At 66.2% G+C, this 229,521-nt stretch carries 203 protein-coding genes, 7 tRNA genes, 3 rRNA genes and 3 pseudogenes (2 of these 216 cut by a window edge); 135 read left to right on the forward strand and 81 right to left on the reverse strand.

Going from position 1 to position 229,521, the window contains the following annotated elements:
• Both AK36_RS17725 and AK36_RS17730 read left to right on the forward strand, forming a co-directional pair.
• Window positions 1–70, forward strand: partial view of a glycosyltransferase family 9 protein gene (locus AK36_RS17725; RefSeq protein WP_045578908.1) — the 3' end only. 1,019 nt of this gene lie to the left of the window's left edge; only the last 70 of its 1,089 coding nucleotides appear in the window; its start codon lies beyond the left edge, outside the window; the stop codon is at window positions 68–70.
• 282 nt (window positions 71–352) lie between these two features.
• A complete protein-coding gene (locus AK36_RS17730; RefSeq protein WP_045578909.1) occupies window positions 353–1,531 on the forward strand; it encodes a glycosyltransferase family 9 protein in 1,179 nt (392 codons plus the stop codon).
• Between the two features lie 157 nt (window positions 1,532–1,688).
• Here the strand turns inward: AK36_RS17730 and AK36_RS17735 are convergent, their stop codons facing one another.
• The 3 genes from AK36_RS17735 to AK36_RS17745 form a co-directional block, all read right to left on the reverse strand.
• Window positions 1,689–2,972 (reverse strand): O-antigen ligase family protein, encoded by a 1,284-nt coding sequence (locus AK36_RS17735; protein WP_011885595.1) that lies wholly within the window; start codon window positions 2,970–2,972, stop codon window positions 1,689–1,691.
• 131 nt (window positions 2,973–3,103) lie between these two features.
• A complete protein-coding gene (locus tag AK36_RS17740; RefSeq protein WP_011885594.1) occupies window positions 3,104–3,946 on the reverse strand; it encodes a glycosyltransferase family 2 protein in 843 nt (280 codons plus the stop codon).
• A 136-nt stretch (window positions 3,947–4,082) separates the two neighbouring features.
• Entirely contained in the window at window positions 4,083–4,835 is a 753-nt protein-coding gene (locus AK36_RS17745) for a glycosyltransferase family 2 protein (protein ID WP_045578910.1), read from the reverse strand.
• Window positions 4,836–5,042: 207 nt separating this feature from the next.
• On the opposite strand from AK36_RS17745, the gene msbA reads away from it, so the two are divergent.
• Both msbA and AK36_RS17755 read left to right on the forward strand, forming a co-directional pair.
• A complete protein-coding gene (gene msbA, locus AK36_RS17750; protein ID WP_041493869.1) occupies window positions 5,043–6,794 on the forward strand; it encodes a lipid A export permease/ATP-binding protein MsbA in 1,752 nt (583 codons plus the stop codon).
• A gap of 101 nt (window positions 6,795–6,895) precedes the next feature.
• On the forward strand, window positions 6,896–7,288 hold the full coding sequence (locus AK36_RS17755) for an RcnB family protein (RefSeq protein ID WP_011885591.1): 393 nt from the start codon (window positions 6,896–6,898) through the stop codon (window positions 7,286–7,288).
• Window positions 7,289–7,362: 74 nt separating this feature from the next.
• Here AK36_RS17755 and AK36_RS17760 read toward each other — a convergent pair whose 3' ends face one another.
• The 5 genes from AK36_RS17760 to AK36_RS31305 all read right to left on the reverse strand — a co-directional run bounded on the left by AK36_RS17760 (window position 7,363) and on the right by AK36_RS31305 (window position 11,471).
• Window positions 7,363–7,926: an FUSC family protein gene (locus tag AK36_RS17760; RefSeq protein ID WP_014723395.1), complete on the reverse strand. Its 564-nt coding sequence runs from the start codon at window positions 7,924–7,926 to the stop codon at window positions 7,363–7,365.
• A 37-nt stretch (window positions 7,927–7,963) separates the two neighbouring features.
• Window positions 7,964–9,232, reverse strand: coding sequence for an MFS transporter (locus AK36_RS17765; protein ID WP_045578911.1), 1,269 nt, complete (start codon window positions 9,230–9,232; stop codon window positions 7,964–7,966).
• Window positions 9,229–10,191, reverse strand: coding sequence for a PRC-barrel domain-containing protein (locus AK36_RS17770; RefSeq protein ID WP_045578912.1), 963 nt, complete (start codon window positions 10,189–10,191; stop codon window positions 9,229–9,231). The genes AK36_RS17765 and AK36_RS17770 overlap by 4 nt, the downstream gene beginning before the upstream one ends.
• 267 nt (window positions 10,192–10,458) lie before the next feature.
• Entirely contained in the window at window positions 10,459–10,794 is a 336-nt protein-coding gene (locus AK36_RS17775; RefSeq protein WP_011885587.1) for a YggL 50S ribosome-binding family protein, read from the reverse strand.
• A gap of 266 nt (window positions 10,795–11,060) precedes the next feature.
• Window positions 11,061–11,471: a hypothetical protein gene (locus AK36_RS31305; RefSeq protein ID WP_011885586.1), complete on the reverse strand. Its 411-nt coding sequence runs from the start codon at window positions 11,469–11,471 to the stop codon at window positions 11,061–11,063.
• A gap of 94 nt (window positions 11,472–11,565) precedes the next feature.
• Here AK36_RS31305 and AK36_RS17780 point away from each other — a divergent pair, with 94 nt between their 5' ends.
• Window positions 11,566–12,114, forward strand: coding sequence for a pentapeptide repeat-containing protein (locus tag AK36_RS17780; protein ID WP_045578913.1), 549 nt, complete (start codon window positions 11,566–11,568; stop codon window positions 12,112–12,114).
• A 45-nt stretch (window positions 12,115–12,159) separates the two neighbouring features.
• Here the strand turns inward: AK36_RS17780 and rng are convergent, their stop codons facing one another.
• The 9 genes from rng to upp form a co-directional block, all read right to left on the reverse strand.
• The gene (gene rng / locus AK36_RS17785) at window positions 12,160–13,629 is read right to left on the reverse strand and encodes a ribonuclease G (protein ID WP_011885582.1); all 1,470 of its coding nucleotides are present in this window, start codon (window positions 13,627–13,629) and stop codon (window positions 12,160–12,162) included.
• 8 nt (window positions 13,630–13,637) lie between these two features.
• Complete coding sequence (locus AK36_RS17790) at window positions 13,638–14,270, reverse strand: Maf family protein (RefSeq protein WP_045578914.1); 633 nt, start codon at window positions 14,268–14,270, stop codon at window positions 13,638–13,640.
• Window positions 14,271–14,321: 51 nt separating this feature from the next.
• Window positions 14,322–14,792 carry a 23S rRNA (pseudouridine(1915)-N(3))-methyltransferase RlmH gene (gene rlmH, locus AK36_RS17795; RefSeq protein WP_011885580.1) on the reverse strand — a complete coding sequence of 157 codons (471 nt, stop codon included), beginning with the start codon at window positions 14,790–14,792 and terminating at the stop codon, window positions 14,322–14,324.
• 19 nt (window positions 14,793–14,811) lie between these two features.
• Complete coding sequence (rsfS, locus tag AK36_RS17800; protein WP_011885579.1) at window positions 14,812–15,258, reverse strand: ribosome silencing factor; 447 nt, start codon at window positions 15,256–15,258, stop codon at window positions 14,812–14,814.
• 4 nt (window positions 15,259–15,262) lie between these two features.
• Complete coding sequence (locus AK36_RS17805; protein ID WP_080938685.1) at window positions 15,263–15,982, reverse strand: nicotinate-nucleotide adenylyltransferase; 720 nt, start codon at window positions 15,980–15,982, stop codon at window positions 15,263–15,265.
• Between the two features lie 30 nt (window positions 15,983–16,012).
• Window positions 16,013–16,933: an oxygen-dependent coproporphyrinogen oxidase gene (gene hemF / locus AK36_RS17810; RefSeq protein WP_014723389.1), complete on the reverse strand. Its 921-nt coding sequence runs from the start codon at window positions 16,931–16,933 to the stop codon at window positions 16,013–16,015.
• A 118-nt stretch (window positions 16,934–17,051) separates the two neighbouring features.
• Window positions 17,052–18,329 carry a phosphoribosylamine--glycine ligase gene (gene purD, locus AK36_RS17815; protein ID WP_011885576.1) on the reverse strand — a complete coding sequence of 426 codons (1,278 nt, stop codon included), beginning with the start codon at window positions 18,327–18,329 and terminating at the stop codon, window positions 17,052–17,054.
• Window positions 18,330–18,434: 105 nt separating this feature from the next.
• Window positions 18,435–19,163, reverse strand: coding sequence for a YebC/PmpR family DNA-binding transcriptional regulator (locus AK36_RS17820; RefSeq protein WP_011885575.1), 729 nt, complete (start codon window positions 19,161–19,163; stop codon window positions 18,435–18,437).
• Between the two features lie 204 nt (window positions 19,164–19,367).
• Window positions 19,368–20,018 (reverse strand): uracil phosphoribosyltransferase, encoded by a 651-nt coding sequence (gene upp, locus AK36_RS17825; RefSeq protein ID WP_011885574.1) that lies wholly within the window; start codon window positions 20,016–20,018, stop codon window positions 19,368–19,370.
• Window positions 20,019–20,246: 228 nt separating this feature from the next.
• On the opposite strand from upp, the gene AK36_RS17830 reads away from it, so the two are divergent.
• The 16 genes from AK36_RS17830 (at window position 20,247) to AK36_RS17910 (ending at window position 37,836) form a co-directional block, all read left to right on the forward strand.
• Window positions 20,247–21,026, forward strand: coding sequence for an SDR family oxidoreductase (locus tag AK36_RS17830; RefSeq protein WP_011885573.1), 780 nt, complete (start codon window positions 20,247–20,249; stop codon window positions 21,024–21,026).
• A gap of 52 nt (window positions 21,027–21,078) precedes the next feature.
• A complete protein-coding gene (locus tag AK36_RS17835; protein WP_014723386.1) occupies window positions 21,079–21,471 on the forward strand; it encodes a methylglyoxal synthase in 393 nt (130 codons plus the stop codon).
• Window positions 21,472–21,669: 198 nt separating this feature from the next.
• Window positions 21,670–22,644, forward strand: coding sequence for a quinone oxidoreductase family protein (locus AK36_RS17840; RefSeq protein WP_045578915.1), 975 nt, complete (start codon window positions 21,670–21,672; stop codon window positions 22,642–22,644).
• 356 nt (window positions 22,645–23,000) lie between these two features.
• Window positions 23,001–23,093, forward strand: a complete 93-nt coding sequence (gene kdpF, locus AK36_RS17850; protein WP_006752209.1) for a K(+)-transporting ATPase subunit F — start codon at window positions 23,001–23,003, stop codon at window positions 23,091–23,093.
• Window positions 23,090–24,895, forward strand: a complete 1,806-nt coding sequence (gene kdpA / locus AK36_RS17855) for a potassium-transporting ATPase subunit KdpA (RefSeq protein ID WP_011885570.1) — start codon at window positions 23,090–23,092, stop codon at window positions 24,893–24,895. The genes kdpF and kdpA overlap by 4 nt, the downstream gene beginning before the upstream one ends.
• 52 nt (window positions 24,896–24,947) lie before the next feature.
• Window positions 24,948–27,032, forward strand: a complete 2,085-nt coding sequence (gene kdpB, locus AK36_RS17860) for a potassium-transporting ATPase subunit KdpB (protein ID WP_041493868.1) — start codon at window positions 24,948–24,950, stop codon at window positions 27,030–27,032.
• Window positions 27,033–27,057: 25 nt separating this feature from the next.
• Complete coding sequence (kdpC, locus tag AK36_RS17865; protein ID WP_014723380.1) at window positions 27,058–27,639, forward strand: potassium-transporting ATPase subunit KdpC; 582 nt, start codon at window positions 27,058–27,060, stop codon at window positions 27,637–27,639.
• A 223-nt stretch (window positions 27,640–27,862) separates the two neighbouring features.
• On the forward strand, window positions 27,863–30,874 hold the full coding sequence (locus AK36_RS17870; protein WP_045578916.1) for a DUF4118 domain-containing protein: 3,012 nt from the start codon (window positions 27,863–27,865) through the stop codon (window positions 30,872–30,874).
• Window positions 30,867–31,565, forward strand: coding sequence for a two-component system response regulator KdpE (gene kdpE / locus AK36_RS17875; RefSeq protein ID WP_011885566.1), 699 nt, complete (start codon window positions 30,867–30,869; stop codon window positions 31,563–31,565). Before AK36_RS17870 ends, kdpE begins: the two co-directional genes overlap by 8 nt.
• Window positions 31,566–31,664: 99 nt before the next feature.
• Complete coding sequence (locus tag AK36_RS17880; RefSeq protein ID WP_045579438.1) at window positions 31,665–31,943, forward strand: putative hemolysin; 279 nt, start codon at window positions 31,665–31,667, stop codon at window positions 31,941–31,943.
• A gap of 198 nt (window positions 31,944–32,141) precedes the next feature.
• Complete coding sequence (gene sugE / locus AK36_RS17885) at window positions 32,142–32,462, forward strand: quaternary ammonium compound efflux SMR transporter SugE (protein ID WP_045578917.1); 321 nt, start codon at window positions 32,142–32,144, stop codon at window positions 32,460–32,462.
• A 225-nt stretch (window positions 32,463–32,687) separates the two neighbouring features.
• Entirely contained in the window at window positions 32,688–33,305 is a 618-nt protein-coding gene (locus AK36_RS17890) for a DUF4126 domain-containing protein (RefSeq protein ID WP_011885563.1), read from the forward strand.
• Between the two features lie 107 nt (window positions 33,306–33,412).
• Complete coding sequence (locus AK36_RS17895) at window positions 33,413–35,917, forward strand: ABC transporter permease (RefSeq protein ID WP_224383390.1); 2,505 nt, start codon at window positions 33,413–33,415, stop codon at window positions 35,915–35,917.
• A gap of 42 nt (window positions 35,918–35,959) precedes the next feature.
• A complete protein-coding gene (locus AK36_RS17900; RefSeq protein ID WP_011885561.1) occupies window positions 35,960–36,370 on the forward strand; it encodes a group II truncated hemoglobin in 411 nt (136 codons plus the stop codon).
• A 102-nt stretch (window positions 36,371–36,472) separates the two neighbouring features.
• Window positions 36,473–37,204, forward strand: a complete 732-nt coding sequence (locus tag AK36_RS17905) for an alanyl-tRNA editing protein (RefSeq protein WP_014723374.1) — start codon at window positions 36,473–36,475, stop codon at window positions 37,202–37,204.
• On the forward strand, window positions 37,201–37,836 hold the full coding sequence (locus AK36_RS17910) for a DUF924 family protein (RefSeq protein WP_045578919.1): 636 nt from the start codon (window positions 37,201–37,203) through the stop codon (window positions 37,834–37,836). The genes AK36_RS17905 and AK36_RS17910 overlap by 4 nt, the downstream gene beginning before the upstream one ends.
• 67 nt (window positions 37,837–37,903) lie before the next feature.
• Here AK36_RS17910 and AK36_RS17915 read toward each other — a convergent pair whose 3' ends face one another.
• The 11 genes from AK36_RS17915 to AK36_RS17965 form a co-directional block, all read right to left on the reverse strand.
• Window positions 37,904–39,832 (reverse strand): ArnT family glycosyltransferase, encoded by a 1,929-nt coding sequence (locus AK36_RS17915; protein WP_014723372.1) that lies wholly within the window; start codon window positions 39,830–39,832, stop codon window positions 37,904–37,906.
• A 227-nt stretch (window positions 39,833–40,059) separates the two neighbouring features.
• Complete coding sequence (locus AK36_RS17920) at window positions 40,060–40,821, reverse strand: SDR family oxidoreductase (RefSeq protein ID WP_034194084.1); 762 nt, start codon at window positions 40,819–40,821, stop codon at window positions 40,060–40,062.
• A 57-nt stretch (window positions 40,822–40,878) separates the two neighbouring features.
• Window positions 40,879–41,460, reverse strand: coding sequence for an LOG family protein (locus AK36_RS17925; RefSeq protein WP_034194062.1), 582 nt, complete (start codon window positions 41,458–41,460; stop codon window positions 40,879–40,881).
• Window positions 41,457–42,218 carry a TetR/AcrR family transcriptional regulator gene (locus AK36_RS17930; RefSeq protein ID WP_045578920.1) on the reverse strand — a complete coding sequence of 254 codons (762 nt, stop codon included), beginning with the start codon at window positions 42,216–42,218 and terminating at the stop codon, window positions 41,457–41,459. The genes AK36_RS17925 and AK36_RS17930 overlap by 4 nt, the downstream gene beginning before the upstream one ends.
• Before the next feature lie 190 nt (window positions 42,219–42,408).
• The gene (locus AK36_RS17935) at window positions 42,409–42,945 is read right to left on the reverse strand and encodes a diacylglycerol kinase (protein WP_011885554.1); all 537 of its coding nucleotides are present in this window, start codon (window positions 42,943–42,945) and stop codon (window positions 42,409–42,411) included.
• Window positions 42,942–43,976, reverse strand: coding sequence for a glycosyltransferase family 4 protein (locus AK36_RS17940; RefSeq protein WP_011885553.1), 1,035 nt, complete (start codon window positions 43,974–43,976; stop codon window positions 42,942–42,944). The genes AK36_RS17935 and AK36_RS17940 overlap by 4 nt, the downstream gene beginning before the upstream one ends.
• A gap of 29 nt (window positions 43,977–44,005) precedes the next feature.
• Window positions 44,006–44,944 carry a UDP-2,3-diacylglucosamine diphosphatase gene (locus AK36_RS17945; RefSeq protein WP_011885552.1) on the reverse strand — a complete coding sequence of 313 codons (939 nt, stop codon included), beginning with the start codon at window positions 44,942–44,944 and terminating at the stop codon, window positions 44,006–44,008.
• A gap of 294 nt (window positions 44,945–45,238) precedes the next feature.
• Window positions 45,239–45,679 (reverse strand): RDD family protein, encoded by a 441-nt coding sequence (locus AK36_RS17950; protein WP_230939555.1) that lies wholly within the window; start codon window positions 45,677–45,679, stop codon window positions 45,239–45,241.
• Between the two features lie 78 nt (window positions 45,680–45,757).
• Window positions 45,758–46,504: a DUF3106 domain-containing protein gene (locus tag AK36_RS17955; protein WP_011885550.1), complete on the reverse strand. Its 747-nt coding sequence runs from the start codon at window positions 46,502–46,504 to the stop codon at window positions 45,758–45,760.
• Between the two features lie 27 nt (window positions 46,505–46,531).
• Entirely contained in the window at window positions 46,532–46,957 is a 426-nt protein-coding gene (locus tag AK36_RS17960) for a DUF3619 family protein (RefSeq protein ID WP_011885549.1), read from the reverse strand.
• Window positions 46,954–47,517, reverse strand: a complete 564-nt coding sequence (locus tag AK36_RS17965) for an RNA polymerase sigma factor (protein ID WP_011885548.1) — start codon at window positions 47,515–47,517, stop codon at window positions 46,954–46,956. The genes AK36_RS17960 and AK36_RS17965 overlap by 4 nt, the downstream gene beginning before the upstream one ends.
• Window positions 47,518–47,869: 352 nt before the next feature.
• Here AK36_RS17965 and AK36_RS17970 point away from each other — a divergent pair, with 352 nt between their 5' ends.
• The 6 genes from AK36_RS17970 (at window position 47,870) to AK36_RS17995 (ending at window position 54,884) form a co-directional block, all read left to right on the forward strand.
• Window positions 47,870–49,633, forward strand: a complete 1,764-nt coding sequence (locus tag AK36_RS17970; RefSeq protein WP_014723366.1) for an acetolactate synthase 3 catalytic subunit — start codon at window positions 47,870–47,872, stop codon at window positions 49,631–49,633.
• Between the two features lie 111 nt (window positions 49,634–49,744).
• The gene (gene ilvN, locus AK36_RS17975) at window positions 49,745–50,236 is read left to right on the forward strand and encodes an acetolactate synthase small subunit (protein ID WP_006750445.1); all 492 of its coding nucleotides are present in this window, start codon (window positions 49,745–49,747) and stop codon (window positions 50,234–50,236) included.
• A 105-nt stretch (window positions 50,237–50,341) separates the two neighbouring features.
• Window positions 50,342–51,358 carry a ketol-acid reductoisomerase gene (ilvC, locus tag AK36_RS17980; protein WP_006478252.1) on the forward strand — a complete coding sequence of 339 codons (1,017 nt, stop codon included), beginning with the start codon at window positions 50,342–50,344 and terminating at the stop codon, window positions 51,356–51,358.
• A gap of 127 nt (window positions 51,359–51,485) precedes the next feature.
• On the forward strand, window positions 51,486–52,130 hold the full coding sequence (locus AK36_RS17985; protein WP_011885546.1) for a phosphatidylserine decarboxylase: 645 nt from the start codon (window positions 51,486–51,488) through the stop codon (window positions 52,128–52,130).
• Between the two features lie 15 nt (window positions 52,131–52,145).
• Window positions 52,146–53,018, forward strand: coding sequence for a CDP-diacylglycerol--serine O-phosphatidyltransferase (gene pssA / locus AK36_RS17990; protein WP_011885545.1), 873 nt, complete (start codon window positions 52,146–52,148; stop codon window positions 53,016–53,018).
• 321 nt (window positions 53,019–53,339) lie between these two features.
• Window positions 53,340–54,884, forward strand: a complete 1,545-nt coding sequence (locus tag AK36_RS17995) for a 2-isopropylmalate synthase (RefSeq protein WP_045578922.1) — start codon at window positions 53,340–53,342, stop codon at window positions 54,882–54,884.
• 72 nt (window positions 54,885–54,956) lie between these two features.
• On the opposite strand, the gene AK36_RS18000 is transcribed toward AK36_RS17995, so the two are convergent.
• From AK36_RS18000 to AK36_RS18010, 3 genes are all read right to left on the reverse strand, one after another.
• On the reverse strand, window positions 54,957–56,507 hold the full coding sequence (locus tag AK36_RS18000; RefSeq protein ID WP_045578923.1) for a SulP family inorganic anion transporter: 1,551 nt from the start codon (window positions 56,505–56,507) through the stop codon (window positions 54,957–54,959).
• 38 nt (window positions 56,508–56,545) lie between these two features.
• Window positions 56,546–57,190 (reverse strand): carbonic anhydrase, encoded by a 645-nt coding sequence (locus AK36_RS18005; RefSeq protein WP_014723363.1) that lies wholly within the window; start codon window positions 57,188–57,190, stop codon window positions 56,546–56,548.
• 384 nt (window positions 57,191–57,574) lie between these two features.
• Window positions 57,575–58,087 (reverse strand): hypothetical protein, encoded by a 513-nt coding sequence (locus tag AK36_RS18010; RefSeq protein ID WP_011885541.1) that lies wholly within the window; start codon window positions 58,085–58,087, stop codon window positions 57,575–57,577.
• A gap of 180 nt (window positions 58,088–58,267) precedes the next feature.
• On the opposite strand from AK36_RS18010, the gene AK36_RS18015 reads away from it, so the two are divergent.
• The 28 genes from AK36_RS18015 (at window position 58,268) to AK36_RS18150 (ending at window position 85,015) form a co-directional block, all read left to right on the forward strand.
• Window positions 58,268–59,527 (forward strand): branched-chain amino acid ABC transporter substrate-binding protein, encoded by a 1,260-nt coding sequence (locus AK36_RS18015; RefSeq protein ID WP_045578924.1) that lies wholly within the window; start codon window positions 58,268–58,270, stop codon window positions 59,525–59,527.
• Between the two features lie 118 nt (window positions 59,528–59,645).
• Window positions 59,646–59,915: a 30S ribosomal protein S15 gene (gene rpsO / locus AK36_RS18020; RefSeq protein WP_006398792.1), complete on the forward strand. Its 270-nt coding sequence runs from the start codon at window positions 59,646–59,648 to the stop codon at window positions 59,913–59,915.
• A gap of 291 nt (window positions 59,916–60,206) precedes the next feature.
• Complete coding sequence (gene pnp / locus AK36_RS18025; protein WP_011885539.1) at window positions 60,207–62,354, forward strand: polyribonucleotide nucleotidyltransferase; 2,148 nt, start codon at window positions 60,207–60,209, stop codon at window positions 62,352–62,354.
• A gap of 150 nt (window positions 62,355–62,504) precedes the next feature.
• Window positions 62,505–63,524 carry an NAD(P)H-quinone oxidoreductase gene (locus AK36_RS18030; RefSeq protein ID WP_011885538.1) on the forward strand — a complete coding sequence of 340 codons (1,020 nt, stop codon included), beginning with the start codon at window positions 62,505–62,507 and terminating at the stop codon, window positions 63,522–63,524.
• A gap of 141 nt (window positions 63,525–63,665) precedes the next feature.
• The gene (gene tpiA, locus AK36_RS18035; RefSeq protein ID WP_014723359.1) at window positions 63,666–64,421 is read left to right on the forward strand and encodes a triose-phosphate isomerase; all 756 of its coding nucleotides are present in this window, start codon (window positions 63,666–63,668) and stop codon (window positions 64,419–64,421) included.
• A gap of 72 nt (window positions 64,422–64,493) precedes the next feature.
• Entirely contained in the window at window positions 64,494–64,880 is a 387-nt protein-coding gene (gene secG / locus AK36_RS18040; protein WP_011885536.1) for a preprotein translocase subunit SecG, read from the forward strand.
• Between the two features lie 111 nt (window positions 64,881–64,991).
• Window positions 64,992–65,076, forward strand: a tRNA-Leu gene (locus AK36_RS18045).
• 154 nt (window positions 65,077–65,230) lie between these two features.
• A complete protein-coding gene (locus AK36_RS18050) occupies window positions 65,231–65,590 on the forward strand; it encodes an NADH-quinone oxidoreductase subunit A (protein WP_011885535.1) in 360 nt (119 codons plus the stop codon).
• Window positions 65,591–65,653: 63 nt separating this feature from the next.
• Complete coding sequence (locus tag AK36_RS18055; RefSeq protein ID WP_006398799.1) at window positions 65,654–66,133, forward strand: NuoB/complex I 20 kDa subunit family protein; 480 nt, start codon at window positions 65,654–65,656, stop codon at window positions 66,131–66,133.
• Window positions 66,134–66,154: 21 nt separating this feature from the next.
• Window positions 66,155–66,757 carry an NADH-quinone oxidoreductase subunit C gene (locus AK36_RS18060; protein ID WP_011885534.1) on the forward strand — a complete coding sequence of 201 codons (603 nt, stop codon included), beginning with the start codon at window positions 66,155–66,157 and terminating at the stop codon, window positions 66,755–66,757.
• Between the two features lie 9 nt (window positions 66,758–66,766).
• Window positions 66,767–68,020 (forward strand): NADH-quinone oxidoreductase subunit D, encoded by a 1,254-nt coding sequence (locus AK36_RS18065; RefSeq protein WP_011885533.1) that lies wholly within the window; start codon window positions 66,767–66,769, stop codon window positions 68,018–68,020.
• A 180-nt stretch (window positions 68,021–68,200) separates the two neighbouring features.
• On the forward strand, window positions 68,201–68,686 hold the full coding sequence (nuoE, locus tag AK36_RS18070; RefSeq protein WP_006478266.1) for an NADH-quinone oxidoreductase subunit NuoE: 486 nt from the start codon (window positions 68,201–68,203) through the stop codon (window positions 68,684–68,686).
• Window positions 68,683–69,993, forward strand: coding sequence for an NADH-quinone oxidoreductase subunit NuoF (gene nuoF, locus AK36_RS18075; protein ID WP_011885532.1), 1,311 nt, complete (start codon window positions 68,683–68,685; stop codon window positions 69,991–69,993). The genes nuoE and nuoF overlap by 4 nt, the downstream gene beginning before the upstream one ends.
• An 84-nt stretch (window positions 69,994–70,077) precedes the next feature.
• Window positions 70,078–72,408 (forward strand): NADH-quinone oxidoreductase subunit NuoG, encoded by a 2,331-nt coding sequence (gene nuoG, locus AK36_RS18080; RefSeq protein ID WP_045578925.1) that lies wholly within the window; start codon window positions 70,078–70,080, stop codon window positions 72,406–72,408.
• On the forward strand, window positions 72,409–73,476 hold the full coding sequence (gene nuoH / locus AK36_RS18085; RefSeq protein ID WP_011885530.1) for an NADH-quinone oxidoreductase subunit NuoH: 1,068 nt from the start codon (window positions 72,409–72,411) through the stop codon (window positions 73,474–73,476).
• A gap of 15 nt (window positions 73,477–73,491) precedes the next feature.
• Window positions 73,492–73,980, forward strand: coding sequence for an NADH-quinone oxidoreductase subunit NuoI (nuoI, locus tag AK36_RS18090; protein ID WP_011885529.1), 489 nt, complete (start codon window positions 73,492–73,494; stop codon window positions 73,978–73,980).
• Window positions 73,981–74,094: 114 nt separating this feature from the next.
• Window positions 74,095–74,745: an NADH-quinone oxidoreductase subunit J gene (locus AK36_RS18095; protein ID WP_011885528.1), complete on the forward strand. Its 651-nt coding sequence runs from the start codon at window positions 74,095–74,097 to the stop codon at window positions 74,743–74,745.
• A gap of 18 nt (window positions 74,746–74,763) precedes the next feature.
• Window positions 74,764–75,069: an NADH-quinone oxidoreductase subunit NuoK gene (gene nuoK, locus AK36_RS18100; protein ID WP_011885527.1), complete on the forward strand. Its 306-nt coding sequence runs from the start codon at window positions 74,764–74,766 to the stop codon at window positions 75,067–75,069.
• Window positions 75,070–75,086: 17 nt separating this feature from the next.
• The gene (gene nuoL, locus AK36_RS18105; RefSeq protein ID WP_011885526.1) at window positions 75,087–77,141 is read left to right on the forward strand and encodes an NADH-quinone oxidoreductase subunit L; all 2,055 of its coding nucleotides are present in this window, start codon (window positions 75,087–75,089) and stop codon (window positions 77,139–77,141) included.
• A 16-nt stretch (window positions 77,142–77,157) separates the two neighbouring features.
• Window positions 77,158–78,648 (forward strand): NADH-quinone oxidoreductase subunit M, encoded by a 1,491-nt coding sequence (locus tag AK36_RS18110; RefSeq protein ID WP_011885525.1) that lies wholly within the window; start codon window positions 77,158–77,160, stop codon window positions 78,646–78,648.
• A 36-nt stretch (window positions 78,649–78,684) separates the two neighbouring features.
• Window positions 78,685–80,148, forward strand: coding sequence for an NADH-quinone oxidoreductase subunit NuoN (nuoN, locus tag AK36_RS18115; RefSeq protein ID WP_172820461.1), 1,464 nt, complete (start codon window positions 78,685–78,687; stop codon window positions 80,146–80,148).
• Complete coding sequence (locus AK36_RS18120) at window positions 80,148–80,444, forward strand: DUF2818 family protein (protein ID WP_011885523.1); 297 nt, start codon at window positions 80,148–80,150, stop codon at window positions 80,442–80,444. Before nuoN ends, AK36_RS18120 begins: the two co-directional genes overlap by 1 nt.
• A 41-nt stretch (window positions 80,445–80,485) precedes the next feature.
• Window positions 80,486–81,076 carry an NUDIX domain-containing protein gene (locus tag AK36_RS18125; protein WP_014723354.1) on the forward strand — a complete coding sequence of 197 codons (591 nt, stop codon included), beginning with the start codon at window positions 80,486–80,488 and terminating at the stop codon, window positions 81,074–81,076.
• Between the two features lie 136 nt (window positions 81,077–81,212).
• Window positions 81,213–81,641 (forward strand): DUF1178 family protein, encoded by a 429-nt coding sequence (locus AK36_RS18130; protein WP_011885521.1) that lies wholly within the window; start codon window positions 81,213–81,215, stop codon window positions 81,639–81,641.
• Between the two features lie 55 nt (window positions 81,642–81,696).
• On the forward strand, window positions 81,697–82,893 hold the full coding sequence (locus AK36_RS18135) for an acyl-CoA dehydrogenase family protein (protein ID WP_045578926.1): 1,197 nt from the start codon (window positions 81,697–81,699) through the stop codon (window positions 82,891–82,893).
• Window positions 82,894–82,912: 19 nt separating this feature from the next.
• Window positions 82,913–84,046: an acyl-CoA dehydrogenase family protein gene (locus AK36_RS18140; protein ID WP_045578927.1), complete on the forward strand. Its 1,134-nt coding sequence runs from the start codon at window positions 82,913–82,915 to the stop codon at window positions 84,044–84,046.
• A 34-nt stretch (window positions 84,047–84,080) separates the two neighbouring features.
• Entirely contained in the window at window positions 84,081–84,542 is a 462-nt protein-coding gene (locus AK36_RS18145) for a MaoC family dehydratase (RefSeq protein WP_011885518.1), read from the forward strand.
• Window positions 84,539–85,015 carry a MaoC family dehydratase gene (locus AK36_RS18150; protein WP_045578928.1) on the forward strand — a complete coding sequence of 159 codons (477 nt, stop codon included), beginning with the start codon at window positions 84,539–84,541 and terminating at the stop codon, window positions 85,013–85,015. Before AK36_RS18145 ends, AK36_RS18150 begins: the two co-directional genes overlap by 4 nt.
• A 57-nt stretch (window positions 85,016–85,072) precedes the next feature.
• Here AK36_RS18150 and AK36_RS18155 read toward each other — a convergent pair whose 3' ends face one another.
• Together AK36_RS18155 and AK36_RS18160 are read right to left on the reverse strand one after the other, a co-directional pair.
• Complete coding sequence (locus AK36_RS18155) at window positions 85,073–85,765, reverse strand: glutathione binding-like protein (protein WP_034194073.1); 693 nt, start codon at window positions 85,763–85,765, stop codon at window positions 85,073–85,075.
• A gap of 155 nt (window positions 85,766–85,920) precedes the next feature.
• Window positions 85,921–86,712 (reverse strand): oxepin-CoA hydrolase, alternative type, encoded by a 792-nt coding sequence (locus AK36_RS18160; protein WP_011885515.1) that lies wholly within the window; start codon window positions 86,710–86,712, stop codon window positions 85,921–85,923.
• A 201-nt stretch (window positions 86,713–86,913) separates the two neighbouring features.
• On the opposite strand from AK36_RS18160, the gene AK36_RS18165 reads away from it, so the two are divergent.
• Window positions 86,914–87,570 carry a glutathione S-transferase family protein gene (locus AK36_RS18165; RefSeq protein WP_034194075.1) on the forward strand — a complete coding sequence of 219 codons (657 nt, stop codon included), beginning with the start codon at window positions 86,914–86,916 and terminating at the stop codon, window positions 87,568–87,570.
• A gap of 41 nt (window positions 87,571–87,611) precedes the next feature.
• Here AK36_RS18165 and AK36_RS18170 read toward each other — a convergent pair whose 3' ends face one another.
• Both AK36_RS18170 and AK36_RS18175 read right to left on the reverse strand, forming a co-directional pair.
• Window positions 87,612–88,784 (reverse strand): pyridoxal phosphate-dependent aminotransferase, encoded by a 1,173-nt coding sequence (locus AK36_RS18170; RefSeq protein ID WP_014723347.1) that lies wholly within the window; start codon window positions 88,782–88,784, stop codon window positions 87,612–87,614.
• Window positions 88,785–88,817: 33 nt separating this feature from the next.
• Window positions 88,818–89,315, reverse strand: coding sequence for a putative toxin-antitoxin system toxin component, PIN family (locus AK36_RS18175; RefSeq protein WP_011885512.1), 498 nt, complete (start codon window positions 89,313–89,315; stop codon window positions 88,818–88,820).
• Between the two features lie 57 nt (window positions 89,316–89,372).
• On the opposite strand from AK36_RS18175, the gene yaaA reads away from it, so the two are divergent.
• Together yaaA and AK36_RS18185 are read left to right on the forward strand one after the other, a co-directional pair.
• Complete coding sequence (yaaA, locus tag AK36_RS18180) at window positions 89,373–90,155, forward strand: peroxide stress protein YaaA (RefSeq protein ID WP_014723345.1); 783 nt, start codon at window positions 89,373–89,375, stop codon at window positions 90,153–90,155.
• A gap of 85 nt (window positions 90,156–90,240) precedes the next feature.
• Window positions 90,241–91,395: a M14 family metallopeptidase gene (locus AK36_RS18185; protein ID WP_011885510.1), complete on the forward strand. Its 1,155-nt coding sequence runs from the start codon at window positions 90,241–90,243 to the stop codon at window positions 91,393–91,395.
• An 84-nt stretch (window positions 91,396–91,479) separates the two neighbouring features.
• On the opposite strand, the gene AK36_RS18190 is transcribed toward AK36_RS18185, so the two are convergent.
• The 4 genes from AK36_RS18190 to AK36_RS18205 form a co-directional block, all read right to left on the reverse strand.
• Window positions 91,480–92,127: a BspC domain-containing protein gene (locus tag AK36_RS18190; RefSeq protein ID WP_011885509.1), complete on the reverse strand. Its 648-nt coding sequence runs from the start codon at window positions 92,125–92,127 to the stop codon at window positions 91,480–91,482.
• A gap of 122 nt (window positions 92,128–92,249) precedes the next feature.
• Complete coding sequence (locus AK36_RS18195; RefSeq protein WP_043291379.1) at window positions 92,250–92,924, reverse strand: energy-coupling factor ABC transporter permease; 675 nt, start codon at window positions 92,922–92,924, stop codon at window positions 92,250–92,252.
• Between the two features lie 76 nt (window positions 92,925–93,000).
• The gene (locus AK36_RS18200; RefSeq protein ID WP_045578929.1) at window positions 93,001–93,837 is read right to left on the reverse strand and encodes a response regulator transcription factor; all 837 of its coding nucleotides are present in this window, start codon (window positions 93,835–93,837) and stop codon (window positions 93,001–93,003) included.
• Between the two features lie 199 nt (window positions 93,838–94,036).
• A complete protein-coding gene (locus AK36_RS18205) occupies window positions 94,037–95,254 on the reverse strand; it encodes a DUF2863 family protein (RefSeq protein WP_011885506.1) in 1,218 nt (405 codons plus the stop codon).
• Between the two features lie 564 nt (window positions 95,255–95,818).
• On the opposite strand from AK36_RS18205, the gene AK36_RS18210 reads away from it, so the two are divergent.
• From AK36_RS18210 to AK36_RS18240, 8 genes are all read left to right on the forward strand, one after another.
• Window positions 95,819–97,351, forward strand: a 16S ribosomal RNA gene (locus AK36_RS18210).
• 64 nt (window positions 97,352–97,415) lie between these two features.
• Window positions 97,416–97,492, forward strand: a tRNA-Ile gene (locus AK36_RS18215).
• A gap of 90 nt (window positions 97,493–97,582) precedes the next feature.
• Window positions 97,583–97,658, forward strand: a tRNA-Ala gene (locus tag AK36_RS18220).
• 284 nt (window positions 97,659–97,942) lie between these two features.
• Window positions 97,943–100,824 (forward strand): 23S ribosomal RNA (locus AK36_RS18225).
• A 155-nt stretch (window positions 100,825–100,979) separates the two neighbouring features.
• Window positions 100,980–101,092 (forward strand): 5S ribosomal RNA (rrf, locus tag AK36_RS18230).
• Together the 16S, 23S and 5S rRNA genes with 2 tRNA genes alongside form the textbook arrangement of a ribosomal RNA operon.
• Before the next feature lie 468 nt (window positions 101,093–101,560).
• Window positions 101,561–101,965: a Cu(I)-responsive transcriptional regulator gene (gene cueR, locus AK36_RS18235; protein ID WP_041493865.1), complete on the forward strand. Its 405-nt coding sequence runs from the start codon at window positions 101,561–101,563 to the stop codon at window positions 101,963–101,965.
• 215 nt (window positions 101,966–102,180) lie between these two features.
• Window positions 102,181–102,327 (forward strand): DUF3563 family protein, encoded by a 147-nt coding sequence (locus AK36_RS31330; RefSeq protein ID WP_011885504.1) that lies wholly within the window; start codon window positions 102,181–102,183, stop codon window positions 102,325–102,327.
• Between the two features lie 115 nt (window positions 102,328–102,442).
• Window positions 102,443–102,817, forward strand: coding sequence for a hypothetical protein (locus tag AK36_RS18240; protein ID WP_011885503.1), 375 nt, complete (start codon window positions 102,443–102,445; stop codon window positions 102,815–102,817).
• Window positions 102,818–102,832: 15 nt separating this feature from the next.
• On the opposite strand, the gene AK36_RS18245 is transcribed toward AK36_RS18240, so the two are convergent.
• Both AK36_RS18245 and AK36_RS18250 read right to left on the reverse strand, forming a co-directional pair.
• The gene (locus tag AK36_RS18245; RefSeq protein WP_011885502.1) at window positions 102,833–103,678 is read right to left on the reverse strand and encodes a 23S rRNA (adenine(2030)-N(6))-methyltransferase RlmJ; all 846 of its coding nucleotides are present in this window, start codon (window positions 103,676–103,678) and stop codon (window positions 102,833–102,835) included.
• A gap of 111 nt (window positions 103,679–103,789) precedes the next feature.
• Window positions 103,790–104,761 carry a potassium channel beta subunit family protein gene (locus tag AK36_RS18250; protein ID WP_011885501.1) on the reverse strand — a complete coding sequence of 324 codons (972 nt, stop codon included), beginning with the start codon at window positions 104,759–104,761 and terminating at the stop codon, window positions 103,790–103,792.
• Window positions 104,762–104,923: 162 nt separating this feature from the next.
• Between AK36_RS18250 and AK36_RS18255 the strand changes: the two genes are divergently transcribed.
• A complete protein-coding gene (locus AK36_RS18255) occupies window positions 104,924–105,712 on the forward strand; it encodes a 3-hydroxybutyrate dehydrogenase (RefSeq protein WP_011885500.1) in 789 nt (262 codons plus the stop codon).
• Window positions 105,713–105,861: 149 nt separating this feature from the next.
• Here the strand turns inward: AK36_RS18255 and AK36_RS18260 are convergent, their stop codons facing one another.
• A complete protein-coding gene (locus AK36_RS18260; RefSeq protein ID WP_014723338.1) occupies window positions 105,862–107,061 on the reverse strand; it encodes an amino acid aminotransferase in 1,200 nt (399 codons plus the stop codon).
• Window positions 107,062–107,319: 258 nt separating this feature from the next.
• Here AK36_RS18260 and uvrB point away from each other — a divergent pair, with 258 nt between their 5' ends.
• From uvrB to AK36_RS18285, 5 genes are all read left to right on the forward strand, one after another.
• The gene (gene uvrB, locus AK36_RS18265; RefSeq protein WP_011885498.1) at window positions 107,320–109,413 is read left to right on the forward strand and encodes an excinuclease ABC subunit UvrB; all 2,094 of its coding nucleotides are present in this window, start codon (window positions 107,320–107,322) and stop codon (window positions 109,411–109,413) included.
• A gap of 232 nt (window positions 109,414–109,645) precedes the next feature.
• Window positions 109,646–110,197 carry an iron transporter gene (locus AK36_RS18270; protein ID WP_011885497.1) on the forward strand — a complete coding sequence of 184 codons (552 nt, stop codon included), beginning with the start codon at window positions 109,646–109,648 and terminating at the stop codon, window positions 110,195–110,197.
• Window positions 110,198–110,250: 53 nt separating this feature from the next.
• Complete coding sequence (locus AK36_RS18275; protein ID WP_011885496.1) at window positions 110,251–110,583, forward strand: cupredoxin domain-containing protein; 333 nt, start codon at window positions 110,251–110,253, stop codon at window positions 110,581–110,583.
• Between the two features lie 57 nt (window positions 110,584–110,640).
• Window positions 110,641–111,483, forward strand: coding sequence for an FTR1 family iron permease (locus AK36_RS18280; RefSeq protein WP_011885495.1), 843 nt, complete (start codon window positions 110,641–110,643; stop codon window positions 111,481–111,483).
• A complete protein-coding gene (locus AK36_RS18285; RefSeq protein ID WP_034194832.1) occupies window positions 111,480–112,877 on the forward strand; it encodes a 4Fe-4S binding protein in 1,398 nt (465 codons plus the stop codon). Before AK36_RS18280 ends, AK36_RS18285 begins: the two co-directional genes overlap by 4 nt.
• A gap of 325 nt (window positions 112,878–113,202) precedes the next feature.
• Here AK36_RS18285 and hemP read toward each other — a convergent pair whose 3' ends face one another.
• The 3 genes from hemP to AK36_RS18300 form a co-directional block, all read right to left on the reverse strand.
• On the reverse strand, window positions 113,203–113,448 hold the full coding sequence (gene hemP / locus AK36_RS18290; protein ID WP_011885493.1) for a hemin uptake protein HemP: 246 nt from the start codon (window positions 113,446–113,448) through the stop codon (window positions 113,203–113,205).
• 151 nt (window positions 113,449–113,599) lie between these two features.
• Complete coding sequence (locus tag AK36_RS18295) at window positions 113,600–114,082, reverse strand: SRPBCC family protein (RefSeq protein WP_011885492.1); 483 nt, start codon at window positions 114,080–114,082, stop codon at window positions 113,600–113,602.
• A 100-nt stretch (window positions 114,083–114,182) separates the two neighbouring features.
• Window positions 114,183–115,055, reverse strand: a complete 873-nt coding sequence (locus AK36_RS18300) for a pirin family protein (protein ID WP_034194833.1) — start codon at window positions 115,053–115,055, stop codon at window positions 114,183–114,185.
• Window positions 115,056–115,177: 122 nt separating this feature from the next.
• On the opposite strand from AK36_RS18300, the gene AK36_RS18305 reads away from it, so the two are divergent.
• Window positions 115,178–116,158: a LysR family transcriptional regulator gene (locus AK36_RS18305; RefSeq protein ID WP_034194834.1), complete on the forward strand. Its 981-nt coding sequence runs from the start codon at window positions 115,178–115,180 to the stop codon at window positions 116,156–116,158.
• Between the two features lie 372 nt (window positions 116,159–116,530).
• Here the strand turns inward: AK36_RS18305 and AK36_RS18310 are convergent, their stop codons facing one another.
• The 9 genes from AK36_RS18310 to AK36_RS18350 all read right to left on the reverse strand — a co-directional run bounded on the left by AK36_RS18310 (window position 116,531) and on the right by AK36_RS18350 (window position 123,867).
• The gene (locus tag AK36_RS18310; RefSeq protein WP_011885489.1) at window positions 116,531–116,959 is read right to left on the reverse strand and encodes an ExbD/TolR family protein; all 429 of its coding nucleotides are present in this window, start codon (window positions 116,957–116,959) and stop codon (window positions 116,531–116,533) included.
• A gap of 13 nt (window positions 116,960–116,972) precedes the next feature.
• Window positions 116,973–117,704 (reverse strand): MotA/TolQ/ExbB proton channel family protein, encoded by a 732-nt coding sequence (locus AK36_RS18315; RefSeq protein WP_011885488.1) that lies wholly within the window; start codon window positions 117,702–117,704, stop codon window positions 116,973–116,975.
• Between the two features lie 34 nt (window positions 117,705–117,738).
• Window positions 117,739–118,479 carry an energy transducer TonB gene (locus AK36_RS18320; protein ID WP_045578930.1) on the reverse strand — a complete coding sequence of 247 codons (741 nt, stop codon included), beginning with the start codon at window positions 118,477–118,479 and terminating at the stop codon, window positions 117,739–117,741.
• Between the two features lie 217 nt (window positions 118,480–118,696).
• On the reverse strand, window positions 118,697–118,933 hold the full coding sequence (locus AK36_RS18325) for a (2Fe-2S)-binding protein (RefSeq protein WP_011885486.1): 237 nt from the start codon (window positions 118,931–118,933) through the stop codon (window positions 118,697–118,699).
• A gap of 184 nt (window positions 118,934–119,117) precedes the next feature.
• The gene (gene murI, locus AK36_RS18330) at window positions 119,118–119,978 is read right to left on the reverse strand and encodes a glutamate racemase (protein WP_045578931.1); all 861 of its coding nucleotides are present in this window, start codon (window positions 119,976–119,978) and stop codon (window positions 119,118–119,120) included.
• A 37-nt stretch (window positions 119,979–120,015) separates the two neighbouring features.
• Window positions 120,016–120,492 carry a bacterioferritin gene (gene bfr / locus AK36_RS18335; RefSeq protein WP_011885484.1) on the reverse strand — a complete coding sequence of 159 codons (477 nt, stop codon included), beginning with the start codon at window positions 120,490–120,492 and terminating at the stop codon, window positions 120,016–120,018.
• Window positions 120,493–120,694: 202 nt separating this feature from the next.
• Window positions 120,695–122,218, reverse strand: coding sequence for a fumarate hydratase (locus AK36_RS18340; RefSeq protein ID WP_034194836.1), 1,524 nt, complete (start codon window positions 122,216–122,218; stop codon window positions 120,695–120,697).
• Window positions 122,219–122,260: 42 nt separating this feature from the next.
• Window positions 122,261–122,842, reverse strand: a complete 582-nt coding sequence (locus AK36_RS18345) for a TIGR00645 family protein (protein WP_045578932.1) — start codon at window positions 122,840–122,842, stop codon at window positions 122,261–122,263.
• Between the two features lie 122 nt (window positions 122,843–122,964).
• Window positions 122,965–123,867, reverse strand: a complete 903-nt coding sequence (locus AK36_RS18350; RefSeq protein WP_045578933.1) for a DMT family transporter — start codon at window positions 123,865–123,867, stop codon at window positions 122,965–122,967.
• Window positions 123,868–124,183: 316 nt separating this feature from the next.
• Here AK36_RS18350 and acs point away from each other — a divergent pair, with 316 nt between their 5' ends.
• The 3 genes from acs to AK36_RS18365 all read left to right on the forward strand — a co-directional run bounded on the left by acs (window position 124,184) and on the right by AK36_RS18365 (window position 128,622).
• Window positions 124,184–126,166 carry an acetate--CoA ligase gene (gene acs / locus AK36_RS18355; RefSeq protein ID WP_045578934.1) on the forward strand — a complete coding sequence of 661 codons (1,983 nt, stop codon included), beginning with the start codon at window positions 124,184–124,186 and terminating at the stop codon, window positions 126,164–126,166.
• Window positions 126,167–126,252: 86 nt separating this feature from the next.
• Complete coding sequence (locus AK36_RS18360; protein WP_011885479.1) at window positions 126,253–126,603, forward strand: DUF4212 domain-containing protein; 351 nt, start codon at window positions 126,253–126,255, stop codon at window positions 126,601–126,603.
• A 3-nt stretch (window positions 126,604–126,606) separates the two neighbouring features.
• Entirely contained in the window at window positions 126,607–128,622 is a 2,016-nt protein-coding gene (locus tag AK36_RS18365; RefSeq protein ID WP_011885478.1) for a sodium:solute symporter family protein, read from the forward strand.
• 56 nt (window positions 128,623–128,678) lie between these two features.
• Here the strand turns inward: AK36_RS18365 and AK36_RS31340 are convergent, their stop codons facing one another.
• From AK36_RS31340 to AK36_RS18390, 7 genes are all read right to left on the reverse strand, one after another.
• Complete coding sequence (locus tag AK36_RS31340) at window positions 128,679–129,209, reverse strand: hypothetical protein (RefSeq protein WP_080484201.1); 531 nt, start codon at window positions 129,207–129,209, stop codon at window positions 128,679–128,681.
• A gap of 141 nt (window positions 129,210–129,350) precedes the next feature.
• Window positions 129,351–129,716, reverse strand: a complete 366-nt coding sequence (locus AK36_RS31345) for a lysozyme inhibitor LprI family protein (protein WP_072465541.1) — start codon at window positions 129,714–129,716, stop codon at window positions 129,351–129,353.
• A 699-nt stretch (window positions 129,717–130,415) separates the two neighbouring features.
• Window positions 130,416–130,667 (reverse strand): PAAR domain-containing protein, encoded by a 252-nt coding sequence (locus AK36_RS18375; protein WP_034194581.1) that lies wholly within the window; start codon window positions 130,665–130,667, stop codon window positions 130,416–130,418.
• A 128-nt stretch (window positions 130,668–130,795) separates the two neighbouring features.
• Window positions 130,796–131,659: a hypothetical protein gene (locus tag AK36_RS33065; protein WP_124259907.1), complete on the reverse strand. Its 864-nt coding sequence runs from the start codon at window positions 131,657–131,659 to the stop codon at window positions 130,796–130,798.
• A complete protein-coding gene (locus AK36_RS18380) occupies window positions 131,643–134,714 on the reverse strand; it encodes a lytic transglycosylase domain-containing protein (protein WP_174479787.1) in 3,072 nt (1,023 codons plus the stop codon). Before AK36_RS18380 ends, AK36_RS33065 begins: the two co-directional genes overlap by 17 nt.
• Before the next feature lie 49 nt (window positions 134,715–134,763).
• Window positions 134,764–137,271, reverse strand: coding sequence for a type VI secretion system Vgr family protein (locus tag AK36_RS18385; RefSeq protein ID WP_045578936.1), 2,508 nt, complete (start codon window positions 137,269–137,271; stop codon window positions 134,764–134,766).
• Between the two features lie 1,013 nt (window positions 137,272–138,284).
• Window positions 138,285–138,375 (reverse strand) — tRNA-Ser (locus AK36_RS18390).
• Between the two features lie 766 nt (window positions 138,376–139,141).
• Between AK36_RS18390 and AK36_RS18395 the strand changes: the two genes are divergently transcribed.
• The 6 genes from AK36_RS18395 (at window position 139,142) to AK36_RS18420 (ending at window position 144,531) form a co-directional block, all read left to right on the forward strand.
• Window positions 139,142–140,254 (forward strand): toxic anion resistance protein, encoded by a 1,113-nt coding sequence (locus tag AK36_RS18395; RefSeq protein WP_045578937.1) that lies wholly within the window; start codon window positions 139,142–139,144, stop codon window positions 140,252–140,254.
• 11 nt (window positions 140,255–140,265) lie between these two features.
• Window positions 140,266–141,003, forward strand: a complete 738-nt coding sequence (locus AK36_RS18400; RefSeq protein WP_045578938.1) for a VWA domain-containing protein — start codon at window positions 140,266–140,268, stop codon at window positions 141,001–141,003.
• 44 nt (window positions 141,004–141,047) lie between these two features.
• Window positions 141,048–142,064 carry a DUF475 domain-containing protein gene (locus tag AK36_RS18405; protein WP_045578939.1) on the forward strand — a complete coding sequence of 339 codons (1,017 nt, stop codon included), beginning with the start codon at window positions 141,048–141,050 and terminating at the stop codon, window positions 142,062–142,064.
• 92 nt (window positions 142,065–142,156) lie between these two features.
• Complete coding sequence (locus tag AK36_RS18410) at window positions 142,157–142,813, forward strand: TerD family protein (RefSeq protein ID WP_034194585.1); 657 nt, start codon at window positions 142,157–142,159, stop codon at window positions 142,811–142,813.
• A gap of 45 nt (window positions 142,814–142,858) precedes the next feature.
• Window positions 142,859–143,725, forward strand: a complete 867-nt coding sequence (locus AK36_RS18415) for a hypothetical protein (protein WP_045578940.1) — start codon at window positions 142,859–142,861, stop codon at window positions 143,723–143,725.
• A 185-nt stretch (window positions 143,726–143,910) separates the two neighbouring features.
• Window positions 143,911–144,531 (forward strand): HAD family hydrolase, encoded by a 621-nt coding sequence (locus tag AK36_RS18420; protein WP_034194576.1) that lies wholly within the window; start codon window positions 143,911–143,913, stop codon window positions 144,529–144,531.
• Between the two features lie 21 nt (window positions 144,532–144,552).
• On the opposite strand, the gene AK36_RS18425 is transcribed toward AK36_RS18420, so the two are convergent.
• Complete coding sequence (locus AK36_RS18425) at window positions 144,553–145,665, reverse strand: fatty acid desaturase (RefSeq protein ID WP_045578941.1); 1,113 nt, start codon at window positions 145,663–145,665, stop codon at window positions 144,553–144,555.
• A gap of 233 nt (window positions 145,666–145,898) precedes the next feature.
• On the opposite strand from AK36_RS18425, the gene AK36_RS18430 reads away from it, so the two are divergent.
• Complete coding sequence (locus tag AK36_RS18430) at window positions 145,899–146,936, forward strand: AraC family transcriptional regulator (RefSeq protein ID WP_045578942.1); 1,038 nt, start codon at window positions 145,899–145,901, stop codon at window positions 146,934–146,936.
• Window positions 146,937–146,973: 37 nt separating this feature from the next.
• On the opposite strand, the gene AK36_RS18435 is transcribed toward AK36_RS18430, so the two are convergent.
• Complete coding sequence (locus AK36_RS18435) at window positions 146,974–148,023, reverse strand: lactonase family protein (RefSeq protein WP_011885459.1); 1,050 nt, start codon at window positions 148,021–148,023, stop codon at window positions 146,974–146,976.
• 475 nt (window positions 148,024–148,498) lie between these two features.
• Between AK36_RS18435 and AK36_RS18440 the strand changes: the two genes are divergently transcribed.
• The 4 genes and pseudogenes from AK36_RS18440 to AK36_RS18450 all read left to right on the forward strand — a co-directional run bounded on the left by AK36_RS18440 (window position 148,499) and on the right by AK36_RS18450 (window position 151,960).
• Window positions 148,499–149,479 (forward strand): hypothetical protein, encoded by a 981-nt coding sequence (locus AK36_RS18440; RefSeq protein ID WP_045578943.1) that lies wholly within the window; start codon window positions 148,499–148,501, stop codon window positions 149,477–149,479.
• Window positions 149,480–149,523: 44 nt separating this feature from the next.
• A pseudogene (locus AK36_RS34600) lies at window positions 149,524–149,676 on the forward strand (FAD-binding domain-containing protein); the annotation flags it as partial.
• Window positions 149,677–149,946: 270 nt separating this feature from the next.
• Window positions 149,947–150,996 carry an alpha/beta hydrolase family protein gene (locus tag AK36_RS18445; RefSeq protein ID WP_045579440.1) on the forward strand — a complete coding sequence of 350 codons (1,050 nt, stop codon included), beginning with the start codon at window positions 149,947–149,949 and terminating at the stop codon, window positions 150,994–150,996.
• 160 nt (window positions 150,997–151,156) lie between these two features.
• Entirely contained in the window at window positions 151,157–151,960 is an 804-nt protein-coding gene (locus AK36_RS18450) for a 4'-phosphopantetheinyl transferase family protein (RefSeq protein ID WP_045578944.1), read from the forward strand.
• Here AK36_RS18450 and AK36_RS18455 read toward each other — a convergent pair.
• Window positions 151,897–152,563: pseudogene (locus tag AK36_RS18455) on the reverse strand (transporter substrate-binding domain-containing protein); the annotation flags it as partial. The gene AK36_RS18450 and the pseudogene AK36_RS18455 overlap by 64 nt on opposite strands.
• Before the next feature lie 152 nt (window positions 152,564–152,715).
• Here AK36_RS18455 and hutH point away from each other — a divergent pair.
• The 11 genes from hutH (at window position 152,716) to AK36_RS18505 (ending at window position 164,172) form a co-directional block, all read left to right on the forward strand.
• Window positions 152,716–154,239: a histidine ammonia-lyase gene (gene hutH, locus AK36_RS18460; RefSeq protein WP_014723315.1), complete on the forward strand. Its 1,524-nt coding sequence runs from the start codon at window positions 152,716–152,718 to the stop codon at window positions 154,237–154,239.
• 4 nt (window positions 154,240–154,243) lie between these two features.
• Window positions 154,244–154,939, forward strand: a complete 696-nt coding sequence (hutC, locus tag AK36_RS18465; RefSeq protein WP_011885452.1) for a histidine utilization repressor — start codon at window positions 154,244–154,246, stop codon at window positions 154,937–154,939.
• 40 nt (window positions 154,940–154,979) lie between these two features.
• Window positions 154,980–156,668 (forward strand): urocanate hydratase, encoded by a 1,689-nt coding sequence (gene hutU, locus AK36_RS18470; RefSeq protein ID WP_011885451.1) that lies wholly within the window; start codon window positions 154,980–154,982, stop codon window positions 156,666–156,668.
• A 2-nt stretch (window positions 156,669–156,670) separates the two neighbouring features.
• Window positions 156,671–157,294, forward strand: a complete 624-nt coding sequence (locus AK36_RS18475) for a HutD/Ves family protein (RefSeq protein WP_045578945.1) — start codon at window positions 156,671–156,673, stop codon at window positions 157,292–157,294.
• A gap of 4 nt (window positions 157,295–157,298) precedes the next feature.
• A complete protein-coding gene (gene hutI / locus AK36_RS18480; protein WP_045578946.1) occupies window positions 157,299–158,522 on the forward strand; it encodes an imidazolonepropionase in 1,224 nt (407 codons plus the stop codon).
• A gap of 23 nt (window positions 158,523–158,545) precedes the next feature.
• On the forward strand, window positions 158,546–159,922 hold the full coding sequence (locus AK36_RS18485) for a formimidoylglutamate deiminase (protein ID WP_045579441.1): 1,377 nt from the start codon (window positions 158,546–158,548) through the stop codon (window positions 159,920–159,922).
• Between the two features lie 58 nt (window positions 159,923–159,980).
• The gene (gene hutG, locus AK36_RS18490; protein ID WP_045578947.1) at window positions 159,981–160,781 is read left to right on the forward strand and encodes an N-formylglutamate deformylase; all 801 of its coding nucleotides are present in this window, start codon (window positions 159,981–159,983) and stop codon (window positions 160,779–160,781) included.
• Window positions 160,782–161,053: 272 nt separating this feature from the next.
• The gene (locus tag AK36_RS31360; protein WP_080938748.1) at window positions 161,054–161,278 is read left to right on the forward strand and encodes a hypothetical protein; all 225 of its coding nucleotides are present in this window, start codon (window positions 161,054–161,056) and stop codon (window positions 161,276–161,278) included.
• Window positions 161,279–161,422: 144 nt separating this feature from the next.
• Window positions 161,423–162,253, forward strand: a complete 831-nt coding sequence (locus AK36_RS18495) for a gamma-glutamyl-gamma-aminobutyrate hydrolase family protein (protein WP_045579442.1) — start codon at window positions 161,423–161,425, stop codon at window positions 162,251–162,253.
• Between the two features lie 12 nt (window positions 162,254–162,265).
• The gene (locus AK36_RS18500; RefSeq protein WP_045578948.1) at window positions 162,266–163,603 is read left to right on the forward strand and encodes a glutamine synthetase family protein; all 1,338 of its coding nucleotides are present in this window, start codon (window positions 162,266–162,268) and stop codon (window positions 163,601–163,603) included.
• A gap of 492 nt (window positions 163,604–164,095) precedes the next feature.
• Window positions 164,096–164,172: transfer RNA gene (locus tag AK36_RS18505), tRNA-Met, on the forward strand.
• Between the two features lie 490 nt (window positions 164,173–164,662).
• On the opposite strand, the gene AK36_RS18510 is transcribed toward AK36_RS18505, so the two are convergent.
• The 3 genes from AK36_RS18510 to argA all read right to left on the reverse strand — a co-directional run bounded on the left by AK36_RS18510 (window position 164,663) and on the right by argA (window position 166,641).
• Window positions 164,663–164,737 (reverse strand) — tRNA-Val (locus AK36_RS18510).
• A 198-nt stretch (window positions 164,738–164,935) separates the two neighbouring features.
• Window positions 164,936–165,211: an oxidative damage protection protein gene (locus tag AK36_RS18515; RefSeq protein WP_006478357.1), complete on the reverse strand. Its 276-nt coding sequence runs from the start codon at window positions 165,209–165,211 to the stop codon at window positions 164,936–164,938.
• A 50-nt stretch (window positions 165,212–165,261) separates the two neighbouring features.
• Entirely contained in the window at window positions 165,262–166,641 is a 1,380-nt protein-coding gene (argA, locus tag AK36_RS18520) for an amino-acid N-acetyltransferase (RefSeq protein WP_014723300.1), read from the reverse strand.
• A 23-nt stretch (window positions 166,642–166,664) separates the two neighbouring features.
• Between argA and hrpA the strand changes: the two genes are divergently transcribed.
• From hrpA to AK36_RS18545, 5 genes are all read left to right on the forward strand, one after another.
• Window positions 166,665–170,849, forward strand: coding sequence for an ATP-dependent RNA helicase HrpA (hrpA, locus tag AK36_RS18525; protein ID WP_045578949.1), 4,185 nt, complete (start codon window positions 166,665–166,667; stop codon window positions 170,847–170,849).
• Between the two features lie 146 nt (window positions 170,850–170,995).
• On the forward strand, window positions 170,996–171,985 hold the full coding sequence (locus tag AK36_RS18530) for a YVTN family beta-propeller repeat protein (RefSeq protein ID WP_011885441.1): 990 nt from the start codon (window positions 170,996–170,998) through the stop codon (window positions 171,983–171,985).
• A 16-nt stretch (window positions 171,986–172,001) separates the two neighbouring features.
• Entirely contained in the window at window positions 172,002–172,976 is a 975-nt protein-coding gene (locus AK36_RS18535; protein ID WP_011885440.1) for a sterol desaturase family protein, read from the forward strand.
• A 109-nt stretch (window positions 172,977–173,085) separates the two neighbouring features.
• The gene (locus tag AK36_RS18540) at window positions 173,086–173,913 is read left to right on the forward strand and encodes an EI24 domain-containing protein (RefSeq protein WP_014723297.1); all 828 of its coding nucleotides are present in this window, start codon (window positions 173,086–173,088) and stop codon (window positions 173,911–173,913) included.
• Entirely contained in the window at window positions 173,910–174,725 is an 816-nt protein-coding gene (locus tag AK36_RS18545; protein WP_011885438.1) for a competence/damage-inducible protein A, read from the forward strand. The genes AK36_RS18540 and AK36_RS18545 overlap by 4 nt, the downstream gene beginning before the upstream one ends.
• Window positions 174,726–174,886: 161 nt before the next feature.
• Here AK36_RS18545 and AK36_RS18550 read toward each other — a convergent pair whose 3' ends face one another.
• On the reverse strand, window positions 174,887–175,351 hold the full coding sequence (locus AK36_RS18550) for a rhodanese-like domain-containing protein (RefSeq protein WP_034194564.1): 465 nt from the start codon (window positions 175,349–175,351) through the stop codon (window positions 174,887–174,889).
• A gap of 406 nt (window positions 175,352–175,757) precedes the next feature.
• On the opposite strand from AK36_RS18550, the gene glnA reads away from it, so the two are divergent.
• The 4 genes from glnA to AK36_RS18570 all read left to right on the forward strand — a co-directional run bounded on the left by glnA (window position 175,758) and on the right by AK36_RS18570 (window position 182,267).
• The gene (glnA, locus tag AK36_RS18555; protein ID WP_011885436.1) at window positions 175,758–177,173 is read left to right on the forward strand and encodes a type I glutamate--ammonia ligase; all 1,416 of its coding nucleotides are present in this window, start codon (window positions 175,758–175,760) and stop codon (window positions 177,171–177,173) included.
• 161 nt (window positions 177,174–177,334) lie between these two features.
• Window positions 177,335–178,477: a nitrogen regulation protein NR(II) gene (glnL, locus tag AK36_RS18560; protein WP_014723296.1), complete on the forward strand. Its 1,143-nt coding sequence runs from the start codon at window positions 177,335–177,337 to the stop codon at window positions 178,475–178,477.
• A 46-nt stretch (window positions 178,478–178,523) separates the two neighbouring features.
• Window positions 178,524–180,044: a nitrogen regulation protein NR(I) gene (gene ntrC / locus AK36_RS18565; RefSeq protein ID WP_011885434.1), complete on the forward strand. Its 1,521-nt coding sequence runs from the start codon at window positions 178,524–178,526 to the stop codon at window positions 180,042–180,044.
• Between the two features lie 78 nt (window positions 180,045–180,122).
• Window positions 180,123–182,267 carry a prolyl oligopeptidase family serine peptidase gene (locus AK36_RS18570; RefSeq protein ID WP_045578950.1) on the forward strand — a complete coding sequence of 715 codons (2,145 nt, stop codon included), beginning with the start codon at window positions 180,123–180,125 and terminating at the stop codon, window positions 182,265–182,267.
• A gap of 30 nt (window positions 182,268–182,297) precedes the next feature.
• Here the strand turns inward: AK36_RS18570 and xth are convergent, their stop codons facing one another.
• Complete coding sequence (gene xth, locus AK36_RS18575; protein ID WP_059462111.1) at window positions 182,298–183,074, reverse strand: exodeoxyribonuclease III; 777 nt, start codon at window positions 183,072–183,074, stop codon at window positions 182,298–182,300.
• Window positions 183,075–183,266: 192 nt separating this feature from the next.
• Between xth and AK36_RS18580 the strand changes: the two genes are divergently transcribed.
• Window positions 183,267–183,343 (forward strand) — tRNA-Met (locus tag AK36_RS18580).
• A gap of 82 nt (window positions 183,344–183,425) precedes the next feature.
• Here AK36_RS18580 and AK36_RS18585 read toward each other — a convergent pair.
• Complete coding sequence (locus tag AK36_RS18585; protein ID WP_045578951.1) at window positions 183,426–184,118, reverse strand: aspartate/glutamate racemase family protein; 693 nt, start codon at window positions 184,116–184,118, stop codon at window positions 183,426–183,428.
• A gap of 180 nt (window positions 184,119–184,298) precedes the next feature.
• On the opposite strand from AK36_RS18585, the gene dinB reads away from it, so the two are divergent.
• A complete protein-coding gene (gene dinB, locus AK36_RS18590; RefSeq protein ID WP_080938686.1) occupies window positions 184,299–185,693 on the forward strand; it encodes a DNA polymerase IV in 1,395 nt (464 codons plus the stop codon).
• A gap of 62 nt (window positions 185,694–185,755) precedes the next feature.
• Here dinB and AK36_RS18595 read toward each other — a convergent pair whose 3' ends face one another.
• The 4 genes from AK36_RS18595 to fixL form a co-directional block, all read right to left on the reverse strand.
• Window positions 185,756–187,843, reverse strand: coding sequence for a M3 family metallopeptidase (locus tag AK36_RS18595; protein ID WP_014723292.1), 2,088 nt, complete (start codon window positions 187,841–187,843; stop codon window positions 185,756–185,758).
• Window positions 187,844–188,137: 294 nt separating this feature from the next.
• Window positions 188,138–188,992, reverse strand: a complete 855-nt coding sequence (folD, locus tag AK36_RS18600; protein ID WP_034194560.1) for a bifunctional methylenetetrahydrofolate dehydrogenase/methenyltetrahydrofolate cyclohydrolase FolD — start codon at window positions 188,990–188,992, stop codon at window positions 188,138–188,140.
• Between the two features lie 239 nt (window positions 188,993–189,231).
• On the reverse strand, window positions 189,232–189,870 hold the full coding sequence (gene fixJ / locus AK36_RS18605; RefSeq protein WP_006493245.1) for an oxygen response regulator transcription factor FixJ: 639 nt from the start codon (window positions 189,868–189,870) through the stop codon (window positions 189,232–189,234).
• Window positions 189,867–192,383: an oxygen sensor histidine kinase FixL gene (gene fixL, locus AK36_RS18610; RefSeq protein ID WP_011885427.1), complete on the reverse strand. Its 2,517-nt coding sequence runs from the start codon at window positions 192,381–192,383 to the stop codon at window positions 189,867–189,869. Before fixL ends, fixJ begins: the two co-directional genes overlap by 4 nt.
• Between fixL and AK36_RS34740 the strand changes: the two are divergent.
• The 4 genes and pseudogenes from AK36_RS34740 to lpdA all read left to right on the forward strand — a co-directional run.
• Window positions 192,303–192,520, forward strand: a pseudogene (locus AK36_RS34740) (hypothetical protein); the annotation flags it as partial. The gene fixL and the pseudogene AK36_RS34740 sit on opposite strands and share 81 nt — an antisense overlap.
• 135 nt (window positions 192,521–192,655) lie before the next feature.
• Window positions 192,656–195,352: a pyruvate dehydrogenase (acetyl-transferring), homodimeric type gene (gene aceE / locus AK36_RS18615; RefSeq protein ID WP_011885426.1), complete on the forward strand. Its 2,697-nt coding sequence runs from the start codon at window positions 192,656–192,658 to the stop codon at window positions 195,350–195,352.
• 70 nt (window positions 195,353–195,422) lie between these two features.
• Window positions 195,423–197,024, forward strand: a complete 1,602-nt coding sequence (gene aceF, locus AK36_RS18620) for a dihydrolipoyllysine-residue acetyltransferase (protein ID WP_045578952.1) — start codon at window positions 195,423–195,425, stop codon at window positions 197,022–197,024.
• A 274-nt stretch (window positions 197,025–197,298) separates the two neighbouring features.
• Entirely contained in the window at window positions 197,299–199,071 is a 1,773-nt protein-coding gene (gene lpdA, locus AK36_RS18625; protein ID WP_045578953.1) for a dihydrolipoyl dehydrogenase, read from the forward strand.
• Window positions 199,072–199,269: 198 nt separating this feature from the next.
• On the opposite strand, the gene AK36_RS18630 is transcribed toward lpdA, so the two are convergent.
• Complete coding sequence (locus AK36_RS18630; protein ID WP_011885423.1) at window positions 199,270–199,836, reverse strand: phasin family protein; 567 nt, start codon at window positions 199,834–199,836, stop codon at window positions 199,270–199,272.
• A 653-nt stretch (window positions 199,837–200,489) separates the two neighbouring features.
• Here AK36_RS18630 and pbpG point away from each other — a divergent pair.
• Window positions 200,490–201,641 (forward strand): D-alanyl-D-alanine endopeptidase, encoded by a 1,152-nt coding sequence (pbpG, locus tag AK36_RS18635; protein WP_011885421.1) that lies wholly within the window; start codon window positions 200,490–200,492, stop codon window positions 201,639–201,641.
• 103 nt (window positions 201,642–201,744) lie between these two features.
• On the opposite strand, the gene AK36_RS18640 is transcribed toward pbpG, so the two are convergent.
• Complete coding sequence (locus AK36_RS18640; protein WP_011885420.1) at window positions 201,745–202,554, reverse strand: IclR family transcriptional regulator; 810 nt, start codon at window positions 202,552–202,554, stop codon at window positions 201,745–201,747.
• 194 nt (window positions 202,555–202,748) lie between these two features.
• Here AK36_RS18640 and AK36_RS18645 point away from each other — a divergent pair, with 194 nt between their 5' ends.
• From AK36_RS18645 to iscX, 12 genes are all read left to right on the forward strand, one after another.
• A complete protein-coding gene (locus tag AK36_RS18645) occupies window positions 202,749–203,471 on the forward strand; it encodes a (Fe-S)-binding protein (protein ID WP_011885419.1) in 723 nt (240 codons plus the stop codon).
• A gap of 34 nt (window positions 203,472–203,505) precedes the next feature.
• Complete coding sequence (locus AK36_RS18650; RefSeq protein WP_011885418.1) at window positions 203,506–204,918, forward strand: lactate utilization protein B; 1,413 nt, start codon at window positions 203,506–203,508, stop codon at window positions 204,916–204,918.
• A gap of 127 nt (window positions 204,919–205,045) precedes the next feature.
• Window positions 205,046–205,273 carry a hypothetical protein gene (locus AK36_RS18655; RefSeq protein ID WP_011885417.1) on the forward strand — a complete coding sequence of 76 codons (228 nt, stop codon included), beginning with the start codon at window positions 205,046–205,048 and terminating at the stop codon, window positions 205,271–205,273.
• Window positions 205,274–205,374: 101 nt separating this feature from the next.
• Window positions 205,375–205,857, forward strand: a complete 483-nt coding sequence (locus AK36_RS18660) for a low molecular weight protein-tyrosine-phosphatase (RefSeq protein ID WP_011885416.1) — start codon at window positions 205,375–205,377, stop codon at window positions 205,855–205,857.
• A gap of 117 nt (window positions 205,858–205,974) precedes the next feature.
• Window positions 205,975–206,514, forward strand: coding sequence for a Fe-S cluster assembly transcriptional regulator IscR (gene iscR, locus AK36_RS18665; RefSeq protein ID WP_011885415.1), 540 nt, complete (start codon window positions 205,975–205,977; stop codon window positions 206,512–206,514).
• A 73-nt stretch (window positions 206,515–206,587) separates the two neighbouring features.
• Window positions 206,588–207,811: an IscS subfamily cysteine desulfurase gene (locus AK36_RS18670; RefSeq protein WP_014723281.1), complete on the forward strand. Its 1,224-nt coding sequence runs from the start codon at window positions 206,588–206,590 to the stop codon at window positions 207,809–207,811.
• Between the two features lie 68 nt (window positions 207,812–207,879).
• A complete protein-coding gene (gene iscU / locus AK36_RS18675; RefSeq protein ID WP_009691729.1) occupies window positions 207,880–208,287 on the forward strand; it encodes a Fe-S cluster assembly scaffold IscU in 408 nt (135 codons plus the stop codon).
• Window positions 208,288–208,351: 64 nt separating this feature from the next.
• Window positions 208,352–208,675 (forward strand): iron-sulfur cluster assembly protein IscA, encoded by a 324-nt coding sequence (gene iscA / locus AK36_RS18680; RefSeq protein ID WP_011885413.1) that lies wholly within the window; start codon window positions 208,352–208,354, stop codon window positions 208,673–208,675.
• Window positions 208,676–208,772: 97 nt separating this feature from the next.
• Window positions 208,773–209,300, forward strand: coding sequence for a Fe-S protein assembly co-chaperone HscB (gene hscB, locus AK36_RS18685; RefSeq protein WP_041493968.1), 528 nt, complete (start codon window positions 208,773–208,775; stop codon window positions 209,298–209,300).
• A 54-nt stretch (window positions 209,301–209,354) separates the two neighbouring features.
• Window positions 209,355–211,223, forward strand: coding sequence for a Fe-S protein assembly chaperone HscA (gene hscA / locus AK36_RS18690; protein WP_045578954.1), 1,869 nt, complete (start codon window positions 209,355–209,357; stop codon window positions 211,221–211,223).
• Window positions 211,224–211,306: 83 nt separating this feature from the next.
• Window positions 211,307–211,648, forward strand: coding sequence for an ISC system 2Fe-2S type ferredoxin (fdx, locus tag AK36_RS18695; RefSeq protein WP_011885410.1), 342 nt, complete (start codon window positions 211,307–211,309; stop codon window positions 211,646–211,648).
• Window positions 211,649–211,684: 36 nt separating this feature from the next.
• Entirely contained in the window at window positions 211,685–211,894 is a 210-nt protein-coding gene (iscX, locus tag AK36_RS18700; protein WP_011885409.1) for a Fe-S cluster assembly protein IscX, read from the forward strand.
• A gap of 107 nt (window positions 211,895–212,001) precedes the next feature.
• Here the strand turns inward: iscX and AK36_RS18705 are convergent, their stop codons facing one another.
• The 5 genes from AK36_RS18705 to AK36_RS18735 all read right to left on the reverse strand — a co-directional run bounded on the left by AK36_RS18705 (window position 212,002) and on the right by AK36_RS18735 (window position 218,716).
• Window positions 212,002–212,730: a glycine zipper 2TM domain-containing protein gene (locus tag AK36_RS18705; RefSeq protein ID WP_011885408.1), complete on the reverse strand. Its 729-nt coding sequence runs from the start codon at window positions 212,728–212,730 to the stop codon at window positions 212,002–212,004.
• A gap of 347 nt (window positions 212,731–213,077) precedes the next feature.
• Window positions 213,078–214,604 (reverse strand): lysine--tRNA ligase, encoded by a 1,527-nt coding sequence (gene lysS / locus AK36_RS18710; RefSeq protein ID WP_011885407.1) that lies wholly within the window; start codon window positions 214,602–214,604, stop codon window positions 213,078–213,080.
• A 75-nt stretch (window positions 214,605–214,679) separates the two neighbouring features.
• Window positions 214,680–215,784 (reverse strand): peptide chain release factor 2 gene (prfB, locus tag AK36_RS18715; protein ID WP_106919330.1). Its coding sequence is split into 2 segments (ribosomal slippage): window positions 214,680–215,702 and window positions 215,704–215,784, totalling 1,104 coding nucleotides; the frame shifts between segments, so codons are not numbered across the junction.
• Between the two features lie 147 nt (window positions 215,785–215,931).
• Window positions 215,932–217,629 (reverse strand): single-stranded-DNA-specific exonuclease RecJ, encoded by a 1,698-nt coding sequence (gene recJ / locus AK36_RS18730; RefSeq protein ID WP_045578955.1) that lies wholly within the window; start codon window positions 217,627–217,629, stop codon window positions 215,932–215,934.
• A gap of 10 nt (window positions 217,630–217,639) precedes the next feature.
• Window positions 217,640–218,716: a hypothetical protein gene (locus tag AK36_RS18735; protein WP_045578956.1), complete on the reverse strand. Its 1,077-nt coding sequence runs from the start codon at window positions 218,714–218,716 to the stop codon at window positions 217,640–217,642.
• A gap of 207 nt (window positions 218,717–218,923) precedes the next feature.
• Here AK36_RS18735 and AK36_RS18740 point away from each other — a divergent pair, with 207 nt between their 5' ends.
• The 9 genes from AK36_RS18740 to ftsB all read left to right on the forward strand — a co-directional run.
• Window positions 218,924–220,177 (forward strand): lipoprotein-releasing ABC transporter permease subunit, encoded by a 1,254-nt coding sequence (locus tag AK36_RS18740; RefSeq protein ID WP_011885403.1) that lies wholly within the window; start codon window positions 218,924–218,926, stop codon window positions 220,175–220,177.
• On the forward strand, window positions 220,170–220,928 hold the full coding sequence (lolD, locus tag AK36_RS18745; protein ID WP_011885402.1) for a lipoprotein-releasing ABC transporter ATP-binding protein LolD: 759 nt from the start codon (window positions 220,170–220,172) through the stop codon (window positions 220,926–220,928). The genes AK36_RS18740 and lolD overlap by 8 nt, the downstream gene beginning before the upstream one ends.
• A 62-nt stretch (window positions 220,929–220,990) precedes the next feature.
• Window positions 220,991–221,779 (forward strand): TatD family hydrolase, encoded by a 789-nt coding sequence (locus AK36_RS18750; RefSeq protein WP_045578957.1) that lies wholly within the window; start codon window positions 220,991–220,993, stop codon window positions 221,777–221,779.
• 59 nt (window positions 221,780–221,838) lie between these two features.
• Complete coding sequence (locus tag AK36_RS18755; protein ID WP_045579443.1) at window positions 221,839–224,349, forward strand: DNA internalization-related competence protein ComEC/Rec2; 2,511 nt, start codon at window positions 221,839–221,841, stop codon at window positions 224,347–224,349.
• A gap of 121 nt (window positions 224,350–224,470) precedes the next feature.
• A complete protein-coding gene (locus AK36_RS18760; protein WP_011885399.1) occupies window positions 224,471–225,316 on the forward strand; it encodes an alpha/beta fold hydrolase in 846 nt (281 codons plus the stop codon).
• Between the two features lie 175 nt (window positions 225,317–225,491).
• Complete coding sequence (locus AK36_RS18765; protein ID WP_011885398.1) at window positions 225,492–227,150, forward strand: CTP synthase; 1,659 nt, start codon at window positions 225,492–225,494, stop codon at window positions 227,148–227,150.
• Entirely contained in the window at window positions 227,147–228,001 is an 855-nt protein-coding gene (gene kdsA, locus AK36_RS18770; protein WP_011885397.1) for a 3-deoxy-8-phosphooctulonate synthase, read from the forward strand. Before AK36_RS18765 ends, kdsA begins: the two co-directional genes overlap by 4 nt.
• Before the next feature lie 105 nt (window positions 228,002–228,106).
• On the forward strand, window positions 228,107–229,390 hold the full coding sequence (eno, locus tag AK36_RS18775) for a phosphopyruvate hydratase (RefSeq protein ID WP_011885396.1): 1,284 nt from the start codon (window positions 228,107–228,109) through the stop codon (window positions 229,388–229,390).
• 81 nt (window positions 229,391–229,471) lie between these two features.
• Window positions 229,472–229,521, forward strand: the beginning of a protein-coding gene (gene ftsB / locus AK36_RS18780) for a cell division protein FtsB (RefSeq protein WP_011885395.1). Its footprint extends 373 nt past the window's final position; the window shows 50 of its 423 coding nt (coding positions 1–50); it begins with the start codon at window positions 229,472–229,474; its stop codon lies beyond the right edge, outside the window.

A 229,521-nucleotide genomic window follows, 5' to 3' on the forward strand; every position in this document is an offset into this window, starting at 1 on the left:
TGCAGCGCCGGAGCGTGCGCTGCCGCCGGGTGGCGCAACGGCTGAGTTTGCTCGCGCGTCGGCTTCGTAACGCGCGTTGCGCGGGTTTTGCGCCGCTGCGGGTGCAGGGTTTGCTGGCCGGCGCGGCGCATCGCGCTGCTTGCCGCACTCGGAACACCTTGGGCGGCTTGTGAAGCTTCGATGAGGCATGGCGTGGATGCGCCGGGTCGCGAGCCCCAAGCCCCAAGCCCCAAGCCCCAAGCCCGCACCGTGCCCAGATGTGATCGCCGTCCATCGCCAGTACGCCACGCCTGCCGCCGCAAAATCCTGTACATTGCGAGCCTTGTTCAGCCAGCTAGCCGGATCCATCGCCGTGGCCCTGTTTTCCTCCGCCCGCCCGCCCAGAACCATTCTCGTTGCCGCACCGCGCCGGATCGGCGACGTGCTGCTGACGACGCCGCTCGTGCGTTCGCTCAAGGCGCGCTGGCCCGACGCCCAAATCGACATGCTGGTGTTTCGCGGCACCGAAGGCGTGCTGGAGCACAACCCGGACGTGCGGCGTGTGATCGTCGTCGCCCAGCGCGCGCGGTTCAGCGAGCGGCTGCGCGACGCGCTGTCGATCTGGCGCCGCTACGATCTCGCCTGCGCGGCACTGAGTTCGGACCGCCCGCGCTTCTACAGCTGGTTTGCCGGCCGCAAGCGCGTTGGCCTCGTCGACCCGAATCGCGTCACGTGGCTCACGCGGATGATGCTCGACGGAATCGCGATCAATCACCACGAATCCGCGCACACGGTCGTCAGCACGCTCGCGCTCGCGCCGGTGATCGGCATCGAGCCGGTGTCGGAGGTCGTTGCGCCCGGAATCGGCGACGACCCGGCGCGGCGCGCGCGCTTCGATGCGTGGCTCGCGGAATCGCCGGCGATTCGCGACGGCAGGCCGCTCGTCGTGCTGCATCCGTATCCGATGTTCCGCTACAAACAATGGCGGCTCGACGGCTGGGTCGAGATGATCGACTGGCTGCGCGGGCAGGGATTCGCGGTCGCGCTGTCGGGCGGCCCGGCCGATCGCGAGCGCGAATATGCGGAGCAGGTCGCGGCCGAGGCGGGCGGCGACGTGCTGAATCTGGTCGGCCGCCTCACGTTCGGCGAGAGCGCGGAGCTGGTGCGGCGCGCACGCCTGTTCATCGGCCCCGATACCGGCGCGACGCACGTCGCGGCCGCGACGGGAACCGACACGATCGCGCTGTTCGGCCCGTCCGATCCGGTGCGCTGGGGGCCGTGGCCGCAGCACTGGCCGCCGACCGAAAATCCGTGGGCGTTGCGCGGCTCAGGCCGGCACGGCAACGTGTGGCTGCTGCAGGGCGAAGGTGATTGCGTGCCGTGCCGGCACGAGGGCTGCGAGCGTCACGTCGACAGCCGCAGCGACTGTCTCGCGAATCTCGGCGCGCAGCGCGTGAAGGCCGCGGCGGCCGAGATGCTCGGGCTGAATCCGCCGGACCCGGCGGGTGTGATCATCGATACGTCGCGGCTCGATCGGGCGCGTCGGGACTGACGCGTACCAGCCGCACGGTTTACAGAGCTGAATACGGGCGGCGACGCACGCGTGCCGCCGTACACGAGACGGTGCGGCAGGCGACTCTGTGACCGCCAGTCGCCAGTCGCCAACCGCCAACCGCCAACCGCCAACCGCCAACCGCCAACCGCCAGCCTCAGGCGCTGCGCCGCAGCGCCGCCGTCTCGCGCGGCAGCGTGTCGCTGCGCGCCGCGCCGCAGCCGAGCAGGATGCCGGCGAGCAGCACGAGCAGATGTCCTTCGGCGAAATCGAGCAGCAGCGAGTTCGCGAGACTGCCGATCGTGAAAATCGCGAGCCACGCGAGCAGCAGATGCTTCGAGCGCGGATCCAGCCCACGGCTGCCGCGCGCGATCTGCACGATCAGGTTCACGAACAGCAGCACGCCGATCGTGCCGAGCTGCACGGCCATTAACAGGTACTCGTTATGCGGATTCGACGTGAGCTGGCCTTCGGCGGCCGTTTTGCCGGCCGCGAGCTTCTGGAATTCGAACTCGAGGCCGCCGGCGCCGTAACCGATCACCGGACGCATCCGATACAGCTCGAGGCCCTTCTTGTACCACTCGAGACGCAGCCCCGTCGACGTCACGGCGTCGGTCTGCCGGTACTGCTGCACTTCGGAGACGACCTTCGTGAGCCGGCCGTTGTGCACGGTACAAGCAGCGGCGACGAGCGCGGCGCCCGCCAGCACCAGCGCGCCCGCGGCGAGGCTGGCGCGCAGCGGCGACTGGCGGCGCAACACCAGCACGAACCGCACGGCCACGACGAGGATCAGCAGCAGCGCGATCACCTGCCCGGTGCGGCCCTGAAGCATCACGAAGACGTTGATCAGCGACCACGCGGCCACGCCGGCGTAGGCCGCGCGCGCGAGCGCGCTGCGCGCCGACAGCGCGAGGTCGGCGGCCTGGTAGAACAGCAGCGCGCCGAACATCCCGGCCGCGATGTGGTTCTTGAACACCCACGCGCGCGACAGCGGCAGCTCGGTCGAATGCGCGGGCCCGATCGAAGTCAGCCCGAGATAGTTGGTCGTCGACAGCACCAGGATCACGCACAGCGTGCCGAACCACGCACGGCGCACGATCGGCGCCCAGTTCGAGTGGCGGAACGCGAGCGCGGCAAACGGCAGCAACAGCAACTTGTCGTACTTGGCGACCCAGTTCCACGCCTTCGGGTGCGGCGCGACCGTGTACGTGATGCTCGCGGCGAGCGCCGCAAGAATCAGCAGCGCCGCGAGCGACGCCGGCTCGGTGACGAACGAGCGCAGCTCGCGCCAGAATTCAGGAGAGATGACGAGCGCGGCCGCGAACAGTCCGCAGAACACGTTGGTCAGCGCGGTCGACACGGGCACCATGCAGAGCGCGATGACGGCGAAGGCGCGGGCGGCGGTGAGGCGCCGCGTGGCGGAGGCGGAAAACGAAAGCATCGGAACCTGTCGAATGAACGAATGCGGCGTGCGGGCGTCGCGCTGTTGCCGCGCGCTACGCCGGCACCCGGGGGCGAAGCGCGCAGTATACGCGAAGCCGCCCGGGCCTCAGCATCGTTGCCGGGGCCGACTCAGCTGAACGCGCGCTTGATCCGCGAGCGCAGCAGCGCACGCTTGAGCCGCCCTTCGACGGCCGGCGTGTCGAGGGCGACGCGCGAGCCGGCGGCTTCGCCGCGATGCAGGTAATAGCGGTCGAAGGTTGCCTGCGTCATGCCCCATTTGTTCAGGAACTGACGGCGCCCGTCGTTCTTGACGATCTTGCCGGTGCTCTTCTGCTGGAAGTGATAGACGAGGCTGTCGCCGACGCCGAGGAAGATCCGGCAGCCGGCATCCCAGAATTTCATCGAGAAGTCGTTGTCGCTGCTCATCCCGGGCGACAGCTCGCTGCTGTAGCCGCCGATGCGGTGCCACCAGTCGCGGTGCACGAGCGTCGGCGGCCACGTCGAGCCGAGCCAGTCGGCGCGGGCGAGTCGCGGCGCGGCCGCGACCAGCCCCGCCGCGTCGAAATGTTCGGCATCCCGGCCGAAATTGCTGACGACGACGCACGGATTGCGCGTGTCGACCGGCTCGACCATCGTGCCGGACAGCATGAACAGATCGGTCGGCATCTGCTCGATGCGGCGCACGAGCGCGGCGTCCCAGCCGGGGCAGCAGTACATGTCGTCGTTCATGTAGACGACGTAGTCGCGCGTCGCGCGCGCGGCGGCGAGGTTCACTGCGTGGCAGATGCCGATGTTGGCCGGCGACGCGGTGTGCTCGATGCCTTCGCTGCGCACCCAGTCGAGCGTGCCGTCCGAGCCGTCGTTCACGTGCACGATGATCTGGTGGTCGAACGCGGAATGGCGGCGCAGGCTGTCGACGACGAGCTTGAGGTACGGCAGGTTGTTCCAGGTCGGAATGATGATGGAGAACATGGCAGGTCGAGTCGGTGGTCGTCGTGTCGGCGGCGCGGGGCAGGGCTCGCGCCGCGCGGGCAGCCCGGCATTGTAACGCCGGGCCGGCCCGATTCCCGCACGCCGGCTCCCGCGGATGTCCGGCATGCGGCGGCGCTCAGCGCGCCGCTTCGTGGCCGAGCTTCAGGAACCGGTAGTACACCGTTTCCGCGTTGAAGACGGCGATCATGAAGCCCGCCCGGCCGTCGAGGAAGCCGCGCCGCAGCACGTAGGTGCGCACGAACGCCCATGCGCCGCGCGCAAGCGCCTTGCCGAAGCCGCCGCGCTGGCCGGCCGCGCGGCGCTGGCGCGCACCCGCGGTCGAATAGGCATCGAGCTTGCGCACGACCGTTTCGAAATCCTCGTACGAATAGTGCATCAGCTTGCCGGCCAGTCGCTGCGCGGGCGTGTCGAACACGAGCCGTTCGTGCACCAGATCGTCGGAAAAGCGCGCCATGCCGCGCCGGAACAGCCGCGGCACCCAGTCCGGATACCAGCCGCTGTGGCGGATCCACTGGCCGCAGAAGCTCGACAGCCGGTCGAGCGCATAGACCTGCGCGGCCGGCGCGCGGATCGCCGCGCGGATCGATTCGGCGAGTTCGGGGCTCACCACCTCGTCGGTGTCGAGCGACAGGATCCAGTCGGTGTCGAGCGCATCGAGCGCGCGGTTCTTCTGCGGACCGAAGCCCGGCCAGTCGCGCTCGACGATCACGCGCGCGCCGTGCGCGCGGGCGATCGCGACGGTATCGTCGGTGCTGCCGCCGTCGATCACGACGATGTCGTCGGCGAAGGTCAACGCGTCGAGGCATTGCGCGAGCCGCGCGGCCGCGTTGAGGGCGATGAGAGCGACGCCGAGGGTGGGTTCTGCCATGAAATCGTCGAAAGGGCGGAGAAAACGGTGAGCGGGAGTATACCCGCGCGTCGGCAGCGGCCGTGCCCGCGGGGGCGGTGCAGCTATAATGTTGGGCCTTTTTCGGCACCCGCCGGACGAGGCGAATCCCTGGCGCCGACGCGCCGGGCGCCGCGTCGCGGCTCAAGAAGGATTGCCTTGGAAACCCAGAACACTCTTCGCAAACCGATGGACGGCGCCAGCACGTCGCCGGTCACGGTCCTCAAGCGCCTGTGGCCGTACATCCGGCCGCTGATCGGCATCGTGGTGCTCGCCGTGATGACGATGGGCGTCGTCGCCGCCACCGAGGCCGGCATTCCGGCGCTGCTCAAGCCGCTGCTCGACCACGGGTTCGGTTCGCACGGCAGCGATCGCGCGAAATGGTACGTGCCGATCGCGGTGATCGGGCTCGCGCTCGTGCGCGGCGTGTCGCAGTACGCGTCCAATTACCTGCTCAACTACGTATCGAACCGCATCCTGCTGCAGCTGCGGCTCGAGATGTTCCAGCGGATGATCCACACGGGCGCGTCGTTCTTCCAGCGCGAGACCGCGAGCACCGTGATCAACGCGATCGTGTTCGAGGTCAACCAGATCCTGTCGGTGCTGACCGGCGTGATGGTCACGCTCGTGCGCGATTCGCTGACCGTCGTGTTCCTGCTCGGCTACCTGTTCATCCTGAACTGGCGGCTCACGCTGATCGTCGCGGTGATCCTGCCGGGCATCGGCTGGCTGGTCAGCAAGATCAATCGCCGCCTGCGCCGCCTGAACCGCGAGCACCAGACGCTGACCAACGAGCTGTCGTACATCGTCGAGGAGACGGTCGGCGGGTACAAGGTCGTCAAGGTGCACAACGGCGAAGCGTACGAACTCGACCGCTTCACCTCGATGAGCAAGCGCCTGCGCGGCTATGCGATGCGCATGACGATCTCCGGCGGCCTCGCGCAGCCGCTCACGCAATTCCTCGCGTCGATCGCGCTCGCGGTGGTGATCACGATCGCGGTCGTGCAGTCGACGAACGACCAGACGACGGTCGGCGGCTTCGTCGCGTTCGTCACGTCGATGCTGCTGGTGATTTCGCCGCTCAAGCATCTGATCGACGTGAACCAGCCGCTGCAGCGCGGCATGACCGCCGCCGAGCTGATCTTCGGGCTGATCGACGAGCCGGCCGAGCCGCAGGGCGGCGGCCGCGAGCTGCCGCATGCGCGCGGTGAGATCGAATTCCGCGACGTGTCGTTCGACTACGGCGCGGCCGAGCGGCCGACGCTCGACCGCATTTCGTTCAAGGTCGCGCCGGGCGAGATGATCGCGCTCGCGGGGCCGTCCGGCAGCGGCAAGACGACGCTCGTGAACCTGCTGCCGCGCTTCTTCGATCCGACCGGCGGCACGATCCTGGTCGACGGCGTGCCGGTCCGCGACTTCGACATCCACGCGCTGCGCGGGCAGATGGCGATGGTCAGCCAGGACGTGGTGCTGTTCAACGACACGATCGCCGCGAACGTCGCGTACGGGCAGACGCCGGACCGCGCGCGCGTCCAGGCCGCGCTCGAAGCCGCGAACCTCGCCGACGCGGTCGCCGCGATGCCGGACGGGCTCGACACGCTGGTCGGCGGCAACGGCATGCGCCTGTCGGGCGGCCAGCGGCAGCGGCTCGCGATCGCGCGCGCGATCTACAAGGACGCACCGATCCTGATCCTCGACGAGGCGACCTCCGCGCTCGACTCCGAATCCGAGCGTCACGTGCAAGCCGCGCTCGAACGGCTGATGGAAGGGCGCACGACGCTCGTGATCGCGCACCGGCTGTCGACCATCGAACGCGCGGACCGCATCCTCGTGCTCGAGGCCGGCAAGATCGTCGAGTCCGGCAGCCACGACGAATTGCTGCGTCACGGCGGGCTCTACGCGCATCTGCATCGAATCCAGTATCAGCAGCAGGCGGCCTGACGTTCGGCACATGCGCCGTGCGCCCCGCGTGCCATGTGCTAGCCTTGATCGTGCAGGTCCGGTTGTTTCCTGTTCGGCATGACGACACGGAGGGAAGAACGATGACGAAGATGCACGGGATGATGCTGGCCGCGCTGGTCGCGGCAGGTTTCGCGGCGCCGGCCGCGATGGCGCAAGGTCACGGCAACCAGGGCAACTACGGCGATCACGGCGGCCCCGGCATGCACCGCGGCCACGGCCCGAAGCACATGCCGCCCGGTCAGGCGATGCATCGCGACGACGACGTACCGCCGCGCTGGGCCGATCAGCCTCGCCGCGACTGGCACCGGGGCGACCGGCTGCCGCCCGAATTCCGCGATCGCCAGTACGTCGTCGACGATTGGCGCGGCTACCATCTGAGCGCGCCCCCGCGCGGCTATCAGTGGGTCGGCGTCGGCGGCGATTATCTGCTCGTGCAGATCGGCTCGGGCATCGTGTTGCGGGTCGGCCCCTAACCGTTTCGCCCGATCGCTGCCGCATCAGGCTGCCGGGGCCGGCGCCCCGGCAATCGCCTCGCGTGCGGCCGGCCCTAGCCCGCGGCGCGGCGAAACCAGCGTCGCTCGATCAGCGACATCGCCCAGCACACGCCCAGCGCGCACACGGTGCCCAGCGCCACTTCGCCTAGCCGCATCAGCGGAATGTCCCACAGCGGGCCGTTGCCCGGAAACAGCAGCACGATCGTCGCGGTCACGCCGCCGAGCCGTGCGGCACTCCCCACGTTCAGACACCAGCACACGACGATCGCAACGGCGACCGTGATCGCATACGCGAGCAGCCGGTCGCCGCCGAGCGCGGCGCCCGCGAAGCCCGTCAGGCCACCGATCATCGCGCCGATGAACTGGTCGCGCGACAGCGACATCGTGTCCGAGTAGTTGTGCTGCGTGACGGCGATCGCCGTAATGGCGGCCCACACGGCCTGCTCGGTGTGCAGCGCGCGGCCGATCGCGAAGGCGAGGCACGCGCTGCAGACGGCCTGCAGCGCCATCAGCGCGCCTTGCGCGAGCCGTTCGCCGAAGGTCAGCCCCTTGAGCAGATCGAAGATCGACTGCTGGATCTGCCGGCGGGCTTCGTTGAATGTCCTGATCGTATTCATCTGGTCGGTCGGGGAAACAGCGGACGGCAGCGCGGCGTCAGTGCGCCTGTTCGGGCGACGCGGGCGCCGGCTCGCCGACGTTCGCGTCGCCGTTTTCGACGCGCGTTTCCGGCATCGCGAGCCACACGAGCAGCACGGCCAGCGCGCCGGCCGCGGCCAGCCCGAAGAAGCTGACGGCGTTGCCGAAGTGATCGGCGACGTAGCCGGCCACTGCCGTGCTGAGCGTCGCGCCGATGCCGGCCGCGAGGCCGAACAACCCGATGCACAGGTTGTAGCGGCCCTTGCCGGCGGCGACGTCGGCCGCGATCAGCGGCAGCATCACGCCGAACACGGCCGCGCTGATGCCGTCGAGCATCTGCACCGGCACCAGCAGGTACGGGCTGCCCACGCCGGCAAACAGCAGCGCGCGCACCGGCAGCGCGGAGAAGCCGAGCAGCAGGATCGGCCGGCGGCCCCAGCGTTGCGCGGAGCGGCCGACCCACGGCGACAGCATCGCGACGATCGCCTGCGGCACGATGATGCACGCGGCGATCACGAGCTGCACGTTCTCGCCCATCCCGGCCGTGACTTCGCCGGCCGCCAGGTTCAGCATCGCCGCGTTCGACAGGTGGAACAGCACGACGCACGCCGCGAAGGTCAGCATCCGGCGATCGCGCAACAGCTCGAGCAGCGTCTCGCGATCCTCGCCTTCGTCGGCATCGTCGCGCTCGTCGGGCTTCGACGCATGCGGGATCACTTCGTGCGTCGGCTGGATCATCGCGAGCGCGAACAGCGCGGGCAACGCGAGCACCGCGGTCAGCCAGAACACCGCGCGCGCGGAGAAATACTCGCCGGTGAGCCCCATCAGGCCGGCGGCCACCGCGCTGCCGATCGAGGCCCAGCGCGCGTTGCGGCCGAGGCGGTCGCCGAGGTCGGCGCGGCCCACCAGCGAAAACGAAATCGCGGCCATCGCCGGCACCAGCATGCAGCTCGCGAAGCCGTGGAACACCTCGGCCGCGATCACCGGCACGATCGTCGGGCTCGACGCGAGCAGCACCGCGGACAGGATGATGGCCGCGATCGCCCATGCGGCCGCGCCTTTCTTGTTCTTCAGCGCATCGACCGCGGCGCCGCCCGGCACCTGGCTGACCATCGCGCTGATCGTGCCGATCGATAGCACCATGCCGATCTCGCCCTGCGTCCACTTGTGCGACGCGAGGTAGGACGCGATGAACGGCCCGAATCCGGTTTGAACGTTTGCAACGAAGAAGTTGAGCCAGTCGAGCGCCCGGAGGCTGCGCACGCTGACGGCATGCTTGATCGTCATCGGGCAGCACTCGCAGGCGAAGCCGGCGCGGCGGCAGGCGGTGGCGATACCACGACGATCGGCTTGTCGGCCGCATAGGGCGGCGCCGCCTTGATCTGCGCGTCGTTCAGGTCGAGCTGCGGATGCAGCGCCTTGTCGCGCGTGACGAAGCGCAGCGCGCCCCAGCTGGCCACAATCGAGCGTCGCTCGGTATTGACGAGGCCGCCGAGGTCGAGCACGACGGCCTGCGGCTGCGCGCCGCGGTCGATCAGCACGTCGATGACGCGGCCGATCTTCGTGCCGTTCGGGCGTTCGACGTCGCTGTCGAGCATCGGCAGTCGCGTCGCCGGCGACGCCGCGGCCGAGCCCGACAGCGGCACGGCCTTGGGCCGTGCGGCGGCCGGCAGTTCGCCCGCCGGCACGTCGAGCACGATCGGCTCCTGCTTGCCGCCCGGCGTGAAGCGGAACACGCTCCACGGGAAGCTGACCTTACGGTCGCCGATGCCCATGAAGCCCTGCAGATTGACGATCATCTCGCGCGGCTTGCCGCCCGCGTCGACGACCATGTCGACCGCGCGGCCGACCACCTTGCCGTTGCGGCGGGCGACTTCGCTGTCGAGCAGCGCGTGGATCTGCGAACGCTCGATCGGACGCGTTGCAACGAGCGGAGGCGGCGGTGGGGGCGGCGGCGTGGGCGATTCGGGGCGCTGCACGGGCTTCGGGCGCGTCACCTCGCGGTGCGGCTTTTTCGGCGCTTCCTGTCCTTCGGGCTGCACGAGCGGCGGGACGGGCGGCATCGTCAGCGGTTCGCCGGCGGTTTCGCCGATGGGCTCGACGAGCGCCTCGCTGATCGGGGCGGGCGGATTCTGCACGGGCAGCAGCCCGCAGCCGGACAGCAGTGCGGCGGCCGCGAGAGCGACCATGACCGTCGACGACGGGAACGACATGCGGGATGCGGGAAACGGAAGTCCGCCGCTCATTGACACTCACTCCATGGGTCGGGGGGCGGGCCGTCAGGCTCGCGTCTGGCGATGGATGGCGGGTGCGGGCGGCGCACCACGCGAGGTGAGAGTTTAACGTGTCTTCCTTTCAGCACCCGATTTCTGCCGAGGAATGGGAGCGGGGCGCGGGGATTGCGCCGAACGGCCGCAACGGGAAGGAGCGGGGAAGGGGGCGGAAACGCGCCTGACCGCGTGGCGGCGGACAGGCGGCGTCGGTGGTGGACGGGCCGGGCGGCCCCTGGAACGTCAGGCGTCCGGGTACCACGCGTCGCTGAATTCGCTGACCTGCACGTCGGTCAGCTCGGCGCGGGCGGCGAGCCATGCGCGCACGGTCTCGCGGTCGGCGTCGGTGGTCGTGCCGCGCGGCGCGCCGGAGATCACGTATGCGCCGATGCCTTCGTCGGCGGATGCGACGGTCAGCAGGCCGTTCGCTTCGACGAAGTCGATGAAGGCATCGATCAGCTGGCCGCGCTCGAGGTCGGACAGCTCGGTGCGGTATTGCGCGGTCGCGTTGAACGCGAGCTCCTGGAATTCGCCGATGTGGAGCTTCTTGCGTTGGCGGCGGTTGTGGCTTTTGCTCATGGTGTAGGTGCTGAGTGAATGCGGGGTGGAAAAGCGCAGCGCACCGGCGGGTGCGGAACGATTTGAGGCGTGCTGCCGTGATGCGAGATGATACGGGAAGGTTAGCGCTGCCGTCCGCGCCGCCAAAGGAGCATCGTCGGTTTACCTAAACAAACCTCAATATTTCGGGGCGGCCGCTGTTCGTCGATTGCGGATCGTCATCGGGCGGGCCCCATCGGGACTGATCGGGCGCTCCTGTCGTGCTCCGGCGCTCCGATCGGGCGATGCTACTTGCCGGTGCAGCATTTGTTCGGGCAATCGGGTTCAAACGAGATTTCTACGCGCCGCCCGTTGTCCACATCGCCGTGCGAATAGACTCGCGCACTCGTTTTGACGGTGCCACGCAGGAAGCCCAGTTGCTCGAGCAACGTTCGCCCTGCTTCCAGGCGAGACCGAGCAAGTTTCGATGCCTGGTGCTCGGCTTCTTCAGCGTGGCCGCTGACGAGTGTTGCTTCGTCAGTGGTGTGATTGGCGTAAGTGATCTGCTGATCGATTATCCAATTCGTCAGGCGAACGATCTCTGCATTCGGAACCGTCGAGCTGTTCGCGGGAAAATAAATATCGAAATTCTCGCTTGCGGTGCATGCAAATGAGGAATTGGATAGGGCGAGAAGTAGCGGGGTAAGATATTTATGCATTGTAGATTACATATCCTGCGATGCTGTCGGCATTGTTGATTGCCTGTTCCGGATTTTCGGTTCCAAGAGTCAAACACTTGTCCATGAAGTAGCGGTGATCTTTGGTTCCCATGGTGTCAAATTCGGATCGAGCGACGCCCGCGGCTCCAATTTCTCGGGCGCCCGATTCGTCGAATGCAATTTTTCTGCGACACGGCTCGACGACGCGCGTCTGGTCCGAACGTCGTTCGAGAACTGCGACCTGAGCGGCGTCGATTTCCGAGGGGCGAACCTGGAAGGCGTGGATTTTCACGGCGGCACGTTCTGGAGCGCACCCGACGGATCGGTGCTGGACCAAACGAAGTTCGACGACACGCCGGAGGCGCGCCGTACGATCGAACGGAGCACGATCGCGAGAAAGGACCGGATCGAATGGTGCCCGGTTGCCCCGCGCGCCGACGCAGAACCGGCTTCGCTCGTTTCACGCACGAGGCTGAAAGGCAGGCCGGGCGAAGTCGTGCCGCGGAGCGGCTGGTGGATCAGCCCGGCGCTCGGGAGCGAGCAGGGGCGGCGCTATTTCAGCGCCGGAGAGAAGTTTCCAGACATCGAGTCGACCAGCTGGGGGCGCGTGATCTGGAGTTACAACGCCGACGATCGACGTTGAGGTCGACGCGCGCCCGTCCCGGACGAGACGGGCGCGCCACCAGCGCTACATCAGCACGATGTCGTACTGCTCCTGACTCAGATTCGACTCGACCTGCAGCGACACCGGCTTGCCGATGAAGTCGATCAGCATCGCGAGATGCTGCGACTCCTCGTCGAGGAACAGGTCGATCACCTGCTGCGCGGCGATCACGCGGAATTCGCGCGGGTTGAACTGGCGCGACTCGCGCAGGATTTCGCGCAGCACGTCGTAGCACACGGTGCGCGCGGTCTTGACCTGCCCCTTGCCCTGACAGGTCGGGCAAGGCTCGCACAGCACGTGCGCGAGCGATTCGCGCGTGCGCTTGCGCGTCATCTCGACGAGCCCCAGCTGCGAGAAGCCGTTCACCGTCACGCGCGTGCGGTCGCGCGACAGCGCCTTCTTCAGCTCGGAGAGCACCGCGTCGCGATGCTCGGCGTTCTCCATGTCGATGAAGTCGATGATGATGATCCCGCCGAGGTTGCGCAGCCGCAGCTGGCGCGCGATCGTGTGCGCCGCCTCGAGGTTGGTCTTGAAGATCGTGTCGTCGAAGTTGCGCGCGCCGACGTAGCCGCCGGTGTTCACGTCGATCGTCGTCATCGCCTCGGTCTGGTCGATCATCAGATAACCGCCCGACTTCAGGTCGACGCGGCGCGACAGCGCGCGCTGGATCTCCGTCTCGATGTTGTACAGGTCGAACAGCGGCCGCTCGCCGGTGTAGTGATGCAGCTTCGGGCTCACCGCCGGCGTGAACTCGGCCGCGAATTCCGCGAGGCGCTGGTACGTCTCGCGCGAATCGACCTGGATGCGCGTCGTCTGGTCGTTCGCGAAATCGCGCAGCACGCGCTGCGCGAGATCGAGATCCTGGTACAGCAGGCTCGTCGCCGGCAGCCGCTGCGCCTGCGCGACGATCGTCGCCCAGGTCTTGCGCAGATACGCGACGTCGCCGGCGAGCTCCTCGGAGCTCGCATCCTCGGCGATCGTGCGCACGATGTAGCCGCCTTTCTCGTCCGGCGGAACCACGGCGGTCAGCCGCGCACGCACGGCCTCGCGCTCGGCCTCGCTCTCGATCTTCTGCGAGATGCCGATGTGCGGCTCCTGCGGCAGGTAGACGAGCGTGCGGCCCGCGATGCTCACCTGCGTCGACAGGCGCGCGCCCTTCGTGCCGATCGGGTCCTTGATCACCTGGACCATCAGCGTCTGACCTTCGAACACGATCTTCTCGATCGGCTGGTGCGGCGCGCCCGACTGCGGCTCGCCCGCGAGCCGCGGATGCCAGATGTCCGCGACGTGCAGGAACGCCGCGCGTTCCAGGCCGATGTCGATGAACGCCGACTGCATGCCGGGCAGCACGCGCACGACCTTGCCGAGATAGATGTTGCCGACCCGCCCGCGCGACAGCGTGCGCTCGACGTGAAGCTCCTGCACCGCGCCTTGCTGCACGAGTGCGACCCGCGTTTCCTGCGGCGTGAGGTTGATCAGGATTTCTTCGTTCATGGTGGGATTCAGAAGGCGACGCGCGCGGCACGGAGCAACGCGGCTGTCTCAAAAAGGGGCAGACCCATGATACCCGAATGGGAACCGGCGATTCGCTCGACGAATTCGGCCGCACGGCCCTGGATCGCATATGCGCCCGCCTTGCCGAACGGTTCGCCGGTTTCGACGTAGCGCTCGAACGCGTCGCGCGGCGCGGCCGCGAAGCGCACCGACGAGCGCGACAGCGCCGGCGGCAGCAGCGCGCCGTCGGCGCCGATCACCGCGACGGCCGTCAGCACTTCGTGTTCGCGGCCGGCGAGACGCGTCAGCATCGCGAGCGCGTCGTCGGCATCGGCCGGCTTGCCGAGGATCGCGCCGTCGATCGTCACCGTGGTGTCGGCGACGAGCACGGGCGCGGCCGGCTTGCCGCTCGCGACGAGCCGCGCACGCGCGGCCTCGGCCTTCGCGACCGTCACGCGCTGCACGTACGCGTCGGCCGCTTCACCGGCGAGTTCGGCTTCGAGCGCCTCGGCGTCTTCGTCGGGGCGCGGCAGCAGCAATTCGAAGCGCACGCCGATCTGCTGCAGCAGCTCCTGGCGGCGCGGGCTTTGGGATGCGAGGTAAAGGATCGGGAAAACTGCGGGGGACGTGCTGGACGGCATGGTGTCGTTATCTCGGTGAACGCGCGCGGCGCGCGTCCCGAGGACGACGCGTCATGCGCGGTGGTAGGGGTGATTCTGCGTGATGCTCCACGCGCGGTAAAGCTGTTCGGCAAGCAGCACGCGCACCATCCCGTGCGGCAGCGTCATGCTGGAGATGCGCAGCAGCAGATCGGCGCGCGCCTTCAGTTCCGGATCGAGCCCGTCGGCGCCGCCGATCACGAACGCGACGTCACGGCCGTCCTGCTGCCAGCCGGGCAGCGCCTGCGCGAGCTGCATCGTGGTCCAGTCGCGGCCGCGCTCGTCGAGCGCGACGATGCGCGCGCCCTTCGGCAGCGCGGCCTCGATCTTCTGCCGCTCGGCCGCCATCACGCTTTCCGCGCTGCGGCCGCCCGAACGCAGTTCGGGCTTGATCTCGCGCAGCTCGATGCGCAACTCCGGCGGCATCCGCTTCGTGTACTCGTCGAAGCCGGACGCGATCCAGCCGGGCATCTTGTGGCCGACAGCGAGGATGTAAAGCTTCATCGAAACGACCGACTGCGACTCAGCGGCGGCGGGCCGCCGTCTTGCGCGCCGGACGGGCGGGCGCTTCCTCTTCCTCGTCGTCGCCTTCGCTCGCGGTCGCGAAGCCGCTCTGGCCCTTGTCGCCGCCGAGCTTCATCCGCACCGGCTTGTCGCCCCAGATTTCCTCGAGGTTGTAGTACTGGCGCAGCGCGGGCTGCAGGATGTGGACGACCGCGTCGCCGCAATCGACCAGCACCCATTCGCCGGTGTCCTCGCCCTCGGAGCTGACGATCTCGCCGCCGGCTTCCTTGACCTTGTCGCGCACGCTCGAGGCGAGCGCCTTGGTCTGGCGGTTCGACGTGCCCGACGCGACGATCACGCGGTCGAACAGTTCGGTCAGATGGCTGGTGTTGAACACCTTGATGTCTTGCGCCTTGATGTCTTCGAGAGCGTCGACGATCACGCGCTGCAGTTTGCGGATATCCATGGAATCAGGAATGGTAGAGACGATGTTGAAGAATATAGGCCCAGACGGCGGCCGGCACATGCTCGGCCGACGCGTCGGGCATTTGCGCATGACGCGCGATGCATTCGCGCAGGTGCGCACGGATGTCGGTTGCGGCGATATCGAACGCGAGCGTCGTATCGATCAGCAGACGCCCGGATGGCGTCGCCTTCAGCTGCTCGGCATCGGCCCGACGCCGCGCGATTTCGCGTGCGACGTCGGCCGACGCCGCGCCGAGGTCGAAGCCGGGGCGCGTCGACGCGCACACGTGCGCGTAGTCGAACAGCTTGCGCCAGTCGCGCCAGGTGTCGAGGCGCACGAGTTGGTCGGCGCCGATCAGCAGCGACAGCGATGCATCGGGGCCGATGCGCTCGCGCCAGCGCGCGAGCGTCTCGACCGTGTAGGTCGGCCCGGCGTGCTCGATCTCGTCGGTCGCGACGGTGACCGCGACGCCCGGCAGCGCCAGCGAGCCGGCCGCGGCGCGGGTCATCGCGAGCCGATGCTCGGCGGCCGACACGTCGCGCTTCTGATACGGTTGGCCGGCTGGCAGCAGCACGAGCTCGGTCAGCTGCAGCACGTCGGCGAACCGGCGCGCGAGTGCGAGATGGCCATCGTGGATCGGATCGAACGTGCCGCCGAGCAGGCCGATACGTTGTGACGGCGGGTGCGACGGCAGCTGCGGGGCGGGGCGGGCGGAGGTGTCCAGAAAAACGTGTCCTGTCGTTGAGGCGGCCGGTCAGACCCAGTCGCGCGGCACGAGGAATTCCGCGAGACGCGCTTCCGCCGAGCCGGGCGCCGGTTGCCAGTCGTAGCGCCAGGTGGCCACCGGCGGCATCGACATCAGGATCGACTCGGTCCGGCCGCCGCTTTGCAGCCCGAACAGCGTGCCGCGGTCGAACACCAGGTTGAATTCGACGTAGCGGCCGCGCCGGTACGCCTGGAACTCGCGCTCGTGCTCGCCGTACGGCAGCGCCGCGCGGCGCTCGACGATCGGCAGATACGCGTTCAGGAACGCGTCGCCGACGCTTTGCATCATCTCAAACGAGCGTTCGAAACCGGGTTCCGAGAAATCGTCGAAGAAGATCCCGCCGATGCCGCGCGTCTCGTTGCGGTGCTTCAGGAAGAAGTACTCGTCGCACCAGGTCTTGAAGCGCGGGTAGAGCTCGGCGCCGAACGGGTCGAGCGCGGCCTTGCAGGTCTGGTGGAAATGCCGCGCGTCGTCCTCGAACGGATAAACCGGTGTCAGATCCATGCCGCCGCCGAACCAGAAGACCGGCGCTTCGCCGGGCTTCGTCGCGATCAGCATGCGCACGTTCATGTGGACGGTCGGGCAGTACGGGTTGCGCGGGTGCAGCACCAGCGACACGCCGAGCGCCTCGAAGCCGCGGCCGGCCAGCTGCGGGCGCGCGGCGCTCGCCGACGGCGGCAGCGCATCGCCCGCGACGTCGGAAAAACCGATGCCCGCGCGCTCGAACACGCGGCCGCCTTCGAGAATCCGCGTGCAGCCGCCGCCGCGCAGCCGCTCTTCAGGGCCGCGCTGCCACGCGTCGGTCGCGAGCGGCGTGCCGTCGAGCGCGCCGAGCGCGTCGGCGATGCGTGTCTGCAGGCCCTGGAGATACGTGCGCACGCGCGCTACGTCGTAGGTCGAATCGGTCATGTCTGGACTGGGCGCTCCCGCCGCAGGCGGGAGTCGCAAAAAAGGACGTCTGCCGGCCATTCTAGCGAACCCGGCAGCAGGGGCCGCCGGCTGCTCGCGCGGCGCGGCGGTGGCGGCATCACGTGCTCTTGCGGTTCAGCGCGCGAAAGCCGATGTCGCGGCGGTACTGCATGCCTTCGAAATTGATCTGGTTGATCGCGTCGTACGCATGCTGCTGCGCTTCGCGCACCGAATCGGCGAGGCCGACCACGCACAGCACGCGGCCGCCGGACGTGACGAGCTTGTCGCCGTCGAGCGTCGTGCCCGCATGGAACGTCACCGCCTGCTCGGTTTCGGCCGGGATGCCGTTGATGCGGTCGCCCTTGCGCGGCGCGTCCGGATAGCCGTGCGCGGCGAGCACCACGCCGAGCGCGGTGCGGCGATCCCAGTCGAGCTCGACCGTGTCGAGCGTGCCCGCGATCGCCTGTTCGACGACCTTCGAGAAATCGCTCTTCAGGCGCGCCATGATCGGCTGCGTCTCGGGGTCGCCCATCCGGCAGTTGAATTCGAGCGTGCGCGGATTGCCGTCCTTGTCGATCATCAGGCCCGCATACAGGAAGCCCGTGAAGCGGATGCCGTCCTTCTCCATGCCGCGCACCGTCGGCATGATGATCTCGCGCATCACGCGCGCATGCATTTGCGGCGTGACGATCGGCGCGGGCGAATACGCGCCCATGCCGCCCGTGTTCGGGCCGCGGTCCTCGTCGAGCAGGCGCTTGTGGTCCTGGCTGGACGCGAGCGCGAGCGCATGCTTGCCGTCGACCATCACGATGAAGCTCGCTTCCTCGCCGTCGAGGAATTCCTCGATCACGACGCGCGCGCCCGCATCGCCGAGCTTGTTGCCCGACAGCATCATGTCGACTGCCGCGTGCGCCTCTTCCAGCGTCATCGCGACGACCACGCCCTTGCCGGCCGCGAGGCCGTCGGCCTTCACGACGATCGGCGCGCCCTTGGCGTCGAGGTACGCGTGCGCGGCGGCTGCATCGGAGAAGGTTTCGTAGTCGGCGGTCGGAATGCCGTGGCGCTTCATGAACGCCTTCGCGAAATCCTTCGAGCTTTCGAGCTGCGCGGCTTCGCGGGTCGGGCCGAACACCTTCAGGCCGCGCGCGCGGAACAGGTTGACGATGCCGGCCGCGAGCGGCGCTTCCGGCCCCACCAGCGTGAACGCGACGCCTTCGCTTTCCGCGAAATCGGCCAGTGCGTCGAGCGACGTGATGTCGACGTTCTTCAGACGCTCGTCCTGCGCCGTGCCGCCATTGCCGGGCGCGACGTAGACCATCTGGACGCGCGGCGATTGCGCGAGCTTCCACGCCAGCGCATGTTCGCGGCCGCCGGAACCGACGACGAGTAGTTTCATGGGATTCCCCGCAGACTAGAAAACAGGGCGGCCGGCACGCTCAGGCGCGCCGGCCGCGAAATCGGTCGGGCCGCCGTCGCCACGAGGCGCACGGCGGCCGGCATCTCATTCCTCGACGATGACGGCGTTCGTATACACCTCCTGCACGTCGTCGAGGTTCTCGAGCGCGTCCAGGAGCTTCTGCATCTTCGCCGCATCGTCGCCGGTGAATTCGACTTCGTTCTGCGGCTTCATCGTCACTTCGGCGAGTTCGGCCTTGAAGCCGGCGGCTTCGAGCGCATCCTTCACCGCCGAGAACGCCTGCCAGTCGCACAGCACTTCGATCGAGCCGTCGTCGTTGGTGCTGACGTCGTCCGCGCCGGCCTCGAGCGCCGCTTCCATCAGCGCATCTTCCGACGTGCCGGGCGCGAACAGGAACTGGCCCACGTGATCGAACATGAACGCGACCGAGCCGTCGGTGCCCATGTTGCCGCCGAACTTCGAGAACGCGTGGCGGACTTCGGCGACCGTGCGCGTGCGGTTGTCGGTCAGCGTGTCGACGATGATCGCCGCGCCGTTGATGCCGTAGCCTTCGTAACGGATTTCTTCGTAGTTCGCGCCGTCCGCGCCGCCGACGCCGCGGTCGATCGCGCGCTTGACGTTGTCCTTCGGCATGTTCGCGTCGGCCGCCTTGTCGACCGCGAGACGCAGCCGCGGGTTCGAGCTCGCGTCGCCGCCGCCGAGGCGCGCCGCGACCTGGATTTCCTTGATCAGGCGGGTCCAGATCTTGCCGCGCTTCGCGTCGGCCGCTGCCTTCTTATGCTTGATGTTGGCCCATTTCGAATGACCAGCCATACCTTTCTCCGTGCCCGGGCGCGTGGCGCGGGCGATTGTGCCAATGTGTCGTTGAATCGGCGGCCGTATCGGCGGGCGTGATGCCGCGGGGCCGCGCGTGTCGAGTGGAACGGGATTTTATCACGCGCAGACCGTCGCTTCGGGGCCGCCGCGCTTGGCCGAACGGCCGGCGCGGGGCCGTGCGGCCCCGTGCGGCAATGCGGGTCAGTTCTTGGTGCCGAACAGGCGGTCGCCCGCGTCGCCGAGGCCCGGCACGATGTACGCGTGCTCGTTCAGGTGCGAATCGAGCGACGCGACGTACAGCTTCACGTCCGGATGGGCGTCCTGGAACACCTGCACGCCCTCGGGCGCGGCGACCAGCGCGACGAAAACGATGTTCGCGGCCGGCACGTTGCGGCGCTTGAGCACGTCCACCGCATGCACGGCCGAATAGCCGGTCGCGACCATCGGGTCGCACAGGATGAACACGCGGTCTTCCAGGTCGGGCAGGCGCACCAGGTATTCGACCGGGCGGTGGTCGTCGGCGCGGTACACGCCGATGTGGCCGACGCGCGCCGACGGCACGAGGTCGAGCAGGCCGTCCGACATCCCGATGCCGGCCCGCAGCACCGGCACGATCGCGAGCTTCTTGCCCGCGATCACCGGCGCGTCGACCTCGACGAGCGGCGTGGCGACGCGCCTGGTCGTGATCGGCAGGTTGCGGGTGATCTCGTAGCCCATCAGCAGCGTGATCTCGCGCAGCAGCTCGCGGAACGTGCGCGTCGACGTGTCCTTGTCGCGCATGTGGGTCAGCTTGTGCTGGATCAGCGGGTGATCGAGGATGAAGAGATTCGGGAAACGGCTGTCCTGTTTCATGACGGGGTGCCTTGACGGCAAAAGGGAATGGGGGGCGAAGCCGGCGCCGGGCCGGCCGTCGCCGATGGCCGCAATTTTACCAAGGCGGGCCAGCCGATCCGGATATTATCGACGTCTCACGACAATCCGCGCGCCGCACCGGCCGGCGCCCGCCCGTTCGCGACCGTTCGCCGGTCCGGCGCCGCGGGCCGGCCTACCGCGGCGTGCGTCGCCATGAAGGAATCGACGATGGATCTCGGCATCGCAGGAAAGACCGCGCTCGTCTGCGCGGCGAGCAAGGGCCTCGGGCGCGGCTGCGCGGAAGCGCTGGCCGCCGAAGGCGTGAACCTCGTGATCGTCGCGCGCACGCGCGACACGCTCGAGCGAACCGCGGACGAGATCCGCGCGGCGTCGAACGTGTCGGTCGCCACGGTCGCGTGCGACATCACGACGCCCGACGGCCGCGCGGCCGCGCTCGCCGCGTGCCCGCAGCCGGACATTCTCGTGAACAATGCCGGCGGCCCGCCGCCCGGCGACTTCCGCGACTTCTCGCACGACGACTGGATCCGCGCGCTCGAGTCGAACATGCTGACGCCGATCGAACTGATCCGCGCGACCGTCGACGGGATGATCGCGCGCGGCTTCGGCCGCATCGTCAACATCACCAGCTCGGCCGTGAAGGCGCCGATCGACGTGCTCGCGCTGTCCAACGGCGCGCGCTCGGGGCTGACCGGCTTCGTCGCGGGCCTCGCGCGCAAGGTGGTCGGGCAGGGCGTGACGATCAACAACCTGCTGCCGGGGCTGTTCGACACCGACCGGATCGCGACCACGCTTGCCGCGGCGGCGAACGCGCAGGGCGTGACGGTCGACGAGCTGCGCGCGCGCCGCACGCGGGACATCCCGGCCGGGCGGCTCGGCACGCGCGCCGAATTCGGCGCGGCATGCGCGTTCCTGTGCAGCGTGCATGCCGGCTACATCACGGGCCAGAACTGGCTGCTCGACGGCGGCGCCTATCCGGGCACGTTCTGAGCCGCCGCGCCGCTTCCCCCACGACGACAACCGTACCAAGAAGGAATCGCAGATGAGCAAACCCCGCATCGCATTGATCGCGCACGACGCGAAGAAGGACGAGATCGTCGCGCTCGCGGGCCAGTACCGCGACACGCTCGCGCAATGCCGGCTGGTCGCGACGGGCACGACCGGCGGGCGCATCGCGGCCGCGCACGGGCTCGAGGTCGAGCGCAAGCTGTCGGGGCCGCTCGGCGGCGATCTCCAGATCGGCGCCGAGCTGGCCGACGGCCGCGTCGACGTCGTCGTGTTCCTGCGCGACCCGATGACCGCGCAGCCGCACGATCCCGATATCACCGCGCTGGTGCGCGCGTGCGACGTGCACGACGTGCCGGTCGCGACCAACGTCGCCACCGCGCGGATGCTGCTCGACGATCTGGCGCGCAACATGCAGGACGTCTGCTAGGCCCGCTTGCCCCTGCTCGCGGCAGGGCCGTGCGCTGCGCGCGGCGACGCGCGAGAATCGGGCGTCAGGCGTCAGGCGTCAGGCGTCGGGCGTCGGACTGCGCGACGGCCGCCGGCGCGTGCCTGCACCGGCCGTCGCCGGCCCGCGCGGCGGCGCGCGAACCTTCCCTTCAAGCATTCACCAACGAGGAGCGAAACGATGCCGAAAGCAATCCGATACGACCAGCCGGGCGGCCCGGAGGTGATGAAGTGGGTCGATGTCGAAGTCGGCGAGCCGAAGGCGGGCGAGGTCCGCATCCGGCAGCACGCGGTCGGCCTCAACTACATCGACGTGTATTTCCGCACGGGCCTCTATCCGCAACCGCTGCCCGGCGGCCTCGGCATGGAGGCGGCCGGCGAAGTGACGGCCGTCGGCGAGGGCGTGAGCGCGCTCAAGGCCGGCGACCGCGTCGCCTACGTCGGCCAGCCGCCCGGCGCGTATGCGCAGGAGCGCGTGATGCCGGCCGAGCGGCTCGTGAAGCTGCCCGACGCGCTCGGCTACGACGACGCGGCGTCGGTGATGCTCCAGGGGCTCACCGCCCACTACCTGCTGCGCCGCACCTATCCGGTGAAGGCCGGCGACACCATCCTGATCCATGCGGCGGCCGGCGGGGTCGGGCTGCTCGTGTGCCAGTGGGCGAAGGCGCTCGGCGCGACCGTGATCGGCACGGTCGGCTCCGACGAGAAGGCCGCGCTGGCGAGCGCGCACGGCTGCGATCATCCGATCGTCTACACGCGCGAGAACTTCACGCAGCGCGTGAAGGAGATCACCAATGGCGCGGGCGTGCCGGTGGTCTACGACTCGATCGGCAAGGACACCTACATCGGCTCGCTCGACTGCCTCGCGCCGCTCGGCTACTTCGTCAGCTTCGGCAATGCGTCGGGGCCGCTGCCGCCGATCGACTCGAAGGAATTCTCGTCGCGCGGCTCGCTGTTCTTCACGCGCCCGACGCTGTTCTCGTACATCGCGAAGCGCGCCGATCTCGAAGCCGCGGCCGCCGAGCTGTTCGACGTGATCCTGTCGGGCAAGGTGAAGACCAGCATCAACCAGCGCTATCCGCTCGCGGAAGTCGGCCGCGCGCACGCCGACCTCGAGTCGCGCAAGACCACCGGCTCGACCGTCCTCGTGCCGTGACGCCGCGCCTGCGTGCCGGCGCTGCGCCGGCACGCAGCGTGGCGACGCCGGCGGCGGCCGAACGTGCGGCCGCCGGCGCCTCTTCGATTCCCTCGCTCCCGCGCGCCGGCCATCTCGCCGCTGCTGCGCCGGCCGCTCGCCGCGCGCCGCGTTTACGCGTTTTTTATACCGCCCCGATCACCTTTGACCCGTCCTTTACGCACGTTCCCATAAGGTTCTAGTCGTCCGATTACGACGACGGAGAACACAAAAATGGATGGGGTTTTCATCGGCGCACTGGTGCTGTTCACCGCGCTGATCCTCGGCTTGCTTGCCGGTTGCGAGAAGCTCGCGCAATCCGGCCGCGGGGGACGCGCATGACCTGGATGCTTTGGCTCGCGGGCGCCTCGACGGCCCTGCTGTTCGCGTATCTCGTGTTCGCGCTGCTGCGCGCGGAGGACATCGAATGAACGCGAACGACGTGTTTCAGATCGCGCTGTTCATCGTCGTGCTGCTCGCGGCCGCGGTGCCGGTCGCGCGTTACCTGACGGGCGTGATGGACGGCAGCTCGCGCGTGGTGCGCGTGTTCGGGCCGCTCGAGCGCGCGCTGTACCGCATCGCCGGCGTCGATGCGGGCACCGAGATGAACTGGAAGCAGTACGCGCTCGCGACGATCGCGTTCAACGCGCTCGGCGCGCTGTTCCTGTACGGGCTGCTGCGGCTGCAGGGCGTCCTGCCCGGCAATCCGCAGCAGTTCGGCGCGATGACGGCCGACGGCGCGTTCAACACCGCGGTCAGCTTCGTCACCAACACCAACTGGCAGGACTACACGCCCGAGCAGACCGTCAGCTATCTGACGCAGATGCTCGGCATGACCGTGCAGAACTTCCTGTCGGCCGCGACCGGGATCGTCGTCGTGATCGCGCTGATCCGCGGCTTCGCGCGCCATACGGCGCAGACGATCGGCAACTTCTGGGTCGACCTCACGCGCGTGACGCTGTACGTGCTCGTGCCGATGGCCGCGCTGGTCGCCGCGCTGCTGATGAGCCAGGGCGTGATCCAGAACATGAAGGCGTACCAGGACGTGCCGGTGCTGCAGGCGAGCACCTATGCGGCGCCGAAGCTCGACGCGCAGGGCAACGCGGTGAAGGACGACCACGGCAATCCGGTCACGGTGCCGACTCCGCTTGTCAAGCAGACGCTCGCGATGGGACCGGTCGCGTCGCAGGAAGCGATCAAGATGCTCGGCACCAACGGCGGCGGCTTCTTCAACGCGAACTCCGCGCATCCGTACGAGAACCCGACGCCGTTCGCGAACTTCGTGCAGATCTTCTCGATCCTGATCATCCCGGCCGCGCTGGCGCTGGTGTTCGGCCACATGATCGGCGATCGCCGGCAGGGTATCGCGGTGCTCGCGGCGATGACGGTCGCGTTCGCGATCGCGCTCGGCGTCGAGGTGAGCGCCGAGCAGGCCGGCAATCCGACGCTCGCGGCGCTGCACGTCGACCAGCAGGCGAGCGCGCTGCAGCCGGGCGGCAACATGGAAGGCAAGGAGACGCGCTTCGGCATCGCGCAGACGGGCATCTTCACGGTCGCGACCACCGCCGCGTCGTGCGGCGCAGTCGACACGATGCACGATTCGCTGACGCCGCTCGGCGGCCTCGTGCCGATGCTGCTGATGCAGCTCGGCGAGGTGATCTACGGCGGCGTCGGCTCCGGCCTTTACGGGATGCTCGTGTTCGCGCTGCTGGCGGTGTTCGTCGCGGGCCTGATGATCGGCCGCACGCCCGAATACGTCGGCAAGAAGATCGAGTCGTACGAGATGAAGATGGTGTCGATCGTCGTGCTGCTCACGCCGCTGCTCGTGCTGGTCGGCACGTCGATCGCGGTGCTCGCCGACGCCGGTCGGGCCGGCATCGCGAACCCCGGCCCGCACGGCTTCTCGGAGATCCTGTACGCGTTCAGCTCGGCGGCGAACAACAACGGCAGCGCGTTCGCGGGCCTGACGGTCGGCACGCCGTTCTACAACTGGACGACCGCCATCGCGATGTGGTTCGGCCGCTTCGGCACGATCGTGCCGGTGCTGGCGATCGCCGGCTCGCTCGCCGCGAAGAAGCGCATCGCCGCGACGAGCGGCACGCTGCCCACGCATGGGCCGCTGTTCGTCGTGCTGCTGCTCGGCACCGTGCTGCTGGTGGGCGCGCTGACCTACGTGCCGGCGCTCGCGCTCGGGCCGGGCGTCGAGCACCTGATGATGTGGCTGGGCGCGTGACGCGCGCGCATCGCGACACGTTGACAAGACTGAAGAGATTGAAGAGATCGCCATGACTCAACATTCCGCAACACGGTCCATGTTCGATCCGGCGCTGCTGCGCCCGGCGATCGTGGATTCGTTCAAGAAGCTCACGCCGCGCACGCAGCTGCGCAATCCGGTGATGTTCTGCGTGTACGTCGGCAGCATCCTGACGACCATCCTGTGGATCGCGGCGCTCGCCGGCCAGGCCGAGGCGCCCGCGGGCTTCATCCTCGCGATCGCGCTGTGGCTGTGGTTCACGGTGCTGTTCGCGAACTTCGCCGAAGCGCTCGCGGAGGGGCGCTCGAAGGCGCAGGCCGCGTCGCTGCGCAGCGCGAAGAAGGACGTGATGGCCAAGAAGCTCAACGAGCCGCATCCGAAGTCGCCGATCCGCATCACGACGGCGTCGGACCTGCGCAAGGGCGACGTCGTGCTGGTCGAGACCGGCGACGTGATTCCGGCCGACGGCGAAGTGGTGGACGGCGTCGCGTCGGTCGACGAATCGGCGATCACCGGCGAGTCCGCGCCGGTGATCCGCGAGTCCGGCGGCGACTTCTCGTCGGTGACGGGCGGCACGCGCGTGCTGTCCGACTGGATCGTCGTGAAGGTCACCGCGAACCCCGGCGAGGCGTTCCTCGACCGGATGATCGCGATGGTCGAGGGCGCGAAGCGCAAGAAGACGCCGAACGAGGTCGCGCTGACGATCCTGCTGGTCGCATTGACGATCGTGATGCTGCTCGCGACCGCGACGCTGCTGCCGTTCTCGATGTTCTCGGTCGAGGCGATGAAGTCCGGCCACGTGGTGACGATCACGGTGCTCGTCGCGCTGCTGGTGTGCCTGATTCCGACCACGATCGGCGGGCTGCTGTCCGCGATCGGCGTCGCGGGCATGAGCCGGATGATGCAGGCGAACGTGATCGCGACGTCGGGCCGCGCGGTGGAAGCGGCCGGCGACGTCGACGTGCTGCTGCTCGACAAGACCGGCACGATCACGCTCGGCAACCGTCAGGCGTCGGCGTTCGTGCCGGCGCCGGGCGTGACCGAGGAAGCGCTGGCCGACGCCGCGCAGCTGTCGTCGCTCGCCGACGAAACGCCGGAAGGCCGCAGCATCGTGGTGCTGGCCAAGGAGCGCTTCAACATCCGCCAGCGCGACCTCGCGCAGCTGCAGGCGACGTTCCTCGGCTTCTCCGCGCAGACGCGGATGAGCGGCGTCGATCTGCCCGGCCGCGAAATCCGCAAGGGCGCCGCCGATGCGATCCGCCGCTACGTCGAGCTGCACGGCAGCCGCTTTCCGGACGACGTGCGCCGCGCGGTCGACGAGGTCGCGCGCCGCGGCAGCACGCCGCTCGTGGTCGCGGAGCTGCACGACGGCGCCGCGCGCGTGCTCGGCGTGATCGAGCTGAAGGACATCGTGAAGGGCGGCATCAAGGAGCGCTTCGCGGAGCTGCGCAAGATGGGCATCAAGACGGTGATGGTGACCGGCGACAACCGGCTGACGGCCGCGGCGATCGCGGCGGAGGCGGGCGTCGACGATTTCCTCGCGGAAGCCACTCCGGAAACCAAGCTCGCGACGATCCGCGAACACCAGGCGGCCGGGCGCCTCGTCGCGATGACCGGCGACGGCACCAACGACGCGCCGGCGCTCGCGCAGGCCGACGTGGCGGTCGCGATGAACACCGGCACGCAGGCGGCGAAGGAGGCCGGCAACATGGTCGACCTCGACTCGAACCCGACCAAGCTGATCGAGATCGTCGAGATCGGCAAGCAGATGCTGATGACGCGCGGCTCGCTGACGACCTTCTCGATCGCGAACGACATCGCGAAGTACTTCGCGATCATCCCGGCCGCGTTCGTCACCACCTACCCGCAGCTGCGCGTGCTGGACATCATGCATTTGACGTCGCCGGCGTCGGCGATCCTGTCGGCGGTGATCTTCAATGCGCTGATCATCGTCGCGCTGATCCCGCTCGCGCTGAAGGGCGTCGCCTACCGGCCGCTCGGCGCCGCGACGCTGCTGCGCCGCAACCTGCTGGTGTACGGGCTGGGCGGCGTGCTGCTGCCGTTCCCGTTCATCAAGCTGATCGACATGACGCTCGCCGCGCTCGGCTGGGCCTGAGCGCACCGGATTCGAAGGAACCCTCATGAAAACGTTGATTCGCCCGCTGGTCGTGATCTTTGCCGTGCTGACCGTCGTGACGGGCATGGCCTATCCGGCCGTGATGACCGCGTTCGGTCAGGCCGTGTTTCCGGCGCAGGCCGACGGCAGCCTGATCGAGCGCGACGGCCGGGCCGTCGGCTCCGCGCTGATCGGCCAGCCGTTCGATGCGCCGCGCTACTTCTGGGGCCGCTTGTCGGCCACCGCGCCGATGCCGTACAACGCGGCCGGCTCCGGCGGCTCGAACCTCGGGCCGCTCAATCCGTCGCTCGCCGAGCAGGTGAAGGCGCGCATCGCCGCGCTGCGCGACGCGGGCACCGATTTGTCGAAGCCGGTCCCGGTCGACCTCGTGACGGCGTCCGCGAGCGGTCTGGACCCGGACATCACGCCGGCCGCGGCCGCGTACCAGATCGAGCGCGTCGCCAAGGCGCGCAAGCTGACGGCCGACGCGGTCGCGCAGCTCGTCGCCGCGAACACGACGGGCCGCCAGTTCGGCGTGCTCGGCGAGCCGCGCGTGAACGTGCTGAAGCTGAACCTCGCGCTCGACGCGGCGCAGGGCGGGCATTGAGCCGGGCGGGCGCGCTGGGCGTGGCTTGCGGCGAGGTGAGTCGGAAGCTACGTCAATCGCAAGCCGCCCGCCACAGGCCGCAAGCCGCGCGCGCCGTGAGCCGCCAAGCCGCAAGCCGGTCTCGCCCTGAACGACGGCGCGTGCGCCGTCTTTGCCTTTTGCGGCGATTTGGAACAACAATGCCGGTACTCGCGCGCAGTCCGGCGCTTCGCCTTCCTCCCGGATGAACCGTCCCGATCCCGACCAACTCCTCGACAAGCTGCAGCGAGATGCGGCAAAGCAGCGGCGCGGCCAGCTCAAGGTCTTCTTCGGCGCGTCTGCCGGCGTCGGCAAGACCTACGCGATGCTGCAGGCCGCGCGTCAGCGCAAGCAGGACGGCGTCGACGTCGTCGTCGGCATCGTCGAGACGCACGGCCGCAGCGAAACCGCCGCGCTGCTCGATGGGCTCGACGTGCTGCCGCTCGCCCATATCGAGTATCGCGGCCGCACGCTCGCCGAATTCGATCTCGACGGGGCGCTCGCGCGTGCGCCGCAGCTGATTCTCGTCGACGAGCTCGCGCATTCGAACGTGCAGGGCGCGCGCCATCTGAAGCGCTGGCAGGACGTCCACGAGCTGCTCGATGCGGGCATCGACGTCTACACGACCGTCAACGTCCAGCATCTCGAGAGCCTGAACGACGTGGTGGGCGCGATCACCGGCATTCGCGTGTGGGAGACGGTGCCCGACCGTGTGTTCGACGCGGCCGACGAGGTCACGCTGGTGGACCTGCCCGCAGAGGAACTGCTCGAGCGGATGCGCGACGGCAAGGTGTATCTCGCGCAGCAGGCCGAGCGTGCGGTGCGCAACTTCTTCCGCAAGGGCAACCTGATCGCGCTGCGCGAGCTCGCGCTGCGGCGCACGGCCGACCGCGTCGACGCGCAGATGCGCGAGTACCGTGCCGATCGCTCGATCCAGCGCATCTGGCAGGCGCGCGAGCGGCTGCTCGTGTGCATCGGGCCGGGGCCGGAGGCGCCGACGCTGGTGCGCGCCGCCGCGCGGCTCGCCGCGAGCCTGAAGGCCGACTGGATCGCCGTGTACGTCGAGACGCCGCGGCTGCAGCGGCTGCCCGACGCGCGCCGGCAGCGCACGCTCGATGCGCTGAAGCTCGCGGCCGAGCTCGGCGCGGAGACGGCCACGCTCGCGGGCGACGACGCGGTCGCCGCGCTGATCGGCTATGCGAAGGTGCGCAACGTGTCGAAGATCGTCGCGGGCGGTTCGCCGAAGGTCGGCGTCGTGCGGCGCTTCGCGCGGCCGTTCGGCGAGCAGCTCGCCGAGCGCGCGGGCGACGTCGATCTGATGCTGATACGCGCGTCGGCGAGCGACGAGGTGCGCGCGGCGCCGCTCGACGCGCGCGCGCGCGACTGGCGCGACGCGTTCGCGCAGTTCGGCACGCGGCGCTCGCCGCCGCGCCACTACCTGTACGCGGCCGCGATCTGCGCGGCGATCACCGGCTTGGCGAGCGTCGTGTCGGGGCGGCTCGACCTGACCAACCTCGTGATGCTGTACCTGCTCGGCGTCGTGTTCTCGGCCGTGCGGCTCGGGCGCGGGCCGGGCGTGCTGCAGTCGTTCCTGTCGGTCGCCGCGTTCGACTTCTTCTTCGTGCCGCCGCGCATGTCGTTCTCGGTGAGCGACACGCAATACCTGCTGACCTTCTTCGGCATGCTGCTCACGTCGCTCGTGATCAGCCATCTGACGTCGACGCTCACGCGCCAGGCGAGCGTCGCGCAGCGCCGCGAGCGTCGCACCGGCGCGATCTACGCGATGGCGCGCGAGCTGGGCGCCGCGCTGACGACCGAGCAGATCGTCGAGATCGGCAGCCGTCACGTGAGCGAGGTGTTTCGCGCGCGCGTCGCGTTTCTGCTGCCCGACAGCGCCGACCAGGTGCGCCAGAAGATCGAGGACCCGGACGCCGCCGTCACGCTGACGGGCGCCGAGCTCGACAGCGACGTCGGGCAATGGGTGTACGACCAGCAGAAGCCGGCCGGCCGCGGCACCGACACGCTGCCCGCGACGGCCGCGCTGTATTTGCCGCTGAAGGCGCCGATGCGCACGCGCGGCGTGCTGGCGGTCGTGTCGCGCGAGCCGCACGAGCTGGAGGTGCCCGAGCAGCAGCGGATGCTCGATGCGTTCGCCGCGCAGATCGCGCTCGCGCTCGAACGCGTGCATTACGTCGAGATCGCGCGCGATGCGCTCGTCAACATGGAGTCCGAGCGGCTGAGGAACTCGCTGTTGTCGGCGATTTCGCACGACCTGCGCACGCCGCTCACCACCATCGTCGGTTTCTCGTCGATGCTCGCGAACGGGCGCGCGGCGGCGGAGGGGGCATCTGCGTCGCTTGCATCGCCTGCTTCGCCGGAGTCATCCGCTTCGCCGGTGTCATCAGCGGCACCAGCGGCACCAGCGGCACCAGCGGCACCGACGACACCGACGACACCGACGACACCGACGACACCGACGACACCAGCGCCACCCGCACCCCTCGACGCCGCCGCTGCCCAGCGCTTGGCGCAGCGCGAACGCGAGCTCGTTGACGCGATCCACGACGAGGCGCTGCGGATGACGGGCATCGTCACGAACCTGCTCGACATGGCGCGGCTGCAGGCTGGCAGCCTGCAGATCAAGCGTCAGTGGTCGCTGCTCGAGGAAACCGTCGGCGCGGCGCTCGCCGCGTGCAAGCGCGTGCTCGCGCGGCATCCCGCGCGTGTGTCGCTGCCGGCCGACCTGCCGCTGCTGCAGATGGATGCGGTGCTGATGGAGCGGCTGTTCACGAACCTGTTCGAGAACGCCGCGAAATACACGCCGGCCGACGCGCCGATCGAGATCGGCGCCGAGCGCGTGAGCGACGACGGCCAGCCGTTCGTGCGCGTGTACGTCGACGATCACGGCCCCGGTCTGCCGCACGGGATGGAGACGCGCATCTTCGACAAGTTCACGCGCGGCGAGAAGGAATCGGCGACGCCGGGCATCGGGCTCGGCCTCGCGATCTGCCGCGCGATCGTCGAAGCGCACGGCGGTAAAATCGGCGCGCTCAACCGCACCGCGCCCGACGGACGCGTGACGGGCGCGCGCTTCTGGTTCACGCTGCCGGTCGACACGCCGCCGGCGGTGCCGGCCCCACCCGATGACGACATCGACGACGACATCGACGCGCCCGGCGCATCGTTCCCCTCCGAGCCCTTGCCTGACCATGACTGAACCGAGCCTGACCGTCGTCCTGATCGAGGACGAGAAACAGATCCGCCGCTTCGTGCGCGCCGCGCTCGAAGAGGACGGCATCGCCGTATTCGACGCGGAGACGGGCAAGCAGGGGCTGATCGACGCGGCGACGCGCAAGCCCGATCTCGTGATCGTCGACCTCGGGCTGCCCGACACCGACGGCCTCGACGTGATCCGCGAGCTGCGCGGCTGGTCGGAGGTTCCGGTGATCGTCCTGTCCGCGCGCACGCAGGAAGACGAAAAGGTCGCCGCGCTCGACGCCGGCGCCGACGACTACCTGACCAAACCGTTCGGCGTATCGGAGCTGCGCGCGCGCATCCGTGCGCAACTGCGTCGGCGCAACCAGGGCGGCGCGAGCGAATCGCCGAAGGTCGCCTTCGGCGGCGTGAGCGTCGATCTCGCGCTGCGCCAGGTGTGGCGCGACGGCGAGATCGTGCATCTGACGCCGCTCGAATACCGGCTGCTCGCGACGCTGGTGCGGCATGCGGGGCGCGTGCTCACGCACCGCCAGTTGCTGCGCGACGTGTGGGGGCCGTCGCACGTCGAAAGCCATCACTATCTGCGCATCTACATGGCGCACCTGCGCCAGAAGCTCGAACGCGATCCCGCCCAGCCCGAGCACATCGTGACCGAGACGGGGGTCGGCTACCGGCTCGTCGGCGTCGCGTGATGCGCGGTGCGTGATGCGTGACGCAGCGAGCGGTGCCGCACACACGGCCCGATTCCCCGTTATGCTGAGCGCTGCATGAACGAAACCGAGGAGGGTGCCATGTCCGTCCGTCTGGTCGTCATCTGTGCGCTGGCGCTCGTCGGGCCCAGCGCGTTCGCGCAGCCGCTGCCGCCCGGGCAGGCGGCGGCGCAGCCGGTGCTCGCGAACCCCGCGACCGTCAATTGCGAGAAGCTCGGCGGCCGGCACGTGGTGCGCACGCTACCGCGCGGGCAGGTCGGGATGTGCGTGTTCAAGGACGGGCGCGTGTGCGACGAATGGGCGCTGTACCGCGACGACCGCTGCGTCGGCGACGCCGGCGCGGCGCGCGTCTCGAACTGAGCGCTCGGCCGCTGCGGCGAACTGGGCTGTGGTGTGGCCGCCGGCGTTCATCGGCTACACCTGGCCCAGCTCGGTCCCGACCGGTTCCCGCCGCTCGGGCAGTCCGCGCCGCCGTTGCTATACTCGGCGCCGCCCGGGGACGGCCCCGGGCCATTCGCTGCAACGGGGACGACCCCATCCGATCCGGAGTACGTCGAGATGGCGTGGGCATTGCTGTTGATTGCCGGTTTGCTCGAAGTGGCGTGGGCGGCCGGCATGAAATCGTCCGAGGGCTTCACGAAGCTCGGACCGTCGGTGTTTACGATCGTGACGGCGCTGGCGAGCTTCGCGCTGCTCGCGATCGCGATGCGCCAGCTGCCGCTCGGCACCGCGTATGCGGTGTGGACGGGCATCGGCGCGGTCGGGGCGTTCGCGTTCGGCATCGTGATGCTGGGCGAGGCGCTGACGGTGGCGCGCGTGGCGAGCGCGGCGCTGATCGTGCTCGGGCTGGTGGGCCTTAAGCTGTCGTCGGGCGCTTGACGCCCCTGATGCCCGTGACGCCGGCAGGCACGTCCCCATGCGCCTGCGCCACCCTGTGGAATCGCGCGGCGCTGCCGATAGCCTGTCTATAATGGAACGCATTCGGGCCTGAATGCCGGTGCGCCGTTCGCGGCCGGCGGCGCCGGTCGCCACGCGCCGCGCGGCCGTCACACCGACTCGATCCGATCAATCGGCAAAGCGCACGCAACGTGCAAGGAGAGGCCCATGATCGAAGCCATTTCGCTCGGCGCGGGGCTCGCGTGGGCGAGCGGGCTGCGCCTTTATCTGACGGTCCTGATTGCCGGTGTGCTCGCGCGGGCCGGCTGGCTCCATCTGCCAGACACGCTCGCGGTGCTGACGTCGCCGTGGGTGATCGGCGCGGCCGGCGTGCTCGCGGTCACCGAATTCCTTGCCGACAAGATCCCCGCGTTCGATTCGCTGTGGGACGCCGTCCATACCTTCATCCGCATTCCGGCCGGCGCGGTGCTCGCCGCCGGCGCGCTCGGCCATGCCGATCCGACCGTGCTCGCGATCGCCGGGCTGGCCGGCGGCTCGCTCGCCGGCGCCGCGCACGTCGCCAAGGCCGGCACGCGCGCGCTGATCAACCTGTCTCCGGAGCCGATCTCGAACTGGGTCGCGTCGTCCACCGAGGACGGGCTCGTGTTCGGCGGCCTCGCGCTCGCATTCTTCGTGCCGCTCGCGTTCCTGGTGCTGCTGGCGGCGTTCATCGCGGCGTCCGCGTGGGCGCTGCCGCGTCTGTGGCGCGGCGTGTCGGGCGGGTTCCGCGGCATGGCCTACCACATGGTGTCGCGGCTCAATTCGATTGGAGGCAAGCGCGATTGAAGCCGCGCGCCTCGCTCGAACGTCAGCACGCTGACCCGTCGCCGGCCGGGCGGCCCGCGCATGCCGGCCGCTTCGGCTGGCGCGACCTGGTGCGCCAGGCCGCGCGGATGACCGCGCGCGACTGGCGCGCGGGCGAACTCACGTTGCTCGTGCTGGCGCTGGTGCTCGCGGTCGCCGCGCTGACGAGCGTCGGTTTTCTCGCAGACCGGCTGCGCCAGGGGCTCGAGCGCGACGCGCGACAGATGCTCGGCGCCGATTTCGTCGTGCGCGCCGATCATCCGGTCGATCCGTCGTTCGCGCGCGACGCACACGCGCTCGGCCTGCGCACCGCGACGACGGCCATCTTCCCGAGCATGATCGCGGCGGCCGCCGCGCCCCGGCCGGGCGACGCGGCGCCCGCGCGCCTCGCGGCCGTGAAGGCGGTGTCGGCAGGCTACCCGCTGCGCGGCGCGGTCGAGATCGTGCCGGCCGGCGCGTCCGCCGCGCGCCAGACGACCGACATCCCCGCGCCCGGCACCGTGTGGGCCGATCCGGCGCTGCTCGACGCGCTGCATCTGAAGGCCGGCGACACCGTGCGCGTCGGGCTGCGCACGTTCACGGTCGCCGCGTCGATTTCGCGCGAGCTCGATCGTGGCTTCTCGTTCGTCAATTTCTCGCCGCGGCTGATGATGCGCGCGGACGAACTCGCGGCGACGGGCCTCACGGGCTACGGCAGCCGTGTGATGTATCGGTTGCTGGTCGCCGGCGACGCGCGTGCCGTCGCGCGCTTCGAAGCGGATGCGCACGGACGCGTCGACGGCGGCAAGCTGCGCGGCGTCGGGCTCGAATCGCTGCAGGAAGGGCAGCCGCAGGTGCGGCAGACGCTCGATCGCGCCCGCCATTTCCTGACGCTGGTCGCGCTGCTCACCGCGCTGCTGGCCGCGGTCGCGATCGCGATGGCCGCGCAGCGCTACATGCGGCGTCATCTCGACGGCTGCGCGACGATGCGCTGCCTCGGCGTGAGCAGGCGTACGCTCGGCGCGCTGTTCGCGCTCGAATTCGCGGGGCTCGGCATCGTGTCGGGCGTGGCGGGCGCGGTGCTCGGCTACGGCGGCCACTGGGCGCTGCTCGGCGCGCTCGGCGGCCTGATCGAGGTGGCGCTCCCGCCGCCGACGCTGCAGCCCGCGCTGATCGGCATCGGCGCGGCGCTCGTGCTGCTGCTCGGCTTCGCGCTGCCGCCGCTCGCGCCGCTCACGCGCGTGCCGCCGGTGCGGGTGCTGCGGCGCGACTGGGGCGACGCGTCGCGCATCGCGTGGGCCGCGTATGCGGTCGGCGTCGTATTGTTCGCGGGGCTGCTGATCGTCGCGGCCGGCAACCTGAAGCTCGGGCTGATCGTCGCGGGCGGCTTCGTCGGCGCGCTGGTCGGCTTCGCGCTGATCGCGCGGCTCGTGCTGTACGCGGCCGCGCGCGCGGTGCGCAACGCGCGCGTGGCGGCGGGCGTCGGCTGGCGTTATGCGCTCGCGTCGCTGCATCGGCGCGGCACGGCCAGCGCGCTGCAGATCACCGCGCTCGCGCTGGGCCTGATGTGCCTGCTGCTGATCGCGATCACGCGCAACGACCTCGTGGCCGGCTGGCGGCAATCGACGCCGCCCGATGCGCCGAACCAGTTCCTGATCGACATCCAGCCGGACCAGCGCGCCGACGTCGCCGCGTGGCTCGCCGCGCACGGCGTGCGCGACGCGGTGCCGGCGCCGATGGTGCGCGGCCGGCTCGTCGCGATCAACGGCAAGCCGGTGAACCCCGACGCGTACCGGTCCGACGATGCGCGCCGGCTGGTCGATCGCGAATTCAACCTGTCGTATACGACCGAGCTGCCGGCCGACAACCGGATCGTCGCCGGCGACTGGTTCGGCACGTCGGCCGCGCCGCAGATCTCGATCGAGGCCGGCCTCGCGAAGACGCTGAACGTGAAGCCGGGCGACACGCTGCGCTTCGACGTGACCGGGCTGACGGTCGATGCGCCGATCACCAGCGTGCGCAAACTCGACTGGGGTTCGTTCCGCGTCAACTTCTTCGTGCTGATGCCGCCGCCGGTGCTGAAGGATTTCCCTGCCGTCTATCTGACGAGCTTCCATCTGCCGGCCGCGCAGGCGTCGTTGCTCGATCCGCTGATCGCGCGCTATCCGAACCTGACGGCGATCGACGTCGCGCCGATCCTCTCGCAGCTGGAGCGGATGATGCTGCAGGTGGTCGGCGCGGTGCAGTTCCTGTTTGCGTTCACGCTCGCGGCGGGCGTACTGGTGTTGTACACGGCGCTCGCCGGCTCGCGCGACGAGCGCGTGCACGAGGCCGCGCTGCTGCGCGCGCTCGGTGCGTCGCGCGCGCAGGTTCGCGCGGTACAGCGCGCGGAATTCGTGGTCGTGGGCGCACTGGCGGGCGCGCTCGCGTCGGCGGGCGCGATCGCGGTCGGCTGGGTGCTCGCCGCGCGCGTGTTCGACTTCCGGCTCGCGGTCGATCCGTGGCTCGTGCCGGCCGGCATCGCCGCCGGCATCGCGTGCGCCGCTGCAGCGGGCTGGCTGAGCCTGCATAATGTGTTGCGGCGCCCTGCGCTGCAGTCGCTGCGCGACGCGTGAGCGTCGCCGGCGGCCCCGATCATCCCGTTTCCGACTATTCGTATGACCGATGTGAATGACGAAGCGCCGTCGCAGCCGACGGCGTTCGAACTCGTGGGCGGCGAAGCCCGCGTGCGCGAAATGGTGGACCGCTTCTACGATCTGATGGACCTCGAGCCGGAATTCGCCGAGCTTCGCGCGCTGCATCCGACCTCGCTCGACGGCTCGCGCGACAAGCTGTTCTGGTTCCTGTGCGGCTGGCTCGGCGGTCCCGACCACTACATCAGCCGGTTCGGCCACCCGCGCCTGCGCGCGCGCCATCTGCCGTACCCGATCGCATCGGACGGCCGCGACCAGTGGCTGCGCTGCATGGCTTGGGCGATGGAGGACATCGGCTTGCCCGAGCCGCTGCGCGTGCGCCTCATGCACTCGTTCTACGAAACGGCCGACTGGATGCGCAACCGGCCCGGTTGATCGACCGGTACGCCGCAGCGGCGCGCGCGCACGAGGTGGATCTGGGCGCGCGCCGGATGCGGCGCGACACTGGCCGTCTCCCCATTGCTGCGAGGCTGCTCGATGACGACCCACGCGCTGTTCCGTGAAGACGCCTACCTGACACGATGCGAGGCCGTCGTCGCTGCCGTCGGCGACGACGGCATCCGGCTCGACCGCACCGTGTTCTATCCGCTCGGCGGCGGCCAGGCCGGCGACGCCGGGACGCTCACGCTGCCCGACGGCGGCACGATCGCGATCGCCGACACGCACAAGGCGCGCTTCGACGGCGCCACGCCCGACGACGCCGTGCACGTGCCGGCGCCCGGCCAGGAGGCGCGCATCGCCGCGCTGCGGCCCGGCGCGCGCGTGGTGGCCGACATCGACTGGGCGCGCCGCTACCGGCACATGCGGCTGCACACGGCCGCGCACCTGATGTGCGCGGTGCTGCCGTATCCGGTCGACGGCTGCAGCGTGACGGCCGACTACGTGCGGCTCGATTTCGCGACGTCGGACGCGATCGAGCGCGCCGACGTCGAACAGCGGCTCGCGGCGCTGGTGCACGGCGCGCATGCGGTCACGACCGAATGGATCACCGACGCCGAAATGGCCGAGCGCCCCGAACTCGTCCGCACGATGAGCGTGAAGCCGCCGATGGGGCTCGGCCGCGTGCGCTTGCTGCGCATCGAAGGCGTCGATCTGCAGCCGTGCGGCGGCACGCACGTGCGCAACACGGCGGAAATCGGCGCGCTGCGGGTCACGAAGCTCGAGAAGAAGAGTGCGCGGACACGGCGCGTGGTGCTGGCGTTCGCATGACCTTCGACGGCCCCACCGATCGCACGGATCGCACCGATCCCGCCGCGAGGCTCGATCCGCAAGCGCGCGAGATACTGGATTTCTGGTTCGGCGCGCCGGGTTCTGCGACGTTCGGCCGCGCGCGCAAAATCTGGTTCAACGGCGGCGCGGCATTCGACGATCTGCTGCGCACGCGCTACGGCGCGCTGCACGATGCCGCGTGCGACGGCGCCTGCGATCACTGGGCGGGCACGCCGCTCGGCGCGCTGGCGCTGATCGTCGTGCTCGACCAGTTCTCGCGCAACATCCATCGCGGCACGCCGCGCGCATTCGCCGCCGATCCTCGGGCGCTGGCGCTCGCGCGGCGCGTCGTCGCGGCCGGCTGGGACGCGCAACTGCCGAGCGGCCATCATCGCGCGTTCGTTTATCTGCCGTTCGAGCACGACGAATCGGAGCACAGCCAGCGCGAGGCCGTGCGGCTCTGCGCGGGCATTCGCGACGAGGCCGGTTGCCGCGGCTATCACGACCACGCGTTGCGCCATGCGGCGGTGATCCGGCGCTTCGGCCGCTTTCCGCACCGCAACGCGATCCTCGGCCGTGTTTCGAGCGACGAAGAAATCGCGTTCCTGCGCGAGCCCGGTGCGTCGTTTTGACGCGCGAAGCCGGATTCACGCCGTTCGCGGAGCCGGCCGCGTCAGGCGGCCGCGCCGCGTGCGGCGCTCACTGCAGCGCGTGCTGGTCGGGCGTGCGCACGTAGACGCGCAGCAGTTCTTCGTTGTCGCCCGGGCGCGCCCCGGTCCAGAACAGCTTCCATTCGCTGCCCGGCGCCGGATCGACGGCCCGCACGCCCTGGACGATCATCCACGTGCAGCGCGTCGTCGTCGCGTCGTCGATCGGCGTGTGCCGGATCCCGGAGAAGTAGTACAGCATCGGCGCTTCCGATTCGCCGAGCCCGTGCAGGCTCGCCATGCAGTCGCCGTCGTTCCATTCGAGCGCGAGATGCGCGTTCAGGTCTTCGAACACCGACCGGTAGCTTTTCGCGACGTCCAGCCACGGCAGCAGCAGCGTGTACACGAGCCCCCATGCGACCAGCGCGCCCGCGCCCCACGACAGCGCGCCGCGCCACGGGCCGGTCGTGCGCAGCTTCGGCAGCAGCCACAGCCAGCCCACCGTCAGCGCGAGCGCGCCGATCACGAATCCGGGCACGAGCGGCATCGTCCAGTCGAGCGGCAGCCAGCGGCCGAGCACCGCGACGCCGGCGCGCGACGCGTTCGGATCGGCCATCACCGCCCAGATCGCCCACGCGAGCATGACGACCGTGCCGAACAGCGCGCGGCTCAGGTAATCCCAGGCGAGATGCAGCGCGCGCGGCAGACGCTCGATCGCCTGCGCGGCGACCAGCGCGAGCGGCGCGAAGAACGGCAGGATGTAGAGCTGGCGGGACGTGGCGGACACCTGCAGCACGGCCAGCCCGATGCCGGCGAACAGCACGGGCAACGCAATGCGCGGCGTGCGCCATTCGCGCCACGCGCCGCGGGCGAGGGCGGCGATCGCGAGCGGCGCGACCGGGAAGCCGAGCAGCACGAACGCACGCAGGATGAAGAACGGCTTGTCGTTCTCCGCGCCGAGTTCGGGCACGGAGAAGCCGAAGAAGCGGCCGACGTTGTTGTCCCAGAACCACGTCATGAAGAGCGTCTCGGAGCGCAGGAACAGCGCGATCGGCCAGATCAGCGCGAATGGGGCGAACACGAGCGCCGCGAGCCCGAGCGAGCGCGCGAACGCGCGCGTGCGGCACGCGGGGTAGAGCGCCATCGCGGCCACGAGCGTCGCCGCGAACACCAGCGGCACGAACAGTCCCTTCGACATCAGTGCGATACCGACGCCGGCGCCGAACAGCGGCGCAGCCCAGGGGCCGGACGGCCGCACCGGCAGCCCGTGCTGCAACTGGCGCCCGCGCGCGACGTGCTGCATCACCAGTTCGAGCAGTCCGCAAAAGCCCATCGCGGTGCCGGCGAATAGCGCGACGTCGGTCATCATGTCGTGCACGTGCTTGACGACGACGAGCGTGCCCGCGCTGAGCACCACGGGGCCGAGCACGCGCAGGTCGAGCCAGCGCTCGGCGCGGCTCGCGCTGCGCGCCGCGCGCGCGATGAAGCCGAACGCCAGCGCGGCGAACAGCGCGCTCGCGAGGCGCGCCGCATCGTGCAGCGGCATCACGCGCTGCAGCAACCATGCGAGGCTGGTCGCGACCGCCGCGTAGAGCGGCGGCTTCTCCATGAAGGGCTGGCCGGCGTTGGTCGGCACGACGAAGTCGCCGGTCTCCAGCATGTGCTGGATGATGCCGAACGTATAGGTTTCGTCCTGCTTCCACGGATCGTGGCCCACTATGCCGGGCAGCAGGTACGCAGCCGCCAGTGCCGCGACCAGCAGCCACGCGCGCCAGGCCAGCCGCAGCGCGCGGTCGCGGGGCGCGTCGGCGACGCTCACGGCCACCGTCACGGCCGCAGCCGCGGCCGCGGCTGCCGCCCCGGACGGCGAGCCGGCGGTATGAAGCGTCGTATCGAGGTCGGGATCGGCGGTCGATCGGGTGTGGTGTGCCGAGGCGGGCACGGGCGTGCGTCGCCGGCCGGGCGCTGCGGTTCCTGGCATGGAAAAGATCTCGGTCTGGTGAAGCCGGGCCGGCGACATTGGCCGGGCCGTTTTGGTTTGCATCGACGCGACCTGGCAGCCGGATGGCCGGTTGCGTCGCTGGGCGCTAGTAGACCACGGAACTGTTACGAATGTTTACTGGGAGCGCCACGATATTGTGGAGATTTGTGGTGTTGTGACCACCGGGCGAGTCGGGCGGCGGCCGGGGCGGCCGCCCTGGGGCCGGATCAGCGGCCGCCGCCGACGTCCAGTAGCGCGCCGGTCGTGTACGACGCCGCGTCGCTGATGAGCCACACGATCGCTTCGGCGATCTCATGCGCTTCGCCCGCGCGGCCGAGCGGCGTCTGCGCGCCGAGCCGGGCCGCGCGGTCGGGCTGGCCGCCGCTCGCATGGATCTCGGTCTCGATCAGGCCGGGGCGCACCGCGTTGACCCGCACACCATGCGGACCCAGTTCCTTCGCGAGGCCGATCGTCAGCGCATCGACCGCCCCTTTCGAGCCGGCATAGTCGACGTACTCGTTCGGCGAGCCGAGCCGCGACGCGATCGACGACACGTTGACGATCGCGCCGCCGCGCCCGCCGCGGTCGGTGGACAGTCGGCGCGCGGCTTCGCGCGCGCACAGATACGCGCCGAGCACGTTGGTATCGAACATGCGCCGCAAGCGGTCGACCGACATGTCGGCGAGCGGCATCGACGGCGCGACGATGCCTGCGTTGTTGACCAGCGCGTCGAGGCGGCCGAACGCGGTCGCGACGGCGTCGAACATCGCGATGACGTCCGCTTCGTTCGACACGTCGCCCGCGACCACGCACGCGCGGCCGCCGGCGTCGCGCACGGCTCGTGCGGTCAGTTCGGCGGCCGCCGCGTCGCGCGTGTAGTTGATGCCGACGTCCCAGCCGCGCGCCGCCGCGAGCACGGCGCTCGCGCGGCCGATGCCGCGGCTCGCGCCGGTGATGAGAACGGTCTTGCGGTCGGACGGCGAGGGCATCATCTGCGGACTCGGGTGAGTGCTCGGGCGGCCGAGCGTTGGAGCGTTGTCGGCGCGTTATTTGGCGGCGTCGGGCGCCCACTTGTCGCGCGCGGGCGGCTGGTAGCGGCGTAGCTGCTCGATCAGCGCGACCGGTTCGGCGCCGATGCACAGCGTGTCGAAATAGGTCGGCCGCATGAAGCCTTCGTCGACCGTATGGCGCAGCATCGCGATCAGCGGGTCGTAGAACGAATCGATGTTGTACAGCGCGACCGGCTTGCGGTGATAGCCGAGTTGCGCCCAGGTGTAGACCTCGAACAGCTCCTCGAGCGTGCCGGCGCCGCCGGGCATCGCGACGAATGCGTCGGCGAGATCGGCCATCATCTTCTTCCGGTGGTGCATGTCCGGGACGACGTGCAGCTCGGACAGCCCCGTATGGCCGACTTCCTTGTCGACCAGCAGTTCGGGAATCACGCCGACCGCACGGCCGCCGGCCGCCATCACTTCGTCGGCGATCGTGCCCATCAGGCCGACGCGCCCGCCGCCGTAGACGAGCGTGAGGTCCGCCGCGACGAGCGCACGGCCGAACGCGCGCGCGGCGTCCGCATAGACGGGCCGCACGCCGGACGACGAGCCGCAATACACGCAGACTGCCTTCATTGCTTCACGTCCTTCGCGGCCGGCTTCGTGGCGGCGGCGGCGGTGCTGCCGGCGGCGCGCGGCGACCCGTCGCGCGGCGGCAGGTAGTCGGTGAACTCGCGCTTGGGCAGCTTGCCGGACACCAGATCGTCGAACAGCTGACGCGAACGGCCGCGCAGGTACGGGGCCATGATCGAGATCACGTGCATGCTGACCTGGTGCAGCTCTTCGCGGATCGCATCCTGGTCGTTGTACTTGCGCGGATGCATCACGTACTGATACGACAGCCAGTACGTCGAGATCACGGCCATGTTGGTGGCGATGACTTCGATTTCGGCAGGCGTCGCGACCATCTCGGCGTCGGACACGAGCAGCTCGCACATGTCGTGCGCGAAGCGCACCTTGTGGCTGATGATCTGCTTGAAGTGGGTTTCGAGCGTGCGATTGCGCGCGAGCAGGTCGTTGAGGTCGCGATACAGGAACCGGTAGGTCCACATGAAATCGGCCATGTACTGCAGGTACGACCAGGTCTCGTCGATGGTGGGACGGTGATCTTCGGGAAAGCGCAGCCGCCGTTCGATCTGCTGCTCGAACTGCGCGAAGATGCTGTTGATGATGTCGTCCTTGTTGCGGAAATGGTAGTACAGGTTGCCTGGACTGATTTCCATTTCCTCGGCGATCGTCGTGGTCGTGACGTTCGGCTCGCCGATCTCGTTGAAGAGTTTCAACGACAACTCGAGAATCCGTTCGCGGGTGCGGCGGGGAGGTTTCGCTTCCATGTCGTCCGGCCCTTTGTATGCCGGACAGGCGGGCGCTGCAATCGATGCTGCGAGATTCGTCCGGCGCGGGTTGCTGTTCTAAGTCTGGCGGACGATTATAAACCGCTGTTTCCCCGCGTCGCGCGCATTTCGTCATCGCAATGCGCGCGACGCATGGTGCGCCGCCGCACCGGCGCGCCGGCGTGTTCGGCTAGAAGCCCAGCCAGCCCGCCACCACCGGCCCCAGCACGAAGCCCCAGGTCGTCACGCAGGCGAACAGCGCGATCGTCACGGCCGCACTGCCGAAGTCCTTGGCGCGTTTGGACAGCTCGTGGCGCTCGAGCGAGATGCGGTCGATCGCGGCCTCGACGCTCGAATTCAGCAGTTCGACAATCAGCACCAGCAGCACCGACGCAATCAATAGCGCGCGCGATGCGGCCGGCACCGGTGCGAACGCGCCGGCCGGCAGCATCACCGCGGCGAGCGTGAGCTCCTGCCGGAACGCGCTCTCCTCACGGATCGCGACGCGCAGGCCGTTCAGCGAATGACGCAGCGCGTACCACGCGCGCGTGATGCCGCGATGGCGCTTGTACGGGTTCGGCGGCAGCGGCGCGAGGCCGTCGTCGGGGCCGAGCGGCTCGGACGCGTGCGCGTCGGTGTCGGCGTGCGGCTCTTCTTCGTCGAACGGGCGATGCGTGGGTGCCGTTGCGGCAGTCGGTGAGGTGTGGTCGTTCAGGTCTCGTTTCAAATGGCAGCACCTTCGGCGGGCGAGTACGCAGTCTTCGGCAGCGGCTGCAGATGCGACGCGAACTGCTCGGACGCCGCGCGCCACGAGAAGCGCTCGGCCCACGCGCGCGCGGTGTCGCGTTCGATCTTCAGCGCCTCGAGGCAGGCTTCCTGCAGGTCCTCGTGCATCGCGCCCGCATTGCCGCCGCCGAGCACGTCGATCGGGCCGGTGACGGGGTACGCGGCAACCGGCGTGCCGCACGCGAGCGCCTCGAGCAGCACGAGGCCGAACGTGTCGGTGCGACTCGGGAACACGAACACGTCGGCCGCAGCATACACCTTCGCGAGCTCGGCTTGCGACAGGACGCCGAGATAGTTCGCTTCCGGGTAGCGCGATTTCAGCTCCGCGAGCGCCGGGCCTTCGCCCGCGACCCACTTCGAGCCCGGCAGATCGAGACGCAGGAACGCCTCGACGTTCTTCTCGATCGCGACGCGCCCGACGTACAGGAAGATCGGCCGCGCCGTGTTGAGCACCTTCGAGTCCATCGGCCGGAAGATGTCGAGGTCGACGCCGCGGGTCCACAGCACGACGTTCGTGAAGCCGAACTTCTCGAGATCCTGCTTCACGACCGGCGTCGGCGCCATCACCGCGCGCGACGGCGCGTGGAACCAATGGAGGAAGCGGTAGGTCGCCGCCAGCGGGATGCCGAAGCGCGCCTGCACGTATTCGGGAAAGCGCGTGTGATACGCGGTCGTGAACGGCAGCTTGCGCGCGCGCGCGTAGCGGCGCGCGGCGAGACCGAGCGGGCCTTCGGTCGCGATGTGCAGCGCATCGGGCGCGAACGCGTCGATCCGCGCGCGCAGCTTGCGGTACGGCAGGATCGACAGACGGATCTCCGGGTAGGTCGGGCAGGGCACCGTACGGAATTCGAGCGGCGTCAGCATCTCGACCCGATGGCCGAGCGCGGCGAGCTCGCGCGACGTGCTCTTGAGCGTGCGTACGACGCCGTTGACCTGCGGTTCCCACGCGTCGGTGACGAGCATGATCTTCATCGCGGCTGTGTCCTGTAAGTTGGGTTGTGTCAGGCGGCCGCCTTGGCCTTGCGCGACGGGGCTGCGGACGGTGCGGCGCGCATCGCCGTCCAGTAGACGACCTTCAGTTCACCTTCCGTCGTCTCGACGAGCGCGGACAGGCTTTCGACCCAGTCGCCGTCGTTGCAGTACAGGACGCCGTCGATGTCGCGGATTTCGGCCTTGTGGATGTGTCCGCACACGACGCCGTCGCAGCCGCGGCGGCGCGCTTCGTCGGTCATCACGTTCTCGAACTTCGAGATGAAATTGACGGCGTTCTTCACCTGGTGCTTCAGGTACTGCGACAGCGACCAGTATTGGAAGCCGAGCCGGCTGCGGATCCGGTTGAACCATCGGTTCAGCACGAGGATCAGCGTGTACAGCGTGTCGCCGAGGTACGCGAGCCACTTCGCGTGCTGGATCACGCCGTCGAACAGGTCGCCGTGCACGATCCACAAACGTTTGCCTGCGAGCGTCGTGTGGAACGCTTCGCCGCGCACCTGGATGTCGCCGAACGCGAGATCGCAGAACTGCCGCGCGCCTTCGTCGTGATTGCCGGGGATGTAGACGACCTGCGTGCCCTTGCGCGCCTTGCGCAGGATCTTCTGCACGACGTCGTTGTGCGCCTGCGGCCAGTACCAGCCCTTCTTCAGCTGCCAGCCGTCGATGATGTCGCCGACCAGGTACAGGTATTCCGAATCGTTGTGGCGCAGGAAGTCGAGCAGGTACGGCGCCTGGCAGCCGCTCGAGCCGAGGTGGATGTCCGACAGCCAGATCGTGCGGTAGCGATGCATCGACGATTCGGAATCGTCGTGCTGCGTCGCGTGCGCAGCGGGCGGCTCATGCGGCGACAGCGCGCCGGCCGCGGCGGCGCCGGACAGGAAGGCGGTGGCGGCGCGGGCGCCGATCGGTTGACGGAACAGTGAGGTCGCGGACGTTTTCTGGCCCATGCATGACTCGCGCCGGTTGACATTACCGGCATTGCGCCACGCGGGCGTGACCATGCCATGACAGTCACGAGACGTTCTTATTACTGTCGTGATTGCTTGTTTAGTCGGGGGTGGGGTGGTGTTGCGTGATTGGGCGCCCGGGTTTGGGGTGCTGGCTCGCGGGTGGCGGGACGGCCGGGCGTTTGCGGAGACCGCGTGCGGTTTCGTCAGGGGAATGTGAAGCCGGCCGCTAGCGGCGACGGAGCGGCGGGGAAGCAAAGCAGGCCGAGGAAGCGGCCCGAGCAGCTCAGCGCATCAACGCGAAACCGCGACGACGCGCGTGCGCGCGAGTCGATCGTGCGGAAACTGCCGCCCGGCGTGCAGACGGGCCGCGCCGGCCCAGGCCGCGATCCACGCGGCCGCGAGCGCGAGGGTGACGGGCACCGACAGGCCGAGCAACGGATGCAGCGCGAGCGGCGGCAGGAACCACAGCCAGGCGAGCGCATAGCGCACGAGCGCGTGACCGGCGGTCAGCGGCTGGCCGTTCGACGATTCGAGCCGCAGCCGCCAAGTTTTCATCGGCAACGTCTGACCGCCGTGGGTCCAGAACCACAGGAAGTAAGCGCCGACCACGAGCGCGATCCACGCGGCGAGCAGGTCGTGATGGACGAGGCCGTTGCGCTGTTGCAGCACGACGCTGAAGGCGAGCGCGGCGAAGAACACCACGCCGAACAGCAGGACGGCTTCATACAGCATCGCGGCGAGGCGCCGGCGCACGGACGGCACGGCGTCGCTCGAGTCTTGGGTGGCTGCGGGAGCGCTCGCCACGGCAGTTCAGGAACCCTTGAACAGTGACGGGGCGTCGACGGGCGACACCGGCGTGGCGGCCGGCGGTGCGCCGGAGGTGGCCGAGGCGGCGGGCGGCACGCCCGCGCCGGCCGAAGCGGGTACCGCGGCGGCCGGGTTGCTGGCCGGATGCTCGCGCGCATGCACGAGGCGGCGCACGTCGCGGTCCGCGCCGGTCGGCGGCGCGCTGACGACGCTCGGCCGGCGCCGGCGTTCGGTCGCGGCGAGCCGCTCCTTCTGTTCCTCGGGCAATTGCTGATAGGCCTTCCACGCGCGTTCGCGCGCCTGCGCGGACAGTTCCTTCGCGCTCTGATAGTTCTCGCGCGCGACGCGTCGCTGCTCGGGCGTCATGTGCGCCCATTCGGCCATTCGCTCCTGCAGTTGTTTCTGCGCTTCGGGTGTCAACTTCGCGAAACGTGACGCGATCCTCAGCCATTTTCGCTTGCGAGCGTCGCTGAAGCCGTCCCACTGATCGGCAAACGGCGCGAGCGCCGCGCGCTGGGCCGCGCTCAGGCGCGCCCACGACAGCGGGCCGTTGGCGGCCGGCAGCGGAAGCGGAAGTGGCGCGAGATCGGCGGTCAGCCCGACGGCGGAGGAGGTCGGCGCGGGCGCACTGGTGGCCGCGGGCGAGACCGCCGCGGGCGGCGGGTTGAATCGGGAGTAGGTGGCGACGTACGAAACGGCGATCGCGATCACGCATCCGAAAAATACGGCCAGGCCGCGTTTCTGACTCACCCGTGCGATCCCCTCGTTTATTGTCTGTTAGCGTGCGCGCGAAAGATACGCGTTGAACCCGTGATCGAGATACGCGTTGAGCGGCAGGTCGTCGCTGAGCATCGCCGCGTCGATGTCGGCGAGTTCGGCGGTGCGCTGCATGTCTTCCCAGTAAGCAATGCCGACGAGTCCCGCGAGCAACAGCGCGAGCGGCCACGCGCGCAGCAGCCGGCGCGCGAACGACGCGCGCGGGCGGCTCGCGGGCGGCGTGCCGTAGGCACCGGCCGCACCGGCGAAGGCCGGCACGAACACCGGCGCGCTGGCCGCTTCCGGCTTCTTGCGCGCGAGCGCGGCGCGGCGCGCGGCGGCCAGGCGATCGGTGGTCGCGGCAGGCAGCGCCGCGGCACGTTCGTCCAGCGCGCGGCGAACCTTCAGCGCGAATTCGTGTTCTCGATTTACGGGGGCGGAGCTCATAGCGTGATTCCTTTGGCCTTGAGCGCGTGCGCCAGCGTGTGGGTGGCTCGCGAGCAGTGCGTCTTGACGCTGCCTTCGGAGCACCCCATTGCGGCGGCAGTCTCGGCGACATCCATATCTTCCCAATAACGCATCAGGAACGCTTCCCGTTGACGCGTCGGGAGTTTCTGGATTTCCTCGTCGATGAGGGCCAGGACCTGCTCGCGCTCGAGGCGGTGCTCGGTGCTTTCGACTCCTGCATTGTCATCCGCGGATTCGAGCGTTTCCAGCGGATCGAAGTCTTCGTCGTCGCCGCTGTTGAGCGACGAGAACAGCGTGACCCACGTATTGCGGACTTTCTGACGGCGGAACCAGTCGTGGATCGCGTTCTGCAGGATCCGCTGGAACAGCAGCGGCAGCTCGGCCGCCGGCCGGTCGCCGTATTTCTCCGCCAGCTTGATCATCGCGTCCTGCACGATGTCGAGCGACGCATCGTCGTCGCGCACGGCGTACGCAGCCTGCTTGAACGCGCGCCTTTCGACGCCCGCCAGAAAGTCGGCGAGTTCCTTGTCTGATGCCATTCCGTAAAGGTATGCGCTGCGGACTGCGGCGTGTGAAAGGTCGAAAAATTTCGTAAAACCCGCGGATGCTAACAAATTTTCGCGCGGCTTGGCACCGGTTGCGGCGCGGCACGTTGCGCGCGAGCACCGGGCATGGGGCGGGCGGCCGCGGCAATGATGCGGCGCGGGATATTTTGCTTGACGACCCTTTCGCGACCGGATATCGTAAGCGATTCGCAACATGAAGTGATGGTCTCATTTGAGGCTGGCCCATGAAGCCCGCCCTTCAAACTAGACGCGCCGCTTGAACCCGAGCCACAAGCCCGGCAGAGAGCACCCGATCAATTTTTTGCCGAAAATTCGAAAGGTCAAAATGAACATGCCCAGCGCGGAATTCTCCACGTCGGAACCCCTTTCCCCTCCCGATAGCGACTCCATCGGCGCCACCGTGCTCATGAAGGCACTGGCCGACGAAAAGGTCGAATTCATCTGGGGTTATCCCGGCGGCTCGGTACTCTACATCTACGACGAGCTCTACAAGCAGGACAAGATTCAGCACGTGCTGGTGCGCCACGAACAGGCGGCCGTGCACGCAGCCGATGCGTATGCGCGTTCCACCGGCAACGTCGGCGTCTGTCTCGTCACGTCCGGCCCCGGCGTCACCAATGCGGTGACCGGCATCGCGACGGCCTACATGGATTCGATCCCGATGGTCGTGATCAGCGGCCAGGTGCCGACTGCCGCGATCGGTCAGGACGCGTTCCAGGAGTGCGATACGGTCGGCATCACGCGTCCGTGCGTGAAGCACAACTTCCTCGTGAAGGACGTGCGCGACCTCGCCGAGACGGTCAAGAAGGCGTTCTACATCGCCCGCACAGGCCGTCCGGGCCCCGTGCTGATCGACATCCCGAAAGACATCTCCAAGACGCCGTGCCCGTACGAGCCGGTCAAGAGCGTGTCGCTGCGCTCGTACAACCCGGTCACGAAGGGGCATTCGGGCCAGATCCGCAAGGCCGTGTCGCTGCTGCTGTCCGCGAAGCGTCCGTATATCTACACGGGCGGCGGCATCATCCTCGCCGATGCGTCGCGCGAGCTGAACCAGTTCGCCGACCTGCTCGGCTACCCGGTCACGAACACGCTGATGGGCCTCGGCGGCTATCGCGCGTCGGACAAGAAATTCCTCGGCATGCTCGGCATGCACGGCACGTACGAAGCGAACATGGCGATGCAGCACTGCGACGTGCTGATCGCGATCGGTGCGCGCTTCGACGACCGCGTGATCGGCGACCCGGCGCACTTCGCGTCGCGTCCGCGCAAGATCATCCACATCGACATCGATCCGTCGTCCATTTCCAAGCGCGTGAAGGTCGACATTCCGATCGTCGGCGACGTGAAGGAAGTGCTGAAGGAGCTGATCGAGCAGCTGCAGACGGCCGAGCATGGCCCCGACACCGAAGCGCTCGCGCAGTGGTGGAAGGACATCGAAGGCTGGCGCGGCAAGAACTGCCTGAAGTTCGACCGCGAAAGCGAGATCATCAAGCCGCAGTACGTGGTCGAGAAGGCGTGGGAGCTGACGGACGGCAACGCGTTCGTGTGCTCGGACGTCGGCCAGCACCAGATGTGGGCCGCGCAGTTCTACCGTTTCAACAAGCCGCGTCGCTGGATCAACTCCGGCGGCCTCGGCACGATGGGCTTCGGCCTGCCGGCAGCGATGGGCGTCAAGATGGCGCACCCGGACGACGACGTGCTGTGCATCACGGGCGAAGGCTCGATCCAGATGTGCATCCAGGAACTGTCGACCTGCCTGCAGTACGACACGCCCGTGAAGATCATTTCGCTGAACAACCGCTATCTCGGCATGGTCCGCCAGTGGCAGCAGATCGAATACAGCAAGCGCTATTCGCATTCGTACATGGATGCGCTGCCCGACTTCGTGAAGCTCGCCGAGGCGTACGGCCATGTCGGCATGCGGATCGAAAAGACTTCGGATGTGGAGCCGGCGCTGAAGGAGGCGCTGCGCCTGAAGGACCGCACCGTGTTTCTCGACTTCCAGACCGATCCGACCGAAAACGTCTGGCCGATGGTACAGGCCGGCAAGGGCATCACCGAGATGCTGCTCGGCTCGGAAGACCTGTAACGGCGCGACGCGCGCTTGGTCCGGAGCGGCCGCCTTCACGAAGGGCGGTGCGGCACCGGGCGGCGCGCGGCGCGAGTGAATCGACACGGACACATTCTGGAAGAAGCGAACATGAGACACATCATTTCCGTCCTGCTGGAAAACGAACCGGGCGCGCTGTCGCGCGTGGTCGGTCTGTTTTCCGCACGCGGCTACAACATCGAAACCTTGACGGTGGCGCCGACCGAAGACCAATCGCTGTCGCGGCTGACCATCGTTTCCATTGGCTCGGACGACGTGATCGAACAGATCACGAAGCATCTGAACCGCCTGATCGAGGTGGTGAAAGTGGTGGACCTGACCGACGGTGCCCACATCGAACGCGAGCTGATGCTGATCAAGGTACGTGCAGTGGGCAAGGAGCGCGAAGAAATGAAGCGGATGTCGGATATTTTCCGCGGCCGCATCATCGACGTGACCGAAAAGACCTACACGATCGAATTGACGGGCGCGAGCGACAAGCTCGACGCATTCATCCAGGGGCTGGACGCGAGCGCGATCCTCGAGACCGTGCGCACCGGCAGCTCCGGCATCGGACGCGGCGAGCGCATCCTGAAGGTGTGATGCCGACCAGGTGGCAACCAGCACGCCGGGTGCGCCGTCATGTCCCGGCTCGCAGTATCCAATCCGAACGAATTGTTGAATTTTTGAATTAGCGAAGGAACCATCATGAACGTTTTCTACGACAAAGACGCCGACCTCTCCCTCATCAAGGGCAAGCAAGTCACGATCATCGGCTACGGCTCGCAAGGCCATGCGCACGCGCTGAACCTGAAGGACAGCGGCGTAAACGTGACGGTCGGCCTGCGCAAGGGCGGCGCGTCGTGGAGCAAGGCCGAGAACGCCGGCCTGTCGGTCAAGGAAGTCGCCGAAGCGGTGAAGGGCGCTGACGTCGTGATGATGCTGCTGCCCGACGAGCAGATCGCCGACGTGTACGCGAAGGAAGTCCACGCGAACATCAAGCAAGGCGCGGCGCTGGCATTCGCACACGGCTTCAACGTCCACTACGGCCAGGTGATCCCGCGCGCCGACCTCGACGTGATCATGATCGCGCCGAAGGCACCGGGCCACACCGTGCGCGGCACGTACTCGCAAGGCGGCGGCGTGCCGCACCTGATCGCGGTCGCGCAGAACAAGTCGGGCGCAGCACGCGACATCGCGCTGTCGTACGCGGCAGCGAACGGCGGCGGTCGTGCCGGCATCATCGAAACGAACTTCCGCGAAGAAACCGAAACCGACCTGTTCGGCGAGCAGGCCGTGCTGTGCGGCGGTACCGTCGAGCTGATCAAGGCTGGTTTCGAGACGCTGGTGGAAGCCGGCTACGCGCCGGAAATGGCGTACTTCGAATGCCTGCACGAGCTGAAGCTGATCGTCGACCTGATCTACGAAGGCGGCATCGCGAACATGAACTACTCGATCTCGAACAACGCCGAGTACGGCGAGTACGTGACGGGCCCGCGCGTCGTCACCGAAGAGACGAAGAAGGCGATGAAGCAGTGCCTGACCGACATCCAGACGGGCGAGTACGCGAAGAGCTTCATCCTCGAAAACAAGGCCGGCGCACCGACGCTGCAATCGCGCCGCCGCCTGACGGCCGAGCACCAGATCGAGCAGGTTGGTGCGAAGCTGCGCGCGATGATGCCGTGGATCGCGAAGAACAAGCTCGTCGACCAGACGAAGAACTAAGCTCCGCGTGCTGTTCCGGCCCTCCGAGTGGAGGGTCGGTAGCAAAAAGCCGCCCGAAGGCAACGGTGCCCCGGGCGGCTTTTGCTATCCTACGGGCTTTGCAATTCACCGAACACCGAACGAACCCATGAACTATCCTCATCCGATCATCGCGCGCGAAGGCTGGCCGTTCATCGCGATTGCAGCCGTCATCGCGTTGTTGATCCACGCCATCGGGGGCTTCGGCTTCGCATGGCCGTTCTGGCTGCTGCTCGTCTTCGTGGTCCAGTTCTTCCGTGATCCGCAGCGCCCGATTCCGGCGCAGCCGAACGCGGTGCTGTGCCCGGCGGACGGCCGTATCGTCGCGGTCGAGACCTCGCACGATCCGTATGCGAACCGCGAAGCGCTGAAGATCAGCGTGTTCATGAATGTCTTCAACGTCCATTCGCAGCGCTCGCCGGTCGATGGCGCGATCTCGAAGGTCGAGTACTTCCCGGGCGCGTTCCTGAACGCGGCGATCGACAAGGCGTCGACCGAGAACGAGCGCAACGCGGTCGTGATCCAGACGGCGAGCGGCAAGACCGTCACCGCCGTGCAGATCGCCGGCCTGATCGCGCGCCGGATCCTCTGCTACGTGCGCGCGGGCGAGCCGCTGTCGCGTGGTCAGCGTTACGGTTTCATCCGCTTCGGTTCGCGCGTGGACGTCTATCTGCCGCTCGGCAGCCGCGCGAAGGTGTCGATCGGCGAGAAGGTGTACGCATCGTCGACGATCCTCGCCGAACTCGAACAGTAAACGGCGGGACGCACGATGGCCGCATTCAAACCGCGCCGGCCGCGCAACGGCACCAGCCAGACGCCGCGCCCGTTTCGCCGCAACAAGGTGATGGCATCGGATCCGGTGCCGAGCGAAAGTCGCCGCGCCGCGCGCCAGCGGTTCCTGAAGACGCGCGGCATCTATCTGCTGCCGAACGCGTTCACGACCGCTGCGCTGTTCTGCGGCTTCTTCGCGGTCGTGCAGGCGATGAACGTGCGCTTCGAGATCGCCGCGATCGCCATCTTCGTCGCGATGGTGCTCGACGGGATGGACGGGCGCGTCGCGCGCATGACGCATACGCAGAGCGCGTTCGGCGAACAGTTCGACAGCCTGTCCGACATGGTGTCGTTCGGCGTGGCGCCCGCGCTCGTGATGTACGAGTGGGTGCTGAAGGATCTCGGCCGCTGGGGCTGGCTTGCCGCCTTCGTCTACTGCTCGGGCGCGGCGCTGCGGCTCGCGCGCTTCAACACCAACATTGGCGTCGTCGACAAGCGCTTCTTCCAGGGGCTGCCGAGCCCGGCCGCCGCTGCGCTGATCGCCGGCTTCGTGTGGCTCGCCACCGACAACCGCGTGCCGATGAAGCTCGGCTGGCTGCCGTGGGTCGCGTTCGTGCTGACGATCTACGCGGGCGTGACGATGGTGTCGAACGCGCCGTTCTACAGCGGCAAGGCGCTCGACGTGCGGCATCGCGTGCCGTTCGCGGCGATCCTCTTGGTGGTGGTGGCGTTCGTGCTGGTGTCGTCCGATCCGCCGCTGATGCTGTTCTGCCTGTTCGTGCTGTACGGGCTGTCCGGCTACGTGTTCTGGGCGTACATGGCCGTGCGCGGCCGTGCCAACCCGGCGCGCTCGTCGCAGCGCGAGCACTGACGCACATCTGCACCGAACCACGGAACGACGGCGGCCATGAGGCTGCCGTTTTCATTTGTCCCTTATCCTGCTGCGCGCCCGCGCATCCCGGGTGCGGGCGGATTGCACACCCGGCGGATTGTCGCTATAGTCGTCGGCATGACCGCATTTTCCCGCCTCTCCCTCCTTCTAGCCGGTGCGCCGCTACGCGCGCTAGCTTTGGCGCGCCTGCCGCGCTGACCGTTCTCGCCCCCCGTCAAGCTTCGTCTGTTGTTGAGCGTCGCCAGCGGTGGCGCGATCTCATTACGTTTGATTCCCGCATAAAGAGCCCTGGAGCCCCCCATGACAGACAAGCTGATCATTTTCGATACGACGTTGCGTGACGGTGAACAATCGCCCGGCGCGTCGATGACGAAGGAAGAGAAAATCCGCATCGCGAAGCACCTCGAGCGGATGAAGGTCGACGTGATCGAGGCCGGTTTCGCGGCCAGCTCGAACGGCGACTTCGACGCGATCCACACGATCGCCGGGCTCGTGAAGGACAGCACGATCTGCTCGCTCGCGCGCGCCAACGACAAGGACATCCAGCGCGCAGCCGATGCACTGAAGCCGGCCAGCAGCGCGCGGATCCACACGTTCATCGCGACGTCTCCGCTGCACATGGAAAAGAAGCTGCGCATGACGCCGGACCAGGTGTTCGAGCAGGCGCGGCTCGCGGTGCGCTTTGCACGCAAGTTCACCGACAACGTCGAGTTCTCGCCGGAAGACGGCAGCCGCTCGGATCTCGACTTCCTGTGCCGCGTGCTGGAAGCGGTGATCGCCGAAGGCGCGACGACGATCAACATCGCCGATACGGTCGGCTACGGCGTGCCGGAGCTTTACGGCAACCTGGTGAAGACGCTGCGCGAACGCATTCCGAACTCGGACAAGGCGATCTTCTCCGTGCATTGCCACAACGACCTCGGGATGGCGGTCGCGAACTCGCTCGCGGGCGTGAAGATCGGCGGCGCGCGTCAGGTCGAATGCACGATCAACGGTCTCGGCGAGCGCGCGGGCAATACGTCGCTCGAAGAAATCGTGATGGCCGTGAAGACGCGCAAGGACTACTTCGGCCTCGACGTCGGCATCGACACGACGCAGATCGTGCCGACCTCGAAGCTCGTGTCGCAGATCACCGGTTTCGTCGTGCAGCCGAACAAGGCCGTGGTCGGGGCGAACGCGTTCGCGCACGCTTCCGGCATCCACCAGGACGGCGTGCTGAAGGCGCGCGACACCTACGAGATCATGCGCGCGGAAGACGTGGGCTGGACCGCGAACAAGATCGTGCTCGGCAAGCTGTCGGGCCGTAACGCGTTCAAGCAGCGGCTGCAGGAACTCGGCGTGTCGCTCGACAGCGAAGCCGAACTGAACGCCGCGTTCATGCGCTTCAAGGATCTCGCCGACCGCAAGGCCGAGATCTTCGACGAGGACATCATCGCGATCGTCTCCGAAGAATCGGCGCTCGCGCAGGAGCAGGAGCACTTCAAGTTCGTGTCGCTGTCGCAGCATTCGGAAACCGGCGAGCAGCCGCAAGCGAAGGTCGTGTTCGCGGTCGAAGGCAGCGAGGTGACCGGCGAGGCGCGCGGCAACGGCCCGGTCGATGCGACGTTCAACGCGATCGAGGGCGAAGTCGGCAGCGGTTCCGAGCTGCTGCTGTATTCGGTGAACGCGATCACGACCGGCACGCAGGCGCAGGGCGAAGTGACGGTGCGGCTGTCGAAGAACGGGCGCATCGTGAACGGCGTCGGCACCGACCCGGACATCGTCGCGGCTTCCGCGAAGGCGTACATCGCCGCGTTGAACAAGCTGCACTCGAAGGACGACAAGCTCAACCCGCAACGCGCGTAAGCGTCGCGCGCCGGTAACACCTGAAATGCCCCGTGCGGCCATACGCCGCACGGGGCATTTTTCATGGGCCGGTCATTCGGCGGCCGGCGCACGCCACGACCAGCGGCGGGCAGCCGCGGCGGCGGCCGGCTTGCGGCGCCGGAACTCGACCGTGATCGCGCGCCGCGGCGCCTCGGCGATGAACGCGTCGAGCAGTTCGAGCACGTCGTGATCGATGTAGTCGGCGCGCGTCGCGTCGATGATCACGGCAGCCCGATCGGGGATGTGGCGCAGGTGATGCTTGACCTGCACCTTGCCGAGGAACGACACGTCCTTGCGGAACGACAGCAGGAAGTGGTCGTCGTGCTGCGCGAGCGTGACGGGGCTCTTCAGGTTCGCGACCGCGACGGCCAGCACGCTGCAGGCGAGGCCGAGCGCGATGCCGAACAGCAGGTCGACGGCCAGCACGCCCGCGATCGTCGCGGCGAACGGCACGAACGCCGCGGGGCCCTGGTTCATCACCGAGCGGAACAGCGCGGGTTTCGCGAGCTTGATGCCCGTATGGATCAGGATCGCGGCGAGGCTCGCGAGCGGGATCAGGTTGATCAGGCCGGTGAGCGCGAACACGCTGGCGAGCAGCAGGATGCCGTGCACGATCGCCGACATCCGGCTTTGCGCGCCGGCGTTGACGTTGGCCGAGCTGCGCACGATCACCGACGTGATCGGCAGGCCGCCGAACGCGCCCGCGACGAGGTTGCCGACGCCCTGCGCCTTCAACTCGCGGTCCGGCTGCGCCGGCCGCCGCTTCGGATCGATCTGCTCGACCGCTTCGAGGCACAGCAGCGTCTCGAGGCTCGCGACGACCGCCAGCGTGATCGCGACGCGCCACACGTCCGGATTGACCAGTTGCGCGAAGTTCGGGCCGAGTTCCGCGTGCTTGAGCGACGCCGCGAGCGCGGCGAACGAGTCGAATTCCGGCAGCGTCACGCGATGCGCGGCGCCCGGCGCGGCCGACGGCGCCAGCGCGCCGAGCACGAGCGTCGCGCCGATGCCGAGCACGACGACCGCGAGCGGCGCGGGCACCGAGCGCACCCATGCGAAGCGGCGCAGCGCGGGCGTGTCCCAGGCGAGCAGCAGCGCAAGCGACGCGATCGCGATGGCGGTTGCCGCCCACGCGGTCGGCAGCGCCATCCACGAGCCAAGCGCTGGTGAGCCCGCGCCGCCGATGCCGAGCGCATACGGAATCTGTTTGACGATCAGCAGGATGCCGATCGCGGCGAGCATGCCCTTGATCACGGGCGACGGGACGTAAGCGGCGAAGCGGCCGGCGCGCAGCATGCCGAAGCCGAACTGCAGCACGCCGGACAGCAGCACGGCGAGCAGGAACGCGGAGAAGCTGCCGAGCTGCGCGATGCCTTCGACGACGATCACGACGAGGCCGGCCGCGGGGCCGCTCACCGACAGCGACGAGCCGCTGAGCAGCGCGACGACGATCCCGCCGACGATGCCGGACACGAGCCCGGCGAACGGCTCGACGCCGGATGCATTCGCGATACCGAGGCAAAGCGGCAGCGCGACGAGGAACACGACGATGCCGGCGACCATGTCGCGCGGCAGGGTGGATAGATGCTCGTTCAGTTTCATGATGAGGGCGATGTCATTGGCGTGGAAGAAGGCGCGGATCAGCCGACTGCCGCGGCCGTGGCGGCGTGCTCGAGGTCGGATTCGGCCGGCTCGGGCGCCGTATAGCCGGAGTCGAGCTCCTTCAGGCGGCCGTCGGCGAGCGAAAAGATCCAGCCGTGCACGAGCGGCGGGCGCTCGCGGCCGCGCACGATCGGCGACGCGCGCAGCAGCCGCACCTGTTCGAGGACGTTCAATTCGGCCAGACGATCGGCGGCAGCCGTTTCGTCGAGGCCGCCGAGCGTGTCGCGATGGCGTCGTGCGAGCGCGCAGAGCGGAGCGATGCGCCGCGCCACGTGCGGCAGGTCGGCCGGCGGCGGCAGCAGCGACGCGCGCACGCCGCCGCAACCGTAGTGACCGCAGACGATCACATGGTCGACCTTCAGCACGCGCACGGCGTACTCGAGCACGCTCGCGGAATTGTCGTCGTCGGGATGGAACAGGTTCGCGATGTTGCGATGGACGAACAACTCGCCGGGCACGCTGTGCGTGATGGTTTCGGCGGGCACGCGGCTGTCGGAGCAGCCGATCCACAGCACGCGCGGATTCTGACCGCGCGCGAGCGTATCGAAGAAGCCGGGCGTGTGTTCGCGCGTCTCGCGGGCCCAGGCGATGTTGGCAACCAGCATGCTCTTCGGGCGGTTCATGAGGACTCCTTTTCGACAGAAACGAATAGACACCGCACAAAACGTGAGCGGTCAGATGCTTTCTAAATTGAAAGGTTTGATTCGACCGATATTAGGGGTACGCCCTAGTGCCAGGGGTCATTGATACAAATTGTTTCAACTCGATTCGGCAAGGTGCATCAATTGCACCAATTCAACGCACGGAACGGATAGTCCATGCGCGGGGTTGCTGGCGTTGCGCCACAAGCGATTCGGCATGTCGCCACGCGAGCGTTGTGGCATCGGAAAGCATTACCGCGGAGGAATCGCGATTAATGAACCAGGGCGGAAAAAACGAAATGGCCATTCACGCATCAATACGTAAATGGCCATTGTGAAAATTGCGCGAAAATGCGCAATCGAAGCTCAGAACAGATTACGACGATCGGGGTCGTGCAGCGGATCGGGCGTTTTCTGCGTCGTGCGCAGGATGCCCTGCGGATCGAAATAGAAGCTGTACATCATGTACCAGACGTTGTCCTCGAGATACCGGTACGTCCACACCTCGCGCTTCATCAGCGGGAAGTATGAGGTTTCGACCGGGCGGCCGAAGTTGACGAGCACGTCGGTCTTGGTCCACTTGCCGATTTCCGCGCGATAGAACTCGCTCGGCTGCAGCACCTGGCGCACGTTGACGATCCGATGGGCCGCATCGATGTCGGCCGCGATCGTGATCTCGCCCATCGGCTGGGTCGGCCACATCATCCGCTTGCCGCCGCCGGGGAGGTCGTAGATCTCGCGCGGCGGGCCCATGCGCGCGACGATCGCCGACTCGTCCTGGCCGGCCTGGTATTGCTGCCACGGTTGGGCGCAGCCGGCGACGAGCGTCGCCGCGCAGGCGATCAGCACCGGCAGGCGCATGGGAATGCGAATGCGCATGGGTTTCTCCAGAACTCGCTAACCGTTCCGTTGTATCACGGACCGCGCGTGCCCGCGCACGCGCGCGCAAAAATCGGTGCGGATCGCCGGCCGGCGCCGCGTCGCGCGATGCTTGCGGGCGGCGGCGCGGGCGGCCTATGATCCGCGCTTTCCCCGGACAGATTCAGCGGCAGGTAACGGATGCAATCATGGAAGCGATGGGCGCTCGCGTGGAGCGCCGGATGGATGCTGGCGTCGTGCGCGCAGGCGGCAGGCGAGCCGGTGCGGATCGCCTTGATCGAAGGGATGTCGGGCCCGTTCGCGAATGCGGGCGCGGCAGTCGAGCGCAACCTGCGGTTCGGCGTCGAGCAGGTCGATGCGGCGGGCGGCGTGAAGCTGCGCGACGGCAAGCATCCGCTGGAACTCGTCGTGCTCGACAGCAAGGGCAGCCCGGAAGAGGCGCTCGTGCAGTTGCGCGCGGCGGCCGACCGTCACATCGGCTTCGTCGCGCAGGGCAACAGCTCGGCGGTGGCGGCCGCGCTGGTCACCGCGCTCGACAAGCTGAACGCGCGCACGCCGGACAACCGGATGCTGCTCCTCAATTATTCGGCCGACGATCCGGCGCTCACCGGCGCGCGCTGCAGTTTCTGGCATTTCCGTTTCGACGCGCACGCCGGGATGCGGATGGCCGCGCTCGCCGACGTGATGGCGCGCGACCGCGCGCTGCGCAAGCTCTATCTGCTGAACCAGGACTACAGCTTCGGCCATGACGTCAGCACGCTCGCGCGGCAGGCGCTGGCCGAGCGGCGCCCCGACGTGACGATTGCCGGCGACGAATTCCATCCGATCGGCCGCATCAAGGATTTCTCGCCGTATATCGCGAAGATCCGCGCGAGCGGCGCGGACGCCGTCGTGACCGGCAACTGGGGCAACGACCTCACGCTGCTCGTGAAGGCGGCGCGCGAGCAGGGGCTGAACGCGAAGTTCTACACGTTCTACGGCAACAGTCTCGGCGCGCCGGCCGCGCTCGGCGACGCGGGCGTCGGACGGGTCGTGGCCGTCGCCGACTGGCACCCGAACGCGGGCGGCGCGAAGTCGGACGCGTTCTACCGTGCGTTCCGCACCCGTTTTCCCGCCGCGCAGGACGACTATCCGGTGCGGCGCATGAGCCTGATGATCGAGATGCTGGCGGCCGCGATGGAGCGGGCCGGTTCGGCCGACCCGGTCGCGGTGGCCCACGCGCTGGAAGGGCTGTCGTTCGACGACGGCTTCCATGCGTCGACGATGCGCGCCCAGGATCATCAACTGATCCAGCCCCTTTACGTGATGGAGATGGACAAGGCCGGCACGCCGGGCGTTCGCTTCGACAACGAGGGCTCGGGCTACGGCTTCCGGACGATTCTGGCGGTGCCGGCGCAGCGCACGCCGCTGCCGTCCGCGTGTTCGATGACGCGCCCGTGACGGGCGGCGGTAGGAGCGGCGCGTAGTTGTGCTACAATGCGCGCCGGTTGTAAGTCACGGCACGGCCATTCTTCCGTGTCCGCGTGTACAGTTGGAAAGTCGAAATCAAGGAAATCACATGTCTGTTGCAGATATCAAGAAGTCGGAAGTCGTTGCTCAGTTCGCCCGCGGTACCAACGACACGGGTTCGCCCGAAGTCCAGGTCGCACTGCTGACCGCACGTATCGTCGAACTGACGGGTCACTTCAAGACCCACGCGAAGGATCACCACAGCCGCCGCGGCCTGCTGCGCATGGTGAGCCGCCGCCGCAAGCTGCTCGACTACCTCAAGGGCAAGGATGCCGACCGTTACCGCGCGCTGATCGAGAAGCTGGGTCTGCGTAAGTAATCGAGGCGATTGCCGCCAGCAAGATGCCTGTGTCAGTCCGCTGATGCAGGCATTTTGTTTTTGCGCGGTGCGTAGCGTCACACGCATCGCAGGTAGTCCGGCACATCGCGGCCGGGCTGCCGGAACGGCTGATACCGGGGTCGGGATTTGTGTCATTCCAGCGCGCCGCTCGACGAGCGTCGCGCTGGAATGGCATAAAAAACACACCTTGCTCCGGGTGATTCGGTCGGGACGCCGCCGCGCGGGATGGCCCACGCGGCGAATGAAACGAATGAGTTCAAAGGAGCAACCATGTCCATGTTCAACAAGGTCGTGAAGGAATTCCAGTGGGGCCAGCACAAGGTGCGCCTCGAAACCGGTGAAGTCGCCCGTCAGGCGAGCGGTGCCGTCATCGTCGACGTGGAAGACACCGTCGTGCTGGCGACCGTCGTCGGCGCCAAGTCGGCGAAGCCGGGCCAGGATTTCTTCCCGCTGACCGTCGACTACCTCGAAAAGACCTACTCGGCCGGCAAGATCCCCGGCGGCTTCTTCCGTCGCGAAGGCCGTCCGTCGGAGCATGAGACGCTGACGTCGCGCCTGATCGATCGTCCGCTGCGCCCGCTGTTCCCGGAAGGCTTCTACAACGAAGTGCAGGTCGTGATCCACGTGCTGTCCGTGAACCCGGACATCCCGGCCGACATTCCCGCGCTGATCGGCGCGTCGGCCGCGCTGGCCGTGTCGGGCCTGCCGTTCAACGGCCCGGTCGGTGCCGCGCGCGTCGCGTACATCGACAACGCCTACGTGCTGAACCCGACGCGTGACCAGATCAAGGCGTCGAGCCTCGATCTCGTCGTCGCCGGTACGGAGCGCGCGGTGCTGATGGTCGAATCGGAAGCCGACCAGCTGCCGGAAGACGTGATGCTGGGCGCGGTCGTGTTCGGCCACGAACAGATGCAGATCGCGATCGACGCGATCCACGAGCTCGTGCGCGAAGGCGGCAAGCCGGAGTGGGACTGGCAGCCGGCCCCGAAGAACGAAGCGCTGATCGCGCGCGTGACGGAACTGGCGCACGGCGATCTGCTCGCCGCTTACCAGCTGCGCGACAAGCAGGCGCGCTCGACGAAGCTGAAGGAAGTCTACGCGGCGACCTCGGCGAAGCTCGAAGAAGACGCGCTGGCGGCCGGCACGGTCGCGGCCGACAAGGCCACCGTCGGCAACATCCTGTTCGACATCGAAGCGAAGATCGTCCGCTCGCAGATCCTGAACGGCGAGCCGCGCATCGACGGTCGCGACACGCGCACCGTGCGTCCGATCGAGATCCGCACCGGCGTGCTGCCGCGCACCCACGGTTCGGCGCTGTTCACGCGTGGCGAGACGCAGGCGCTCGTCGTCGCGACGCTCGGCACGAAGGGCGACGAGCAGATCATCGACGCGCTCGAAGGCGAATACCGCGAGCGCTTCATGCTCCACTACAACATGCCGCCGTTCGCGACGGGCGAAACGGGCCGCGTCGGCTCGCCGAAGCGTCGTGAAATCGGCCACGGCCGTCTCGCGAAGCGCGCGCTGGTCAAGTGCCTGCCGAGCGCCGACGAATTCGGCTACTCGATCCGCGTCGTGTCGGAAATCACCGAATCGAACGGTTCGTCGTCGATGGCGTCGGTGTGCGGCGGCTGCCTCGCGCTGATGGACGCCGGCGTGCCGATGAAGGCGCACGTCGCCGGTATCGCGATGGGCCTGATCCTCGAGGGCAACAAGTTCGCGGTGTTGACCGACATCCTCGGCGACGAAGATCACCTCGGCGACATGGACTTCAAGGTGGCCGGCACCGAGCACGGCGTGACCGCGCTGCAGATGGACATCAAGATCCAGGGCATCACGAAGGAAATCATGCAGGTCGCGCTCGCGCAGGCGAAGGAAGGTCGCATGCACATCCTCGGCAAGATGACGTCGGCAGTGTCGGGTGCGAACACGCAACTGTCCGAGTTCGCGCCGCGCATGATCACGATCAAGATCAACCCGGAAAAGATCCGCGACGTGATCGGCAAGGGCGGTTCGGTGATCCGCGCGCTGACCGAAGAAACCGGCACGACGATCGACATTTCGGACGACGGCGTCGTGACGATCGCGAGCACGAGCAGCGAAGGCATGGCCGAAGCGAAGAAGCGCATCGAGAACATCACGGCCGAGATCGAAGTCGGCCAGGTGTACGAAGGCACGGTGCTCAAGCTGCTCGATTTCGGCGCGATCGTGAACCTGCTGCCGGGCAAGGATGGCCTGCTGCACATCTCGGAAATCGTCAACGAGCGCGTGAAGGACATCAACGACTACCTGAAGGAAGGTCAGCAGGTTAAGGTCAAGGTGATCCAGACGGATGAGAAGGGTCGCGTGCGCCTGTCGGCGAAGGCGCTGCTGAACGAAGCGGCTGCCGCGTCGCAGTCGGACACGCCGCCGCAGCAGTAAGCGGACCCGCGTGAGAACGGCCGGCAGCGCGAGAGCGCGCCGGCCGTTTTTTCTGTAGCATCGTTGTGCGGCGCAGCAGCGCCGGCGCAGCATCCGCGCCGCGCGCGGGCGCCTCATTCGCCATCCGATTCCGAGCCTGGAGCCATCACCATGAAAGCCATTGAAATCACCGAATTCGGTGCCCCCGACGTGTTGAAGCTGACGGAGCGCGTGCGCCCCGAACCGGCGCGCGGCGAGGTGCTGATCAAGGTGGCGGCTTCGGGCGTGAACCGGCCCGACGTGTTCCAGCGCAAGGGCGCGTATGCGCCGCCGCCCGGTGCGTCGGACCTGCCGGGCCTCGAGGTCGCGGGCGAGATCGTCGGCGGCGACCTCTCCGATCCGGCGCTGAACCCGTTCGGGCTGAAGCTGGGCGACCGCGTCTGCGCGCTGCTCGCCGGCGGCGGCTACGCCGAATATGCGGTCGCGCCGCTGCCGCAATGCCTGCCGGTGCCCGGCGGCCTGACCGACATCGAAGCCGCGTCGTTGCCCGAAACGTTCTTCACGGTGTGGAGCAACGTGTTCGACCGTGCGCTGCTCGGCGCGGGCGAGGGCGGCGAGCAGGAAACGCTGCTGGTGCAGGGCGGCTCGAGCGGGATCGGCGTGACGGCCATCCAGATCGCGCATGCGCTCGGTTTCCGCGTGTTCGCGACGGCCGGCACGGCGGACAAATGCCGGGCATGCGAGGCGCTCGGCGCCGAGCGTGCGATCAACTACAAGACCGAGGATTTCGTCGAGGTCGTCAAGTCGCTGACGCACGACCGCGGCGTCGACGTGATCCTCGACATGGTCGGCGCGGCGTACCTGCCGCGCGAACTCTCCGCGCTGGCGGACGGCGGCCGGATCGTGCTGATCGCGCTGCTCGGCGGCGCGAAGGCCGAGATCAACCTGGGCGAGATCCTGCGCCGCCGCCTGACGGTGACGGGCTCGACGCTGCGTCCGCGTCCGGTCGAGTTCAAGGCGCGCATCGCCGCCCAGCTGAAGGCGCGCGTGTGGCCGCTGCTCGCGGACGGCCGCATCAAGCCGGTCATCTACCGCGTGCTGCCTGCCGGCGACGCCGCCCAGGCGCATGCGCTGATGGAAAGCGGCGAGCACATCGGCAAGATCGTGCTGGATTGGGGCGCGATCGCCTGACGGTCGTGCGGCCGGGCTTGACATCGGCGGTTTGACCGGTTCAAGCCGGGCGCAGTAAAATCGCGGGTTTACTTCGCCAGAATCCACCTGACGGCCGGTTTTTCGGCACGTTAATGACAAGATAGTGACGAGACGGACACGATGTCGAAACAACGAACAAAGCGAGTGATCGGCAACTGGAAGATGCACGGCCGGCTGGCCGGCAACCAGGCGCTGCTGAACGAAGTGGTGCAGGGCGCGGACGCAGTGGCGGCCGGCACGTCGATCGGCGTATGCGTGCCGTTCCCCTATCTCGCGCAGGTTCAGGCGGTGCTCGGCGGCAGCCGGGTGGCGTTCGGCGCACAGGACGTGTCGGCGCACGAGCAGGGCGCGTACACCGGCGAAGTGGCGGCCGCGATGGTCGCGGAATTCGGCGCGCAGTATGCGATCGTCGGTCACTCGGAGCGTCGCGCGTATCACGGCGAGCGCAACGAGACCGTCGCCGCGAAGGCGCAGCGCGCGCTCGCGGCGGGCCTCACGCCGGTCGTGTGCGTCGGCGAAACGCTCGACGAGCGCGAAGCGGGCACGACCGAGCGGGTCGTCGGTGCGCAGCTCGACGCCGTGCTTGCCGTGCTGACGGCCGACGAGGCGGCGCGCATCGTCGTCGCGTACGAGCCGGTCTGGGCGATCGGCACCGGCAAGAGCGCGACGTCGGCGCAGGCGCAGGACGTTCACGCGTTCCTGCGTGCGCGTCTCGCGGCGAAGGGTGCGGCGCACGTGTCGGTGCTGTACGGCGGCAGCGTCAAGCCGGACAACGCGGAAGAACTGTTCGCGCAGCCGGACATCGACGGCGGCCTGATCGGCGGCGCGTCGCTGAAGGCTGAAGATTTTCTGGCGATCTGCCGGGCTGCGCGTTGAGCGGTCCGCGATCGAATTGAACCATGATGGCGGCCGGGTGGTCCGGTCGCCAGATCCAACCGGGTGGGTGTGATGCTGTTATTCAAAACGCTGATTATTGTGGTGCAGGTGCTGTCCGCGCTGGGCGTGATCGGGCTCGTGCTGCTGCAGCACGGCAAGGGTGCCGACATGGGCGCCGCATTCGGCAGCGGCGCGTCGGGCAGCCTGTTCGGCGCGACCGGCTCGGCGAACTTCCTGTCGCGCACGACGGCCGTGCTGGCTACGGTTTTCTTCATCGCGACGCTCGCATTGACGTACCTCGGTTCGTACAAGGCGACGCCGTCGGCAGGCGTACTGGGCGCGACCGCGACCGCGCCGGCATCTGCGCCGGCGGCCTCGGCGCCGGTCGTCGCAGCCTCTGCCGCAGCGGGTTCCGCCGCGTCGGCGGCAAGCGCCCCGGGCCAGGACGTGCCGAAATAAAAAGTTAAAATTTTTGCCGTTGTGCGTTGAACAAACCGGGAACTCGGGTTACAATTTAATTCTTGAAGCGATTCGCGGGAAACGTGCAGTACGACCCGAGTTGCATGCAGTGCCGACGTGGTGAAATTGGTAGACACGCTATCTTGAGGGGGTAGTGGCGAAAGCTGTGCGAGTTCGAGTCTCGCCGTCGGCACCAAAGTTACTCAATGCCAGCCGCTTCTAGTGGCTGGCATTTTTCATTTGTGGGGTGTGTCTTGCGATTGTCTTGGAATCGCGCGTACTCCGAAATGATTCCTTCCGCCGGAAGTGGTATTCTCCGGACGCTCAGAACCAACCGATAGAGGATTGCCTTGAACCTCGCAGCCTATTACCCCGTCTTGTTGTTCCTCCTCGTGGGCACTGGTTTAGGTATAGCGCTGGTCAGTATCGGCAAGCTCCTTGGGCCCAACAAGCCGGACGTCGACAAGAACGCACCGTACGAGTGCGGCTTTGAAGCCTTTGAAGACGCCCGGATGAAGTTCGACGTCCGGTACTACCTCGTCGCCATCCTGTTCATCATCTTCGATCTCGAAACCGCATTCCTGTTTCCGTGGGGCGTCGCGCTCCGGGACATCGGCTGGCCGGGTTTCAGCGCAATGATGATTTTTCTGCTCGAATTCCTGCTGGGCTTTGCCTATATCTGGAAGAAAGGCGGGCTCGACTGGGAGTGATGGGTTTAATCGCCGGTTTGCATGGGCGACCACGCTGGGTCGCTCGTCTGGAGTGGAAAGCAAATGAGTATCGAAGGGGTCTTGAAGGAAGGGTTTGTCACCACGACGGCTGACAAGCTGATCAACTGGACGCGCACCGGCTCGTTGTGGCCGATGACGTTCGGGCTCGCGTGTTGCGCCGTCGAAATGATGCATGCGGGCGCGGCGCGCTACGACCTGGACCGGTTCGGGGTCGTGTTCCGCCCGAGTCCGCGCCAGTCCGACGTGATGATCGTCGCCGGCACGCTCTGCAACAAGATGGCGCCGGCACTGCGCCGCGTGTACGACCAGATGGCCGAGCCGCGCTGGGTGATCTCGATGGGATCGTGCGCGAACGGTGGCGGTTACTACCACTACTCGTACTCGGTGGTGCGCGGCTGCGACCGGATCGTGCCCGTCGACGTCTACGTGCCGGGCTGCCCGCCCACGGCCGAGGCGCTGGTCTATGGCGTGATCCAGTTGCAGGCGAAGATCCGCCGCACCAATACCATCGCCCGTCAATAAAGCCCCGAGCGTCCCCTCAATATGGCAAGCAAAATCGAGACTCTCAAGGCAAACCTCGAAGCCGCGCTCGGCGCGCGCGTGGTGAGCCTCACCGAAGCGATCGGTGAACTGACGCTCGTCGTGAAGGCGAGCGATTACCTCGAAGTCGCAAAGACGCTGCGCGACGATCCGAAGCTCCGTTTCGAGCAGTTGATCGACCTCTGCGGCATCGACTACCAGACCTACGGCGACGGCGCGTACGACGGCCCGCGTTTTGCGGCCGTGTCGCAGCTGCTGTCGGTCACGAACAACTGGCGCCTGCGCCTGCGCGTGTTCGCGCCGGACGACGATCTGCCGATCGTGCCGTCGCTCGTCGACACCTGGTCTTCCTCGAACTGGTACGAGCGCGAAGCGTTCGACCTGTACGGCCTCGTGTTCGAAGGGCACCCCGACCTGCGCCGCCTCCTCACCGACTACGGCTTCATCGGCCACCCGTTCCGCAAGGACTTCCCGGTGTCGGGCTACGTCGAAATGCGCTACGACCCGGAAGAGAAGCGGGTCGTCTACCAGCCGGTGACGATCGAGCCGCGCGAAATCACGCCGCGCGTGATCCGCGAGGATCGCTATGGCGGTCTGAAACATTAAGGGGGCGTCATGGCAGAAATCAAGAACTACACGCTCAACTTCGGCCCGCAGCACCCGGCAGCGCACGGCGTGCTGCGCCTCGTGCTCGAGCTCGACGGCGAAGTCATCCAGCGTGCCGATCCGCACATCGGCCTGCTGCACCGCGCGACCGAAAAGCTCGCGGAAAACAAGACCTTCATCCAGTCCGTGCCGTACATGGACCGTCTCGACTACGTGTCGATGATGGTCAACGAGCACGGCTATGTGCTCGCGATCGAGCGTCTGCTCGGCATCGACGTGCCGGAGCGCGCGCAGTACATCCGCGTGCTGTTCGACGAGATCACGCGCGTGCTGAACCACCTGATGTGGATCGGCGCGCACGCGCTCGACGTCGGCGCAATGGCCGTGTTCCTGTACGCGTTCCGCGAGCGCGAAGACCTGATGGACGTGTACGAAGCGGTGTCCGGCGCACGGATGCACGCGGCGTATTACCGTCCGGGCGGTGTCTATCGCGACCTGCCGGATGCGATGCCGCAATTCAAGGCGTCGAAGATCCGCAACGAGAAGGCGCTCGCGAAGATGAACGAAGCGCGCAGCGGCTCGGTGCTCGATTTCATCGACGACTTCTTCACGCGCTTCCCGAAGTGCATCGACGAATACGAAACGCTGCTGACCGACAACCGGATCTGGAAACAGCGTCTGGTCGGGATCGGCGTCGTGAGCCCGGAACGTGCGTTGCAGATGGGCCTCACCGGCCCGATGCTGCGCGGCTCGGGGATCGCGTGGGACCTGCGCAAGAAGCAACCGTACGAAGTGTACGATCGCATGGATTTCGACGTGCCGGTCGGCGTGAACGGCGATTGCTACGACCGCTATCTGGTGCGTGTCGAAGAAATGCGTCAGTCGGTCCGTATCGCGAAACAGTGTATTGAGTGGCTCCGCAAGAATCAGGGGCCGGTGATGACCGACAATCACAAGGTTGCGCCGCCGTCGCGCGTCGGCATGAAGACCAACATGGAAGACTTGATTCACCACTTCAAGCTCTTCACCGAAGGTTTTCACGTGCCGGAAGGCGAAGCGTACGCGGCAGTCGAGCATCCGAAGGGCGAGTTCGGCATCTATCTCGTGTCGGACGGTGCCAACAAGCCGTATCGCCTCAAGATCCGCGCACCGGGCTTCGCGCATCTCGCGTCGCTCGACGAAATGGCGCGCGGCCACATGATTGCCGACGCCGTCACGATCATCGGTACGCAGGACATCGTGTTCGGCGAGATCGATCGCTAATGGTTGCGCCGCCCGCGCGAGCGGGCGGCGAGCAGTAAGTCACACGCGAAGTCTGATGCTGCATGCGCTGAACCGGCGCGGCTTCGCAAGCTGTCAACAGTGAGCGCCAGGTCTGCCGTCCGTGCACAGCAGTGCGGCAGGTTGTTCGTTCGGTAGGAATTGAAAGAGTCGTGTCTGAAAATGATCTCAGCTGAAGGCCTGAAAGAAATCGATCGAGCGTTGACGAAGTATCCCGCCGATCAGAAACAGTCCGCCGTGATGTCGGCGTTGGCCGTCGCTCAGGAAGAGCACGGCTGGCTGTCGCCCGAACTGATGCAGTTCGTCGCGGACTATCTCGGCATGCCGGCCGTTGCCGTGCAGGAAGTCGCGACGTTCTACACGATGTACGAGCTCAAACCGGTCGGCAAGCACAAGATCACGCTCTGTACGAACCTGCCGTGTCAGCTTGGCCCGCACGGCGGCGCCGAGGCGACGGCCGACTACCTGAAACAGAAGCTGGGCATCGGCTTCGGCGAGACCACGCCTGACGGCAAGTTCACGCTGAAAGAAGGCGAATGCATGGGCTCGTGCGGCGATGCGCCGGTGCTGCTGGTGAACAATCACAGAATGTGCAGCTTCATGAGCCGCGAGAAGATCGACCAGCTGCTTGAGGAGCTTTCGAAATGACGTCCCTTCACGACCGTCACATCAAACCGCTGATCCTCGCAGGCCTTAACGGCGAGAACTGGCATCTCGAAGATTACGTCGCGCGCGGCGGCTACAAGCAGCTGCGTCGCATTCTCGAAGAGAAGATTCCGCCGGAGCAGGTGATCGCCGACGTGAAGGCGTCGGGCCTGCGCGGCCGTGGCGGTGCGGGCTTCCCGACCGGCCTCAAATGGAGCTTCATGCCGCGCCAGTTCCCGGGGCAGAAGTACCTCGTCTGCAACTCGGACGAAGGCGAACCGGGCACGTTCAAGGATCGCGACATCCTGCGCTGGAACCCGCACGCACTGATCGAAGGGATGGCCATCGGCGCATACGCGATGGGCATCACCGTCGGCTACAACTACATCCACGGCGAAATCTTCGAAGTCTATCGACGCTTCGAGGCTGCCCTGGACGAGGCGCGCGCCGCCGGCTTCCTCGGCGACAACATCATGGGCTCGGAATTCTCGTTCCAGCTGCACGCGCACCACGGTTACGGCGCGTACATCTGCGGCGAGGAAACGGCGCTGCTCGAATCGCTCGAAGGCAAGAAGGGCCAGCCGCGCTTCAAGCCGCCGTTCCCGGCGAGCTTCGGCGTGTACGGCAAGCCGACCACGATCAACAACACCGAGACGTTCGCCGCGGTGCCGTTCCTGCTGTCCATCGGGCCGCAGAATTACCTCGAGATCGGCAAGCCGAACAACGGCGGCACGAAGATCTTCTCGGTGTCGGGCGACGTCGAGCGTCCGGGCAACTACGAAGTGCCGCTCGGCACGCCGTTCGCGACGCTGATGGAGCTCGCCGGCGGGATGCGCGGCGGCAAGAAGATCAAGGCCGTGATTCCGGGCGGCTCGTCGGCGCCGGTGATTCCGGGCGACATCATGATGCAGACGGATCTCGACTACGACTCGATCGCGAAGGCGGGCTCGATGCTCGGCTCCGGCGCGGTGATCGTGATGGACGAGACGCGCTGCATGGTGCGTTCGCTGCTGCGCCTGTCGTACTTCTATTACGAGGAATCGTGCGGCCAGTGCACGCCGTGCCGCGAAGGCACCGGCTGGCTGTATCGCGTCGTGAACCGCATCGAGCACGGCGAGGGCCGCCAGGAAGACCTGGACCTGCTGAACTCGGTGGCGGAGAACATCATGGGCCGTACGATCTGCGCGCTCGGCGACGCGGCGGCGATGCCGGTTCGCGGGATGCTCAAGCACTACTGGGACGAATTCGCGTACCACGTCGAGCACAAGCACTGCATGGTCGGCGGCCACACACACGCGGCGGCAGCCTGAAGCGAAGTACCGGTTGCGGAATTTGAGCGCACGGTCGGGCGAACGCGCGAACGGGCGGAAATAGGTTAAGGACCATTCACCATCATGGTTGAACTTGAAATAGACGGCAAGAAGGTCGAGGTGCCCGAAGGCAGCATGGTGATCCAGGCTGCGCACAAGGCGGATACGTACATTCCTCACTTCTGCTATCACAAGAAACTGTCGGTTGCGGCCAACTGCCGGATGTGCCTCGTCGAAGTCGAGAAGATGCCGAAGGCCGTGCCTGCCTGCGCGACGCCCGTGTCGGCCGGCATGGTCGTGCACACGCAATCCGACAAGGCCGTGAAGGCGCAGCAGTCGGTGATGGAATTCCTCCTCATCAACCACCCGCTCGACTGCCCGATCTGCGATCAGGGCGGCGAATGCCAGCTGCAGGATCTGGCGGTCGGCTACGGCAAGTCGTCGTCGCGCTATTCGGAAGAAAAGCGCGTGGTGTTCCACAAGAACGTGGGCCCGCTGATCTCGATGGAAGAAATGTCGCGCTGCATCCACTGCACGCGCTGCGTCCGCTTCGGCCAGGAAATCGCCGGCGTGATGGAGTTCGGCATGCTGGGCCGCGGCGAGCACTCGGAAATCACGACGTTCGTCGGCAAGACGGTCGACTCCGAGCTGTCAGGCAACATGATCGACCTGTGCCCGGTCGGCGCGCTGACCAGCAAGCCGTTCCGCTACAGCGCCCGGACCTGGGAACTGTCGCGCCGCAAGTCGGTGAGCCCGCACGATTCCGTCGGCGCGAACCTCGTCGTGCAGGTGAAGAACAACCGCGTGATGCGCGTGCTGCCGTTCGAGAACGAAACGATCAACGAATGCTGGATCTCGGACAAGGACCGCTTCTCGTATGAAGCGCTCAACAGCACCGAGCGCCTGACGAAGCCGATGCTGAAGCAGGGCGGCCAGTGGATCGAAACCGACTGGCAGACCGCACTCGAATATGTCGCGAAGGGCCTGAAGGGCATCGCCGCGGATCACGGCGCGAACGCGCTGGCGATGCTCGCGAGCGCGCACAGCACGGCCGAAGAGCTGTTCCTCGTGAAGCAGCTCGCCAATGAACTGAAGACGCCGAACGTCGACTTCCGTTTGCGCCAGCAGGATTTCTCGGCGCCGGTCGCCGGTGCGCCGTGGCTCGGCATGCCGATCGCCGATCTGTCGAACCTCGGTGCCGCATTGGTCGTCGGCTCGTTGCTGCGCCGCGACCACCCGCTGTTCGCCGCACGCCTGCGTCAGGCCGCGAAGAACGGCGCGAAGCTGCACTTCCTGAACGCAACCGGCGACGACTCGCTGATCCCGACCGCGCAGCGCATCGTCGCCGCACCGTCGGCATGGCTCGACGAACTGGCCGGCATCGCCGCGGCGGTCGCGCAACTGCGCGGCGTCGCGCTGCCCGATGCGCTCGCCGGCGTCACGGCGTCGGCGGCCGCCCAGGCCGTCGCGCAATCGCTCGCCAACGGCGAACGCCGCGCGGTGCTGCTCGGCAACGTCGCCGTGCGTCACCCGCAATTCGCGCAGCTGCACGCGCTCGCACAGTGGATCGCCGAGAACACCGGCGCGACGCTCGGCTTCCTGACGGAAGCGGCGAACACGGTCGGCGCGCACGTGGTCGGCGCACTGCCGGGCGAAGGCGGCCTGAACGCTCGCGAAGCGTTCGCGCAGCCGCGCAAGGGCTACGTGCTGCTGAACGTCGAACCGGAATTCGACACCGCCGATCCGGCGCAGGCGCTTGCCGCGCTGAACCAGGCGGAAATGGTCGTCGTGATGTCGCCGTTCAAGCACGGCGTCGATTACGCCGACGTGCTGCTGCCGATCGCGCCGTTCACCGAAACGGCCGGCACGTACGTGAACGCCGAAGGCACGGTGCAGAGCTTCAACGGCGTCGTGCGCGCACTCGGCGACACGCGCCCCGGCTGGAAGGTGCTGCGCGTGCTGGGCAGCCTGCTCGGCCTGCCGAACTTCGAATACGAGACGGCCGAAGAAGTACGTCTCGCCGCGCTCGGCGACGCAGGTGTCGCAAGCCGCCTGTCGAACCGCACGTCGGTCGCGCCGGCACGTGTCGCAGCCAGCGCCGCGAACGGCGGCTTCGAGCGCCTCGCCGACGTGCCGATCTATCACGCCGACGCACTCGTGCGCCGCGCAGGTGCGCTGCACCTGACGGCCGCCGCGAAGGCCGCGAACACCGTCGGCCTGCCGGCCGGGCTGTTCGACAAGCTGGGCTTGAAGGAAGGCGACGCGGTGCGCGTGCGTCAAGGCGAGCGTGCGGTGCAGTTGCCGGCCGTGCGCGACGCGAATCTTGCGGAGACGGTCGTTCGCGTGTCGGCGGCGACGCCTGCCGGCGCAGCGCTCGGCAGCCTGTTCGGTGAACTGGTGGTGGAGAAGGCGTAAATGAGCTTGTTCGATACGATCAACGCGGGCGGAGCCCAGCTTCTCGGCGTCGCGTGGCCGACGGTGTGGGCGCTCGTGCGCATCCTCGTCGTCGCCGTCGTGATCCTGCTGTGCGTCGCGTACCTGATTCTGTGGGAACGCAAGCTGATCGGCTGGATGCACGTGCGTCTCGGGCCGAACCGCGTCGGCCCCGCCGGTCTGCTGCAGCCGATCGCCGACGTGCTGAAGCTGCTGCTGAAGGAAGTGATTCAGCCGAGCGCAGCGAGCCGCTGGCTGTACCTGGTCGCGCCGGTCATGACGGTCGTGCCCGCGTTCGCGGTGTGGGCGGTGATCCCATTCCAGGCCCAGGCGGTGCTCGCGAACGTGAACGCCGGCCTGCTGTACGCGATGGCGATCTCGTCGATCGGCGTGTATGCGGTGATTCTCGCCGGCTGGGCGTCGAACTCGAAGTACGCGTTCCTCGGCGCGATGCGCGCCGCTGCGCAGATGGTCTCGTACGAAATCTCGATGGGCTTCGCGCTGGTGCTCGTGCTGATGACGGCCGGCAGCCTGAACCTGTCGGAAATCGTCGGCTCGCAGCAGCACGGCTTCTTCGCCGGCCACGGCGTGAACTTCCTGTCGTGGAACTGGCTGCCGCTGCTGCCGGCGTTCGTCGTCTACTTCGTGTCCGGCATCGCCGAAACGAACCGTCACCCGTTCGACGTGGTGGAAGGCGAGTCGGAAATCGTCGCGGGTCACATGATCGATTACTCGGGTATGGCGTTCGCGCTGTTCTTCCTCGCCGAGTACATCAACATGATCGTGATCTCGGCGCTGGCGGCGACGCTGTTCCTCGGCGGCTGGGACGCGCCGTTCGAATTCCTGTCGTTCATTCCGGGCATCTTCTGGCTGGTGCTGAAGGTATTCGCGCTGCTGTCGGTGTTCATCTGGGTGCGTGCGACGTTCCCGCGCTACCGTTACGACCAGATCATGCGCCTGGGCTGGAAGGTGTTCCTGCCCGTCACGGTGATCTGGGTGGTCGTGGTCGGCTTCTGGATGATGTCGCCGCTGAACATCTGGGTGAAGTAAAGATCGGACGAAATCATGACGGCAATCCAACACTTCTTTAAGACCTTCTTCCTGACGGAGCTGCTGAAGGGGCTCGCGCTGACCGGTCGCTACACGTTCCGGCGCAAGTTCACGGTGCAGTTCCCGGAAGAAAAGACCCCGATCTCGCCGCGTTTCCGCGGGCTGCACGCGCTGCGCCGCTACGAGAACGGCGAAGAGCGCTGCATCGCGTGCAAGCTGTGCGAGGCCGTGTGCCCCGCGATGGCGATCACGATCGAATCGGAAACGCGTGCGGACAACACGCGCCGCACGACGCGCTACGACATCGACCTGACGAAGTGCATCTTCTGCGGTTTCTGCGAAGAAAGCTGCCCGGTCGATTCGATCGTCGAGACGCAGATTCTCGAGTACCACGGCGAAAAGCGCGGCGACCTGTATTTCACGAAGGAAATGCTGCTCGCGGTGGGCGATCGCTACGAGAAGGACATCGCCGCGGCGAAGGCTGCCGACGCGCCGTATCGTTGATTGTGTTTGCAGTGCCGGCCCGGCATCGACGGGCCGTGCCGCCGCGACGGGTGCGGCACGCGAGAGCGTCCCGCAAGCCGCGCCTGACTATGGCCTAACGATGAACCGGTAATCATGGAATTCACGACCGTACTGTTCTACATCTTCGCGCTGCTCCTGGTGGTATCAGGGCTGAAGGTGATCACTTCGCGCAACCCGGTGGCGTCTGCGCTTTTCCTTGTGCTGGCGTTCTTCAACGCCGCCGCGATCTGGATGCTGCTGGAAGCGGAGTTCCTCGCGATCCTGCTGGTGCTGGTCTACGTGGGCGCCGTGATGGTGCTGTTCCTGTTCGTCGTGATGATGCTCGACATCAACATCGACTTCCTGCGGCGCGACTTCAAGAAGTTCGTGCCGATGGCCACCGTCGTCGGCGCGATCATCGTGGTCGAGACCGCGCTGATCCTGTGGCGCGGCTACGGCGACACGCACACGGTCCACGCGATGGCGACCGGCGCGATGGCCGACTGGTCGAACACGCGCCTGATCGGCAAGGTGATCTACACCGACTACATCTTCGCGTTCGAAATCGCCGGCCTGGTGCTGCTGGTGGCGATCATCGCCGCGATCGGGCTGACCGCGCGTCACGGCAAGGACAGCAAGCGCCAGCGCGTGTCGGATCAGGTCAAGGTGCGCCGCAACGATCGCGTGCGCCTCGTGAAGATGGAAGCGGACAAGCCGCAGCCGGCAACGGCGCAGAGCGAAGCCGGTACGAGCACCAACGGCTAAGCGGAGGAAACCCATACCATGCTGACTCTTGCCCATTACCTCGTGCTCGGCGCGATCCTGTTTGCGATGTCGATCGTCGGGATTTTCCTGAACCGCCGCAACATCATCATCATCCTGATGGCGATCGAACTGATGCTGCTGGCCGTCAACACCAACTTCGTCGCGTTCTCGCACTATCTCGGCGACGTACACGGCCAGATCTTCGTGTTCTTCGTGCTGACGGTCGCCGCAGCGGAAGCCGCGATCGGCCTCGCGATTCTGGTGACCCTGTTCCGTAAGCTCGACACGATCAATGTCGAGGATCTCGATCAGCTCAAAGGTTAATTTCAGGCAACGCTGTTATGTCAACGACACTCAATGAAAACCTGCTGCTGGCGATTCCGCTCGCTCCGCTGGCCGGCTCGCTGATTGCGGGGCTGTTCGGGAACGCAGTGGGGCGCAAGGGCGCACATCGGATCACGATCCTCGGCGTATTGATCGCGTTCCTCCTGTCGGCGAAAGTCTTCTTCGACGTGATGGGCGGCGCGAGCTTCAACGCGACCGTCTATGAATGGATGAACGTCGGCTCGCTGAAACTCGAGGTCGGCTTCCTCGTCGATTCGCTGACCGCGATGATGATGGTGGTCGTCACCTTCGTCTCGCTGATGGTGCACGTGTACACGATCGGCTACATGTCGGAAGAGGACGGCTACCAGCGCTTCTTCTCGTACATCTCGCTGTTCACGTTCTCGATGCTGATGCTCGTGATGAGCAACAACTTCCTGCAGCTGTTCTTCGGCTGGGAAGCGGTGGGTCTGGTGTCGTACCTGCTGATCGGCTTCTACTTCACGCGTGAGAGCGCGATCTACGCGAACATGAAGGCGTTCCTCGTGAACCGCGTGGGCGACTTCGGCTTCCTGCTGGGCATCGGCCTGCTGCTCGCGTTCGCGGGCTCGATGAACTACGGCGAAGTGTTCGCGAAGCGCGCGGAACTCGCGAGCCTGCACTTCCCGGGCACCGACTGGGGCCTGCTGACCGTCGCCTGTATCTGCCTGTTCATCGGCGCGATGGGTAAGTCGGCGCAGTTCCCGCTGCACGTGTGGCTGCCCGACTCGATGGAAGGCCCGACGCCGATCTCCGCACTGATTCACGCGGCGACGATGGTGACCGCCGGCATCTTCATGGTGTCGCGCATGTCGCCGTTGTTCGAGCTGTCGGATACCGCGCTGTCGTTCATCACGGTGATCGGCGCGATCACGGCGCTGTTCATGGGCTTCCTCGGGATCGTCCAGAACGACATCAAGCGCGTCGTCGCGTATTCGACGCTGTCGCAGCTCGGCTACATGACCGTCGCGCTCGGCGTGTCCGCTTACCCGGTCGCCGTGTTCCACCTGATGACGCACGCGTTCTTCAAGGCGCTGCTGTTCCTCGGCGCCGGTTCGGTGATCATGGGCATGCACCACGACCAGGACATGCGCAACATGGGCGGCCTGCGCAAGTACATGCCGATCACGTGGATCACGTCGCTCGTCGGTTCGCTCGCGCTGATCGGCACGCCGTTCTTCTCGGGCTTCTACTCGAAGGACTCGATCATCGACGCGGTGAAGCTGTCGCATCTGCCGGGTTCGGGCTTCGCTTACTTCGCGGTCGTCGCCAGCGTGTTCGTCACCGCGCTGTACTCGTTCCGCATGTACTTCCTGGTGTTCCACGGCGAAGAGCGCTTCCGCAAGCCGAAGCATCCGGAATCGCCGATGGGCATGGCGGCCGCACACGGTCACGACGATCACGGCCATGGCCACGGTCATGACGACCATGCGCACGAGCCGCACGAGACCCCGTGGGTCGTGTGGGTGCCGCTGGTGCTGCTGGCGATCCCGTCGCTGATCATCGGTGCGATCGCGATCGGTCCGATGCTGTACGGCGACTTCTTCCAGCACGGCGTCGCGTTCGACAAGGTGATCTTCATCGGCCAGAACCATCCGGCACTCGCCGAGATGGCCGAAGAGTTCCACGGCTGGGTCGGCATGGGCCTGCACTCGGTGTCGGGTCTGCCGGTGTGGCTGGCGCTTGCCGGTGTCGTCGTCGCGTGGTTCCTGTACCTGAAGCGTCCGGATCTGCCGGCGTCGATCCGCCGCGCGTTCGGTCCGATCTACACGCTGCTGGACAACAAGTACTACATGGACAAGATCAACGAAGTGGTGTTCGCCCGCGGTTCGGTGGCGATCGGCCGCGGCCTGTGGAAGGAGGGCGACGTCGTCGTGATCGACGGTCTCGTCAACGGCAGCGCCCGGTTCATCGGCTGGTTCGCCGGCGTGATCCGCTTCCTCCAATCCGGTTACATCTATCACTACGCGTTCGCCATGATCATCGGCATGCTGGGGCTCCTGACCCTGTTTGTAACGCTCGGCGGCAAATAAGGCGGGGGGACAACTAATGCACGCTTTTCCGATTCTCAGTACCGCGATCTGGCTGCCGATCGTTTTCGGCCTCCTCGTGCTCGCGGTCGGTAACGACAAAAACCCGGGGGCGGCCCGCTGGCTCGCGCTGATCGGCTCGCTGCTGGGCCTCGCGGTCACGCTGCCGCTGATCACCGGCTTCGATTCGAGCACGGCCGCGCTGCAGTTCGTCGAGCAATCGACCTGGATCGAACGCTTCAACATCTCGTACCACCTCGGCGTCGACGGCATCTCGATGTGGTTCGTCGTGCTGACCGCGCTGATCACGGTGATCGTCGTGATCGCCGCGTGGGAGGTGATCACCGAGAACGTCGCGCAGTACCTGGCGGCCTTCCTGATCCTGTCCGGGATCATGATCGGCGTGTTCTCGGCGGCCGACGGCCTGCTGTTCTACGTGTTCTTCGAGGCCACGCTGATCCCGATGTACATCATCATCGGCGTGTGGGGCGGCCCGAACCGCGTGTACGCGGCGTTCAAGTTCTTCCTGTACACGCTGGCCGGCTCGCTGCTGATGCTGGTCGCGCTGATCTACCTGTACACGCAGACGCATTCGTTCGATCTCGCGACGTGGCAGAACGCCAAGATCGCGATGACGCCGCAGATCATGCTGTTCATCGCCTTCTTCCTCGCGTTCGCGGTGAAGGTGCCGATGTGGCCGGTGCACACGTGGCTGCCGGACGCGCACGTGGAAGCGCCGACGGGCGGCTCGGTCGTGCTGGCCGCGATCATGCTGAAGCTCGGCGCATACGGTTTCCTGCGCTTCTCGCTGCCGATCACGCCTGACGCGAGTCACTTCCTGGCGCCGGTCGTGATCACGCTGTCGTTGATCGCGGTGATCTACATCGGCCTCGTCGCGATGGTGCAGGCCGATATGAAGAAGCTGGTCGCGTATTCGTCGATCGCGCACATGGGCTTCGTGACGCTCGGCTTCTTCATCTTCAACCAGCTCGGCGTCGAAGGCGCGATCGTCCAGATGATCTCGCACGGCTTCGTGTCGGGCGCGATGTTCCTGAGCATCGGCGTGCTGTACGACCGCCTGCACTCGCGCCAGATCGCCGATTACGGCGGCGTCGTGAACGTGATGCCGAAGTTCGCCGCATTCGCGATGCTGTTCTCGATGGCCAACTGCGGCCTGCCGGGCACGTCGGGTTTCGTCGGCGAGTTCATGGTGATTCTCGCGGCCGTCCAGTACAACTTCTGGATCGGCTTCGGTGCGGCATTCACGCTGATCCTCGGCGCTGCCTACACGTTGTGGATGTACAAGCGCGTGTATTTCGGCGCCGTCGCGAACGACCACGTCGCGAAGCTGACGGACATCGGCCGTCGCGAATTCGTGATGCTGGCCGTGCTCGCCGCGTTCACGCTGCTGATGGGCCTGTATCCGAAGCCCTTCACCGACGTGATGCACGTTTCCGTGGAAAACCTCCTCTCCCATGTCGCGCAGTCGAAGCTGCCGCTGGCCCAGTAAGCGCGAGCGGAGGAACTCAAGATCATGAACGCACCTATGAATGTCCTGTTGCCTGACGCGCTGGTGATGGCCGCCATCATCGTCGCGTGGCTGAACGACACCTTTACCGGTGCCGCCGGCCGCCGCCTGACCTATCTGATCGCGGTGGTGGCGTCGGTCGTCGCCGGCGTCTGGTTTGCCGTGCAGGCGCTCGATCCGCATCAGTACTACTTCTTCTCGCGGATGGTCGTCGTCGACTCGTTCGCGAGCATGATGAAGGCCGTCGTATCGTTCGGCTTCGCGGTCACGCTCGTCTACTCGCGCAAGTACCTCGAAGACCGCGACATGTTCCGCGGCGACGTGTTCCTGCTGGGCATGTTCTCGCTGCTCGGTCAGCTGGTGATGGTGTCGGGCAACAACTTCCTGACGCTGTACCTCGGCCTCGAACTGATGTCGCTGTCGCTGTATGCCGTGATCGCGCTGCGCCGCGACGCCGCGCAGTCGAGCGAAGCCGCGATGAAGTACTACGTGCTGGGCGCGCTCGCATCGGGCTTCGTGCTGTACGGCATCTCGATGCTCTACGGCGCGACCGGCTCGCTCGAGCTCGGCGAAGTGTACAAGGCGGTCAGCGGCAACACCGACGCGGCCGTGCTGATGTTCGGCGTGATCTTCATCGTCGCCGGTATCGCGTTCAAGCTCGGCGCCGTGCCGTTCCACATGTGGGTGCCGGACGTCTATCAGGGCGCACCGACCGCGATGACGCTGTTCGTCGGCGGCGGTCCGAAGGTTGCCGCGTTCGCGTGGGGCCTGCGCTTCCTGGTGATGGGCCTGCTGCCGCTCGCGCAGAACTGGCAGACCGCGCTCGTGATCCTCGCCGCGCTGTCGCTGATCGTCGGTAACATCACCGGTATCGTCCAGCGCAACATCAAGCGGATGCTCGCTTACTCGGCGATCTCGAACATGGGCTTCGTGCTGCTCGGCCTGCTGGCCGGCATCGTGAAGGGCGACGCGGCCGCACCGGCGAACGCATACAGCTCGGCGATGTTCTACGCGATCGTCTACCTGATCACGACGCTCGGCTCGTTCGGCGTGGTGATGCTGCTCGCACGCCGCGATTTCGAAGCCGAAACGATCGACGACTTCAAGGGCCTCAACAAGCGCAGCCCGGTGTTCGCGTTCGTGATGATGGTCATGATGTTCTCGCTGGCCGGCATCCCGCCGACCGTCGGCTTCTACGCGAAGCTCGCGGTGCTCGAGGCCACGGTCAACGCCGGCCTCACGTGGCTCGCGGTGCTCGCGGTGATCACGTCGCTGTTCGGCGCGTTCTACTACCTGCGCATCGTGAAGCTGATGTACTTCGATGCACCGCAGGACGCGTCGCCGATCACGGGCGACTTCTGCAAGCGCACGATCCTGGTGGTCAACGGCCTTGCGGTCGTTGCGCTCGGCCTGGTTCCGAGCCCGCTGCTGACGGCTTGCCTGCAGGCGATTCGTCACACGCTGCAAACGCTGCCGCTGTAATGTCGGCAGCCGGCTGGTTCATCGTGCTGTTGGCGCTCCTGTGCGCCAACCTGCCGTTCCTGAATCAACGCCTGTTCGCCGCGGTGCCGATCGGCGCGGCGAAGAAGAGTGCGTGGATTCGGATCGGCGAGCTGATCGTGCTGTACTTCGTGGTCGGCGCGCTCGGCTTCTGGCTCGAATCGCGCGCCGGCAACCGCTTCGAACAGGGCTGGCAGTTTTACGCGATCACGTTCAGCCTGTTCATCGTGTTCGCGTTTCCCGGCTTCACGTTTCAGTATCTCGTCAAACGACGCTGACGGCTGCGGCCGTCGCGTGCTCATTTCCCCGGAGCCCGCCGATGGCCGAACTACCCAATCACGACGCCGCACTCACCGAAACCTGCCTCGACAGCGAGGCGATTTTCGACGGCGCATTCCTCAAGCTCAAGCGCGATACGGTGCGTCTGCCTGACGGCAAGCAGGCGACGCGCGAGTACGTCCAGCATCCGGGCGCGGTGATGGTGATCCCGTTGTTCGACGACGGCCGCGTGCTGATGGAAAGCCAGTACCGCTATCCGATCGGCAAGGTCATGGCCGAATTCCCGGCCGGCAAGCTCGATCCGAACGAAGGCGCGCTCGCGTGCGCGGTGCGCGAACTGCGCGAGGAAACCGGCTACACGGCTCGCGAGTACGTGTTCCTGACGCGCATTCACCCGATCATTTCCTATTCGACCGAGTTCATCGACCTGTACCTCGCGCGCGGGCTCACGGCCGGCGAGCGCAAGCTCGACGAAGGCGAATTCCTCGAAACCTTCACGGCGACGCTGCCCGACCTGCTCGAATGGGTGCGCACCGGCCAGATCTCCGACGTGAAGACGATCATCGGCACGATGTGGCTCGAGAAGGTGCTGTCCGGCAACTGGCCGCTCGGCGCGCTGCAGAACCCCTGAGCGGGCGTCGGCGGCGAGCCGGACACGGCGTTACAATCGCGTGACGCGCCGGCCGCCGGGCCGCGCGAAGCCGGTTTAGCACGGTCGTTCAAAAAAGCGCGATTTGCGCTACACTCGTCACACGCCCTGATTCAGCATGAAGGTCCTCGATTTACAGTGTCCGCACGGTCATCGGTTCGAAGGCTGGTTCGCTTCCGCCGATGAATTCGAAGCGCAGTTGTCTCGCAAGCTGGTCGAATGTCCGGTGTGCGGGACGACCGACATCAACCGGATGCCGTCGGCGCCGCGTCTGAACCTTTCGGGCGCGACGCAGGCGCAGCCGCAGCCGGCCGATCCGCGCGCGCTGCAGGCCCGGGCGATGCGGGCGCTGCGCGAGGTGCTGGAGAAGACCGAGAACGTGGGCGAGCGCTTCGCCGAGGAAGCGCGGCGCATCCATTATAACGAGGCGCCGGCACGCAGCATTCGCGGCGTCACGACGCCCGAGGATGCGCGCTCCTTGGTTGAAGAAGGCATCGAAGTGATGCCGCTGCCGATTCCCGCCGCGCTGAAAGAACCGCTGCAATGACCTTGTGCAGTGAGTCCTGGCCGGGCCGGACGGCCGCGGACAGGAGACACTGCGCATGGATCTGAATTACTCCCCCGCCGACGACGCATTCCGCGCCGACGTCCGCGCCTGGCTCGAGGCGAACCTGCCTCATGCACTGCGCGCCAAGGTACTCGACCATAAACGGCTGAACCGCGACGATTTCGCAAGCTGGCACCGCATCCTCGGCGAGCGCGGCTGGTCCGCGCCTGCGTGGCCGGTCGAGTACGGCGGCCCGGGCTGGAACGCGACGCAGCGACACATCTGGGAAGAAGAGTGCGCCCGCATCGGCGCGCCGATCGTGCTGCCGTTCGGCGTGTCGATGGTCGCGCCGGTGCTGATGAAATACGGCAGCGAAGCGCAGAAGCGCCACTACCTGCCGCGCATCCTCGACGGCACCGACTGGTGGTGCCAGGGCTATTCGGAGCCGGGTTCCGGTTCGGATCTCGCCTCGCTGCGCACGCGCGCCGAGCGCGACGGCGACCACTACGTGGTGAATGGCCAGAAGACCTGGACGACGCTCGGCCAATATGCGGACATGATGTTCTGCCTCGTGCGCACCGATTCGTCGGCGAAGAAGCAGGAAGGCATCTCGTTCCTGCTGATCGACATGAAGACGCCGGGCATCACGGTGCGCCCGATCATCACGCTCGACGAGGACCACGAAGTCAACGAGGTGTTCTTCGAGGACGTGAAGGTGCCGGTCGAGAATCTCGTCGGCGACGAAAACCGCGGCTGGACCTACGCCAAATATCTGCTGGGGCACGAGCGCACCGGCATCGCGCGCGTCGGCGCGTCGAAGCGCGAGCTGGCCTTCCTGAAACGCGTCGCATCGAACCAGCGCAAGAACGGCAAGCCGTTGCTCGCCGATCCCGTGTTCGCCGCGAAGGTCGCAGCGCTGGAGGTCGAGCTGATGGCGCTCGAGGTGACGGTGCTGCGGGTCGTGAGCCGCGAGACGAGCGGCAAGGGGCCGGGGCCCGAGGCGTCGATGCTGAAGATCAAGGGCACCGAGGTCCAGCAGGCGCTCACCGAGCTGATGTTCGAAGCGATCGGGCCGCTCGCCGCGCCGTTCGACATCCCGTTCCTCGACGGCGAGCGCGAGCACAGCGTCGCGGGCGACGACGACGCGGCGCCGCTCGCCGCGTACTACTTCAATTACCGGAAGACGTCGATCTACGGCGGTTCGAACGAGATTCAGAAGAACATCATCGCGCAGATGATTCTGGGGCTGTAACCAGGCAACGGAGACAACCATGGATTTCAGCTTTACCGACGAGCAGCAACAGTTCGCCGACGCGCTGCGCCGTTACCTCGGCGAGCAATACGGGTTCGACGCGCGGCAGGCGATCGTGCGCAGCGATGCGGGCGTATCGGAAGCGCAATGGAGCGCGTTCGCCGAGCTCGGCCTGACCGCGCTGCCCGTGCCCGACGCGCAAGGCGGCTTCGGCGGCGGCCCGGTCGACATGCTGGTCGCGATGCAGGAGCTCGGCCGTGCGCTCGTGGTCGAGCCGTACTGGGCGACCGCGGTCGCGGTCGAGGCATTGCGGGTCGCGGGCTCGGGCAGCGGCGACGATGCCGCGCTGCTGGAAGCGGTCGCGCAGGGGCACAAGCGGCTGGCCGTCGCATTCCACGAGCCGCACGCGCGCTACGAGCTGTACGAGCTCGGTACGCATGCGCACGAGCAGGGCGGCGCGTGCCGGCTGAGCGGCACCAAGTCGGTCGTCCAGCATGGCGCGCAGGCGCATGCGTGGATCGTGCCGGCGCGCGTCGACGGCGGCGGTATCGGCCTGTTCGTCGTCGAGCGCGACGCCGCGGGCGTGACGCTCACCGATTACCGGACCATCGACGGCCAGCGCGCCGCGACGATCGCGTTCGACGACACGCCCGCGCGGCAATTGGCGGGCGGCGTGCGCGATGCGGCCGCGCTCGAGCAGATTGCCGATTACGCGACGTTCCTGCTCTGTGCGGAAGCGGTCGGCGCGCTCGACGAACTGAACCGGGCGACCGTCGAATATACGAAGACGCGCGAACAATTCGGCGTGCCGATCGCGCGTTTCCAGGCGCTGCAGCACCGGATGGTCGACATGCTGATACACGCGGAGCAGGCGCGTTCGCTGACCTACCTGGCCGCGGTCCGATATGCGGGCGACGATGCCGACGCGCGGCGCAAGGCCGTGTCGGCGGCGAAGGCGCGCGTCGGCGCGGCCGCGCGCTTCGTCGGTCAGCAGGCCGTGCAGTTGCACGGCGGCATGGGCGTGACCAACGAGGTCGCCGCGGCGCACCTGTTCAAGCGGCTGTCGATCATCGAGACGACACTCGGCGACACCGATCATCACCTTGCGCGCATCGCGGCCCTGCCGGATTTCGCGCAAGCCGACGCGGCATGACGGTCACGCGCGAGCGTGGCACAGGAGAGACACAGTGGGAATCAGTTTCGAAGATCTGGAAGTCGGCAGTACCACCGAAATCGGACGCTATACGTTCGAAGCGGACGACATCAAGGCGTTTGCGCAACGCTACGATCCGCAGCCGTTTCATCTCGACGAGGAGGCGGGCAAGGCATCGCCGTTCGGCGGCCTGGTCGCGAGCGGCTGGCATACGTGTTCGGTATTCATGGGCCTGCTGATCGCGAAGCTCGGATCCGATTCGACCAGCATGGGCTCGCCCGGCGTCGACTCGATCAGCTGGCTCAAGCCCGTGCGCGCCGGTGACACGATCACGATGTATCAGAAGATTCGCGACAAGCGCGTGTCGGCGAGCAAGCCGGATCGCGGCATCGTGTCGACCGAATGGATCGGCGTCAACGGCGCCGGCGACACGGTGATCATCGTGCTCAGCAAGGTGATCTTCGGGTTGCGCGATCCGCAGGGAGCGAGCGCATGAGCGACGTCGCGTTGCCGCTGATCGCGTCGGCGCAGGCGCTGCGTGCGCTCGTCGGCGCCGAGCCGTTCGCGAGCGGCTGGGTCGAGATCGATCAGCGTCGCGTCGACGGTTTCGCCGACGCGACCGACGATCACCAGTGGATTCACGTCGATCCGGAGCGTGCGCGGCGCGAGTCGCCGTTCGGCGGCCCGATCGCGCACGGGTTCCTGACGCTGTCGCTGATTCCCGCGCTGATGACCGACGCGATGCGCTTCGAGCAGAAGATTGGCGTGAACTACGGTCTGAACCGCGTGCGGTTCCTGAAGCCGGTGCCGGTCGGTGCGCGCGTGCGTGCGCTGTTCGCCGTGAAGGAAGCAGCCGACGCCGCGCAGGGCGGCGTGCAGGTGACGTGGCGGGTGTCGATGCAGGTCGAGCAAGCCGATGCGCCGATGCTCGTCTGCGCGGCGGAATTCATCACGCTGCACTACTTCTGACGCTGCGGCGTGCGCTGCGGCAGCGCCGATGCCGCAGCGTTGCACGCGGCGCGTCGTTCAGTGCTTCGCGTATTGCGTCGCCCCGAACAGGATCTCGCGCGCCTTGTCGTCCTGCAGCGCCTTGCGCAGCGACGCGAGCACCTCGACGCCGCGCTGCACGGCCGGGCGCGCGGCGATCGCCTCGTGCCAGCGTTTCACGTTCGGCAGCTCGTCGAGCACGATGCCCTGGTTCTGCCACGAACGCGTCCACGGGAACGTCGCGATGTCGGCGATCGTGTACGTGTCGCCCGCCAGATATTCGGATTGCGCGAGGCGTTTTTCCATCACGTTGTACAGCCGCTTCGCTTCGTTCGTATAGCGATTGATCGCGTATTCGATCTTCTCCGGCGCGTACAGGCGGAAGTGATGCGCCTGGCCGAGCATCGGGCCGACCCCGCCCATCTGAAACATCAGCCATTCGAGCGTCGCGTAGCGCTCGGCCGGATCGGCGGGCAGGAACTTGCCGGTCTTCTCCGCGAGGTACACGAGAATCGCGCCCGATTCGAACAGCGAGATCGGTTTGCCGCCGGGCCCATCCGAGTCGACGATCGCGGGAATCTTGTTGTTCGGGCTGATCTTCAGGAACTCGGGCTTGAACTGGTCGCCTGCACCGATATCGACCGGATGCGCGTGGTATGCGAGGCCCGTTTCCTCGAGCATGATGTGGACCTTGTGACCGTTCGGGGTCGCCCAGCTGTAGACGTCGATCATCGTCAACTCCTTGGTTGCGTGCGCGAACACGGCGCCGGGAGCGCGCCGCGACAGGCGGCCATTACAGCACGGATCGGCGAGTGCTGCAGGCGCTGCCCTGCTTGCTCCTCGCCGCGGCCGCGGCAAGGCGGCCGGCACGTTGCGAACGCGCGCGATCAGCGCTTGTAATGCGGCTGACGCTTCTCCAGGAATGCGGTGATGCCTTCGAACGCGTCGGCGTGATGTAGCGCCGCGACGAAATGATCGCGCTCGGTCACGAGGTGTGCGTCGAGCGGCTGGGCGGTCGCGTCGTCGAGCAGTTGCTTGATGCGCGCAAGCGCGTTCGGCGAGACGCCGGCAAGCGAGTCGGCCCACGCGAGTGCGTCGCGCAATGCGGCGCCGGGCACCGCGAGCCGATTGACGATGCCGAGCGCATGCAGCCGTTCGGCCGCGATCGGTTTGCCTTCGAGCAGGATTTCGGCCGCGAGCGCCCGCGGCAGTGCGCGCGCGAGAAACCACGAGCCGCCCCCGTCGGGCGTGAGGCCGACGCGCGCGTACGACATCACGAACTTCGCGTCGTGCGCGGCCACGACCATGTCGCAGGCGAGCGCGAGCGAGAAGCCTGCACCGGCCGCCGCGCCTTCCACTGCGGCGATCACCGGCTTCGTCGACGCGCGGATCGCCGTCACCCACGCGGCGAGCTGATCGATGCTGTCGGCCTGACAGGACGGATCCTTCGAACGGTTGTCGAGCAGGCGGTTCAGGTTGCCGCCCGCGCAAAAGAAGCGATCGGCGCCCGTGAGCACCACGGCGCGAATCTCGGGATCGCGTTCGGCGGTCGCGAGCGCTTCGACGCCGGCCGCATACATGTCGGGATGCAGCGCGTTGCGCGCGCCGGGATTGGACAACGTGAGGACGAGCGTCGATTCGCTCTCGGGCGGCCGCGAAGCCAGCAGTTCGGCACTCATGCGAGTGTGTCTCCATCGAATGGCGCGGCGGCGGTGAGCCGCGCGTCGCGCGTGCGGACCGGCGGCTGCCGCAGCGGATGTAATGTCGTCGTGGCGGGCGGGAAACTGCTTTAGACTAGCACGAACGTGCTTTTCAGCGCGACGAATCCCGAGCCGGTCGGGCTCTGCCGCGACCGCGCCCACGCCACGAAGGAGGCTCCGATGCTGCAGTTGTGCGGTATTCCGTTGTCCAACTACTACAACAAGGTGAAGTTCGTGCTGCTCGAGCACGACATCCCGTTCGAGGAAACCAAATGCAGCCTGCCGATCAGCGATCCGGCGCTGCTGGCCGATTCGCCGCTCGGCAAAATCCCGTTCGTGAAGACCGAAGAGGGCGCGCTGTTCGAGTCGCAGGCGATCATCGAGTATCTGGCCGCGCGGCATCCGGACAAGGCGATCTTCCCGTCGGCGCCGTTTGCGGCCGCGAAGGTGCGCGAGCTCGTCGAGACGCTCGAGCTGTATCTCGAATGGACCGCGCGCGAGGTCTATACCGAGGCGTTTTTCGGCGGGAAGGTGAGCGACGCGATGAAGGCGCACGTCGAGAAGCGCCTGCCGCGCGCGATCGATGCGTTCAAGCGGCTCACGCAGTTTTCACCGTACGTGCTCGGCGATAGCTTCGGTCTTGCCGACATCGCCGCGTTCGTCCATCTGCCGGTGCTCGGGATGGCGACGAAGGCGATCTACGATCGCGATTTTCTCCTCGACGCGGGCATCGACTGGAAGGCGCACGCGAAGCTGGTGGGCGCACGGCCCGCCGCGCAGCGCGTGGCCGCCGACCGCAAGGCGTACGTTGAAGCGGCAAACCTCGCGCGTTCGTAAGCACGGCCCGGCCGCCCGCGCGGCTCGCGGCGGCGCCCCGGTTACAGGCGCGCCAGCCGTTCCAGTGCGGACGCGAGCGTGCTCTCCTGTTTGGCGAAGCAGAAGCGCACGACGCCCGATTCGTGCGGCGCGTGATAGAACGCCGACACGGGAATGGCCGCCACACCGATCTCCGCCGTGAGCCACTTGGCGAATTCCGCTTCGGACACGTCGCTGATCGCCGAATAATCGACGCACTGGAAGTACGTGCCCGTGCACGGCAGCAGCTTGAAGCGCGTACGCTCGAGGCCGGCCCGGAAGAAGTCGCGCTTCTTCTGATAGAAGTCGGGCAGCGTCAGATACGGCGCCGGGTCGCGCAGATAATCGGCGATCCCCACCTGCATCGGCGTGTTCACCGTGAACACGTTGAACTGATGAACCTTGCGGAATTCCGCGGTCAGCGCGGCCGGCGCCGCGACGTAGCCGATCTTCCAGCCGGTCACGTGGAAGGTCTTCCCGAAGCTCGACACGATGAAGCTGCGCGCGGCCAGTTCGGGATAGCGCGCGACGCTCTCGTGCCGCGCGCCGTCGTAGACCATGTGCTCGTACACCTCGTCCGACAGGATCAGCACGTTGGTGCCGCGCACGATCTCCTCGAGCCTGCGCAGGTCCGCCTCGCGCCACACGGTGCCGGTGGGGTTGTGCGGCGTATTGATCAGGATCATGCGCGTCTTCGGCGTGATCGCGGCGGCGAGACGGTCGAACGGAATCGCGTAGTCGGGCGCGTCGAGCGTGACGAACACCGGCTTGCCGCCGGCGAGTTCGATCGACGGCAGGTAGCTGTCGTAGGTCGGCTCGATCACGATGACCTCGTCGCCCGGATGCACCGCGCAGAGAATCGCCGTGAGCAGCGCCTGCGTCGCGCCGGCCGTCACCGTGATCTCGGTGGCGGCATCGTAGCGCCGGCCATACAGGTGTTCGATCTTGTCGGCGATCGCGCCGCGCAGCGACGCGACGCCCGCCATCGGCGGATACTGATTGTGGCCGTTGCGCATCGCGGCCGCGACCGCGTCGACGATGCGCGGGTCGCAGTCGAAATCGGGGAAGCCCTGGCCGAGGTTGACGGCGCCTTTTTCGGCGGCGAGCGCGCTCATGACCGTGAAGATCGTCGTGCCGACGTTCGGCAGGCGCGAAGGGAAAACGGGAGCGGTGGGCATGTCGGAAGGAGCGTTCATCGATACGGTCGCAAGCGGTTGGCGCCGGGCCGTTCAGGCCGGCGTGGGAGTGGTGGCCGACGCGGTGTCGAGTGCGCACGCTTCGGCAAACGGCGCGGGCTGCGCGATCCGGAAGCCGAAGTCGCGCGCGGTGCGTTTCGCGAGCTTGAGCAGCGCGCGATCCTTCGACACGAGCCAGTCGGCCTGTGCCGCGCGCGCGAGTTCGAGAAACTTCTGGTCGTCGCGGTCCTTGCACTTCGGCAGCGGCGGCGCGTCGGCCGCAAGCGGCGGCGGCTCGACGAGGCTCGCCAGGCGCGCGACGATCGCGAGCGCTTCGGTCTTGTCGATCGCGCGAGCCTGGAACTGCGGGTAGTCGAGCACGAGCGTGAGTTCGTTCAGGCAGCGGCTGTCGATCACGGCGGCGAGCGTGCCGTGTTCGAGCGCGGCGCGGATCGGGCGCGTGGCAGGGTCGTCGAATACGAGAATGTCGATCCAGACGTTCGAGTCGAGCACGACGCGGTGCGCGGCATGCGGGGCGAGTGAGCGGGTCATTCGTTACAATCGGTGGTTTTCGTCTGACCGCAAGGCACGGCGTGCCAGCGAGCCTCTATGATAATCGTTCTCTCTCCCGCCAAATCTCTCGACTACGACACGCCCGCCCACGTCCCGTCCTACACGCAGCCCGCCTTCGTCGACGATGCCTCGGAGCTGATCGACGGCCTGCGCAAGCTGTCGCCGCAGGACATCGCGACGCTGATGGACATCTCCGACCCGCTCGCGCGCCTGAACTTCCAGCGCTACGCGGACTGGTCGCCGACCTTCACGCCGGCCAACGCGAAGCAGGCCGTGCTCGCATTCAACGGCGACGTGTACGAGGGGTTCGATGCGAAATCGCTGTCGGCCGCGGATCTCGACTACGCGCAGCAGCACGTGCGCGTGCTGTCGGGCCTGTACGGGCTGCTGCGGCCGCTCGATCTGCTGCAGCCGTACCGGCTCGAAATGGGCACCCGTTTCGCGAACGCACGCGGCAAGGATCTGTATGCGTTCTGGGGCGACCGGATCACGCGCGCGCTGAACGAGCAGCTCGAGACGCGCAGCGGCGCGGCGCGCGTGTTGATCAACTGCGCGTCGACCGAGTACTTCAAGTCCGTCAAGCCGAAGCTGCTGGCCGCGCCGGTCGTCACGCCGGTGTTCGAGGACTGGAAGGGCGGCCGCTACAAGATCATCAGCTTTCATGCGAAGCGCGCGCGTGGCCTGATGGCGCGCTACATCGTCGAGAACCGCATCGCCGAGCCGGCGGCGCTGAAGGATTTTGCGCTGGAAGGCTACGCGTTCGACGCAGCGGCGTCGAACGATTCGACTTACGTATATCGCCGGCGCATCGGCGAGTGAGCTTGCCGGCCGTTCACGAGACGGCCGGTCCATGGACGACCCCGGGCGCGGCAATCCGCCGTTGCGCTCGACACTGGAGAGACAGATGACCCTTTCGATCACCAGCAATTTCGATGCGGGCGCGATCGACGTCGTGTCGTGCGAGCGCGCGGACGCGATCCGGCTGCGCGTACGCGGCGACAGCCGCTCGGAGTTCGCGCAATGGTTCTACTTCCGGTTGACGGGCGCACGCGGCGAACGCTGCGTGATGTCGTTCGAAAATGCAGCGGAATGCGCGTATCCGGCGGGGTGGCGCAACTACCACGCGGTCGCGAGCTACGACCGCGTCGACTGGTTCCGCGTGCCGACGACGTTCGACGGCAAGACGATGACGATCGACCATACGCCCGAATTCGACAGCATCTACTACGCGTATTTCGAGCCGTACTCGGAAGAGCGGCACGCGGCGTTTCTCGGCGCGGTCCAGCAGTTGCCGCAGGCGAGCGTCGTCGAGCTCGGCCGCACGGTCGAAGGCCGGCCGATGTCGCTGCTGACGCTCGGCACGCCGGAGCTCGACGGCGTGCCGAAGAAGAAGGTGTGGATCATCGCGCGCCAGCATCCGGGCGAGACGATGGCCGAGTGGTTCGTCGAAGGGCTGGTCAAGCGGCTTGCCGGATGGGGCGATTGGTCCGGCGATCCGGTGGCGCGCAAGCTGTACGACCGCGCGACGTTCTACATCGTCCCGAACATGAATCCGGACGGCAGCGTGCACGGCAACCTGCGCACCAACGCGGCGGGCGCGAACCTGAACCGCGAGTGGATGGCGCCCGATGCCGAGCGCAGTCCCGAAGTGCTGGCCGTGCGGGATGCGATCCATGCGACCGGTTGCGACATGTTCTTCGACATCCACGGCGACGAGGATTTGCCGTACGTGTTCGTCGCGGGTTCCGAGATGCTGCCGAGCTTTACCGATCAGCAGCGCATCGAGCAGGCCGCATTCATCGATGCGTTCAAGGTGGCGAGCCCGGACTTCCAGACCGAGCACGGCTACGCGGCGAGCAAGTACCGGGAAGACGCGCTCAAGCTCGCGTCGAAGTACATCGGTCATCACTTCGGCTGCCTGTCGCTGACGCTCGAGATGCCATTCAAGGACAACGCGAACCTGCCCGACGAGCGCGTCGGCTGGAACGGCCAGCGCAGCGCGGCGCTCGGTGCGGCGATGCTCGCGGCGATTCACGCGCAGGTGGAAGCGTTCGCGTAAGCGCAGGGTCGGCACGATGAAAAAAAGCCGGCGCATCGTGCGATGCGCCGGCTTTTCTGCTTCTGTCGTTGCCGCTCCGTCGTATCAGGACTTCTTCGCGGTCTTTTTCTTGACGGCTTTCTTCGTGCCGCTCGATTTCTTCGTTGCTGCGGCCTTTTTGCCGGTGCGGCCGGACGCCTTGACCTTGCCGCGGTGCGACTTGCCCTTGAACTTCTTCGACGACGACGACGGGCGCTCGACGTGCGCCTTCAGCGGCGGCACCGGGTCGTTCCAGCTGAACGCCAGCATTTGCTGACCGACGTAGCCGCAACGGAACTTCAGCGGTGTCGGGTCACTGCCGTCACTGTGGACGCCGAGACCGTCGACGGTGACGATGTTGTCGACCTTCACGCGTTGCTTGCCCTGATCGAACGAATCGTTCCACGGCGTGATCGTCGCGTTGCCGCTTTCGAATGCGTTCGGCGCGAAGTCGACGCGGTCGAATGCCGACGACGTACTGGCGATGAAGCTGCCGTGCGCCGCACAATCGGCGACGATCGGATCGGCATGCATGTCGTTGACGAACTTGTTGATCAGTTCGGAGCGCTGGTCGAGGAGGTCGGCGAATACCGGTGCCGGAAGCGCAAGCGACAAGCCCGCGACACAGGCTGCCAGCTTGCCGAGCGCCCGAACGATCCGGAGCGAGGCAGAAGTGCTGTCCATCTGGTTATTGGTGAGGAGCGAATGAGGCATCGGGCAGGTATAGAGGCCCGGTGAAGATCAGGAGTTCAATCTTAGCGTAAAAAAGTTGTGCGGCCTTAGATGCCGTACTCTGCCGCGCTGCGCAATACGACCCGGCGCACGGCGCGTGCCGTTTACGCCCGCGGACCGCCGAGGCGATAGCGCCGGACGTCGAACGTCGTCACCCACGCGGGCCGATAGACGGCGATCAGTGCTGTCGCCATGCCGGTGAACCACGCTTCACCGAGCGCGAGCAGTGCGGTGTTGAGCAGATAGCCGGCCGGAATCACGACGGGCACGCCGTCCGCCAGCGCGAGCTGCACGCCGGCCGCAGCCGCGGCGACCGAGATGATCGCGATGGCCGGTGAGAAAAAGCCCTGGCCGATGATGAACGACGCGAGGTTATGCGGCAGCCACGCGATGGCGGCGCGCTGCAGCACCGCGGACACGGCGACGGGCAGCGCGCCGTACACCAGATAAGTGAGGCCGATGCCTTGCCATGGCGCATCGAAGACCACTGCGGCGATGCACGTGACCACGCCCATCGCAACCAGCGCGAGCGTCCAGTCGAACAGCGTGACGAGCAGCGTCGCGCCGAGCAGATGCATGACGATGCCGTCTTCGAGCCATGCATTCGACGCCCACAGGACGGTGATCGCGGTGACGAGCGCCAGCCACACGTGCTGAAGCGTCGCGTCCTGCAGACGAATGAATGGGCGCTTCCAGATCGCGAGCGCGAGCAGCATCGCGGCGGCGATCCAGCCACCAACACCAACCCAGAGCGGAAGCGGTGTGAAGAGAAAACCCATGGCTTCCATATTACTCGTTGAGCATCAAAGCTGGGAATTCGCGAATGCCGACCGTCGCAATATCGATACTGTCCGACTAACGCTCGCGCCGAAACCGTACGCTCGGCTCGGCTGCGATCGGCAGATCGTGGGGGCCGGCGTTCGCCGCGGGCGACGGATAGCGGCGATCGTTCCGGTGCTTGCGCAGCGGAATCGGGCCGCGCTCGCCGATGGCGGGTTTGCCGGCCCGGTCGCGGTTGGCCAGCAACACCTCGAGATGCGGCGACAGCCAGCCGTTGTAGATCGCCACCGCGGCCGCCCGGTTTGCGGCGCCGAGCTGCTGGAAGATGCTGGCGAGATGGATTTTCACCGTGCCCTCGCTGATGCCCAGCGTCCGGGCGATCATCTCGTTCGTGCTGCCCATGTGGACGAAGCGCATGATCTGCGCCTGTCGCGGCGATAGCAGCCCGCTCGGCGGGCGGCGCGGCAACGTGCCGGCGAGCGTCTGGAAATGGGTGTCGTTGCGTGTCCCGGCAGGCGAGGGCAGCAGGCTCAGCGCGATGGGGGGAATGTAATGTCCGCCGAGCAGCACGATTTCAAGTGCGCGCACGATCAGATGTGGCCGTGTGGCGTGCGGGATCACGCCGGCGACGCCGTAGTCGTAGAACCGCTGGATGGCTGCCGGCGTCGACTCGTCGACCATCACCGCAACGGGCGTCGGCGAGCACGCGCTGCAGAGCGCCTGCAGTTCACCGTGGCGGCCGACATCCGGCCAGTTGATCGCGACCAGGTCGAAGCGCTCGGTGCGCAGCAGCCGACGCGCCTGGAAACCGTCGGGCGCATCGTTGATGGTGGCGTGACGGTCGATCTGTCGTAGCAGCACCTTCAGTCCGTCACGCCGTTCGGCGTCTGAGTTCAGCACCAGGAACCGCATATCCAACCTCCATGAGATGAGTCGTTGATCCGCCGTCGGCATGTCTTCGATCCGATAGTGACAAAGACCTTACACGATGTCTGCTTGGCTGAAAGGCTTAGGAGAAGTCTGAAATTTGGACGGGAAGGCGCGCCGGTGCGAAAAAAAGCCGCTCCGGCAGAAACCGGAGCGGCTTCGGGCAGGTGGCCCGCGGCGTGGTTCAGTGAAAGTGCGGCTGGGCGGGAGAGGCGTCTTCCGGCATTTCCGCATGGACGATTTCGCCGAGCGGATCCGCATAGAGCGGCACACCGCAGTCGTCGCAATACTCGGGCTCGAAACGGCCTGCGTGCCGTCGGACGTCGGTTACACCGCATTCCTTCAGCAGACTCACGATCTCCTCGAGCGGGCCCTCGATCGGCGCCTCGCCTTCGAGCGTCGCGTTGTCGGTCGACACGTCGCCGTTCTCGCGACCGTAGAGCGGCCACACGACGCCATAGATCACGTCGTTGCTCGCCCTTCGCGTAAAGCCCACGCGGTACTCGTCGATCCGGCGTTCGCCGAAGCCTGCGACGACGGCGCGCAGTTCCTGCGGAGCCGCACCAAGTGTGTCGAAAAGATAACGAATGGCCGTTCGGACGGTGTGCGGACGGATTCGTTCGTCTGCATCACGGCATGCCGAATAGTACGCGTCCGGAAGCAGGCATTCGAACTCGCAGCCGGGAAGGGCGATCGACAGGTTCGGGCCGCCTTGGGCGGTCCATTGCTCGAGGCACTGGCCGCGCTCGATGCGATTGCCGTGTTCTTCTTCCTGCCAGCGGAACAGCGGCGCGCCGGCCGGCGCGGCGACGACGGCGAGCAGGAAGCGTGGATCGGCAAGAATCGGTGACGTTTCCGGCAAGTCGCCGAAGCTCAGCTTGGCGGCGTGCTGCCCGATCGCCGCATGCGCGAGTTGCTGCGCGAGCCGGTACGTTTCGACGTGGTGCCGCGGCAACTGGTCGATGCTGTACAGGAATGGGGCTAGGCCGACCCGCGTGCCGCTTGCGAGCACGTGCGCTTGCAGGTGCGCACGCAGTGCATCGGCGACGTCGCCTTTCAGCGGCCCCGACGGAATCATGTAGCGCGTCCAAGCGAGCACGGGCACGGCGACGAGCAGCGCATCGTACGGTTGGCCATCGTGCTCGATCACCAGCGACTCGCTGTGGGTCTCGGCCATGTCGGCGAGCGCCCCGTATGCGTCGGGGTGATTCTGTTGCAGATGGTCGAGTGCGGCGTCGAGCGTCGTCTGGTTGCCGTTGCGAACGATCTTCGCGAGCAGCGCATCGAGCTTCGCTTCCCAGAAGCGATCCTCGATGCGGCTGCCCGAGGCAAAGAGCGCAAGCGACAGGCCGACCAGTTTGTCGGCATCGGGGGGGAGGCGTTTGGCGATTCGCTGGCGCATATTAAATACATATAAAGGGGCGAAGAACCTCACATTCTAGTCCGTTCTTCGCACCTTAAGCGCCATCGTGCCCGGGCATGCCTCCGGGCCGGCGCCGGGAAGACGAAGAAAAGTTCGTCAAACCCCTTGCGCGATTGCCGTGAGCTGCATAGAATCACGCCTCTTTCGCGCTACCGGAAACGCGGCGCGGAAGGAAGAAGGGAAGCGGTGCGGTTGGGGTGGTTGTAGTGACCCGAACGCACACGAAGCTGAACCCCTCACCGTCGCAGCGAAGCAGTTCAAAAAGTTGTTGACGAGTGAAGAAAGACGGTTCATAATCTCGCTTCTCTGCTGCTGAAAACGCAGCGCTGCTGAGAAACACGAAGTTCCTCGCAGAAATGCTCTTTAAAAATTAACAGCCGATAAGTGTGGGCGCTTGATGGAAGCGGGCTGATCTTCGGATCAGAAAGCGAAAGTATCAAGAGTCTCACACTAAAGTAAGTCAGGTTTATGAAGAGATTCATATACCTGTCAGCTTTGAGTGAGCGACCGGTTCTTAACGGAACCGAAAACAGTAACAGGTTTAAACTGAAGAGTTTGATCCTGGCTCAGATTGAACGCTGGCGGCATGCCTTACACATGCAAGTCGAACGGCAGCACGGGTGCTTGCACCTGGTGGCGAGTGGCGAACGGGTGAGTAATACATCGGAACATGTCCTGTAGTGGGGGATAGCCCGGCGAAAGCCGGATTAATACCGCATACGATCTAGGGATGAAAGCGGGGGACCTTCGGGCCTCGCGCTATAGGGTTGGCCGATGGCTGATTAGCTAGTTGGTGGGGTAAAGGCCTACCAAGGCGACGATCAGTAGCTGGTCTGAGAGGACGACCAGCCACACTGGGACTGAGACACGGCCCAGACTCCTACGGGAGGCAGCAGTGGGGAATTTTGGACAATGGGCGAAAGCCTGATCCAGCAATGCCGCGTGTGTGAAGAAGGCCTTCGGGTTGTAAAGCACTTTTGTCCGGAAAGAAATCCTTGGCTCTAATACAGTCGGGGGATGACGGTACCGGAAGAATAAGCACCGGCTAACTACGTGCCAGCAGCCGCGGTAATACGTAGGGTGCAAGCGTTAATCGGAATTACTGGGCGTAAAGCGTGCGCAGGCGGTTTGCTAAGACCGATGTGAAATCCCCGGGCTCAACCTGGGAACTGCATTGGTGACTGGCAGGCTAGAGTATGGCAGAGGGGGGTAGAATTCCACGTGTAGCAGTGAAATGCGTAGAGATGTGGAGGAATACCGATGGCGAAGGCAGCCCCCTGGGCCAATACTGACGCTCATGCACGAAAGCGTGGGGAGCAAACAGGATTAGATACCCTGGTAGTCCACGCCCTAAACGATGTCAACTAGTTGTTGGGGATTCATTTCCTTAGTAACGTAGCTAACGCGTGAAGTTGACCGCCTGGGGAGTACGGTCGCAAGATTAAAACTCAAAGGAATTGACGGGGACCCGCACAAGCGGTGGATGATGTGGATTAATTCGATGCAACGCGAAAAACCTTACCTACCCTTGACATGGTCGGAATCCTGAAGAGATTCGGGAGTGCTCGAAAGAGAACCGGCGCACAGGTGCTGCATGGCTGTCGTCAGCTCGTGTCGTGAGATGTTGGGTTAAGTCCCGCAACGAGCGCAACCCTTGTCCTTAGTTGCTACGCAAGAGCACTCTAAGGAGACTGCCGGTGACAAACCGGAGGAAGGTGGGGATGACGTCAAGTCCTCATGGCCCTTATGGGTAGGGCTTCACACGTCATACAATGGTCGGAACAGAGGGTTGCCAACCCGCGAGGGGGAGCTAATCCCAGAAAACCGATCGTAGTCCGGATTGCACTCTGCAACTCGAGTGCATGAAGCTGGAATCGCTAGTAATCGCGGATCAGCATGCCGCGGTGAATACGTTCCCGGGTCTTGTACACACCGCCCGTCACACCATGGGAGTGGGTTTTACCAGAAGTGGCTAGTCTAACCGCAAGGAGGATGGTCACCACGGTAGGATTCATGACTGGGGTGAAGTCGTAACAAGGTAGCCGTATCGGAAGGTGCGGCTGGATCACCTCCTTTCCAGAGCTATCTCGCAAAATTGAGCGCTCACGCTTATCGGCTGTAAATTTAAAGACAGACTCAGGGGTCTGTAGCTCAGTCGGTTAGAGCACCGTCTTGATAAGGCGGGGGTCGTTGGTTCGAATCCAACCAGACCCACCATTTGTCTGACGTGTCGGTGATCGTTAGCGCTTTAGCGCTTACGAGTACCCCAAGCCGACCGGCTGAAATACCTGAGGCATCTGTACTCATGGGGGCATAGCTCAGCTGGGAGAGCACCTGCTTTGCAAGCAGGGGGTCGTCGGTTCGATCCCGTCTGCCTCCACCAATCCTCAATGACAAGCGTTCGACGCGTCGAGCTTTTGTCATTGGCGATTGAGCCAGTCAGAGTGATATGAGTAACACCATATCGGCTGTCGTTCTTTAACAATCTGGAAGAAGTAAGTAATTTGGATAGCGGAAGCGTCTTGAGATGGACGTGAAAGCTATCCGGGTTGTGATTGTATCGATGTATCTCAAAATGATTCGAACTCTATGTTCGACTCAATTGGAATACGGCACAACGCGAGAACTCAACCTGTAGCGACTGTCGATGAGACAGACTCGTTATAGGGTCAAGCGAACAAGTGCATGTGGTGGATGCCTTGGCGATCACAGGCGATGAAGGACGCGGTAGCCTGCGAAAAGCTACGGGGAGCTGGCAAACGAGCTTTGATCCGTAGATGTCCGAATGGGGAAACCCGGCCCTTTTGGGTCATCCTGGACTGAATACATAGGTCCAGAGAAGCGAACGCGGTGAACTGAAACATCTAAGTAACCGCAGGAAAAGAAATCAACCGAGATTCCCAAAGTAGTGGCGAGCGAAATGGGATGAGCCTTGCACTCTTTATTTGTATTGTTAGCCGAACGCTCTGGAAAGTGCGGCCATAGCAGGTGATAGCCCTGTAGGCGAAAACAGTATGAAAGAACTAGGTGTGCGACAAGTAGGGCGGGACACGTGAAATCCTGTCTGAAGATGGGGGGACCATCCTCCAAGGCTAAATACTCGTGATCGACCGATAGTGAACCAGTACCGTGAGGGAAAGGCGAAAAGAACCCCGGGAGGGGAGTGAAATAGATCCTGAAACCGCATGCATACAAACAGTCGGAGCCTCGTAAGGGGTGACGGCGTACCTTTTGTATAATGGGTCAGCGACTTACGTTCAGTAGCAAGCTTAACCGTATAGGGCAGGCGTAGCGAAAGCGAGTCCGAATAGGGCGTTCAGTTGCTGGGCGTAGACCCGAAACCAGGTGATCTATCCATGGCCAGGATGAAGGTGCGGTAACACGTACTGGAGGTCCGAACCCACTAACGTTGAAAAGTTAGGGGATGAGCTGTGGATAGGGGTGAAAGGCTAAACAAACCTGGAAATAGCTGGTTCTCTCCGAAAACTATTTAGGTAGTGCCTCGTGTCTCACCTTCGGGGGTAGAGCACTGTCATGGTTGGGGGGTCTATTGCAGATTACCCCGCCATAGCAAACTCCGAATACCGAAGAGTGCAATCACGGGAGACAGACATCGGGTGCTAACGTCCGGTGTCAAGAGGGAAACAACCCAGACCGCCAGCTAAGGTCCCCAAATATAGCTAAGTGGGAAACGAAGTGGGAAGGCTAAAACAGTCAGGAGGTTGGCTTAGAAGCAGCCACCCTTTAAAGAAAGCGTAATAGCTCACTGATCGAGTCGTCCTGCGCGGAAGATGTAACGGGGCTAAGCTATATACCGAAGCTGCGGATGCGTGCTTTGCACGCATGGTAGGAGAGCGTTCCGTAAGCCTGCGAAGGTGCCTTGTAAAGGGTGCTGGAGGTATCGGAAGTGCGAATGCTGACATGAGTAGCGATAAAGGGGGTGAAAGGCCCCCTCGCCGTAAGCCCAAGGTTTCCTACGCAACGTTCATCGGCGTAGGGTGAGTCGGCCCCTAAGGCGAGGCAGAAATGCGTAGCTGATGGGAAGCAGGTCAATATTCCTGCACCATTGTTAGATGCGATGGGGGGACGGATCGCGGAAGGTTGTCCGGGTGTTGGAAGTCCCGGTCGCTGCATTGGAGAAGGCACTTAGGCAAATCCGGGTGCGCAATTCAAGGGTGTGGCGCGAGCTCCTTCGGGAGCGAAGCAATTGGAAGTGGTTCCAAGAAAAGCCTCTAAGCTTCAGTCTAACGATGACCGTACCGCAAACCGACACAGGTGGGCGAGATGAGTATTCTAAGGCGCTTGAGAGAACTCGGGAGAAGGAACTCGGCAAATTGGTACCGTAACTTCGGGATAAGGTACGCCCTTGTAGCTTGACTGGCCTGCGCCAGGAGGGTGAAGGGGTTGCAATAAACTGGTGGCTGCGACTGTTTAATAAAAACACAGCACTCTGCAAACACGAAAGTGGACGTATAGGGTGTGACGCCTGCCCGGTGCCGGAAGATTAAATGATGGGGTGCAAGCTCTTGATTGAAGTCCCGGTAAACGGCGGCCGTAACTATAACGGTCCTAAGGTAGCGAAATTCCTTGTCGGGTAAGTTCCGACCTGCACGAATGGCGTAACGATGGCCACACTGTCTCCTCCCGAGACTCAGCGAAGTTGAAGTGTTTGTGATGATGCAATCTACCCGCGGCTAGACGGAAAGACCCCATGAACCTTTACTGTAGCTTTGCATTGGACTTTGAACCGATCTGTGTAGGATAGGTGGGAGGCTATGAAACCGGAACGCTAGTTTCGGTGGAGCCGTCCTTGAAATACCACCCTGGTTTGTTTGAGGTTCTAACCTTGGCCCGTGATCCGGGTCGGGGACAGTGCATGGTAGGCAGTTTGACTGGGGCGGTCTCCTCCCAAAGCGTAACGGAGGAGTACGAAGGTACGCTAGGTACGGTCGGAAATCGTGCTGATAGTGCAATGGCATAAGCGTGCTTAACTGCGAGACCGACAAGTCGAGCAGGTGCGAAAGCAGGTCATAGTGATCCGGTGGTTCTGTATGGAAGGGCCATCGCTCAACGGATAAAAGGTACTCTGGGGATAACAGGCTGATACCGCCCAAGAGTTCATATCGACGGCGGTGTTTGGCACCTCGATGTCGGCTCATCTCATCCTGGGGCTGTAGCCGGTCCCAAGGGTATGGCTGTTCGCCATTTAAAGAGGTACGTGAGCTGGGTTTAAAACGTCGTGAGACAGTTTGGTCCCTATCTGCCGTGGGCGTTGGATATTTGAAGGGGGCTGCTCCTAGTACGAGAGGACCGGAGTGGACGAACCTCTGGTGTACCGGTTGTCACGCCAGTGGCATCGCCGGGTAGCTATGTTCGGAAGAGATAACCGCTGAAAGCATCTAAGCGGGAAACTCGCCTTAAGATGAGATATCCCTGGGGACTAGATCCCCTTGAAGGGTCGTTCGAGACCAGGACGTTGATAGGTCAGGTGTGTAAGCGCAGTAATGCGTTCAGCTAACTGATACTAATTGCCCGTAAGGCTTGATCCTATAACAAGTCTGCCTTGTAGATCGGCGCCGTGCGAAAGCACTGGCCGCGATCCAGAGCGACATGTTGTATTCTCGTGTGTGATACACACAACTCAAGATTACTGCTTCTTCCCAGATTGGTTCTGTTGGCCACGCCAGCAGAACAACCCTCTTTGCCTGATGACCATAGCGAGTCGGTCCCACCCCTTCCCATCCCGAACAGGACCGTGAAACGACTCTACGCCGATGATAGTGCGGATTCCCGTGTGAAAGTAGGTAATCGTCAGGCTCCCTAAGCCAGGAACCCCCGCCCGAAAGGCGGGGGTTTTTGCATTGGCGCGGCAGAAAGAGCACTCGGCCAGGTGCATCGGCTTTCGAATCGGCGGGATCGAACGAACCCAGTCGGTTTGCGATAGCTCGGTGATGTGCCCAGGACCGACTCGCTAGAAGCCACGCTGCTCACCAGGTTCACGACGAGTCGGCACATATCCCCTGATCGTCACGCTGCCGCGGAACTGCTCATCGCCGGAACGCGCGATGCATCAAGCTGGCGATATCTGCGATGCATGTCCGGCGGCCACGCGCCAACGATCTCCTACTGGGCGCCACAGCCCCGCACGGCGATTATGGCAGTGACTATCGTCCCGCCAACCGCTGTCTCCCCATCGCCGGAGTGCCGTCATGCAATTTGATACGATGGAAATAGGATCGATGGTCGCTGCCATCGGCGTTACTTGAATCGAAACAGGGCGGGGCAATGAATATTGGCGAGACATCGCGTGAATCAGGCGTCAGCGCAAAGATGATCCGGTATTACGAGCAGGTCGGCCTTCTCGCTCCCAGCAAGCGGAGCGACGCCGGTTACAGGCTCTACGGTCCGGACGAAATCCATACACTGCGTTTCATCAGACAGGCGCGGCGGCTCGGCTTTCTCGTCGAGGATATCCGCAAGCTGCTGACGCTCTGGCAAGACCGGTCGCGGGCCAGTGCCGAGGTGAAGTCGATCGCGCTCGAACATGTGGCCGAGCTCGACAAACGCATCGCCGAATTGACCGACATGCGCGATACGCTCGCCGATCTGGCCGCGCACTGTCACGGTGACGGACGGCCAGAATGCCCGATTTTGGCGCGTCTGGCCGAACCGGTAGGCGAACCAGATTAGTGCATGTCTTCCAGGCCGCGAAAGACCCAGAAGCTAATTCGTATAAAAATCAATGCATTACGAAGGTTGCCTCACGTGCCATTCCAAATTGGAATGACAGCCATGCACGCATTTCACTGGCAACTTGGTGCAGCCTCGCTATAATCCGGGATAACCCTATACGGGAAATCCCTGAATCTCGATTCGCCAGGGGTCCCCCTTCCTTGGAGAACATCATGATCGCCTACATCGTTGAAAAGCTGAGCAACTGGTTCGAAACCGCCGAGCGCGAGCGCCGCGAAGCTTACCTGGCTACCTCGTCGGACATCGTCCAGCTCGAGAGCCGCATCCGTTCGCTCGAAACGAACGGCTACTCGCTGTAATCGAAGCAGTTGTCCGGTGCCGCGTGGCGCCGAATGAAAAGCAAGCCCCGTATTGACGGGGCTTTGTCTTTTTTGCGCCGCGGATCTGGCGGAATCGTCAGCGGGGCGCTATGGTATGGACCTGCTTTTCACCGGAAAAACGATCATGCGCTGGCATCCTGATGTGCGTCACCTTGCTTCCCGCGCGCGTCTCGGTCTGGGCGCTGCGGTGCTCATCCATGCGGTGGCCGCCGGCGCCGCCGCTTCGTCTGCATCCCAGGCGTTGATTCTCGACACGCAACGCGGAATCGTCGATGGCAAGGGTGGCCTGGTGCTGCAAACGGCGCCGCTGTCGTCGGAGCCGATCGTCGAGCCCGCCGGCATACGCGCGCCGGCAGGACAAGGCGCGAATTCGTCGGTGCCGCTATTCGTTGCGCCCTATATCAACGTGCCCGGCTGGAACGTCGGGCCGGCGAATCAGCCGCGCCCGGCGCCGAGACCGCAGCCCTGAGGGCGGCCCACGCGTTCAATTGCCGCGGTGTTCGATCTGATACCGCGCGCCACTGTCCTGTCCCAGGCGTTCGACGAGATACGGCAGCACTTCTTTCATGCTTTGCGCGAGCGTGTACGGCGGATTCAGGATGAACATCCCGCTGCCGTACAGGCCGAGTCCGTCCGCGGGCGGGTTCGACACCGTCAACGTCAAATGCAGCCAATTGTTCGGCTGCAGACGCTTGAGCTGTTCCGGAAAACGCTGCGACTCCATTCTCGCAACCTGCGGGTACCAGATCGCGTAACAACCGGTCGCGAAGCGCTTCAGGCATTCCGTCACGCAGCTGATGGTGCGCGCGTAGTCCTTCTTGTCCTCGTAGGACGGATCGATCAACACGAGCGCCCGTCGCGGCGGCGGCGGCAGCAGCGCCTTGATGCCCTCGAAACCGTCGCCGGCGAAGATCATCGCGCGACGCCCCGCATCGCGGAAGTTGTGACGCAACACGTCGATCTCCGTCGTGTGCATTTCGAACAGGCGCATCCGGTCCTGGTCGCGCATCAGTCGCCACGCGAGATACGGCGAGCCGGGGTAGTAGTGCAGTTCGCCGTCGGCGTTCAGTGCGCGCACTTCGTCGATGTAGTCGCTCAGCGCCTCCGGTACGCCCTTGTCGTTCCACAGCGGGCCGATGCCGGTGTCGAATTCCCCCGTCTTGGCCGCATAGCCGTCGCGCAGCGAATACACGCCGGCGCCGGCATGGGTGTCGACGTACCAGTACGACTTGTCCTTCTTGTTCAGATAGCGCAGCAGCTGGACGACGACGGTGTGCTTGAGCACGTCCGCGTGGTTGCCTGCGTGAAAACCGTGACGATAGCTGAGCATGACGAGCTGCCTGGAACGAGAGATGAATCGATGAAAGCGTGCGGTCGCGCGCGACGGTCGGGTCGCGCGCCGATGCGGCCGCGTATTGTACGCGACTGCACGTGAGTCGCCTTACTCGTATGCGTCGCCGACGACGTCGTCGATGCGTTGCTTGAGCTCCGGCGTGAGCTTCGTCGCGACCTCGACGGCGCGCATGTTGTCGCCGATTTGCTCGAGCCGCGACGCCCCCGTAATGACCGAGCTCACGCGCGGATTCGCGAGCACCCATGCAATCGCCAGCTGCGCGGTGCTGCATCCGAGTTCCGCCGCGATGTCGCCGAGCCGCTCGACCACCTCGTTGCGAGCGCGGTCCGTGAGCCGCTCGCGCAGCCAGTCGTAGCCGTGCAGCTCGGCGCGGCTGCCCGGCGGCACGCCGTTGCGGTACTTGCCGGTGAGCAGGCCCGATGCCAGCGGGCTCCAGGTCGTCAGCCCGAGCCCGCAGTCGTCGTAGAGCCGCGCATATTCCTGCTCGACCCGCGTGCGATGAAACAGGTTGTATTGCGGTTGCTCGACCACCGGCTTGTGCAGATGATGGCGCTCGGCGATTTCATACGCGGCGCGGATGTCGTCGGCATTCCATTCGGAGGTGCCCCAATACAGCGCCTTGCCGCGCACGATCATGTCGCTCATCGCCCAGACGGTCTCCTCGATCGGCGTGTTCGGGTCCGGCCGATGGCAGTAGACGAGATCGACGTAGTCGAGCTGCAGCCGCCGCAGCGAGCCGTCGATCGCATTCAGCAGGTACTTGCGGTTCAGCGTGTGGTACTGATTCGGCGCTTCCGCGAGGCCCCAGAAGAACTTCGTCGACACGAGGTAACTGACGCGCGGCCAGCCGAGCGACTTGAGCGCCTGGCCCATGATCTCCTCGGATTTCCCGCCCGCATAAACTTCCGCGTTGTCGAAGAAATTGACGCCGGCATCGCGCGCCGCTGCGAGACATTCGCGGGCCGCCCGCTGATCCACCTGATTGCCGTAGGTCACCCACGAGCCGAGCGACAGTTCGCTGATCTGCAGGCCGGAGCGGCCGAGCCGTCGATAGTGCATACCAACCTCCGCGAGTCGTAACCGACCTTAAGCTTAGGCGTTTTGCGCGCGAACGGCGGGACCGATCGTGCACAATAGCGGCTGGCTCGCCCGCACGGACAGGCTATGACGGCTGCTGCTGCGGCGCGCGATTTTTCGAACGGGTAACGTAAGGAGACGGACATGGCAGCAGACCTGAATGGCAAGACCGCAGTCGTCACGGGCGCCGCGAGCGGCATCGGCAAGGAAATCGCGCTGGAGCTGGCGAAGGCCGGCGCGGCCGTCGCGATCGCCGACCTGAACCAGGACGGCGCGAACGCGGTGGCCGACGAGATCAACAAGGCCGGCGGCAAGGCGATCGGCGTCGCGATGGACGTCACCAGCGAGGACGCGGTGAACAGCGGCATCGACAAGGTCGCCGAGACGTTCGGCTCGGTCGACATCCTGGTGTCGAACGCGGGCATCCAGATCGTCAACCCGATCGAGAACTACTCGTTCGCCGACTGGAAGAAGATGCAGGCGATTCACGTCGACGGCGCGTTCCTCACGACCAAGGCTGCGCTCAAGCACATGTACAAGGACGACCGCGGCGGCGTCGTGATCTACATGGGCTCGGTGCACTCGCACGAGGCGTCGCCGCTGAAGTCGGCGTACGTGACGGCCAAGCATGGGCTGCTGGGGCTCGCGCGCGTGCTGGCGAAGGAGGGCGCGAAGCACAACGTGCGCTCGCATGTGGTGTGTCCGGGCTTCGTGCGCACGCCGCTGGTCGACAAGCAGATTCCGGAGCAGGCGAAGGAGCTCGGCATCAGCGAGGAAGAAGTGGTGAAGAAGGTGATGCTCGGCAACACGGTGGACGGCGTGTTCACGACGGTGCAGGACGTCGCGCAGACGGTGCTGTTCCTGTCGGCGTTCCCGAGCGCCGCGCTCACCGGCCAGTCGTTCGTCGTCAGTCACGGCTGGTTCATGCAGTGACGTGGCGGCCGCCACTGCGCGGGCCGTCGCGGCGCTCTCGCGCGCAGCGCATATGCAACGGCACAAAAAAACGCGCTCCATGGAGCGCGTTTTGCGTTTCGGCGCAGTCGGCAGCAGGCGGCGATGACGGCCGCCTTGCCGCCGCCGACTTACTTCAGCACCGCGGCGATGGCGTTCGCGACCGCGTCGAGGTTGCGCGTATTCAGCGCAGCCACGCAGATCCGGCCGGTGCCGACCGCGTAGATGCCGAATTCTTCGCGCAGACGATCGACTTGCGCCGACGTCAGCCCCGAATACGAGAACATCCCGCGTTGCGCGTTGATGAAGCTGAAGTCGCGCTCGACGCCGCTCGCCTTCAGGCGCTCGACGAGGCCGTTGCGCATCGCGCGGATGCGGTCGCGCATTTCGCCCAGTTCCTGCACCCACGATGCATGCAGTTCCGGCGATGCGAGCACCGCTGCGACGACGGCGCCGCCATGGGTCGGCGGGTTCGAGTAGTTGGTGCGGATCACGCGCTTGAGCTGCGACAGCACGCGCGTCGCTTCTTCCTTGCTCGACGTGATGATCGACAGCGCGCCGACGCGCTCGCCGTACAGCGAGAACGACTTCGAGAACGACGACGACACGAACGCGTTCAGGTCGGCGGCTGCGAACAGGCGCACGGCAGCCGCATCGGCGTCGATGCCGTCGCCGAAGCCTTGATACGCGATGTCGAGGAACGGCACGAGGTTGCGCGCCTTGACGACGTCGACGACCTGCTGCCATTGCGCTTCGGTCAGATCCACGCCGGTCGGGTTGTGGCAGCACGCATGCAGCACGACGATCGTGCCGGCCGCATAGCCGTTGAGCGCCGCCAGCATCGCTTCGAAGTTCACGCCGTGGGTCGCCGCGTCGTAGTACGGATATGCGACGACTTCGAAGCCGGCCGCTTCGAACAGCGCGCGGTGGTTTTCCCAGCTCGGATCGCTGATCGCGACCTTCACGTTCGGGTTCACGGTGCGCAGGAAATCGGCGCCGATCTTCAGCGCGCCCGTGCCGCCCAGCGCCTGCGCGGTGACCACGCGGCCTGCGGCGATCAGCGGCGAATCGTTGCCGAGCAGCAGCTTCTGCACGGCGGCGTCGTACGCGGCGATCCCGTCGATCGGCAGGTAACCGCGCGGCAGGCCCGCGTCGACACGCGCCTTCTCCGCTTCGCGAACCGCGCGCAGCAGCGGAATCTTGCCTTCTTCGTTCGTGTACACACCGACGCCGAGGTTGACCTTGGTCGGACGCGTATCGGCGTTGAAGGCTTCGTTCAGGCCCAGGATCGGGTCGCGGGGAGCAAGCTGGACAGCGGAGAAGAGCGACATGATGATTCGGCAGTAGTGAAAAGAGGGTCGGGCTTTCAGCCGGCGGGGCAGGCGCGGCGGACCGCGCGCCTGCGGCACGGCGCCGGAAAGCGCAGCAGCCCGATATTGTAGCGAATTCACGCTGGCCACGGCGGCGATTGCAGCGCGTATCGCGATTTCGGACCCGGTTGGCGCGACGCCGCTCGTCAGGAGCCGTCAGCGGCCCGCGGCGCCGCGAAGCGCTAGAATGTTTTTTTGCCCACGCTCCGGCCGCACTCCATGTCCGAACATCACGCCGCAGTCGGCGACGCACTCGACGAATCGAAATTCGTGACCTTCGAAGGGTCGCCGTTCCAGCTGTACCAGCCGTATCCGCCCGCGGGCGACCAGCCGACCGCGATCGAGACGCTCGTGGAAGGCGTTCACGACGGGCTGTCGTTCCAGACGCTGCTCGGCGTGACCGGCTCGGGCAAGACCTTCACGATGGCCAACACGATCGCGCGGCTCGGCCGCCCGGCGATCGTGTTCGCGCCGAACAAGACGCTCGCGGCGCAGCTCTACGCCGAATTCCGCGAATTCTTCCCGCGCAACGCCGTCGAGTACTTCGTGTCGTACTACGACTATTACCAGCCGGAAGCGTACGTGCCGCAGCGCGACCTGTTCATCGAAAAGGACTCGTCGATCAACGAGCACATCGAGCAGATGCGGCTGTCGGCGACCAAGAGCCTGATGGAGCGCCGCGACGTGGTGATCGTCGCGACGGTGTCGGCGATCTACGGTATCGGCAACCCGTCCGAATATCACCAGATGATCCTGACGCTGCGCACCGGCGACAAGCTCGGGCAGCGCGACGTGATCGCGCGGCTGATCGCGATGCAGTACTCGCGCAACGAGCAGGACTTCCAGCGCGGCACGTTCCGCGTGCGCGGCGACACGATCGACATCTTCCCGGCCGAACATGCGGAGATGGCCGTGCGCGTCGAGCTGTTCGACGACGAGGTCGAGACGCTGCAACTGTTCGATCCGCTGACCGGCCGCGTGCGGCAGAAGATTCCGCGTTTCACCGTGTATCCGTCGTCGCACTACGTGACGCCGCGCGACACCGTGATGCGCGCGATCGAGACGATCAAGGACGAATTGCGCGAGCGCCTCGAGTTCTTCCACCGCGAAGGCAAGCTCGTCGAGGCGCAGCGGCTCGAGCAGCGCACGCGCTTCGACCTCGAGATGCTGCAGGAGCTGGGCTTCTGCAAGGGCATCGAGAACTACTCGCGGCACTTTTCCGGCGCGGCGCCCGGCGAGCCGCCGCCGACGCTCGTCGATTACCTGCCGCCCGACGCGCTGATGCTGCTCGACGAATCGCACGTGCTGATCGGCCAGCTGAACGGCATGTACAACGGCGACCGGGCGCGCAAGGAAAACCTCGTCAACTACGGCTTCCGGCTGCCGTCGGCGCTCGACAACCGGCCGCTCAAGTTCCCCGAGTTCGAGCGCAAGATGCGCCAGGTGGTGTTCGTATCCGCGACGCCGGCCGATTACGAGCAGCGCGTGACGGGCCAGATCGCCGAACAGGTCGTGCGCCCGACCGGGCTCGTCGATCCGGAGATCGAAGTGCGTCCGGCAAGCTCGCAGGTCGACGACGTGCTCACCGAGATCAACGCGCGCGTGAGCGCCGGCGAACGCGTGCTGATCACCGTGCTGACCAAGCGGATGGCCGAGCAGCTGACCGAATTCCTCGCCGATCACGGCGTGAAGGTGCGCTACCTGCACAGCGACATCGATACGGTCGAGCGCGTCGAGATCATCCGCGACCTGCGCCTCGGCACGTTTGACGTGCTGGTCGGCATCAACCTGCTGCGCGAGGGGCTCGACATTCCGGAAGTGTCGCTGGTCGCGATCCTCGACGCGGACAAGGAAGGCTTCCTGCGCGCGGAGCGCTCGCTGATCCAGACGATCGGCCGCGCGGCGCGCAACGTGAACGGCAAGGCGATCCTCTATGCCGACAACATGACCGAGTCGATGAAGCGCGCGATCGGCGAAACCGAGCGGCGTCGCGCGAAGCAGATCGCGCACAACGAGAAGATGGGCATCACGCCGCGCGGCGTCGTGAAGCGCATCAAGGACATCATCGACGGCGTGTACAACGCCGACGACGCACGCGCGGAGCTGAAGGAAGCGCAACAGCGCGCGAAGTTCGAGGACATGTCGGAAAAGCAGCTCGCGAAGGAAATCAAGCGGCTCGAAAAGCAGATGGCCGACTACGCGAAGAACCTCGAATTCGAAAAGGCCGCGGCGACCCGCGACCAGCTCGCGCTGCTGCGCGAGCGGGTGTTCGGCGCGAACGTGGGCGATCACGTGAATGGCGCGGGCCGGTAAATTCTTCTTCCTGACGTCTCTGAAATGCACCGAAACCTGTTGGTAACACCGTTGTAAGCCTTGTCGGATCAGGGGTTTACGCGGTGTCTCGTTTGTTCCGAAGCCGGTTCGGTGCTAAACTCCGCATGTATTGAGAATAGTTCGCATTAACGTTCTTCATTGCGTTAGTGTTCCTGGCGGACCCTCCGGGAGGACGGCCCGCCGCGTACCAGGCAAATAACAAGGAGTGTCCATGTTGGGTTCTTCGTTCATCCGCACGTCGGTTGCGGTAGCGGCGGCGCTTGCCGCGATGTCGGCCTCGGCGGCCGAGTACCCGATCGGCAAGCAGCAGATCCAGGGCGGCATGGAAATCGGCGCGGTGTATCTGCAGCCGATCACGATGGATCCGGAAGGGATGATGCGCAAGGCATCGGATTCCGACATCCACCTCGAGGCCGACATTCACGCGGTCAAGAACAACCCGACCGGCTTCGCGGAAGGCGACTGGATGCCGTACCTGCAGGTCACGTACAAGCTGACGAAGCAGGGCGACGCGAAGTGGAAGGCCGAAGGCGACCTGATGGGCATGGTCGCGAGCGACGGCCCGCACTACGGCGACAACGTGAAGCTGGCCGGCCCCGGCAAGTATCACCTGACGATGATCGTCAAGCCGCCGATGCAGTCCGGCCACATGGCGTTCGGCCGTCACGTCGACAAGGAAACGGGCGTGGGCGCGTGGTTCAAGCCGATCACGCTCGAATACGACTTCCCGTTCGCCGGCATCGGCAAGAAGGGCGGGTATTGACCGGTGGCATCACGGACGGCGCGCCCGCGCGCCGTCGACGTAGAGAACCCAGAATGAAATTTCCCCAGAAAATCGCCGCCGCAGCCGCCGCGCTGTGGCTCGCCGGCGCCGCGCATGCCGCAGATCTGCCGACCTTCAAGCTCGAGATGACGGACGGCAAGCTCAACCCGGCCCGCATCGAAGTGCCGGCCGGCCAGCGCTTCAAGATCGAGATCCGCAATACGGGCAAGGGCGCCGCCGAATTCGAGAGCGTGCAGTTGCGCAAGGAGAAGGTGCTCGCGCCGGGCGCCGATTCGTTCGTGGTGGTCGCGCCGCTGTCGCCGGGCGAGTACAAGTTTTTCGACGATTTCCACCAGCAGGCGCAGGGCGTGATCGTCGCGAAGTAATGCGTTTTATCTGATTGCGGGCATGCGAGTGCGTTGCCCGCGCGTCAGGAGGATTCAATGGGTCAGATCTTGTTCATCGTGTGGCGAGAGAGCGTCGAAGCGCTGCTCGTCGTCGGCATCCTCTATGCGTGGCTGAAGAACGGCGACGACGACGCGCGCCGCGGCCTGCCGTTTCTGTGGGCGGGCGTTGCCGTCGGGCTGCTGATGGCGGTCGGTCTCGGCGCCGCGCTCGTCGGCTTCACCGAAGTGCTGTCCGGCGACGCGCAGGATTACTTCCAGACCGCGATGGTGCTGATCGCGTGCGTGCTGATCGTGCAGATGGTGCTGTGGATGCGCCGGCACGGCCGCACGCTCAAGCGCGACATGGAGCAATCGTTGCAGCGCAGTACGCGCGACTCGAACTGGTGGGGCGTCGCGGTGCTGGTCGCACTCGCGATCGCGCGCGAAGGCAGCGAGACGGTGATTTTCCTGTACGGGCTCGGCTTCGGTCAGTCGGGGCATGTGGACGGCAGCCAGATGCTCGCGGTGCTGATCGGCCTCGGCCTCGCGTTCCTCACGTTCTATCTGCTGCAACTCGGCGGCAAGTACTTCTCGTGGCGGCATTTCTTCCGCGTCACCGAAGTGATGCTGCTGTTCCTCGGCGCCGGCCTGTTCCAGACCGGGGTCGACAAGCTGATCGACAAGGAGATCCTGCCGCTCGGCATCTCGCAGCTGTGGGATACGTCGGCGATTCTCGACGATTCGGGCACGTTCGGCTCGCTGGTGGCGACGCTGACCGGCTATCGCGCGCATCCGGCGCTGACCAACCTGATCGCCTATGCGGTGTACTGGGCCGTGGTGTGGCTGCTGATGAAGCGCGCGAGCCGTCGCCCGGCCGTTCCCGCGGGTCGCGCAGCATGAGTGTGGTCGCCGCAGCGAAGCCGGGCCGCCTCGCGCAGGTCGGCCAGTGGATGCAGCGCCACGGCGCGGTGATCCGCGGCATACAGTGGGTCGTCGTCGCCGTCTATGCGTTCCTGATCATCGTGCCGGCCGTGCTGCCGTTGCCGGACGACTCCGCGCATCTGTGGAACAACCTCACGCTGATCGCGCAGTTCGTGTTCTGGGGCATCTGGTGGCCGTTCGTGCTGCTGTCGATGGTGATGCTCGGCCGCGTCTGGTGCGGCGTGCTGTGCCCCGAAGGCGCGTTGACCGAATATGCGAGCAAGTTCGGCCGCGGCCGCGCGATTCCGCGCTGGATGCGGTGGGGCGGCTGGCCGTTCGTCGCGTTCGGGCTCACGACCATCTACGGGCAGATGGTCAGCGTCTACCAGTACCCGCTCGCGGTGCTGTTCGTGCTCGGCGGCTCGACCGTCGGCGCGATGGTGATCGGCCTGCTGTACGGCCGCGAAAAGCGCGTGTGGTGCAAGTACCTGTGTCCGGTGAACGGCGTGTTCGGTTTGCTGTCGCGGCTCGCGCCGATGCGCTACAAGGTCGACGAGGATGCGTGGCGCCGTTCGTACCGGAACGGCGAACACGGGCATCGCGTGATTCCGATCAACTGTGCGCCGCTGGTGCCGTTGCGCAACATGAAGGGCGCCGCGGGGTGCCATATGTGCGGCCGCTGCAGCGGCCATCGCGATGCGATCGCGCTGTCGTGGCGCGCGCCGTCTGACGAAGTCGTGAACCTCGGCGCGCAGCAGGCGAACCCGTGGGATACGGCGCTGATCCTGTACGGCCTGCTCGGCGTCGCGATCGGCGCGTTCCACTGGACCGTCAGCCCGTGGTTCGTGCAGATCAAGCAATGGCTCGCCGGCTGGCTGATCGATCGCGATATCACGTGGCCGCTCGAGACCAATGCACCGTGGTTCCTGCTCACGCACTATCCGGATCGCAACGACGTGTTCTCGTGGCTCGACGGTGGGCTGATCGTCAGCTACATCGTCGGCACGGGGCTCGTGTACGGCACCGCGCTGCTCCTGCTGCTGGGCGGCGCGACGCTGATGCTCGGCCGTTTCGATCGCGTGCGTCTGCATCATCTCGCGCAGGCGCTGATCCCGATCGCCGGAGCCGGCGTGTTTCTCGGCCTGTCGGCGACGACGCTGTCGCTGCTGCGGGCCGAACACGTGCCGCTCGACTGGGCGGCCGACGTGCGCATCGCGATCCTGGTGGCCGCGAATACGTGGAGCGCGTGGCTCGCATGGAAGGTCACGGGGCGCTATGCGCAAGGGCCGCGGCGCGTGGCCGCGTTCGCGTGGTTCGCGGTCGGCCTCGCGGTGGTCGACAGCGCGTGGTGGTTGATGTTCTGGGGATTCTGATGCGGCGTTGACGGCGTCGTCGCGGTGTAGTTTGCGATGCGTCGCGCAAGTGTGTCGCGGCAGGTGTCCGCATCGCCGCGCAGTAGCCGGCTCGATCGCCCACTGCCCATTCGCCTGCGTTTTCTCTGGCGCACAAATGAAAAGCGACACGTCCTTCGACGTGTCGCTTTTTTGTTGCCTCTGCGAGAACCAAAAAAGTGGCTTGGCTTGCTGCAACGGCTGCTTGAGTAGGTTTGCACGAAGGGGTCTAGATCTCGCGTGCAAGCCGTTGCGCTGGCTAATGCCCAACACCTCTCAGGGAGGTGGTCCCCACAATACCCGGTTGCTACTTCGTCAGGATCAACTTGCCGAGCCGCGTGGCGCGAAGCTGATACGTCTCACCGTTATGCGCGATGCTGATGTGGCTGTGGCCTTGCAGCAGCGCGTCGCTGTTCAGCGTGCGCGTGCCGCTGTCGCGGCTTGCCGCAGGCTTCGCGGACGTCGTGACCGCTGCCGTCTTCGGACGGTTGCCGCTTGCGGCGCCAGTGGTTCGGCGCAAGGTCAGCGTGGTCGGGCGCATGGTGTCGGTCATTCGGTTGATCGGTGACTGTCGATACGATGGAATGAATTCTAAATGATAATCATTCCCATTGAAAAGAACTCTTTCGCGATCGGGAAGGGTCGCTCGATAGACAAAGCCAAAGAGGCGGCCCGCGGGCCGCCGCACTCGATGAGCCGGTGAATCAGTGAAGCGGGTCGGGCGCCTTGCGGCCCTGCGCGTACTCGCGGATCAGGCGCACGGTGTCGATATCCGACGTGCGATACGCTTCCTTCACGATGCCGTGCGTTTGACGCGCTTCCTCGCTGTCGTCGGAGACGGTCAGCGTCGTCCGGTATTCGAAACGCAGGAACAGCTCGCGATCATCGCGTTCTTCGATCGTCATCGTCAGCGAGCCGCCGATTTCGCCGCTGGCCGCATGGATGTCGTAGCGCACCTGCTGATACGGCGTGAACGTCACGCGGTCGCGCACGGTCGCGTGGCCGTAGTGCAGTTCGCGCTCCAGCGTGGTTTCCGTGCGCTCGTGGACGACACAGCTGTCGAGGCCGATCACGAACAGCTGCGGCTGTTCGGCACGCAGCACGAGGCCTTCCCACAACTGGTCGCGGGTCAGGGACGGCACGGCCGGATCGTCGGAGTTGATCTGGATCAGATGTTCGAAGTTCAAGGGGACGGGTTCCTTCTGGTGGCCGGCGGCCACGTGGTTCAAGAAGTTATTGTGACGCAAAACGAATCGCTTCGCGGCGCCTGCGGCCCGTCGCGCGGCGTCACGCGTGAATCGTGCCCATCCGGCCCGTCTGGTAATCGACGACGGCCTGGCGGATCTCTTCTTCGGTGTTCATCACGAACGGGCCGTAGCGCACGATCGGCTCGTTGAGCGGGACGCCGCCGATCAGCAGCAGCTCGAGCGGCGTGTCGCCGGCCTCGAATGTGACCGCGTCGCCGTCGTCGCCGTAGACGATCATGTGCCGCGCCTCGACCGGCCGCCGCTCGGGGCCGTAGCGGCCCGTGCCTTCGAGCGCATAGGCGAACACGCGATAGCCTGCCGGCACCGGCTGCGCGACGGTGGCGCCCGGTTGCAGCGTGAAATGCTGATACAGGATCGGCGTGCGCGTTTCGATCGCCGCGCGCACGCCCAGCGCTTCGCCGGCGATTACGCGCACTTCCACACGACCGTCCGGCGACTTCGCGCGCGGAATGCGATCTGCGGCGATTTCCTGGTAGCGCGGCGCGATCAGCTTGTCGCGCCGTGGCAGATTGACCCACAGCTGGAAGCCGTGCGAGCGCCCGCCCGTTTGCACGAACGCGGGGTCCGGCATTTCGCTGTGGACGACGCCGGCGCCGGCCGTCATCCACTGCACGTCGCCGGGCCCGAGCGTGCCGGCATGGCCGGCCGAATCGCGGTGGCGAAAGCGCCCGTCGAGCACGTAGGTGACGGTTTCGAAGCCGCGATGCGGATGGTCGGGCGCGCCCTTGGCCTCGCCGGGCGCGTAGTCGACGGGCCCCATCTCGTCGAGCAAGAGGAACGGATCGAAATCCATCAGCAGGCGTGTCGGGAACGGGCGGTGGACCACGAAGCCACCGCCTTCGGTCGTGCGAAGCGCGGGGTAGGTGCGGTCGAGCAAACGAGCGGTCGTCATGCAGTAGCCCTCGGTGATATCGGAATAGCGTTATTTTTGAAACATAGCGCTATTATATTGGGCGTTTTCCGGTCCGATTTGCGGTGCTCCGCAATGGATTGTTCTGAAATTGGAACGATGACATGAACATCGATGCACACAACCTGAACGACCTCATGTACTTCTCGCAGGTCGTCGAGCATGGCGGCTTCTCGGCCGCGGAACGCGTGCTCGGTATCTCCAAATCGCGCCTGTCGCGACGGCTGACGGAACTCGAGGCCGCGCTCGGCGTGCGGCTGCTGCAGCGTTCGACGCGCAAGCTCGCGCTGACCGAGGCCGGCGAGCTGTTCTACCAGCATTGTCAGGCCATGCTGGCCGAAGCGCAGGCGGCGATGAACGCGGTGCAGCAGCTGCGCGCGTCGCCGCGCGGGTCGGTGCGCGTGAGCGTGCCCGTCACGCTGTCGCAGACAATGCTGTCGCGCATCCTCCCTGAATTCCTGCACCGCTATCCGGAGGTGAAGGTGCACATCCGCGTGACGAATCGCGTGATCGACCTGTTCGAGGATTCGATCGACGTCGCGTTGCGCGTGCGCTCGGAGCCGCCGCAGAACGCGAATATCGTCGTGCGGCCGTTGTGGCGCACCGAGCAGATGCTGGTCGGCGCGCCGAGCCTGCTGAGCCAGCACGCGCCGCCGCTCGTGCCGGCCGATCTCGCGCGCTTCGAGACGCTCGATACGCCGAGCGTGGACGGGCGGCACGTGTTCACGCTGATCGCGCCGGACGGCACGCGCCACCTGCACGAACACGACCCGCGGCTCGTCACGGCCGACCTGATGACGATCCGCGAGGCCGTGCTCGACGGCCTCGGCATCGCGGCGTTGCCCGAGATGATGTACGGCAATGCGTTGCGCGCCGGGCAGCTGTCGCCGGTGATGCCGGGCTGGACGCTGCCGGTGCCGCAACTCTATGCGGTGTTCGTGTCGCGGCAGGGCATGCCGCCGGCGGTGCGCGCTTTCGTCGACTACCTGGTGGAGAAGCTCGACCACGGCGAATACAAGCAGCCCGGTTGCCCCGAACGTGCGAAGCAGGAAGCGGCAGCGGCGGCGGCCGTTACGGCCCAGTGAAGCCAGCACGCCGCGCGCCGGCAAATTTGTTTTGTCATTGAAGCGCGGGCTGCAATCGCAAAGTTCAATCGGCGGGTTCTTGAATGCGTGCGCGGGCCGGCCTATATTGAAATCCCATTTCGCGAAGGAGGTTCTGAGCGGAATCCGGTGGCCGCATATGTTGCGAGCCAGATAGGGCAGAGAAGCGCAGTCCGTGCAGACCACGGTAGCCGCATTTGCGTTGCTCGAGGCGTAACCGATACCGCCGAAGAGCCCGCCGCCCGAAGGCGCCCGCGTGCGCATGAAAAAAGGCCTTCATCTGGCGATGAAGGCCTTTTACTTTGTGGCGGACCAGTCAGGTACGGGCGCGCGTGCCGGCCCGCGCGCGCCGCGTCACTTCGCTTTGGCGGCCGGCACCGTCACGAAGCCGAGTTTCGTCAGGCCGCCGGCCTGCGCATCGGACATCACTTCGGCCACCCGTTCGTAGGCCACCTTGCGATCGGCGCGCAGATGCAGCTCCGGCTGCGGCTGATGCTTCGCCGCTTCCGCGATATGCGCCTGCAATTGCTCGCGCGTGACCGTCTGGTCGTTCCACAGGATCGTGCCGTTGCCCTGGATCGCGACGTCGACCGTCTGCGGCTTTTCGTCGACGGGCTGGCTGCTCGCGTGCGGCAGGTCGATCTTCACCGCGTGCTGCATGGCCGGGATCGTCACGAGGAAAATGATCAGCAGAACGAGCATCACGTCGACGAGCGGTGTCATGTTGATCTCGCTCATCACGCCATCGTCGTCGTCGTCGCTGAAGCCGGTGTTCATTGCCATGGTCGACCTCGTCTCAGCTTGCGCGCGTCGCGAGGCGCAGGCCGTCGCGCGGCGACGACGAGGCGAGGCGCGCGCCCGTCACGAAGTAGGCGTGCAGCCCGTGCGCGAAGCGGCGCAGCTTGCTGGCGATACCCTTGTTCGCGCGCGTCAGCGCGTTGTAGCCGAGCACCGCCGGAATCGCGACGAACAGGCCGAAGGCCGTCATGATCAGCGATTCGCCGACGGGGCCCGCGACCTGGTCGATCGACGTCTGGCCGGTCGCGCCGATCGCGAGCAGCGCGTGATAGATGCCCCACACCGTGCCGAACAGGCCGACGAACGGCGCCGTGCTGCCGATCGACGCGAGAATCGCGAGGCCGGCCTGCATCCGCGAAATGCCTTCGTCCATCGTGTCCTTCAGGCAGCGCGTGACCCAGTCCGACACGTCCATGCGGTCGTGCAGGTGCGGCTGCGTCTGATGGTGGTGGTCGGCCGCTTCCTTGCCCGACAGCGCGAGCGCGAGGAACGGGTTGTCGCCCGGCGTCGATGCGGTGAGACCGAGCTTCTTGATGCCGTCGTCGAAGTCGTCCGAATGCCAGAACGCCTGCTCGGCATTCTTCGTCAGCCGGTTCAGGCGAATCACGTTCCAGCCCTTGACGACGATCACGATCCACGACAGGACCGACATCACGAGCAGCGTGATCGCGATGGCGCGTGTGACGAAATCACCTTGCGCCCAGACGTGCGCGATACCGTAGCTTTGCATTTTTGTTTCCTTTGAATCTTCCGGATAAGGCAGGTTAGTCGGTGAGCCCGAAGTTGTAGGGCTGCGTGCGGGCGGCGCGGATCGCCTGCCCGTTCTCGATGTAGGGGCGGCAGGTCGTCGCGCGCATCGCGTCGAGGGCGGCATCGTCGAGGCGCGGATAGCCGCTGCTCTTCTGCAGTTCGACGCTTTCGATCTTGCCGGTCACGCCGACCACGAAATGAACATAGGCGGTACCCGCTTCGCCGCGACGACGCGACATCGACGGATAGTCGGGCTTCACGAAGTTGCACTGGAGCGCCGCCACGTTCTTCGGCGCGCTGACCTGCATCGTTTCGCGGGCGGGAGCCGGCGTCGCGGCCGGTGCTGTCGGTGCCACGGCCGCGGGCGCTGCCGGTGCGGGCGTCGGGTCGGCTGCCGGGGCAGGCGTCGGCGACGGCGCGGGCGACGGTGCGAGCGGCTGCGGCGTCGGCTTCGCCGCCTTCTGCACGGGCTTCGGTTCGGCCTTCGGCTTCACGCGCGGCACGGGCTTCGGCGGCGCAGGCTGCGCGATCGATTCGGCGGCGACCTGCTGTGCGATCGGCTCCGGCGGGATGAGCTGCGCGGTGATCGACTGGACTTCGACGGATTTCGGCGGTGGCGCGCTGCGATGGAGCCACGCGGCCGTCAGCATGAGCGCGTGTGCGGCGAGCACACCGATCGCGACGGTGATGACCCGGGGATTCATACGTGATGCAGCCGGCATGATGCCGGCAGGAGCGGATTGCGAAGCCTGCATGTTAGCTTGAAAGAACGATGTCGCACCCTGAGCGCGGCGGGCGGGGCGGCATCATTTGCGGAAGATCAGCAGCGAGATGCACACGGTAGTCACGAATCCGATCAGCAATTCCATCACAGGCTCCTTCGCAGGTAAGCCGCTGGCTCGCACGGACGGTGGCTGGCTGACGGTCGAAACAAAAAATGCGGCCGCGGCCGCATGCGCATACCGGCGCCGCTCAGGCGGCCTTGCGATCGTAGAACGTCACCGGGATCGGGTGAGCGTGGTGTTCGACACCGCACCGGCTCGCACAGACGCCTTGCTCGGCCATCAGGTCGCGTACGGACTCCTCGCACTTGCCGCAGCACGTGGCCACGCCGAGTTCGAACTGGAGTTCATCGAAAGAGCTCACGCCCTCGGCGAGGGACGCGCGGATCTTGCGATCGGAGACGGACTTGCACACGCAGACGATCATGATGAGTTGCGATAGCTAACGGTAATGCGAATTATTATCATTAAATTTATGCGGGTTGACAAGGGCGGTGCGGGCTTTTTTTAAGACCATCGGACCCCTCAAACGCGCGGCGTGGCGGCGTGCGTAGGCAGCAGGAGGCGGGAAGCAGGCAGGAAGCGGAAACCGACGGACAGCCGCGGGTGCGTCAAACGGTCGCGCAGTCGCGCGCGTTCGGTGACGCAATGGTGACGGTCTCGACGGGCACGTCGAGGCCAAGCAGCGTCGACGCCAGTGCGCGCAATTGCACGCCGTCGCTGGTCGAGCAGAAACGCGGCGGCGCGGCAGGCGCGCCGGCCGGCGCGCGCAGCCCGCGCTCGTCGAGCACGCGGGCGAGTTGCCGCGCGATCGCGTCGCTCGTGTCGACGATCGTCAGGCGATCGCCGACGAGGTCGCGAATCGCCGCCGTGAAGAACGGGTAATGCGTGCAGCCGAGCACGAGCGTGTCGGCGCCTGCGTCGATCATCGGTTGCAGGTAGCGTTCGAGCAACGCGCGCAAGGCGGGGGAGTTCGTGTCGCCGCGCTCGATCGCCTCGACGAGCCCGTGGCCCGGCTGGCAGATGAAGCGTCGGCCGGCGCCGTAGCGATCGAGCAGCGCCTGAAAGCGCGGGCTGTTCAGCGTCGATTGGGTGGCAAGCACGCCGGCGACGCCGGTCGCGGACACCGCGGCGGCCGGCTTGATGCCCGGCTCGACGCCGACGAGCGGGATCGACAGCCGTTCGCGGACGGTCGCGATCGCGCGTGCCGTGGCCGTGTTGCATGCGACGACGAGCGCTTTCGCTCCGTCGCGCGCGAGCCATTCGCAGATCGCCAGCGTGCGCTCCGTGATGAACGCCTCGTCGCGCGGGCCGTACGGCGCATGGCGCGAGTCGGCGACGTAGACGAACGATTCGCCGGGCAGCTGCGCGCGCACGGCGCGCAGCACCGACAGCCCGCCGAGCCCCGAATCGAAGATGCCGATCGGCGCGGTGGGGCGGGCTGCGGAAGCGGTGGAACGGTTCGTCGTCATGCGCGGGCGAAGCGGGCGATCCTGGCGAGCGTGCCGGTTACTCCGGCGAGCCCATCATCGTCTGCTGATAGTTCTGCAGGCCGACCTTGCCGATCAGGTCGATCTGCGTTTCGAGCCAGTCGATATGCTCTTCGGTGTCGTCGAGGATCTTTTCGAAGATCTCGCGCGACACGTAATCACGCACCGATTCGCAGTAGGCGATCGCTTCCTTGCACGTCGCCTGCGAGATCTGCTCGAGCTTCAGGTCGCACTTCAGGATCTCTTCGGTTTCCTCGCCGACCAGCAGCTTGTGCAGGTCCTGCAGATTCGGCAGGCCGTCGAGCATGAACACGCGCTCGATCAGCCAGTCGGCGTGCTTCATTTCGCCGATCGATTCGTCGTATTCGTGCTTGCCGAGCTTTTCGAGGCCCCAGTGCTTGTACATGCGCGCATGCAGGAAGTACTGGTTGATCGCGGTGAGTTCGTTCTTCAGTTGGGCGTTCAGATATTCGATGACTTTCTTGTCGCCTTGCATGGCTGTTCCTTGATCGGTGGGGCTTCAGAAACCGAACGATAATCGCTCGAACGGGAAAAGCCAAGCGTCGAAGCCTGGCCGCGGCTGGCCATTGCGCGCGATGCGCGGCGGCCGCGGCGCGCGTGCCGCGGCCGATGTCGGCCACGACAAGTAAAAAGGCCGGACTGGCGTCCGGCCTTGTGCGCAAGCGGGTTCGCGCCGCTTAAGCGGTTGCGACCGGGATCTTGCCGATCTTCGCCTGCCATTCCTTCGGACCGGTCTGGTGCACCGACGTGCCCGACGAATCGACCGCCACCGTCACCGGCATGTCCTGCACGTCGAACTCGTAGATCGCTTCCATGCCGAGGTCTTCGAATGCGAGCACCTTCGCGCCGCGGATCGCCTTCGACACCAGGTATGCCGCGCCGCCGACCGCCATCAGGTACGCGGCCTTGTGCTTCTTGATCGCGTCGATCGCGACCGGGCCGCGTTCCGCCTTGCCGACCATCGAGATCAGGCCCGTCTGCGCGAGCATCATCTCGGTGAACTTGTCCATCCGCGTGGCCGTCGTCGGGCCGGCCGGGCCGACCACTTCGTCACGCACCGGATCGACCGGACCGACGTAATAGATCACGCGGTTGGTGAAGTCGACCGGCAGCTTCTCGCCCTTCGCGAGCATGTCGGCGATGCGCTTGTGCGCAGCGTCGCGGCCCGTGAGCATCTTGCCCGACAGCAGCAGCGTCTGGCCCGGCGTCCAGCTCGCGACTTCTTCCGGCGTCAGCGTGTTCAGGTCGACGCGCTTGCTCGTCTCGGTGTTCGGTTCCCACTGGACCTTCGGCCATGCGTCGAGCGACGGCGCTTCGAGCTTCGCCGCGCCCGAGCCGTCGAGCACGAAGTGCGCGTGGCGCGTCGCCGCGCAGTTCGGGATCAGGGCGACCGGCTTCGACGCCGCGTGCGTCGGCGCGGCCATGATCTTCACGTCGAGCACGGTCGCCAGGCCGCCGAGGCCCTGTGCGCCGATGCCGAGCGCGTTGACCTTCTCGTGCAGCTCGACACGCAGTTCCTCGATCCAGTCCTTCGGGCCGCGCGCGATGATTTCCTGGATGTCGATCGGCTCCATCAGCGATTCCTTCGCCATCAGCATCGCCTTTTCGGCGGTGCCGCCGATGCCGATCCCGAGCATGCCCGGCGGGCACCAGCCCGCGCCCATCGTCGGGACCGTCTTCAGCACCCAGTCGACGATCGAATCGGACGGGTTCAGCATCACGAACTTCGACTTGTTCTCCGAGCCGCCGCCCTTCGCCGCCACCTGCACGTCGACTTTGTCGCCCGGCACGATCTCGTAGTGGATCACGGCCGGCGTGTTGTCCTTGGTGTTCTTGCGGGCGCCTTCCGGCGGATTGACGATCGACGCGCGCAGCACGTTGTCCGGGTGCGTGTAACCGCGGCGCACGCCTTCGTTGATCATGTCGGTGACGCTCATCGTCGCGCCGTCCCAGCGCACGTCCATGCCGACCTTCACGAAGACCGTCACGATGCCGGTGTCCTGGCAGATCGGGCGCTTGCCTTCCGCGCACATGCGGCTGTTCGTGAGGATCTGCGCGATCGCGTCCTTCGCGGCCGGGCTCTGCTCGAGCTCGTACGCGCGGCCGAGCGCCTGGATGTAGTCGAGCGGGTGGTAGTAGCTGATGTACTGCAGCGAATCCGCGATGCTCTGGATCAGGTCTTCCTGTTTGATGACGGTCATGGCTGAGACTCTGTGGGACAGTGGGGAATGCATGGACGGCCGTCAGGCCGCCGGTCGGGACGCCGCTGACGCGTGCGCCTCGTGGAAATGGGCCGGGTGCGTGTGCGTCGTCAGGCGGTCGACCCACGCCATCACGAGCGCCGACACCAGGAACGACAGGTGGATGAGCACCTGCCACATGATCGCGTGCGTCGTGTGCTGATCGGGATTGATGAAGGTCTTCAGCAGGTGGATCGACGAGATGCTGATCAGCGCCATCGACAGCTTGACCTTCAGCACGCCGGCGTTCACGTGGTCGAGCCACTCGGGCTCGTCGGGATGGCCTTCGATGCCCAGGCGCGACACGAACGTTTCGTAGCCGCCGACGATCACCATGATCAGCAGGTTCGAGATCATCACCACGTCGATCAGGCCGAGCACCGCGAGCATCACGGTGACCTCGTCGAGGCCGCTCGCGTGCGACAGCAGGTGCCAGACTTCCTTCAGGAACAGGAACACATAGATGCCCTGCGCGACGATCAGACCCAGATAAAGCGGAACCTGGAGCCAGCGGCTCATGAAGATCAGCGCGGGCAGCGGGCGCAGCGAGCGGCGGCTGGGGCCGGGCGAATGCGGGGCGGACATGGTGGCGGTGCGGGCGCGGGGCGCAGGTATCGGGGGTAACGGTGAAACGCGATGAAACGGCGCGCTATTGTAACGCGTCGGCCGGCGCGGCTGCAGCGACGCGCCGACGGGGCGGGGACGGATCAGGCCGCGGCGCTCGGCGTGCGCTTCCCGCGCAGGCTCGCGAGCACGATCCCGGTGACGACGCATGCGAGCGCGACGCCGTGCGCGAGCGTCGGGCGCTCGCCGAGGAACGCGATCCCGTAGGCGGCGGCAGCGACCGGCAGCACCGCGCTGAACACGCCGGCGAGGCTGCCCGGCACGTTGCGGATGCCCTTCATCCACAGCCAGAACGAGAAGATGCTGGCCGACAGCCCGTACCAGACGACGAGCCCCCACGTGCCGGCCGGCACGCTCGCATAATCGAAATGCCACAGCGCGCCGGCGCCGAGCGGCAGCATCAGGAACAGGCCGAACAGATGCGTGTAGGCGCAGATGTCGATCGGCGCGAGCGTCTGCGTGAGCCGCCGCGACAGGATCACGTAGATCGATTCGCAGCACACCGCGCCGAGCATCAGCAGGTTGCCGGTGAGCGAGCCGGCAGAGGCGCTGCCCGCGTTGCCGGTGTTGCCGTTCGCGAGATTGATCGTGACGACGCCGGCGATGGCGAGCGCGATCGATACGAGCGCACGGCCGTTCGGTTTTTCGCGCAGGATCAGCCAGGCGAACAGCGCGACGATCGCGGGAATCGTGCTGGTGATCACGCCGGCGGCGACCGCGCTCGTACGCTGCACGCCGTTGAGCATCAGCAGCGTGAACATGAAGGTGCCGAAGAACGCCTGCAGGAACAGGTTCAGCCATTCGGCGCGGCGCACCGCGCGCATCTTCACGGGGCTGAACAGCGGCCACAGCACGGCGATCGCGATCACGAAGCGCAGCGTGGCGAGAATGGCGACCGGAACGAACACGACGATGGATTTGCCGATACCGACGTTGCTGCCGACGAGCAGCATCGACAGGATCAGGAAGAAGGCGTAGCGATTCAAGCTGGAGTCCGGGGGGCGAGTTCAGTTAGGATTGTAGAGTCGCGTTTGTAACAGCGTAAAGCGGCCGACCGCTACGCGGTCCACGTGTGTGCTGCGCACGGCCGCGTAAGTGATGGGTAAGTTCGAACGCTTATCGTGGAAACCGCCGGGCTGCACGCGCGTCGCCGTTTGACGTGGTGCGGCGCAGCATCGTGCGCAGCCTCCTCCGGGCCGCGCGCGGGTGAGTGGGAGACAGCGGCGCGCAAGCGCCGGCCAAGACGCGGCGCGCACGATCGCGCCGCCATGCAGAGGATTCATGTTCACCAAGGGGTAGTCGATGTCTGCGATTGAATCGGTTCTTCACGAAACCCGTCAGTTTGCGCCGCCCGCGGCGCTCGAGAAGACGGCGACCATTTCCGGCATGCCGGCCTACCGTGCGCTCGTCGCCGAGGCCGAGCAGGACTACGAGGGCTTCTGGGCGCGCCTCGCGCGCGAGAACCTGAGCTGGCACAAGCCGTTCACCAAGGTGCTCGACGAGCGCAACGCGCCGTTCTGCACGTGGTTCGACGACGGCGAGCTCAACGCGTCGTACAACTGCCTCGACCGTCACGTCGAAGCCGGCAACGGCCAGCGCGTCGCCGTGATCTTCGAGGCCGACGACGGCACCGTCACGCGCGTCACCTACGCCGAGCTGCTCGCGCGCGTGTCGCGCTTCGCCAATGCGCTGAAAAAACGCGGCATCGGCAAGGGCGATCGCGTCGTCATCTACATCCCGATGTCGATCGAAGGCATCGTCGCGATGCAGGCCTGCGCGCGCATCGGCGCCACGCACTCGGTCGTGTTCGGCGGCTTCTCCGCCAAATCGCTGAACGAACGGCTCGTCGACGTCGGCGCGGTCGCGCTGATCACCGCCGACGAGCAGGCGCGCGGCGGCAAGACGCTCCCGCTCAAGAGCATCGCCGACGAAGCGATCGCGATGGGCGGCTGCGACGCGGTCAAGAGCGTGATCGTCTATCGCCGCACCGGCGGCAAGATCGACTGGCATGCCGGGCGCGATCTGTGGATGCACGAGCTCGCCGACGCCGAGTCCGACCACTGCCCGCCAGAATGGGTCGGCGCCGAGCATCCGCTGTTCATCCTCTACACCTCCGGCTCGACCGGCAAGCCGAAGGGTGTGCAGCACAGCACCGGCGGCTACCTGCTGTGGGCCGCGCAGACGATGAAGTGGACCTTCGACTGGAAGCCCGACGACGTGTTCTGGTGTACGGCCGACATCGGCTGGGTCACCGGCCACACGTACATCACCTACGGGCCGCTCGCATGCGGCGGCACGCAGGTCGTGTTCGAGGGCGTGCCGACCTACCCGGACGCCGGGCGCTTCTGGAAGATGATCGCCGACCACAAGGTCAGCGTGTTCTACACCGCGCCGACCGCGATCCGTTCGCTGATCAAGGCCGCCGACGCCGACGACAAGGTCCACCCGAAGAGCTACGACCTGTCGAGCCTGCGCATCATCGGCACGGTCGGCGAGCCGATCAATCCGGACGCGTGGATGTGGTATCACAAGCACGTCGGCGGCGAGCGCTGCCCGATCGTCGACACCTGGTGGCAAACCGAAACCGGCGGCCACATGATCACGCCGCTGCCGGGCGCGACGCCGACGGTGCCCGGTTCGTGCACGCTGCCGCTGCCGGGGATCATGGCCGCGGTGGTCGACGAGACGGGCCAGGACGTGCCCAACGGGCAAGGCGGGATCCTGGTGGTCAAGCGTCCGTGGCCGTCGATGATCCGCACGATCTGGGGCGACCCGGAGCGCTTCAGGAAGAGCTACTACCCGGACGAGCTCGGTGGCGGGCTGTATCTGGCGGGCGACGGCACGGTGCGCGACAAGGACACCGGTTACTTCACGATCATGGGGCGCATCGACGACGTGCTGAACGTGTCGGGCCACCGGCTCGGCACGATGGAGATCGAGTCGGCGCTGGTGTCGCACGAGCTGGTGGCGGAAGCCGCGGTGGTCGGCCGGCCGGACGACACGACGGGCGAGGCGGTGGTCGCGTTCGTGGTGCTCAAGCGCTCGCGCCCCGAAGGCGACGAGGCCGCGGCGCTGGCCAAGGCGCTGCGCGACTGGGTCGGCAAGCAGATCGGGCCGATCGCGAAGCCGAAGGACATCCGTTTCGGCGACAACCTGCCGAAGACGCGCTCGGGCAAGATCATGCGGCGCCTGCTGCGCTCGCTCGCGAAGGGCGAGGCGATCACGCAGGACACCTCCACGCTCGAGAATCCGGCGATTCTGGAGCAGCTCACCGAGGTGCGGTAAACGTTCCTGTCGCGCGCGTTGCGCGCACGAGCCCCTGCGCGGCAATCCCGATTGCTCCGCGCAGGGGCTTTTTGCTAAATAACGGCATGACCGTTTCGTCCCGTCCGGCGCGCGCTGCGCCGCCGCCCGTCCCAGAGCCGCTCGCGCGCGCCCATGCGCGCTATTGGCGCTTCAACGTCGCGCTGATCGCGGTGCTGATGACGATCGGCTTCACCGTGTCGTTCGTCGTGCCGTTCTTCGCACCCGCGCTCGCGGGCATTCGCTTCGCCGGTTTCAGCCTGCCGTTCTACTTCGGCGCGCAGGGGGCGATCCTCGTGTACCTCGTGCTGATCGTCGTGTACATCGGCCTGATGCAGCGCGCCGATCGCTTGCTGCGGCGCGCGTACGACCAGCATGCCGCGCATGCCGACGACGTCGGAACCGGAACCGGGCGCTGATCCATGCTCACGCATCGACTGATTCGCGCCTACGCGCTCTACACGCTGGGTTTTCTCGGCTTCGTGCTGCTGCTGTGGCGCATCGAGCGCGCGACCGGCTCCGGCGTGTGGATCGGCTACGTATTCCTGTTCGTGCCGATCGCCGTGTATGCGGTGATCGGGTTGCTGTCGCGCACGTCCGATCTCGTCGAATACTACGTGGCCGGGCGGCGCGTGCCGTCCGCGTTCAACGGGATGGCGACGGCGGCCGACTGGCTGTCGGCGGCGTCGTTCATCGGGCTGGCCGGCTCGCTCTATGCAACCGGTTACGACGCGCTCGCCTACGTGATGGGGTGGACGGGCGGTTTCTGTCTGGTCGCGTTCCTGCTCGCGCCGTACGTGCGCAAGCTCGCGCGGTACACGATCCCGGACTTTCTCGGCACGCGCTTTTCGAGCACCGCGGTGCGGGCGCTCGCGGCGGGTGCGGCGATCCTGTGCTCGTTCGTCTATCTGGTCGCGCAGATCCAGGGGATCGGGCTGATCGCGACGCGCTTCATCGGCGTCGATTTCGCGATCGGGATCTTCTGCGGACTCGCCGGCATTCTCGTGTGCTCGTTTCTCGGCGGCATGCGTGCGGTCACGTGGACGCAGGTCGCGCAGTACGTCATTCTCATCAGTGCGATTCTGGTTCCGGTGTCGCTGATCGCGATGAAGAACGGGCTCGGGCCCGTGCCGCAGTTCAATTACGGCAAGCTGATGGAGCGCATCGCGGCGCGCGAGGCGCAGGTGCGCGACGCCGCCGACGAGCAGCAGGTGCGCGCCGAGTATCGCCGGCAAGCCGCGCTCGTGCAGGCGCAACTGGATCGCCTGCCGGCGTCGTATGCGGACGCGCGCCGGCGACTCGTCGAGCAGCTGGCGGACCTGCGGCGTCACAATGGGCCGCTGCGCGAGATCAACCAGCGGGAACGGGAGCTTGCCGACTTTCCGCGCGACCCGACGGCGGCGCGCGTGGCGTGGGGCCAGGCGCGCGACGACCTGCTCGCGCGGGCCGAGCCGCCGGTGCCGATGCACGCGCCGTTTCCCGCGGCGAGCGAAGATGCGCGCAAGCCGCGCGAGCGGAATTTTCTTGCGCTGCTGTTGTGCCTGTCGCTCGGGACCGCGAGCCTCCCGCACATCCTCACGCGCTACAACACGACGACGTCGGTGGCATCCGCGCGGCGCTCCGTCGGCTGGACATTGTTCTTCATCGCATTGTTCTACCTGAGCGTGCCCGTGCTCGCGGTGATGATCAAGTACGAGATTCTGACGAACCTCGTCGGGCGGCCGATCGCGGAGCTACCGGCGTGGGTCACGCAGTGGCATCACTTCGAACCGGACCTGATCAGCGTGGTCGAGGTGATACGCGACGGTATCGTCCACTGGTCGGAGATCCAGATGCAGCCGGACATGGTCGTGCTCGCTGCGCCGGAGATCGCGGGCCTGCCGTACGTCGTGTCGGGGCTGATTGCGGCGGGCGCGCTGGCGGCGGCGCTGTCGACCGCGGACGGGTTGCTGCTGACGATCGCGAACGCGTTGTCGCATGACGTCTATTACTGCATGGTCGCGCCGCACGCCACGAGCCAGCGGCGTGTGACGATTTCGAAGGTGCTGCTGCTTGGCGTGGCGCTGTTCGCGTCGTATGTCGCGTCGCTCAATACGGGGAAGATTCTGTTTCTGGTGGGCGCGGCGTTTTCGCTCGCGGCGTCCAGTTTCTTTCCGGTACTCGTGCTCGGTGTGTTCTGGAAGCGGACCACCACGCGCGGTGCAATCGCCGGGATGGTGACCGGGCTCGCGGTGTGCGTGTATTACATCGTGTCGACGTATCCGCTTTTCACGCAGCTTACCGGGTTTGCGGGGCCGACCTGGTTCGGTATCGAGCCGATCAGTTCGGGCGTGTTCGGCGTGCCGGCCGGGTTTGCGGTGGCGATCGCGGTCAGTTTGGTCGATCGGGAGCCGGATGAGTATACGCGGGCGTTGGTGGATTATATTCGGCATCCTTGAGGGGGAGGGGCGCCCCATCTTGGTTCGCGAAGTTTGCGGACCAGGGGAGACGCCTTTTAAGGATACATATATTCGGTGTGATGCCCGATGAACTTGTCTCCGACAAATTCGAAGCAGAAGTTTCCTTCTTCGAACGACCGGTAGACCAATATTGCGCCTCTGATGCAAACCTTGTTGCTGTTTATAGAGTAACTTATCTGCCCTCCGTCTTTGGCTGTTGGGCGGCCGTGCATGAATCCGGAAAACGAGTCAATTGGAAGTGGGTATGCCAATCCCGATTGAGTGTCGATCGCGACAACCGACTTTTGGTGGTATTTCTCAAATTCCGGGCGCGCTAAAATTATGTAGTGACCGTTGAAATTAGCGGGTGCCGAGTTCAGCGTATTGTTGTATGCGGCGACGTGCTCGTCGTCACAAAAATTGATTGGGCTGTATTGGAATGAGCATTTTGTCAACTCCGACGTTGCGTATGCAATCTTTACTCCGGTGTATGCGTGATTGCGCTGTGAGTTTGACGATTTTGCAAAAACATCGGGCAGAATGAGGGAAGTGATTGTCAGGATGAGGGTGATGAATAATTTTCTCATTTCTCTGTCGGGCTGGATTCCGGTGAGGATTTATCGAAATTTTTTGGTGGGGATCGTGTAGGTGCGGATCCTTGTCAATGGTGTGCGGCTCGTGTGACGTTAATTTTCGTAAGATTGGCTATCGATTGCTGGCTCAATTCACTATTTTTGAAGCAGCGTCTTTAAATAATCAACCCGCTGTTTTGTTATCGTAGTGAGGCATTCTTTCGTAATTAGGCTGGAGCCGATGCCTTGAGATGCCGACGCCTCAGCTGCAACATACCCAGTACACTGCTTGCTCCGGTAAGCGAGCCAAGCTTCCTGCGCTTGCTGAAGCTCGTTCTTGTATCGTGTGGATAAGTATAATTTTTGATATGTCGAATTTAATTCGGTTTTTGATTTATTTAGTTCCGCATTGATGCGTGATAAGTCGTCGTACGCATTCCCATTGTTGATGGCTGCGTCGGCAAAAGCGATTGCCGGTAGGGCGATAAATGCAAGTGTGATGGTTTTCTTCGTGATATTCATCGGGTGTCGCATTTGTGTTTGTGGCCTGGGCGGGAATTTTGCGAGGTGATATAAGGCAGAATAAATCAGAAGGCGCGTACTTTTAATTGGTGCATCCTGGATTCCGGGGAAATGTGTCAATTTCAGGTTTCGAGTTGCTCTGGCTGAGTTCGTCGCAGTTCGAGGCTGCCATCGATGGCTAGTGGATGCAATTCGAAATGAATTTTCGTAATTTCACCTCATCTACTCCTAGTATGTCTGGATGCTCGGGGTCTCGTGTCAGATCCAATGCTTGCATCGAATTCTTATCCAAGTTTATCCAACCGATAGTAACTTGTTTGTCAAGATTGTCGGGGCTATCCGCAGCGACGTACAGTCTGATGCTATAGACTCCGTTAGCCGCATCGGCAATATCCACGTGAATGTCTTTCTTGTTCACCGCAACATGCTTGAGCGGAGGTACAACCAATTCTCTTAGCTCGTTTTTGCAGATATCGGCTCTGGCATGGGCTCCGCATGAAATGGTCAGGAGTAGGGGGAGCGTTGCGATTTTGTAAAGAATCCTCATGTTCGATGAAAAGTGGATTTGTGGTTCACAGTGTTATGAAGCGGAGTAGCCCGTATCACCTAACGACTCGATCGGTGACTTCGACAGCAGGCGGGGCTGTTTTTCCGAGACTGCTGATTGGTGTGAGCCGCGTGCGGTGTTCCATCTCCCAATCACGCCAGACTCGAGATCAGGTGACAGCCGCACGTAGCGCGATGGCCATGCCGTGCGATCGGGATGCCGTCGTCCGTCATCGACGGGTCGCCTTCCTCGATGAGGTTCGGTGAGACATCTGGATGCTGCGGGCACGATACGCGGTCGCCCTTGCGGGCGACATAGCGGCCGTCGAAGCGCATCGAAGTTGACGCTGTTTCGACCTTGCCGCCGTGGTCCGTGTCGTCACCGATACGAATCAGGTCCATCACGTCAGTCCTTCGTTTTCCGAGAAGAGGCTTCAAATAGTCAACTCCCTATCTAAGTGGCGCAGGCAATAGTTCGTGTTTAGGCTGAGTGGGCATCGCGGAATTTTGGAGTGGTCGAATGCTAAATGAAATCATGGTCTGATTTTATTGTCGGGATAATTTATGTCGATACATTTCACCCATTTTTCGATAATCTTCCCATTTTTCGCTATGTAGCGAAATTTGATATATCCATCGTGAGGGCTTCCCAGTGTTTCAACTTTGTCGCCAGCTATTAGGTACGCCTTTCCTGCGGCTTGAGGGAGTGGTCGGTCATAGAGGTACGCACGTTCGCTCACTACTAAAAAATAATTATTGCTTTCGTGATCAGCAGCGGCTTTCCATGAGGGAAGTGTTCTTTTGGTGATGGTTGTTAAACTATTTTTGTCCGATTCGCTGAGGCCAGAGAAATAGGATCGGTTGTTGACTTTTTTACCATCCTCGATGAAATTAATGCTGCCGTCTCTTTCTACAACATAGATCGTGTCGTAGCAATATGGATCCTTTTCTCCGGCTGATGGTTGCTTGTCGAGCAATATAAATGTGCTTTGATCGATCATCTTTTTATCCGCCGGTTTGCACATGGAATGCGATGCCATGATGTCTGGCACCATTGGACTTAGATTTTCCGAGAAAAATGATCGGGGAAAACGGCGGCCAATCTCAAGGCCAATAACCGATCCATTGCGAGCAACAAACCAGTTCTTATTGTCCTGCTCAGAACAATTGCATGAACATGATACTAACGTCCAACTGCTATTTTTGTTCCAAGAAATCTGCAGTGGTGCATTCGGGCACAGGTTTTTTGCTTCGTTGGTGATGGTCGTTGTGCATTCGTCACCAGGCCCACATTCAACGGTATCGTATTTTACCTCCGCTATTGCATTTACGGCACTTGTCGCGATAACAATTACGAGCAACAGTCTTATTAATGATTTTTTACAATCCGCAGACATTTTTATCCGCCTTTCCACTAAGTAATTTGAAATTGATGTTGTCTCTTGGCATGGGCTTCTCACCCTTGACTGGTGGGTGTGGGTATGGCTTCTGTTGTATAATTCCCATTCGCCGGCTGGTGGCGTCGAATATCCATTTAGGGTTGGCTGTTTTGGCTCTCTCTTGAACTGCGATTTTAAGAAGTTCTATCTGTGTGGCTGGTTTTTCCGTGGCAACGCGTTCTGCTATCTGATGCGATGCTTTGCTTAAGTCATGCTGCTGTACGCATAAATCATAGAGGGCGCAGTAGGTAACGAGCTGCACGGATTTCATCAGGTCGGGGCGCAGTTCCCGTAAGAGCTTCAGGCAGCTTAGAATATCTTGATGATATTTTGCTGCCTCTTTAATTTGAATCTCTTGAAATTTTTCATTCGATCCGATGGCCTTGAATGTTTTCTGCCAATTATCCCTATTGCTATTTTGTTGCGCAATCGCCCAATTTTTTTGGGCGGCGAAATCCCCGCTTATTATCGCGCTCCAGATGGCTTGATAATTCGTTCCGGGAGCAAATGCAGCTTCAAACGCTTGAGGGTCGGCATCATGCATCTTTTTGAGGACGGGGCCAAGCGTATTCATTCCAAAATTCCACTGGATCAGTCCAAACGACATGCCCATGCCGTCAAAATTATCGGCGCATCCGTCAAATTTTGGATTTCCGTTTTCGAACGATGCCGAAATAAATAGTGCGATCCGCTGGGCCTCAACCAACGGAATGCAGTCTCCATCGCCGCACGCGAAATTCCCAATCAACCCGATCGGATGAAAATGCCATGGCTTCGGCTCTTTCGGAAGAATCGTTGCGTCGATCCCTTGAACCTCTTCCCACCACTGGAGCTTCTTTATCCGCTCCATCTCGTTCTGCCATTTCCATGGCACGAGCTTCATGTAAGGCGTGATGTCCTCCCACTTGCCCATGTTGCCGCCCCATTCGCTCTCGCTCTTCACGACAATGTGCGAGATCGCTTCGGCCAGCCAGGGCATTTTCTGCGCGTCCGCCAATTCCGCTGCGGTCACCTTGCCGTCGTGGTTGGTGTCAATTGCCTTTTCGAGCTTCTGGATAAGGTCGCTGGTGGCCAATGCGTCCGCACTAGGCTTGAAGTTGTCCTGATCCTCTCCCATGGCGAGCCCGGCGACAAACAGATACCGCTTGAACATATCGACCATCGTGGTCGAACTGTTATCGACGAGTTCGAACCCCGGCCAGTCCCACGGACTACACAGCGTCACCTTGGGGTGGTCGCGTTCGCGCGCCCAGCCTTGAAGCGTTCCACCGTCTTTCGTGCCCAGGGTCACATTCCACCAGCGTATCGCTTTTCCGCTCGCGTCCTTGTCTTCTCGGGCAAAGTTTTGCGGGCCAGGCTTCTCGAGTTCGACGATCTGGAACACGTTGCGAAAGTCCGCTGCGGGTCCGTCTGCCTGACTCACTTTTAGCGGAAAGTCTTTCCAACCCTTGATGGGTGCCGTGGTCAGTTGATTGATCAGCACCACGCCGCTGTCAATCCAAAAGGGGCTCCCGATCGGCGTCTCGATGGGCTCCGGCTTTTTCGCCGGCTTCGGCTTGTGCTTTTTCCCGGTCCCAGCCGGAGCAGGGGGCTCCGGCTGCGGGGCAGGCATCTTGACAGTTTTGGGCTGCACCTTGACCCACCGCGATTTCGAATCGCTGACCGGCGCCAGTTTCAAACCAGTCTGCTGAAGAACGTAGTCCGGTTCCCGGACCTTCGTTACCAGTTTTGCGCCGGCCAGAATTTCCAAAAATGGCTTTTCCATACTCGGATCTGCCTCTGACAACTCTTTTGCGCGTAACTGGCTCTTGGCAATGAACGTCGGAAGGTCGGGACCCGCAAAAACTTCGAGGTGCAGCAATGGCCGCGTCGGCAGCGGAGGAGTGTGCTTCGCTTCTCTGTACCGTTGGTATTGTCCGATATGCGCGACGATGTCTCCCGCTTTGACCGGGTATGGCTTCTTGAGTACAACGACCTTATCGACGGGGCCCGACTGAGGAATCGGCTCGAGCTCTGAGACAAAAACGTAACCCCACTTCAGTTGTACATCAGGAGGCTGCCCGACGATGGGGCCAACCGGATCCCCTTTAATGATCTTCGTGATTTTTGCCCAACCGTTCCGGCCGCCATTATCCGCCTCATTCACGGTCAATTCCGTCCCCTCGGGTAGCAACCCGAGCAACTTTCCGTTCGGAATAATGCGAACCCGGACCCCTGATACTGGTTGGGGAAGCGAATCGTTCCCGTCTGGTTGCGGCAATGAATCGTCGCCCGCCGCGCTGGGATCGACCGGCTTCGGTTTCGGAACGCCCTGCGCGTTTGGTTTCAATGCTCGATACGAGCGCTCCACTTCGAGATACGGCGGAAGCGTGAACTGCGACGCCTTGGCAGCCGCATTGTTCGTTTTGGTCTCATCAAGCATCGCCTTATACGTTTTCCAGTCGAGCGTATGCATGTACAAACTGAAGAACGTCAGCGTTTCACCGGGCGGCGGCCCGGACGGCGCCGGCGACTTTGTCGGAGCGGGGGCCGGAGGAGTCGCATTGTTTCCGGAGGCGGGTGCTGTCGGCGCATTCGACGGTGCCGGCGCGGGTTCGGGCTTTTTCGGTGCGGGCGGCAATTGCAGTGTATGGCGGATCAGCACAAAGCCGCGCGAGTACAGCGCGTGGCGCTGGTCCTGATAGGTCAGCGTGGGGTATTCCTTGTCGAGCCGATAAGCGACGACCTCTCCCGTGGCGATTGCCCGTATTCCCTCGTCCTGCTTCAGCGCTTCACCTGTCTTCTGACCGAAGTGAATGCCGCCATGCCAGATCCCGCTTGCTCCCAGTGGATAAAAGCCGTCCTCTGCAGTCGCAAGCACCTGCATATAGGTGAGGGGATCCGTGGTGTCCGGAGCTGCACCTCCCTGAGTAGAAGGAGAAAACGGATAGCTCCATGCAAGTGGCGTGTACGCCGGCTTGGCGTCCGGCTCAGGCTTTTTCGGCGGTTGTTTGGGAGGGTGCTTGTCCGTCATGTCAGATTGAATCGCAAGTCGTTATCGTGCATCAGAAGCCGGCATCCGCTCAGCCAGAAAAATCGTCCGCGTAACCGCCGTGTTTGGACACCGGCGTACCGTTTAGTGGGTCTCGCAACGTCATGGTCGACGCACCGGGCTTGTCCCAGGATGCGCATTTTTCGAGAATCTGGCCCGACGTCCCGTTTTCGATCATGTTCGGCGTGATCTTGATATACGAGGAGCCGACGTTGAGAATCAGTTCCTTTTCCGCGCGCAGGATCACCCGCCCTGACGCGCTCTCGATCTTGACGTCCTGTTGTGCCAGCATTGTCAGCGCATCGGTTTGAGCTTGGATCTCGATCGCGCCTTTCGTCGCGAAGATTTTCACTCCCAGGTTTTGGGCGTACAGGCTGATCTTGTCCATTACGCTGGCGAGAAACGACTTCCCGGCTGCGAGGTTAACGTTTTTCCCCGCCACCAAATTGACCTGCTGATTAGCCGATGTGTGAATCGATTGATGGCTCGACAGTCCGATGCCGGCCGGGCTCGACAGTAGCAGCGCGGGTTTTGCAAAGCCATTGGCGTTCCCCGTCCCGCCGCCAGCGGTGCGCCCGCCTTTTGTTGCAGCGGGCACCGTGTGCTGCGTCATCTCGGTAAAGGCTTTCAACGCATCGCTGCCGTCCTGCAAGCTCTCGGCCCGATTCGTTTCGCTCGCCTGCGACACCGTTTCGAGCACGGCTTCCGAAGCCGCGAGCTGATCGGTCGCCGCGGACACGTTCATTGGTTGTACTGCGGCGGGGTGGGTCGAGATAGACATACCCTGAACGGCCCGGATCGCACCATGAGCCTCCGATTTGAGGTCGAACCCACTGCCCACGAACGACCCCCGCGTGTTGTCGCTCTGTTCGATCAGATAGCCCAAATGCAGGTGCGAACTGTAGCTCGACGAGTAAAGGTGGACCCGGTTCTGACCGGTAGCATCGTCCATGACGAGCTGGTTGAAGCCGTCGCCGCCATACTCACGCGAACGAAACCCGGACAGCAGGCCGTGCGTGTGCCACATCGGCATCGTCGCGCCCCCATGCAAACGCGACACGATGACGGGCCGGTCGCAGTCGCCATTGACGAATCCGAGGAGCACCTGATCACCTTTGCGCAACGGGAAGTAGCCGCCGCGCTTCGAGCCTGCGTCCGGCATCGCCGCGCGAATCCACGACGTCGACTTTGTATTGCGATCGTTCCGGCTGTTCGACGTCCGGACCCGCACGCGATTGCCATCGTCCGTGGCGATTTCTTCGTCGCTGTCGGTTACGACGATCGCCGTCTGCAAGTGCATCTCCGGCTTCTCATGCTCGAACGGGCTGCGGAACGGCGTCTTGCGGCGTTGCGCTTCGATCTCGACGTGGAAGAATCCGATACCGCCATCGCGGTGGCTCACAGTCGCGCCGGCCCCGGCCGCCTTCACCTGTTCGATCTCGCTGCGCAGGCTGCGCGGGAAGCGGGTGAGGGCGTCCATTCCTGGCAAGTTGTTTTGAATCAGCCAATCGCTCGCGATGATCGACAGCTCGCGCTCTTCGTCAGGCAATGCGTCGAGGACGGGATGCCCCGACACTTTGAACCAGTAGCCGGGCAGCGCGTAGCGGGGACTACCGATCGCAAAATAGCGCTTTGCTCTGGACGCCCATTCCTCGGTTCGAATACGCGCCTGTTGTTGTCCGGCATCGGATTCGGCCCAGGTCTGTGAGCCGGTATATAGATAATCCTCGCCTTGGCCCGGCAGATCTTCCAGGTCGGCCGCCGGCATGCTGATTTGTTTGTCGAGATCCGGGCGCTTGTAGTCGACGGTGCCGAGCGCAAGCGTTGCGCTTTGTGCATCTTGCTGCTCGCTCAGCTGCGTGAGGCCATCGAAATCCTCGTCGGTACCCGCGTGGCTGAACTTCATCTCCGAATTCGGCAGTGACGGCCCGAAATACAGGTCGTCCATCATCACGACCTTGTGCGACTTGCCATCCTTCGCGAAATCGAAGCGCGCAAATACGCCGACTTCCTCCAGGCTGCGATGCACGAAATTCCAGTCGGTTTCCCACTGCACGCGGTGCGAATACGAGCGCATCGCCGCGCGCAGTTCCTGCCCATAGTTACCGGAAGCCTGCGGATGCTTGTCGAACACGTCGGTGAGAATTTGCCAGCCGCTCGCTTCCTGCCAGTCGCGCCGATCGCTGCTCAGCTTCAGAAAGCTCAGCCACGAAGAAAACTGAAGCTGGAAATACGAGACGCTCCCGTCGTTTCCGAGGCGGCGAGCCCGCTGCACATAGCCATGGATCGGCAGATAGCCGCCGTCGGTCTGGCGAATCCACAGCGTGACGGGTTGCAGCATCAGCGCGCTGAGCTTGATCTTGTCGCCCATGACGGACGACGCGTCGACGGTCACTTCGAAATTGCGCCCGAGTCGCGCGTTGACCTTGACGTACAGCGGCGTGAGCCAGTCCTCGCCGAGCGGCGTGTCGAGTTTGACGATGCGATCGAACTGCGCGTAACCGCCGCGCAACACCTTCAGCAATACTTCCCCGCTCATGCCATTACCCCGTTTCTCGAGAACGCGATCGTTATCCGACATCCCGGCGCCGGAATTGTGTCAGTGCCAAATGAATCTTTCAAACAAATAACGATTTATTTGGATTTGCTTTCATTTTGGTGCGGAAATCCTAAAAGCCGCGCCTCGGCTGATCGCGCGAAAGATCATATCAAAGGGAATTCAATACGGTAAATGTCCGGTAACCATTTTTGAAAGTCTTCTCGAAACCATCGGGCATGTAATTTTTACTATTTTGTGGCTGTCTCGTTATGTGGTGAGTAAATAATTACCGATTTTCGATGCGGCGTCATATCCCGTCACCGGATGATAAGGGGCACATCGTCTTTCCGTCGGCAACGTCGAGCACGAGTGCGCACGCGCCCCCTACCTGGACGTACGCCAGCATCAGTCACTTTCCTGACCGGAGTTTTCATCCGGATAAGACGGATGGGTGCTTGATATCCTGCCTTTGATATAGGCGATTCGGTTGCGATATGCGTCGAGTAAGCACGCACTGTCTGCGCAGGAATTGCGGACCGTCCTGAGCCATTCGATTTGATCCAGCCGAATCGGGTCCTGATATGAGATTTCTTTCGAATCGGCTTGGCGCATCGCGACGTAGCCACGATTGACGGTTGCATCCAGCTTGAGCAGTTCTCGGTTTCTACAAATGAGAGATGCTCGCCATTCGTGCCGGGCTTACTGCAATCAAAAACTCTCCCTGCATGCGCCGGCGCACGGGTCGAGCGCTCGAACACGTATGCCCAGGAACCGTCGAGGAGTACCAGTTTGTCCGGCGATCACTCGTGCGTAACGAAATTGACCGTTCGCCGGTGACGCCTGCCACGGAGGCTTGGGCGGAAGTAGAGAACGCCGAGCTGCGATGTAGCGACGTACGAAGAAGGTAGCGCGAAGGCGGGTTGATCCACGAAAAACTCAGGCTCGCTTGGCGAAACGAGTGTCGTGAACCAATGAAAAAAGCCCTTGAAGACTCAAGGGCTTTTAGGGTGTTCTGGCGGAGAGAGGGGGATTCGAACCCCCGATAGGCGATTAACCTATACACGCTTTCCAGGCGTGCGACTTAAACCACTCATCCATCTCTCCGGAAGACCGAGAGTATAGCAAACTCTGGTGGCGGCCCGCCAGCCCCTCGATTTCCCGGCAGAGCGTCCCACGCTGGCAGGGCTGCCGGGGCTGGTCATGCGTCTTCGGCCCGCCAGGGACGTCGTGCCTGCCACGGACATTGGCGCTCTGTTCGATCAGGCGACCGATGCGCATCGATCGCATCCAGACGAACACGCATGCAATCGCGCGGCGCACACCTCCAAGTCGACACCCCCCGACGCCGGCTGACATCCACTGCACACTGCACATTGCGCACGCAGACCAATGCAATCCCTTCGCTCTACTGCGCATGAAGCCCGCCTTCATCGTGACGAGCAATTCGACGTACTACGCGGTTCATCACGGCCAGCTTGCCGCGCTTTATTGCCCGATCACGGTCAATCAAGCCAGCCGCCGAGCATTCCATCTTCCGAGCATCGAATGCCCACCGAACCGTCGCGTACCCCCTCAAACCCAGACATTTCATTTCTCTTTCGCATTCGTCGCGCGTGTAAGGTTGTGCGCCTTCCGCAGTCCCGAAAACTGCCCCGATAGCGGAATAACCGCAGCCTTTTCACCACCAAGCTCGCACAAGACCTTACAAAACGAATGGAGATTGTAAAAATCACGTCGCTTGACGCGATGCGCGTCGGCATTTATTGTCCGTCTGCCGTACGTGAGAGAGCACGTACGTCAATCGCAGATGCGCGCATCTGCGCACACCACAACGCGTAGCAAAAAGCAGAAAAGGAAACGTGGTAGCCACATGAGGCCGCTATTCGACGACAAGAAATCCGATGCGGTCAACGATCGTCCTTCCATGCCGTCTTCGGCGCCCGTCGCAGTATCCGCCGCGGCCGATGCAGTCAACACAGCCAACGTTCTTCGCGTGCCGCCGGCGCATCCGACGGAGCCCGCGCGCCTGATCACCGTCGACGAAATCGATCAGCTCGGTGCCACGCAGGGCGCGCGCATCGCCGGCTTCTCGCAGCAGATCCTGGCGAGCGTGCGCGCGTCCGACGCCGACCAGTTCGGTGACAAGCTCAACGAACTGATCGCGACGGCGAAGGGGCTCGACCCGCGCGGCGCCGACAAGGGCGGCCTCCTCACGCAGGTCACGCGGCTGTTCCGCTCGACGAAGGAGAAGCTTCTTTCGCAGTACGAGTCGGTGAGCAAGCGCATGGACACGCTCGTCGTCGAGCTCGAACACCACGCACAGCGGCAGAAGGCCGGCATCGACGAGCTCGAGCGGATGTACAACGACAACTACGCGCTGCATCAGGATCTCGCACAGGCCAAAGCGCACGGCGAAGCGGCGCTTGCGGCGTTGCGCGCGCACGCCGCGGCAGGCCATCCTGCGGACGACGCGTTCGCCGCGCAACGCCTGCTCGACGTGAAACGCAAGATCGACGCGCTCGAAAGCAAGCTCGACGACCTCGATCGCGCGATGCTGATGTCGAAGCAGCTTGCGCCGCAGATCCGGATGGAGCAGGACCAGAAACGCACGCTCACGTCGAAGTTCATGACGATCAAGACCGTGCTGATCCCGGCATGGACCAATGCCTTCGCGCTCTACCTCGAGCAGCTGAGCACGAAGCGCGCGGCGGCGCTGGCGAACGCGACCTACGACGCGGCCGCCGAGGCGATCCGCGCCCAGGCCGACCTGAACCGTCAGAACGCGCAGGAAATCGCGAAGCTGGGCCAGCGTCCGGTGATCTCGACCGACACGTTCGAATACGCGCAGCAACAACTGTTCGGCGCATTCGACGACGTCACGCAGATCATCGCCGACGGCAAGCGTCAGCGCGAGCAGGACGCACCGCGCCTGCGCCAGCTCGAACAGGAACTGATCACCCGATTCGCTCCGAAGCACAACTGAGAGAACCCCGCATGATTACGCTTGAGAAACGCGCGGCGAAGGTCGCGATCGTCCTCGAAAAACGTCAGCTGCTGAAGCCGCCCGTCGTGCGCGTCGGCGCCGCGCTCGATATCTCCGGCTCCGCGAAGCCGCTGTACGAATCGGGCGTGATCCAGGAGACGCACGACCGGATCCTCGGCATTGCGCTGAAGTTCGACGACAACGGCGAAGTCGATACGTGGACCTTCACCGAAGGCTACGACCGCCTGCCGACCGCGACGCCCGACAATTACGGCGCGTACATCTCCGACCACGTGCTGAACGCGCGGATCGACAAGTGGGGCGGCACGCAGTACGCGCCGGTGATGAACGACATCGTCGACTTCTTCTTCAGGGCGCCGGAGCCGAAGCGCGCAGCGAAACGCGGCTTCCTGAGCCGGCTGTTCGGCGCCGCAGAGGAGGCGGCGCCGGCCGCGTCGACGCCCGCGAACGGACACCTGCCCGCATGGGTGCTGTTCGTCACCGACGGCCAGAACCCGAAGAACGACCGCAAGCGCGTACGTCAGCTGCTGGCCGAATCGCAGCACTTCCCGCTGTACTGGTCGCTCATCGGCGTCGGCGATCCAAGCGAATTCGACTTTCTCGCGGAAGTCGCCGATGACATGCCGAACGTCGGCTTCCTGCATCTCGAATCGCTCGACGTCAGCGACGAACAGATCTACGAGCAACTGATCACGCAGGAGTTCTGCGACTGGGTGCGCGCGAAGTAAGCGCGACCCGCCCGCCCATTTTTCCCCAACCCGATTACTCCATCATGTTGAAAGACTTCAAGATTCCGCTGGCCCTTACGGTGCTCGCACTGGTCGCCGCTTATCTGCTCGGCGGCGTGAAGGACATGCTGATCGTCGCCGTGCTGTCGGTGCTCGAAATCTCGCTGTCGCTCGACAACGCGGTCGTCAATGCATCGGTCCTCAAGAACTGGTCGGAGAAGTGGCGCAACCGCTTCATGGTGTTCGGCCTGCCGGTCGCGGTGTTCGGCATGCGGCTCGTGTTCCCGCTGCTGATCGTCGCGGTGATCGGCCATATCGGCCTGCTCGACGCACTGACGCTCGCGATCGAAGCGCCGGAGAAGTACGCGGCGGTGCTGACGTCCGCGCATCACGAGGTGTCGGCGTTCGGCGGCGCGTTCCTGCTGATGGTGTTCTTCAAGTTCATGCTCGACAAGGAGAAGGACGAACACTGGATCGGCTTCCTCGAAGGCCCGATGCGTCATCTCGGCCGCATCACGGCGCTCGAAGTGGCGCTGACGCTCGCGATCGTGATCGTCGCGTCGTTCTACGTGCCCGCGGCCGAGCAGGTCAGCTTCCTGCTCGCCGGCGCGTTCGGCGTGATCGGCTTCGTGATCGCGCATGGCGTGGGCGACCTGGTCGGGGGCGAGGATACGGGCACGCGCGTGGTGCGCGAAGGCGTCGCGGGCTTCATGTATCTCGAAGTGCTCGACTCGTCGTTCAGCTTCGACGGCGTGATCGGCGCCTTCGCGCTGTCGAACAACATCTTCCTGATCGCGCTGGGCCTCGGCGTCGGCGCGGCCTACATCCGCGAGATGACGCTCGTGCTGCTCAAGAAGGGCACGCTCGCGCAGTACCGCTATCTCGAGCACGGCGCGTTCTGGGCGATCGGCGCGCTCGCGACGATCATGTTCGTCGGCGTGAAGCTCGACGTGCCCGAGGTCGTCACCGGGCTGATCGGCGCGGCGACGATCGCAGCGGCGGTGGGGTCGTCGATCGTCGTGCAACGCAAGGAAGACCGGGCCGCCGTCGTGGGCGAGTGAGCGCGCGGCGCGCAAGCGATCAAACGAAGGGCCGCGCGGTGCGGCCCGGCATTGCCGCCGGCGCAACGGCGGTTCCAGCAGAAGAGGTTCAGATGATCAATTTGTCGAAAGGCGGTCGCGTCAACCTGTCGAAGGAAGCGCCCGGCACGCAGAAATTCCGCATCGGTCTCGGTTGGGACGCGAACGGGACGGACACGGGCACGGACTTCGATCTCGACGTGTCGGTGTTTCTTTGCAAGTACGACGCGCAGAGCAATCCGAAGCTGATCTCGGATCAGCACTTCGTGTTCTACAACAGCGAGGTGCGCACGATGGATCGCAACGAAACGTTCATCCAGCCCGGTGACGACTTTCCGAAGCGCGGGATGCCGGCGTCGAAGTGTCTGGGCGTCGTGCACAGCGGCGACAACCGCACGGGCAGCGGCGACGGCGACGACGAAGTGATCTTCATCGACATGACGAAGCTGGCGGCCGACATCGACGAGATCTCGGTGATCGTGACGATCGATCAGGCTGAAGCGCGCCGCCAGAATTTCGGCCAGGTGCGTAACAGCTACATCCAGATCGCCGACGAAGTGTCCGGCGCGGTGATCGCGAAGTACGCGCTCGAGGAAGACTTCTCGATGGAGACGTCGGTCCAGGTCGGCAGCTTCTATCGTCGCGATGGCCAGTTCATGTTCAAGGCGGTCGGCGCGGGCTACAACCGCGGGCTCGGCGACTTCGTGCGTGCATACGGCGGCGCCGTCTGACCGGCGGCCGCGCCAGGCGAACCGCCGCGGGGCAGGACACATGCGATGACGAAGCCGTCCGACGGGCCGAAGCCGCTCGAATTCGACACGACGTCCGTGCGCACGGTCGGGCGACCGCTGTTCGACCCGCCGCCCGCCGCGGGCGCGTCGGGCGAACGCGCGCCCGCGCGGCCCGTGCCGCAAGCGCTCGAGTTCGGGCCGGTGCCCCAGCGTGCGCCGCGCGCGGCGCCCGTCGATGCGCCCGGCCGCGCGCTGTTCGGCGGATCGAATCACCCGCAGCTCGACGCGTGCTTTCGCGCGGCGCAGGCGCGCTTCCCGAATCTTTATCCCGATTGCGCGCCGCGCATCGAGCGGCACATCCGGCAACTGGTGCCGCTCAAGCTCACGACGGTCGCGACGATCGGCGACACCGCGCTCGAGACGGCCGGCAACCTCGTCGAGGCCGTCGCCGCGACGACCCGCGAGTTCAACGCGCTCGGCGCGGCCGACATGATGGCCGGCATGCTCGCGCAGGCGACGCGCAAGGCGGGCAGGTTCGAGCGCTGGTTCGGCGCGGCGTCCGCGGAGGTCGACTACCGCGCGGCGCTCGGCGCGCTCAAGCATTCGCTCGGCTTCTTTCCGCGCCGCACCGAAGAACTCGCGGCGAAGGTTCGTCACGCGGAGGAGCATCTCGTGATCGTGCTCGCCGCGTTGAGCGCAGTCGCGGACGTCGTGCGCGCGCCGGATGACGCGGGCGTCGAACGCACGCTGCACGATCGCCGCAACATCGTCGCGCAGGCGGTTCGGCAGATCGGGATGCAACCGGCGCAGCTGCGCGCGCTCGACGAACGCGTGACCGATCTGTTGTCGCGCGCGGATCATCTGATGAACGTCGTGTTGCCGGCGGCGCTGGCGGCGCGGCCGCAGCGCTGAGCGGGGGCGGTGAGAGCGGCGGATACAACGGCAGCACCGATCACAACGCCGGGTGACACAAGCAACGCCATCGACGCCAGCAGCGCCCCCACCATGCCCGCATGCTCCACCCCACGCGATCCGGTTTCACGTGTCTTGCCTAGAGTCTGCTATCTTCCCCGGCATTTCATCGCTTTCCCGTTGCCATGACCGACCGCATCGTCGCCGCATTCGATTTCGACGGCACCATCACGACCTCCGATAGCTTCCGTCATTTCGTTCGCTACGCGGTCGGCACGCGGCGATTCGCGTGGGCCGGCCTGCGCGCGCTGCCGTGGATCGTCGCGATGAAAGCGGGGCTGCTGTCGCGCGGCGACGCGAAGGCGAAGTTCGCATGGTTCGCGCTCGGACCGGCCGGCGAAGCCGCGCTCGACGCCCTCGCGTGCAGCTTCGTCGACGACTATCTGCCGCAGCTCGTGCGCGCCGACATGCTCGAGCGCGTGCGCGAGCATCACGCGCGCGGTCACGAGGTCGTGCTGGTGAGCGCATCGCCGTCGCTGTATCTCGAGAAGTGGGCGAAGACGGCCGGCATCGATACGGTGCTCGCCACGCGCCTTGCCTTCGAGCGCGGCAGGTTCACGGGCCGGCTCGCGGGCGAGAACTGCTGGGGTCCGCAGAAGGTCGTGCGACTGCGCGGCTGGTGGGGGAACCGGCCGCCCGCCACGCTGTTCGCGTACGGCGACAGCCGCGGCGACAAGGAAATGGCCGAACTCGCGAACCACGCATGGATCCGCGGACAAGGCCCGCTGCCGCCCATCGCCGAATGACGCGATCGGCGCATGCCGTGCTCACGCGTCTTGCTGCAAGTGCGGCGCGCCGCCGGCCGGACCGCGGCGCGCACCCCATCGGTTCGCACGCTTGAACGTCCCGACGTCGTTGAAGCGCACGCCGACGTCACGCAGCGCCGCGTGTGCGGTGCGCGAGGTCAGCTGCCGGATATAGAACGGATCGCGCACCACGAAGTGATGGATCGCGTGCGTGCTGCCGAAATTGCAGCAGAACAGCTGAAACGGCAGCATCCACCACGGGTTGAGCACCTGGGTCTGCTGGATCACGTTACGCGGATCGATGTCGCCGAAATAATGCATGTTCGAGCTGACGAAGTTGATGCAGAAGCTGCGCACGAAGTTCGGCGCCAGCCACACGACCGCGACGAAATCGACGACGTGCATCGCGCGCGCGATGACGACCGGCACGCTCGCCGCGTAGCCGAACGCATGCAGCACGAACGACCCGGCGTGGTAGACGATGAACGCATGCCACAGCGCGTAGTACAGGTGTCCGAGCGGCATGTACGACGACACCTGCTCGACGCGCAATTGCGCGCGCTCCGCCGCGTCGCGCACCGGTTGCGCGGCCACGTACCGGCGGACCTTGCGGCGCATCGCCTGCGGCCGCAGCACGACGGCGAGCATTCCGTCCGCGAGCATCAGCAGCCGCTTGATACCCCACGGCTCGCCGTTGGTGATGCCGAATTCCTCGAGATCCGATTCGCCGCCCGACACCTTGTGATGATGCAGGTGCATGCGGCGGCGCGTCCACGGGTTGATCGTGCCCGGCCGGGCGAGCCAGCAGAGCGCCATCATCAGGTGATGGGCCCACGGCGTCTTCTTGAAGTACATCAGATGGATCAGGTCGTGTTCGAGCTCGTGAATCAGCGACGTGACGAACGCGACGGCCGGCACCGCGACGTACCACGCGATCGCGCCGCGCGCGTACAGCCACGCGATCGCGAGCATCGCAGCGACCGATACGGCCATCACGGTCGCACCCACGAGGCTCTGCTGGTCGAGCAACGGAAAGCGCGCGCGCAGCGCGTCGCTCGCCGCATTGACCTCGCGGCGCACGTACGCGACCTTGTCCGCGTCGTCGCGAAAAACGGGTGGTGCGGGTTGGCTCATCGACCGGAATCCATGTGGAAAAAGTGAGGCGCAATGCCGATCCCGGCAGGATAGGCCGCACGAGCCGCGCGCGCGAGGGCCGCCGGTGCCAATTGCGGTGTCATTTCGGGCCATCGCGTGCGGGGCGCCGGCCATTGCCGCAGGCAGCAGGCAGCACGCCCTAGAGGCGCGCCGCGGTGTCATCACGGGCCGCCGACGCTACAATCCGCCGAAACCGCCCGGGAGTCCGCCGCATGGCCCAGTCAGTCCCGGATGCCGCGCGCCAGCTGCACAAGGCGACGGTGTCCTCCGCGTATGCGCTGTTCATGCTGATGCTGGCGGAGGAGCGCGGCATCGACGGCGATCGCATCCTCGCCGGCTCGGGCGTCGAGCGTGAGCGGCTCGCGCAACCCGACGCGCGCATCACGCCGTTGCAGCAGGCGGCGATCGTGTTCAACCTGCTCGACGCGACGAACGACCCGTCGATCGCGATCGAGATCGGCCTGCGCAGCAGTCTGACCAAAGCCGGCTTGATCGGCTTCGGGCTGATGAGCTGCGCAACGCTCGGCGAGGCCATCGCGCTCGGGATCCGCTATCTGCCGACCCGTGTGCCATTCTTTTCGGTGCGGCTCGTGCAGCTCGACGGGACGGTCGACATCGACGTGTACGACGCGTTTCCGCTCGGCCGGCTGCGTCAGTTCGCGGTCGAGAATTTCCTCGTCGAGACGGCGATGCTGTTCAACTCGCTGCTCGATCCGGCGCCGGCGCGCACGTGGCAGTCGCGCGCGGAGCTGCATTTCGAATGGCCGGAGCCGCCGTGGTTCGAGCGCTACCGGGCGCGGTTGCCGCGCTGCCATTTCGATGCGAGCGTGAATCGCATCCGCTGCGACGCCGCGCTGCTCGACGAGCCGATCGGCACGGCGAACGCGCAGACCGCGCAGATGATCGTGCAGCAATGCGACGCGGAGCTCGCGCGGCTCGGCTATGCGGAAAGCATCGTCGAGCGCGTGCGCAACCTGCTGATCTGCGGCGCGCACGGCTATCCGTCGGTGGACGACGTCGCGCGCGAGCTGCATGTGTCGACGCGCACGTTGAAGCGCAAGCTCGCGGAATTCGGCGCAACCTATTCGGCGCTGCTCGACGAAATCCGGCTGCGCGACGCGCTGCGGCTGCTCGAGGGCACGCAATTGCCGGTCGACGAGATCGCGGCGCGGGTCGGCTACACCGACCGCGCGAATTTCACGCGCGCGTTCAAGCGTTGGACCGGCGTGGCCCCAAGCGCGCGGCGCTGATCGCGCCGGCGGCGCGGCCCGTCGGCGGTCCGATCGTTCAAATCATCGCGATCCAGTTCGCACCGCGTCCGCCCGCCACGCGTGCATGCGGCGTGAGCGTGCCGTCGTCCGGCGCGATCGCGTACACCGACACGTATTCCGACAGCTCGCCGCACGCGACGAGCCAGCGTCCCGACGGATCGATCGCGAAGCCGCGCGGCTGCGTTTCGGTGGGCGTCGCATGCGCGGGCGCGTACGTGCCGTCGGGCGTACGGCGATAGCACAGCAACTGGCTCGACGTCCGCTCGCTGACATAGGCGAACCGTTCGTCGGGCGTCAGGTGCAGATCCGCCGCCCATACGGACGGCACGGCGGGCGCCGGCGGACGCGCATGGCCGTGCGCGAGCCCCGCGACGGCCGGGTGATGGGCGCTGACCTGCGCGTCGCCGAGGCGGCCGCTCGCCGCGTCGCGCGTGAAGGTCGCGAGCGTCGCCTGGAATTCGCTGACCGCGACGAGTGCATGGCCGTCGCGCGCGAAGTGCAGGTGACGCGGCCCGAAGCCGCCCGGCACGCGGGTTTCGCCGTGTTCGAGCACACGCAGGCCGTCGGCATCCTCGACCAGCGCGAACGTGAAGATCCGGTCCGAACCGAGCGAGCTGACGTAGGCGAAACGATTGTCCGGCGACACGACGACCGCATGCGCTTTCGCGAGGTCGGTCACGACCTGCAGCGGCGTGCCGTCGCCGTCGCGCACGCGCGCGGCGTCGTAGACGCTCAACGAGCTGCCGCCGTACGACGCGCCGAGCAGCCAGCGGCCGCTGCGGTCGAGCGACAGATAGGCATGGCTCGCGTCGATCGCGGTCGCGCCGACGCGCGCGAATGCGCCGCTCGCCGGCGCGATGCGGAACGCGACGATGGCCGGTTGCTCGCCGCGGGCCGCGACGTACAGACGCGCGCGATCGGGCTGCACGGCGATCGGCATCACGGCGTCGCCGGCCGGGTAGCGGGCGAGCGGCGCCAACGCACCGTCGGACGCGAGCGAGAAGGTGGCGAGCTCGCCGTCGGCGGCATTCGACACGACGACGGTCAGGCGGTCAGTGTTCGGCATGGCGGAGCATCGTGGTGGGCGTGATGAGGCTGGGGTCGGCGGGCCGCGCGGTCGGCATGAGCGGGCGCACGTGCGACTTCACTTTCGGGACGGCCGGCGCGCAGACGGCGCGGGCGGGCAGGGCAGGCGAGGTCAAGGAGTCTCCGGTCGGGCGACGCGCGGGGCGATGGCCTTGGGCGGCGTCGGCGTGGTGTATCGAGTATCGACGGGGATTTGTGGTATGTCGTCGTATGACATGGTACGACGTTGACTTCGAGGTGGCGTCACGGGTTTACCCGAAAGGCCGCGGCGAAGGACACCCCCGCGCAGCTTTTCGGCGTACCCACAAGCGGTTGCGGCAAAATACGCGCCGCAACCGCGCGCCATCGGCGGCGCTATTGCGCGGCGCGGTTCGCGTGCCGGAAGATGATGGGCAAGGAGCGACGCGCCATGCGAACGCCAGCGATTTCACGCGCCGACGAAGGGACAACGGATCATGCAGGAACAACGACAGGGGCGGCACTTCTTCGCGTTCAACGGCGACGCGGATGGCTTGTGCGCGCTGCAACAACTGCGGCTCGCGGAGGGCGAGTGCGGCACGCTGGTGACCGGCGTGAAGCGCGACATCAGGCTGCTCGAGCGCATCGACGCGCGGGCGGGCGACTGCGTGACCGTGCTCGACGTGTCGCACGACCAGAACCGCGACGCCTGCGCACGGTTGCTGCGCGACGGCGCGGCGGTGCGCTATTTCGATCATCACTTCGCGGGCGAACTGCCCGGCGCACCGCATTTCGACGCCCATATCGACACGTCGGCCGACGTATGCACGAGCGCGCTCGTGAACCGCTACCTCGCCGGGCGGTACGTGCGCTGGGCGATCGTCGCCGCGTTCGGCGACGAACTGCCGGCGCTCGGCTGCGCGCTCGCGCGCGACTGCGGGATCGACGAAGCCGACCGCCGCACGCTCGCCGAGCTGGGGCTGTACCTGAACTACAACGCGTACGGCGACTGCGTCGACGATCTGCATTTCGATCCGGCCGCGCTGGCCGATGCGATGCTGCAGTGTGTCGATCCGCTCGAATTCGTGCGCGACACGGCGGTGTTCGCGGCGCTGCGCGACGGCTATCGCGACGACATGGCGCGCGCCCGCGCGCTCGTGCCGCTGCGCGACGTGCCGGGCGCGACCGTGATCCGGATGCCCGCTCAGCCCTGGGCGCGCCGCGCCACCGGGATGCTCGCCAACGAGCGGATGCGTCATGCACCGCATGCGGCGCTTGCGGTGCTGTCGCCGTGTGCGCAGGGCGGGCTGGTGGTCAGCGTGCGCGTGCCCGATGGCCGGCCGCTCGGGGCCGACGACTTCTGTCGCGCTTTCCCGACCGGCGGCGGACGCAAGCGCGCGGCGGGCATCAACCATCTGCCGGAAGCCGAGTTCGACGCGTTCGTCGAGCGCTTCGAAGCCGCGTTTCGCCTCGACTGACCGACGCGCGCGACGCGCATGTGACACGCCCGCCGCGGCCGGTGAACAATCCGGCGCACTGGCAGTGAATGGACGGCTGCGGCGTGTACGCCGCGCCGTACTTCCGCGTCTTCAACCGGGTCACGCAGGGACGGAAGTTTGATCCGCAAGGCGCCTACGTGCGCCGCCGCGCGCTCGATGCGCTTGCCACGTTGCCGAAGCGGCAATAGGCGCGGCCGCCGCAGGCGATGCTTTCCGCGGGCAAATCGAGTACCTTTTCATGCGCGCCACGCGCGGGCAACGCACGCGCGCCTGCCGGCGGCTAAGCTGCGGCGTCGGCCGCCGTGGTGACACCGATGGTCGGCGGCGACCGCGACGTGCTGGCGCTCGCGGGCTGCGGCCCCGTGCGTCGGTGGTGCCCGGCAAGTCGCGCAACAGCCGCAGTTCAGATGGAGCGCCGCAGCATGCGCGGCGGCACAGGAGACGGGATGACGAATTCGAACCACGCACGCGAGGCCGTGCACGACGCCGCGCCGGCCGACCAACGTACGGCCGATGCGCTGCCGCCGCAGGCCGTGACGCTGACCGCCGCCGACGGCTACACGCTGCGCGCGCACGTGTGGCGGCATCGCGGCGGCGCGAGCGCCGGCCGGCCGGTGACGGTCGTCAATTGCGCGACGTCGGTGCGCTGCGACTATTACTTCCGCTTCGCCGCGTGGCTGTTCGCGCATGGCCGCGACGTGCTCGTCTACGACTACCGCGGGATCGGCGGGTCGCGCCCCGCGCGGCTCGCGACGCTGCGCGCGAACTGGCTCGACTGGGGGCGGCTCGATTGCGAGGCTGCGTTGCAGTACGCGCGCGATGCGTTTCCCGGCCAGCCGATCGACGTCGTCGCACACAGCATCGGCGGCTGCGTGCTCGGGCTCGCGGCGTCGAACGCAGCGGTGCGTCGCGTGGTGACGGTCGGCGCGCAGTACGCGTACTGGCGCGACTATCGGCATCAGCAGCGGCGCCGCATGTGGTGGAAGTGGCACGTCGCGATGCCGGCGCTCGCCGCGGTGTTCGGCTACGTGCCCGCGAAGCGGCTCGGCTGGATGGAAGACACGCCGCGCGGCGTCGCGCTGTCGTGGGTGCGCTCGCAGGCTCGCTTCGAAGACGCATACACGCGCGGCCCGCTCGCCGAGACTGCCGCGAGCCGCGCCGCGCTGCCCGGCCGCTTCGCACGGCTGTCGGCGCCGATGCTGGCGATCGGCCTCGACGACGACGCATTCGGCACGATCGACGCGATCGAACGACTGACCGGCTACTACACGGGCAGCGACGTCACGCATCTGCGGCTTGCACCGCACGACATCGGCGTCGCCGAGATCGGGCACTTCGCGTTCTTCCACAGCCGCTTCGCCGACACGCTGTGGCCGCTCGCGCTGCACTGGCTGCAGCACGGCGCGTTGCCGGCCGATGCGCCGGGCCGCGTCCACGCACGCCGTCGCGCGACGGTCGCGGCAAGCGGCATGCCGGGCGCCGCGGCGCAGGGGTGACGTGCCACACGGTTGCAGCCGCGCGACGCCATCGCCGCGAGCCCGCGATATGCATGCGATATGAACCCAATACGCCCGCGACCGGGCGCGCACCGTGACGATGTTCGAGCGCGCATTCGATTAACATCGGATGTTTGATTCGACCACCCCCTACGTGCCGATGTCCTGTTCGCCCGCTTCCGCCTCCGCCTCCGACTCCGCCCCCGATGCCGATCCGTGCCGCGCGTGGCGCGTGCAGATGCTCGATCTGCCGCCGGCCGCAGCGCATGCCGGCGTGCGCGTCGCGCGCGTCGATTTCGACTGGCGCGTGCCGCTCGCGTCGCCCGCTTACGCGGCATTGAGCGACGTCGAGCGTGCGCGCGCCGCGCGCTATCTGCGCCACGAGGACACGATACGCAGCGCGTCGACGCGTGCCGCGCTGCGCGACGTGCTCGGCGCGGCGCTCGGCATCGCGCCGCGCGAGGTCGCGCTCGTCGTCGACGCGTCGGGCCGGCCGTCGCTGGACCCCGTGCATCGCGCCGCGCTCGACTTCAACGTGTCGCACGCGGGCGCGCACGCGCTGATCGCGTGGGCCGTGGCGCGCCGGGTGGGGGTCGACATCGAAAGCTGCAAACGCCCGGCCGACTGGCGCGCGTTGACGGCCGAAGTCTGCGCGCCGGCCGAAGCCGCCTACCTCGACGGCCTGCCGCTCGCCGCGCGCGCCGACGCCTTCATGCGCGTATGGTGCGCGAAGGAGGCGTTGCTGAAGGCATTGGGCACCGGCATCGTCGGCGGACTGCGCGCGTTCGCGGTCGTGCCGCCGCGCGACACGGCGACGCCTGCGACCACCATCGTCGAGCCTGCTGCGCCTGCTGCCGGCGTGGCGGCGTTCGACGCCGGCTGGTTCGACGCGGCGCCCGGCTATGTGGCGTGCGTCGCGTGGGCGCGCCGAGCCGAGGACGCTCCGTCGAGCGGCGCCGCGTAGCGTGCGGATCGCGTCGCTCATCGGGAAGTCGCAAGCGAGTCCGTTCGGCGGCATCGGCTTCATGAACCACTTGTCGTACGGCCCACGATCTTGCCTATCTCGCCGCGCTTCATCAGTTGCACGAGCACGCCGTCGACGAGCGCGTTGAACGGCGGATCGTCCTTGCGCAGCATGAAACCGTACGCTTGCGCTGACTGCTGCGTGCCGACGATCGCCCGGTCGGCCGGCTTCGCCGCGAGCTGGCGCACGCCGGCGAGCAGCACGTCGTCCATCATCTATGCGACCGCGCGGCCCGATTCGAGCGCGAGGCTCACTTCGCCGTAATCCTTCGCGCTGATGATCTGCGCGTTCATCCTCCTTTCCTCGTTCATCTTGCGCAGCAGCCGCTCGGCCGTCGCGCCCTGATTCATCACGACCGTCTTGCCGGCGAGCTCGGCGAAGTCGTGGATACCGGCGCGCGTGAGCACGCCGCTCGCCGCGACGAAGAAGGTGATCGAGAACGCGACCTGCGCATGACGGGCGGCGAAGTGTGGTCGTGACGCCGCTTTCGAGGTCGACGGTGCCGTTCCGCACGAGCGGAATGCGGTTCCGCGACGTCGCCGGCGTCATTTCACCGAGGCGCCGCCGCGCTCAGGCCGGCCGTGTCGCGCCTCAGGGAAACTCCCGAGCCGGAATTATGAAATTCGGGTTGTCTAGACAAGTCGCGATCGCTACACTTCAATCCATCCCGAACTTGTCTAGACAGGATTGCACCCATGATTACGTTGACCCCCGGCCACCTGACCCTCCCGCAACTGCGCCGGATCGCACGCGAGTCCGTGCAGTTGCAGCTCGATCCCGCGAGCTTCGCGAAGATCGACGCGGGTGCGAAGGCCGTCGCCGACATCGCGGCGAAGGGCGAGCCCGCGTACGGCATCAACACGGGCTTCGGCCGGCTGGCCAGCACGCACATCCCGCACGACCAGCTCGAGCTGCTGCAGAAGAACCTGGTGCTGTCGCATGCGGTCGGCGTGGGCGAGCCGATGGCGCGCTCGTCGGTGCGGCTGCTGATGGCGCTGAAGCTGTCGAGCCTCGGCCGCGGTCATTCGGGCATCCGTCGCGAGGTGATGGACGCGCTGATCACGCTGTTCAACGCCGACGTGCTGCCGCTGATCCCGGTGAAGGGGTCGGTCGGCGCATCGGGCGATCTCGCGCCGCTCGCGCACATGTCGGCCGTGCTGCTCGGCGTCGGCGAAGTGTTCATCCGCGGCGAACGCGCGAGCGCGCTCGACGGGCTGCGCGTCGCGGGCCTCGCGCCGCTGACGCTGCAGGCGAAGGAAGGCCTGGCGCTGCTGAACGGCACGCAGGCGTCCACCGCGCTCGCGCTCGACAACATGTTCGCGATCGAAGACCTGTACCGCACCGCGCTGGTCGCGGGCGCGCTGTCGGTCGACGCGGCCGCCGGCTCGGTGAAGCCGTTCGACGCGCGCATCCACGAGCTGCGCGGCCATCGCGGCCAGATCGACGCGGCCGCGTCGTACCGCGAGCTGCTCGAAGGCTCGCCGATCAACCAGTCGCATCGCGATTGCGACAAGGTGCAGGACCCGTACAGCCTGCGCTGCCAGCCGCAGGTGATGGGCGCGTGCCTGGACCAGATGCGCCACGCGGCCGACGTGCTGCTGGTCGAGGCGAACGCGGTGTCGGACAACCCGCTGATCTTCCCGGATACCGGCGAAGTGCTGTCGGGCGGCAACTTCCACGCGGAGCCGGTCGCGTTCGCCGCCGACAACCTCGCGCTCGCGGCCGCGGAAATCGGCGCGCTCGCCGAGCGCCGCATCGCGCTGCTGATCGACGCGACGCTGTCGGGCCTGCCGCCGTTCCTCGTGAAGGACGGCGGCGTGAATTCGGGCTTCATGATCGCCCACGTGACGGCTGCCGCGCTCGCGTCGGAGAACAAGACGCTCGCGCACCCGGCGTCGGTCGATTCGCTGCCGACTTCCGCGAACCAGGAGGACCACGTGTCGATGGCGACGTTCGCCGCGCGCAAGCTCGCCGACATCGCCGACAACACCAAGCACATCCTCGCGATCGAGCTGCTGGCCGCCGCCCAGGGCGTCGACCTGCGCGCGCCGCATCACACGAGCCCGAAGCTCGCGCCGGTGATGGAGACGATCCGCAGCAAGGTCGCGCACTACGAGCTCGATCACTACTTCGCGCCGGACATCGCGGTGATCGCGCAGCTCGTCGGCGAGCGCGCGTTCGCGAAGATCGCACCGTTCTCGTTCGCCTCGGAACAGTGAGTCGATGAGCGCGCCGGTCTACCAGGAGATCAAGGATTTCATCCTGGGTCGCATTCACGCCGGCGAGTGGGCGGAGGGCGATCAGGTGCCCTCCGAGAACGAACTGGCCCGCGAGTTCAAGGTGGCGCGCATGACCGTCAACCGGGCGCTGCGCGAGCTGGCGGCCGAGCAGGTGCTCACGCGCATGAAGGGCGCGGGCACCTATGTCGCGCGGCCGAAGTACGAGTCGACGCTGGTGGCGATCCGCAGCATCTCGGAGGAGGTCGGCGCGCGCGGGCATGCGTATCGCGCGAGCGTGCTCGGCCTCGACACAGTGCGCGCCGACGAGGCGCTCGCCGACGAGATGCAGGTGGCCGTGCGCGCCAGGCTGTTTCATTCGCAGGTGCTGCACTTCGAGAACGACGAGCCGGTGCAGCTCGAAGAGCGGTGGGTGAATCCGGCGGTCGCGCCGGATTACGCCAAGCAGGATTTCACGAACACGACGCCGAACCAGTACCTGATGCGCGCGGCGCCGCTGCTGCGCGTCGAGTACCGGATCGAGGCGGCGGCGCCCGGCGCCGAGTTGCGCGAGCAGCTGCGGATGGACGACGTCGAGCCGTGTCTGGTTTTACATCGGCGCACGTGGTCGCAGGGCGTGGTCGCATCGGTCGCGAATCTGTGGCACCCCGGCAGCCGTTATCGCTTCACCGGGCATTTCTGATTCCCCCATTGATATTCATTTTCCTTCGGGAGCAGTCGTCATGAACCATCCGAAACACATCGATCCCCGTCTCGATCCGACCCGCACGATCCGCGCGCCGCGCGGCAGCGAGAAGGTCTGCAAGACCTGGCTGGCCGAAGCGGCCTACCGGATGATCCAGAACAACCTCGATCCCGAAGTCGCCGAGCATCCGCATGCGCTCGTCGTCTACGGCGGCATCGGGCGCGCTGCGCGCAACTGGGAATGCTACGACCAGATCCTCGCGTCGCTGAAGGATCTGAACGAAGACGAAACGCTGCTCGTGCAGTCGGGCAAGCCGGTCGGCGTGTTCCGCACGCACAAGGATGCGCCGCGCGTGCTGCTCGCCAATTCGAACCTCGTGCCGCACTGGGCCACCTGGGACCACTTCAACGAGCTCGACCGCAAGGGCCTGATGATGTACGGCCAGATGACGGCCGGCAGCTGGATCTACATCGGCAGCCAGGGGATCGTTCAGGGTACCTACGAAACCTTCTTCTCGGTCGCGAACCAGCACTTCAACGGCGACCCGTCGGGCCGCTGGATCCTGACAGGCGGCCTCGGCGGGATGGGCGGCGCGCAGCCGCTCGCGGCGACGATGGCCGGCTTCTCGATGATCGCGGTCGAATGCGACGAGACGCGCATCGACTTCCGTCTGAAGACGCGTTACGTCGACAAGAAGGCGACGACGCTCGACGAAGCGCTCGGCATGCTCGACGAAGCGAAGCGCACCGGCAAGCCGGTGTCGGTCGGCCTGCTCGGCAACGCGGCCGACGTGTTCACCGAATGCGTCGCGCGCGGCATCACGCCGGATTGCGTGACCGACCAGACGAGCGCGCACGATCCGATCAACGGCTACCTGCCGCAGGGCTGGAGCGTCGCGCAATGGCGCGAGACGCAGAAGGTCGATCCGCAGAGCATCGTGAAGGCGGCGAAGCAGTCGATGGCCGTCCAGGTGCGCGCGATGCTGACGCTGCAGGAGCGCGGCGCGGCCACGCTCGACTACGGCAACAACATCCGCCAGATGGCGCTGGACATGGGCGTCGAGAACGCGTTCGACTTCCCGGGCTTCGTGCCGGCCTATATCCGCCCGCTGTTCTGCGAAGGCAAGGGGCCGTTCCGCTGGGTCGCGCTGTCGGGCGATCCGGAGGACATCTACAAGACCGATCAGAAGGTGAAGGAGCTGATCCCCGACGATGCGCACCTGCACAACTGGCTCGACATGGCGCGCGAGCGCATCGCGTTCCAGGGCTTGCCGGCGCGGATCTGCTGGGTCGGCGTGAAGGACCGCTATCGCCTCGGCCAGGCGTTCAACGAGATGGTCAGGAACGGCGAGCTGAAGGCGCCGATCGTGATCGGCCGCGACCACCTCGACACCGGCTCGGTCGCGAGCCCGAACCGCGAGACCGAATCGATGAAGGACGGCTCGGATGCCGTGAGCGACTGGCCGCTGCTGAACGCGCTGCTGAACACCGCGGGCGGCGCGACCTGGGTGTCGCTGCACCACGGCGGCGGCGTCGGGATGGGCTTCTCGCAGCATGCGGGCGTCGTGATCGTCGCGGACGGCAGCGCCGACGCGCACGAGCGCCTCGGCCGCGTGCTGCTGAACGATCCGGCAACCGGCGTGATGCGCCATGCGGACGCCGGCTACGAACTCGCGCAGCAGACGGCCCGCGAAGTGGGCCTGAAGCTGCCGATGCTCGGCCGCTGAGCATGACGGCGCTCGACCAGGCGCCGGCCGACGCGCGGCCCGCCGTCGCGACGATCCGCGGCGCGGCGCTCGTCGCGTCGCCGTGGAAGAACGGCGGCGGCGTGACGCGCGAGATCGCGGCCTATCCGCCGGGCGCCGCGCTCGATGCGTTCGCGTGGCGCGTGAGCGTCGCGGACGTCGGCGCGGGCGGGCCGTTCTCGCGGTTCGACGGCGTCGACCGCACGCTCGTGCTGCTGTCGGGCGCGGGCATGACGCTGGCCGAAGCGGGCGGTGCGCGCCATGTGCTCGACACGCCGCTCGCGCGCGCGGACTTCGCCGGCGAAGCGGCCATCGACGCGACGCTGCACGCCGGCGCGACGCGCGACTTCAATCTGATGACGCGCCGCTCGGCCGCGCGCGCGACGCTCGCCGTGTGGCGCGCGGGCACGCATCGCGTCGAGCCCGCCGACACCGTGCTGCTGTTCTGCGCGGCCGGCGCGCTCGACGTCGCGATCGGCGGCGCGCGCTACGCACTGCAGGAACTGGACACGCTGCGGCTCGACGCGCCGCCGCGTGCGTTTGACGTCGTGGTGAGCGCGGGCGGCGCGTTGCTCGCCGTGTCGCTCACCGTCGATGCACGAGACTGAACGCATGAAACCGACTGTCTGGCATCACCTGAGGCTGTGTACACACGGCCATCCCGACGAAACGATCGACGATGCGGCGATCGTCGTCGACGAAACCGGCACGATCCGGTGGCTCGGCGCGTTCTCCGCGCTGCCGCAAGACTATGCGCACTGGCAGCGCGAAGACCTGCACGGTGCGTGGGTGACGCCGGGCCTCGTCGACTGCCATACCCACCTCGTGTACGGCGGCACGCGCGCGGACGAATTCGCGCAGCGCCTCGCCGGCGTCAGCTACGAGGAGATCGCGCGGCAGGGCGGCGGGATCGTGTCGACCGTGCGCGCGACGCGCGCGGCCGACGAGACCGCGCTGTTCGTGCAGGCCGCCGCGCGTCTGCAGCCGTTGCTCGCCGAAGGCGTGACCGCGATCGAGATCAAGTCGGGCTACGGCCTCGACCTCGCGAGCGAGCGCAAGATGCTGCGCGTCGCGCGCCAGCTCGGCGAGCGCTTCCCCGTCGCCGTCTACACGACCTTCCTCGGCGCGCATGCGCTGCCGCCCGAATATGCGGGGCGCGCCGACGCATACATCGACGACGTGTGCGAGCGGATGCTGCCGGCGCTCGCCGACGAAGGGCTGGTCGACGCGGTCGACGTGTTCTGCGAGCGCATCGGTTTTTCGCTCGCGCAGACCGAGCGCGTGTTCGACGCCGCGACGCGACGCGGGCTGCCGGTGAAGCTGCATGCGGAGCAGCTGTCGAACGCCGGCGGCACCGCGCTGGCCGCGCGCTACCGCGCGCTGTCGGCCGATCACCTCGAATTCCTCGACGAGGCCGGCGTCGCCGCGATGAAGGCGGCCGGCACCGTCGCCGTTCTGCTTCCCGGCGCGTATTACTTCATCCGCGAAACGCAGTTGCCGCCGCTCGAGCTGCTGCGCAAGCACGGCGTGCCGATTGCGCTCGCGACCGATCACAACCCCGGCACGTCGCCGCTCGAATCGCTGCTGCTGACCATGAACCTCGGCTGCACGCTGTTCCGGATGACCGTGCCGGAGGTGCTGCAGGGCGTGACGCGCCATGCGGCGGCGGCGCTCGGCCGCGCGGATCGGCATGGCGTGCTCGAGGCCGGACGCCCGGCCGATTTCGCGGTGTGGTCGATCGGCTCGCTGTCGGAGCTCGCGTACTGGATCGGCCGTCCGCTGTGCGAGCAGGTCGTGCGCGGCGGCGCGACGGTGTTTCGCCGGATCAACGGCTAGCCTTGCAACGGACCACATTGACGATGACCGAAACGACGTTGTTCGCGGATCATGCATACCTGCCCGACGGCTGGCGCCGCAACGTGCTGCTGGGCTGGGACGCCACCGGCACGCTGACCGGCGTGCGCGCCGATAGCGACGCGCCGGCGGGCGTGGCGCGCGCGGCCGGGCCCGTACTGCCCGGCATGCCGAACCTGCATTCGCACGCGTTCCAGCGCGCGATGGCGGGGCTCACCGAATACCGCGCGAATCCCGCCGACAGCTTCTGGAGCTGGCGCGACCTGATGTACCGCTTCGCGCTGAAGATCACGCCCGACGCGCTCGCGGCGATCGCGCGCTGGCTGTACGTCGAGATGCTCAAGTGCGGCTATACGTCGGTGTGCGAATTCCATTACGTGCATCACGCGCAGGACGGCTCGCGCTATCCGCAGATCGCGGAACTCGGCACGCGCGTGATCGACGCGGCGCGCGCGGCCGGCATCGGCATCACGATGCTGCCGGTGTCCTACCAGTTCGCCGGCTTCGGCAACAAGCCGCCGCGCGACGACCAGCGCCGCTTCATCAACACGCCGGACGGCCTGCTCGAACTGCTCGACGCGATGCGTCGCGTCGCGCCCGAGCATGGCGGGCTGCGCTACGGCGTCGCGCCGCATTCGCTGCGCGCGGTGTCCGAGAACGGCCTGCGTGCGTTGCTCGACGGCGTGCCCGACGATGCACCCGTGCATATCCACATCGCCGAGCAGACGGCCGAAGTCGACGACTGCGTGCGCGCGTACGGCGCGCGCCCGGTGCAATGGCTGCTCGATCGCTTCGACGTCGATGCGCGCTGGTGCGTCGTGCACGCCACGCACGTCGATGCAGCCGAGACGGCAGCGCTCGCGAAGCGGCGCGCGGTGGCGGGGCTGTGCCTCACTACCGAGGCGAATCTCGGCGACGGCGTGTTCCCGGCCGTCGACTATCTCGCGCAGGGCGGCGTGTTCGGCGTCGGCTCCGACAGTCACGCATCGGTCGACTGGCGCGCGGAGCTGCGCCTGCTCGAATACGGGCAGCGGCTCGTGCATCGCGCGCGCAACGTGCTCGCCAGCGACGCGCAGCCGCGCGTGGCCGACCGGCTGTTCGACGCGGCGCTCGCGGGCGGCGCGCAGGCGAGCGGGCGGCGCATCGGTGCGCTGCGCGAAGGCTGCCGCGCCGACTGGCTCGTGCTCGATCCCGCGCATCCGGCGATCGCCGAACACGACAGCGGCGCATGGCTGTCGGGCGCGGTGTTCGCCGAGCATGGCGACACGCCGGTGCTCGACGTGTATGCCGGCGGCGAGCGCGTCGTGAGCGGCCGCCGCCATCGCGACGAGGCCGAGGCCTATGCGGATTACCGCGCCGCGCTCGCGCAACTGCTGCGCTGACGCGCGACCCCGGCGCACGCCGCGCGCGTGCGCCGGCACACTTTTACGGTGAGGCGACATGACTGAACAACCGGCTGTATTCACGCTGAAGCAGGGCACGCTGCCGCTGCTGATCTCGATTCCGCATGCGGGCACCTACATCCCCGACGACATCGCCGCGACGATGACGCCGGACGCGCGCTTCGTCGACGATTGCGACTGGCACCTCGAGCGGCTGTACGGATTCGCCGCGCAACTCGGCGCGTCGATCCTGGTGCCGTCGCATGCGCGTTACGTCGTCGACCTGAACCGTCCGCCCGACGACGAGAACCTCTACCCGGGGCAGGACACGACCGGGCTCGTGCCGGTCGACACCTTCGACAAGGCGCCGCTGTATCGGGCCGACACGCTGCCGGGCAGCGACGAGATCATGCGCCGTCGCGACCGCTACTGGCGTCCGTATCACGACGCGCTGCAACGCGAGATCGCGCGGCTGAAGGGCGAGCACGGCCGCGTGCTCGTCTGGGAAGCGCATTCGATCCGCTCGCACGTGCCGCGCTTCTTCGAAGGCCGCTTGCCGGACTTCAACTTCGGCACGTCGAGCGGCGCGAGCGCGGCGCCTGGGCTCGCCGAGGCGCTCGCCGCCTGCGTGCACGCGCACGGCGGCTACACGGCGGTTGCGAACGGACGTTTCAAGGGCGGCTACATCACGCGTCACTACGGCGTACCGGCGAGCGGCGTAGAAGCCGTGCAGCTCGAGCTGTCGCAGATCACCTACATGGACGAGACGCGCCCGTATGCGTACGACGACGCGCGTGCCGCGCAGGTCGTGCCGTTGCTGCGCACGCTGGTGGAGACCGCGCTGGCGCATCGCGGATAGCGTGTCGCGGCGTGCGTCGTTGCATGGTGCTGCGGCGTGCCCGGTGTGTTGACGCGCCGCACAAAACGGCATCGACTGCGCCGGTCGATGCCGTTTTTTCATTCGTACGATGCGTGGAGCGACCGCCGAAAATTTGACGCAATTTTTGGGTGATATAAGCTGAATGTCAGGCAGTCGTCACGCGAGCCGGTGCGTTCAGCGTCACGCCGCATTGCCGCATTCGCTCGAACGCGACCCGTGTGCTGCCTCAATCAAGTCAGTCGAGTACGATCGTGAAAGCCGCCAGCCCATCGATACGCCGGACCCGAAGTCCGTCGGCGGGCGCGCCGCCTCAGGCCGGGTCGATCCGGCATGCTGAGCGCGGCACGCACGCCGATCTCCTGCATGCGCCTCGTCTTTTCGCCGCCTCCGACCGCGGCGTGCGCCGCTTCAACGTCGTCACCGCGCATGTGTTCAGCGCAGTGCAGTGCGACGGCAGCGCTTCATTGTTGCCCTAGCGTCCTTGTTTGTTTTCTCTTCGTGCCGCAGCGAGCGTTGCCGCGTCGCGCGCACGTGCGCGGCTGCGCGCGACGCAGCACCAGATGTCCATCGGCCGGTGCATGCGCATGCGCATGCATTGTGCGCTCGACGCGGAGGCGCTCATGCGCGCGCGGCCGATCGTAGCGGTCAGCGCCGACCGCGTGCTGCGCGGCGCACACCCGAACCACACGGCCGGCGAGAAATATCTGGTCGCGGTGGTCGACGGCGCCGGTGCGCTCGCGTTCGTGTTGCCGGCGCTGGGCGCGCGGCAGCCGGTCGACGCGATCGTCGCGTCGCTCGACGGGCTGCTGCTGACCGGCAGTCATTCGAACGTCGAGCCGCATCACTACGGCGGCCCGGCAAGCGCCGCTGACACGCTGCACGACGCCGCGCGCGACGCGACCGTGCTGCCGCTCGTGCGCGCGGCGATCGACGCCGGCGTGCCAGTGCTCGCGATCTGCCGCGGCATGCAGGAGCTGAACGTCGCGTATGGCGGCACGCTGCATCAGCGGCTGCATGCGAGCGTCGGGTTCCACGATCATCGCGAGCGCGACGGCGATCCGCTCGAGCGGCAATACGGCCCCGCACACCGCGTGCGATTCGCGCCGGGTGGCCTGCTGCAACGCATCGCGCGCGGTGCGCATGACGCAATGGTCAATTCGCTGCACGATCAGGGCATCGCGCGGCTCGGTGCGGGGCTCGCGGTCGAGGCGAGCGCGCCGGATGGGCTGATCGAGGCCGTGAGCGTGCGCGGCGCGCGCGCGTTCGCGCTGGGCGTGCAGTGGCATCCCGAATGGCGGTTCGCGGAACAGCCGCTTTCGCGCGACATCTTCGCGGCATTCGGCGCGGCGTGCCGCGCGCGCATGACGCATCGCCTTCATGCGGCCGGCTACTCGATGCCGTCTCGGGAGGCGAGCGATATCGACACCGATACTGATAACGACACCGACTAAACGAGAACGATCATGCAATCCGAACTGAGCGAATTCCTGCGTCAGCACCGCATCACCGAGGTCGAGGCGATCATTCCGGACATGGCCGGCATCGCGCGCGGCAAGATCATTCCGCGCAACAAGTTCGAATCCGGCGAGTCGATGCGGCTGCCGCAGGCCGTGATGGTGCAGACGGTCACGGGCGATTATCCGGAGGACGGCTCGCTGACCGGCGTGACCGATCCCGACATGGTGTGCGTGCCCGATCCGTCGACGATCTGCCTGATTCCGTGGGCCGTCGATCCGACCGCGCAGGTGATCCACGACTGCGTGCACTTCGACGGCTCGCCGGTCGAGATCTCGCCGCGCTATGTGCTGCGGCGCGTGCTGGATCTCTACGAGGCGAAGGGCTGGAAGCCGGTGGTCGCGCCGGAGCTGGAGTTCTATCTGGTCGACATGAACGCCGATCCCGACTTGCCGTTGCGGCCGCCGGTCGGCCGCACGGGGCGCGCGGAGACGGGGCGTCAGTCGTATTCGATCGAGGCGGTCAACGAGTTCGATCCGCTGTTCGAGGACATCTACGAATACTGCGAGATGCAGGGGCTCGACATCGAGACGCTGATTCACGAAGTGGGCGCCGCGCAGATGGAGATCAACTTCATGCACGGCGACGCGCTGTCGCTTGCGGATCAAGTGTTCCTGTTCAAGCGCACGGTGCGCGAGGCCGCGTTGCGCCACAACATGTACGCGACGTTCATGGCCAAGCCGATGGAAGACGAGCCGGGCTCGGCGATGCACATTCACCAGAGCCTCGCCGATGCGCGCACCGGCCGCAACCTGTTCGCCGACGAAGACGGCGACGTGTCGCCGATGTTCCAGAGCTATCTCGCCGGGCTGCAGAAGTACACGCCGGCGCTGATGCCGATTTTCGCGCCGTACATCAACTCGTATCGCCGGCTTTCGCGCTTCATGGCCGCGCCGATCAACGTGCAGTGGGGCTACGACAACCGCACGGTCGGCTTTCGCATTCCGCAGTCGGCGCCTGCGGCGCGGCGCATCGAGAACCGGATTCCGGGCGTCGACTGCAACCCGTACCTCGCGTTCGCGGCGACGCTCGCGGCCGGTTATCTCGGTCTCACGCAGCAGCTCGCGCCGACCGAGCCGATCGCTTCGGATGGCTACGACCTGCCGTATCAACTACCGCGCAATCTCGAGGAGGGCATCTCGCTGATGGCCGCGTGCACACCGCTCGCCGGCATTCTCGGCGACAAGTTCGTGAAGGCGTATCTGGCGTTGAAGGAGACGGAGTACGAGGCGTTCTTCCGCGTGATCAGTTCGTGGGAGCGCCGTCATTTGCTGCTTCATGTGTGAGGGGCGCGAGGGGAAAGGGGAGTCGATAGGATCGAACGGAGCGCGGCCAGCGCCGGCGCAGCGATGGGCTGGTTCGGGCGCGGCGACGAATGGTTCACTCAGCTACATTCCGCCTCCGGACCGGACTTGCTCGCGATGGCTAAGGCGTGGCGTCGGGCCATGTGTCGATGAGCGGGGGCGGCATTCATGAACGCGTCGCGTGGGCGATACGCGCGTTGTGGCGAACACGGCGAGTCTATTGGCGGCCGTCCTGGATATCGGGAACGGTGTAGAGGCGGGGCGGCGCTTACGTGGCTCGATACCGCCTCGGCGGAGAACACCGTCACGATCTTGGCCATCCGACACCAGAAGGAAGCGGGGTACTGATCATGGCCGCGGATGAGCGCAACGCGCGGATCAACGTGCTCCACCGCGAGGCAGTGGTCATACGGATCGCGTAGAAACTGGCCGGTCGGCTTTGACGCGACGCCGCATTGCGATTAGAATCCGTGCCGCGGGGTGGAGCAGTCTGGCAGCTCGTCGGGCTCATAACCCGAAGGTCATAGGTTCAAATCCTATCCCCGCAACCAACATCGAAGCCCGCTATGCGAAAGCAAGCGGGCTTTTTGCTTTCGCGCGAGAGCGCCGCCGGCATGGGTACATGACCGAGCGGCGCATGACACTCAGCGCAATTGGCACGCAATGGTGTACCCACTCGCCGAGGACTCGAATCTCGAGGCTGGCGGGTTGCATATTGCCTCGCGGCGTCCTGTATGGAATGAATCACTGCGGCCAAAGGCCAAGAAGGTTGGGGCGCAAGGTGCGTTCGGCCAGCGTAGCGAGAGGATCTCGCTACGGCGCATCGGAGTTTGGATCGCCAAGACGACTACCGGCAGGACGTGTTTGCTTCGACATCCACCAGGCCGGTAGACGCCGGGGTTGGCACCAGACACCTCGAAGAAGAAGTGTGACAAGAATGTGCCGACAATCCGGTTGGGCGAGAGGACACTTAACGAACAATTCGCCAAGTGCTGACCCGGAAAGCAAGAAGGGCCGGCGATTGCCGGCCCTTCGAATCTTTGGTGGGCGGTACTGGGATCGAACCAGTGACCCCTGCCGTGTGAAGGCAGTGCTCTACCGCTGAGCTAACCGCCCAAAGAAGCTGAAATTATGTCAGAGCTTTTTCGCTCCGTAAAGTACTTTCTTCAAATATTTTTGCGGGCCGCTGCGAACGGACCGCGCACGCAAGCACCGCTCCGCTCGCATATCCCCAAAAGCAAACGGCACCGCGCGATGCACGGTGCCGTTTGCTCGACATCGCGCCGCGACGCCCCCGTCGCAACGCGCATCGCGTCAGCCTTCGGTCGGCGGCACGTAGCCGGACGCCTGGTCCGCGCCGTCGCCGAAGAAATACTTCTCGGTCTGCTTCATCAGGTACTGACGCGCGCGCGGGTCGGCCATGTTCAGGCGGTTCTCGTTGATCAGCATCGTCTGCTGCTTGAGCCAGCCTTGCCATGCTTCCTTCGAGACGCTTTCGTAAATGCGCTTGCCGAGCTCGCCCGGCAGCGGCGGGAAATCGAGACCTTCGGCTTCCTTGCCGAGCTTCGCGCATTGGATCATTCGAGCCATCGTGTACTTCTCCTGTAATCGGTCTGGGGGAAGGGCAGTCGTACCTGCGCTCAGAGCTGCTTCATCAGCACGAGCGACTTGCGCTGCCAGTTGTAGAGCTTGCGGCGGTCTTCCGGCAGGTCGTCGACGCTGACCTTGACGAAGCCGCGCTTGAGGAACCAGTGCTCCGTGCGCGTCGTCAGCACGAAGATATGCGTGAGCCCGCGTGCGCGCGCACGCTGCTCGATGCGCTTGAGCAGGCGCTCGCCGTCGCCCGAGCCCTGCGCTTCCGGCGCCACCGTCAGGCACGCCATCTCGCCGATCTTTTCCTGCTGGTACGGATACAGCGCCGCACAGCCGAACAGCACGCCATCGTGCTCGATCACCGAGAAATGGTCGATGTCGCGTTCGATCTGGTGACGCCCGCGCCGCACCAGCGTGCCGTCGGACTCGAGCGGCTCGATCAGCGACAGGATGCCGCCGACGTCGTCCGGCGTCGCCTCGCGCAGGCTCTCCAGATTCTCGTACGAGATCATCGTGCCGACGCCGTCGTGCAGGAACAGTTCGAGCAGCATGCTGCCGTCGAGCGATTGCGGAATCAGATGCGCACGCGTCACGCCGCCGCGGCATGCGCGAATCGAATGCTTCAGGAAGAACGCATCGTCGCCCTGAATGTTGCCCGAATCGAGCAGCTCGGCGGCCGCATCGAGCGACATTTCGCGGACCAGCTCGCCTTCGTCGTCGACGATGCCGGGCGCTTCGGTCAGGAAGATGATCTTGTCGGCGCGCAGCGCGATCGCGGCGGCCGACGCGACGTCTTCCATCGACAGGTTGAACGCCTCGCCGGTCGGCGAGAAACCGAGCGGCGACAGCAGCACGAGCTTGCGGCTCGCGAGCGAATGACGGATCGACTCGGCGTCGATCTTGCGCACGATGCCGGTGTGCGCGAAGTCCACGCCGTCGAGAATCCCCACCGGCCGTGCGGTCACGAAGTTGCCGGACACGACGCTGATGTGCGCATGCGCCATCGGCGAGTTCGGCAGCCCCTGGCTGATCGCGGCCTCGATGTCCAGCCGCACTTCGCCGGCCGCCTCCTTCGCCGATTCGAGCGCGCGCGCATCGGTGATGCGCAGCCCGTGCGAGAACTCCGACTCGACGCCATGCAGGCTCAGCTGCTCCTCGACCTGCGGCCGCGAGCCGTGCACCAGCACGATCTGGATGCCCATCGCCTGCAACAGCGCGATGTCCGACACGAGCGCGTTCAGCAGCCCTTGCTGCACCACCTCGCCACCGAACCCCACGACGAACGTGCTGTTGCGGAACTTGTGGATATAGGGCGCGACGGAGCGCATCCAGTCGACGAACTGCGCGTGGCTGACGGCCGAATCGTCGGGAGCCGGCGGCGTCGTGGCGCCGGTCTGGGCGGGAGGGAGGTCGGTTTGGGAATTCATGGGCGGGATTATAATGCGCCCCCATGTCGAATGTACCTAAAAGTCCCGCGCCGACGCGGGCCAACGCGGACCCGGCGCAGCACCCGGACGGTGCAGCCGATGCGCGTCAGCAGCCGGGCCGGCAGCAGCAATCGCGGCAGGGCGGCAAGCCGCCGCGCGACGACGAACGGCGCCGCGATGCGGGCCAGCCGGCCGCGCCGGCTACGCGCGCGGCCGACGGCGAGCGTACGCCGCGTCGCGAACGTGCGCCGCGCGCGCCGGTCGCACCGAACCCCGTCCCGAAGATCAGCTATCCGGAAAGCCTGCCCGTGTCGGGCCGGCGCGACGAGATTGCGCGCGCGATCGCCGCGCATCAGGTCGTCATCGTTTGCGGCGAAACAGGTTCGGGCAAGACCACCCAGCTGCCGAAGATCTGCCTCGATCTCGGCCGCGGCCTCGGCGCCGGCGGCACGGGCCTGATCGGCCACACGCAGCCGCGGCGGCTCGCCGCGTCGTCGACGGGCCGGCGCATCGCCGAGGAGCTCGGCACGCCGTTCGGCGAAGTCGTCGGCTACAAGGTGCGCTTCACCGACAACCTTGCGCCGGGCGCGTCGGTCAAGCTGATGACCGACGGCATCCTGCTCGCCGAGACGCAGAACGATCCGCTGCTGAAAGCGTACGACACGCTGATCATCGACGAGGCGCACGAGCGCAGCCTGAACATCGACTTCCTGCTCGGCTACCTGAAGGAGATCCTGCCGCGCCGGCCGGACCTGAAGCTGATCGTCACGTCCGCGACGATCGACGCCGACCGCTTCGCGCGCCATTTCGGCAGCGACGCGCGCCCGGCGCCCGTGATCGAGGTGAGCGGGCGGCTGTATCCGGTCGAGGTCCGCTATCGGCCGGTGGCCGAGGACCGCCCGGCCGTGAAGAACGCCGAAGGCACCGGCGGGCGCGACCGCGTGAAGACCGCGCGCGAGGCCGAACGCGACCTGATGGACGCGATCGTCGACGCGGTCGACGAACTGTGCCGCGAAGGCCCCGGCGACGTGCTGGTGTTCCTGCCCGGCGAGCGCGAGATCCGCGACGCGGCCGAGGCGCTGCGCAAGCACCATCCGCCGCACACCGAGATCCTGCCGCTGTTCGCGCGGCTGTCGGCGGCCGACCAGGACAAGGTGTTCAAGGCGTCGAACGCGCGCCGCATCGTGCTCGCCACCAACGTGGCCGAAACGTCGCTGACCGTGCCGGGCATCCGCTACGTCGTCGACACCGGCCTGGCGCGCGTGAAGCGCTATTCGTACCGCAACAAGGTCGAGCAGCTGCAGGTCGAGTCGATCTCGCAGGCCGCCGCGAACCAGCGCGCGGGCCGCTGCGGCCGCGTGGCCGACGGCATCTGCATCCGTCTGTACGAAGAAAGCGACTTCCAGGCGCGCGCGCGCTTCACCGATCCGGAAATCCTGCGCTCGTCGCTCGCGGCGGTGATCCTGCGGATGAAGTCGCTGCACCTCACTGCGATCGAATCGTTTCCGTTCCTCGAGCCGCCGCCCGGCCGCGCGATCGCCGACGGCTATCAGCTGCTCAACGAGCTCGGCGCGGTCGACGACGACAACGCGCTGACGCCGCTCGGCCGCGAGCTCGCGCGCTTGCCGCTCGACCCGCGCGTCGGCCGGATGATCCTCGCCGCGCGCGACCAGCAGGCGTTGCGCGAAGTGCTGATCATCGCGAGTGCGCTGTCGGTGCAGGATCCGCGCGACCGTCCGAGCGACGCGCAGGAGCAGGCCGATCAGGCGCACCGCCGGTTCGCCGACGAGCGCTCCGAATTCCTGCAATGGCTGAAGATCTGGGCGTGGTTCGAAGAGGCCGTCGCGCACAAGAAATCGAACCGCCAGCTGATCGATGCGTGCCGCCAGAACTTCCTGTCGCACCTGCGGCTGCGCGAATGGCGCGACGTTCATTCGCAACTGCTGACGGTCGTGCGCGAGCACGGCTGGCGTCTGAACGAAGCCGAGGCAACCTACGAGCAGATCCATCTGGCCCTGTTGACCGGCCTGCTCGGCAACCTCGGCCTGAAGGCCGACGACGATCCGCATTACCTCGGCGCGCGCGGGATCAAGTTCTATCTGTGGCCGGGCTCCGCGCTCGCGAAGAAGGCCGGCCGCTGGGTGATGGCGGCCGAGCTCGTCGAGACGAGCCGGCTGTACGCGCGCTGCCTCGCGAAGATCGAGCCGGAGTGGGTCGAGAAGGTCGGCGCGCATCTGTTGAAGAAGTCGCTGTCGGAGCCGCATTGGGAGAAGCGTCCCGCGCAGGTCAGCGCGTTCGAGCGCGCGACGCTGTACGGGCTGCCGATCTACCATCGGCGGCGCGTCGCGTTCGGCCGGCAGGACCCGGCGCGCGCCCGCGAGCTGTTCATCCGCGGCGCGCTGGTCGAAGGCGAATTCGACACGCGGCTGCCGTTCTTCGCGCACAACCGAAAGTTGCTCGCCGACATCGAGCAGCTCGAGCACAAGTCGCGCCGCCAGGACGTGCTGGTCGACGACGAGCTGATCTACGCGTACTACGACCAGGCGATTCCGCAAGGCATCCATACGGGTGCGGCGTTCGAGCGCTGGTATCGCGACGAGGTGAAGAAGGGCGGTCAGCCGGAGGACAAGCAGCGCCTGCTGTATCTGTCGCGCGACGACCTGATGCGTCACGAGGCGGCCGGCGTGACGACCGAGCTGTTCCCGAAGCGCATGACGATGGCCGGCGTCGAGATGGCGCTCACCTACCATTTCGAGCCCGGCACGCCGCGCGACGGCGTGACGCTCGCGGTGCCCCTGTACGCGCTGAACCAGGTCGACGCGCGCCGTTGCGAATGGCTGGTGCCGGGGATGCTGAAGGAGAAGGTGCAGCTGCTGCTGAAGTCGCTGCCGCAGAAGCTGCGCCGGCACTGCGTGCCGCTGCCCGAGTACGCGGCCGGCTTCGTCGAGCGCATGGGTCGCGAGCGCTTCGGCGCGGGCGGCCTCGTCGACGCGCTGATCGCCGACGTGCGCGGCGAAACGCAGGTCGCGATGAAGACGGCCGACTTCAAGCTCGAGACGTTGCCCGCGCACCTGTTCATGAACTTCAAGGTGATCGACGAGCACGGGCGCCAGCTCGCGATGGGCCGCAATCTCGCGCAGCTGCGCCAGGAGCTCGGCGCGCAGGCGCAGCAGCAGTTCCAGAAGATCGCGGCCGCGTCGTCGATCGCGGCGAGCGGCGATGCGGCCGGCGACGCCCCGGCCGGCGCATCGGCGCCGGGCGGAGCGGGTGCACCAGGCGCGCTGGCGAAGGGCGGCAAGCCGGCCAGGGGCGCGGCGCCGCATACGGCGGCGCCCGCGGAAGCCGGCGCGACCGCGCTGTACGAGAACCTGACGACGTGGAATTTCGGCAAGCTTCCCGAGCTGCTGGAGATCCGCCGGCGCGGCCAGACGCTGTACGGCTATCCGGCGCTCGTCGATCGCGGCACGCATTGCGACGTCGAGGTGTTCGACTCGCCCGAGGAAGCCGCGCGCATCCATCGTGCGGGCTTGCGGCGGCTGTTCGCGCTGCAGCTGAAGGAGCCGATCAAGTTCCTCGAGAAGAACCTGCCGGGGCTGCGCGAGATGGCGATGCAGTACATGTCGCTCGGTACGCAGGACGAACTGCGCGATCAGCTGATCGACACGGCGCTCGACCGCGCGTGCCTGCAGGAGCCGCTGCCCGACGACGACGCGAGCTTCCACGCGCGCCGCGACGAGGGCCGCAGCCGCCTGAACCTGCTCGCGCAGGAGATCGCGCGGCTCGTCGCGCAGATCCTCGCCGAATACGCGGGGCTCGCGAAGAAGCTCGCGCAGGCGAAGCCGTTCGCGCAAGCGCACGCCGATCTGCAGCAGCAACTCGCGGCGCTGGTCGGCAAGCGCTTCGTGATCGACACACCTTACGTGCAGCTTGCGCACTTTCCGCGCTATCTGAAGGGCATCGCGCTGCGGATCGACAAGCTGAAGGCGGACCCGGCGCGCGACGCGAAGCAGTTCGCCGAGCTGCAGCCGCTCGTCCAGCAGTACCAGCGCGCGGTGTCGCAGCGCGGCGGCGTCGTCGATCCGCGGCTCGCGGAATTCCGCTGGCTGCTCGAGGAACTGCGCATTTCGCTGTTCGCGCAGGAACTGCGCACGCCGATGCCTGTCTCTGTCAAGCGTCTGCACAAGGTGTGGGAGTCGATGCAGCGCTAGCGCCGCCGCGGCCCGATGCACGTCACGGCGAGCGGCCACGGCCGGTCGTCGCGGCGTGCGTCGAAATGGCGCAATGCTGTCCGCGGTCAACCGGGCGGGCCGGTCGGGCGTTTTACAATGACAGTAGTTCCACGACGTGAGTCTTCATGCGCACTTTCCTCTCCTTCGGCCGCACGCTCGCGCTGGCCGCCGCCGTGCTGGCGCCCGCCGCACACGCGAATAACGTGATCATCCTCAACTCGGCCGAGGCGACGCTTTCCCTGATCGATCAGCAGACCCGTCAAGTCGTGGCGACCATGCCGACCGGCAAGGAGCCGCATCACCTGATGGCGACGCCCGACAATTCGTCGCTGATCGTCGCGAATTCGGTCTCGAACAGCCTGATGTTCGTCGATCCGAAAACGGGCAAGCTGCAGCGCACCGTCGAAGGCATCGAAGATCCTTACCAGCTCGGCTTCTCGCCCGATCGCAAGTGGTTCGTGTCGACCGGGCTGCGCCTCGATCGCCTCGACATCTATACGTACGACGGCCACGACGTGCATCTCGCGAAGCGCCTGCCGCTCGCGGTGATGCCGAGCCACCTCGCGTTCACGAAGGACAGCAAAACGGTGCTCGTGTCGCTGCAGGTGTCCGGCGAGATCGCGGCGGTCGATCTGGCGACGCAGACGCTCAAGTGGCGGATGAAGGTCGGCAAGGTGCCGGCCGGCCTGTGGCTCACGCCGGACGACAAATACCTGCTGGTCGGGATGACCGGCTCGGATTACGTCGCGGTGGTCGACTGGCGCAACCAGAAGATCGTCAAGCAGATCGTCACCGGCAACGGCGCGCACAACTTCCGTTCGCTCGCCGACGGCACGCACGTCGCGATCACCAACCGCGTCGCCAACACGATCAGCATCATCGACGAAAACACGCTCACCAACGTCGGCGACATCACTGGCCTGCTGCCGGGGCCGGACGACATGGAGCTGTCCGCCGACCGGAAGACGCTGTGGGTGACGTTCCGCTTCGCGAAGAAGGTCGGGATCATCGATCTCGCGTCGCGCAAGCTGGTGCAGACGATTTCCGTCGGCCGATCGCCGCACGGTATCTACTTCTACGACCGCGCGCCCTGGAAGGCGGCGAACGGCGCGTGACGAGCGGAGACGAACGATGCTGCACCTGATCGATGCGTTCGTGTCGGACATCCAGACCTGGCTGTACATCGACGTCGTGCAGCCGCTGCTGTTCAAGTTCAACCTGATGGGCTACGACGAGGGCACCTACGACGCGCTGTACTGGGTGATCGTCGGCGCGCTGCAGATGGTCCTGATGTTCGCGGTGCTGCGCCCGCTCGAGGCGCTGCTGCCGGTCGAACGCTGGACCAACCGCCGCGCGGTGCGGGTCGACGTGATCTACACGGCGATCGCGAAGCTCGGCATCTATTCGCTGTTCTTCTTCTTCGCGCTGCAGCCGCTGTTCGACCGTTTGCAGGGCTGGTTGCGGCTGCACGGCGTGTCGAACGTCAATCTGGACTATTTGTGGCCGGGCGTGACGTCGCAGCCGATCGTCGCGTTCGCGATCTACCTCGTGGTGCTCGATTTCGCCGGCTACTGGTATCACCGCTGGGAGCACAAGTTCGGGATCTGGTGGGAGCTGCACGCCGTGCATCACAGCCAGCGGCAGATGTCGCTGTGGTGCGATGACCGCAACCACCTGCTCGACAACGTGATCCAGTCGTGCTTCTTCGCGACGATCGCGCTCGTGATCGGCGTGACGCCGTCGCAGTTCGTCGTGCTGACCGCGTTCACGAACTTCATCCAGAGCATCCAGCATGCGAACGTGCGGCTGCGCCTCGGCTGGCTCGGCGAGCGCCTGATCGTGAGCCCGACGTTCCACCGGCGTCATCATGCGGTCGGCTACGGTCACGAAGGCACCAAGTACGGCTGCAACTTCGGCGTGCTGTTTCCGTGGTGGGACATGATGTTCGGCACCGCGTCGTGGAACCGCACGGTCGAGCCGACCGGCATCCGCGAGCAGATGGAGGGCGTGTCCTACGGCGACGGCTTCTGGGCGCAGCACGGCCTCGCGTTCGTGCGGATCTTCCGCCGGCTCGTGCCGGCGAAGCGCGGTGCGGCCTCGGCCTGACGCGTCGTTTCCCGTCGAGCGGTAGCCTGCGCGGCCCGCATGTGCTTTGGCGCATGCGGGCCGCGTGGTTTATCCTTTCCCCATTTTTCATCGTCGATACAGGGTCCGCATGAACGATCTGCTGCGCTCCTTCCTCCGCGCGTTCGCGAGCGCGCTGCATCCGCGCATGCTGTGGCTCACGCTGATGCCGTTCGTCGTGTCGGCGCTGTTCTGGGGCGTCGTGCTGTGGTTCTCGTGGCAAACGCTGATCGACGCGGCACGCGGCGCGCTCGACGGCTTCGTGCTGACCGCCGCGCTGTACCGCGCGTTCGACGCGTTGGGGATGTCGCAGCTGCATGCGGTCATCGCGCCGTTCATCGTCGTGTCGCTCGCGATCCCGTTGATCGTGCTGACCGTGCTGTTGCTGATCGCGACGATCTCGATGCCGGTCGTGATCAAGCACCTGGCGAGCCGGCAGTTCGCCGCGCTCGACGCGAAGCGCGGCGGCACCTTCTTCGGCAGCGTGGCCAATTCGCTCGGCGCAGCGCTGGTCGGCGTCGTGCTGCTCGTCGTGACGATCCCGCTGTGGCTGATTCCGCCGTTCTTCGCGCTGCTGCCGCCGGTGATCTGGGGCTGGCTCACCTATCGCGTGATGACCTACGACGCGCTCGCGCTGCACGCGAGCCGCGACGAGCGCCGCGAGCTCGTGCGGCGCCACCGCTGGCCGCTGATCGGCATCGGCGTCGCGACCGGCCTGCTCGGCACCGTGCCGACTTTCGTGTGGGTGTCGTCGGTCTGGATGATGGTGCTGTTTCCGTTCGTCGCGGCGGCCATGATCTGGGTTTACGCTTTCATTCTCGTTTTCTCGGCGCTGTGGTTCGGGCACTACTGCCTGCGCGCGCTGGACGACCTGCGCGCGAGCTCGCGCGCCACCGCAATTGACATGGGGCAGGCATGAGCATCGGCATCATCATCATCGGCGACGAAATCCTTTCCGGCCGCCGGCAGGACAAGCATCTGGCGAAGGTCATCGAGCTGCTCGGCGCGCGCGGGCTCGCGCTCGACTGGGCCGAATACGTCGGCGACGATCCGGCACGGATCACCGCGACGCTCGCCCGCGCGATCGCATCCGGCGACATCGTGTTTTCGACGGGCGGCATCGGCGCGACGCCGGACGACCACACGCGCCAGTGTGCGGCCGCCGCGCTCGGCGTGCCGCTCGAGTTGCACCAGGAAGCGCGCGCGCTGATCGCCGAGCGCATCCGCGAGACGCAGCCCGACGCAAGCGCGCCGGTCGACTTCGATTCGCCGGAGAACCAGCACCGTTTCAACATGGGCGTGTTCCCGGTCGGCGCGACGATCATCCCGAACGGCTACAACCGGATTCCCGGCTTCTCCGTCGGCGATCTGCATTTCGTGCCGGGCTTCCCGGTGATGGCGTGGCCGATGATCGAATGGGTGCTGGACACGAAGTACGCGCATCTGCACCATGCGACGCCGCACGCGGAGCGCTCGCTGTACGTGTTCGAGCTGCCCGAGTCGACGCTGACGCCGCTGATGGAGCGGATCGAACGCGACTTCCCCGGCGTGCGCGTGTTCAGCCTGCCGAGCGTCGGCGACGCCGAGCGCGGCGGCATCTATGCGCGCCGGCACATCGACCTCGGCGTGAAGGGCGAGCCTGAAGCGGTCGCGGCCGCGTTCGTGAAGCTGCGCGAAGGCGTGCATCTGCTCGGCGGCGACGTCGTCGAGCCCGATGCGCCGCGGGCGTGAGCGTCGCGTAGATCGCGCACGATTCTCTCGGCGCGTACAGCGCGCATGGCCCGCTGAACGGGCCGTGCAAAAGAGGCGGGCCGCGCAACGCGGCCCGTCATCGGGGTGTCATCGCCCGGCTCGACGATGTCGCAGTCGGGCGTGCGGGAACGGATGCGCGTTCAGGCGCCGATCCACGGCAGTTTCCGGAAGCACCAGCCGTCGACCGTCTTGCGATGGCCTTCGGCATCCTTGCCGCCCTCGAACCCTTCGAGCAGATCGAAAGCCTTCGTGAAGCCGGCCTGCCTGGACGCGACTGCCGCGAGCTTCGAGCGTGCAGCGCTGCGGCACAGGAACAGCACCGGCGTATCGGGCGACACGGCCGCCTTCAGCTGCTCGACGAATTCCGTGTTCGGCACGCCGCCGGGATAGCGCGTCCACTCGATGTGCAGATACTGGCCGTCGCCGACGAGCGGGCGGCCGATCCAGTCGAGCTCGGCGCGCGTGCGCACGTCGACGAGGCGGGCGGACGGGTCGAGCTGGAGCAGTTCGAACGCCTCGACGGGCAGCAGGGCGCCCGCATAGTCGAGCGCGCTCTCGGCGCGGCGTTGATCGGCCTTCGCGTAAAGCTGGTCGAGCGTACTCATGGCAGGAGGTCTCCGTATCGGTCAAACGAACATTCTAGCGCGCCGGTGCCGCGCGGACGTCGGTACGCTGGCCGGCCGCATGCACCGCGCACGGGTTCACCAAAAAAGTGCAGAATGGCGTGCATGCACCGAATCGGCGCTCGCAAAATGCTGTCACACGCTCGTTGCACCATGGAGGTGCCAAAGCGCGAATGCCGGTGCGTCCCGTGGCCCCGGAATCGCGCAGCGCGGCCCCGCTGCGGCGCGGGCCGGCGCGATTCGCGTCGGATTTGCGATGATTGGCACGGAAGCTGCTATATAGAATTCGGTCGACCCGGGGCGCGCTGCGCCAAAGCCAGACTCCGGGCAGCTCGATAAACGAGGCGGTTCCCAGTCCGCCGGAATTGTTCAATCAGGAGAAGAGGTTATGAGTAAAACCGTCGCCGACGTCATGCAGCTCGTGAAGGACGAGGACGTCAAGTTCGTCGATTTCCGCTTCACGGATACGCGCGGCAAGGAGCAGCACGTGTCGGTGCCGGTTTCGGCGTTTGACGAAGACAAGTTCGAAAGCGGCCATGCCTTCGACGGTTCGTCGATCGCCGGCTGGAAGGGCATCGAGGCGTCGGACATGCTGCTCATGCCGGATCCGACCGCGGCGTTCATCGACCCGTTCTACGAAGAGTCGACCCTCGTGATGACCTGCGACGTGGTCGAGCCGGCCGACGGCAAGGGCTACGAGCGCGATCCGCGCTCGCTCGCGAAGCGCGGCGAAGCGTACCTGAAGAGCACGGGCCTCGGCGACACCGCGTACTTCGGTCCGGAGCCGGAATTCTTCATTTTCGACTCGGTCCAGTGGAACACGGACATGTCGGGCTGCTTCGTGAAGATCAACTCCGAAGAAGCACCGTGGTCGGCAGGCAAGGAATTCGAAGGCGGCAACACCGGCCACCGTCCGGGCACGAAGGGCGGCTACTTCCCGGTCGCGCCGGTCGACACGTTCCAGGACATGCGTTCGGAAATGTGCCTGCTGCTCGAACAGCTCGGCATTCCGGTCGAAGTGCACCACCACGAAGTCGCGGGCCAGGGCCAGAACGAAATCGGCACGAAGTTCTCGACGCTCGTGCAACGCGCCGACTGGACGCAATGGTCGAAGTACATCATCCATAACGTCGCGCACTCGTACGGCAAGACGGCGACGTTCATGCCGAAGCCGGTCGTCGGCGACAACGGTTCGGGCATGCACGTTCACCAGTCGATCTGGAAGGACGGCCAGAACCTGTTCGCGGGCAACGGCTACGCCGGCCTGTCGGAATTCGCGCTGTTCTACATCGGCGGCATCATCAAGCACGCCCGTGCACTGAACGCGATCACGAACCCGACGACGAACTCGTACAAGCGTCTCGTGCCGCACTTCGAAGCACCGGTGAAGCTCGCCTACTCGGCGCGCAACCGTTCGGCATCGATCCGCATTCCGCACGTGTCGAACCCGAAGGGTCGCCGCATCGAAACGCGCTTCCCGGACCCGATGGCCAACCCGTACCTGTGCTTCACCGCGCTGATGATGGCGGGCCTCGACGGCGTGCAGAACAAGATCCATCCGGGCGAAGCAGCCGACAAGAACCTGTACGACCTGCCGCCGGAAGAGGATGCAAAGATCCCGACCGTCTGCGCAGGCCTCGACCAGGCGCTGGAAGCACTCGACAAGGATCGCGAGTTCCTGACGCGCGGTGGCGTGTTCACCGACGGCATGATCGATGCGTACCTCGCGCTGAAGGAGCAGGAGCTGGCGAAGTTCCGCATGACGACGCATCCGATCGAGTTCGAGATGTACTACTCGCTGTAAGTGGCGATGGCGCTTCCAGTCAGCGCCGTCACGCCGCTTCGTTCCCGTCGGGCAGTGTGCGGCGGGAGCGGCGGAGTCTGAAAGGGGACGGCGTCCAGCCGTCCCTTTTTTGTTCCGAAATTCCTCATTCACGGCCCCGGTGGGGCGCGACGATACGCACGATGGCTCTGAAGAATCTGATCAAGGCGAAGACGGGGCAGCCCGAGCGACTGACGGAAGACGAGCGGCTCGCGCGCTCCGGGCTGCTTGCCGGGCTCGAAGCGCTGCCGACGGTCGTGCTCGTGCTCGACCGCAAGACGCTGCGGGTCGCGTTCGCGAACCCGTCCGCGGAGGCGATGCTCGACATCTCGCGCCGGCAGCTCGCGCAGCGGCCGTGGGGCGAGATCTTCCCGAACGCGAACGAGCTCGCGTCGACGATCACCGCGATCGGCGAGGAGCGCTTTCACGCGACGCATCTCGACACCGTGCTCGATCGGCCCGGCCACGAGGCGTTGCACGTGCATGCGATCGTCGGCTTCCTCGAGACCGCGCCCGATTTCGTGCTCGTCGAGCTGTTCGAGAACGAACGCCAGTCGCGCACCGATCGCGAGGAGCGCATCCACGACCTGACCGCGGTCAACAAGCAGCTGATCCGCAATCTCGCGCACGAGATCAAGAATCCGCTCGGCGGCATTCGCGGCGCCGCGCAGCTGCTCGAATTCGAGCTGGGCGAGCGCGAGCGTGGCGAGTTGCGCGAATACACGCAGGTGATCATCAAGGAGTCCGACCGCCTGCAGACGCTCGTCGACCGGTTGCTGGAGCCGCATCGGCATCCGCACATCGTCGGCGACGTGAACATTCATGAAGTATGCGAACGCGTGCGCGCGGTGATGCTCGCGGAGTTTCCGCGCGGCCTCACGATCGAGCGCGACTACGACGTGAGCGTGCCGGACCTGCGCGGCGACAAGGAGCAGCTGATCCAGGCGCTGCTGAACATCGTGCGCAATGCGGCGCAGGCGCTGCGCGAACGCATCGCGCAGGGCGACGCGAGAATCGAATTGCGCACGCGCATCGCGCGCAAGGTGACGATCGCGAAGCGCCTGTACCGGCTGGCACTGGACTTGCACGTGGTCGACAACGGGCCGGGCATTCCGGAGGAGATTCGCGACCGCATCTTCTACCCGCTCGTGTCCGGGCGCGACGACGGCAGCGGGCTCGGCCTCACGCTCGCGCAAACCTTCGTGCAGCAGCACGACGGGATGATCGAGGTCGAGAGCCGGCCCGGACGTACCGAATTTCAGATCCTGTTGCCGCTCGATCACTGAGCGGCGGCATGGCGATTCACCGGATTCACCAATATCTGACCGACCTATGAAGCCGATCTGGATAGTAGACGACGATCAATCGATTCGCTGGGTGCTCGAAAAGGCGCTCGCCCGCGACAGCTTCGCGACGCGCAGCTTCGCGAACGTGCGCGATGCGCTGGCCGCGCTCGATCACGAGTCGCCGCAGGTGCTCGTATCCGACATCCGGATGCCGGGCGGCTCGGGCCTCGAGTTGCTGCAGGCGATGCACGAGCGTCTGCCCGGCTTGCCCGTCATCATCATGACGGCGTTCTCCGATCTCGACAGCGCAGTGGCCGCGTTCCAGGGCGGCGCGTTCGAATACCTCGCGAAGCCGTTCGACGTCGACAAGGCGGTCGAACTGATCCGCCGCGCGGTGGAGGAAAGCCTGCGCGGCGGCGCACCGCAGGACGAACGCGTGGCCGAGGCGCCCGAGATGCTCGGGCAGGCGCCGGCGATGCAGGACATGTTCCGCGCGATCGGCCGGCTGTCGCATTCGGCCGCGACGGTGCTGATCACCGGCGAGTCGGGCACCGGCAAGGAGCTCGTCGCCCGGGCGCTGCACCGTCACAGCCCGCGCGCGAACGGCCCGTTCATCGCGCTGAACACCGCCGCGATCCCGAAGGATCTGCTGGAATCCGAACTGTTCGGCCATGAGCGCGGCGCGTTCACCGGCGCGCAGACGACCCGCCAGGGCCGCTTCGAGCAGGCCGAGAACGGCACGCTGTTCCTCGACGAAATCGGCGACATGCCGTTCGACCTGCAGACGCGCCTGCTGCGCGTGCTGTCGGACGGCCAGTTCTATCGGGTCGGCGGCCACAACCCGCTGCGCGCGAACGTGCGCGTGATCGCCGCGACGCACCAGAACCTCGAATCGCGCGTGCGGCAGGGGCTGTTCCGCGAGGACCTTTACCACCGGCTCAACGTGATCCGCCTGCGCCTGCCGCCGCTGCGCGAACGCAGCGAAGACATTCCGCTGCTCACGCGCCACTTCCTGCAGAAGAGCGCGCGCGATCTCGGCGTCGAGCCGAAGCGCGTGTCCGACGAAGCGCTCGCGTATCTGACGTCGCTGCCGTTTCCGGGCAACGTGCGGCAACTCGAGAACCTCGCGAACTGGCTGACGGTGATGGCGCCCGCGCAGACGGTCGAGATCAAGGACTTGCCGCCCGATCTCGTGCCGAGCGGCGCGCCGGTGACGGCAGCCGTCGACGGCGCGGACGCGCCCGCGGCCCTCGGCGGCGGCGACGTGTCGCGCGTGCAGCCGTCGGTCGGTGCGGCGACGCTCGCGAGCGCACCCGTTGCGGCCGCATCGAACGGCGCGCCGGCCGGCTATCCGATGTGGGAGAGCGGGCTGCGTACCGAAGTCGCGCGACTGCTGCGCGAAAATTCCGCCGACGTGATGGACGAACTCGCACGCCGCTTCGAGGCTGCCGTGATCCGCGAGGCGCTCGACTTCACGCGCGGCCGCAAGGTCGAGGCGGCCGAGCGGCTCGGCATTGGCCGCAACACGATCACGCGCAAGATCCAGGAACTGCATCTGGAGCCGTAAGCCGTCGTCGCGGCATGCGCGCGCCGCGCATGCCGCGATCGGACATAATCGCGGTTTGCCGTCACGCGCACGCCCGTCATGTCCGATTCCTTTCGCTGGCCCGCCGGGGCCGATCCTTTCCGATTTCTCGAAGCGCTCGACAGCAAGCGCGCCCGCACGTGGGTCGACGAGCAGAACGCGCGCACGCGTGCTGCGCTGCGTGACGACGACGGCTACCGCACGCTGACCGCGCGGCTCGCGCAGGCCTACCTGCCGCGCGAGCGGCCGGTGATTCCGACCCGCTGGCGCGAATGGGCGTACGACCTGTGGCAGGACGATCAGCACCCGAAGGGGCTGTGGCGCCGCGCGCGCTGGGACGACTGGCGCGCCGGCCGGCCCGATTGGGAAACGCTCCTCGACGTCGACGCGCTCGGCGCGCAAGAGGGCGAATCGTGGGTGTTCGAGCAGGACGCGATCCTCTATCCGGACGGTGACCGCGCACTCGTGTCGCTGTCGCCGGGCGGCGCGGACGCGGTCGTCGTGCGCGAATTCGATCTGGTGCAGCGCCGCTTCGTCGACGGCGGCTTCACGATCGACGAGCCGGGGCATCACACCGTCGGCTGGATCGATCGCGACACCGTCTACGTGAGCTGGGATCGCGGCGAAGCGCATGCGACCGCGGCCGGCTATCCGTACGATGCGCGCCGCTGGGTGCGCGGCACGCCGCTCGCCGACGCGCCCATCGTGTTTCGCGGCGAACCGGACGACATCAGCGCGGGCGCATGGTTCGATCCGATCGACGGCCGCCATGTCGCATGGCGCAGCGTGGACTTCTTCGACGCGCATGCGTACCGGCTCACCGAGGCGGGCGAATGGGCGCGCTACGACGTGCCGACGCACGTCGAGGTCGGCTTCTGGGAAGGCTGGCTGGTGCTGGAGCCGCGGCTCGACTGGGACTGCGGCGGCGTACGGCATGCGGGCGGCTCGCTGCTCGCGATTCGCGAGCACGCGTTCCTCGCCGGCTCGCGCGAATTCACGACGCTGTTCGCGCCGCAAGCATCGACGTCGGCGTGCACGTGGACCCACACGCGCACGATGCTGATCGCGAGCTGGCTCGACGACGTGCACAACCGCACGATGCTGTGGACGCCGCGCAAGGGCGAGGGCAGCGACGACGGCGAAGGCGGCGAATGGACGTGGGACGCGCATGCGTTCGACTGGCCGCGCGATGCGCAGATCGACGTCGAGCCGGTCGAGTCGACGCTGAACGACGACGTGTACGTGGACGTCGACACCTATCTCGATCCACCCGAATGCTGGCTGGCCGATCTCGCCGATCGCGCGGCCGATGCGCAAGCGCGCCGCGTGCTGCTCGACCGGCCGCCGGTGCGCTTCGATGCGGCAGGGCTCGTCGTGCGGCGCGCGAATGCGCGCTCGCGCGACGGCACGATCGTGCCGTACACGTTGATCGGGCCGCGCGATGCCGTCGAGGCAGCCAACCGTGATGATGGCGGCGATGGCGGCACGCGCGTCGCGCGGCCGTGTCTGTTGTCAGGCTATGGCGGCTTCGCGATTCCGAACCTGCCGGGCTACAGCGACGCACTCGGCATCGCGTGGCTCGAGCGCGGCGGCGTCGCGGTGTTCGCGCACATCCGCGGCGGCGGCGAATTCGGGCCGCGCTGGCACGTCGACGCGCAGCGCGAACATCGGCAGCGTTCGTTCGACGATTTCATCGCGGTAGCCGAGGACCTGGTCCGCACCGGCGTGACGACCGCTGCGCAGCTCGGCATCGAAGGCGGCAGCAACGGCGGCCTGTTGGTGGGCGCGTGCATGGTGCAGCGTCCCGAACTGTTCGGCGCGGTGCTGTGCCGCGTGCCGCTGCTCGACATGCGGCGTTATCCGAAACTGCATGCGGGCGCCGCCTGGCTCGACGAGTACGGCGACCCGGACGATCCGCGCGAGGGCGCGGCGCTGGCCGCCTATTCGCCGTATCACCGCGTGCGCGACGGCGTCGTCTATCCGCCGCTGCTGCTGACGACGTCGACGCGCGACGACCGCGTGCATCCGGCGCATGCCCGCAAGATGGCGGCGCGCATGCACGCGCTCGGGCACGAGCGCGTGTGGTACTGGGAGAACACCGACGGCGGCCACGGCAGCGCCGACGATCTGGAGCGGGCCGAATCCGATGCGGCGGAATTCGGCTTCCTGTGGGCGCATCTGGGGCCGGCGCCCGCGCGCGGCTGAGCGAGCGGGCGGGGCGGCAGGCCAGCGGCCTCAGCCCACGACCGCGACGACCGGCGTGTGATCGGACGGCTGCTCCCACGTGCGCGGCACGCGGTCGACTTCGCACGACGTGCAGGTGGCCGCGAGCGCCGGCGAGAGGAGAATGTGGTCGATGCGCAGCCCGGCGTTGCGGCGAAACGCGAACATCCGGTAGTCCCACCACGTGAAGGTCTTCTCGGGCTGCTCGAAGCGCCGGAACGCGTCGACGAAGCCGAGCTCGAGCAGCTTCGCGAAGTGCGCGCGCTCCTGCGGCGACACCAGGTTCTGGCCTTCCCATTTCGCGGGGTCGTGCACGTCGCGATCTTCCGGCGCGATGTTGTAGTCGCCGAGCAGCGCGAGCTTCGGATAGCGCTGCAGCTCGGCGCCGAGCCACGCATGCAGCGCGTCGAGCCACTGCATCTTGTAGAGAAACTTGTCGGAGTCCGGCGCCTGGCCGTTCGGGAAATACGCGGACACGATGCGCACGCCCTCGACCGTCACGGCGACCACGCGCTGCTGCGGATCGTCGAAGCCGGGAATGTTGCGCACGACGTCCGATTCGTCGACGGCCAGCGTGTCGCGCACGAGGATCGCGACACCGTTATACGTCTTCTGGCCCGTGAACCAGCTGCGGTAACCGACGGCCTCGAGATCGGCGCGCGGATATTTTTCGTCCGGCAGCTTCAGCTCCTGCAGGCACAGCACGTCGGCGCCGCTTTGCGCGAGCCAGTCGAGCACATGCTGTTTGCGGACGTTGAGCGAGTTGACGTTCCAGGTGGCGATTTTCATGAACGGGAAGGCGGGCGGCATGGATTCGAAGGCCGCCATCTTACCGCGAGCGCGGCGCGCGAACGCGTGCAACACGCGATCGGCAGCGCATCCCGTGCACGTCGCGAGCCTCGCGATATTGGGGCCCAGCCAATAAATTGTGACAAAAGTGTTGACGTAAGTGCTTCCTCACCCTATAATTTATTTCTCTGACGCGGGGTGGAGCAGTCTGGCAGCTCGTCGGGCTCATAACCCGAAGGTCGTAGGTTCAAATCCTACCCCCGCAACCAAGCACACCAGACGATGTGCAGCGCAACTGACCGATGCGCGCTTCGTCGACAGGAACCCGGCCCCGTGCCGGGTTTTTTGTTTTCAGCCTGCCGCCCACTCGACCGCCGCCTTCGCATGCAGCGTGGTCGTGTCGAACACCGGCAGCGGCGAGTTTGCGTCGCCGATCAGCAGCGTGATTTCCGTACAGCCCAGTATGACCGCCTGCGCGCCGCGTCGCGCGAGTTCGTCGATGATCGCGACATAGGTCGCGCGCGACTGCGCGTCGATCCGGCCGTGACACAGCTCGTCGTAGATGATCCGGTGCACGTCGGCGCGCGCCGGTTCGTCCGGCACCCGCACGTCGAGCCCGAACCGGTCGCGCAGCCGCTGCGCATAGAACGGCAGCTCCATCGTGTAGCGCGTGCCGAGCAGCGCGACGCGCTCGACGCCCGCGGCGCGCAGTGCGTTGCCGGTCGGGTCCGCGATGTGCAGGAACGGCAGCGTCACCGCCGCTTCGATCGCGTCGTGCACGCGATGCATCGTGTTGGTCGTCAGCACGATCAGGTCGGCGCCGGCCGCTTCGAGCCGGCGTGCGGCGTCGGCCATCCGTTCGCCGAGCGCGCGCCAGTCCTGCGCGCGCTGCAGCGCCTCGATCTCCGCGAAGTCCACCGTGACCAGCACGCTCTTGGCGTTGTGATGGCCGCCGTGCAATGCCTTCGAATAGCGATTGATCATCCGGTAGTACTCCGCCGACGATTCCCAGCTCATCCCGCCGATCAGGCCGATCGTCTTCATTCGTCACCTTTGCGTTTCATCTGTCGTGGCGAACGAGTATAGGGGCCGACCGGCGCGCGCGGCGGTACGATCCGTGCGCAGCCGACCGGTACGGCGCCGCTGGCCGAGCTGGGTCGGCGCCGCGTCGGACTGTCCGCATTCGCCGGTACGTGGCAGCACGCGGCAGTTGAAACGGTCACTGTGTTTTTGTACAGTATCGGCACCGTGAAGCCGACCACTCCCGAGCCTGCCGATTCGCACCTGCCGCCGCCTGGCGACGCGCCGCCGCGCGTGCGCAAGATCATCCATTGCGATTGCGACTGCTTTTACGCATCGGTGGAGATGCGCGACGATCCGTCGCTGCGCAATCGGCCGCTCGCCGTCGGCGGCCGGCCCGATCAGCGCGGCGTGATCGCGACCTGCAACTACGAGGCGCGGCGCTACGGCGTGCATTCGGCGATGTCGTCGGCGCTCGCGATGCGCAAGTGCCCGGACCTGCTGATCCTGCCGTCCGCGATGGACAAGTACCGCGCGGCGTCGCGGCAGATCATGGCGATCTATCGCGACTACACGCGCGACGTCGAGCCGCTGTCGCTCGACGAGGCGTATCTCGACGTGAGTGGCTCCGAGCTGTGCCACGGCAGCGCGACGCTGATTGCGCGGGAGATCCGTCAGCGCGTGTACGAGACGGTCGGCGTGACGGTGTCGGCGGGCGTCGCGCCGAACAAGTTCATCGCGAAGATCGCGTCCGACTGGAACAAGCCCGACGGGCTGTTCGTCGTGCGCCCGCACGAGGTCGATGCGTTCGTCGCGGCGCTGCCGGTGCGCAAGCTGCACGGCGTCGGGCAGGTGACGGCCACGCGCCTCGACCGGCTCGGCATCCAGACCTGCGCGCAATTGCGCGACTGGTCGCTGATCGATCTGCATCGCGAGTTCGGCGCGTTCGGCCGGCGTTTGTACCAGCTCGCGCGGGGCATCGACGAGCGGCCGGTGCAGGCCGATCAGGAGCGCAAGTCGGTCAGCGTCGAGACGACCTATGTGACCGACCTGACGACGCTCGAGCAATGCGCGCAGGAAATCCGCCGTCTCGTCGAGCAGCTCGATGCGCGTATCGCGCGCGCGGGCGCCGCGCGATCGATCCGCAAGCTGTACGTGAAGATCCGCTTCGCCGATTTCCAGCGCACCACGGTCGAATGCGTGGCCGACGCGACGAATGCGCAGACGGCCGTCGCGTTGCTCGCGAAGGGGCTGCAGCGGCGCGCGCAGGCCGTGCGGTTATTGGGCGTCGGCGTGCGCATCGACGAGAACACGGCCGAGCGCCATGGGCAGTTCTCGCTGTTCGGCGATGCAGTGGATGAGTCGGTTGAGGGGGGCGCCGATGCGGCAGCTGAGGAGTTGACCGAGGAGTCGAACGAGGACCCAGCTGAGGAGCCGACCGAGAACGCAGCCGGCGCGTCAATCGAGGATCCGGCCGAGGGCTCAACTGCAGAGTCAACCAATGACCCAGCCGACCATTCAACGAACGCCCGGACCGACGCCCCGACCAGCGGTTCAAACCCGGCCGCCGAGCCATCCGGTCCAACGCCCGCACAATGAAAAAAGCACCGCCGAAGCGGTGCCTGCCGAAGCCACCGGGCGAACCGCCCGGCAACGCGCGATCACTGCGCGGGCGCTGCCATACCGTTGTGACGCAGCAGCGCGTCGATTTCCGGCTCGCGGCCGCGGAACGCCTTGAACGAATCCATCGCCGGACGGCTGCCGCCCACTTCGAGGATCTCGCGGCGATAGCGCGTGCCGGTCGTCGCGTCGAGCACGCTGCCGCTTTCGGCCGCTGCTTCCTCGAACGCCGCATACGCGTCGGCCGACAGCACCTCGGCCCACTTGTAGCTGTAGTAGCCGGCCGCATAGCCGCCCGCGAAGATGTGGCTGAACGTGTTCGGCCAGCGCGAGAAGGCCGCCTGCGGGATCACGTGGTAGCGCTCGTTGATCTCGCGCGCGAAGGCGTTCACGCCGGTCGCGCCGGCCGGGTCGAAGTCGACGTGCAGCAGCATGTCGAACATCGAGAACACGATCTGCCGCAGCGTGCCGAGCCCGCTCTGGAAGTTCTTCGCGGCGATCATCTTGTCGAACAGCTCGCGCGGCAGCGCGGCACCGGTTTCCACGTGCGACGACATCGACGACAGCACGTCCCATTCCCAGCAGAAGTTCTCCATGAACTGCGATGGCAGCTCGACCGCGTCCCATTCGACGCCGTTGATGCCCGACACGCCCAGCTCGTCGACGCGCGTGAGCATGTGATGCAGCCCGTGGCCGAACTCGTGGAACAGCGTGATCACTTCGTCGTGCGTGAAGCACGCGGGCTTGCCGCCGACGGGCGCCGAGAAGTTGCAGGTGAGGTACGCGACCGGCGTCTGAACGGCGCCGTCGCGCTTCGCGCGCGCACGCGCATCGTCCATCCACGCGCCGCCGCGCTTGCCTTCGCGTGCGTACAGGTCGAGATAGAACTGCGCGACGAGCGAGCCGTCGCGGTTCTCGACGCGGAAGAAGCGCACGTCCTTGTGCCAGACCGGCGCATCGTCCGGCTTGATCCGTACGCCGAACAGCGTTTCGGTGACGGTGAAAAGGCCCTTCAGCACTGCCGGTTCCGGGAAGTACTGTTTGACTTCGTTCTCCGAGAACGCGTAGCGCTGCTGGCGCAGGCGCTCGGCCGCGAACGCGACGTCCCACGGCGCGAGCTCGGTGAACCCGAGCTCCTTCGCGGCGAACGCGCGCAATTCGTCCCAGTCCTTCTCCGCGTGCGGGCGCGCACGCGTCGCGAGATCCTCGAGGAAGGCGATCACCTGCTGCGGCGATTCGGCCATCTTCGGCGCGAGCGACACTTCGGCGAAGTTGCGGTAGCCGAGCATCTGCGCTTCTTCACGGCGCAGCTTCAGCTCGTCGGCGACGATCGCCGTGTTGTCCCACTCGGCCTTGCCGCCGCCGTACTGCGGCCCGAGTTCCGACGCGCGCGTCGCATAGGCGCGGTACATCGTTTCGCGCATCGCGCGGTTCTCGGCGTATTGCAGCACCGGGAAGTACGACGGGAAGTGCAGCGTGAATTTCCAGCCTTCCTTGCCGTCCTTCTGCGCGGCTTCGCGGGCCGCCTCGATCGCGTCGCCCGGCAGCCCGGCCAGCTCGGCTTCGTCCTGCGCGAAATACGCGTACGCGTTGGTCGCGTCGAGCACGTGATCGGAGAACGCCTTCGACAGCGCGGCCTGCTGCTCCTGCAGTTCCGCGAAGCGCGGCTTCTGGTCTTCGGGCAGCTCGGCGCCCGACAGGCGGAAATCGCGCAGCGCGTTATCGAGGATCTTCTTGCGTTCGGCGGACAGCGTCGCGTATTCGGCGCCCGCCGCGATCGCCTTGTACTTTTCGTACAGCGCGAGGTTCTGGCCGACGCTCGACCAGAACTCGGTCACGCGCGGCAGATTTTCGCCGTACGCGGCGCGCAGTTCGGGCGTATCGGCGACCGCGTTCAGGTGGCCGACGACGCCCCACGCGCGCCCGAGCGGCTCCGTCGCCTGCTCGACCGTTTCGACGATCGCAGCCCAGGTCGCCGGCGTCTCGCTTGCGCTGGCGGTGTCGACCGCGCGGTTGGCGGCGGCCAGCAGTACGTCGAGCGCGGGCGTCACGTGTTCCGGGCGGATCTCGCCGAAACGGGGCAGGCCGGAGAAATCGAGGAGCGGATTGGTATTGGCGCTGGCGGACATTAAGACTCCCTGTCTGTTGCCGGATGAACCGGAGTGAAAAGGGTGGGGCGCGCTGCGGCGGCGCCCGATACCGACATTATTGGGGCGCACGGCGCGGTTTCCAATCGTTAGTTTCTAACGATGCGATTGCGTGCGGGCGGCGGCGCGGGGTCGGATTGTGACGACACGCGACGAGCGGCGGCGGTGCGGGCGCGGCGGCGCGGTGCTGACACGGCCGCGGGCATGGCCGCGGCCGGGGAGATGCCGGCGCGCGAATGCGCGTCGGCAGAAGGGGCGGGCGCGAGCGCGCGGCGCTCAGGCTGCGGCTGTGCGCTCCGCGGCTTCGATCGTGTTGATCAGCAGCATCGTGATGGTCATCGGGCCGACGCCGCCCGGCACCGGCGTGATGTGGCCGGCCACGTCCTTCACGCCGGCGAAGTCGACGTCGCCGCACAGCTTGCCTGCGTCGTCGCGGTTCATGCCGACGTCGATCACCGTCGCGCCCGGCTTGACCATGTCGGCCGTCAGGATGTTGCGCTTGCCGACCGCGGCGACGACGATGTCGGCCTGCCGCGTGTGCGCGGCGAGGTCACGCGTCTTGCTGTGGCAGATCGTCACCGTTGCGCCGGCTTCGAGCAGCAGCATCGCCATCGGTTTGCCGACGATGTTCGAGCGGCCGATCACGACCGCGTTCGCGCCTTGCAGCGGGATGTCGTGCGCCTCGAACATCTTCATCACGCCATACGGCGTGCACGGGCGGAACAGCGGCTTGCCGGTCATCAGCGCGCCGGCGTTCGCGACGTGAAAGCCGTCGACGTCCTTCTCCGGCGCAATCGCCTCGATCACCTTGTGGCTGTCGATATGCGCGGGCAGCGGCAGCTGCACGAGGATCCCGTGGATCTTCGGGTCGCGGTTCAGCTCGTCGATGCGCGCGAGCAGGTCGGCCTCCGACAGCGTGTCCGGGTAGGCATCCTTCAGCGAGAAGAAGCCGTTGTCCTCGCACGCCTTGATCTTGTTGCGCACGTAGACTTCGCTCGCCGGGTTCGCGCCGACGAGGATCACCGCGAGACCGGGCTGGTGGCCGCGTGCGGTCAGGGCGGCGGCGCGTTCGGCGGCCTGCGCGCGCAAGGTCTTCGAGAGGGCGTTGCCGTCGATGAGGAGGGCTGTCATGGTGGTGGTCCTGCCGGGAAGTTGGAATGCGGTCGTGCGGCGCGCGAAGCGCCGCAGCAAAGCACGCAATTATACCGTTCGCCTGCCGTCGTCCGACAGTGAATACAAGGAAAGCGTCATGACGGCGGGGCCGGCGCCCCGGGAGGAGGCGCCCGGCCGTGCCGCGCGAGTGGGGCGCAGCGCGCGGCGCGAGGGAACGGCGAGGCGGCCGGGCGGGCGCCCGACGGCCGTGCGCAACGTCAGGCCTGCTTCTTCGACAGCGCGAGGCGCAGCAGATCGGCCACGGTGTTGACGTTGAGCTTCTCCATGATGTTCGCGCGGTGCGCTTCGACCGTCTTGATGCTGATGCCGAGATCGTCGGCGATCTGCTTGTTCAGGCGGCCGGCGATGATCCGCTCGAGCACCTGCTGCTCGCGCGCCGTCAGCTTCGACAGGCGCTCGCTCGCGGCACGCTGTTCCTGCACGCTCTTGCTTTCGCTTCGGGCCTTGTCGAGCATCCGCTCGACGAGCTTGCGCAGCTCGGCTTCGTCGAACGGTTTCTCGATAAAGTCCATCGCACCCTTTTTCATCGTCGAGACGGCCATCGGCACGTCGCCGTGACCGGTGACGAAAATGATCGGCAGCGCGGCGTTGTCGGCGATCAGGCGTTCCTGCAACTCGAGGCCGCTCATGCCCGACATCCGCACGTCGAGGATCAGGCATGCGATCTGGCCGGCCTGCTGCGCCGGCTGGTATGCATCGAGGAACTGCTCGGCGCTCGAGAAGCACTGCACGCGATAGCCGTTCGCCTCCAGCAGCCAGCGCAACGAGTCCCGTACGGCCTCGTCGTCGTCGACGACGAAGACGGTTTCCTGAGTGGTGGTAACAGGGCTATTCATAGTTCTCCCGTGACGGTATGTGATGCCGATGACTCGCGCCCCCCTTGGGCGAGATCAGCGGGTTCCCCAATGGGCAGGCTGCAGTGGAATGTCGCGCCGGAAATGCGGCCGTCCGGTTCGACATTGTTGACCACCCACAGACGCCCCCGATGCGATTCGATGATCGAACGGCAGATGTTCAGCCCCATGCCCATGCCGTCGGACTTGGTGCTGTAAAACGGTTCGAACAGGCGCTCGGCGGTCGCTTCGTCGACGCCCGGGCCCTGATCGATCACGCGGATGTCGACGAAGCCCGCGTCGATGTCGGCGACGACGCGAATCACGCCGTCCGCCGACGCCGGCTTCACGTCGGCCATCGCCTCGGCCGCGTTCTTCATCAGGTTCACGAGCACCTGCTCGATCAGCACGGGGTCGACATAAATAATAGGCATTCTTGCGAGGATTTCCGTGACGATCCGGATCCTGCGCTTCCTGGCCTCGATTTCGGCGAGCCCGACCGCATCGGCGACGATGTCCGCGACGCGCGCCGGCTGGCGCTTCGGCTCGCTGCGCTTCACGAATTCGCGAATCCGCTTGACGATCATCCCCGCGCGCAATGCCTGCTGCGCGGTCTTCTCGAGCGCCGGCTGCAGCGTCTCGGGCGTGCTGCGGCCGCTCTTCACGAGCGCGAGCGTGCCCGAGCAATAGTTGTTGATCGCGGCGAGCGGCTGATTCAATTCGTGAGCAATCGACGACGCCATTTCGCCCATCGTCATCAATCGGCTCGTGAACTGCAGTTTCTCTTCCTGCTGGTGCGCGAGTTCCTGCGCCTTCTTGCGGGTCGTGATGTCGGTCGCGATCTGCATCTGCGCGAGGTGGCCGTCGACCCACTGGATGTATTGGCGGCGCACCTCGAACCACTTCTGGATGCTCTCGACGTAGACCTCCTGCGCGTCGGCCGTGCTGTTGGTCAGCGCGGCGGCCGGCAGGCCGGCGAAGGCGTCGACCATGTCGATCGAGTCGGACGATGCCTGCGCGCGATCGAAGCCGCCGCCCGACAGCTCGAGATGGCCGTCCGGGCGAATGCCGAACAGGTGGCGGTAGTAGCGGTTCGCGAACAGCAGCTCGGCCTCGTCCGCGGCCAGCACCGACACGGCGGCGTCGAGGCTTTCGAGCACCGTCGTGAAGCGTTCGTGCGCGGCCGCGAGCTCCTCGCGTGCGCGCTTCGGCTCGGTGATGTCGGTCATCGACGACATCCAGCCGGTCTGCCGGCCCGAGCTGTCGATCAGCGGCGACACGTACAGGCGCGCATGGAACAGCGTGCCGTTCTTGCGCCGCACGCGCAGCTCGAAGCCCGAGCTCGGCGCCTTGCCGCGCAGCGTCATGTCGAGCTGGCGCTGCATTTCCGGGTAGGCGTCGCGCGGCCAGTACGGGAACGGCGCGACCTTGCCGACCAGATCGCTTTCATCCCAGCCGGTCATCCGGCAGAACGCCGGGTTCACGTGGGTGATGCGGCCGTGCATGTCGAGCACGCGCATGCCGATCAGCACCGAGTTCTCCATCGCGCGGCGGAAGAACGCTTCCGCGTACAGCGCCTGCTGCGCCTCGAAGCGCTGCCGCGTGTGCTTCCACAGGCTCCAGAGGCTCCACAGCACGAAGCACGACAGGCCGGCCACGAGCCACACGAGCGTGTTGTTGGTGAGGTTCGTCAGCTGCGGGAACGCGTACACGCGCACGGTCAGCCCCTGGCCGGGCGGGTCGAGCGGCAGGTCGTAGTGGGAGTCGCGCGGCAGGCGCGGGCGCGTCGACGTCGACGACAGCTCGCGATTGTTCGAGTCGGTGATCGAGATCTTGTACTTCGACGACAGCTCCTGCGGGATGTCGTGCTTCAGGATCCCTTCGACCGAGAACACCGCGGCGATCGAGCCGAGGTATTCGCGATCGCCGCGCATCACGGGCGTCTGCAGCGTGATGAAGCCGTTGCCGAAGTCGTCGTAGATCAGCGGCGAATAGGCCTGGCGGCGCGTGCTGCGCGCTTCGTCGTAGGCGCCGCGCACGGCGTCTTCCATCTGCGCGTCGCCGGGCTTCGCGAGCCGCTGGCCGAGCAGCGGCGGATGCACGGTCGGCCAGCGCTGCACGCCGGGCGCCGTGTACCAGTTCAGATAGAGGATTTCCGGATGGGTCTGCATCACGTCCGCGACGGCCATCTGGAAGGCGTTCTGGTCGAGGCGGCCGGATGCGAGATCGCGCGACAGCGCCTGCAACTGCTCCTGCGCGCCCGTCATCGACAGGCGGATCTGCTGCTGCGCCCACGCGACGTTACGGAACAGCGTGTCTTCCTGCTGCTGCTGTTCGCGGCGATTGAGGCTCCATAAAATCAGGCTCATCACCACGAGGAACACGAGGATCGACAGCAGCGGCGTCAGCAGATAGGAGTTCGACCACCACGGTCCGTGGTGCCAGCGGGACGGCTGCGACTCCGCCGGCGGGCCCGACGGTCGCGCCGAGCGTGCGAAAAGCCGATCGGTCAACATGGCAGGATTGTAGCGCAGCGCAATACATGGAAAACCCATACCGGATATGTTGAGCGGAAACGAATTTGTGCGCGCCGCGCGTGCCGCCGAGCCCCGACGCATGGGTGCGCCGCAACAATATTCCGCATTACGAGAAAAGATCTCACAATTCGAAAATTTTGTTGCGCGCGGCCGTAGGCGCTCATTACAATCCGTCGAGCTTGCCCGCAGCCGGCCGCGACGCGTCGTCTGCACGAGAGCGATCCTCACATTCCAGGACCCAGGAGACGAGAATGTCCGCTGTACCGAACGAAGTGATGAAATACGTCGCCGCCGAGCGTGACGACGATCCGCAAGAAACCGTCGAATGGCTCGAGTCGCTCGACGGCGTGATCTCCTCCGTGGGCACCGGCCGCGCGCACTACCTGATCGAAAAGCAGATCGAATTCGCGCGCATGCACGGCGAACACCTGCCGTTCTCCGCGAACACCCCGTACATCAACACGATTCCGGTCGAAGCCCAGGCGAAGATTCCGGGCGACCAGGACATCGAGCACCGCATCCGTTCGTACACGCGCTGGAACGCGCTGGCGATGGTGCTGCGCGCAGGCAAGGACACGAACGTCGGCGGCCACATCGCGTCGTTCGCATCGGCCGCGACCCTCTATGACGTCGGCTACAACCACTTCTGGCACGCGGCGTCCGACCAGCACGGCGGCGATCTCGTGTTCGTCCAGGGCCACTCGTCGCCCGGCGTATACTCGCGCGCGTTCCTGCTCGGCCGCCTGTCGGAAGAACAGCTCGACAACTTCCGTCAGGAAGTCGACGGCAACGGCATCTCGTCGTACCCGCACCCGTGGCTGATGCCCGACTTCTGGCAGTTCCCGACGGTGTCGATGGGCCTCGGCCCGATCATGGCGATCTACCAGGCCCGCTTCATGAAGTACCTGGAATCGCGCGGCATCGCGCAGACGGCCGGCCGCAAGGTCTGGGCGTTCCTCGGCGACGGCGAGACGGACGAGCCGGAATCGCTCGGCGCAATCGGCATGGCGAGCCGCGAAAAGCTCGACAACCTCGTGTTCGTGATCAACTGCAACCTGCAGCGCCTCGACGGCCCGGTGCGTGGCAACGGCAAGATCATCCAGGAGCTCGAATCGGAGTTCCGCGGCGCCGGCTGGAACGTGATCAAGGTGATCTGGGGCAGCCGCTGGGATGCGCTGTTCGCGCGCGACAAGACGGGCGCGCTGATGCGCCGCATGATGGAAGCGGTCGACGGCGAATACCAGACGTACAAGTCGGAGTCGGGCGCCTACGTGCGCGAGCACTTCTTCAACACGCCCGAGCTGAAGGCGCTCGTCGCCGACTGGTCGGACGACGACATCTGGGCGCTGAACCGCGGCGGTCACGATCCGCACAAGATCTACGCGGCGTTCCACGAGGCGAGCAACTCGCAGGGCGCGCCGACCGTCATCCTCGCGAAGACCATCAAGGGCTACGGGATGGGCGAGTCGGGCCAGGCGATGAACATCACGCACCAGCAGAAGAAGCTGCCGGTCGAGCAACTGAAGAAGTTCCGCGATCAGTTCCGCCTGCCGATCACCGACGAGCAGATCGCCGACGTGCCGTACATCAAGTTCGAGGAAGGCTCGAAGGAACTCGAATACATGCGCCAGAAGCGCATGGAGCTCGGCGGCTATCTGCCGCACCGCCGCCAGAAGGCGACGTCGCTGCCGGTGCCGGCGCTCGACGCGTTCGAGCCGCTGCTCAAGGGCACGGGCGAGGGCCGCGAGATCTCGACGACGATGGCGTTCGTGCGGATCCTGAACATCCTGCTGAAGGACAAGGCGCTCGGCAAGCGCGTCGTGCCGATCGTCCCGGACGAGTCGCGTACGTTCGGCATGGAAGGGCTGTTCCGCCAGATCGGCATCTGGAACCAGGACGGCCAGAAGTACGTGCCGGAAGATTCCGACCAGCTGATGTTCTACAAGGAATCGAAGACCGGCCAGATCCTGCAGGAAGGCATCAACGAAGCGGGCGGCATGTGCGACTGGATCGCGGCGGCGACGTCGTATTCGACGCACGGCGAGATCATGGTGCCGTTCTACATCTTCTATTCGATGTTCGGCTTCCAGCGGATCGGCGATCTGGCCTGGGCGGCCGGCGACATGCGCTCGCGCGGCTTCCTGCTCGGCGGCACGGCCGGGCGCACGACGCTGAACGGCGAAGGGCTGCAGCACGAAGACGGCCACTCGCTGCTGTGGGCCGCATCGGTGCCGAACTGCGTGAGCTACGACCCGACGTTCGGCTACGAACTCGCGGTGATCATCCAGGACGGCCTGCGCCGCATGGTGCAGGAACAGGAAGACGTGTACTACTACGTCACGGTGATGAACGAGAACTACGAGCACCCGGCGATTCCGCAGGGCGAGCACGTGGCGGCCGACATCATCAAGGGCATGTACGCGTTCCGCAAGGCCGAGGCCGACAAGAAGGCGCCGCGCGTGCAGCTGCTCGGCGCGGGCACGATCTTCAACGAAGTGATCGCCGCCGCCGATCTGCTGAAGAACGACTGGGGCGTCGCGGCCGACCTGTGGAGCGTGCCGAGCTTCACCGAACTCGCGCGTGAAGGTCACGACGTCGAGCGCTGGAACCTGCTCCATCCGACCGAGGAGCGTCGCCTGTCGCACGTGCAGAAGTGCCTGAAGGACACGCAGGGTCCGGTCATCGCGTCGACCGACTACGTGCGCGCGCTGGTCGACCAGATCCGCGGCCAGATCGATCGCCGCTTCGTCGTGCTGGGCACCGACGGCTTCGGTCGTTCGGACACCCGCGCGAAGCTGCGTCACTTCTTCGAAGTCGACCGTTACTGGGTCGCCGTCGCAGCGCTGAACGCGCTTGCCGACGAAGGCACGATCGAGCGCAAGGTGGTCGCGGACGCGATCGCCAAGTACAACCTCGATCCGTCGAAGCCCAACCCGATGACCGTTTAACGCACACGCGTCGTGTGACGCCGCGCGCCGCTTCCGGGAGGGGCGCGCGCGGCCATGGAGACACAAAAAGATGAGTCAAGCGATCGAAGTGAAGGTGCCGGATATCGGCGATTACAAGGACGTGCCCGTCATCGAGGTGCTCGTCAAGGTGGGCGACACGGTCGAGCCCGAGCAGTCGCTCGTCACGCTCGAGTCGGACAAGGCGACGATGGACGTGCCGAGCCCGGCCGCCGGCACGGTCAAGGAAGTGAAGGTCAAGGTCGGCGACGCCGTGTCGGAAGGCACGCTGATCATCCTTCTCGAAGGCGGCGCGGCCGCGCAGGCGAACGGCGCCGCGGCAGCGGCCGCTGCCGCAGCGCCGGCTGCGTCGGGCGGTACGCTCGAAGTGAAGGTGCCCGACATCGGCGACTACAAGGACGTCCCGGTGATCGAGATCGGCGTGAAGATCGGCGACACCGTCGAGAAAGAGCAGTCGCTCGTCACGCTCGAGTCGGACAAGGCGACGATGGACGTGCCGAGCCCGGCCGCCGGCGTCGTGAAGGACATCAAGGTCAAGGTCGGCGATGCGGTGTCGGAAGGCACGCTGATCGTGCTGCTCGAAGCGGCAGGTGCGGCTGCACCGGCCGTTGCGCCGGCGAGCGCGCCGGCTCCGGCCGCCGCTGCACCGGCACCGGCGGCAGCGCCTGCGCCCGCACCGGCAGCATCGGCACCGGCCGCTGCTGCGCCGGCTGCCGCCCCGTCGGGCGAATACCGCGCGAGCCACGCGTCGCCGTCGGTGCGCAAGTTCGCGCGCGAGCTCGGCGTCGACGTCGCGCGCGTGCCGGGCAGCGGCCCGAAGGGGCGCATCACCAAGGACGACATCACGGGCTTCGTGAAGGGCGTGATGTCGGGCCAGCGCGCGGCGCCGGGCGCGGCAGCCGCGCCGGCAGGCGGCGGCGAGCTGAATCTGCTGCCGTGGCCGAAGGTCGACTTCGCGAAGTTCGGCCCGTTCGAGGCGAAGCCGCTGTCGCGCATCAAGAAGATCTCGGGCGCGAACCTGCATCGCAACTGGGTGATGATCCCGCACGTCACGAACAACGACGAAGCGGACATCACCGAGCTCGAAGCGCTGCGCGTGCAGCTGAACAAGGAGCACGAGAAGGCGGGCGTGAAGTTCACGATGCTCGCGTTCGTGATCAAGGCGGTGGTGGCCGCGCTGAAGAAATTCCCGACCTTCAACGCGAGCCTCGACGGCGACAACCTGGTGTTCAAGCAGTACTACCACATCGGGTTCGCGGCCGACACGCCCAACGGTCTCGTCGTGCCGGTGATCCGCGATGCGGACAAGAAGGGCCTCGTCGACATCGCGAAGGAAATGGCCGAGCTGTCGAAGGCCGCGCGCGACGGCAAGCTCAAGCCCGACCAGATGCAGGGCGGCTGCTTCTCGATCTCGTCGCTCGGCGGGATCGGCGGCACGCACTTCACGCCGATCATCAACGCGCCGGAAGTGGCGATCCTCGGGTTGTCGCGCGGGCAGATGAAGCCGGTGTGGGACGGCAAGCAGTTCGTGCCGCGGTTGACGTTGCCGCTTTCCCTGTCGTACGACCATCGCGTGATCGATGGCGCCGAAGCCGCGCGGTTCAATGCGTATCTCGGCGCGTTGCTCGCGGATTTCCGTCGCATCATTCTTTGATGAGAAGAGGGGCTCGCGGGGGCGTGCGTTTTTGTCGGTGCGCCTCTTACTGTCGTTGAACCTGTTTTGCATACGGTCTGCTGGCGTCGCCCCTGCGCGGGGCGGCGGTCACTTTTCTTTGTCTTCCAAAGAAAAGTAACCAAAAGAAAGGCGCGTCCTTGGGCGGACAGCAAAGGTGGTTCTGCCCAGGTTCGCGTTCTCTTGTCAGGCCGTGGCCGGTTCGTCGCGCGAGTTTCCATTCCCTCTCTCCGTAGCCAACAAGAAGGGGACGTACATGAGTCTCATCGAAGTCAAAGTTCCAGATATCGGCGATTTCAACGGCGTCGATGTCATCGAAGTCAACATCAAACCCGGCGACGTGATCGAAAAAGAGCAAACGCTCATCACGCTCGAATCCGATAAGGCATCCATGGAAGTGCCCAGCGACATCGCCGGCACCGTCAAGGAAATCAAAGTCAAAGCCGGCGACAAAGTCTCGCAAGGCACCGTGATCGCACTCGTCGAAGCATCGACAGGCGCAGCCGCGCCGGCACCCGCGAAAGCACCCGACGCGCCGAAGCCCGCAGCGGCTGCACCGGCTCCGGCCGCAGCCGCCCCGGCACCCGCGCCGCAAGCCGGCAGCTACGGCGGCTCAGCCGACATCGAATGCGACATGCTCGTGCTCGGCGCCGGCCCCGGCGGCTACTCGGCCGCGTTCCGCGCCGCCGACCTCGGCATGAAGACGGTGCTCGTCGAACGCTATTCGACACTCGGCGGCGTATGCCTGAACGTCGGCTGCATCCCGTCGAAAGCACTGCTGCACACGGCGCTCGTCGTCGAGGAAGCCGCAGCGCTCGCGTCGCACGGCATCACGTTCGGCAAGCCCCAGGTCGACCTCGACAAGCTGCGCGACTTCAAGGGCGGCGTCGTCAAGAAACTGACCACCGGCCTCGCCGGCATGGCGAAGGCGCGCAAGGTCGAAGTCGTGACCGGCATCGGCGCATTCGTCGACCCGTTCCACATGGAAGTGCAGGGCGACAACGGCAAGAAGATCGTCAAGTTCAAGCAGGCCATCATCGCCGCCGGCTCGCAGGCGGTGAAGCTGCCCTTCATGCCGGAAGACCCGCGCGTCGTCGATTCGACCGGTGCACTCGAGCTGCGCCAGCTGCCGAAGCGGATGCTCGTGATCGGCGGCGGCATCATCGGCCTCGAAATGGCGACGGTGTACTCGACGCTCGGCGCCGAGATCGACGTCGTCGAAATGATGGACGGCCTGATGATGGGCGCCGACCGCGATCTCGTGAAGGTCTGGGAAAAGTTCAACGCGAAGCGCTTCGGCAACGTGATGCTGAAGACCAAGACGGTGGGCGCGGAAGCGAAGGAAGACGGCATCTACGTGAAGTTCGAAGGCGAGAAGGCGCCCGCGGAAGCGCAACGCTACGACCTCGTGCTCGTCGCAGTGGGCCGCAGCCCGAACGGCAAGAAGATCGGCGCGGACAAGGCGGGCGTCGCGGTCACCGAGCGCGGCTTCATCGACGTCGACAAGCAGATGCGCACGAACGTGCCGCACATCTTCGCGATCGGCGATATCGTCGGGCAGCCGATGCTCGCGCACAAGGCCGTGCATGAAGGCCACGTCGCAGCCGAAGCCGCGCACGGCGAAAAGGCGTACTTCGACGCGCTGCAGATTCCGTCGGTGGCATACACCGATCCGGAAGTGGCATGGGCCGGCAAGACGGAAGATCAGTGCAAGGCCGAAGGCATCAAGTACGGCAAGGCGGTGTTCCCGTGGGCCGCATCGGGCCGCGCGATCGCGAACGGCCGCGACGAAGGCTTCACGAAGCTGATCTTCGACGAGGAAACCCACCGCGTGATCGGCGGCGGCATCGTCGGCCTGAACGCGGGCGACCTGATCAGCGAAGTGTGTCTCGCGGTCGAAATGGGCGCGGACGCGGAAGACATCGGCAAGACGGTTCACCCGCACCCGACGCTCGGCGAATCGGTCGGCATGGCCGCCGAATTGTATGAAGGCGTCTGCACGGACTTGCCGCCGCAACGCAAGAAGTAACGCAGCTTCAACGGCCGGCCTCGCGCCGGTCGCGAAAAAACGCCGCCGTCCGGTTGTACCGGGCGGCGGCGTTTTGTTTTGTTCTGTCTTGTGCGTGGGCAGCGTCACGCCAACGCCGAATGCGGGCACACGCGCGAATCCGCTGCCGAAAATGAAAAAGGCCGCGCAGTGCGCGGCCTTTCCCGGAGCAGCTGACGCTTACGCGGCCGGCTTGCTCGAACGGCGCGATGCGGCGGCGGTCGCAGCCTTCGTCGCGACTGCAGCCGCGGCGTTGAAGTTCGTCTCGGCGATCTCGACGGCTTGCTTCGCAGCCTTCTGGACCGTTTCGTACGTGGTGTTCGCTGCGTTCAGCGCCGACTTCAGCGCGGCAACTGCGGTTTCCGAACCGGCCGGCGCGTTCTTCGCGACGTTGTCGACGAGCGCCTGGACCTTCTTGTTCTGCTCGTCGAATTGCGCTTCGGCAACCTTCGCGAACTCGGCTTGCGTAGCCGACGCGATTTCATACAGGTGACGGCTGTACGACAGCACCTTCTCGGCAACCGGCTGCGACAGGCTTGCCTGCAGCGCGATCAGCTCCTGCGCGTCCTTAACCGACAGCAGGCGCTGTGCGTTTTCCTGGCTTTCCGTCAGCGTCGACTTCACGACCTGCAGGTTCAGTTCGATCAGCTTTTCGACGCCTTCGAACGCCTTGGTCGTCAGACCGAACAGGCTTTCGAGATTGGCTTTCTGTGCGGCGGCGATTTGCTCGGGGGTCAGCAAGGACATGTCAAGCTCCTGAAAAGCGATCGCGTCGATCGCAGGGATAAAGGGCACTACGACGGGGAACTTCGTGTTGACGTGCTTTGTGCAACGCAACAATGAGTCCTATTTTAGGGCACAGAAAAGTCTTGTCAAGCACTTTTTGTGCATTGCACAATGGGGACAAATTATCTATAAAACAACGAGTTAACTCGCCCGTCCGGAACCGATTTCAGTCGCAATCCCACATGTTGCGCGGCCTGCCCCGGCAGCGCGCAGTGCACCATCGGCAAGCACAGGTAAACCTGACAGGCACCTGGAACGTTATGCTTCTGTTCCGGTCGAAAAGCGCGTCGTTTCGATGCGTACCATGGCGACGTGCCGCCGCCGTGGTTGAAACCGATGCCATTGGCCCGCCGAGCGCCGGATCCGTACTTTCCCCGCTTTAATTTGTCGCCAAAGTGACGTTATCTCAATTAACCGTGTGGTTATCGGGAGGCGGGTACTGTCGGGCAGCGCGGCCCATGAAATTTTTCGATGGGGGCGGGAGGATCGATCGACGCATCATGGTCGACCCTTACATTCCGGTTTAAAGACGATCGGTAAGTGCCTAATATTGCTCTTTTTTTCAGCTTTAACTACACTTGCGGAAACCTCCCGCCCGCTTTGTCCAGACCCCAATGAAAGCCGAATCGTTTTCACCGCGCAGATTGTTGCAGAGCATGACGCTCGGCACGGCTGTGTCGGTCGCCGTCGCGTTGCTCGCGACTGCCGCGACCGTCGCGCCCGCTGACGCCGTCGCCGCCACTGCGAAGACCCACCAGGCCGCCAAGAAAGCCGCTTCCGCTTCGTCCGCGAAGAAGAAGACGGTGAAGGCCGCCTCCGCCAAATCCGCGAACGTCGCATCGGCCGAAGCGCCGCGCGCCACGCGCAAGCGGGCGACGCTCGCGGCCAACGTGCGCGGCCATCACGGCGCGGTGCGCAAGGTCGCGTTCCAGCCGCGCCGCCCGACGGTCGGTCAGGCGTTCGGCCTGCACGACACGCCGGACGCCCTCGCGCTGCGCTCGAGCGTCGCGTACGTCGTCGACCAGAACACCGGCGAGCCGCTGTTCGACAAGAATTCGCACGCCGTCGTGCCGATCGCGTCGATCTCGAAGCTGATGACCGCGATGGTCGTGCTCGACTCGAAGGCGCCGATGACCGACCAGATCGAGGTCACCGACGAAGACCGCGACTACGAGAAGGGCACGGGCTCGCGCCTGTCGGTCGGCTCGGTCCTGTCGCGCGAGGACATGCTGCACATCGCGCTGATGGCATCGGAGAACCGTGCCGCCGCGGCGCTGTCGCGCTATTACCCGGGCGGCCGCCCGGCGTTCATCGCGGCGATGAACGCGAAGGCGAAGTCGCTCGGCATGAACGACACGCACTTCGAGAATTCGACGGGCCTGTCGAGCTCGAACGTGTCGAGCGCGCGCGACCTCGTCAAGATGGTCAACGCCGCATACCAGTATCCGCTGATCCGCCAGTTTTCGACCGACCGTACGTACGACGTGAACACCGGCAAGCGCACGCTGGTCTACAACAGCACGAACGCGCTGATTCGCGGCAATGGCTCGTGGGACATCGGCCTGCAGAAGACGGGCTTCATCAACGAAGCCGGCGAGTGTCTGGTGATGCAGGCGACGATCCACGGCCGCCCGATGGTGATGGTGCTGCTCGATTCGTTCGGCAAGTATTCGCGCTTTGCCGACGCGTCGCGCCTGCGCAACTGGCTCGACGCCGGCGGCGGCGAGCGACTCACGGCAGCCAATACGCCGAACGGCGGCACCTGATCGCGCTGCGGCGGCCAGCCCGCCGCACCGATGTCCCAACAACGAAAAAGCCCCGCGATGCAATCGCGGGGCTTTTTCGTTGCAGCCGTCGGCGCGGCGCGGGTTACGCCTGCCGCTGCAGTCCTTCCGTCTCTTTCGCGGGCGCCGGGCGGTAGCCGAGCGCCTCGGAGATCGTCAGCGCGGTGCGGCTCAACTGGCCGAGCCACGCGTCCTGCAGGCGATCGGCCGGAGCCGACAGCGACAGGCCGGCCACCAGCTTGCCCGAGTCGTCGTAGATGCCCGCGGCGATACAGCGCACGCCGAGCTCCAGCTCCTCGTTGTCGCGCGCGCACGATTGCTGGCGCACGATGGCCAGCTCGCGCTCGAGCTTCGCGATGTCGGTAATGCTGTTCTGCGTGTGGCCGGACAGCCCGGTGCGCGTCGCATAGGCGCGCACGCGCGCGGTTTCGTCGGCGGCGAGAAACAGCTTGCCGACCGACGTCAGGTGCAGCGGCGCGCGGCCGCCGATCGCGCGGACCACCTGCATCCCCGAGCGCTCCGAGTAGGCGCGCTCGATGTAGACGATTTCGTCGCCTTGGCGCACCGACAGGTTCACCGTCTGGCCGGTGAGGCGATGCAGCTCGCGCATCGGCATCAGCGCGGCGTCGCGTACCGACAGCCGCGCCTTCACCAGGTTGCCGAGCTCGAGCAGCCGCATGCCGAGCCGGTAGGTGCCGGGGTCGGAGCGGTCGACGAGGCGGCAGGTCACCATGTCGTTGAGAATGCGGTGCGCGGTCGACGGATGCAGTTCCGTGCGTTGCGCGAGTTCCTTCAGACTGACGGGGTCGCTGTGCGCGGCGAGCGCGTCCAGCAGCCGCATCATCCGTTCGATCACCTGGATCGAGGTTTTGGAATCCGGGGTGGGTTGGGTCATATCGGCGGAAAAATCGGCGGAGAATCGGTTGACGCATCAAGCGGGTTGCGTCGATTGTATCTCGTATCGTGAAAAAAGCGAACGCCGTTCGAGGAACCCCTCGTTTCCGGCGGGCCGGTTACGGCGTGCGCGCCGGCGTTGGTCTTGCCGGCCAAACGGCGGATAATGAGACCCGTTTTCTCGAAGGAGCACGTATGCGAGTCGGTTTGTTCGTGACCTGTCTGGTCGATCTGATGCGTCCGGAAATCGGTTTTTCGGCGCTGAAACTGATTCGCGAAGCCGGCTACGAGGTGTTCGTGCCGCCTGCGCAAACCTGCTGCGGGCAGCCGGCGTACAACTCCGGCGACCGCGCGCTCGCGCGCGACCTCGCGGAGAAGACGCTGCGCGAGTTCGAGCAGTTCGATTACGTGGTCGCGCCGTCGGGTTCGTGCGGCGGAATGATCCGCGCGCATTACGGCGACCTGTTCCGCGACGATCCCGAACTGATGGCGCGCTACGGGCGACTCCAGCAGAAGGTCTACGAACTCACCGATTTTCTCGCGAACGTCGCGAAGGTCACGCTCGCGCCCGGCGAATTCACCGGCCCCGTCACCTATCACGACTCGTGCTCGGGCCTGCGCGAGCTCGGCGTCAAGGCGCAGCCGCGCGCGCTGCTCGCGCAGCGCGGCGTGGCGATCAACGAGATGAAGGACTGCGAGCACTGCTGCGGATTCGGCGGCACGTTCTCGGTCAAGTACGGCGACATTTCGGCGGCCATCGCGGACGAAAAATGCGCGAACGTGCGCGCGTCCGGCGCCGGCGCGGTCGTGCTCGGCGATCTCGGCTGCATGCTGAACATCGAAGGGCGGTTGCGCCGCACCGGCGACCGCGACACGCGCGTGCTGCACATCGCGCAAGTGCTGGCGGGCGACGTCTGACGCCCGGTTCCGCTCACTTTTTCCCGATCCCGCGATGCAAGTCCAATCGATGCATTTCAAGGCGCGCGCCGGCCAGAAACTCGCCGACCAGCGTCTGCAGCAGAACCTGAAGAAGCTGTCGACGAAATTCGTGTCGGCACGCGCCGACGCGATGACCGCGATCGACTTCCCGGCGACGCGCGCCGCGCTGAAGGCGCGCCGCAACCGGGCGCTTGAGAATCTCGACGTGTGGCTCGAGGCGTTCGAGCGCGAGGCGACGCGGCGCGGCACGACGGTGCTGTACGCCGAAACGACCACGGACGCCGCGCGGCTCGTCGCCGACATCGCGTGCCGGCACGACGTCAAAAAGGTCATCAAGACGAAGTCGATGGTGTCCGAGGAGATGCGTCTGAACGCGGTGCTCGCCGAGATGGGCGTGCAGTCGATCGAGACGGATCTCGGCGAATACATCCTGCAGATCAACGACAACGAGCCGCCGAGCCACATCATCGCGCCCGTCGTCCACAAGGACAAGGACGAGATCGCCGACCTGTTCGCGCGCACGCATCACCGCGAGCGGCTGACCGAGATCACCGACATGACGCGCGAGGCGCGCGACGTGCTGCGTCCGCATTTCATGTCGGCCGACATGGGCGTGACGGGCGGCAACTTCGTGATCGCCGAGACGGGTTCGGTCGCGGTCGTCACGAACGAAGGCAACGAAGGGATGTGTACGGTGATGCCGCGCGTGCACGTCGCGGTGACCGGCATCGAGAAGGTGCTCCCGACGCTCGAGGATCTCGCGACCGCGATGCGCCTGCTGCCGCGTTCGGCCACCGGGCAGAAGACCTCGAACTATTTCTCGCTGCTCACCGGCCCGCGCGGCCCCGGCGACGAGGACGGCCCCGAGCACAACTACGTGGTGCTCGTCGACGGCGGCCGCACGGGGCTGATCGGCGGCGAATTCCAGGAGATGCTGCGCTGCATCCGCTGCGGCGCGTGCATGAACCACTGTCCGGTCTACCAGAAGGTCGGCGGCCACGCGTACGGCTGGGTCTATCCGGGCCCGATGGGCTCGGTGCTGACGCCGAGCTACGTCGGCATCGATCGCGCGCTCGACCTGCCGCAGGCCGCGACGCTGTGCGGCGAATGCGACAGCGTGTGCCCGGCCGGCATCCCGCTGTCGCACCTGCTGCGCACGTTGCGCGAGAAGCAGGTGGAGCGCCATCTGCGGCCGTGGCGCGAGCGCGCGGGGCTCGCCGCGTGGGGCTTCTTCGCGCGGCGCCCGATGTTGTACGCGCTGACGACCAAGCTCGCGGTGCGCATCCTCGAGCGCCTGGGCGGCAGCGGCGGGACGCTGCGCCGCCTGCCGATGATGGGCGGCTGGATGGACACCCGCGACATGCCGACGCCGACCGGCCGCACGTTCCGCGAACTGTACGCCGCGTCGCAAAGCCATCTCGGCTGAGGACTGTTCATCGAGCGACAACAGTGCGTTCGCTATTCGCATATTTATCTTGATAGATGCGGTCTATAGAATCTTGCTTATCGTCACCGAAACCGGGTTTCGGGACATCAGGTCAAGGAGCCGCATCATGAGAAAGACAATATCGATGTACTGGCCGCTGGCAATCGTCGTTCCGCTCGCCGCGGCCGCCTATCTGCACGCAATGAGCGACGAACCGTCGCGGGGCCCGCTCGCCGTGCATCAGGCGTCGGCGGAACTCGCGCGCGCCGTGTCGTTAGGCCTGGTCGACGACGCCGCGAAGCCGATCTCGGGCGCGTCCGGCGACGCGATGCTCGCCGCGCCGAAGGCGCTGTAGGACAGGCGGCCGGCGCTTTGCGCCGCGGCGCGATTTCGTGCGCCTTTGTATAATGGCGCGTTCCTCTCCGACGCGGCTTGCCGCGGCTTTCCGATAGTGCGATGACCCGCGTTGCGATCTGTTTCGTTTGTCTGGGCAATATCTGCCGTTCGCCCACCGCGGAAGGCGTGATGCGTCATCAGATCGACGCGGCCGGGCTGGCCGATCGGATCGCGGTCGATTCGGCCGGCACCGGCGACTGGCACGTCGGCGAGCCGCCCGACACGCGCGCACAGGCGGCCGCCCGCACGCGCGGCTACGATCTTTCGACGTTGCGCGCGCGGCAGGTGAGTGCGGCCGACTTCGAAGCGTTCGACCTGCTGCTCGCGATGGACGAAGCCAATTTCGCGGAACTGCGCCGGCGCTGCCCGCCCCGGCATCGCGACAAGGTGCGGCTGCTGATGGAATTCGCGCCGGGCGCGACCGCCACCGAAGTGGCCGATCCTTACTTCGGCGGCGCACACGGCTTCGAACAGGTGCTCGATCAGGTCGAACACGCCTGCGCGGGCCTGCTCGACACGCTGCGTCGCGACGTCGCACGCTGAAGCGCGACCCGTATTCAGCGTTCTGCGAATACCCTTTCGAAGACATGGATACTTGACTAAAAACGTCAAATATTTATACTTGACCAAAATCGTCAAGATTGCAGTCCCCTAGACACCATGAGACTCACCACCAAAGGCCGTTTCGCCGTCACGGCGATGATTGACTTGGCACTGCGCCAGGAGCAGGGCCCGGTGACGCTTGCAGGCATCAGCCAGCGCCAGCGGATTTCGCTCTCGTATCTCGAACAGCTGTTCGGCAAGCTGCGCAGGCATGAAATCGTCGAATCCGTGCGCGGCCCGGGCGGCGGCTACAACCTCGCGCGCCGCGCGCAGGACGTCACCGTCGCCGACATCATCATCGCGGTCGACGAACCGCTCGACGCGACGCAATGCGGCGGCAAGGGCGCGTGCGACGGCTCGAAGCAGCCCGACGGTCATTGCATGACGCACGAGCTGTGGTCGACGCTGAACCAGAAGATGGTCGAGTACCTCGATTCGGTTTCGCTGCAGGATCTCGTCGATCAGCAGCGCGCCCGCGAGGGCGCGCCGGCCGTGCTGCGTGACCGGCGTACGCCCGAGCCGGCCGCCGCGCCGGCCGAGCCGGTTCGCACGATGCCGCTCGGCCCGAATTCGGTGTTCAACATCGCGAGTTCGTGAGCGTCGTACACCACCGCGCACCCCGCACACCCATAACGCACATAGTCCCTGCACAGAATCCCCGGAGCGACAGATGACCCAACAGACCCTCCACCTGCCCATCTACATGGATTACAGCGCGACGACGCCGGTCGATCCGCGCGTGGTCGACAAGATGGTGCCGTACCTGCGCGAGCGGTTCGGCAACCCGGCGTCGCGCAGCCACGCCTACGGCTGGGACGCGGAGCACGCGGTCGAGGAAGCGCGCGAGCAGGTGGCTGCGCTCGTGAATGCGGACCCGCGCGAGATCATCTGGACGTCGGGCGCCACGGAGTCGGACAACCTCGCGATCAAGGGCGCCGCGCACTTCTACAAGGGCAAGGGCAAGCACATCATCACGGTGAAGACCGAGCACAAGGCCGTGCTCGACACCTGCCGCGAACTCGAGCGCGAGGGCTTCGACGTCACCTATCTCGACGTGAAGGAAGACGGTCTGCTCGACCTCGACGTGTTCAAGGCCGCGCTGCGCCCGGACACGATCCTCGTGTCGGTGATGCACGTGAACAACGAGATCGGCGTGATCCAGGACATCGCGACGATCGGTGAGATCTGCCGCGAGAAGGGCATCGTGTTCCACGTCGACGCCGCGCAGTCGACCGGCAAGGTCGAGATCGACCTCGCGAAGCTGAAGGTCGACCTGATGTCGTTCTCGGCGCACAAGACCTACGGCCCGAAGGGCATCGGTGCGCTGTACGTGCGCCGCAAGCCGCGCGTGCGCATCGAAGCGCAGATGCACGGCGGCGGCCACGAGCGCGGCATGCGTTCGGGCACGCTGGCGACGCACCAGATCGTCGGCATGGGCGAAGCGTTCCGCATCGCGCGCGAAGAAATGGCGACCGAGAACGAGCGCATCCGGATGCTGCGCGACAAGCTGCTGCGCGGCCTGTCGCAGATCGAGGAAACCTACGTGAACGGCGACATGGAGCACCGTGTGCCGCACAACCTGAACATCAGCTTCAACTTCGTCGAAGGCGAGTCGCTGATCATGGCGATCAAGGACGTCGCGGTGTCGTCGGGCTCGGCGTGCACGTCGGCGTCGCTCGAGCCGTCGTACGTGCTGCGTGCGCTCGGCCGCAACGACGAACTCGCGCACAGCTCGATCCGCTTCACGGTCGGCCGCTTCACGACGGAAGAGGAAGTCGACTTCGTGATCGATCTGCTGAACAGCAAGATCGCGAAGCTGCGCGAGCTGTCGCCGCTCTGGGAAATGCACCAGGAAGGCATCGATCTGTCGACGATCGAATGGGCTGCACACTGAACACCGCATTGCATACATTCGCGCGCGGATTTACGCACGCAGACGTAACGAGTCAAGGAGTCTGAGTCATGTCATACAGCAACAAGGTTCTGGATCACTACGAAAACCCGCGTAACGTCGGTTCGTTCGCGAAAGACGACGACGCGGTCGGCACCGGCATGGTCGGCGCGCCCGCCTGCGGCGACGTGATGAAGCTGCAGATCCGCGTCGGCGCGGACGGCGTGATCGAAGACGCGAAGTTCAAGACCTACGGCTGCGGTTCGGCCATCGCATCGAGCTCGCTCGTGACCGAATGGGTGAAGGGCAAGACGCTCGACGAGGCGCTCTCGATCAAGAACACGCAGATCGCCGAAGAACTGGCGCTGCCGCCGGTGAAGATTCACTGCTCGATCCTCGCGGAAGACGCGATCAAGGCAGCCGTGGCCGACTACAAGAAGCGCCACGACACCAAGGAAGGCGATCAGGCAGCAGCCTGAGCGGCAACGAGCGGCTTGTGAAGGAACCGGGTGCGCGCTGGCCGCGCACCGCGGCAAGGACATCATGGCAATTACACTGACCGAAAAAGCAGCACAGCACGTCCAGAAATACCTCGTCCGGCGCGGCAAGGGTGTTGGCCTGCGGCTTGGCGTTCGCACGACCGGGTGCTCGGGGCTCGCGTACAAGCTCGAGTATGTCGACGAGCTGGCCCCCGAGGATCAGGTGTTCGAGAGCCATGGCGTGAAGGTCGTCGTCGATCCGAAGAGCCTCGCGTACATCGACGGCACCGAGCTCGACTTCGCGCGCGAAGGTCTGAACGAAGGGTTCAAGTTCAACAACCCGAACGTGAAGGACGAGTGCGGGTGCGGCGAATCGTTCCGCGTGTGACGACGCGGGTTTCCGCGCAATGCGGGCAAGAGGCGGCACGAGCCGCCTTTTTAATGTGCGGCGTTCGCCGCGCAACGAACCGGAATTGAACGCGACGATGGTTTCGCTGAAAGACAGCCACTTCGACCTGTTTCACCTGCCGGCGCAATTCGCGCTCGACGACGCGGCGCTCGACGACGCGTATCGCACGGTGCAGACGCAGGTGCATCCGGACCGCTTTGCAGCGGCGGGCGACGCGCAAAAGCGCATCGCGATGCAATGGGCGACCCGTGCGAACGAGGCGTACCGCACGCTGCGCGATCCGCTGCAGCGCGCGAGCTATCTGCTGTCGCTGCGCGGCGTCGACATCGGCGCGGAAAACAACACCGCGATGGAGCCGGCGTTCCTGATGCAGCAGATGGAATGGCGCGAAGGCATCGAGGATGCCGCGGCCGCGCGCAACGTCGACGCGCTCGACGTGCTGCTCGCCGAGTTGCGCGACGAAAAGCGCGTGCGCATCGAGCGCCTGGGTACGCTGCTCGACAGCGGCGCCGACCAGGCCGCCGCCGAGGCCGTGCGCCAGCTGATGTTCATCGAACGGGTCGCGTCGGAAGTCGGCGCGCAGATCGAGCGTCTCGAAACTTAACCGCGTGCCTCGCGGCACGCGCAGCAAACGGGCCGAGCGCCCGAACGAACCAAGATGGCTTTACTGCAAATTTCCGAACCGGGTATGGCGCCGGCGCCGCACCAGCGGCGGCTTGCCGTCGGCATCGATCTCGGCACGACGAATTCGCTCGTCGCCGCCGTGCGCAACAGCGTGCCCGAAGTGCTGCCGGACGAAGCGGGCCGCGTCCTGCTGCCGTCGGTGGTGCGCTACCTGGAGAAGGGCGGCCGCCGCATCGGCTACGAAGCGAAGGAGCAGGCCGCGACCGATCCGCGCAACACGATCGTGTCGGTCAAGCGCTTCATGGGCCGCGGCAAGGCCGAGGTCGAAGGCGGGGCGAACGCGCCGTATGAATTCGTCGACGCACCGGGGATGGTGCAGATCCGCACGATCGACGGCGTGAAGAGCCCGGTCGAAGTGTCGGCCGAGATTCTCGCGACGCTGCGCTACCGGGCCGAGGACACGCTCGGCGACGAGCTGGTCGGCGCGGTCATCACGGTGCCCGCGTATTTCGACGACGCGCAGCGCCAGGCGACCAAGGACGCCGCGCGCCTCGCCGGTCTGAACGTGCTGCGCCTGCTGAACGAACCGACCGCGGCCGCGATCGCCTACGGCCTCGACAATGGGTCGGAAGGCCTCTATGCGGTGTACGACCTGGGCGGCGGCACGTTCGACCTGTCGATCCTGAAGCTGACCAAGGGCGTGTTCGAAGTGCTCGCCGCGGGCGGCGATTCCGCGCTCGGCGGCGACGATTTCGATCACGCGCTGTTCGGCCACGTGCTCGCGCAGGCCGGCATCGACGCGCACACGCTCGCGCCCGAGGACGTGCGGCTGCTGCTCGATCGCGTGCGGGTGGTGAAGGAGGCGTTGTCGTCGGCGCCGCACGCGTCGCTCGACGTGACGCTGTCGAGCGGCGCGCATCTCGTGCAGACGATTTCGCACGACACGTTCGCCACGCTGGTCGAGCCGCTGGTGCAGCGCACGCTGACGCCGACCCGCAAGGCGCTGCGCGACGCGCAGGTGAGCCCGGCCGACATCAAGGGCGTCGTGCTGGTCGGCGGCGCGACGCGCATGCCGGTGATCCGCGCGGCCGTGGAGCAGTTTTTCGGCCAGCCGCCGCTCGTCAACCTCGATCCCGACCAGGTCGTCGCGCTCGGCGCGGCGATTCAGGCCGATCTGCTGGCCGGCAATCGCGGCAACGGCGACGACTGGCTGCTGCTCGACGTGATCCCGCTGTCGCTCGGCGTCGAGACGATGGGCGGGCTCGTCGAGAAGATCATTCCGCGCAATTCGACGATTCCGATCGCGCGCGCGCAGGAATTCACGACCTTCAAGGACGGCCAGACCGCGATGGCGATCCACGTCGTGCAGGGCGAGCGCGAACTCGTCGCCGACTGCCGGTCGCTCGCGCGTTTCGAGCTGCGCGGCATCCCGCCGATGACGGCCGGTGCGGCGCGCATCCGCGTGACCTATCAGGTCGACGCGGACGGCCTGCTGTCGGTGTTCGCGCGCGAACAGCTGTCGGGCGTCGAGGCGTCGGTCGTCGTGAAGCCGTCGTACGGCCTCGCCGACGACGATATCGCGAAGATGCTCGAGGACAGCTTCAAGACCGCCGAGATCGACATGCGTGCACGCGCGCTGCGCGAAGCGCAGGTCGAAGCCGAGCGGATGATCGAGGCGACGCAGGCGGCGCTCGCGGTCGACGGCGAATTGCTCGACGCGGCCGAGCGCGAGCAGGTCGACGCGCTCGTCGCGGCGCTGCGCACGATCGCCGCGGGCGACGACGCCCACGCGATCGAAACCGCGACCAAGGCGCTCGCCGACGGCACCGACGAATTCGCGGCGCGCCGCATGGACAAGAGCATCAAGCGTGCGCTGTCCGGCCGGCGGCTCGACGAGATCTGAACGAACGGCACCGGCCCGGCGACGGCCGGTGCGATATTGAACCGTGCGGCGCGAGCCGCCGCACCTTGACTGACGGAACCGACATGCCTCAACTGGTGGTGCTGCCTCACGTCGAACTGTGCCCGGACGGCGCGGTGATCGACGCGACGCCCGGCAAGAGTATTTGCGACAACCTGCTCGACAACGGGATCGAGATCGAGCATGCATGCGAGAAGTCGTGCGCATGCACGACCTGTCACGTGGTGATCCGCGAGGGCTTCAACGCGCTCGAGCCGTCCGACGAGGACGAGGACGATCTGCTCGACAAGGCCTGGGGCCTCGAGCCGACGTCGCGTCTGTCGTGCCAGGCGATCGTGACGGAAGATTCGGATCTGGTGGTCGAGATTCCGAAGTACTCGATCAACCACGCGAAGGAAAATCACTGACGCGTCGCCGCGGCAGCGCATACGGGAGGGCAGGCGATGAAATGGACCGATTCGCGCGAAATCGCAATCGCGCTGGCAGACAAGCATCCGGACGTCGATCCGCAGCGGATCAACTTCGTCGAGTTGCGCCAATGGGTGATCGAGCTCGACGGCTTCTCGGACGACCCGGCACACTCCGGCGAGAAGATTCTCGAAGCGATCCAGGCGCACTGGATCGACGAATCCGACTTCGACGACGAAGACTGAGTCGTTACACCGTAGCCCGCCCATGCAAAAAGGCTCGTGAATCCTCACGAGCCTTTTTTCGTTTCAGTGCGACGGTGCGAGTGACCGTGCCGCGTTACGTGCCGACGTTACGCGCCCACCAGCGTACCGTTCTCGATCCGCACGCGCTGGCCCTGGCCGAACGGCGGCGGGTTGTGGTACGTGAACGTGCGGGTCGCGCCGCTTTCCATCTGGACCTCGACCTGATAGTCGGTTTCCGCGCGCACCTGCTTCTCGACTTGGTTGCCGGCCAGGCCGCCGCCGAGCGCGCCGATGATGGTCATCGCGGTGCGGCCGTTGCCGCGGCCGAACTGGTTGCCGAGCAGGCCGCCGGCCGCTGCGCCGCCGACCGCGCCGATCCCCGAGCTCTGGCCCGGCGTACGCGTTTGCGTGATCGCGACGATCGTGCCGCAGCTCTGGCAATAGGCCGGCTGCGCGGGCGCGCCCGACTGCTGCGCATACTGCGGCGGCTGCGGCGCCGGGGCACGGCGGTGGTGGGTGGCCGCCGGGCGCGGAGCCGGCTTCGGCTCGGCCTGCGCGAGGGCCTTTTGCTGCTCGGCCTTCTGCTGCGCCGCTTCCTGCTCGGCTTGCGCGGCACGCGCGGCGCTGGCCGCGGCAGCCGTGTCGACGGCCGGCTGCGACGCGATCAGCGCGGCCTGGGTCTGGCCGTTCTGCTCGTTGTTGCTACTGGCCTTCGGGAAGATGCCCGTGATGGCGGCGGTGGCCGCCAGGCTGGCGACGATGACGGCGCCTGCGGCGGTCGCGATCAGCGGGTGCAGGCGTTGCTTTTGCGGCGTGGTCTGATTCTGGTTGTCCATTTTCTTCTCCGGTGTCGATTCGGCCGGCAATAGCGCGGCGGCCGGATCCCACGCTCGGGAGCGATCGGACGTGGCGTGCGATGCCGCGTTCCGGTCCCGTGGTCATGCGTGGTGACGCAACAGGAGTGTCGTCGACGCGCGCTGCGCGCACCGTATCAAGGTGTAACCAATTGAAGCAGCGCGTTGGCGGCCGATCTCGGGAAAACCCGAGGCAAGCCGTCGCGGCGAGGAAATAAAACGGGGAGGGAGCGAATGCCGGCGAGCGCCGGCAGGCGGGATTTACGCGCGGTTACAAAGCCGCCGCGTGGGCACCGCGCGGCGCGCGGGCGCACACGCGGCGCGGCCGGTCAGTCTTCGCGGCGCAGATGGGGGAACAGCAGCACGTCGCGGATCGTCGGGCTGTCGGTCAGCAGCATCACGAGACGGTCGATGCCGATCCCGCAACCGCCGGTCGGCGGCATCCCGTGTTCGAGCGCGCGGATGTAGTCGGCGTCGAAGAACATCGCTTCCTCGTCGCCCGCGTCCTTTTGCTCGACCTGCTTCTTGAAGCGTGCAGCCTGATCTTCCGGATCGTTCAGCTCCGAGAAGCCGTTTGCGATCTCGCGGCCCGTCATGAACAGCTCGAAGCGCTCGGTGATGCCCGGCACCGTATCGGACGCGCGCGCGAGCGGCGACACTTCGACCGGGTAGTCGATGATGTAGGTCGGCTCCCACAGTTGCGACTCGGCGGTTTCCTCGAACAGCGCGAGCTGCAGCGCGCCGATGCCGGCGTTCAGGAAGGCCGGCTGCGACACGTCGACGCCGAGGCGCTTCAGTTCGGTGCGCAGGAATGCGTCGTCCGACAGCTGGCCGTCGGTGTACTGCGGCGCGTACTTCTGGATCGCCTGCGTGATCGTCAGACGATGGAACGGCTTCGCGAGATCGAGCTCGCGGCCTTGATACTGGATCGTCGCAGTGCCGAGCGCATCGATCGCCGCCTGGCGGATCAGCTGCTCGGTGAAGTCCATCAGCCAGCGGTAGTCGGTGTACGCGGCGTAGAACTCCATCATCGTGAATTCCGGGTTGTGGCGCGGCGACACACCTTCGTTCCGGAAGTTACGGTTGATCTCGAACACGCGCTCGAAGCCGCCGACGATCAGCCGCTTCAGATACAGCTCCGGCGCGATGCGCAGGAACATCTGCATGTCGAGTGCGTTGTGATGCGTGATGAACGGCTTGGCCGCCGCGCCGCCCGGGATCGGGTGCAGCATCGGCGTTTCGACTTCCATGAAGTCGGCGTTCTCCATGAAGCGGCGGATCGACGAGATCGTCTTGGTGCGCGCGCGGAACGTGTCGCGCGTCTCCGGCGTGACGATCAGGTCGACGTAGCGCTGGCGATAGCGCATTTCCTGGTCGGCGAGGCCGTGGAACTTGTCCGGCAGCGGGCGCAGCGCCTTCGCCAGCAAACGCAGCTCCTTGCACTGCACCGACAGCTCGCCCTTGTTGGTGCGGAACAGCACGCCGCGCGCGGCGACGATGTCGCCGAGGTCCCACTTCTTGAACGCGTCGTAGGTTTCCGCGCCGACGTCGTTCGGCGTCACGAAGAACTGGATCTGGCCCGAACCGTCCTGCACCGTCGCGAAGCTCGCCTTGCCCATCACGCGCTTGAGCATCATGCGGCCGGCGACCGACACCTCGACCGGGTTCGCTTCGAGCGCAGCCTTGTCCGAGTCGGCGTAGGTCGACTGGAGCTCGGCGGCGTGATGCGTCGGCCGGAAATCGTTCGGATACGCGACGCCTTGCTCGCGCAACGCGCGCAGCTTGTCGCGGCGCTCGGCAATGATCTGGTTTTCGTCCGCCGCGACGGCGGGCTGCGTTTGGGTCGGTTCGGTCATGATGGTCGGAATTCGGAATGGGTGCGGCAACGCAAACGGGAAGGGCGGCGCGACCGAGGGGCCGCGCCGCGGCGCTTACACGCCCTGTTTGAGGCTCGCGCTGATGAAGTCGTCGAGATCGCCGTCGAGCACGGCTTTCGTGTTGCTCATTTCGACGTTCGTGCGGAGATCCTTCACGCGGCTCTGGTCGAGCACGTACGAACGGATCTGGTGGCCCCAGCCCACGTCGGTCTTGCTCGATTCGAGCTTGTCCTGCTCGGCCTGGCGCTTGCGCATCTCGGCTTCGTACAGGCGCGACTTCAGCATGGCCATCGCTTCGGCGCGGTTGCGGTGCTGCGAACGGTCGTTCTGGCACTGCACGACGATGCCGGTCGGCATGTGCGTGATCCGCACCGCGGAGTCGGTCTTGTTGATGTGCTGGCCGCCCGCGCCCGAGGCGCGGTAGGTGTCGATGCGCAGGTCGGCCGGGTTCACCTCGACTTCGATCGAGTCGTCGATTTCGGGATACACGAACACCGACGAGAACGACGTGTGGCGGCCGCCCGACGAGTCGAACGGCGACTTGCGCACGAGCCGGTGAATGCCGGTTTCGGTGCGCAGGAAGCCGTACGCGTATTCGCCCGACACCTTGATCGTCGCGTTCTTGATGCCGGCGACGTCGCCGTCGGATTCTTCGAGCACTTCGGCCTTGAAGCCCTTGCGCTCGCAGTAGCGCAGGTACTGGCGCAGCAGCATCGACGCCCAGTCGCACGCCTCGGTGCCGCCGGCGCCGGCCTGGATGTCGATGAAGCAGTTGTTCGGGTCGGCCGGATTCGAGAACATCCGGCGGAATTCGATGTCGCCGACGCGCGCGGCGAGCTTGTTCGCGTCGTCTTCGGACGCGAGCAGCGTGTCTTCGTCGCCTTCTTCGCGGGCGAGCTCGAACAGGTCGAGCGCGTCGCGCAGGTCGCTATCGAGCGCGGTCAGCGTCGTGACGACGCCTTCGAGCAGCTTCTTCTCGCGGCCGAGCGCCTGGGCGTTCTTCGAATCGTTCCAGACGTTCGGGTCTTCCAGTTCCTTGTTGACTTCGGTCAGACGCGCAGCCTTGGCGTCGTAGTCAAAGATACCCCCGAAGCTCGCCCGCGCGGTTGCGCAGGTCGAGCAGGGAGCTTTCGATCGCGTTGAGACGTTCCGCTTCCATGATCGTTCGCTGTTCTTGCTTCGTAAAAAAGCGGAATTATAGCCGATCGGCGGGGTGTCCCGGTGACGCGGAGTGTGCTTGCATGCGTGCGGCGGCCCGTTGCCGCGCGCCGCACGCGCGGCCGGCGGGATGGCGCGCGGCCGCCGTTCAGCCGGCCGCGTGCTCGACGACGAGCTGCACGCGCGTCACGCCGTTCCACGTGTCGGCGACCAGCCGGTACGCGATCAGCGCGCTCGCCGGCAGCGGCTCGGTGTGGTTGAACCAGATCGCGTTGAAGCGCTGCCGGCCGCGCGCCAGCTGCAGCTTCAGGTGCTTTTCCTTCACGAGCGATTGCGACACGACGTCGAACTCGCCGGAGAAAAGCGGGGCCGGAAAGCCCTGGCCCCAGACGGCCTCGTCGAGCAGCCCGACGAACTGCGGCGTGAAATAGGCGTCCTCGAGCTCGCCGTCGGTCTCGATCACGCGCGCCAGCGCGTCGTCGGACAGCCACTCGCGTGCGACGGCCTCGAACGCGGCCGCGAAGCGCGACACGTTGGCGGTGTCGAGCGTGAGGCCCGCGGCCATCGCATGACCGCCGAACGCGACGATCAGGTCGGGCTCGCGCTTCGAGACGAGGTCGAGCGCGTCGCGCAGATGGAAACCGGCAATCGACCGTCCCGAGCCCTTCACGCGCGTGCCGCTTTCGTCCGCATGCGCGAACGTGAACGACGGGCGGTGGAATTTCTCCTTGAGCCGCCCGGCGACGATGCCGATCACGCCCTGGTGCCATGCGGGGTTGAACAGCGTGATGGTGCACGCGTCGGCGGGATCGACGTCGGCGAGATCGGCGAGCGCCTGCTGCTGCATGCCGGCCTCGATTTCGCGGCGCTCGCGGTTCATCGCGTCGAGCTGCTGCGCGAGCTCCCATGCGCGGCCGATGTCGTCGGTGATCAGGCATTCGATCCCGAGCGACATGTCGGAGAGCCGTCCCGCCGCGTTCAGGCGCGGCCCGACGCCGAAGCCGAGATCGAAGCCCGACGCGGTGCGCGCGTCGCGGCCCGCGGCGCGGAACAGCGCGGCGATGCCCGGCTGCATGCGGCCGTTGCGGATCCGGTGCAGCCCCTGCGCGACCAGCACGCGGTTGTTGCCGTCGAGCCGCACCACGTCGGCGACGGTGCCGAGCGCGACCAGATCGAGCAGCCCGTCCAGGCGCGGCTCGGCGTCCTTGCTCGCGAACGCGCCGCGCCGGCGCAGCTCCGCGCGCAGCGCGAGCAGCACGTAGAACATCACGCCGACGCCGGCGATGTGCTTGCTCGGGAACGCACAGCCCGGCTGGTTCGGGTTGACGATCGCGCGCGCGGCGGGCAGCGCGTCGCCGGGCAGATGGTGGTCGGTCACGAGCACGTCGATGCCGCGCGCGTTCGCGGCTTCGACGCCGGCGACGCTCGCGATCCCGTTGTCGACGGTGATCAGCAGGTCCGGCTTGCGCGCCGCCGCCAGCTCGACGATCTCCGGCGTGAGCCCGTAGCCGTATTCGAAGCGGTTCGGCACGAGGTAGTCGATCTGCGCGCCGAACATGCGCAGGCCGCGCACCGCGACCGCGCAGGCGGTCGCGCCGTCGCAGTCGTAGTCGGCGACGACCAGCAGGCGTCGCCGCTCGGCGATCGCGTCGGCGAGCAGCGCGGCGGCGTCGGCGCAGCCTTTGAGGTCGGTGGGCGGGACGAGGCGTGCGAGCGCGGTCTCGATGTCGGTCGGCGACTGCACGCCGCGCGACGCGTACAGGCGCGCGAGTACGGGGTGCAGGCCGTGGCGCGCGAGCGCGGCGGCGTCGGCGGGGGCGACGGGGCGGGTAACGATGCGGGTCATACGGATGCGGTCATTCGAACAGGGACGCCAGCGCGCGGCGGCGCCAGAACTTGCGCAGGTCGCCGCGCGTCGCGTGCAGCGTGACGGAGCTCGTGTCGCCGCACAGCGTGAATTCGACGCCGGCCAGCTCGCCGTTCTGCAGCGCGGCGAGCGACGGTGCGAACCAGTCGCGCTCGAGCACGGCGAGCGCGTCGTGCCAGCGTGCCCAGTCCTGTTCGATGTACGGCGCGGACAGCGACGGCAGCTCGACGAGCGTCGCACCGGCCGCGGCGGGCAGCGCGCCGAAGGCGCTCGGCACGGCGCCGGTCTCGGCCTGCGCGGCGCGCGCAAGGCCAAGTGCCGCGGGCGATGCCGACAGCACGCGCCCGAACGGCTTGCCGACCGGCTTGAGCGTGCCCTGCGCATGGAACCAGATCGAATTGACGGCCGGCAAGCCGCGCGCTTCGCGCGCTTCGTTGACGGGATGCTGGAACCACGCCATCTGGACTTCGTTCTGCAGCTTCATCCACATCCGCGACCGCTCGCCGGTGTGCGCCTCGTGCGGCAGCCAGATCTCGATGTTGCGGCCGCTCGCGCGCAGCGGCGCGGCGCCGGCAAGGCGTGCGAGCTGCTCGCTCGACAGATACCAGCGCGCCGGCTGCGGCGCTTCGAGCCGCACGCCGAGTTCCTCGATCAGCGGCCGCGCGACCGCGAGCAGGGCGGCCGCGTCGCCTTCGTCGAGCGCGAGGCTCGCCGGATCGACGAGCACCAGGTGATCGTGCGCGATTTCGACGTGCACGGGTTCGACGCACGCCCACGCGAGCGCGCCTGGGTCGCCGCCGTCGGCCAGCAGCATGTACGGGGCGAGCGGCGCCTCGTCGGCCGCGTTGCCGTGGGTCGCGCCGAAGCGGCGGGCGAGCCAGCGCTCGTGCGGCAGCGTGCGCTGGAAGTCCTCGCCGGCCACGCGCTCGACGACGCTCGCGCGGGCGAGCAACTTTTCGAGCGCGGGACTGTCCAGCGTGTGCAGGGACGAGGCCGCATCGGCCGCCGACGGCAGCGCGAACGGAACGAGAAAATGGAGGCGTCGGTCGTGCATGATGGTGCGCATTGTATGGCAAACTGCGCGCGTGATCGGGCCGGCTCAGGGTTCGAACCGAGGTTCGGGCCGGCGCGATCGGGCCCGATCGCGCGGCGGCTGCCGCCGCGGTCGCGCTTGCGGCGGCCGGCTGGCCGTCGCCGCAGCGCACCGCGCCGGATCGTTGCCCGTCCCCGCCGTCACCCGCAGAACCCGCCGTAACCAGCAGAAAGGATTCGCTTGAAACTTCCGTACGAATGGCAGATCGGCTGGCGCTATACGCGCGCCGGCAAACGCACGACCGGCAACGGCTTCATTTCCTTCATCGCGCTCGTATCGATGCTCGGGATCGCGCTTGGCGTCGCGGCGCTGATCGTCGTGCTGTCCGTGATGAACGGCTTCCAGAAGGAGGTGCGCGACCGCATGCTGTCGGTGCTCGCGCACGTCGAGGTGTTTTCGCCGACCGGCTCGATGCCGGACTGGCAACTCACGGCGCAGGAGGCGCGGCGCAATCCGTCGGTGATCGGCGCGGCGCCGTACGTCGACGCGCAGGCGCTGCTCACGCGCCAGGACGCGGTGAGCGGCGTGATGCTACGCGGCGTCGAGCCGTCGCTCGAGCCGCAGGTGTCCGACATCGGCAAGGACATGAAGGCCGGCCGCCTCGACGCGCTGGTGCCCGGCCAGTTCGGCATCGTGCTCGGCGATGCGCTCGCCGGCAATCTCGGCGTGACGGTCGGTGACAAGGTCACGCTGGTCGCGCCGGAGGGCACGATCACGCCGGCCGGGATGATGCCGCGGCTCAAGCAGTTCACGGTCGTCGGCGTGTTCGAATCGGGCCATTACGAATACGACAGCACGCTCGCGATGATCGACATCCGCGACGCCGAGGCGCTGTTCCGGATGAGCGCGCCGACCGGCGTGCGGCTGCGGCTCAGCGACATGCAGAAGGCGCCGCAGGTGGCGATCGAGCTGTCGCACACGTTGTCCGGCAGCCTCTACATCCGCGACTGGACGCAGCAGAACAAGACCTGGTTCTCGGCCGTGCAGATCGAGAAGCGGATGATGTTCATCATCCTCACGCTGATCATCGCGGTGGCCGCGTTCAACCTCGTGTCGTCGCTCGTGATGACGGTGACCAACAAGCAGGCCGACATCGCGATCCTGCGCACGCTCGGCGCGCAGCCAGGCTCGATCATGAAGATCTTTGTCGTGCAGGGCGTGACGATCGGCTTCGTCGGCACCGCGTCGGGCGTCGCGCTCGGCTGCCTGATCGCATGGAGCATTCCGTGGCTGATCCCGATGATCGAGCATCTGTTCGGCGTGCAGTTCCTGCCGCCGTCGGTGTACTTCATCAGCGAGCTGCCGTCCGAACTCGTCGCCGGCGACGTGATCAAGATCGGGCTGATCGCGTTCGTGCTGTCGGCCGTCGCGACGCTGTACCCGAGCTGGCGCGGCGCGAAGGTGAAGCCGGCGGAGGCGCTGCGCTATGAATGACCGCGCGACCGCATTCGCGGATTCACGACAACCCATCAGACAGGATTCGGCTGGTATGCAGGAATACGTGCTTCAGGCGCGCGGGATCACGAAGGCGTTCGTGCAGGGCGGCTTCAACGTGCAGGTGCTCAACAACACCGAGCTGACGGTGCGGCGCGGCGAGAAGCTCGCGGTCGTCGGCGCGTCGGGCTCCGGCAAGAGCACGCTGCTGCACGTGCTGGGCGGCCTCGACGAGCCGAGCGCCGGCGAAGTGTCGCTGCTCGGCAAGCCGTTTACGCAGCTCGCCGAGCGCGAGCGCAACGACCTGCGCAATCGCGCGCTCGGGTTCGTCTACCAGTTCCACCATCTGCTGCCGGAGTTCACGGCGCTGGACAACGTCGCGATGCCGCTGCGCATTCGCCGGATGACCACCGAGGACGCGCGCGCGCAGGCACAGGCGATGCTCGAGCGCGTCGGGCTCGGCCCGCGTGCGAAGCATCGGCCGGGCGAGCTGTCCGGCGGCGAGCGGCAGCGTGTCGCGATCGCGCGCGCGCTGGTGACGAAGCCGGCCTGCGTACTCGCCGACGAACCGACCGGCAACCTCGACGGCGCGACGGCCGACACGGTGTTCAACCTGATGCTCGAATTGTCCGAGACGCTCGAAACCAGCTTCGTGATCGTCACGCACGATCCGGAGCTCGCCGCGCGTTGCGACCGCATCATGCGCTTGCGCGACGGCGTGCTGCACGAGGAGCCGGCGCAGCCGGCGTGAGCGCACGCTCGCGCCGCATGCGCGGCCGGGCGACGCGTCGCGACGGAGGAGGGAAGCTAGCCATGTGGATCGATACGCATTGCCATCTCGATGCCGGCGAATTCGATGCCGATCGCGACGCCGTCGCGCAGGCGGCGTGCGCGGCCGGCGTGTCGCGCATCGTGATCCCGAGCGTCGGGCGCGACAATTTCACGACCGTGCGCGAGCTTGCGCAGCGCACGCCGGGCGCCGTCTATGCGCTCGGCATCCACCCGCTGTTCACGCCGCACGCGCGCGACGCGGATCTCGACCGGCTGCGCATGGAGATCGAGGCGAGCGTCGACGATCCGCGCTTCGTCGCGATCGGCGAGATCGGCCTCGACTACTTCGTGCCGGAGCTCGACGAAGAACGGCAGCAATTCTTCTATCAGGGGCAGCTCAGGCTCGCGCGCGAATTCGATCTGCCGGTGCTGTGCCACGTGCGCAAGTCGCAGGATCGCGTGCTGGCCGGGCTGCGCCGTTTCGGCGTGCGGCGCGGCATCGCGCATGCATTCAACGGCAGCTTCCAGCAGGCCGATGCGTATCTCGCCCAGGGGCTGCATCTCGGTTTCGGCGGCAACGTGACGTTCGGGCGCGCGTTGCAGATCCGCCGGCTCGCGGCGCAGCTGCCGCTCGATGCGATCGTCGTCGAGACCGACGCGCCCGACATCGCGCCCGAATGGGCGTACAAGTCGCGCAATACGCCCGACCAGGTGCCGCGCATCGGCGCCGTGCTCGCCGAACTGCGCGGCCTCGACCCCCACGCGCTGTCCCTATCCACAACGGCCAACGCGCTCGCCGCGCTGCCGCGCCTCGCACTTTCGTCCGCATAATCGTCGTCACGTGGTGCGCGCGCCGATGACGGCGGCGCCGGATGGACGAAGGAGGCGCGATGCGCGTGTGGTGGATCGCGTTCGCGCTCGGCGTCGTCGTGCTGCAGCGGCAGGCGGCGTTGCCGGGGGCGGGCGGCTGGGCCGGCGCGGCGATCATGGTGGCCGTATGCGGGGCGGCGTACGTCGGGTCGGCGCGGTGCGCTCGGAGCCGCCCGCTCGTCGCGCTCCGTTGGGTGCTTTGTGCGTGCATCGCGTCTGCAGTCGGCTTCGGCTATGCGGCCGCCCGCGCCGAATGGCGGCTGCGCGATGGGCTGCCCGTCGAGTGGGAAGGGCGGGACATCGTCGTCACGGGCGTGATCCGCGGCTTGCCGGCCATCGACGAAACCGGTGCGCGGCTGCTGCTCGCGGTCGAGTCGAACGATGCGGCGCTGGCCCGCTTCGCGCCGCTGATCCGCTTGTCGTGGCGCAGCTACGGTGAGCCCGCAGCGCGCGGCACGCTGCCCGCGTTGCACGGCGGGCAGCGCTGGCGGCTCGTCGCGCGCATGAAGCGGCCGCATGCGGAGGCCAATCCCGGCGTGCGCGACAGCGAGGCCGCGTGGCTTGCCGCCGGCATTCGCGCGATCGGCTACGTCGTCGCGCCCGAGCGCGCAATCTTGCTCGACGAGCGAGCATCGGGATGGCTTGCGTCGATTGACCGGATGCGCGACACGCTGCGCATGCGCATCGGCGATGCGCTCGGCGACGACGCGCGCCATCGCGGCATCATTACCGCGCTCGCGGTCGGCGATCAAGCCGCGATCGGCGACGACGACTGGCGCGTGCTGCGCAATACCGGCACGAGTCATCTGGTCGCGATCTCGGGGCTGCACGTCGGCTTCGTCGGCGCGCTCGCGGGCGGGATCGCGTCGCTCGTGTGGCGGCGTCTGCGCTGGCGCCGGCGCGCCGTTACGCTGGCGGTGCCGGCGCCTTACGCGGCGTCGCTGGCATCGCTCGCGGCCGCCGGCGGCTATGCGGCGCTGGCCGGCTTCAACGTGCCCGCGCAGCGCGCCTGGTGGATGATCGCAACCGCAGCGGTAGCCTATCTCGCCGGGCGCAGCGCGCCGACATCCGCGGTGTTGTGCGCGGCCCTCGGCGGCGTGCTGCTGGTCGATCCATGGGCCGTGCTGTCGGCTGGCTTCTGGCTGTCGTTCGGAGCGGTCGCCGCGATCCTGCTGACCGTCGCGGGCTGGCGAGCGACGCCGGAAATCGAACGCGCTGGCGACGGCGCTGGCGACGGCAGCAGCGACGCGACGCAGCAGCGTGTTGCGCAGGATCGCCGGCGCGTGCTTCACGCATGGTGCAAGCGTGCAGCGCAGCGGCTCGCGGACGCGACCCGCGTGCAGTACGCGGTGACGATCGGCCTCGCGCCGTTGACCGCCGCGTGGTTCGCGCAGATGTCGGTATCGGGGCCGTTCAGCAACGCATTCGCGATTCCGTGGGTGAGCTCCGTCGTGACGCCGCTCGTGCTGGCCGGCGTCGCGCTGCCGGCGCCGCTCGACGCGTACGCGTTCCGGCTCGCGCATGCGGCGCTCGGACCGATGATGACGCTGCTCCGCCATCTCGCCGACTGGCCGGCCGGCGTGTTCTGGCTGCGCATACCCGACTGGCCGGTGCTCGCGCTCGCGTGCATGGGCGCAGCGTGGGCGCTGATGCCGCGCGGCTGGCCACTGCGCTGGGCCGCGCCGATCACATGGCTGCCGCTCGTCGCGCCGGCCCCCGATGCGCCGCCGCCCGGCGGCTTCCGACTGACCGTGCTCGACGTCGGGCAGGGCGAGTCGGTGCTGGTCGAGACCGCCCGGCGAACGCTGTTGTTCGATGCGGGGCCCGGGCCCGAGTCGACCCATGCCGGCACGCGGATCGTCGTGCCGGCATTGCGCGCACGCGGCATCCGCGTCGTCGATACGCTCGTCCTCAGTCATGGGGACGCCGATCATGCGGGCGGCGCGGCGGCCGTCTATGCCGGCACGGAGGTTCGCCAACTGCTCGCCGGCATCGTGCCGCAACACCGGCTGTGGCGCGATGCGCAGGCGGCCGGCGTCACCGATCGCGTGCCCTGCGCGGCCGGCCAGCGGTGGACCTGGGACGGCGTCGTGTTCACGATGTTGTGGCCGTCCAGCATCGCATCGGGCCGGTCGAACGAGCAGTCATGCGTGCTGCGCATCGACGCGGCCGGCACGTCGGCGCTCTTGACCGGCGACCTCGACGCACGCGCCGAACGCCGGCTCGTCGCCGGCTCGCGCGACGCGCTCGCCGCGCAAATCCTCGTCGTTCCGCACCACGGCAGCCGCACATCGTCGGTCGAGCCTTTCCTCGATTCGGTCGAGCCGCGCGTCGCGGTATTTCCTGTAGGCTATCGCAATCGCTTCGGGCATCCGCACCGCTCGGTCCTTGCCCGCTACGAGGCGCGCGCAATCCCGCTGCCGCGCACCGATCGCGACGGCGCCGTGCGGTTCGACGTCGCGCCGTCGAACGGGGGTTTCACGTTCGAACGGTATCGCGAGGCGCGGCGACGTTACTGGATGGATCGGTGAGCGCCGCACCGAAGCGTCGAGCAAAAACAGGCCGCATCGGGTGCGCCAGCGCCGACGGCGCGGCACGGGGCGCGATAACGGTGCGACGCGCGGCGCGTGCCGACACAGGAGACATCGGCATTTGAAGGACATCCTCCACTTCTCGCATGCGAACGGCTTTCCGGCATCGACGTACCGGACCATCTTCGCCGAGCTGGCAGACGATTACGAGCTGCGTTACATCGAGCGCATCGGTCATGACCGCCGCTATCCGGTGACGCGCGACTGGCCGCATCTGGTCGATCAGTTGCTCGACGACATCGGCCGCCGCTACGAGCGCCCGGTGTGGCTCGTCGGCCATTCGCTCGGCGGCTACCTGTCGCTGATGGCCGCGCTGAAGAAACCGCACTGGGTGCGCGGCGTCGTGATGATCGATTCGCCGATCATCGCGGGATGGCGCGCCGGTGCGCTGCGCGCGAGCCAGTGGGCCGGGCTCGACGAGCGGCTGTCGCCGGCGGCCGCGACGCGCAAGCGGCGCACGCACTGGGCGAGCCGCGACGAAGCGTGGCGGCACTTTCGCGAGAAGCCCGCGTTCGCGCGCTGGGACGAGCGCATGCTGTCCGACTACATCGACTACGGCATTCCGCAGGCCGGCGCCGACGGCGCGCGCACGCTCGCGTTCGACCGCCAGGTCGAATACCTGATCTACCGCACGCTGCCGCACACGCTCGGTCCGCGGCTCGCGCACGGCGCGCCGGTGCCGGTCGGCTTTCTCGCCGGCACGCGCTCGCGCGAAGTGCGCCAGGTCGGCCTCGATGCGACGCACCGGGCCGCGCACGGGCGCATCGAGTGGCTCGAGGGCAGCCATCTGTTCCCGATGGAGCGGCCGATCGAGACGGCCCGCGCATTGCAGCGGATGCTGAATTCGCTGAAAGCGGCGGAGGGCGACGGGCCGCGCGATCGCGCGGCGCTCGTGCAGCGGGGCTGACGCGGCGTCCGCCGCGCCGCGCAGCGCAAGGCGCCGCCGCACCGGCCGGCCGGTCGTTTCGCCCGGCCGCGCACGGCTGGCGCGGCACTGCGCGAAAGGGCGCGATCATCACGTCAATTGCTGAGAGAAGGGCGGGCTTTACGGTATAATCCGTTTTTCCCGCGAGCATTCAGCGATGACCAAATATGTTTTCGTCACCGGCGGCGTAGTTTCTTCCCTCGGCAAGGGTATTGCCGCCGCCTCCCTCGCCGCGATCCTCGAATCGCGCGGTCTGAAAGTCACCCTCCTCAAACTCGATCCCTACATCAACGTCGACCCCGGCACGATGAGCCCGTTTCAGCACGGCGAAGTGTTCGTGACGGAAGACGGTGCGGAGACGGACCTCGACCTCGGCCACTATGAGCGCTTCATCAGCACGAAGATGCGCAAGGCCAACAACTTCACGACCGGCCAGATCTACGAATCGGTGATCCGCAAGGAGCGCCGTGGCGATTATCTCGGCAAGACCGTGCAGGTGATCCCGCACATCACGAACGAAATCCAGGCATTCATCGAGCGCGGCGCGGCATCGGCCACCTGCGGCGAGCCGGACGTCGCGATCGTCGAGATCGGCGGCACGGTCGGCGACATCGAATCGCTGCCGTTCCTCGAGGCCGCGCGCCAGATGAGCCTGCGCCTCGGCCGCAACAGCGCATGTTTCGTGCACCTGACGCTCGTGCCGTACGTCGCGACCGCCGGCGAGCTGAAGACGAAGCCGACCCAGCACAGCGTGCAGAAGCTGCGCGAGATCGGCATCCTGCCGCACGTGCTGCTGTGCCGTGCGGACCGCCGCATTCCCGACGACGAGTCGAAGAAGATCTCGATGTTCTCGAACGTGCCGGAAGACGCGGTGATTTCGGTGTGGGATGCCGACAGCATCTACAAGATTCCGCAGATGCTGCACGACCAGGGCCTCGACCGGATCATCTGCGACGAACTGAAGCTGTCGCCGAAGGAAGCCGACCTCAGCATGTGGTCGGAGCTCGTCGAGAAGCTCGAGCACCCGAAGCACGAAGTGACGATCGGCATGGTCGGCAAGTACGTCGATCTGACGGAGTCGTACAAGTCGCTGATCGAGGCGCTGCGCCACGCGTCGCTGCACACGTCGACGAAGGTCAACATCGAGTACATCGACTCCGAAGAGATCGAGTCGAACGGTGTCGACAGCCTGAAGCATCTCGACGCCGTGCTGGTGCCGGGCGGCTTCGGCCGTCGCGGCACGGAAGGCAAGATCGCGGCGATCCGCTATGCGCGCGAGGCGAAAGTGCCGTATCTCGGCATCTGCCTCGGCATGCAGCTCGCGGTGATCGAGTTCGCACGCGACGTCGTCGGCCTGAAGCAGGCGAACAGCACGGAGTTCGATCCGGACACGCCGGAACGCGTGGTCGCGCTGATCACCGAGTGGTACGACCGCGAAGGCAAGGTCGAGACGCGCACCGAGTCGTCCGATCTCGGCGGCACGATGCGGCTCGGCTCGCAACGCTGCCCGATCAAGCCCGGCACGATGGCCGAAGAGATCTACGGCAAGGACGTGAACGAGCGCCATCGCCACCGTTATGAAGTCAATAACCGCTTCGTGCCCCAGCTCGAAGCCGGCGGCCTTATCATCAGCGCCCGTACCCCGAGCGAGGATCTGCCGGAGATGATGGAACTGCCGCGTTCGATGCACCCGTGGTTCGTCGGCGTCCAGTTCCACCCGGAATTCACGTCGACGCCGCGTGACGGTCATCCGCTGTTCAAGTCGTTCGTCGAAGCGGCGCTCGCCAACAAGCAAGCGCGCGGAGCAGAAGCATGAAGCTGTGCGATTTCGAGGTCGGCCTCGACCAGCCCTTCTTCCTGATCGCGGGTACCTGCGTCGTCGAATCGGAGCAGATGACGATCGACACCGCGGGCCGCCTGAAGGAAATCTGCGCGAAGCTGAACGTTCCGTTCATCTACAAGTCGTCCTACGACAAGGCGAACCGCAGCTCGGGCAAGTCGTTTCGCGGCCTCGGAATGGACGAGGGGCTGCGCATCCTCGGCGAGGTGAAGCGCCAGCTCGGCCTGCCGGTGCTGACCGACGTGCATTCGATCGACGAGATCGAGCAGGTCGCGTCGGTCGTCGACGTGCTGCAGACGCCCGCGTTCCTGTGCCGCCAGACCGACTTCATCCACGCGTGCGCGCGCTCGGGCAAGCCGGTCAACATCAAGAAAGGCCAGTTCCTCGCGCCGCACGACATGAAGAACGTGATCGACAAGGCGCGCGACGCCGCACGCGAAGCCGGTCTGTCGGAAGACCGCTTCATGGCGTGCGAGCGCGGCGTCTCGTTCGGCTACAACAACCTCGTGTCCGACATGCGCTCGCTCGCGATCATGCGCGAAACGAATGCGCCGGTCGTGTTCGACGCGACGCACTCGGTGCAGCTGCCGGGCGGGCAGGGCACGAGCTCGGGCGGTCAGCGCGAATTCGTGCCGGTGCTCGCGCGCGCCGCGGTCGCGACGGGTGTCGCCGGCCTGTTCATGGAAACGCATCCGAATCCGGCCGAAGCGAAGTCCGACGGCCCGAACGCGGTGCCGCTGCACCGGATGGGCGCGCTGCTCGAGACGCTCGTCACGCTCGACCAGGCGGTGAAGCGCAATCCGCTGCTGGAAAACGATTTCAACTAAGACCGAATGAACCTTGTGGCGGCTTCGCGCGTCTGTAGCGACAGCAGGTTCGGCACGCGTGCCGTCGCAGCTTGAAGAATCCATCGTCATTCTCAGAGGAAACCCATGAGTGCAATCGTAGATATCATCGGCCGCGAGATTCTGGATTCGCGCGGCAACCCCACCGTCGAATGCGACGTGCTGCTCGAATCGGGCACGATGGGCCGCGCGGCGGTGCCGTCGGGCGCGTCCACCGGCTCGCGCGAAGCGATCGAACTGCGTGACGGCGAAGCCGGCCGCTACAACGGCAAGGGCGTGCTGAAGGCAGTCGAGCACATCAACACCGAAATCTCCGAAGCCATCATGGGCCTCGACGCGTCGGAACAGGCGTTCCTCGACAAGACGCTGCTCGAGCTGGACGGCACCGACAACAAGTCGCGCCTCGGCGCGAACGCGATGCTGGCCGTGTCGATGGCCGTCGCGAAGGCAGCGGCCGAAGAAGCCGGCCTGCCGCTGTACCGCTACTTCGGCGGCTCGGGCGCGATGCAGCTGCCGGTGCCGATGATGAACATCGTGAACGGCGGCGCGCACGCGAACAACAGCCTGGACATCCAGGAATTCATGATCGTGCCGGTCAGCCAGCCGACGTTCCGCGAAGCGCTGCGTTGCGGCGCGGAAGTGTTCCACGCGCTGAAGAAGATCCTGAGCGACCGCGGCATGAGCACGGCAGTCGGCGACGAAGGCGGCTTCGCGCCGAACTTCGGCAGCAACGACGAGTGCCTGTCGACGATCCTGCAGGCGATCGAAAAGGCCGGCTACCGTGCGGGCGAAGACGTGCTGCTCGCGCTCGACTGCGCCGCATCGGAGTTCTACCACGACGGCAAGTACCAGCTCGCGGGCGAAGGCCTGCAACTGTCGTCGGCCGAATTTACCGACTACCTCGCGACGCTGGCCGACAAGTTCCCGATCGTGTCGATCGAGGACGGCATGCACGAAGGCGACTGGGACGGCTGGAAGCTGCTGACCGAACGCCTCGGCAAGAAGGTCCAGCTGGTCGGCGACGACCTGTTCGTCACGAACACGCGCATCCTGAAGGAAGGCATCGAGAAGGGCATCGCGAACTCGATCCTCATCAAGATCAACCAGATCGGTACGCTGACCGAAACGTTCGCGGCGATCGAAATGGCGAAGCGCGCGGGCTATACGGCCGTGATTTCGCACCGCTCGGGCGAAACGGAAGACTCGACGATCGCGGACATCGCGGTCGGCCTGAACGCCGGTCAGATCAAGACGGGTTCGCTGTCGCGCAGCGATCGCATCTCGAAGTACAACCAGCTGCTGCGTATCGAGGAAGACCTCGGCGACATCGCCAGCTACCCGGGCAAATCGGCTTTCTATAACCTGCGCTAACGCGCTACTATCGGGTTCGTCATCTCGACGCCGCTCTGTGCACATGCGCTGAGCGGCGCTTCTTATATCTGCGTCTCTTACATGCGGCTTGTCACTGTCGTCCTGATTGCCTTGCTGGCGCTCATTCAGTA

Origin of the sequence: Burkholderia vietnamiensis LMG 10929 (assembly GCF_000959445.1) — a bacterium.
Lineage (GTDB): Bacteria > Pseudomonadota > Gammaproteobacteria > Burkholderiales > Burkholderiaceae > Burkholderia > Burkholderia vietnamiensis.

Bases quoted from the DNA above. Each gene is read 5' to 3' on its own strand.
- AK36_RS17840 (WP_045578915.1), top strand. From the start codon at position 21,670: ATGCCGAAAGCAATCCGATACGACCAGCCGGGCGGCCCGGAGGTGATG.
- AK36_RS18345 (WP_045578932.1), bottom strand. From the start codon at position 122,842: ATGTCCGCCCCGCATTCGCCCGGCCCCAGCCGCCGCTCGCTGCGCCCG.
- AK36_RS18530 (WP_011885441.1), top strand. From the start codon at position 170,996: ATGCGCACTTTCCTCTCCTTCGGCCGCACGCTCGCGCTGGCCGCCGCC.
- AK36_RS18240 (WP_011885503.1), top strand. From the start codon at position 102,443: ATGGACCTGCTTTTCACCGGAAAAACGATCATGCGCTGGCATCCTGAT.
- AK36_RS18750 (WP_045578957.1), top strand. From the start codon at position 220,991: ATGTGGATCGATACGCATTGCCATCTCGATGCCGGCGAATTCGATGCC.
- bfr (WP_011885484.1), bottom strand. From the start codon at position 120,492: ATGCAAGGCGACAAGAAAGTCATCGAATATCTGAACGCCCAACTGAAG.
- AK36_RS18285 (WP_034194832.1), top strand. From the start codon at position 111,480: ATGAGTGTGGTCGCCGCAGCGAAGCCGGGCCGCCTCGCGCAGGTCGGC.
- AK36_RS18310 (WP_011885489.1), bottom strand. From the start codon at position 116,959: ATGGCAATGAACACCGGCTTCAGCGACGACGACGACGATGGCGTGATG.
- xth (WP_059462111.1), bottom strand. From the start codon at position 183,074: ATGAAAATCGCCACCTGGAACGTCAACTCGCTCAACGTCCGCAAACAG.
- nuoL (WP_011885526.1), top strand. From the start codon at position 75,087: ATGTCAACGACACTCAATGAAAACCTGCTGCTGGCGATTCCGCTCGCT.
- AK36_RS18140 (WP_045578927.1), top strand. From the start codon at position 82,913: ATGGATTTCAGCTTTACCGACGAGCAGCAACAGTTCGCCGACGCGCTG.
- AK36_RS18395 (WP_045578937.1), top strand. From the start codon at position 139,142: ATGAGGCCGCTATTCGACGACAAGAAATCCGATGCGGTCAACGATCGT.
- AK36_RS18360 (WP_011885479.1), top strand. From the start codon at position 126,253: ATGACCGTTTCGTCCCGTCCGGCGCGCGCTGCGCCGCCGCCCGTCCCA.
- AK36_RS18260 (WP_014723338.1), bottom strand. From the start codon at position 107,061: ATGTCGCTCTTCTCCGCTGTCCAGCTTGCTCCCCGCGACCCGATCCTG.
- hutC (WP_011885452.1), top strand. From the start codon at position 154,244: ATGAGCGCGCCGGTCTACCAGGAGATCAAGGATTTCATCCTGGGTCGC.
- rsfS (WP_011885579.1), bottom strand. From the start codon at position 15,258: ATGGATATCCGCAAACTGCAGCGCGTGATCGTCGACGCTCTCGAAGAC.
- AK36_RS17930 (WP_045578920.1), bottom strand. From the start codon at position 42,218: ATGGAAGCGAAACCTCCCCGCCGCACCCGCGAACGGATTCTCGAGTTG.
- AK36_RS18705 (WP_011885408.1), bottom strand. From the start codon at position 212,730: ATGGACAACCAGAATCAGACCACGCCGCAAAAGCAACGCCTGCACCCG.
- AK36_RS18430 (WP_045578942.1), top strand. From the start codon at position 145,899: ATGGCCCAGTCAGTCCCGGATGCCGCGCGCCAGCTGCACAAGGCGACG.
- AK36_RS18125 (WP_014723354.1), top strand. From the start codon at position 80,486: ATGGCCGAACTACCCAATCACGACGCCGCACTCACCGAAACCTGCCTC.
- recJ (WP_045578955.1), bottom strand. From the start codon at position 217,629: ATGACCCGCATCGTTACCCGCCCCGTCGCCCCCGCCGACGCCGCCGCG.
- AK36_RS18315 (WP_011885488.1), bottom strand. From the start codon at position 117,704: ATGCAAAGCTACGGTATCGCGCACGTCTGGGCGCAAGGTGATTTCGTC.
- AK36_RS17755 (WP_011885591.1), top strand. From the start codon at position 6,896: ATGACGAAGATGCACGGGATGATGCTGGCCGCGCTGGTCGCGGCAGGT.
- AK36_RS18245 (WP_011885502.1), bottom strand. From the start codon at position 103,678: ATGCTCAGCTATCGTCACGGTTTTCACGCAGGCAACCACGCGGACGTG.
- tpiA (WP_014723359.1), top strand. From the start codon at position 63,666: ATGTCGAAACAACGAACAAAGCGAGTGATCGGCAACTGGAAGATGCAC.
- hutH (WP_014723315.1), top strand. From the start codon at position 152,716: ATGATTACGTTGACCCCCGGCCACCTGACCCTCCCGCAACTGCGCCGG.
- nuoF (WP_011885532.1), top strand. From the start codon at position 68,683: ATGACGTCCCTTCACGACCGTCACATCAAACCGCTGATCCTCGCAGGC.
- AK36_RS18015 (WP_045578924.1), top strand. From the start codon at position 58,268: ATGCAATCATGGAAGCGATGGGCGCTCGCGTGGAGCGCCGGATGGATG.
- AK36_RS18410 (WP_034194585.1), top strand. From the start codon at position 142,157: ATGATCAATTTGTCGAAAGGCGGTCGCGTCAACCTGTCGAAGGAAGCG.
- AK36_RS18545 (WP_011885438.1), top strand. From the start codon at position 173,910: ATGAGCATCGGCATCATCATCATCGGCGACGAAATCCTTTCCGGCCGC.
- nuoH (WP_011885530.1), top strand. From the start codon at position 72,409: ATGAGCTTGTTCGATACGATCAACGCGGGCGGAGCCCAGCTTCTCGGC.
- hrpA (WP_045578949.1), top strand. From the start codon at position 166,665: ATGTCGAATGTACCTAAAAGTCCCGCGCCGACGCGGGCCAACGCGGAC.
- AK36_RS17995 (WP_045578922.1), top strand. From the start codon at position 53,340: ATGACAGACAAGCTGATCATTTTCGATACGACGTTGCGTGACGGTGAA.
- AK36_RS18270 (WP_011885497.1), top strand. From the start codon at position 109,646: ATGTTGGGTTCTTCGTTCATCCGCACGTCGGTTGCGGTAGCGGCGGCG.
- ilvN (WP_006750445.1), top strand. From the start codon at position 49,745: ATGAGACACATCATTTCCGTCCTGCTGGAAAACGAACCGGGCGCGCTG.
- AK36_RS17900 (WP_011885561.1), top strand. From the start codon at position 35,960: ATGACCGATGTGAATGACGAAGCGCCGTCGCAGCCGACGGCGTTCGAA.
- iscU (WP_009691729.1), top strand. From the start codon at position 207,880: ATGTCATACAGCAACAAGGTTCTGGATCACTACGAAAACCCGCGTAAC.
- AK36_RS18305 (WP_034194834.1), top strand. From the start codon at position 115,178: ATGAACATCGATGCACACAACCTGAACGACCTCATGTACTTCTCGCAG.
- AK36_RS17970 (WP_014723366.1), top strand. From the start codon at position 47,870: ATGAACATGCCCAGCGCGGAATTCTCCACGTCGGAACCCCTTTCCCCT.
- AK36_RS18200 (WP_045578929.1), bottom strand. From the start codon at position 93,837: ATGCGGTTCCTGGTGCTGAACTCAGACGCCGAACGGCGTGACGGACTG.
- AK36_RS18515 (WP_006478357.1), bottom strand. From the start codon at position 165,211: ATGGCTCGAATGATCCAATGCGCGAAGCTCGGCAAGGAAGCCGAAGGT.
- nuoG (WP_045578925.1), top strand. From the start codon at position 70,078: ATGGTTGAACTTGAAATAGACGGCAAGAAGGTCGAGGTGCCCGAAGGC.
- pssA (WP_011885545.1), top strand. From the start codon at position 52,146: ATGGCCGCATTCAAACCGCGCCGGCCGCGCAACGGCACCAGCCAGACG.
- AK36_RS17820 (WP_011885575.1), bottom strand. From the start codon at position 19,163: ATGGCTGGTCATTCGAAATGGGCCAACATCAAGCATAAGAAGGCAGCG.
- cueR (WP_041493865.1), top strand. From the start codon at position 101,561: ATGAATATTGGCGAGACATCGCGTGAATCAGGCGTCAGCGCAAAGATG.
- AK36_RS17765 (WP_045578911.1), bottom strand. From the start codon at position 9,232: ATGACGATCAAGCATGCCGTCAGCGTGCGCAGCCTCCGGGCGCTCGAC.
- nuoK (WP_011885527.1), top strand. From the start codon at position 74,764: ATGCTGACTCTTGCCCATTACCTCGTGCTCGGCGCGATCCTGTTTGCG.
- kdpC (WP_014723380.1), top strand. From the start codon at position 27,058: ATGAAAACGTTGATTCGCCCGCTGGTCGTGATCTTTGCCGTGCTGACC.
- AK36_RS18055 (WP_006398799.1), top strand. From the start codon at position 65,654: ATGAGTATCGAAGGGGTCTTGAAGGAAGGGTTTGTCACCACGACGGCT.
- AK36_RS18275 (WP_011885496.1), top strand. From the start codon at position 110,251: ATGAAATTTCCCCAGAAAATCGCCGCCGCAGCCGCCGCGCTGTGGCTC.
- yaaA (WP_014723345.1), top strand. From the start codon at position 89,373: ATGATAATCGTTCTCTCTCCCGCCAAATCTCTCGACTACGACACGCCC.
- AK36_RS17965 (WP_011885548.1), bottom strand. From the start codon at position 47,517: ATGGCATCAGACAAGGAACTCGCCGACTTTCTGGCGGGCGTCGAAAGG.
- hemP (WP_011885493.1), bottom strand. From the start codon at position 113,448: ATGACCGACACCATGCGCCCGACCACGCTGACCTTGCGCCGAACCACT.
- AK36_RS17735 (WP_011885595.1), bottom strand. From the start codon at position 2,972: ATGCTTTCGTTTTCCGCCTCCGCCACGCGGCGCCTCACCGCCGCCCGC.
- kdsA (WP_011885397.1), top strand. From the start codon at position 227,147: ATGAAGCTGTGCGATTTCGAGGTCGGCCTCGACCAGCCCTTCTTCCTG.
- rpsO (WP_006398792.1), top strand. From the start codon at position 59,646: ATGTCTGTTGCAGATATCAAGAAGTCGGAAGTCGTTGCTCAGTTCGCC.
- AK36_RS18120 (WP_011885523.1), top strand. From the start codon at position 80,148: ATGTCGGCAGCCGGCTGGTTCATCGTGCTGTTGGCGCTCCTGTGCGCC.
- AK36_RS18185 (WP_011885510.1), top strand. From the start codon at position 90,241: ATGACCCTTTCGATCACCAGCAATTTCGATGCGGGCGCGATCGACGTC.
- rng (WP_011885582.1), bottom strand. From the start codon at position 13,629: ATGAACGAAGAAATCCTGATCAACCTCACGCCGCAGGAAACGCGGGTC.
- hutI (WP_045578946.1), top strand. From the start codon at position 157,299: ATGAAACCGACTGTCTGGCATCACCTGAGGCTGTGTACACACGGCCAT.
- uvrB (WP_011885498.1), top strand. From the start codon at position 107,320: ATGTCCGAACATCACGCCGCAGTCGGCGACGCACTCGACGAATCGAAA.
- AK36_RS18755 (WP_045579443.1), top strand. From the start codon at position 221,839: ATGCGCGTGTGGTGGATCGCGTTCGCGCTCGGCGTCGTCGTGCTGCAG.
- AK36_RS18005 (WP_014723363.1), bottom strand. From the start codon at position 57,190: ATGAACCGCCCGAAGAGCATGCTGGTTGCCAACATCGCCTGGGCCCGC.
- AK36_RS18495 (WP_045579442.1), top strand. From the start codon at position 161,423: ATGCGCGCGCGGCCGATCGTAGCGGTCAGCGCCGACCGCGTGCTGCGC.
- AK36_RS17880 (WP_045579438.1), top strand. From the start codon at position 31,665: ATGTCCGTCCGTCTGGTCGTCATCTGTGCGCTGGCGCTCGTCGGGCCC.
- AK36_RS18415 (WP_045578940.1), top strand. From the start codon at position 142,859: ATGACGAAGCCGTCCGACGGGCCGAAGCCGCTCGAATTCGACACGACG.
- rlmH (WP_011885580.1), bottom strand. From the start codon at position 14,792: ATGAAGCTTTACATCCTCGCTGTCGGCCACAAGATGCCCGGCTGGATC.
- AK36_RS17945 (WP_011885552.1), bottom strand. From the start codon at position 44,944: ATGGGCCAGAAAACGTCCGCGACCTCACTGTTCCGTCAACCGATCGGC.
- AK36_RS17915 (WP_014723372.1), bottom strand. From the start codon at position 39,832: ATGCCAGGAACCGCAGCGCCCGGCCGGCGACGCACGCCCGTGCCCGCC.
- AK36_RS18095 (WP_011885528.1), top strand. From the start codon at position 74,095: ATGGAATTCACGACCGTACTGTTCTACATCTTCGCGCTGCTCCTGGTG.
- kdpE (WP_011885566.1), top strand. From the start codon at position 30,867: ATGACTGAACCGAGCCTGACCGTCGTCCTGATCGAGGACGAGAAACAG.
- hutU (WP_011885451.1), top strand. From the start codon at position 154,980: ATGAACCATCCGAAACACATCGATCCCCGTCTCGATCCGACCCGCACG.
- AK36_RS17770 (WP_045578912.1), bottom strand. From the start codon at position 10,191: ATGAGCGGCGGACTTCCGTTTCCCGCATCCCGCATGTCGTTCCCGTCG.
- AK36_RS18160 (WP_011885515.1), bottom strand. From the start codon at position 86,712: ATGAGTGCCGAACTGCTGGCTTCGCGGCCGCCCGAGAGCGAATCGACG.
- AK36_RS18325 (WP_011885486.1), bottom strand. From the start codon at position 118,933: ATGATCGTCTGCGTGTGCAAGTCCGTCTCCGATCGCAAGATCCGCGCG.
- AK36_RS18155 (WP_034194073.1), bottom strand. From the start codon at position 85,765: ATGATCGACGTCTACAGCTGGGCGACCCCGAACGGTCACAAGGTCCAC.
- AK36_RS31330 (WP_011885504.1), top strand. From the start codon at position 102,181: ATGATCGCCTACATCGTTGAAAAGCTGAGCAACTGGTTCGAAACCGCC.
- iscA (WP_011885413.1), top strand. From the start codon at position 208,352: ATGGCAATTACACTGACCGAAAAAGCAGCACAGCACGTCCAGAAATAC.
- hscB (WP_041493968.1), top strand. From the start codon at position 208,773: ATGGTTTCGCTGAAAGACAGCCACTTCGACCTGTTTCACCTGCCGGCG.
- AK36_RS18450 (WP_045578944.1), top strand. From the start codon at position 151,157: ATGTCCTGTTCGCCCGCTTCCGCCTCCGCCTCCGACTCCGCCCCCGAT.
- AK36_RS17925 (WP_034194062.1), bottom strand. From the start codon at position 41,460: ATGAAGGCAGTCTGCGTGTATTGCGGCTCGTCGTCCGGCGTGCGGCCC.
- AK36_RS18135 (WP_045578926.1), top strand. From the start codon at position 81,697: ATGGATCTGAATTACTCCCCCGCCGACGACGCATTCCGCGCCGACGTC.
- AK36_RS17760 (WP_014723395.1), bottom strand. From the start codon at position 7,926: ATGAATACGATCAGGACATTCAACGAAGCCCGCCGGCAGATCCAGCAG.
- AK36_RS17790 (WP_045578914.1), bottom strand. From the start codon at position 14,270: ATGCCGTCCAGCACGTCCCCCGCAGTTTTCCCGATCCTTTACCTCGCA.
- AK36_RS17890 (WP_011885563.1), top strand. From the start codon at position 32,688: ATGATCGAAGCCATTTCGCTCGGCGCGGGGCTCGCGTGGGCGAGCGGG.
- argA (WP_014723300.1), bottom strand. From the start codon at position 166,641: ATGAATTCCCAAACCGACCTCCCTCCCGCCCAGACCGGCGCCACGACG.
- AK36_RS18405 (WP_045578939.1), top strand. From the start codon at position 141,048: ATGTTGAAAGACTTCAAGATTCCGCTGGCCCTTACGGTGCTCGCACTG.
- AK36_RS18660 (WP_011885416.1), top strand. From the start codon at position 205,375: ATGACCCGCGTTGCGATCTGTTTCGTTTGTCTGGGCAATATCTGCCGT.
- AK36_RS18425 (WP_045578941.1), bottom strand. From the start codon at position 145,665: ATGAGCCAACCCGCACCACCCGTTTTTCGCGACGACGCGGACAAGGTC.
- fdx (WP_011885410.1), top strand. From the start codon at position 211,307: ATGCCTCAACTGGTGGTGCTGCCTCACGTCGAACTGTGCCCGGACGGC.
- AK36_RS17960 (WP_011885549.1), bottom strand. From the start codon at position 46,957: ATGAGCTCCGCCCCCGTAAATCGAGAACACGAATTCGCGCTGAAGGTT.
- iscX (WP_011885409.1), top strand. From the start codon at position 211,685: ATGAAATGGACCGATTCGCGCGAAATCGCAATCGCGCTGGCAGACAAG.
- secG (WP_011885536.1), top strand. From the start codon at position 64,494: ATGCTGTTATTCAAAACGCTGATTATTGTGGTGCAGGTGCTGTCCGCG.
- AK36_RS18655 (WP_011885417.1), top strand. From the start codon at position 205,046: ATGAGAAAGACAATATCGATGTACTGGCCGCTGGCAATCGTCGTTCCG.
- AK36_RS18570 (WP_045578950.1), top strand. From the start codon at position 180,123: ATGTCCGATTCCTTTCGCTGGCCCGCCGGGGCCGATCCTTTCCGATTT.
- AK36_RS17920 (WP_034194084.1), bottom strand. From the start codon at position 40,821: ATGCCCTCGCCGTCCGACCGCAAGACCGTTCTCATCACCGGCGCGAGC.
- AK36_RS17895 (WP_224383390.1), top strand. From the start codon at position 33,413: ATGACCGCGCGCGACTGGCGCGCGGGCGAACTCACGTTGCTCGTGCTG.
- AK36_RS18630 (WP_011885423.1), bottom strand. From the start codon at position 199,836: ATGTCCTTGCTGACCCCCGAGCAAATCGCCGCCGCACAGAAAGCCAAT.
- aceF (WP_045578952.1), top strand. From the start codon at position 195,423: ATGAGTCAAGCGATCGAAGTGAAGGTGCCGGATATCGGCGATTACAAG.
- pnp (WP_011885539.1), top strand. From the start codon at position 60,207: ATGTCCATGTTCAACAAGGTCGTGAAGGAATTCCAGTGGGGCCAGCAC.
- AK36_RS18475 (WP_045578945.1), top strand. From the start codon at position 156,671: ATGACGGCGCTCGACCAGGCGCCGGCCGACGCGCGGCCCGCCGTCGCG.
- acs (WP_045578934.1), top strand. From the start codon at position 124,184: ATGTCTGCGATTGAATCGGTTCTTCACGAAACCCGTCAGTTTGCGCCG.
- AK36_RS18060 (WP_011885534.1), top strand. From the start codon at position 66,155: ATGGCAAGCAAAATCGAGACTCTCAAGGCAAACCTCGAAGCCGCGCTC.
- AK36_RS17775 (WP_011885587.1), bottom strand. From the start codon at position 10,794: ATGAGCAAAAGCCACAACCGCCGCCAACGCAAGAAGCTCCACATCGGC.
- hemF (WP_014723389.1), bottom strand. From the start codon at position 16,933: ATGACCGATTCGACCTACGACGTAGCGCGCGTGCGCACGTATCTCCAG.
- AK36_RS18130 (WP_011885521.1), top strand. From the start codon at position 81,213: ATGAAGGTCCTCGATTTACAGTGTCCGCACGGTCATCGGTTCGAAGGC.
- folD (WP_034194560.1), bottom strand. From the start codon at position 188,992: ATGACAGCCCTCCTCATCGACGGCAACGCCCTCTCGAAGACCTTGCGC.
- AK36_RS18585 (WP_045578951.1), bottom strand. From the start codon at position 184,118: ATGAAGACGATCGGCCTGATCGGCGGGATGAGCTGGGAATCGTCGGCG.
- AK36_RS18420 (WP_034194576.1), top strand. From the start codon at position 143,911: ATGACCGACCGCATCGTCGCCGCATTCGATTTCGACGGCACCATCACG.
- AK36_RS17950 (WP_230939555.1), bottom strand. From the start codon at position 45,679: ATGCTGTATGAAGCCGTCCTGCTGTTCGGCGTGGTGTTCTTCGCCGCG.
- AK36_RS18400 (WP_045578938.1), top strand. From the start codon at position 140,266: ATGATTACGCTTGAGAAACGCGCGGCGAAGGTCGCGATCGTCCTCGAA.
- AK36_RS17910 (WP_045578919.1), top strand. From the start codon at position 37,201: ATGACCTTCGACGGCCCCACCGATCGCACGGATCGCACCGATCCCGCC.
- AK36_RS18385 (WP_045578936.1), bottom strand. From the start codon at position 137,271: ATGAGCGGGGAAGTATTGCTGAAGGTGTTGCGCGGCGGTTACGCGCAG.
- AK36_RS18670 (WP_014723281.1), top strand. From the start codon at position 206,588: ATGACCCAACAGACCCTCCACCTGCCCATCTACATGGATTACAGCGCG.
- AK36_RS33065 (WP_124259907.1), bottom strand. From the start codon at position 131,659: ATGTCTGCGGATTGTAAAAAATCATTAATAAGACTGTTGCTCGTAATT.
- lolD (WP_011885402.1), top strand. From the start codon at position 220,170: ATGAATGACCGCGCGACCGCATTCGCGGATTCACGACAACCCATCAGA.
- lpdA (WP_045578953.1), top strand. From the start codon at position 197,299: ATGAGTCTCATCGAAGTCAAAGTTCCAGATATCGGCGATTTCAACGGC.
- AK36_RS18250 (WP_011885501.1), bottom strand. From the start codon at position 104,761: ATGCACTATCGACGGCTCGGCCGCTCCGGCCTGCAGATCAGCGAACTG.
- AK36_RS18255 (WP_011885500.1), top strand. From the start codon at position 104,924: ATGGCAGCAGACCTGAATGGCAAGACCGCAGTCGTCACGGGCGCCGCG.
- AK36_RS18280 (WP_011885495.1), top strand. From the start codon at position 110,641: ATGGGTCAGATCTTGTTCATCGTGTGGCGAGAGAGCGTCGAAGCGCTG.
- AK36_RS18000 (WP_045578923.1), bottom strand. From the start codon at position 56,507: ATGAAACTGAACGAGCATCTATCCACCCTGCCGCGCGACATGGTCGCC.
- AK36_RS18030 (WP_011885538.1), top strand. From the start codon at position 62,505: ATGAAAGCCATTGAAATCACCGAATTCGGTGCCCCCGACGTGTTGAAG.
- AK36_RS18205 (WP_011885506.1), bottom strand. From the start codon at position 95,254: ATGCGCCAGCGAATCGCCAAACGCCTCCCCCCCGATGCCGACAAACTG.
- AK36_RS18540 (WP_014723297.1), top strand. From the start codon at position 173,086: ATGAACGATCTGCTGCGCTCCTTCCTCCGCGCGTTCGCGAGCGCGCTG.
- AK36_RS17835 (WP_014723386.1), top strand. From the start codon at position 21,079: ATGAGCAAACCCCGCATCGCATTGATCGCGCACGACGCGAAGAAGGAC.
- AK36_RS18150 (WP_045578928.1), top strand. From the start codon at position 84,539: ATGAGCGACGTCGCGTTGCCGCTGATCGCGTCGGCGCAGGCGCTGCGT.
- AK36_RS18550 (WP_034194564.1), bottom strand. From the start codon at position 175,351: ATGAGTACGCTCGACCAGCTTTACGCGAAGGCCGATCAACGCCGCGCC.
- AK36_RS18765 (WP_011885398.1), top strand. From the start codon at position 225,492: ATGACCAAATATGTTTTCGTCACCGGCGGCGTAGTTTCTTCCCTCGGC.
- msbA (WP_041493869.1), top strand. From the start codon at position 5,043: ATGGACGGCGCCAGCACGTCGCCGGTCACGGTCCTCAAGCGCCTGTGG.
- glnL (WP_014723296.1), top strand. From the start codon at position 177,335: ATGGCTCTGAAGAATCTGATCAAGGCGAAGACGGGGCAGCCCGAGCGA.
- AK36_RS18110 (WP_011885525.1), top strand. From the start codon at position 77,158: ATGCACGCTTTTCCGATTCTCAGTACCGCGATCTGGCTGCCGATCGTT.
- ntrC (WP_011885434.1), top strand. From the start codon at position 178,524: ATGAAGCCGATCTGGATAGTAGACGACGATCAATCGATTCGCTGGGTG.
- AK36_RS31345 (WP_072465541.1), bottom strand. From the start codon at position 129,716: ATGAATATCACGAAGAAAACCATCACACTTGCATTTATCGCCCTACCG.
- AK36_RS18535 (WP_011885440.1), top strand. From the start codon at position 172,002: ATGCTGCACCTGATCGATGCGTTCGTGTCGGACATCCAGACCTGGCTG.
- AK36_RS18170 (WP_014723347.1), bottom strand. From the start codon at position 88,784: ATGAACGCTCCTTCCGACATGCCCACCGCTCCCGTTTTCCCTTCGCGC.
- hutG (WP_045578947.1), top strand. From the start codon at position 159,981: ATGACTGAACAACCGGCTGTATTCACGCTGAAGCAGGGCACGCTGCCG.
- AK36_RS31305 (WP_011885586.1), bottom strand. From the start codon at position 11,471: ATGCATAAATATCTTACCCCGCTACTTCTCGCCCTATCCAATTCCTCA.
- nuoN (WP_172820461.1), top strand. From the start codon at position 78,685: ATGAATGTCCTGTTGCCTGACGCGCTGGTGATGGCCGCCATCATCGTC.
- ilvC (WP_006478252.1), top strand. From the start codon at position 50,342: ATGAACGTTTTCTACGACAAAGACGCCGACCTCTCCCTCATCAAGGGC.
- AK36_RS18445 (WP_045579440.1), top strand. From the start codon at position 149,947: ATGACGAATTCGAACCACGCACGCGAGGCCGTGCACGACGCCGCGCCG.
- AK36_RS17985 (WP_011885546.1), top strand. From the start codon at position 51,486: ATGAACTATCCTCATCCGATCATCGCGCGCGAAGGCTGGCCGTTCATC.
- AK36_RS18650 (WP_011885418.1), top strand. From the start codon at position 203,506: ATGCAAGTCCAATCGATGCATTTCAAGGCGCGCGCCGGCCAGAAACTC.
- sugE (WP_045578917.1), top strand. From the start codon at position 32,142: ATGGCGTGGGCATTGCTGTTGATTGCCGGTTTGCTCGAAGTGGCGTGG.
- upp (WP_011885574.1), bottom strand. From the start codon at position 20,018: ATGAAACAGGACAGCCGTTTCCCGAATCTCTTCATCCTCGATCACCCG.
- eno (WP_011885396.1), top strand. From the start codon at position 228,107: ATGAGTGCAATCGTAGATATCATCGGCCGCGAGATTCTGGATTCGCGC.
- AK36_RS18500 (WP_045578948.1), top strand. From the start codon at position 162,266: ATGCAATCCGAACTGAGCGAATTCCTGCGTCAGCACCGCATCACCGAG.
- AK36_RS18485 (WP_045579441.1), top strand. From the start codon at position 158,546: ATGACCGAAACGACGTTGTTCGCGGATCATGCATACCTGCCCGACGGC.
- AK36_RS18175 (WP_011885512.1), bottom strand. From the start codon at position 89,315: ATGACCCGCTCACTCGCCCCGCATGCCGCGCACCGCGTCGTGCTCGAC.
- AK36_RS18165 (WP_034194075.1), top strand. From the start codon at position 86,914: ATGCTGCAGTTGTGCGGTATTCCGTTGTCCAACTACTACAACAAGGTG.
- AK36_RS18320 (WP_045578930.1), bottom strand. From the start codon at position 118,479: ATGCAGGCTTCGCAATCCGCTCCTGCCGGCATCATGCCGGCTGCATCA.
- pbpG (WP_011885421.1), top strand. From the start codon at position 200,490: ATGAAAGCCGAATCGTTTTCACCGCGCAGATTGTTGCAGAGCATGACG.
- nuoI (WP_011885529.1), top strand. From the start codon at position 73,492: ATGACGGCAATCCAACACTTCTTTAAGACCTTCTTCCTGACGGAGCTG.
- AK36_RS18190 (WP_011885509.1), bottom strand. From the start codon at position 92,127: ATGCCTCATTCGCTCCTCACCAATAACCAGATGGACAGCACTTCTGCC.
- AK36_RS18340 (WP_034194836.1), bottom strand. From the start codon at position 122,218: ATGACCGTCATCAAACAGGAAGACCTGATCCAGAGCATCGCGGATTCG.
- purD (WP_011885576.1), bottom strand. From the start codon at position 18,329: ATGAAACTACTCGTCGTCGGTTCCGGCGGCCGCGAACATGCGCTGGCG.
- AK36_RS18010 (WP_011885541.1), bottom strand. From the start codon at position 58,087: ATGCGCATTCGCATTCCCATGCGCCTGCCGGTGCTGATCGCCTGCGCG.
- kdpB (WP_041493868.1), top strand. From the start codon at position 24,948: ATGACTCAACATTCCGCAACACGGTCCATGTTCGATCCGGCGCTGCTG.
- murI (WP_045578931.1), bottom strand. From the start codon at position 119,978: ATGACGACGAACCGTTCCACCGCTTCCGCAGCCCGCCCCACCGCGCCG.
- kdpF (WP_006752209.1), top strand. From the start codon at position 23,001: ATGACCTGGATGCTTTGGCTCGCGGGCGCCTCGACGGCCCTGCTGTTC.
- AK36_RS18640 (WP_011885420.1), bottom strand. From the start codon at position 202,554: ATGACCCAACCCACCCCGGATTCCAAAACCTCGATCCAGGTGATCGAA.
- AK36_RS18735 (WP_045578956.1), bottom strand. From the start codon at position 218,716: ATGCGCACCATCATGCACGACCGACGCCTCCATTTTCTCGTTCCGTTC.
- lysS (WP_011885407.1), bottom strand. From the start codon at position 214,604: ATGACCGAACCGACCCAAACGCAGCCCGCCGTCGCGGCGGACGAAAAC.
- AK36_RS18645 (WP_011885419.1), top strand. From the start codon at position 202,749: ATGCGAGTCGGTTTGTTCGTGACCTGTCTGGTCGATCTGATGCGTCCG.
- fixJ (WP_006493245.1), bottom strand. From the start codon at position 189,870: ATGAATAGCCCTGTTACCACCACTCAGGAAACCGTCTTCGTCGTCGAC.
- AK36_RS17830 (WP_011885573.1), top strand. From the start codon at position 20,247: ATGGATCTCGGCATCGCAGGAAAGACCGCGCTCGTCTGCGCGGCGAGC.
- kdpA (WP_011885570.1), top strand. From the start codon at position 23,090: ATGAACGCGAACGACGTGTTTCAGATCGCGCTGTTCATCGTCGTGCTG.
- AK36_RS31340 (WP_080484201.1), bottom strand. From the start codon at position 129,209: ATGAGAAAATTATTCATCACCCTCATCCTGACAATCACTTCCCTCATT.
- AK36_RS18065 (WP_011885533.1), top strand. From the start codon at position 66,767: ATGGCAGAAATCAAGAACTACACGCTCAACTTCGGCCCGCAGCACCCG.
- nuoE (WP_006478266.1), top strand. From the start codon at position 68,201: ATGATCTCAGCTGAAGGCCTGAAAGAAATCGATCGAGCGTTGACGAAG.
- AK36_RS18440 (WP_045578943.1), top strand. From the start codon at position 148,499: ATGCAGGAACAACGACAGGGGCGGCACTTCTTCGCGTTCAACGGCGAC.
- hscA (WP_045578954.1), top strand. From the start codon at position 209,355: ATGGCTTTACTGCAAATTTCCGAACCGGGTATGGCGCCGGCGCCGCAC.
- AK36_RS18595 (WP_014723292.1), bottom strand. From the start codon at position 187,843: ATGTCCGCCAGCGCCAATACCAATCCGCTCCTCGATTTCTCCGGCCTG.
- AK36_RS18435 (WP_011885459.1), bottom strand. From the start codon at position 148,023: ATGCCGAACACTGACCGCCTGACCGTCGTCGTGTCGAATGCCGCCGAC.
- AK36_RS17740 (WP_011885594.1), bottom strand. From the start codon at position 3,946: ATGTTCTCCATCATCATTCCGACCTGGAACAACCTGCCGTACCTCAAG.
- glnA (WP_011885436.1), top strand. From the start codon at position 175,758: ATGAGTAAAACCGTCGCCGACGTCATGCAGCTCGTGAAGGACGAGGAC.
- AK36_RS17905 (WP_014723374.1), top strand. From the start codon at position 36,473: ATGACGACCCACGCGCTGTTCCGTGAAGACGCCTACCTGACACGATGC.
- AK36_RS18300 (WP_034194833.1), bottom strand. From the start codon at position 115,055: ATGACGACCGCTCGTTTGCTCGACCGCACCTACCCCGCGCTTCGCACG.
- iscR (WP_011885415.1), top strand. From the start codon at position 205,975: ATGAGACTCACCACCAAAGGCCGTTTCGCCGTCACGGCGATGATTGAC.
- AK36_RS18365 (WP_011885478.1), top strand. From the start codon at position 126,607: ATGCTCACGCATCGACTGATTCGCGCCTACGCGCTCTACACGCTGGGT.
- AK36_RS17870 (WP_045578916.1), top strand. From the start codon at position 27,863: ATGAACCGTCCCGATCCCGACCAACTCCTCGACAAGCTGCAGCGAGAT.
- AK36_RS17940 (WP_011885553.1), bottom strand. From the start codon at position 43,976: ATGAAGATCATGCTCGTCACCGACGCGTGGGAACCGCAGGTCAACGGC.
- AK36_RS18380 (WP_174479787.1), bottom strand. From the start codon at position 134,714: ATGACGGACAAGCACCCTCCCAAACAACCGCCGAAAAAGCCTGAGCCG.
- aceE (WP_011885426.1), top strand. From the start codon at position 192,656: ATGTCCGCTGTACCGAACGAAGTGATGAAATACGTCGCCGCCGAGCGT.
- AK36_RS17745 (WP_045578910.1), bottom strand. From the start codon at position 4,835: ATGGCAGAACCCACCCTCGGCGTCGCTCTCATCGCCCTCAACGCGGCC.
- AK36_RS18195 (WP_043291379.1), bottom strand. From the start codon at position 92,924: ATGGGTTTTCTCTTCACACCGCTTCCGCTCTGGGTTGGTGTTGGTGGC.
- fixL (WP_011885427.1), bottom strand. From the start codon at position 192,383: ATGTTGACCGATCGGCTTTTCGCACGCTCGGCGCGACCGTCGGGCCCG.